We start from the raw sequence: 227,140 nt of genomic DNA, 5'->3' as shown, positions 1-227,140 counted from the left end.
CGCCCGTGTCGTTCACGAAGTCCGCGACCGCCACCAGCTGCCGATCGCCCTCGCGGGCGGCCCCCGCGGGCGCGCGGCGGAGGCTCACGGTGGCGACGACGGCGGCGGCCAGCACGCCCACGGCGAGCAGCGCGAGCGCCACCTGCGGCACCGGGCGCCGCCGCCGCGAGCGGCGCGCGGGCCGGACGCCGGCGCGGTCGAGCTCGCCGCCCAGCGCCCCGAGCGCCGCGAGCACCGCGCCGCCGTCGCGCGGGCGCCGCACCGGGTCCTCCGCCATCATGCGCCGCAGCAGGTCCGCCAGCGCGGGCAGGTCCGGCACCTGGAGCGCCGGCGCGCGGCGCGGAGTCCGGCCCGGGGCCGCGGCCGGGAAGGGCTGCTCCCCGGTCAGCATCTCGAACAGGATCGCGCCCAGCGCGAACACGTCGGTGCGCTCGTCCTCCGGCGCGCCGCGCCGCTGCTCGGGCGCCATGTACGGCGGCGTCCCGCCGGCGGTGCGCGCCCTGCCGAACGCGTGCGCCAGGCCGAAGTCGAGGACCTTCACCTGCCCGTCCTCGCAGAGGAACACGTTCCCGGGGGACAGGTCCCTGTGGAACACGCCGGCGTCGTGCGCGTGCGCGAGCCCCCGGGCGACCGCCTCGGCGACGCGGAGCGCCTCGCGCAGCGGGAGCGGCCCGCGCCGCAGCCGCGCCGCCAGCGTCTCGCCGCGCAGCAGCTCGAGCACCAGGTACGGGCCCGCCGGGCAGCGGCCCACGTCGAACAGCGTCACGATGTTCGGGTGCGTCAGGCGGGCGGCGGCCTCCGCCTCCCGGAGCACGCGGTCGTCGGCGGCGCCCTGCGCGCCGGCCGGGACGAGCTTGAACGCCACGCTGCGGCCCAGGGCGCGATCGCGCGCGACGTACACCACGCCGAAGCCGCCGCGGGCGAGCTCTCGCAGGATCTGGAAGCGGCCGATGACGGTCCCGGGGGCGAGCGCGGTGGCAGGGGGCCGCGTGGGCTCGCGCGCGAGGTCCACCAGCAGTCTCGAGATCGCGCCCGGCGGCACCGCCGCGCGTTCGCGCACCCCTCGCTCGCGCATGGAGGGCCCCCCGGTGCGGCGTCGTGCAGGACGCTAGCACCGGGCACGTCAGTCGAGGAGCCCCTCCCGTCGGGCAAGGCGGGCGAGGCGGGCGCGCAGGCGCTCGAACCGCTTCTGCAGGACTGCCACGTCGAGCGGGCGCCCATCGGGCGAGAGCACGCGCGCGATCTCCGGCCAGGGGAGCTCCTGATCGACGCGCAGCGCGAGCATCGACTGCTCCTCGTCGCTGAGCGCGCGGCGGAGCAGCTCGAGCTTGCGCCGGCGGTCCTCGTGGCGCGCCGCGGAGGCGCCCTGCGTCTGCTGGAGGACCGAGGCGTCGTGCGTCCGCAGCCGCGTGCGGTGCCGGTGCCAGGCCTCGGCGCGCACGTGACGGGCGGCGCTCCAGGCGATCCGGAGCGCCCAGGTCCGCAGCGCGGCCTCGCCGCGAAACGCCGGCAGCGCGCGCCACAGCGACTCCTCGAAGCGCGCGTACGCGTCGGCGGCGTCGTCGTCGTCGCGCAGCACGGAGGCCAGGTAGCGCCGGACGCCGGGGCCGAGCGCGCGCAGCACCTCGGTCGCGGCCGTCGCCGCGTCTCCCGTCGACAGCAGCGCCGCCACCCGCGCGTCGAGCTCCACGCCTCCGTCTACCGCGGCGCGGGCCCGGCGCCGAGCGCCGGACGGCCGGGCCCTCGTGGGCGGTGGTCGACCGGGCCACCCCGCGCCGGCGACCTAGGCGGCGTGCGCCGTGATGCTCGTCGCGCCCAGCGTGCGCAGGACGCGCGGCGTGGGAGCGCTCCAGACCTGCACCATGAAGGCGAACAGCATGGCGATCCAGACGCCCACCATGGCGAGATCCCAGAGGAGGCCGAGGCGGGAGCGGACGTGGAACGTGAGCGGAGCGGGGCCCGAGGTCAGCGTGTGCTTCATGACGAGATCTCCTCGACCGTTGGACCGCGGCGCGGTCCGGAACCGACGCGTGCGCGGCGGTCCGCCCCAACGAGGATGCACGCGAGGTGAACGCGGGAGCCGGACCGATGGTCCGTTCCGCGCCCCGGGGGCTCACCGATCCAGCGCGCCGGCGTCGGCGGCGAGCCGGCAGGCGTCTGCGTCCCCGGCGCCACAGGCCTCGTCGAGCAGCGCCCGGCCGCGCGCCGGATCGGCCGGGCGCCCGTCGCCGACGACGAGCAGCACGCCCAGGCGCTTCGCCACGGCGGCGAGCGCCCTGCGCGCCTCGTCGCCCGCCGGGCCCTGCGCGGCGGACGCGAGCGGCCGCAGCCGCTCCAGCGCGCCGTCGAGATCCCCCTCCTGCGCGAGCAGCAGCCCCTCGTAGTAGGGCAGGCCGGCGGCGTCGTTGCCGCGGGCGCGCGCGGCGTCCAGCACCGCGCGCGCCCGCGTGCGGTCGCCGTCGCGCAGCGCGGCGTGCAGTGCCTCCAGCTCGCTGCGGTTCGCCGCCCACCGTGGATCGGGCCGCAGCGCCAGCGCGATCGCGAGCCCGAGCGCGGCGGCGGGCGGGAGCCAGGCCCGGGCTCGGCGGGGCGCCGGGCGCGAGGCGATCCACCCGAGCCACGCGCCGGTGACGAGCCCGCCGGCGTGCGCCCACCCGTCGATGGGCAGGAACAGCCCCGCCAGCGCGAACCCGACGAGCAGGATCCCGTTCAGGATGATGTCGCGCGAGGCGAGGAACGCGCGCCAGGAGCCCACCGCGCGCCGGTACAGCGCCAGCATCGCGCCCGCCACGCCGAACAGCGCCCCCGAGGCGCCCGCCGACATCGGCATGGCGGCCAGCAGCGAGGCGGCGGAGCCGCCCAGCGCGCTCGCCAGGTACACGGCGAGGAAGCGGCGGGTGCCGATGGCCCGCTCGACCACGGCGCAGAGCGGCACCCCGAACGCCAGGTTCCACAGCAGGTGAACGGGGCCGACGTGCAGGAACGCGGCGGTGAGGAGCCGCCAGGGCTCGCCATCCCACACGCGCGCATGATCGAGCGCGCCCATTCGGGCGAGGAGCGAGGGGTCGGTCGTGGAGCCATGGGCCGCCACCCACCCGAAGACGGCGAGATCCGCGGCGGCGAGGGCCACCGTGCCGGGCGCGGCGCGCAGCCGGGCCGCGAGCCCGTCCCGAGGGCGTGGGGCGTCCGTGTGCATGCGGCGCGGGAGTGTACCGTGACCCCGGGTTCGTGCGACCGCGCGCGTTCGGCTAGCGTGCCGATCGATGAGCGACGCCGACACCATCGTCAACCCACGCCGCGCTCCCCGCGCCCGCGTCCGCTGCGCCTGCAGGGTGTCCGCGCCGGCCGGCGTGCTCGACGCGGAGACCGAGGACCTCGGCCCGAGCGGCTGCCAGCTCCGCGCGACCGGCGCGGTGGCCCGCGGCGAGGCGGTGCGGCTCGAGCTCTCGCACCCGCTGCTCGCCGCGCCGGTCGCGATCGCCGGCCGGGTGGCGTGGGCGAGCGCGCAGGCGCCGTGGCGGCTGGGGGTCGCGTTCGACGCGGCGGAGCTGGACCGGGCCGGCCGCTGGTACCAGGCGCTCCTCGCGTCCAGCTCCGGGATCGGCCCGGGGCGCCGCCTGCCGGATCGCATCCCGCTCGACGCGACGGTCTGGCTGGGCGCGCCGCCGCGGTTCGTGGATCTCGACCGGAGCGAGATCGCCATCCTGCGCGCGGTGGGCGACGGGGCCTCGCTGCGCAGCGTCGCGGGCGCGCTCGGGCCGCGGTGGCCGCACGCGCGCCGGGCGCTGTTCTCGCTGCTCGCGCACCAGCACCTCACCTTCGCGCGCGGCGGCGCGACGAGGGCGCGGGACTGGGAGCGGACCCTGCTGCAGGCGGAGGTGGCGCTCGCGCCCGAGGCGCCGGCCGCGATGGCCGCACCCGCACCCATGCCCGCCGCTCCGGCGCCGGTGGCCGTGCCGGCGCGCGCCGCGGTGCGGGCCGCCGGCGGCGCCGCGGCCCCCGGCGCTCCGCCGGCCCGCTCGCCGGACTTCGTGGGCGCCGGGGTGGGCTGGCGCGGCGCCGCCGGGCGTCCCCGGCCGCCCGAGGCGGCCGAGTGCCTGGAGCGCGCGCGCGGCGAGCTGGCCGAGGGCAGGGTGCACGGGGCGATCGCGCTCCTGCGGCGCGCCCTGGCGGTCGCGCCCGGCGATCCGGAGATCGCGGGCGTGCTCGGGCGGCTCGCGTTCGACGGCCGCCGCAGCGCCTGAGCGGCCCGCCTCCCGCACCCCCGGCGCGCGGGAGCGCCCCGCGCCTCGGGCCGGGTCAGCGCTTGGCGCGATACGCGCGCCGCATCGCCTCCGCCCAGCGCGGCCCCTCGCTCCCGAGCTCCTCCTCGCCGATCTCGAACACCGTGCCCTCGGTGGTGGAGAGGATGGCGAGCGTGAGCGTCGGCATCCGCTTGCCGCCGACCGGCTCCTCGCGGAGGACGAACAGGCGCATGTCCTTCGGCGCGCGGTGCTCCGCCGCCTCGGCCATGAGGGCCATCGCCTCGCGGAACTCCGGGTAGCGGCGCTCGAAGGCGGCGCGGTCGAGCGCGGGCACGGACAGCGCCTTCGCGTACCAGGCCGTCACCTTCGCGGCCGGATCGGACGTGACGAACGTGCAGCACTCGGGCGTCTCGCCCGGCTCCGGCGCCAGCGTGAGCAGGCGAGCGCCCGGATAGACCGGGATGGTGCGGTCGGCGGCGTGGGCGGACGGCGCGGGAAGCGCCGCGGCGAGGGCCGCGGCGGCGGCGATGCGAAGGACGTTCATGGAATCCCCTCGGCCCGCCGGGACGGCGGGCGGCGCGGCATTCTCGTCCGGCCGCCGCGCGCCGGGCTCGGCCGGTGGGGCCGCTGGCCGCCGCGCCCGCCGGCCTGTCCGCGGCGGCAGCGCGCCAGCGGCGCGGCGGGGGCGGCCTCACGGGGCGAATGGTCGCAATGTGGACCGATTCAATCGGCAATTCTCTTGAGATTTCGCGGGTGTCTCCCTTGACGCCCTCCACGGGGGGCTGATACCAAGCGCAGGCCGAAACCGCACCTCCCCCCACTCCAACTGCACGGAGGGATTGGTTCCCGATGTACTCGATCCTTCGCCGCGAAGCGTTCTCCGACGTGACCTTCCTCTGGGAGGTCCACGCCCCCGATGTCGCCGCCTCCGCCCAGCCCGGGCACTTCGTCATGCTCCGGCTGCACGAAGGCTCCGAGCGCATCCCGCTCACGGTCGCCGACTTCGACCGGGAGAAGGGCACCATCACGATGGTCATCCAGGCGCTCGGCAAGACGACGCGCGAGATGATGACCAACTACAAGGCCGGGGACACCTTCGACGACTTCGTCGGCCCGCTCGGCCTGCCCCAGCACATCGACAACGCCGGCCACGTGGTGCTGGTCGGTGGCGGCCTGGGCGTCGCGCCGGTGTACCCGCAGCTCCGCGCCTTCAAGGAGGCCGGCTGCCGCACCACCGGCATCATCGGGTTCCGGAACAAGGACCTGGTGTTCTGGGAGAAGAAGTTCGGCAAGTACTGCGACGACCTCATCGTCTGCACCGACGACGGCTCCTACGGGAAGCCGGGCTTCGTGACGCAGGCGCTGAAGGAGGTCTGCGAGAAGGACAAGCCCGACCTCGCCATCGCCATCGGCCCGCTGCCGATGATGAACGCGTGCGTCGAGACGACCCGCCCGTTCGGCGTGAAGACCATGGTCTCGCTGAACGCGATCATGGTGGACGGCACCGGCATGTGCGGCTCCTGCCGCGTGACGGTGGGCAAGGACGTGAAGTTCGCCTGCGTGGACGGCCCGGACTTCGACGGCCACCAGGTGGACTTCAAGGAGCTCCTCGCCCGCCAGCGCCGCTTCAAGAGCCAGGAGACCCGCGCGAACGAGGACTACGCGCACGTCTGCAACCTCGAGAAGCAGCTCTTCGAGGAGGAGAAGCGGAACTACAAGAAGCTGAAGGAGCTGGTCCCGACGCAGACGAGGATGCCGGAGCGCGACCACGTCGAGCGCGCCCGGAACTTCAAGGAGGTCAACCTGGGGTACTCGCTCCAGGACGCCCTCGGGGAGGCCGAGCGCTGCATCCAGTGCGCGAAGCCCACCTGCATCGCCGGCTGCCCGGTGCAGATCGACATCCCGCGCTTCATCCGCCACGTGGTGGTGCGCGACCTCGAGGGCGCCCTCGAGGTGATCAACGAGGCCTCGATCTTCCCGTCCGTCTGCGGCCGCGTCTGCCCGCAGGAGACGCAGTGCGAGGCGCAGTGCATCATCGCGAAGAAGATGGAGTCGGTCGGCATCGGCCGCCTCGAGCGCTTCGTCGGTGACAACGCCCGGCCCAAGCCGGTGGCCCCGCCCCGCTTCGACAGGAAGCTCGGCAAGGTGGCGGTGTGCGGCTCCGGCCCCGCCGGCCTCGCCGCCGCGGCCGACCTGGTGAAGTTCGGCTGCGACGTGACCGTGTACGAGGCGCTCCACGTGGTCGGCGGGGTGCTCCGCTACGGCATCCCGTCCTTCCGCCTGCCGCGCGACATCATCGACCGCGAGGTGAACAAGCTGGTCGAGATGGGCGTGAAGATCGAGACCAACAAGGTCATCGGCAAGACCTTCACCGTCCCGCAGCTGCTGAACGACAAGGGCTTCGACGCGGTGTTCCTCGGCGTCGGCGCCGGCGCGCCGCAGTTCCTCGGGATCCCGGGCGAGTTCGCGGGCCAGGTGTACTCGGCCAACGAGTTCCTCACCCGCGTGAACCTGATGGGCGGCGACAAGTTCCCGTTCCTCGACACCCCCATCTCGCTCGGCAAGAGCGTGGTGGTGATCGGCGCCGGGAACACCGCCATGGACTGCCTGCGCGTCGCCAAGCGGCTCGGCGCGCCGACCGTGCGCTGCGTCTACCGCCGCAGCGAGGCGGAGGCCCCGGCCCGCATCGAGGAGCTTCGGCACGCGAAGGAGGAGGGGATCGACTTCTTCTTCCTCCACACGCCGGTGGAGATCTACACCGACGCCGAGGGCAGCGTGCGCGGCATGAAGGTGGAGGAGATGGAGCTGGGCGCGCCCGACGACAAGGGCCGCCGGAAGCCCATGTCCACCGGGCGGTTCAAGGACCTCGAGTGCGACACCGTCATCTACGCGCTCGGGACCAAGGCGAACCCGATCATCACGCAGTCCACCCCCGGCCTCGGCCTCAACAAGTGGGGCAACATCGCGGCGGACGACGGGAAGCTCGAGTCCACCCAGGCCACCACGCTCCCGGGCGTGTTCGCCGGCGGTGACATCGTGACCGGCGGCGCCACCGTGATCCTGGCCATGGGCGCCGGCCGCCGCGCCGCGCGCTCCATCGCGACCTACCTGACGAACGGCAAGAAGTGGCCGCTCACGCAGGAGGAGGTGGCCGCGTTCCAGCCCATGGCGCAGCTCGCCGCCGCGCCGGCCGCGCAGGCCGGCCTCCACACGCACGCCGGCGCCGTCGCGGCCGGAGCGGAGACCGCGGTGAAGACCTGCCCGAAGTGCCGCCGGCCCATCGAGGGCGACGAGGAGTACGTCTGCTGCGGCACCGCGCAGCTGCAGTGGCGCTGCGACGACTGCGGCAAGGTGAGCGAGGGCTTCGCGTTCCCGTACGGCATGTGCCCGGCGTGCGGCGGCAAGCTCCAGGTCACCGACCCGCGCAAGGTCGAGGAGGCCAAGGCGCTCGAGGCCATCCGGCTCGCCTTCGAGATCGAGCTGGGCGGCATGGCGTTCTACGCGAAGGCGGCCAAGGACTCGAAGGAGCCGGTGCTGAAGGCGCTCTTCGAGAAGTTCGCCGGGATGGAGCAGGAGCACATGGCGACGCTGACGCGCCGCTACCACGCCCAGGCGCCGTCGCCGACCGAGGGCTTCAAGATCGAGCGCGCGGCGCTGTTCGCCGGCCTCGAGAACCGGCCCGACGATCCGGGCAACCTGTTCCGGATCGCGATCGGCTTCGAGCAGCGGGCGGTGAAGTTCTTCACCGAGCGCGGCGCCGCCGCCCCGGAGGGCTCGCCCGAGAAGCAGCTGTACAAGGAGCTCGCCGCCGAGGAGCGCGAGCACGTGGACCTGCTCACCACCGAGTACGAGCGGTGGAAGCAGGGCAAGCCCGGACTGCTGTAGGCCCTCCGCGCCGGCGGAGACCGTGACGAGGCCCCGGGGCTCAGCCCCCGGGGCCTTTCCTTTTCACGGGAGCTGTGCCAGGGCTACTCGCCGTGCCACCCGAGGACGAGATCGTCGTCGCCTATCTCGCGCCCGAGCTCCCGGCCCTCTCCGCCACGTTCGTGTACGAGGAGCTGCTCGCCCTGGAGCGGCGGGGCATCCGGGTGATCCCGGTGAGCGTGCGCGCGCCCGCGGCCGTGGCGTCAGGCCAGGAGGCGCTCGCGCGGCGCACCCACGTGCTGTATGGCGGCCGCCCGTGGGCGGCGCTCGCCGGCGGCGCGATCGAGGCGCTGAGATCGGGGCGCCGCGGCCTGAGGGCGCTCCGGTGGCTGCTCCATGATCTTCGCGCGGTGGGACCGCTCCGCCCCGCGTCGTGGAAGCTCGTCTACCAGTGGCTCGCCGGGGCGCGGCTCGGGAGCTTGCTGCGGCGCTCGGGCTGTACCCACCTGCACGTCCACTTCGCCCACGTCCCGGCGCAGATCGGGATGTACGCGTCCGCGTTCGCCGAGGTCCCGTTCACGGTGACGGCGCACGCGAACGACATCTTCGAGCGTGGGATCCTGCTCCGCGAGAAGGCCGCACGGGCGCGGAAGCTCCTGACCATCTCCCGGCACAACGTGGCGTTCCTGCGGTCCCGCGGGGTGCCGGAGGAGCACCTCGCGGTCGTGCGGTGCGGCGTGAGCCTCGCCGCGCGCCGCGACCACCCCCGGTTCGATCGGCGCGGCCACTACCGCGTCGGATCGCTCGGCCGGCTCGTGGACAAGAAGGGCATGGACGACCTCGTGCGGGCGGCGGCACGGCTCGGCGGCGGGGCCTGGACGCTCGAGCTGAGCATCGCGGGCGACGGCCCCGAGCGGGCGTCGCTCGAGCGCCTGGCGAGGGACCTGGGGGTGCAGGACCGGGTCCGCTTCGAGGGAGCCCTCCCGCATGGCTCCGTCGCGCGCTGGCTGCGGTCGCTGGACGCCTTCGTGCTGGCGTGCAAGCCGGACGCGCGCGGCGACATGGACGGCATCCCGGTCGTGTTGATGGAAGCGATGTCGCAGCGGGTCCCGGTGATCTCCACGCGCCTGTCCGGGATCCCCGAGCTGGTGGTGAGCGGGGAGACCGGCCTGCTCGCTCCGCCGGGCGATCCCCCCGCGCTGGCCGAGGAGATCCGGCGGATGCTCGAGGATCCGGAGCTCCGTGCACGGCTCACCGAGGCAGCGCTCGACCACGTGGTGCACGAGTTCGGGCTGGCGGCGAACGTCGATCGGTTGCTGGAGCATCTCGCGCCGGCCCGCGCCACGCCGGCGCCGGCGCGAGCCTGAGCGGACCCCCTGCTGGCCGATCCCGAGCCGGCCTGCGCCCGAGCACGAGCAGGACGAGACAGCGGTTGCGCGCGATCGCGAGCTCGACCGCGACCGGCAGCGCGATCCCCGCGGCCAGCCCCACCGCGGCCAGGACGACGAGATCGTCCACCCCGGCGCGCTGCAGGACGATCCGGCTCCCCGCGGTGCCGAACACGTGCATCAAGTAGATGCCGTACGAGAACGGGCCCAGCATCGCGAGGGCGGCACACGCGACCCGATGGACCAGGGCGAGCGTCACCGCCGCGAGCCCGATGGTCGTGCTCACGGCATAGCGCGTGAGCTCGCTGGGCCACGGCACGCCGGCCCAGTGGCGTTGATGGACCGCAACGGCGACCGTCCCGAGCGCGATCAGCGCGCCCGCCGCCCGCCAGCCGCGACCGAGGGAGAAGCGCTGGATCCCGAGCCCCAGGACGAAGTACGGCAGCAAGTACTGCGCGTGGGAGATGCCCAGGATCGGCGTCTCGAGCAGCCCCGAGGCCTTCAGCGCGAGCGCGCCCGCGAGCAGCAGCGCGAGCTGCCAGCGCCGCGCGATCCAGCCGAAGGCGTCCAGCACACCCACGAGCGCGAACACCCAGGCGAGCGCGTACAGATACCAGAAGTGCGCGTACGGCACGATCAGCAGCCACGGCAGGCCCGGCACCGAGTCGCCGCCGTTCGTGCCGGGGACGATCGCTCGCGCGACGACGAACGCACCTCCGACCACGACGAGCGGCACGAGCAGCCTCCGGAGCTTTCCGGACGCGAACCGGCGCCAGTGCTGCCGCACCGCGGGATGGAGCCCGTACACGAACCCCGAGATGGCCGTGAACAGCGGCATCCGGACCGGGGACAGCGTGTAGTAGGCGCGCCGCCATCCGGAGTCGGGCTCGACCTGCAGCCCGCACTCCGCGTCCATGCCGATGACGTGCCCCGCCACCATCAGCAGCACGGCCAGGCCGCGGAGCGCCTCGATCCCCGCGTCCCTCCCGGTGGCCAGGCCGCCCGCGAGCGAGCAAGCGCCAGCGCCGTGCGCGGAAGCCTCTGCGCGTGGGGGCCGCGCGATTGACGGGTTCGCCATCTCCGTCGCACCGGAGCATCGGGGAAGGCGATCATCTTCTCAACGGCGCGCGAGCAGTTCCATGGGCCCGCGGTACAACGAGCCCGCCTGCGTCCTCATGCCGCGCGCGCTGCGGACGCACTCCAGGGAAGGAGATCGGGCCGCCCGCGCGCGCCGGCGTGCGCAGCGGCGAGGGGTTCAGCGTTCACGACGCATCTCGCCGAGCACGGGGAGCTCCAGGCTCCGCTCCACCTGCCAGCGCTGCATGATGCGCCCGCGGACGATGTCCGGGGCCGCCGCCACCGCGAGGCCGAGCGCGAGCGAGAAGAGCAACCCGGCCAGCGCGACCTCGAGGCGGCTGTTGCCGGACGGCGACTGCGGGACCTGCGGCGGCCAGACCACGTTGTACCGGTACTTGAACGCGGCGCGCGCCGCCTCGAGCTCCACCTGCGCCGCGCCGAGGCGCTGGTTCATCTGCTCGTACTGGGCGCGGGCCTCGACGACCCGCGGGTCGTCGCCGGTTCGCGTGGTGTCCGAGGCCGCCAGCGGCGCGGAGAACGCCGCCGCGCTCGGGGTCGTCCCCTCACGCGCGGCTCGATCGATGACCTGCGCCCGGAGCTTCCGTTCCTCCTCGCGGAGGGTCCCGATCTGCGGCGACTCGCGCGAGGCCGCCGCGAGCTCCTGGCGAAGGCCGATGACGGTGGGATGGACCTCCGACAGCGCGTTCAGCGCCTGCTGGAGCTGTGCCTCCACCTCGGCGATGCGCCTGCGGCGGAAGTTCTCCAGGTCCTCGATGGCCCGCTGCTTCGAGGCGAGCAGCGATTGCAGGCGCACCAGCTCCTCGCTGGGGCCGGCGGCGACCGGGGCCGCCGTGGAGCGGGCCGGCGGCGGACGCCGGTGCTGCACGTCGGCCATGACCTCGTCGAGGTTCTTCCGGAGGACCGCGGCGCGCCCGCGCAGGACGGAGATGATCTCGTCGATGGCCGTCACCTCCTGCACGTGACGGGACTCGAGGAAGTTCTGCAGCGCGGCCTGGACCACCGCGTGGGCCTGTCGCGGGTCGGGCCAGTCGAGCTTGATCGTGATGGTTCCTTCCTCGGTGCTCACCTCGAGCTCCTTGTCGAGCACGAGCACCAGCCGGTCCAGCGGGTCCATCGGCGTCGAGGCGCGTCCGATCCCCAGGGCGCGCTTCACGCGCGTGCGCAGGTCGGGTTCCACCGTGCCGGACGCGCCCGCGGCGAGGTTCGTCTCCTTCACGATCGCCACCAGGTTCTCGCGGCGATGGATGATCTCCCACGCGGATCGGGTGGGGAGATCCTCGAACATCACGCGGGCGGCCGAGGGGAGCGCGCTGGAGCGCTGGGCCAGGATGGTCGTGTAGACGCGGTATACGGGCTTCCGCGTCGCCGCGAACGCCAGGCTCAGCGCGAAGGCGCACGAGAACACCGCGATCGCGACGACCTTCCGCCGCCGCGCCGCGCGCACCGTGAGCCTCAGCCAGTCGAGCGGCGTGACCTTCGGCCCCGGCGGTGGGCCGCCGTCGTAGCTCGACCCGTCGGTCAGTCGTGGAAAATCGGGCGTCATTCGCTTCCGAATCCCTTCCGACGGCCGGTGCGGGGCCGCCTCACCCGAGCGCGGCTCCGGTGGCGATTCGCGAAGGATATCGCGCGCGGCGGCCTGGTGGCGAGTCAGCGGAACACGGGGCCCCTCGCAGGCGCGGGCGCGGCCCGGGGCCAGGAGCGCCGTGTGCTAGCGTGCTCCCGGTGGCGGCGTGCCCGCCCGCGGGTTCGCGTGTCGCATGGGAGGGAGACATGACCGCTCGAGGCCTGGCATGGCGGGCCGCGCTGGCTGCGCTGGCGACGGGGGCCGCGGCGTCCGTGGCACACGCCGCGAATCCGGCGGGCGCCGGCGCCGGCGCGCCCGAGCCGGCGCCCATGACCACGGCCAATCGCGTCTCGGGCGTCGCGCCGCTCGCGGTGTTCTTCGACGCCGTCGACACGCAGCAGGAGGGGCCCGCCTCGCCGTTCGTCTGGCGGAGCGGTGTCCAGCAGCCTCGCGATCCCGAGGCGGCCGAGTACGTCTGGGACTTTGGCGATCCCGGGGCGGGCGCGTGGCGCACCACCGGGCTGAGCCGGAACGCGGCGACCGGCTACACGACCGCGCACGTGTACGAGACGCCGGGGGTGTACACCGCGACGCTGACCGTGACGGACGCCGCGGGCGCGCGCCGGACGTACCGGCAGCGGATCACGGTCTCGGCGTTCGCGGGCAAGACGTACTACGTCGCGGCGAGCGGGAACGACCGCAACCCCGGCACCCGCCCGGACGCACCGTTCGCCACGTTCGAGCGCGGCTTCGCCGCGGTGAACGGGGGGCCGAACCGGCGCCTGCTGCTGCGTCGCGGGGAGCGCTTCACGACCGGGGGCGTCACGCTCACCGCGCCGGGCCCCGGGATCATCGGCGCGTACGGCGAAGGCGCGCGCCCGGTGCTCGAGGTGAGGAGCGGCGCCGACGGCGGGATCATCGTCCGGGCCCCGGACTGGCGGGTGATGGACCTCGACATGATCGGCCCCGGGGCGAGCGTCGATCGCGACACGGCCATCGGGTACGCGAACGTCATCCAGACGGTGAACGCGCTCGTGCTCCGCGTGCGCTCCACGCAGTTCCGCGTCGGCCTCGGGAACGGCGACTGGAAGCCCATCTACGCCACCCCGCACGACGGCAACGCGTGGGTGGAGTGCGAGGCCACCGCCGAGCAGTCCGGTGGCATGTACGTCGGCGGACGGCGCCTCGCGATCCTGGGCAACGATCTGCACGACATGACGAGCACGCACGCGCTCCGGGTCTGGCAGGCGCACAAGGCGGTGATCGCGCACAACCGGCTGTGGAATCCCGGGGGGACCCGGCACGCCCTCAAGCTGCACGGCCCCGGGCATGGCGACGGCCGTCCCGAGACCCGCTGGGTGACCGTGACCGACAACCTCATCCGCGGCAAGGTGTGGGCGCTCGCGGTCGGCCCGCAGGATGGGGAGAAGGACGAGCGGGTGAGCCACGTGGTGCTGGAGCGCAACCGCACGCACGGCGAGGCGAGCGTGCAGGTGGACCTCCTGATCTGGGCGCGCGACGTGATGGTCCGGAACAACGTGTTCGACGGGACGGGGGCGTCGAAGTACTACACCGCGGTGCTCGTCGGACGCCGCGGGATCGAGCCGGACCCCGAGGGCGTGCGCGTCGTGAACAACACGATCGTCCGGACGGACGCCGCGGACGCGTTCTCCGTCGTGCGGCTGGAGCCTGGCGCTCGGGGCGTGGTGCTCCGGAACAACCTCGCGAGCGCGCCGCTGAGCAGGCACCCGACGCTCGTGCAAGGGGAGACGATCCCCGGGCTCCTCCAGGATCACAACCTCCTCACCGCCTCGGCGGCGTTCGTCGATCCCGCGCGCGGGGACTACCGGCTCCTGCCGCGGTCGCCCGCCGTCGATGCGGGTGCGGCGACCGTCGAGGTGCACGCGGACTTCGCCGGGGCGCCGCGGCCACGCGGTGCGGCGCCCGACGTGGGGGCCTACGAGTCCCACTGAGCGCGTCCGCGCTGCACGGCCGGGACGACGCGCCCCTGCCGAAGACCGGGACGAACGGTACTTGAGGGGCCCCTTCATTCCGCCGAGAATGCCGCCCTTGGTCGCCGTGGGTGGGCGCCGGGGGGGAAGGACAGTGATTCCGTTCAACAAGCCGGTGTGGCTGGGCACCGAGATCCTGCGCATCACCGAGGCCATCACCACGCACGGGCACGTCGCGGGCGGCGGGCCCTTCGCGCGCGCGTGCGAGGAGAGCCTCGCGCGGATGCTCGGGCAGCCGGCGCTCCTGGTCACCTCGTGCACGCACGCGCTCGAGATGGCGGCGCTGCTGCTCGACGTGAAGGAGGGGGACGAGTTCATCGTCCCTTCCTACACGTTCGTCTCCAGCGCGAACGCGTTCGTGCTGCGCGGCGCGCGCCCGGTGTTCGCCGACGTCGATCCGAACGGAAACCTGGATCCGCGGGAGGTGACGCGCCTCCGGACGCCGCGCACCCGCGCGGTCGTGGCGGTCCACTACGCCGGCAGCTCCTGCGACATGAGCGACCTGCTCGACCGCTGCGGCCGGATCCCGCTGGTGGAGGACGCGGCCCAGGCGCTCGGGGCCACCTTCGACGGCAAGCCGCTCGGCACGTTCGGCGTCGCCGGGGCGATCAGCTTCCACGAGACGAAGAACGTGGGCTGCGGGGAGGGCGGGGCGCTGACCGTGGCCGATCCCGCGCTGCTGGAGCGGGCCGAGTACCTGCGCGACAAGGGCACCAACCGGCGCCGATTCCTGACCGGCCTCGTGGACAAGTACACCTGGGTGGACGTGGGCTCCAGCTACGCGCTCTCGGACCTGAACGCCGCCTACCTGTCGGCGCAGCTCGACGCCTTCGAGCGGATCCAGGCGCGACGCGCGACGCTCCACGATCGGTACGTCCGCGAGCTGGAGCGGGCGGTGGAACGAAAGGGCGGGTACCTGGTGCGCCCGGACCCGCGGAACCGCCCGAACCACCACCTGCTGGGCCTCGTGCTCCGCGCGCGCGAGCAGCGCGACCGGTTCATCGCGCACATGAAGGCGCACGGGATCACCACGCCGTTCCACTACGTCGCGCTCCACCTCTCGCCCATGGGGAAGCGCTTCCACGGCGGCGAGCCGCTGCCCGGCGCGGAGCGGCTCACCGACTGCCTCGTCCGCCTGCCGCTGTTCTTCAACATGACGGACGCGGAGCAGGACGAGGTCATCGCGCGGACGCTGGAGTTCGTCGACGGGCTCTGATCGCCGGGCTCCTGCGGTGGTCCCGTCCCGGGCCGGCGCGTCCGGCCGACGACGTGCGGGCGCTCACGGCGGCGATCGAGCCGCGACCGGCACCGTTCCGGCCCGCTCGCTCACCGGGCCCGTCTACGATCCGGCAGGCGCGCGGCCCTGAAGGCTTCCAGCAGCCGCGCGCGCCGGTTCGCGCCGGCGCGCGGCCACGTGAACTCCTGCGCGCGGGCACGCGCGGATGCGCCCATCCGGGCTCGCAGCGCCGGATCCGAGGCGAGTTGCCGGAGCGCCGAGACCCACGCTGGCCTGTCGTACGGGTCGAGCACGAAGCCGTCCTGCCCGTGGCGAACGATGTCTCCGGCGCCCATCGGGCTGGTGAGGAGCGCCAGCCCCGAGGCCATGGCCTCCAGCACCGCGAGCGAGCTGCCTTCCTCGAGGGTGGGGAACGCAAACACCTCCGCCTCGGCGGTGGCCCGGGAGATGGGCCAGACCGACCCGGGGGTCCGGATGCCGGGATGTCCGAGCTTCGAGCCGACGATGGCGCGGATCTCGGGCAGGATCGGACCGCAGATGTCGAGTCGCCCCTGAACGTCGGCCTCGGTCCACGCCTCGACGAGCAGGTGCGCGCCCTTCCGCACGCACACGGACCCCACGAACAGGAACACCGGCAGCGCACCGACGCGGCGCGGCGTGTCGCCCATGCGCTCCTGGGACCACCCGTAGCTGATCGGCAGGATGCGCTCGTCGGCGATGCCTTCGTCCAGCAACGACTGCCTCACCAGCGGGCTCGGGGCGAAGATCCAGTCCGCCATCGCGAGCTTCCTCCGCTCCTCCTCCAGCGAGCTCGCGGTGATGCCGTGGGCGGCGGGAATGCCGGCTCGACGGTATGCCTCCTCCAGGATCGGTATCGAGGTGGCGCGGTGGCAGTTGACGCGCTCGACGACGAGCGGAACCCCCGCAGCCTTCACGTCCCGGTACACCGACTCCGGCGTCGACGCCCAGAGGTATGCGACGTCCGCGCGCCGGAGGGCCGCGCGGAAGTTCCGCGTGCAGAGCCGCTCGGCGAAGCGTCCCTCGCGATCGGCCCGGTAGTAGCCGGAGCAGAGCCAGGCCGGGATGGCGGCGCGGACGAACTCGCGGCGGCCACCGCGGACGGCCGCCGGCACGTGCAGCTCGATCGACAACCCTGGCCCGGCCATGTTCGCGCACACCGACACGGACGCGTAGCTGTGGGTGGTCTTGCCATCGCAGAACTGGTTGAGGAACGCTGCGACGTGCACCGTGGGCTCGTGGGTCATGTTGCCTCGGGGATGTGGCGGCGCCGCGACACGGGGAGGCCGCGAGCACCGCCACCGGCGGCACCGCGCGGATCCGGCTGCGAGAAGGGAATCACGGGGCCACCCGGACGGCCACCGCGGCCGGCGAGGCCGTGATCGCGACCTGGTCCGGCGCGAGCGGCGAGGCGCCGCGCTCGCCCCGGCACTGGGCCAGGAAGTGGCGGAGCGTGAGCAGCACGCCGACCAGCTTCGCGCGCGCGTCTGCGCCGCCCTGCAGGTCCCGCCAGATCCGCTCGGCGGCGCGCCGGTCGAACACCTCCCACTGCGGGCCATCGCCGTCGAACAGCGCCGCATGGAGCGCCGGCGCGAGCGGGCCGCGGAAGGCCCTGGCCAGGCGGGCGACCGGGAACGGGCTGCGCACCGCGCCGCGGGTGAGCCGCTCGACCGCGCCCAGCCCGCGACGCAGGGCCACGCCGGCCGGACGGAACACCCGCGGTGGCCACGACGCCGGGAAGCCGGTGGTCTGCCAGCCGACGCTCGCCACGTCCGGGAACGTCCCGAGGAGCACCTTCCGGTAGAAGCCGTGATCGGTGCGGGCCTCCGGCCGCACGGACGCGACGAGGTCGAAGAAGTCGTTGTCGTAGAACGGTGCCCGCGAGACGAGCCGCGCCCGCAGGAGCTGGGTGCCGAAGCTCGTCCAGCGGCGCACGCGCGAGTCGAGCAGGAACGCGTCCAGGGTGCCGAGCGGGTCCTCCTGCCGGTGGGCCTCGAAGCACGCGGCGAACGAGGCCGGCAGCTCCCGGGCGGCTGCACGCGCCGGCCCGTCGGCGATCGCCTCCAGCTCCCGGAGCGGCAGCGCGTCGTTGCGCTTCGCGAACGTCCCGGCCACGAGCCCCTCGCGCGACAGCTCGCGGATGCGTCGCCAGTGAAAGTTGCCGCCGAGCAGCGCGTCGCCGGCGAAGCCGTTCAGGACGACGTCGGAGCGCGCCGCCAGGTCCTCCAGGAACGGCAGGATGTGGAAGTCGGTGGCACCCGCCAGCCCGTCGGTGATCCACGCGCCGCGGGCCGCGCTCGCCACGAGCGCCTCGTAGCGGTAGTCGAAGTCGAGGTGGCGGACCCCGCACCGACGCGCGGCGCCGGCGGCGAACGCGCGATCGAGGCACCCGCGGTCACCCCAGGTGAACGTGTCCACGTTCGGCCGGCGATCGGCGGGGACGGCCGCCAGGCACAGGCGCGAGTCGAGGCCGCCCGACAGCGGGATGCCGATGCGCTCGGTCCCGGCGGTCTGCCGTTCCACCGACCGGAGGAACCGGCGTCCCGCCTCGCGGGCGGCCTCGTCCTCCTCGGCGGGCCGGACCGTGCGGGCGTAGCGGACCTGCCACCAGCGCTCGATGCGGGGCGGGCCGCCGGAGGAGCGGAGCAGGGCGGCCGCAGGCGCGATGCGCACGTCGGAGAGGAGGGTGGTGTCGGAGAAGTGCTCGCCGAGCAGCAGGAACGCCGCCAGGCCCTCCGGGTCGAGGGTCCGCCCGGCGCCAGGGAGCGCCAGCAGGGCCTTCAGCTCGGAGGCGAACGCGAACACGCCGTCGCGCTGCGTCCAGTACAGCGGGTGGAGGCCGTACCGATCGCACACCAGCGTGGCCTGGCCGGTGGCGGGGTCGACGACGGCGCCCGCGAACTGCCCGTTCACCCGCGCCAGCCGGGCCGCGTCGTCCGCCGCCAGCGCCGCCAGGATGGCGGGCCGGGGCGAGGCGGGCGGGACCGCCGGCGCGTCGCCCGACGGATACACCTCGCCGGTCGCCACCGACCAGGTCCCGGAGGCGTGGGAGGGCTCGGGGTCCGGCTGGAGGCCCGGTGCCCAGGTGGCGCCGAGCGCCCAGCCGGCACCGACCACGGCGCTCGAGCGCTGGCCCTCGTGCGACGACAGCAGCGCGCCCATGGCGCGCGCCAGCGCGGTCGCGCCGCCGAGCGGCCGTTCCGAGACGAAGCCGAAGATCCCGGGCACGTCGATCCCCCTCAGCCGGCGGCGCGACGGCGCGCCAGGTATTGCACCGCGCCGACGAAGAGCGGGAGCCGCAGGAACGAGAGATGCGCGAGGTACAGCGTGCGCAGGCGCGCGCTCGGGATGCGCCGCCGGAGCGCGCCGAACTTCCAGGCGAGCCGCGCCGCCGCGAGCGCCGCCAGGACCGCCAGCCCCGTCGCGCCGAACGCCAGGCCCACCGCGATGGCGAGGAGCAGGGCCGCCGGCAGGACCACGAGGTTGCGGACCAGCTCCCGGAGCCACATGGGGTCGCTGGTGCGCGCGAACCGCACGCCGATCTGCGCGTACGCGTAGCCGCTGCGGACCGCGCGGCGCCAGTAGGCACGGAAGCCGGTCATCGCGAGGTCGTGGTGCCCCATGACCGCGGCGTCGCACACGATCCGCCAGCCGCGCTGCCGCAGCCGCCAGCAGAGGTCCGCCTCCTCCCCGGCGGCGAGCTGCTCGTCGGACCCGTCGATCTCGCGGAGCGCCTCCCGCCGGAAGAGCGCGTTGCCGCCGCACATGCGCCAGTCGCCGGGCGGCACGTACCAGTCGCAGCCGCACACCGCGTTGAACATGCTGCCCGAAGGGTTCGCCTCGTGGAGCTGGCCGAACAGGCACGCGATGCGGGGATCGGCCTGGATGGCGAGGGTGGCGCGCTCCAGCCAGTCGGGCTCGAGGACGGTGTCGGAATCCACGAACTGGACGAGCGGCGTGGTGGCGGCGCGCCACCCGGCGTTGCGACCCTTCGCCGCGGTGGGCCGATCGGTGTGGAGCTGGATGACCTCGGCCGACGCGCGCTGGGCGATCGCCACGCTGCCGTCGCGCGAGCCGCCGTCCACGTAGAGGACGCGGGCGGTCCGTCCGGACCGCTCCACCGCGCGGTGCACCGAGCGCAGGCAGGCCTCCAGCGTCGCGGCCGCGTTCAGGCCGATGACGACGACCGTGAGGCCGCCTTCCGCGCTTCGTCCTTCGATCATCCCCCGCGCTCCGGCCCGCGACTATAGCCGGGTCGCGGGCCGGCCACGGCCGCGCGAGCGAGGGACACGCGACGGGTCCCTCACGCGCCGGTCTGGACCGCGGGCGGCGTGCCCGTGGAGCGCGGGGCGACGGCGGGCGCGCCGCGGCGCCGCGCTGCCTGGACCGCCTGGTGGAACGTGAGCGTCGCCCCTGACATGGCCAGGAACACCGGGCTCGTCATCGCGTTGAACAGGCAGTCCACCGCGAACAGGACCGTCCCGAGCGACACCGCGGCGACGGGGGCGAAGGCGGGGTGGTCCCAGTGGCGCGCCGGGACCAGCCCGAGCAGCAGCAGCACCGGCGCGAGCAGCAGCACCGCGACCGAGACGAGGCCGACCAGCCCATTCATGCCGAGCAGGATCACCCAGAGGCTGTCGGTGACGGAGACGTCGCGCCCGTCGTCGTCGAACACGCGCGAGCGCCCGAAGCGTCCCCATCCCAGGCCGGGCCGCTCCATCGCCTTCTCCACGAGCATCTGCTCGTTGAGCACCCGGAACGCGAGCGATTCGGCCCGCTCCGGCTGGATGTGCGCGGCCCCGCTGATCACCTCGGCGCCCGCCCAGCCGGTGATCCGGGCCGCGACGAAGGCGACCGGCAGGAGCGTCACGGTCAGCATGAGGACGGGGTGGCGCAGCCTGCGCGTCCCTTCCAGGATGGCGATGCCACCGGCGAGCAGGATGATCGCGCCGGTGGACTTCACGAGCAGCGTGGTCACCGCGAGCGCCGCCGTGCACCAGCCCGCCGGCAGCCCGGCGAACCGCGTCACCGCGCGCGTGCGCCAGAGCCAGTACGCCACGAGCGCGCCGGTGGCCATGAACGTCCCGACCATCAGGCCGAACTGCATGAACACGGCGGGCCGGTAGCCGCCGTAGCGGACCACGTACGCGAAGCTGCTGACGGTGTGGAAGCCGTAGAGCTGCCGGTGCAGCTGCGGGCTCATCCGGATCTCCCACAGGCACAAGGGCAGGTACAGCAGCGCGCCGCCCACCAGCCACACCGCGAGCTCGCGCATCTCCCTCGGCTCGCCGAAGTAGACGCGGCCGAGCAGGTACGGGGCGGTCCAGGCGAAGAACGACTGGACGGCTGCCGAGGCCCCCTCGTAGGCGCCGAGGCCGTTCACGAGCGCGGTCGCGAACGGGCCGGCGCAGAGGGCGGCGGCCGCGAGGTCGACCCAGTGCAGGCGCAGCCGCAGCCACCGCTGGGAGTCGAAGGCCAGGCTCGCGAGGAGGATCGTGCCCGCCACGAACGTCAGCTTGCTCGAGAGGAACGGCAGGTTCAGGCGGCCGTCGAAGACCGGCAGGAACATCCAGCCGCCGAGCAGCGCCGCCAGCACGCCTCGGCGGGGGCCGAGCGACTGCATGAGCAGGTAGATCGCCGGGAGGAACAGCGCGAGGGCGATCGTGGCGAGGGCGTTCGCGGAAGCCATGCGGAGCGCGGCGCGGCAGCGGCCTCGGCCGCCGCACGCGGCGGACTGCCCGCATCAGGCCACATCGCGCGCCCGGATTCCAGCGAGCGAACGCCCTCCCGGTGCCTGTCGTGGGGTCGGGGGGCATCGCGAGCGTCACTTGTTCGTGGGCGCCCCATCGAGCCTCGCCGCTCGGACGCCGACCCGACGCATTGTTGCGCTCCCACGGCCGGCCGTGGGAAGCACGAGCCACCGCGAAGCAGGCGCCGCGCGAGAGGAGCGAGTCGGGGGATGAAGCTGCTGGTCGCGATCCTGAACTTCCGAACGACCGATCTGACCATCGACTGCCTGCGCTCGCTGGAGCCGGAGGTGGCTGCCACGGCCGGCTTCCGCGTAGCGGTGCTCGAGAATGGCAGCGGTCAGCCCGACGCCTACCCGCGGCTGCAGCGCGCGGTCTCCGAGCACGGATGGGGGCACTGGGTCGAGGTGACCGCCTCGCCCTCGAACCTCGGGTTCACCGGGGGGAACAACCTCCTGATCCGCCGGGCGCTCGCCTCGGACGATCCGCCCGAGTACGTCCTGCTGCTCAACTCGGACACGCGCGTGGAGCCGCGGGCGCTCGGCGCGCTCGTCGAGCACATGGAGCGGACGCCCGCCGCGGGGATCGGCGGCAGCACGCTCCTGTCGGCCGAGGGCGCCGTCCAGGCGTCGCCGTTCCGGTTCGGCAGCCTCGCGGCCGAGCTGGATCGAGGCCTGCGCCTGGGCGCGGTGTCGCGCCTGCTCTCGCGCTGGGCCGTGGTGATGCGCACGCCGGCGGCGGCCTGCGCGGTGGACTGGGTCTCGGGCGCGAGCATGATCCTGCGCCGCACCATGCTCGACGAGATCGGGCTCCTCGACGAGGGGCTGTTCACGTACTTCGACGACCTGGACCTGTGCCTGCGGGCGCGCCGGGCCGGCTGGCAGACGTGGTTCGTCCCGGAGAGCCGGGTGATCCACCTCGAGGGCGCCTCCAGCGGGATCTCCGACCGGATGAGGCGACGTCCGGCCTACTGGTTCCAGGCGCGCCGCCGGTTCCTGCTCAAGAACTACGGGCGGACGTACGCGGCGCTCGCCGACGCGGCGTTCATCTCCGGGTTCGCCGTGTGGCGGCTCCGGCGGCGCCTGCAGGGGAAGCCGGACCTCGATCCGCCGCACATGCTCGCGGACGCATACCGCCACAGCGTGTTCGGCGCCGGGTTCGCCCTGAACGAGGTGCGTCGGCCCTAGGCTCCGCCCCGGTGGGCCTGCGCGTCAGGGCGCGGCGCATCGGGCGGGCGGCGGGCGCGGCCGGCGCTCCGGTGATCACAGGACTTCATTCCAGCGCGGCCCGGGGGTATGCATCCGGCTGCCGGCGGGCGCTGCGCGGTGCGGCCGAGGCGATGCCCGGGGGGGGAAGACATGTTCGTGCCACGCGAAGTCGATCGCGAGGAACCAGGTCCCGTGAGCACCGAGGCCGCGTTCGGGCGGGTCGGCTGCTCGCTGCTCACGTTCCGCGCGTGGGACCGCCTCGAGGACGCGCTCGACCGAGCGCGCGCCCACGGCTTCGACCGCGTGGACCTCGGCATCGTTCCGGGCCACTGCGACCACGTCGATCCGCTGGCGCTCGGCGACGCGGAGCGCGAGGCGATCGCGACCGCGATCGCGGCCCGCGGCCTGGCGGTCTCGTCGGTGAACCTCCACCCCGGGGACCTGGTGTCGGACGACCTCGCGCTCGTGGACCGGCGCATCCGCGCCACGATGCGCCTCGCCCGGCGCATCGGCGCGCGGGTGCTGACGCTCCCGCCCGGCCCGCTGGTCCCGCCCGAGCAGTGGGAGGAGACCGCCGACGTCGTCGCCGCGCGGATCCGCGGCTACCTGGACCTCGCCGAGCAGGCCGGGCTCACGCTCTCGCTCGAGGCTCCCCACGCGCACACGCTCGCCGCGGACGTCGCGCAGGCGGCCCGCCTGTTCGAGCGCGTGGCGGATCCGCGCATCACCTGCACGCTCGACACGAGCCACGTCCAGCGCGGCAACCGCGCGCCGCTCGTCGACGCGCCCGCGCGCCTCGGGGTACCGATCGCGCACGTGCACCTGCGGGACACGCTGCGCGGCGAGGTCACGGTCACGCCGGGCAAGGGCGACTGCGACTACCTCCCGCTGCTCGAGGCGCTCCTGCGCGACGGGTACGCGGGCGACTTCAACTTCGAGCTGGAGAACGAGCCCTCGTCGCGCGCCATCGTGGAGCGCGAGCTCGGCTACGCTCGCGAGTACGTTCGCCGGATCCTGCACGGCGAGCCGCTGCCGCTGGAGAGCCGCGTCCGCCGCCAGGGGTGGTTCCGCGCGCTCGACACCGCCGCCTGGACCGCGCGCCACCCGCGCGAGTTCGTGATCGCGCACCCGCGCCTCAAGGCGGTGCTGCGTCCGCCGGTCCGCTTCGCGCGCCACGTCCGGGCGAACTGGGTGCCGTACCGGCAGGTGAAGTACCGCGCCGGCTGGCACGCCGGGTGGCAGGTGGGCCGCATGGCGAGCGAGATCCCGCCGCGGCCCATGGCCGCGCTGCCGGGCGCCGACCTGGCGGAGATCCGGGTGGCGCTCCTGGGCTGCGGCTACACCGGTCGCTTCGAGCACGGCCCGGGCTTCCTGCGCCTGCCGGGGGTGAAGGTCGCCGGGGTGTGCGACGTCCGGCCCGAGCGGGCAGAGCTGCTCGCCTCGCGCCTCGGGTGCCCCTCGTTCACCGACGCCGCCCGCCTCCTGCGCGAGGTCCGCCCCACGCTGGTGGTGAACTGCACGCGCGAGTGGACGCACCGCGACACGACGCTCATGTGCTTCGACGCGGGCGCCGACGTGTTCTGCGAGAAGATCATGGCCGAGAGCCTGGCCAGCGGCGAGGACATGGTCCGCGCGGCCCGGGAGAAGGGGCGCGTGCTGGGGGTCAACTACAACTGGCGCTTCCTGCCCGGCATCCAGCGCATCCGCGCGCTCCGCGAGTCGGGCGAGCTCGGGAAGCTCCGCATGCTCCGGGCGCTCTCCAGCGCGGGCGTCCACCACCACGTCCTCGACCTGGTGCGCTTCCTGGGTGGCCGGATCCGCACCGTCTCCGGCGCGATCCAGGACGAGCCGGGCACCCGCGGCCTCGAGCGGTGGAACGCGTACGCCCACGAGCTGCTGTACATCCCCTCGACGTACTGCGTGGCGACGCTGGAGACGGAGGAAGGGGTGGGCGCGAGCCTGGTCAGCTCTGGCCTCCTCGATCCCGAAGGCCTGCTCCTCACCCTCGACGCGGTGTTCGACCAGGGGTGCGTGAGCCTGAGCGGCATCCTCGACAACGACGCGCTCGGGACGCTCACCGCCTCGACGCGGAAGCCCGTGGATCTCCGGATGCGCCACGGCGACGCGCCGGCCGGCTTCGCCCTCTCGTTCCAGCGCTCGATCGAGGCGTTCTACGTCGCCTATCGCCGGAGCGGCGAGATCCCCGTCACCGGCGCCGACGCGCTCGAGCTCATGCGGGTCGAGCACGCGCTCGTCCGCTCGAGCGAGACCGGCCAGCGGATCGTGCTCTGATGCGGAACGTGCAACCTGCCGGAGCGCCGCCGCCCCCGACCCCCGAGGACGAGACGCCGGCGCCGGCGCTCGAGCAGCTGGGCCGCCGCGTCGCCAGGGGCTCGGCGTGGGTCGCGGTCGGCTACGGCGCGAGCCAGGTCGTTCGCTTCGGCGCGAACCTGGTGCTGACGCGCCTCCTGTTCCCACGCGCGTTCGGGCTCATGCTCCTCGTCAACGTGTGCCTGCAAGGGGTCCACCTCTTCTCGGACCTGGGCATCGGCGCCTCGATCGTGCAGCACCGGCGGTCCGACGCGGCGTTCCTGAACACCGCCTGGACGGTACAGGTGGCGCGCGGGTTCCTGCTCTGGCTCGCCACCTTCGCGGTGGCGTGGCCCGCCGCCTGGATGTACGGCGAGCCGCAGCTCATGTGGATGCTGCCCGTGGCCGGGCTGGCGGCCTGCCTGGACGGCTTCGTCTCCACCGCGATCGACACCGCGAACCGCGACCTCCGGATGGCGCGGCTCCAGCTGTTCGACCTGGCGGTACAGGTCTCGGCGTCGGTCATCATGATCGCCGGCGCCTGGCTCACCCGCAGTGTCTGGGCCCTGCTCGCCGGCACGATCGCCGCGAGCGCGATCCGCACGGTGCTCAGCCACGTGGTGATGGGCGGCGTCCGCAACCGGTTCTGCTGGGACCGGGAAGCGGCGGCGAGCATGCTGCACTTCGGCAAGTGGGTGTTCGTCAGCTCGGCGGTGATGTTCCTGGCGCAGCAGGGCGACCGGCTGGTGTTCGGGAAGGTGCTCCCGCTCGAGCGCCTCGGCGTCTACAACATCGCCCTGGCCCTGGTGGACGCCCCCACCGCGCTCATCGCCGCCATCTCGTTCCGGGTCTTCTTCCCCATGTTCTCGGAGATGCGCCGGAGCGATCCCGACCTGGAGGCCGCGTACCGCCGGGCCAACTCGTCCATGGCGCTGCTCGCCGGCGCGGGCGCGCTGGCGCTGATGCTGGCCGGCCCGCTGGTGGTCCAGGTGCTGTACGACGACCGCTACGCCGAGGCGAGCTGGATCGTGCGCCTGCTCGCGCTCGGGATCTGGGGCAGCTCGCTCGTGCACTTCACCGCGTCGGTGGTGCTCGCCGGCGGCCGCGTGAAGTGGCTCGCGGCGTCGAACGCGGCCCGCCTGGTGTGGCTGCTCGGCGCCGTCCCCCTCGCGTTCCGGCAATGGGGGTTCGAGGTCGCGCTCGGCTGCGTCGTCGTGGCGGATGTGCCACGGTACCTGTTCCTGGCGCTGGGGTGCCGCAGGGACGGCCTGCACATCCTGGCGGGGGACGCCGGGCGCACGGTCAAGCTCGCGGTGGCCGCCGGCGCGGGGTTGCTCGTGCTGGAGCTGCTGGGCCCGCGCAGCGTCCTCGCCGTCGCCGTCGCTTGCGTGGCGGCGCTCGCCGCCTGGCTCGCCATGAACCGCGAGCCCGCGCGCTGGTACGTCGAGAAGATTCGCGGCGCGCTGGCGGCCCGGCGCGGCTAGCGACCGTCCGGGCGCGCCGCTCAGGCGGTGCGACGGGCCGCGGGCGGGGCCTCGGCGGCCGATCCGCCGCGCGCCTCGGTCCAGCCGATCACGGCGTCGAGGAACGCCCGGGCGTGCTCGGGGAGCGAGAACCCCGGGTCGGCGTTCGGGATGCTCTTCGTCGAGACGCGCGCCTCGGCGCCGCCCGCCGAGGTGCGGAACCCCGGCCAGAGCTCGGAGAAGTACCAGGAGTTGTGCGTCGCCCCGAACAGGCACAGGACGGGGATGCGCCGCGCCAGGCAACCGCGGAAGGCCGCCACCAGCCCGAGGTTGGCCAGCGGCCCGAGGCGGGCCTGGAACCAGGCGTCGTCCGCCTTCGCCCGCCGCGGCCACAGGCGCCGCACCAGCGCCACCCGGAGCGACGTGAGCAGGCTTCGGTAGTCGCTCTTCATGCTGAAGAAGCGCCGCCAGGCCTCGGCGTCGAGCAGCTTGCGGGCATACGACCGCAGGAAGTGGTCCGCCGCGGCGCGCGCCACCGGCACCGGCGCGGCCGCCTCGTCGGCGCCGATGTGCGGCGTGAGCAGGAACGGCAGCTCGGAGGCGACGACGCCCGCCACGCGCGGGTCGGAGGCGCCCACGCGCACCGACGTGTTGGCGCCGCCGCAGAGGCCGACCAGGAACGCCGACCCGACGCCGACCGAGGACTCCAGGAAGGCGAGCGCGGCCCGCGTGTCCTCCACGAACACCCCGTTCTCGATGTCGTTGTAGAGGTCCGCCACGCTGGCGTGATCGATGGTGCCGTCGCTGTCGCCGATGCCGTGCGGGTCCGGCCGGAGCGCCACCCACCCGCGCCGGGCCAGCTCGCGCGCCAGCCGCACGTACAGCCGGTAGCGGGCGGTGCGGCAGTTGAAGCCGGGCGTGACCATCAGCACCGCGGGCCGCGAGCGGTCGACGGTCTCGGGGAGGTGGAGGATGGCCCGGAGCGTCCCGCTCGCGGCCGGGATCGAGACCGCACGCTCCACGCAGCCGTCGGCGGCGCGCCACTCCGTGGCGGGCGGCTCGGGGGCCGCGTGGACGGGGAGGGGGTTGGAGGCGGGGAGCGCCGCGATCCAGCGCAGCGTCGCCTCGAACAGCGCCGCCGGGCGCACCGTGTCCGCGTATTCGTCGTTCTGCTGCCAGGGCGGCGGGGCCTGGAACAGCTCCAGTCGCGCATCCCCCAGCGCGGTCCGGAGCCGCTCCAGGTCCCGGCGCGGCCTCGACTCGGCGCGGGCCGAGATCTGCGCGATGAACGCCGGCCCGCGGGCGGGCGCCCCGGGCGCGCCGAGATCGATGTCGGCGATGGAGCGGTGGATCGCCTCGGTGACCGGATGCCCCTCCACGATCACCTGGCCGCCCGCGGCGAGGTGCTCGCGGAGCTGGTCGCGCGTGCGCGGTGCGCGCCCGGTGTTGGTCATCTCCTTGACCATCACGGCGCGGAGCAGGCCGTCCACGTAGCGCTCGCCGCTCACCACCGGCTCCCACAGCGCGAGCGCCACGTCCAGCCCGCCGCGCGCCGCCCCCAGCGTGGCGAGCGTGGCGCCCAGGCGCAGGCCCCAGAACCCCTCGCACCGGACGCCCGCGCGCCGCTCCAGCTCCAGGCGCGCCGCCAGCACGTCCTCGACGTGGTCGTCCGCCGTGAACTCCTCGAACAGCCCCTCGCTGTCGCCGTAGCCCCGCACGTCGAAGCGCAGCACCCAGTGGCCCGCGGCGGCGAGCGCGCGCGCCCACTCGACGCAGGTGCGCTGCGCGAACCCCCGCTCCTCGCCGAAGGGGGCGCACAGCAGCCACCCTCCGCGGGACGCCGCCGGATCCGGCGGCGCATGGAGGACCGCGAACAGGCGCCGGCCGGCGCTGGTGAAGTAGAATGCCTGCTCGTCTGTCGCCGCCGGGGGGCGGGTCGCCATGTTCGCATCGCGCATTGCCGGTACGATTATCCCATGCCGAGCGCGCCCGCGCCCAGACGCGTCCGTGCCGCGTGAGGCTCCCTTGGCCCGGTGTCACGCGGCCACGCGATGGGGCGGTCGTGCCGTCCGCGCGCGGGACTTGTCCGGTCGCGGCGATGCGGTACACGGTCGAACCGCCACGCCATGACCCCGCGATCGTACTGTGTGATCACGCCCTGCCGCGACGAGGCCCGGTTCGCGCGCCGGACCCTCGACTCCGTCATCGCCCAGACCGAGCCGCCGGCGCTCTGGGTGATCGTGGACGACGGCTCGAAGGACGAGACCCCCGCCATCCTCGCCGAGTATGCCGCGCGCGTTCCCTGGATCCGGGTGCTCCGCCGCGCCGACCGGGGGGACCGGAAGGTGGGCGGCGGGGTGATCGAGGCGTTCGACGCCGGCCTCGAGACGGTGGACCTCGACGCGTTCGACTACGTCTGCAAGCTCGATCTCGACCTCGACTTGCCGCCCGGCTACTTCGCCGCGCTGATGGACCGGATGGAGGCGCAGCCCCGCCTCGGCACCTGCTCCGGCAAGGCGTACTACGTGCGCGGGGACGCGGGCACGCCCATGCCGTTCCCGCTCGGCGCGGACCCGCGCCTCGTCTCGGAGCGGATCGGCGACGACGTCTCGGTGGGCGCGAGCAAGTTCTACCGGGTCTCGTGCTTCCGGCAGATCGGCGGCTTCGTCCGCGCGGTGATGTGGGACGGGATCGACACGCACCGCTGCCGGCAGCGAGGCTGGATCGCGACCTCGTGGGACGAGCCCGAGCTGCGCTTCCTGCACCTCCGGCCGATGGGCACCAGCCACAAGAGCTGGTGGACGGGGCGGGCGCGGCACGGCTCCGGCCAGTACTTCATGGGCACGAGCCCGCTGTGGCTGCTGGCGAGCGCGGCGTTCCGCATGACCCGGCCGCCCCTGGTGGTCGGCGGCGTCGCCATCCTCTACGGCTACCTGCGGAGCCTCCTCACCGGCGCGCCCCGCTACGGCGACGCGGCGTTCCGCAGCTTCCTGAGGCGCTACCAGCTCCAGTGCCTGCTCAAGGGCAAGCGGCGCGCCACCGCCGAGCTGGACGCGCGCCAGGCGTCGGTGTGGAATCCGCGCGGCGAGGTCCCGGACTCGCTCCGAGCGGCCTCGTAGCGCCTGCCTCCTGCCGAACCGAGGACGACCATGACGACCCCGCCGCTCGCCGTACACGCACTCCTCGGCCTGGCCGCGTTCGCGGCCATGGCGGTCGCCTCGCGCGTGCGCGCCGAGCCGCGCGAGCGGCGCGATCTGCAGGCGGTCTCGGAGCGGCGGGTGTTCTTCGGACACCAGTCGGTCGGCGGAAACGTCATCCAGGGGCTCCAGGACCTCGCCGCGCAGCAGGGCGTGCCGCTCCGGATCGTGGAGGCCCGCGCCCCCGGCGTCGGCGCGGGCACCTTCGCGCACGAGGCGGTCGCCGAGAACGGCGACCCCATGCGCAAGCTGCGGAGCTTCTCCGCCGCCCTCGCCCCCGGCGGCGAGGGCGCGGGGGCCGAGGTGGCGCTGCTCAAGTTCTGCTACGTGGACATCCACGCAGACACCGACGTGGCGTCCCTGTTCGCCGCCTACCGGAAGACCATCGCGGAGCTCCAGGCGGTGAGCCCGGCCACGACGTTCGTGCACGTGACCGCCCCGCTCCAGACCGTCGAGGGCGGCGTGCGCGGGTGGGCGAAGGAGCTGCTGGGCAAGCCGCGGTGGGGGACGCAGCACAACGCGCGCCGCGAGGAGTTCAACGCGCTGATGCGGCGGGAGTACGGCGGGAAGGCGCCGCTGTTCGACCTCGCGCGCGTGGAGTCCACGCGCCCGGACGGGAGCGCGGAGACGTCCGCCTGGCAGGGCGGGGCCGTCCCGTCGCTCGTGCCGGCGTACACGGACGACGGCGGGCACCTGAACGCGGAGGGGCGGGCACGCGCCGCCCGGGCCCTGGCGTCGGTGATCGCGTCGGTGCCGCGCGAGCCGGCCCCGGCGGCGGCGCGCTGAGGCGCTCGCGGCGGCGGCTCGCGCCTGGGGGAGTCATGGCGGCACGGCGTCTGGCGGTCGGAATGGTCGGGGGCGTCGCGACGCTGCTCGCGCTGCTCCTGCGCGTGGCGGAGCCCGCGGTGGCGCCGCTCCAGCGGCTCTGGCGGCTCGCGCGGCTTCGCGCGCGCGTGGACGGGACGGTACCCGTCACCACCCAGTTCGACGGAGCGGTGGAGACGGGCGGGCGGCTGCGCCTGGAGCTCGGCGAGCACTGCCGCCTCGGCCGCCGTGTGTTCCTCGAGACCTGCGAGGGGGGGAGGATCCAGCTCGGCGCGCACGTCCGGATCAACGCCGGAGCGTTCATCGTGGCGTACTCCGAGATCTCGATCGGGCGGGACGCGCTCATCGCGGAGTACGTCAGCATCCGGGACGCCGATCACGGCCTGGCCGCGGACGGGCTCGTCCGCACACAACCGCACACATCCCGCCCGATCCACATCGGCGAGGGCGCCTGGATCGGCCGGGGCGCGGTGGTGCTGAAGGGCGTCAGCATCGGCGCCGGTGCGGTCGTCGCCGCGAACAGCGTGGTCACCAAGGACGTGCGGCCGATGGCCATCGTGGCGGGCGTTCCAGCGAAGGAGATCCGCCTCCGGGACGGGGCTCCGCTGGCGGCCGCGACGCCGAGGGTTCCGGGCGCGCGAGGCTGAAGGACCGTCACGGTGAGCGTACGCCTACATGTCCGTCCACAACCTCACAAGACCCTTAGCCTAGTCAGGTCCGGTAATGGTCTCGCTGTCGGTGTCGTGTTTATAAGGGACAGCCTCGTAGACACCGATCAAGGAGAGACCCACCGATGCACTTCCAGCCTGTCTCGAAGGGAACGGCGGCGGCCGCGCTGGCCATCGCCTCCATGCTGGCTCTGGGCTGTTCCGGCACCAACTCCACCTTCGAAGACCCTGCTGGACAGGCGCCGGGTGTCACCGTCTCCCCGGGCGCGGCCACGGTCTACCCCGAGCAGAGCCTCACGTTCCAGGCGAACGTGACGGGATATGCGAACCCCGGGGTCACCTGGTCGATCGCGGACGGGACGACCGGCGGCACGATCAGCGCCGATGGGTTCTACACCGCCCCCTCGAGCACCGGCACGTACCGGGTCGTCGCGACCAGCGTCGCGAACCCCTCCCTGAGCGCCAGCGCCACCGTGACCGTCTCGACGGCCCCCCCGCCGCCGCCGGACGGCTCGACGATGACGGCGGCGCACCGGACCTCCGGCGTCGCGCCGCTGGCGGTGTTCTTCGACGCGATCGACACCACGCCCACCGGCAGCGCCTCGCCGTTCAGCTGGGCCAGCAACGTGTACCAGCCCGCCGACCTCGAGGGCGCCCAGTACACGTGGAGCTTCGGTGACCCCGGCTCCGGGAGCTGGAGCACGACCGGGAAGTCGAAGAACACGGCGACCGGGTACACGGCCGCCCACGTCTTCGAGAACCCCGGTACGTACACCGTGTCGCTCACCGTCGTGGACACCGCCGGGGTCTCGCGCACCTACACCCAGACCATCAACGTCTCGGCGTTCAGCGGCACGACGTTCTTCGTCGCCGCGAACGGCAGCGACTCGAACAACGGCACGTCGCAGTCCACGCCCTTCCAGACGGTCCATCGCGCCATGACGGCCGCGCTGGCCGCCAGCGGCCCGGTGCAGGTCCTCTTCCGGCGGGGAGACACGTTCTCCGCCTCCGCGGTCTACGCGATCACCAAGCCCGGCCCCGGGATCATCGGTGCGTATGGCTCGGGCAACCGCCCGGTCATCAACGTCGCGGACATGGGGGACGGGAACGTCTTCAGCCCGCGGGGAACGGGCGCCGACTGGCGCATCATGGACCTCGACATGCGCGGTGCGAACCCGTCGACCGCGACCGGGCCCATCGGGCCGGACGTCTCGCATCAGGGCGTGAACCTGCTCGTCCTGCGGCTGCGTGCCAGCAACTTCTACGTCGGGCTCGGATGGGGAGACTGGACGCCGATCTACGCGACGCCCCACGACGGCATGTTCATCGTGGACAGCGAGTCTCCGAACAACGGCGGGTACGGGATGTACCTGGGCGGCCGGAGGATCGCCCTCCTCGGGAACGTCGCGAGCGATCCCGGCCAGACGCACGTGTGCCGGGTGTGGCAGGCGCACAAGGCCGTGATCTCGAACAACCAGTTCCTGCGCCCCGGAGGACAGCGCCACGCGCTCAAGCTGCACGGGCCGCAGCTGAACGACGGCCGCCCCGAGACGCGGTGGGTCTCCATCAACGACAACGTGTTCCAGGCGAGCGCCACGTCCCAGTGGACGGTCTCGATCGGCTCGGCCAGCAGCGTGGCGAACGAGAACGGTCCCGTCTCGCACCTCGTGCTCGAGCGAAACCGGTTCGGCGGGTCGGCGTCGCTCGTCGCGGACATCGAGACGGAGTCGAGCCACGCCATGGTCCGCAACAACGTCTTCGACGACACGCTCGCGTCCGGCGTGACCTCGATCCTGTGGGAGCAGCGCAACAGCGTCGTCCCTGCGCCCTCGGACATCCGCATCTACAACAACACGTTCTACAACGGGTCGGCGAGCGGCGGCTCCGGACTCATCCGGACCAACTCGACGACGACCAACCTCCGGCTCCGGAACAACCTGTACGCCGCCGACTCGACCGGGAACATCAGCCTCGTCCAGGGGACGCGCGGCGCCGGCTGGGCGGAAGACGTCAACCTGCTGGTCGGCCTGTCGGCGCTCGCGAACCCCGGGGGCGGGGACTTCACGTTGCCGGTCGGCTCTCCGGCGGTGGACGCAGGCCTGAACCTGACCGACGTCCGGGGCGACTACCTGCTCGCGCCGCGGCCGCGGGGCGCGGGGCTGGACGTCGGAGCCTTCGAGTCACGCTGAGCCCGACCCGGGCGCCGGCTGCTGCCCGACCGATGCCGTCCTCCAGCTCGGGGGACGGCATCGCCGTCAGAACGATCGCTTCCAGCGCTGGACGAGATCGCCGAACGAGGTCGGGCACTCGACCGTCGCATAGGCGTCCGCGGTGGTCCGGGAGAGGCGCTCGTACTCCGCGGGATCCGACAGCACCGTCTCGATCGCGTCGGCGAGCGAGGCCGGCGACCTGGCCCGGAAGAAGCGGAGGCCGCGGCCGTCGACGAAGGCCTGCGTGAACACCGGGTGGTCCGAGGCGACCACCGGCGTCCGGCTCGCGAGGGCCTCGGTCAGCGTCAGGGGCATGCCCTCGGTGAACTCCGGCCGTGTCGGCACGCACACGAGCGTGCTGTCCAGCATCAGGCGGAACGCCTCGTCGTTGCCGACGCGACCTGGGAACGTGGCGAGCCCCGGTGGCAGGGCGCTCGCGCGAGCGCGCAGCGCCTCGAGATCGGCGCCGCTGCCCACGGCCGTGAGACGCACCGGCCGCCCTCGCGCGTGCAGGAGGCGTATCCCCTCCAGCAGGTCCCCGACGCCCTTCTTCTCCGTCATCGCGCCCACGTACGCGACGCGCCAGGGCGCGCCCGCCTTCAGGGTCTTGACCGGCGAGTCGCGCGGATGGCGCGTGCCCGGCCAGTCCCACGCGATCGACTTCCGCGGGTCGATGCCGAACCGCGCCATCGACGAGGTGGCCGGGGCCTTGTGGTTCCCGACGAGGAACACGCTGCGGTCGTTGAGCAGCGGGGCCAGCCTCCGGCTCACGAAGCGGTTCTTGGCGTCGGGGTCGTCGAACGTGTTGGCGAAGACGACGAGCGTGCCGACGCCGCGCGCGACGCTGTACCGGAGCACCTGCCAGGCCAGGATGCCGCCCGTGCGGAGCAGGAGGTGGGTGGGACGGAAGCGCTCGAGCTCCCGGACGATCCGGCGGCCCCAGAGCGCCATCGCGACCGTGGATGGCAGCGGGCGCGGCAGCGCGCGCACCGGCAGCCCGACGAGCTCGCCCGCTCCCCGCCGCGCTCGATAGGCGGGCGCGTTCAGGCTGACGACGAGGTGAGGATCGCCCTCGAACAGCGCGTCGAGCGTCCGGAGCGTGTAGGCCATGCCGAAGTACGGCTCGGGCTCGCCGCGCGCGATGAGCTCGAGCGCGGCGGAGTAGTCTCCGTGCCCGACCATCGCGATCCGCCTCACGGCCCCGTCCTCCGCGCCAGCTCCGCGCGCAGCAGCTTCCCCGACTCGTTCCGCGGCAGCGCGTCCACGAACGTGAACCGCACCGGGACCTGGTACGCCGGCATGTGCTCGCGGCAGAAGCGGCGCAGGTCGTCCTCGGTCGGCGACGCGCCGGGGCGCGGCACCACGAATGCCACCGGCAGCTCGCCCATCAGCGCGTCCTGCACCCCGACGACCGCCGCCTCGGCGAGGTCGGGGTGGCGGGCCACCGCGTGCTCGATCTCGATCGGGCTCACGCGGTGCCCGCCGACCTTGAGGATCTCCTTCGACCGGCCGCGGTGGAAGAAGAAGCCGTCCGCGTCGCGCGAGGCGAGGTCGCCCGTCCACAGCCACCCGTCGTGCAGGATGGCGGCGGTCTCCTCGGGCTCGTCCAGGTAACCGAGCGTCACGTTGTCGCCGCGCGCCACCAGGTGGCCGGTCTCGCCGGTGGGCAGCTCCCGCCCGCCGTCGTCCACCACCCGGAGCTCGACGCCCGGGATGGCGACGCCCATCGAGCCGAGCTTCTCCTCGCCGCGCTCCGGCGGCAGGTAGGCGAGCCGCGCGGTCGCCTCGGTCTGCCCGTACATGACGAACAGCCGCGCGGGCTGGAACGCCTTGCGCACCCAGGCGACCGTGTCCGGCGCCATGGCGCCGCCGGCCTGCGTCAGGTAGCGCAGGGTGGGGAAGCGCAGGGACGCGACGTCCACCTGGCGGCGGATGATCTCGAACGTGAGCGGGACGCCGGCGAAGCCGGTGCAGCCCTCGCCGGTCATGGCCTCGAGGACCACGCGCGGGAACGCGAACCGTCCGTCGAGGAAGACCGAGCCGCCGGCCAGCAGGTGCGTCTGCAGCACGCTGCGCCCGTAGCAGTAGTAGAGGGGGAGGATCAGCAGCGCGCGGTCGGACTCGCCGAGCTCGAGGTACTGGACGATGGAGCGCGAGTTCGCCTCCACGTTCCGGAACGTCTGCACCACGCCGCGCGGCTGGCCGGTGCTGCCGGAGGTGTAGAGGACGAGCGCGGGCTGGTCGGGCGAGAGCGCCGGGGAGGGCGGGTGCGGCGCCCCACCCTCGGCCGGATCCACCCGGCCGTCCTCCAGCACCCAGGTCGCAGGGGTGCCGCCGAGCGCGTCGAGGAGCGCCGCCGGCGGGGCGCCGGGGTGCACGACCCAGAGTCGCTCGAGCGGGTGGCTCCGGCAGAGCCCACCCCACGTCCGTGCGTCGCGACCCCAGACCAGCGCGTGGCGCGTCCGGGTCTGCGCGAGGATGCGCCCGAGGATCTCCGGCGACCACTCCCGGTTCACCTCGACGGTGGTGGCGCCGAGCGCGTTCACGGCGAGCCCCGCCGCGACGGTCGCCGGAACGTTCGGCAGCGCGAGCATGACCCGGTCGCCGGGACGCACGCCCCGGGCCGCGAGGTGGCCCGCGAGCGCGCGCACGCGCCCGGCGAGCTCGCCGTACGTCACGCGCACGGAGGGCGTCGCCACCGCCGGCGCCTCGGGGCGCCGCTCGGCGTGCGCGAACAGCCAGTCGTGTAGGAACGGAGATCGCACGGCAGCGCCCACCCCTGGTCGCCAGACCCGCACCGCGCCACCATCGGTACCCCCACGCGGCCGCGCGCGCAATGCCGCGGGGCGTCCCGTGCTCATGGAAGCCCCGCCATCCCGCGGGAGCGGCGGGGGGATCGAGCCTAGAATCCCGACTTCGGCGCCGGGGGGCACCCGTCATCGTGGGACTGCCATGCCGCGCCCCGCAGGCGCGATAGTCGCGGTCGGGGGAACATGTTCACCAGGGACGTCCTGAAGATCGACGCACCGCTCGTCTCCGAGCGGATCGAGGGGAGCATCCGCGAGCAGGTCCTGGGGACCCTGCGGCGCCGTGGCGCGGTCGTCGGGATGTCCGGGGGCATCGACAGCTCGGTGGTCGCCTCGCTCTGCGTCCGCGCGCTCGGCCCGGACCGGGTGGTGGGCCTGCTCATGCCGGAGCGCGACTCGTCCGGCGACGCGCTGCGGCTGGGCCGCATGCTGGCCGCCCACCTCGGCATCCGGCACGTGGTGGAGGACATCGCCCCGGCGCTGGAGGGGCTGGGCTGCTATGCGCGCCAGCTCGAGGCGATCCGCATGGCGGTGCCGGAGTACGGAGACGGCTGGCGCTGCAAGCTCACGCTCCCCTCGCTCCTGGAGGGCGAGCGGCTCAACATCACCAGCCTCACCGTGTCGGATCCGCGAGGAAGCCAGCGGACCGTGCGCATGCCGCCCGCGGCGTACCTGCAGATGGTCGCGGCGACGAACTTCAAGCAGCGCACGCGCAAGATGATGGAGTACTACCACGCCGATCGCCTGAACTACGCGGTGGCGGGGACGCCCAACCGGCTCGAGTACGACCAGGGCTTCTTCGTGAAGCAGGGCGACGGCGCCGCGGACTTCAAGCCCATCGCGCACCTCTACAAGACGCAGGTCTACGCGCTGGCCGAGCACCTCGGCGTGCCGGAGGAGATCCGCCGGCGGCCGCCCACCACCGACACGTTCTCGCTGGCGCAGACGCAGGAGGAGTTCTACTTCGCGCTGCCGTACCGCGAGATGGACCTGTGCCTGTGGGCGCACGAGCACGACACGCCGGCCGCCGAGGTGGCGCCGGTGCTGGGCCTCACGCCGGAGCAGGTCGAGCGCGTCTACCGCGACATCGAGGCGAAGCGCCGGGTGAGCCGGTACCTGCACCAGGCGCCGCTGCTCGTGGCGGATCCGCGGGGCTGACATGTGCGGCATCGCCGGCATCGTCTCGCTGCGCGACGGGAGCCCGCCGCCGGGGCTCGACGAGCTCCAGGCGATGACCGGCGCGCTGCGGCACCGCGGCCCCGACGAGTTCGGCCTGTACCGCGACGCCCGCGCCGGCCTCGGCCACGCGCGCCTCTCGATCATCGACCTCGCCACCGGGCAGCAGCCGCTCTCCAACGAGGACGGCACGCTGTGGATCGCGTTCAACGGGGAGATCTTCAACTACCTGGAGCTGCGCGAGGAGCTCGTCGCGCTCGGGCACCGGTTCCGGACGCGCAGCGACACCGAGGTGATCGTCCACGCGTTCGAGGCGTGGGGCGAGGACGCGTTCGCGCGCTTCAACGGCCAGTTCGCGGTGGCGCTGTGGGACTCGGCGCGCCGGCGGCTGGTGCTGGCGCGCGACCGGGTCGGCGTCCGGCCGCTCTACCTCTGCGAGCACGCTGGGCGGCTGTGGTTCGCGTCCGAGGTGCGCGCGCTGTTCGCGGGCGCGCCGGACCTCCCGCGCGCGCTGGACCCGGTGGGCCTGGCGGAGACGTTCACGTTCTGGACGGTGGTACCGCCGCAGTCGGTGTTCGCCGGCGTGACCGAGCTCGAGCCCGGCCACGTCCGCACGGTGTCGCGCGAGGGCACCACCGACCGCGCGTTCTGGGAGCCGTCGTACCCCGCAGGCGAGCGCGGCTTCCGTGGCTCGCTCGACGAGGCGGTCGAGCGCGTGCGGGCGTCGCTCGAGCAGGCGGTCCGGCTGCGGATGCTCCGGGCCGACGTGCCGGTGGGCAGCTACCTCTCGGGCGGGCTGGACAGCTCGCTGGTGGCGGCGCTGGGCCGGCGCGTGAAGGGCGACCGCTTCTGCACGTACTCGATCCGCTTCGAGGACGCGGAGTACGACGAGACCGCGTTCCAGCGGGCGGTGGCGGCCCGGATCGAGAGCGATCACCGCGAGATCGTCGTCCGCCGCGCCGACATCGCCGAGGCGTTCCCGCAGGTCGTCGCGCACGCCGAGCGGCCCCTGCTCCGGACCGCGCCGGCGCCGCTGTTCCTGCTCTCGCGGCTGGTGCGCGACTCCGGGATCAAGGTCGTGCTCACCGGCGAGGGCGCCGACGAGATGTTCGCCGGCTACGACCTCTTCCGCGAGGGCAAGGTGCGCCGGTTCTGGGGCCGGCAGCCCGCGTCGGCGCTCCGCCCGCGCCTGCTGGAGCGGCTCTACCCGTATCTCGCGCGGTCCCCGGTGGCCCAGCGGGCCATGGCGAGGGAGTTCTTCGGCAGGGGCCGCGAGGCGCCGGGGGTGCCCGGCTTCGCGCACCAGACACGCTGGCAGTCGGCGGCGGCGCTCCAGCGGCTCTTCACGCCGGGCGTCCGCGAGGCGGCGCGGTCGGTGGACGTGGTGGCGCGCCTGCTCCGCGATCTGCCGCCTTCGTTCGGCGCCTGGGCCGCGCTCTCGCAGGATCAGTACCTGGAGGTGCGCACGCTGCTCTCGGGGTACCTGCTGTCGTCCCAGGGCGATCGGATGCTGATGGCGCACTCGGTGGAGGGGCGCTTCCCGTTCCTCGACGCGGACGTGATCGAGCTCGCGAACGCGCTCCCGCCCTCGTTCAAGCTCCGCGTGCTCGACGAGAAGCACGCCCTGAAGCGCGCCGCGGCGGGGCTGGTGCCGCCCGAGATCGTGCGCCGGCCCAAGCAGCCCTACCGCGCGCCCGACGCGCTCAGCTTCGTCGGGCCCGGCGCACCGGGGTGGGCCGCCGAGCTGATGAGCCCGGAGGGGGTCGCGCGCGCCGGCGTGTTCGAGCCGCGTGCGGTGGACCGGCTCTGGCGGAAGTGCCAGGCGTCCGCGGGCGGGGAGCAGCTCTCGAACGCGGACAACATGGCGGTGGTGGGCGTGCTGTCCACGGGCCTGCTGTACGATCGGCTGGTGCGGCGGGCGCCGGAGCGCACCGGCCGGCTCCAGCTCACGACCTTGGTGGATCGCCTGGGCGAGCGCCCCGGCCTTGCGAACGGATTCCAGGAGAGGCAGGCGACATGACGACCCAGCAGACCATCCGGAAGTTCATCCTCGAGAACTTCTACGTCAGCGATCCCTCGGAGGTCGCGGACGACACCTTGCTCGTGACCACGGGGCTCGTGGACTCCACCGGCATGCTCGAGGTGATCGCGTTCCTGGAGGAGGAGTTCGACATCCGCATCGCCGACCAGGAGACGACGCCGGAGAACCTGGAGTCCGTCGAGCGCATGGCGGCGTTCGTCGCCCGCAAGCAGCAGGGCGGCCTCGGCGCCACCGGCTAGCGGGGAGGGCGCCGCGATGTCACGGCCGCATCAGGATGCTGCCCACGAAGCGCTCGCGGCCGACGAGCTCCATGGTCTTGCGCGCGGACTTCAGGCGCGCCTTGCCCATCTCGACGCAGAGCACCGCCGCGTCCACCGCGTGCGCCACCGCCACGCCGAGCGGGTCGTCGAGCACCGGCGGGATCGCGACGATGATCTGCAGGTTCGGCGGGACGCCCTCGCCCCGGCCAGCCGCCGCGATCGCGTCGGCGATGCCGGACGCGGTGATGTAGTCGAGGTGCGGCAGGTTCAGCGCGGTCACCGCGCCATCCCGGAGCTGCCGGCCGACCTCGGCCAGCGAGGCGGCCAGCGCGGCGGTGGAGCCGCCCTCGTCGGCAGGCACCAGGGCCAGCGAGCGCCAGCGCGTCTTCGCCAGCATGAACCAGAGCTGCTGGCACTCCTTGCTGGGCGGCGCCTCCGGGAGGAGCACCCGCTCCTCCATCGTCTTCGCCAGCTCCGGCAGCACCGATTCGGCCATCACGCCCCCGGCGCCCTCCGGGCGCGAGGAGCTGAGCGTAGCACGGGGGGCCCGCCGACGCCGCGTGGCCGCTGTCCCCAGGGCGCTTGACGTGATGAGAGGGGGAGCGCAGATGGTGCCCGCACCGGGAGGGGAGGCGAAGGCGCACGGCGGCGCGGCCAGCGGCATCCGCCGCGTCCGGGTCGGGCAGCTCTGGCTGGACGCGCTGACCGCGGCCGAGGCGCTCGACCGGGTCGAGGCCCTGGTCGCGGCAGGCCTGGGCGGGAGCGTCTTCACGCCGAACGTGGATCACGTGGTCACGGCGGAGGACGACTGCGCGTTCCGTGCCGCGTACGCGGCGGCCAGCCTCTCGCTCGCCGACGGCCAGGCGCTGGTGTGGGCGACGCGGCTGCTCGGGACGCCGGTGCCGGAGAAGGTGTCGGGCTCGGACCTGGTCTGGCCGCTCATGGAGCGCGCGGCCGCGGCGCGGTGGGGCGTGTACCTGCTCGGCGGCGCGCCGGGGGCGGCCGAGGCCGCCGCGACGCGGCTCGAGCGGGAGCTCGGGGTGCGCATCGTCGGCGTGGACGCGCCGCGCATCGCGGTGGACGGTGACGCGACCGAGCCGGCCGTGCTCGAGCGCGTCCGTCGCTCCGGCGCACACGTCGTCGTGGTGGGGCTGGGGGCGCCGAAGCAGGAGCGCTTCATCCACCGCGCGGCGGAGCAGCTGGGGCCCGCGGTCGCGTTCGGGCTCGGGGCCTCGATCGACTTCCTGGCGGGTCGCGTGCGCCGCGCGCCGGGCTGGATCTCCCGCGCCGGGCTGGAGTGGATGTTCCGGCTGGTGCAGGAGCCGCGGCGCCTCGCCCACCGGTACCTGGTGAAGGACCCGCGGTTCCTGGGCGTGCTGGCGCGGACCGCGCGATTGCCCGCCGGTGAGCGGCAGGCGCGGCGGCGCGCGCAGCCGACGCGCGACGCGGTCGCCGCGGCGCCCCGGCGCACCGGCGGGACGCCCTGACGCCCGGCGACGTCGCCGCGCGGCTCAGGGGCTCAGCGTGGGACCGGCGAGGTCCAGCGAGACGAACGCACCCGACTCGTCGAACGACGGCACGCTGGGGGTGGCCGTGCGTTGCCGGCTGGCGTAGACGCCGAGCCCGAGGTGGACCGCGGACGTCGCCGCCCACTGCAGCCCGGCCTCCAGGCGCGCGCGGCGCGTGTCGTGGCCGGACTGGCGCGCGATGGCGCCCACCGCGGCGCCGGAGAGCGACCACCGCGGGGCGACCGGCCAGTCGAGGCCGAGCGTCGCGTCGAGCTGCGGGTCGGCGGCGCCGGTGGCCCGGTCGATCGCGGGCGCGAGGCGGATCACGAGCCGGCTGGCGAGCGCCGTGGAAGGCGTGGCCCGGGCCGGCTCGTCTCCCGGAGCGGCGGCCGCCGGCGCGACCGGCGTGTGGGCGATGCCGAGCTCGCCGCTGGGGAGCAGCTCGCGGGTGGCCGTGCCGCCCCGCGGATCCTCGTAGGCGCCGGCCACGCCCCCGCCCGCCCAGGCGTCCACCGCGCGCGTCAGGCGCCGGTGCCAGAGCGCGTCCGCGGTGGCGATGGCGGAGGTGGGACCCCGATCCAGCCGCGCGCCGCGGCCGGTGAGGCGCAGGCCGAGGCGGTCGAGGCGGGTGACCGTCCAGGTGACGCTCGCCTCGCCGCGCGCGCCGCGCTGGACCGGCAGCGTCGCCTCCGCGGCCGCGCCGTCGCCGCCCTCGAGGAACGCGCCGGCGAGCGCGCGCAGCTCGGTGCGAGGCCCGGCGCGGCCCTCCAGGCCGAGCTCGGCCCGCGCGGCCCGGTACCGCAGCCGCCGGGTGGTGGTGATGGTCTGGAGCTCGGTCCCGAGCGTCCGGCTCTCGGTGAGCAGGTCGGTCGTGCCGCGCTCGCCGCCCGCGACGGCGGACAGCCGCCAGGCCGCGGCCGGCTGGAGCTCGGCGCGGAGCTCGGCCGTGTGCAGCACCACGACGTCGGAGGAGCGGGTGAGGTCGGGCGCGCGGAGGCGCGGCGCGTAGGAGCCGCCGACGCGCAGGCGCGGCGCGGCGAGCCACCTGAGCGCGGCGCGCGGGGTCGCGACGGCCTCCAGCGTCCGGTCGTCGGCGCCGTCCCGGGGCGAGAGCTGGCGCCCGCGCCCCTCGAGCCGCAGGCCCGGCTCGAGCTGGAGCTCGCCGGCGCCCGCCAGGAGCGACGCGAGCGCGAGGGCCGCCCCGGCGACCACCGTCACTCCACCACGACCACGTCGCCGGGCTGGAGCCGGAACCCGGCCGATCGCCGGTCGGCGCGGACGAGCGCGTCGTACTCGAAGCGGATGCGCGTCACCGCGTCGCCCGGGGCCGGGCCGTGGCGCAGGACGAAGACGCGGTCCCGGTGGGCGAACTCGGTGAAGCTGCCGGCCGCGGCGAGCGCGGAGAGCACGCCCGCCCCGCGATCCAGGTCGTAGACGCCGGGCCGGATCACCTCGCCGGTGACGGAGACGCGCAGCGGCTGCATCTCGACGACGGTCACGGTGACGACGGGGTTCACGACGTAGGTCTTGAGCTGCGTCTGGATCCGCTGGGAGAGCTCGGTCGGCGTGCTCCCCGCCGCCGGGACGTCCTGGAGGAACGGCATCGACACGCGCCCGTCCTCGCGGACGCGCGTTCGCTCCACCGACATGTTGTCCTGGTTCCAGACCCGGATCCCGACGACGTCGCCGCGCGCGACGCGGTACTCGGCGTCGGCCGGCGCGGGCGGCAGGTCCTCGGCGCGCACGTAGCGGCCGGTCGGCCCGCAGGCGGCGAGGGCGGTGGCGGCGGCGGCGAGCGCGAGGCCCGCGCGACGGCGCGCGGTGGCAGCGAGCGGATCGATCATGTCGGACGTGCGTCGCGGACGGCGCCGCGGCTCCCCCAGGCGGCCGCCCGGGAGGGCGGCGGCGCGTGCGGGATGCTACGGCCGGTGTGGGTACCCGGGTATCCACTGTTCGGGTGACCGTGAGGAGGGGCGCCGCACGCGCTCGCTGCGCCGCCGGTCGCACGCGTTCCGCGGAGACGCCGAGGACCCTCGAGCGCGCCGCCGCCGCGATGGCGCGTGATACCGCGTGCGCCCGCATCACGCGACCCAGGTGCGACCGTCACGCGCGCGTGCCCTGACGTTCTCGACGGCGTCACGCGAACGCACCGCGACGGTGCGCGCACGTGCGAGGCGGCGTCCCGTGTTGACCGGACGCGCATGGAGGGGGCGTGGCGCCCTGCAGCGATCGACGGCGCAATCGTGGAGATCGTCCACGAACCTGCCATGCGCCTGCGACGCTCGGTGCGTGTCACACGGTCACTCGACCACGTTTTGGGCCGAGCAACCACAGGTGCCGCTGATGTAGAACGCGAACTGCAGGCGTTCCGGGGGGAGTTCCATGTTTCACCATCGGTCACGGTCGGGAGACGCAGCGGTGCGTCTCATCGATCTCGCTGCGCTGGCGCTCGCGCTGCCGCTCGCGTTCGAGGTCTATCGGGAGCTCTTTCGCCCCGACGCGCTCGAGGTGGTCTCGCTCGATCGCTACTGGCTCGCGCTCGTCGTCGTGATGCTGCTGTGGTCGGCCGGCGCCTGGATCTACCAGGTCTACGAGGCGGGCCCCGGCTCGCTCTCCGACGACCTCCGGCGAATGGCCCGCGCGCTCATGGCCGTCGCGCTGGTGATGTTCACGCTGGTGTTCCTCGCGAAGCAGCAGGAGTCCGTCTCGCGGCTGCTCGCGGTGCTCTACTTCGCGCTGGCGTTCCCGATGCTGGCGATCGCGCGCGCCGTGCATCGCGCGGTGGCGCGCGCCGCCGGCACGCGCGCCGGGCGCGTCCGCTACTACGCGGTGGTCGGCTCGGGCGACGTGGCGGAGGAGATCATCGAGACGATCCGCGCGCACCCGGAGTGGGGGATGCGGCTCGCGGGCTACGTGCTCGAGGAGGGCGCGGTCGCGGCCAGCCCGGACTGCGTGATCCTGGGCCGGCTGGGCAACCTGGCCCGCATCCTCGAGGACCACGTGCTCGACGACGTGGTGTTCGCGGTGCCTCGCGAGCGGCTCAGCGCGGTCGAGGACGCGGTCCGCACCTGCGAGGAGCAGGGCGTCGGCGCCCTCATCTCGCTCGACGTGCTCCGGTTCGGCTACTCGCGCATGTCGGTCGGCGACATGGACGGGCTGCCCATGCTGGCGCTGTCCCGCACGCCGTCCGACCAGCTCGCGCTGGCGGCGAAGCGCGCGTTCGACATCGTGGTGAGCGCGTCGGTGCTGCTGCTCCTCTCGCCGCTGCTCCTGGGCGTGATGATCGCGATCCGGCTCGACTCGCGCGGTCCCATCTTCTTCCGCCAGCGCCGCGTGGGCGTCCACGGCCGCATCTTCGACATCCTCAAGTTCCGCAGCATGTACGTGGACGCGGAGGCGCGCCTCGAGGCGCTCCGCGCGCACAACGAGATGTCCGGCCCGGTCTTCAAGATGAGGAACGATCCGCGGGTGACGCGCATCGGCCGGTTCATCCGCCGGACCTCGCTCGACGAGTTCCCGCAGTTCTGGAACGTGCTCCGGGGCGAGATGAGCGTGGTGGGCCCGCGGCCGCCGCTGCCCTCGGAGGTGCGCCAGTACAAGCGCTGGCAGCGCCGCCGCCTCTCGGTCAAGCCGGGGATCACCTGCATCTGGCAGATCAGCGGCCGGAACGACATCGACTTCGACCGGTGGATGGAGCTCGATCTCCAGTACATCGACGAGTGGTCGCTCTGGAACGACGTGCGCATCTGCCTGAAGACGATCCCGGCCGTGCTCGGCGCCCGCGGCGCGCAGTAGCGCGGCCGGCCACGGGGGGCCCGGAGGCGTCCGGCAGGGCCGGGCGCGCCCGGGCCCTCGGCGCTCCGGGGCTCAGGCGCTGCCGGCGATCAGGCGGGGGACGCGCCAGCCGGCCAGCTCCTCGTAGAGCGCGTCGTAGCCGAGCCGCATCTGCCCGACCTCGAACTCGCGCTCCACCAGCGCCCGCCCGCGCGCGCCCATCCGCCGGGCGCGCTCCCCGTCGGCGAGCGCGTCGCAGAGGCGGCGCGCCAGCGCGCCCGGCGAGCCGGGCGGCACGAGCCAGCCGGTCGTCCCGTCGCGCACCAGCTCCGGCGAGCCGCCCACCGCGGTGGCGACCACCGGCAGCCGCAGGGCCATGGCCTCCAGGATCGCGTTCGAGATCCCCTCGGCGTGGCTGGAGGAGGCGGCGGCGGCGCAGCGCGCGAGCACGGCGGGCGCGTCGCGGCGGAAGCCGAGGAAGTGGACCCGCGCGGCGACGCCGAGCTGGCCCGCGAGCCGCTCCAGCAGCGGCCGCCGCACCCCGTCGCCCACCAGCGCGAGCCGCGCGGCCGGGTGCTCGCGGAGCACCTCCCGGAACGCGACCAGCAGGTCGGTCTGGCCCTTCACCGGATGGTGCATGTTCGCGACGTTCGCGATCCAGGCGCCCTCGGGCAGCCCGGGGTCGGGCAGCTCGCGGGCGGCGCGGTCGAGCGCGCGGAGGTCCACGCCGTTGCGCACCACCGCCACGCGGTCCGGCTCGACGCCCTCGCGGATCACGAGGTCGCGGATGCACATCGCGTTCACGAGCACGCGGTCGGCGCGGAGGCAGGCGAGGCGGGTGAGCGGGCGGCGGTACCCGGTGATGTGGTGCCCGAGGTCCACCCGCGTCACGATCACGGGCACGCCGGCCAGCCGCGCGGCGAGCGAGCCCAGCACGTTCGTGTAGATGTCCTGCGCGTGCACCAGCGCGATGCCCTGCTCGCGCACGAAGCGCGCGATGCGCGAGACCTGCAAGGCGGTGTTGGGCCGGAGCATCCGCCGCCCCACGTCGAACAGCACCGGCCGGATGCCTTCGCGCGCCAGGTCGTCGAGGTGCTCGCCCTCGAGGTGCAGGCACGCGACCACCGGCTCCCAGCGGCTCCGGTCCATGGTCCGGACGTTCAGGACCGTCTGCCGCTCCTGCCCGCCGATCAGGAAGCGGTTCTGGAACACGAGCACCTTCGCCGCGCTCACGGCGCCACCTCCGCCGCCGCCGCGGCGCGCGCGCCGCCCGCGCCCGGGCGCGCGAGCGGCACCGGCCGACCCGGCGCGGCGGCGAGCGCGGCGAAGGTGCGGTCGAGCGCCTCGCGCATGGGGACGCGCGGCGCCCAGCCGAGCACGGCGCGGGCGCGTGCGTTCGAGAAGCGCTGGCGCTTCCAGGTGCTCGCGACCTTGTACGGCGTCAGCAGGGCGGGGAGGTGCCCCTGGGTCCGCTCCGCGTACCAGTCGTTGGCGTGGGCGAGCAGGCGCAGCAGCGGGTACGGCACCCGCACGACCCGCAGCGGCGCCACCTCGCGCCGGTAGCGGTCGAGCAGCGCCCCCGCGGTCGGGAGGTCGTCGTCCACCACGCACAGCGCGCGGCCCGCGGCCCCCGGGGCGGTGCCGGCCAGCGCGACGGCGTCGGCGCAGTTCTCGACCCAGGTGAGCGGGACCGGGTTGCGGCCCCCGAGGTGCAGGTACAGGCCGAGCACCGGCAGGCCGATCCGCGTCCCGAGGATCTCCTGGCCGGCGCCGATGATGACGCCGGGCCGGATCACCGCGAGCGGCAAGCCGTCGCGGCGCGCGTACCGCCACGCCAGCGCCTCCTGCCGCTGCTTGGCGAACGAGTACGCGTCGCGCGCCTCCGGCGCGGGCTCGAGCGGCGCGTCCTCGTCCACCAGCGCGCCCGTCGGCAGCGCCGCGACGCCCATGGCGCCGAACGAGCTCACCAGCACCACCCGCTCGACCCGCGCCTCCAGCGCGGCGCGGAACACGTGGTCGGAGGCGACCACGGTGGCCTGCACCAGGGCCGCGGGCGCGCCCTTCTTCGCGGCGGCGGCGTGGTAGAGGACCCGCACCCCCGCGAGCGCCTGGCGGAGCGCGGCGGGGTCGTCGAGCCGGCAGGGGACCACCTCGACGACCGCGCCCCGCGCCTCGGCCTCCGGGATCTCCACCCGCGCCGCCGCGGTGCCGGGCCGCACCAGGCAGCGGATCCGATCCACCCCCTGCCGCAGCAGGCTCCGCACGATCTCGCGCCCCAGGAACCCGGTCGCGCCGGTGACGGCCCTCACGCGCACGCCTCCTGCGCGGCGGCGTCCGCCCGCCGGCACGCCGCCGCCGCGGCGTCGATCACCTGGGCGACCGCGCGCGCGTCGGCGAGCGGAACGGGGGCGGGGCCGCCGGTCCGCACCGCCCGGTAGAAGGCCGCGAAGAGCCGGTGCATGCCCTCGAAGTAGTGCAGCCGCGCGAGCGCGAGGTCGGCGCTGCGCCGCAGGAGCTCCGCCCCGGCGGCCGAGGCGTCGCGCCGGGCCCAGTCCACCTTCTGGAACGGGCCGGGCAGGTGGGATCCCTCCACCACGCGCAGCGTGCGCGCGTCCAGGGAGACGTGCACGGCCCGCCGCGTGCCGTACACGGTGAGCGCGAGCTGCGCGGGCCGGATGCGGCAGGAGAAGAGCACCGACGCGGTGGCGCGCGGGCCCTCGAGCAGGATCCGCAGCTCGTCGTGGAACGCGTCGCGCGCGTCGCCGAAGCGCTCCGCGCGCAGCCGGCGCCCGAGGGCGTGCGCGACCGCGGGCGTGCCCGGGCCGAGGAGCGGCAGCACGAGCGAGAGCGGGTGCGAGAGGTTGTTGTGCGCCAGGCCGGCGGGGAGGCGGTGGATCCAGTGGCCGGGCTCCGCGGTGAGCAGCGCGCCGAACGGGCCGGCGAGGTCGTAGCCCATCACCGCGTCCGCGTGGACCACCTCGCCGAGGGCGCCCGCCTCCACCAGCGCGCGGAGCCGCTGGATCACCGGATCGAACAGCAGGTTGTGGCCGGCGCACGCCAGCCGCCCGTGCCGCGCCGCGGCCTGCTCCAGCGCGACGGCCTCGACCGCGTCCACCGTGACCGGCTTCTCCACGTACACGTGCGCGCCCGCGGCGAGCGCGCGGGTGGCGAGCGCGAGGTGGCTCGCGGGCGGCGTGGTGACGTGCACCACCTCCGGACGCGCCTCCGCCAGCATCGCGTCCACCGCGTCCGGCCCCTCGTAGAACGCCGGCACGCGCCAGCGCGCCGCGGCCTGCTCCGCCATGTGCCGGGTCGCGTCGCAGACCGCCACCACCTCGGCGCCGGCCCGGCGCACCTGCGCCAGGTGCGCGTCGGCGATCTGCCCGCACCCGATCACCGCCACCCGGACCGCGGCCCCATCTCGTTCCGCCATCGTCCCCTTTCCCCCGGCCGCGCGGGGCGGCCGTCTTCGAGGTCCTCACCGCGCCCCGGCCCGGCCAGCGCCGCGGCGGGGCACGCGCCGCGCGGGATCACCGCGCCGGGGCCGCCGCCTCGCGCGGCGCGCCGCGCGCGCCCGTCCACAGCACCCGGTAGATCGCGAAGATGGCGTCGAACGGGTCGTCGTCGCGCGGGCGGGCGGGCGGGCAGGCGCCCGCCGCCGCGTCCTCCAGCCGCGCCGCCAGGGCGGTGGCGTCGCCGGCCGGGAACAGCAGGCAGCCCGCCGGCCGGTGGCCGACGGCGCTCGCGACCACCCTGCGGCCGAGCGCGAGCGCCTCGCGCACCGTCACCGCGTCGCCGTCGGCGCGGGTGGGGCGGGCGAACACGTCCGCGGCCTCCAGCACCGCCAGCGCGGCGGGGTGATCGAGCTCGCCGAGGCCGAGCACGGCGTCCCCGCCGAGCGCCTCGGTGCCCTCGCCGAACGCGACCAGCCCGGCGCCCGGGTGGCGCGCCCGCAGCGCGCGGAACGCGGGCAGGAGCAGGTCGGCGCCGTAGATCCGCCCGGGCGGGAGCGCGGCGGCGACGAGCGGCGCGTGCCCTGCCCGGAACGCGGCGAGGCCCGGCGGGGGCCGGCGCGGCTCGAGCAGCGCGGGGGAGTAGGGGGGCACCACCGCGATGCGCGCCCGCGGTACGCCGCTCGCGCCGAGCGCGCCCGCGATCTCCTCGTTCACCGCCAGGATCCGACCGAAGCCGGCGCAGGCGGCCGCGGCGAGCGCGCGCCGCGCCGGGCCGCCCCGCAGCCACGCGGGGGCCGAGCCGGAGTGCAGCGTGAGCACGCCCAGCGGCGCGGCGCCGCGGCGCGCGCGCGAGGCGGCCAGGGCCACCAGCCAGCTCTTCACGTTCGCGCCGCTGGTGTGCACGTGCAGCAGCCGGCCCTCCGCCGCGGCGCCGCCGAGCGCGGCGGCGTACCGGAGCGCGCCGCGCGCCGGCCGGACGCCGTCGCCCGAGTGGTCGCCCCGGCCGATGTCGAGCACCTGCACGTCGAGGCCGCGCGCGCGGGCGGCGCGGGCCAGCGCCGCCACGTGCACCGCCACGCCGCCGTACGGCCGCGGCCAGTTCCCGACGAGCGCCAGCCGCACTCAGCTCACCGCCCGCGCGCCTGCGGGCGCCTCCCCGGCCCGGGGGCGCGCCGTCCGCGCCGCGGGCTCGGCGGGGGGATCCGGCCGCTCCCCGGGGACGGGCCGCGCCAGCCCCAGCGTCGCGAACACGCCGCCGAGGTTGCAGGTCGCCACCACGCCGCTCCAGCCGACCGCGCCGAGGGTGGTGTTCTCCCAGAGCACCTTGCGCTTCAGCCCGTACGGCGAGCCGCCGTGCCGGTTCTCCTCGTCCTCGATGGTCACCGCCGCCTCGAAGCCCGCCTCGGCCACGGCGCGCTGGACCGCCGGCGTGTAGTAGCCGTTGGGGTAGGCGAAGTGGCGCGGCGCCCGGCCGACCCGCTCGGCCAGCTGGTCGCGGCAGCCGGCCAGCTCGCGGCGGGCCTCGGCGAGCGGCAGGTTCGCGAGCACCGCGTGGTTCACGGTGTGGCCGCCCACGTCCACCCCGGCGGCGTCGAGCGCGCGCACCTCGTCCCAGGTCATGAGGCGCGTCGAGGCCGGGAGGTCCTGCTCGGCGGTGCCGAGCATGCGCTCCAGCGCGGCGGCCAGCGCGACCAGCCGCTCGTGCGGGAGGCGCGCGATGAGCCGGTCGAGCGTGGCGGCCGGCCCGCCCTCGGCGCAGGCGGAGAGCAGCGTCTGGAGCGGGGGCTGGAGGCCGGCGCGCTCGAACGGGATGCGCCGCCGCGCCAGCGCGGTGAGCGCCGCGTGGAGCCGGTCGTGCGGGAGGCGGCGCGCCGTGCCGACGTAGCCGGTCGGCACGAACACGGTCGCCGGGACGCGCAGCGCGCGCAGCACGGGCAGCGCGTGCTGCGCCACGTCGGCGTAGCCGTCGTCGATCGTCACCGCCACGACGTCGGAGCGGCGTCCGCCCGCGGGCTCCGCCAGGATGCGGCGCGCGTCGGCGAGCGAGACGATCTCGTTCCGCCTCCCCACGTGCTCCAGCTGGCGGCGCAGGGTGTCGGTCGAGACGAGCAGCGAGGCGAGCGTCTGCCTGGACTCGGCGCCGAAGTCCGGGGTCACGCGGTGGTACGAGAGGATGAGCACGCGGGAGCCGCCGGCCTGGCGCCGCCGGACCAGCCGCACCGCGTGGTGGATCCCCGCCGCGGTGAGTGCCCCCGCCACGGCCGCCTTCGCGGCCCGCTTCAGGATCCAGCGCGCACTGAAGTCGGCCCGTTCCGGCATGCCCCCTCCTCCTCGGCGAGAAGGTGTGCACGCGCTCCGATGGCGAGCGCCGGTCCCGGCGGGTGCGCTGCGTCCGGGGGCACTGCCGCCCGGGGCGCGTGCGGCAGCACCGGACGTCAGAAGCTGCGGGACTGCCCGCCGTCCACCACCCAGCACGCCCCGTTCACCCAGCTCGCGCGCGGCGAGGCCAGGAACGCGACCACCGCCGCGACCTCCTCCGGCGTGCCGAAGCGTCCGCCCGGGATCTCCCGCCGCACGAACTCGGCGATGCCCTCCGGGTCCGCCTGCCGGCGCCGCTCCCACCCGCCGCCGGGGAACGCGATCGACCCCGGAGCGACCGAGTTCACGCGGATGCCGTCGGCCGCGAGCTCGCGCCCGAGCGACTTCGCCAGGCTCTGCTCGGCCGCCTTGGCGGCGTTGTACGACGGGCCGCCGCCGGCCTCTCGCCCCCAGATCGACGTGATCATCACGATCGACCCGCCGCCGCGGCGCCGCAGCTCCGGGATGGCCCGGAGGCTGGCGCGGAGCGCGGGGAACAGGTTGCGGTCGAGCACCGCGCGGAGGTCGGCCTCGTCGGCGTCGGCGACGCTGCGCGCGCCCGAGCCGCCCACGTTGTTGACGAGCACGTCCAGGCCGCCCAGCGCGGAGACGGCCTCGCCCACCAGCCGGTCCACGCCTCCCGCGGTGACGAGATCCGCGGCCACGGTCAGGTGCGGGCCGGGGCCCGCCTCCTGGAGCGCGGCGCGCACCTCGGCGAGCGCCTCCGCGCCGCGCGCGCCCACCGCCACCCGCGCGCCCTCCCGCGCCAGCGCGAGCGCGATGGCGCGACCGATGCCGCGGCTGCCGCCGGTGACGACCGCGACCTTGCCGCCGAGCCCGAGGTCCATGCGCGGATCCTACCGCCGGCGGCGCCGCCTCGCGGCCGCGCGCTCCACCAGGGCGAGCTTCTCGGCCCGGCGCAGCCGCTTCAGCGCCGCCTCGCGCCGCAGCGCCGCGCCGCGATCCGCGGCGCGCTCGCGCCAGGCCAGCTCCACCGGCAGGCGCGAGCGCGTGTACCGGGCTCCGCGCCCGGCCGCGTGGCGGGCCACCCGCGCGGCGAGGTCGTTCGTGGCGCCGGCGTAGAGCGAGCCGTCGCCGCAGCGCAGCAGGTAGACCCACCAGCGCGCCGCCTCCGCGGCGCGGCCGCGTCCCGGCCGCGCGGTCGGCACTACCGGCCGCGCTGAGAGGCGCGCCGCGTCTGCTGGGCGACGAAGGGGTTGGAGGGTCGGCCGGCGGTTCGCGGCTGCGGGGCCGCGGGCGCGCCCTCGGGCCCGTGCGCGTGCTCGGGGTGCTGCTCGGGCGGCGCGGTCCGCTGGACCGGCTTCCCGCCCTTCTTCCGCTTCTTGCTGACCGGCATCTCGTTCCACCTCTCGGCCCGCGACGGATCGGCGAGCGACCAGAAAGTAGCGCGAACCCGGGCGGACGCCCAGTGAGCCGCGCCACGAGAAAGCCCCGGCCCTGGGCGTGCCAGGACCGGGGCTCGGGGAGCGCGCGATACAGGATTCGAACCTGTGGCCTTCGGCTCCGGAGGCCGACGCTCTATCCAGCTGAGCTAATCGCGCTCGAAGGGCGGTATCTAGTGCAGGCCTTCCCGAAAGGCAAGAAGGTTCGCGGGCCTTCGGCGCTCCGGCGGGCGCGCCGCGGCCGGCGAGACGCGGGCGCCGTTCACCGTGCGCGAATCCGGTGGGTCGCGGAGACACCACCGGGAAGGCCCCTGTGCGCCCACGCGCATGCGCGCCAGCGCGCATCTAGGGGTTGAGGCATTCGGTCGCACATGCTAGGCACCCAAACGTGCCCCAGATAAACACGCTCGAGCAGCTGCTCAAGGCCACCGCCCTGGTCGCCGCGGCCATCGCGGTCCTCATCCTCGCCTGGTACCTGGTCCGCCGGCCGCCCCTCAACCGGGCGACCAAGGTCCTGCTCCTCTTCGGGCTCGGCGTCATGCCCATCGGCGTGGCGCTCACCGGCAACATCGCCGGCTTCGAGTACACGCTGAAGCGTCCGTTCTGCGGCTCGTGCCACGTGATGCTGCCGTACACCGAGGACGCGGCGGACCCGGCGTCCACCAGCCTCGCCGCGATCCACAGCCGCAACCACGCGTTCGGCGAGGAGAGCTGCTACACGTGCCACGCCGACTACCAGATGTTCGGCGCGATGACGACGAAGCTGAACGGCCTGAAGCACCTGTACTTCTACGTGACCGAGTACGCGAACACCGGGCCGTACGGCGAGGGCGGGCCGAAGATCCACATGTACAAGTCGTTCCAGAACGGCATGTGCACGCGCTGCCACTCCACCACGGCGCCGAGGTGGCTCGCGAACGAGGAGCACTCCGGCATGATCGAGGAGATCCGCTCGGGCGACGCGAAGTGCGTGGACTGCCACGGCGGCGAGAAGGTCCACCCGCGCGCGTTCGCGCACGGCGGCAACGGCCGCGGCCCGACGGCCGCCACCGGGAAGGGGGAGTAGCGATGATCTCCAAGTTCACCATCCGCCGCCTGGTGCTGGTCTCGGCGGTCCTGTCGCTCGTCTCGCTCGCGCTGATGATCGCGGGCATCGTGTTCCCGAACCCGTTCCTGCTCGTCGCCGCGATGAGCCTCGGCCAGCTGTTCGGCACCACCTCGCTCGCGCTGTACCTGCTCGCCATCGCGCTCGACCTCCAGGGCGTGGGCGAGCACGAGGAGTTGGGCAGCCGCCTCGGCGGCGGCGGGCAGCAGTAGCGCAGGGCAGGGGGCCCCGAGCGGCCCCCAGGTCCCGACGCTGGAGAAGGCCCCGGCGCGTCCTGGCGAGGACGCCCGGGGCCTTTCGCTTGCCCGGCTGCGGACGCCCATGTCCGTGCGGGCCGCGCCGCGCCGGTGCCCGCGCCGCTGGCGCCGCCCACCTGCCGCGCCGCGCCCGCCGCACCGCGCCCGCCGCACCGCGCCGCGCCTGCCGCACCGCGCCCGCAGCACCGCGCCCGCAGCACCGCGCCGCGCCTGCCGCGCCGCCCGCCGCACCGCGCCGCCCGCCGCACCGCGCCCGCCGCGCCGCGCCTGCCGCGCCGCGGCCCGGCCAGCCGTCACCGGGCGGCACTGCGGGCGGCGGCGCGTCGTCCTGGAACGCCGAAGGCCCCGGCGCCCTGCGCGGGCGGCCGGGGCCTTCTCACGTCCGGTCCGGGGACCGGCGGGCCGCTAGCCCGGGTTGATGCAGCTGCAGCTCGTCGTGCCGTCGCAGAGGTCGAACGAGCCGGCCTTGGCGCAGGTCCCGGTGCAGCAGGTCTGCGTGGGCGAGCACGACGCGCCGATGTCGGCGCAGCTCTGCGGCGGCGTGCAGAAGCAGCCGGTCTCGGTGGTGCACGGCACCCCGCTGTTCAGGCAGGTGGTGTTCTCGCCCGGGCAGCAGGGGTTCGTGGGCGAGCAGGACGGGAGCGGCTGGCCTTCGACGTAGTGGCCGCAGCTCGCCGCGGGGACCTCACAGGTGCACGAGGAGTCGCCGGCCGCGCAGTCCACCTGGCCCGACGTGCCCTGCGTCTTGCAGCTGAGGCCGGTGCAGCAGGCGGCGCCGCCCGCGGTGCAGCCCTGGCCCACGTCCACGCAGGTCTGGGCCGACTGGCAGGTGCCGCCGGTGCAGGTCAGGCCCGAGCAGCAGGTGTCGCCGGCGCCGCACGCCTGGCCGAGGTCCACGCAGGAGCTCTGGTCGGTGACGCAGGAGCCGTGCGTGGCGCCGGGCGGGATCGCGCAGGAGAGGCCCGAGCAGCAGTCGGCGGACACGGTGCAGGCCTCGCTCTGCCGCTGGCAGACCGGCTGGCACGCGTGGCTGTCGGCGTCGCAGAAGCCGGAGCAGCACTGCGAGTCGGCGCTGCAGGTCGAGCCCACCGCGCCGCAGGCGGCCGCCGCGCACTTGCCCGAGGTGCAGGTCCCGCTGCAGCAGTCGGCGTTGCTGGTGCAGGTCCCGGTGGTCGGGACGCACGCGCCGCCGCAGCGGAGCACGCCCTGCGCGTCGGGCACGCACGGCGCGAGGCCGCAGCACTGGTCGCGGAACTGGCAGACGTCGCCCTGCGGGATGCAGCAGTTCGGGTCGCTGCCGTCGTAGCCCGTGGGGCAGGTGGAGCCGGTCTCGCCCGGGGGCGCGCCGTAGCAGCGCATGATGCTGTTCGAGTCGGGCTTGCAGGCCGGCTTGCCGCTGCCGTTCCAGGTGCTCGGCATGCAGCAGTTCTGCGACGCGTTCACGTCGGTGGAGGCGCCGCAGATGTTGCCCGGCGGGTTGCAGGATCCGCCGTTGTCGCAGGTGTGCTCCGCGTCGCACGCGATCCGCTGCGACGTGGGCACCTTGTCGTTGATGTTGCAGCAGGAGTCGGTGGAGTCGCAGAAGTCGCCGGTCATGCGGCAGCCGCCGGCGGGCTGGCAGACCTTGGCGCCGCTGCCGGGATCCACGCACAGGCGCGAGCAGCAGTTGGACGGGCCGTCGCAGGGGTTGCCGCCCTGGACGCAGCCGCCCGGCGGGTCGAAGCACCGGCCCGGCGTGCCGGCGCTGGTGTCGCAGAGCCCGGAGCAGCAGTCGGTGCCCTGGTAGCAGAGGTCGCCGTAGGCGCTGCACGAGTACGCCGGGACGCAGGCGCCGCCCTGGCAGTTGGTGGAGCAGCAGTCGTACGCCTGCGAGCAGGCTTCACCCAGCGTGCGGCAGGAGGCGCCGGTGCCGCCGCTCGGCACCGCGGTGCAGCTGCCGGACGAGGTCGCGCCGCAGGTGCCGGTGCCGGAGCAGCACTCCGACTCGCTCGAGCACGCGCTGCCGATCTGCTTGCACGCCTCGTTGCGGCAGAGCCCGCCCACGCAGTTCAGCGAGCAGCAGTCGGCGGCCGCGCTGCAGGCCTCGCCGGCGGGCGCGCAGAACTCGCTCGTGCCGCACACCGCCTGGCCGCCGCCGGCCGGCGGGGCGCACGTCGGCGAGCAGCACTCCGCGGCCGAGGCGCACGCGCTGCCGTCGGCCTTGCAGGTGGTGGAGCCCTGGGTGCAGGTGCTGCCCTCGCAGAAGCCCGTGCAGCACGGCTTCCCGGCGCCGCAGCTCCCGCCGTCCGGCGCGCAGAGCGCCTCCTGGATGCAGGTCGCGCTGCCGGTCGCGCCGAAGCAGGTCAGGCCGGTGCAGCAGTCCGACTGCGTGGCGCACGCGCCGTTCTGGGGCCTGCAGGCGGGCGGCGGCGGGTCGATCGGTGCCGATCCGCCACCCCCTCCGCTGGAGCAGGCCGCGACCGCGGCGAGCAGGGAGAGGGTGAACGCGAGCCGGAGGCGGGCGGGGCGGATGGGCATGGTCGGTTGGCTCCTCGTGTCCCCGACGAGCGGGACAGCGAGCAGTTACCCCAGAACGCCTTGCGTCTACCAGGGGTTTGCTGTGCGCGGCGGTGCGCACTGTGCGCGCCCACATACCATCCGGCGGGGGGCGCGCATCCTTGACCCTCCCTGCCCCGGGCTGGTACGTATGGCAGCGATTTCACGGGGGTGCGTAGGTACTCCCCAGGGGGGCGCGCTTCATGGCAATCCGGGCCATCGCGGTCGAGGACGACGAGGCGGTGTCGAAGCTCATCGCCCAGGTCTTGACCTCGCACGGATTCGAGGTGTGCGGGACGGCGGCGACGGGCGAGGACGGCGTGGCCCTGGCCCGGCGCGAGCGGCCGGACGTCGCCCTGGTGGACCTCGGCCTGCCGAAGATGAGCGGCGAGGACGTCATCGCCACCATCCGGCAGGAGCTGCCCAAGACGGCGTGCATCGCGCTCACCGCGGTGGACATCCCGGCGCGCGTGCTGAACGCGATGCGGGCCGGCGCGTCGGGCTACATCCTCAAGCCCTTCCACGCGGCAGATCTCACCAAGGCGGTGGAGGACGTGCTCTCCGGCGAGGCCGCGCCCATCAGCCCGCGCGCGGCGAAGGTCCTGCTGCAGGAGTTCCGCGGCGATCCGCCGGACCAGCGCGCGAAGGACGGTCCGGCGCTCTCGAAGCGCGAGCTCGAGGTGCTGCAGCTGCTGGTGCACGGCCACACCTACGCGGACGTGGCCACGGCGCTCGGCATCGCCGAGGGCACCGTCCAGACGTACGTGAAGCGCATCTACGAGAAGATGGACGTCTCGACGAAGGCCGAGGCCGCGCTGCTCGCGGTCGCGCGCGGGCTCGTGAAGCCCTAGGCGCCGGCGCCGCCTCGCGGGGGTCGCGAGGGGCCGCCTCGAGGCCCGGGTCCCTCCCGGGTTCGAGGAGGCTTACATCCCTGGGAAGTCCGGCGCGCGCGGGCAACGGCCCGGCGCGCCTTGACTTCGCGGGATCGACCCCTATAATGAGGCCCTTTTTCGCCTCGGAAAGCTGTATAAATGCGCGTCAACATTGATGAAATCAAGGAGGCAGGCCTCCGCCGGAGCTGGGACGTCGCCCGCGAGCAGGTGGACGACATCCTGCAAGGCGACAAGGCCGGCTACCGCGCGCGCGGTCCGCTCCACGTCGACGCGAAGCTGGAGAAGATCGATCGGCGGGTGCGGGTCGATGCGCACGGCAGGGCGGAGCTGACGGTGCCCTGCGGCCGGTGCCTCCAGCCGGTGTCGCTGGACCAGCCGGTGGATTTCGAGTTGACGCTCGTCCCCTCGGACGAGTACGTGGACGAGCCCCGAGGCGAGCATGACTCGAGCACCGGCCCGATCGGCGGGAGCTTCGAGGCCGAGCGGGCGGACGAGGAGGTCTACACGGGCAAGGTCGTCGACCTCGACCCGATCCTCCGCGAGCAGCTGCTCCTGGCCGTGCCGGGCTATCCGGTGTGCAAGGACGACTGCAAGGGACTCTGCCCCGTGTGCGGGGCCAACCTGAACGATCGCGAGTGCGGCTGCGATCGCCACGTTCCGGACCCGCGCTGGGCGGGCCTCAAGAACGTGAAGCTGTAGTGAGCGCGCCGCGGCTGCGGCGCGCGGAAGGAGCACGACGTGGGCGTTCCCAAGAAGCGGACGAGCAGCATGCGGCGCGATCGGCGCCGCGCCGCGAACTTCAAGCTGAAGCCGGTCAACGTGGTGAAGTGCCCGAAGTGCAAGGAGCCCGTGCTCCCGCACCGCGCGTGCCCGTCCTGCGGGACGTACAAGGGCGAGCAGATCACCGAGGCGTCATAGGCGCGATGGTCGGGAAGATCGCGCCCATCGCCGTGGATGCGATGGGGGGCGACCACGCCCCCGGCGCGATCGTACAGGGTGCGGTTAACGCAGCGCGTAAGGGGTTGCCGGTCGTCCTGGTCGGCCCCGAGGCGCGCGTGCGAGAGGAGCTCGCGCGCCACCGCGCCGCGAGCTCCCTGCCGCTCGAGGTCCACCCTGCGACCGAGGTGGTCGAGATGCACGACCACCCCGGCCAGGCGATGCGGCGCAAGAAGGACAACTCCATCCGCGTCTGCTTCGAGCTGGTCGCGTCGGGCCGGGCGGCGGGGATGGTGTCCGCGGGGAACTCCGGCGCGGTCATGGCGGGCGCGATCCTGGTGCTCGGCCGTCCCGAGGGCGTGGAGCGCCCCGCCATCGTCTCGGTCCTGCCCGCGCTGAAGGGCGCCCCGCTCATGCTCGACATGGGCGCGGTGGTGGACTGCCGACCGATCCACCTGGTGCAGTTCGCGCTGATGGGCGAGGTCTACTCGCGGCGCGTGCACGGGGTGGCCCGGCCGCGCGTGGCCATCCTCTCCAACGGGGAGGAGGACACGAAGGGCACCGACCTCACCCGCGCCGCCGCCGCGGCGCTGCGGCGCGCGCCCATCGACTTCGTGGGCTACTGCGAGGGGCGCGACCTGCTCACCGGCGAGGTCGACGTCATCGTGACCGACGGCTTCACCGGCAACGTGGCCCTGAAGACGATGGAGGGCACGGCCAAGGTGGTCGGCGAGTACCTCAAGCGCGCGCTGCGCAGCACCACCGTGTCGAAGATCGGGGGGCTGCTCTCCAAGGCCGCGCTGGAGGGGATGAAGAAGCGCATCGACTGGCGCGAGGTGGGCGGCGCGCCGCTGGTGGGCGTGAACGGGGTCGGGTTCATCTCGCACGGGCGCTCCGACGCGCTCGCGGTCGAGAACGCGATCCGCCGCGCGGGCGACGCCGCGCGCACCCACTTCATCGACGAGATCGCGCGGGCCGTCGCGCCGTCGCACGCGCTGCTGGAGGTCCCCGCCGACGGCGCGGCCGCCGAGCAGGGCCCCACGCCGCGGCGCACCGCGCCGCGCCAAACCTAGGAGATCCATGCGCTCCCTCATCGCCGGCACCGGGTCCTACGCGCCCGAGAAGGTCGTCACCAACGCCGATCTGGAGAAGCTGGTCGACACGAACGACCAGTGGATCGTGGAGCGCACCGGCATCCGCGAGCGGCACGTGGTCGCCGACGACCAGGCCACCAGCGACCTCGCGCTCGAGGCCTCGCGGCGCGCGCTCGACGCGGCTGGCCTGGACGCGAAGGACGTCGAGATGATCGTGGTGGGCACGGTCACCCCGGACTACCCGTTCCCCAGCGTGGGCGCGGTGCTGCAGGGGAAGCTCGGGAACAAGAAGGCGTTCGCCTTCGACGTCTCCGCCGCCTGCGCCGGCTCGCTCTACGCGCTCTCGGTCGCGGATCGCTTCGTCGCCTCCGGCGCGGTGAAGAACGCGCTGGTGGTGGGCGCCGACGCGCTCACCCGCATCACCGACTGGACCGACCGGAACACCTGCATCCTGTTCGGCGACGGCGCGGGCGCGATGGTGCTGAAGCCGACCGACGACCCGCAGCGCGGCATCCGCGCCGTCCGCCTCCACGCCGACGGCTCGCTGGTGCCCATCCTGCTGCAGCCGGGTGGCGGCTCGCGCGACCCCATCTCCGAGAAGGTGGTCCGGGAGAAGTCGCACTACGTGAAGATGAACGGCCGCGAGGTGTTCAAGGTCGCGGTCCGCTCGCTCGAGGAGAGCTGCCGCGAGGTGCTCGCCGACGAGAAGCTCACGCCCGGCGACGTGACCTGGGTGATCGCGCACCAGGCCAACAAGCGCATCCTGGACGCGACGCTGCACCGCCTGGAGATCCCCGAGTCGAAGTGCTGGATGAACCTCGAGAAGTACGGCAACACCTCGGCGGCGAGCGTCCCGATGACGCTCGACGAGGCGAACCGGGCCGGCTGGCTGAAGCCCGGTGACACCGTCCTGATGATGGCGATCGGCGGCGGCATGGCCTGGGGCGCCAGCGTGGTGCGCTGGTAGGCGGGGAGACCGGACATGGGCAAGCTGGCGTTCGTCTTCCCGGGGCAGGGCTCGCAGGCGGTCGGCATGGGCAAGGACCTCCACGACGCCTTCCCGGAGGCGCGGGAGATCTTCCAGGAGGTGGACGAGGCGCTCGGCGAGAAGCTCTCGGCCCTGTGCTTCGGCGGCCCCGAGGACCAGCTCAAGCTCACCGCCAACACCCAGCCCTCGATCCTGACCGTCTCGTCCGCCGCGGCGGCGGTGCTCGCGAACCAGGGGCTGGTCCCGGACTACGTGGCCGGCCACTCGCTGGGCGAGTACTCGGCGCTGGTGGCGGTGGGCGCGTGCGGCGCCGCCGAGGCGGCGCGGGCGGTGCGGGCGCGCGGCACGTTCATGCAGGAGGCGGTGCCGGCGGGGCAGGGCGCCATGAGCGCGGTGCTCGGGCTCGATCCGGCGCGCGTCCGCGAGATCTGCGCCGCGGTGGCGGCGGAGACCGGGCAGGTGGTCTCGCCCGCGAACTACAACGAGCCCGCCCAGACGGTGATCGCCGGCGCGGCCGGCGCCGTGGAGCAGGCCGGCGCGCGGCTCAAGGAGGCCGGCGCGAAGCGCGTGCTGCCGCTGCCGGTGTCCGCCCCCTTCCACTCGGCGCTCATGGCGCCGGTGAAGGCCCGGCTCGAGCCGGTGCTGCGCGCGATGCCCTGGAGGGCGCCGCTGCGGCCGGTGGTGACGAACGTCGAGGCGAAGCCGAACCAGGACGCGTCGCGGGTGGTCCCGCTGCTCGTCGAGCAGGTGACCGCGCCGGTGCGCTGGATCGAGTGCGTCGAGGAGCTGGTCCGGCTGGGCGTGACCCGGGTGGTCGAGGTCGGCCCGGGCAAGGTGCTCTCGGGGCTGGTGCGCCGCATCGACCGCTCGGTCGAGGCGTTCAACGTCGAGGATCGCGCGTCGCTGGAGAAGACGCTCGCCGCGCTGAAGGGCTAGAGGACCGAGATGACCTTCGACTTCACCGGGAAGACCGCGCTCGTCACCGGCGCCTCGCGCGGCATCGGGCGCGCGGTGGCGGTGGCGCTGGCGCGCGGCGGGGCCAGCGTGGCGCTGAACTACGCCGGCAACGACGCGGCGGCGGCCGAGGCCATCGCCCTGGTGCGCCAGGCGGGCGCGCCGCGCGCCGAGCTGTACAAGTTCGACGTGGCCGACCCGGCCGCCTGCACCGCCGCGGTGGAGCAGGTGGTGGCCACGTTCGGCGGGCTGCACGTGCTCGTGAACAACGCCGGCATCGCCATCGACCAGCTCGTCATGCGGCTCAAGGACGAGGACTGGAACCGGCAGCTCCAGGTGAACCTCACCGGCGCGTTCAACCTGATCCGCGCCTCCACCCGGCCCATGATGAAGCAGCGCTCCGGCGCCATCGTGAACCTCACCTCGGTGGTGGGCGAGATGGGCAACGCCGGCCAGGCCGCGTACGCCGCGACCAAGGCGGGGCTGGAGGGGCTCACCCGGTCGGTGGCCCGGGAGCTCGCGTCGCGCAACGTGCGCGTGAACGCGGTGGCGCCCGGCTTCATCGACACGGACATGACCGCGGCGCTCCCCGAGGCCGCGAAGACGAAGATGAAGGACATGATCCCGCTCGCGCGGCTCGGCAGCGCGGAGGACGTGGCGAACGCGGTGGCGTTCCTCGCGAGCGACCTGGCATCGTACGTGACCGGCGAGACCCTGCGGGTCAACGGCGGCATGTACATGTAGCTGCAGGCTCCCTGCGGCGGCACCAACCCCGAGCACAACGGAGGAAGCACCATGTCGGCAACGATCGAGCAGAAGGTGAAGAACATCATCGCGGATCAGCTGGGAGTGGGCGAGGACGAGATCAAGCCCGCCGCCAGCTTCATCGAGGACCTCGGCGCCGACTCGCTCGACATCGTCGAGCTGGTCATGGCCATGGAGGAGGAGTTCGAGGTCGAGATCCCCGACGAGGAGGCCGAGAACATCAAGACGGTGCAGGACGCGGTGAACTACATCACCACGCACAAGAAGTAGCCGCGGCTCCGGAGTCGGTACCGCGCGCGGGGGCGAGGCCGGGGGGCCTCGCCGCCGCCGCACGCGCTTTTTCCGAGGAGAGGTGAACCAGATGAGCAGGCGCCGTGTCGTCGTCACAGGACTGGGGCTCGTCTCGCCCGTGGGCATCGGGGTGGAGGAGTCCTGGAGCGCGCTCGTGGCCGGCAAGAGCGGCATCGGGCCCATCACCCTCTTCGACGCCTCCACCTACCCGACGCGCATCGCCGGCGAGGTGAAGGCCTTCGATCCCACCCGCTTCATGGATCGCAAGGAGGCCCGGCGGAACGATCGCTTCATCCAGTTCGCGCTCGCCGCCGCCGACATGGCCATGAAGGACTCGGGCCTCGACATGTCGAAGGAGGACCCGGTGCGCGTCGGCGCCATCGTCGGCGCGGGCATCGGCGGCCTCGGCACGATCGAGGACGAGCACAAGACGTTGCTGGAGAAGGGCGTCCGCAAGATCGGCCCGTTCTTCATCCCGTCGCTCATCATCAACCTGGCCCCGGGCCAGATCAGCATGAAGTACGGGATGCAGGGCCCGAACTTCTCGCCGGTCTCGGCCTGCGCCACCGGCAACCACTCCATCGGCGACGCGATGCTCTACATCGAGCGCGGCCTCGCCGACGTGATCATCGCGGGCGGCTGCGAGGCCACCATCACGCCGCTCGGCATCGGCGGCTTCTGCGCGGCCCGGGCGCTCTCCGAGCGCAACGACGCGCCCGAGCAGGCGAGCCGCCCGTTCGACAAGGGCCGCGACGGCTTCGTGGCCGGCGAGGGCGCCGGCCTGGTGGTGCTCGAGGAGTACGAGCACGCCCGCAAGCGCGGCGCGCGCATCTACGCGGAGCTGGCCGGCTACGGCGCCAGCGCCGACGCCTACCACATCACCGCGCCGGCCGAGGGCGGCGAGGGCGGCGCGCGCGCGGTCCGCATGGCCCTGCAGGACGCCGGCGTCGCGCCCGAGCAGGTCGGCTACGTGAACACCCACGGCACCTCGACGCCGGTCGGCGACGTGGCCGAGTGCCAGGGCATCAAGCGCGTCTTCGGGGAGCACGCGAAGCAGGGCCTGATGGTCTCCTCGACCAAGTCCATGACCGGCCACCTGCTGGGCGGCGCCGGCGGGCTCGAGGCGGTGGTGACGGTCCTCGCCATCTCGCGCGGCGTGCTGCCGCCGACCATCAACGTCGAGGAGCAGGACCCGGAGTGCGACCTCGACGTCATCCCGAACACGGCGCGCGAGGTGCGCGTGGACGTGGCCGTCTCGAACTCCTTCGGGTTCGGCGGCACGAACGCCGTGGTGCTGTTCAAGCGCGTGTAGCGGCCCGCCGGCCGCGACGCCCCGAGGCGCCGCCCCGCCGCGCGGGGTCGGCGCCTCTCGCGTTCCGGGGAGCCGCCGGGCGGGCGCCGGCGCCTCGCCCGGACGGGCGAGGCGGCCCCGGGCGGCCGGCGCCGGCGGGACCGGGTGCGCGGCGGCGCATCCTGTGGAACAATGCGCCCCCTTCGCTAGAGGAGGCGGTGATGGCCGAACGGGTGATCGCGGGCTCCGACCACGCAGGGCTGAACCTGCGGGCCGAGGCGGTGAAGGTGGCGCGGGCGGCCGGGTTCGAGGTCGAGGACCTGGGGCCGTTCTCGAGCGAGAGCGTGGACTACCCGGACTACGCCCGGCAGGTGGCCGAGGCGGTGGCGGCCGGGCGCGCGCGCCTGGGCATCCTGGTGTGCGGGACCGGCATCGGCATGTCCATCTCCGCCAACAAGGTCCACGGCGTCCGGGCTGCCCACTGCGTCACCGAGTTCGACGCGCGGATGGCCCGCGCGCACAACGACGCGAACGTGCTCTGCATCGGCGAGCGGGTGCTCGGGCTCGGCGTGGCCGCGGCCGTCGTGAAGGCGTTCCTGGAGACGCCGTTCGAGGGCGGGCGGCACCAGCGGCGCGTGGACAAGATCGGCGCGCTGGAGCGCTGAACCGCCCCGTTGCCTGACCCGGCGGGGCGCGATAGAACCGCCCTCCCGCCACGCTCCCGAGGAGAGAACGAAGATGATGCCCACGCAGCGCCTCGCCGAGGCCGATCCGCAGATCGCGAAGCTCATCCGCGAGGAGACGCGGCGCCAGGCGGAGGGGCTCGAGCTCATCGCCAGCGAGAACTTCGTCTCGCCGGCGGTGCTCGAGGCCCTCGGCTCGACCCTCACCAACAAGTACGCCGAGGGCTACCCGGGCAAGCGCTACTACGGCGGCTGCGAGGTGGTGGATCAGGTCGAGCAGCTCGCCATCGACCGGGCCAAGCAGCTGTTCGGCGCCGACCACGCGAACGTGCAGCCGCACGCCGGCTCGCAGGCCAACATGGCCGCGTACTTCGCGCTCGCGAAGCCGGGCGACACCGTGCTCGCGATGAGCCTGAACTTCGGCGGGCACCTCACCCACGGCTCGCCGGTGAACTTCTCCGGCAAGCTGTTCAAGATCGTCCCGTACGGCCTGCGCCAGTCCGACGAGACCATCGACATGGACGAGGTGGCGCGCCTCGCCCGCGAGCACAGGCCGCGCATCCTGATGGTCGGCGCGAGCGCCTACTCGCGGACGCTGCACTTCGATCGCTTCGCCGAGATCGCGAACGAGGTCGGCGCGGCCATGGTGGTGGACATGGCGCACATCGCCGGCCTGGTCGCGGCCGGGCTGCACCCGTCGCCGGTGCCGCACTCGGAGATCGTCACCACCACCACGCACAAGACGCTCCGCGGCCCGCGCGGCGGCATGATCCTCTGCCGCGAGGCGCACGCGAAGACGCTCAACTCGCAGATCTTCCCCGGCATCCAGGGTGGCCCGCTCGAGCACGTGATCGCCGCGAAGGCGGTGGCGTTCGGCGAGGCGCTCCGCCCCGAGTTCAAGGCGTACCAGCGGCGCATCGTGGAGAACGCGCAGGTGCTGGCCGAGGGGCTGAAGTCGGCCGGGCTGCGGCTCGTCTCCGGCGGCACCGACAACCACCTGATGCTGGTGGACCTCCGCCCGAAGAAGCTCACCGGCAAGATCGCCGAGGAGGCGCTCGGCAGGGCCGGCATCACCGTGAACAAGAACATGATCCCGTGGGACCCGGAGAAGCCGATGACCACCTCCGGGATCCGGGTCGGGACGCCGGCGCTCACCACCCGCGGGATGGGCAGCCGCGAGATGACGCTGGTGGCCGCGCTCATCGGGCGCGTGCTCGACGCGCCGGCCGACGAGCAGGTGCTGGCGCGCGTGCGCGGCGAGGTGAAGGACCTCTGCGCGCACTTCCCGATGTACGCGGATCGCGTCTGACGGCCGTGCCGCGGGCCGGGGCCGGCCGGGGCCCCGCGCCGGGCGGCGGGCCGGGGTGAGTGGACCATGCGCTGTCCGTACTGCGGACACCTCGAGGACCGGGTGGTGGACTCGCGCGAGACGCAGGACGGCCAGGCCACGCGCCGGCGCCGGGCGTGCCTGTCCTGCGAGCGGCGGTTCACGACGTACGAGCGCATCGAGGACGTGCTCCCGCAGGTGGTGAAGAAGGACGGCCGGCGCGAGGCGTTCGACCGCGCCAAGATCGTCGAGGGCGTCGCCACCGCCTGCCAGAAGCGGCCGGTCTCCACCGAGCAGGTGGAGGCGCTCGTCTCGGCGGTGGAGCGGCAGGTCCAGGAGCTGGGCGAGCGCGAGATCCGCACCACCGTCATCGGCGAGGCGGTGATGCAGCGGCTCCGCACGCTCGACGAGGTCGCCTACGTGCGCTTCGCCTCGGTGTACCGGGCCTTCCGCGACGTGGGCGAGTTCATGACCGAGCTGGCCGGGCTGGCGCGGAAGGACGGGGAGGAGCGGTGACCGCACGCGCGGCGCCGTCGGGGCGGCGGGCGAGCGCCCGCGCGCCCGCGCCCGTCGCCGGCGCGGAGGCGGAGCGCTTCATGCGCCTGGCCGTGCGCGAGGCGGCGCGCGGGCTGGGGCGTACCAGCCCGAACCCCGCGGTGGGCGCGGTGGTGGTCCGCGATGGGCGGGTGGTCGGGCGAGGCCACCACGCGCGCGCCGGCGGGCCGCACGCCGAGGTGGTGGCGCTCCGGGCCGCCGGGGCGCTGGCGCGCGGGGCGGACGTGTACACCACGCTCGAGCCCTGCGATCACTTCGGCAAGACGCCGCCCTGCTCGGTGGCGCTGCTCGAGGCCGGGGTGCGGCGGGTGTTCGTGGGCTCGAGCGACCCGAACCCGCTGGTGAACGGGCGCGGGATGGCCCGGCTGCGCCGGCACGGCGTGGCGGTGGTGAAGGGCGTGCTGCGCGCTGAGTGCGACCGCCTCAACGCGCCCTGGTTCACGTTCATCACCGAGGGCCGGCCGTTCGTGACGCTGAAGGCGGCGGTGACGCTCGACGGCCGCATCGCCACCCGCACCGGCGACGCGCGCTGGGTGAGCGGCGAGGCGGCGCGCGCCTGGGTGCACCGCCTCCGCGACCGGGTGGACGCGGTGCTGGTGGGCGCCGGGACGGCCCGGGCCGACGACCCGCGGCTCACCACGCGCCTGCCGCGCGGCGGCCGCGACCCGATCCGCGTGGTGCTCGACAGCGATCTCTCCCTGCCGCGGACGCTGGCGCTGTTCCGCGGCGGCTCGCCCGCCCCGACGCTCGTGGCGCACGCGTCTGCCGCGCCGGCGCGGCGGTACGGGCCCGGCGTGGAGCTCGTGCGCTGCCGCCGCGGGAAGGGCGGGGTGGACCTGCGGGACCTGCTCGCGAAGCTCGCCGCGCGCGGCGTCGCGCACCTGCTCGTGGAGGGCGGCGCGCACGTCCACGCGCGCTTCCTCGAGGCCGGCCTGGTGGACCGGGTGGCCGTCTTCGTCGCCCCGAAGATCGCGGGCGGGGACGGCGTGCCGCTCGTGGCGGGCCGCGGGCCGGCGCGGATGGCGGACGCGCTGCGCCTGGAGCAGGTGGCGTTCGAGCGGGTGGGCGACGACGTGCTCGTCACGGGCGTCCCCGCGCGCCGCGCCGCGTTGGCGAAAAACCCCCAACGAGGCTAGGATTCGCGCGAAATGTTCACCGGACTGGTCGCCGACGTCGGCGTGGTGGAGCGGATCGTCCCCCGGCAGGGAGGCGCTCGCCTGACGCTCCGCCCTGCGCGGCTGCCGGTGGACGAGCTGGTGCTGGGCGAGAGCATCGCCTGCTCCGGCGCGTGCCTCACGGTGGTCGAGCGCGGCGGCGGCCTGGTGTCGTTCGACGCGGTCCCGGAGACGCTCGCGCGCACCACCGTCGGCGGCTGGAGGCCGGGCACGAAGGTGAACCTGGAGCGCGCGCTCGCCGTGGGCGAGCGGCTCGGGGGGCACCTGGTGCAGGGCCACGTGGACGCGGTGGGCGAGGTGCTGCGCCGCGTTCCGGAGGGGCAGGGCGCGCGCCTGACGATCTCGCTGCCGCCCTCGATCGCGCCGCTCGTGGCGGAGAAGGGCTCGATCGCGGTGGACGGGGTGTCGCTCACCGTGGCGACGGCCGGACGGGATCGGTTCGAGCTCGCGCTCATCCCGGAGACGCTGGCCCGCACCACGCTGGGCCAGGCCGCCGCAGGCGCGAAGGTGAACCTCGAGGCCGACGTGCTGGCGCGCCACGTGGCGCGCCTGCGGGCGTTCGAGGGGCTCGGGGCGGGCGATCTCGCCCGCTGGGGATACGCAGCAGAGGAGAAGCCGTGACGGAGCACGCGCAGCACGCCGTCGACTCGGTGGAGAAGGCCATCGCCTACCTCCGCGCCGGCAAGATGGTGATCCTGACCGACGACGAGGACCGCGAGAACGAGGGCGACCTGTGCCTCGCCGCGGAGAAGGTCACCCCGGCGGCGGTGAACTTCATGGCCCGCTACGGGCGCGGCCTGGTCTGCCTGTCGCTCACCGAGGAGAAGGTGCGGCAGCTGCGCCTGCCGCTCATGGTGGACGAGACGGCGAACACCTCGGGCTTCGGCACCGCGTTCACCGTGTCGATCGAGGCGCGCCAGGGCGTGAGCACCGGCATCAGCGCCAAGGACCGCGCCCACACCATCCTCACCGCGGTCGCCGACGGCTGCCGCCCCGAGGACCTGGCGCGGCCGGGCCACGTGTTCCCGCTGCGCGCCCGGAAGGGCGGCGTGCTGGTGCGCGCCGGCCAGACCGAGGGCTCGGTGGACCTCGCTCGCCTCGCCGGCCTGAAGCCCGCCGGCGTGATCTGCGAGGTGATGAACGACGACGGCACCATGGCGCGCATGCCCGAGCTGGAGAAGCTCTCCCGGGCGCACGACCTGCCCATCGTCTCCGTCGCCGACCTCATCTCCTACCGGATGATGAAGGACACGCTCGTGCGCCGCGCGGCGGAGGCGCCGCTGCCCACCGAGCACGGCGAGTACCGCGCCGTCGCCTACGAGAACGACGTGGACCGGCACCAGCACGTGGCGCTGGTGAAGGGCAAGTGGCGGCCGAACGAGGCGGTGCTGGTGCGGGTGCACTCGAAGTGCCTCACCGGCGACGTGTTCGGGAGCGAGCGCTGCGACTGCGGCCCGCAGCTCCACGCGGCGCTGGACCAGATCGACCGCGCCGGCAAGGGCGTCCTGCTCTACCTCGACCAGGAGGGCAGGGGCATCGGCCTGGCGAACAAGCTGAAGGCGTACAACCTGCAGGACGAGGGCTACGACACCGCCGAGGCGAACGTGCGCCTCGGCTTCAAGCCGGACCTGCGGGACTACGGCATCGGTGCCCAGATCCTCCGCGATCTGGGCGTGCGCAAGATGCGGCTCCTCACCAACAACCCGAAGAAGATCATCGGGCTCGAGGGCTACGGCCTCGAGGTGGTGGAGCGGGTGGCGATCGAGATGCCTGCGACGCGCCGCAACCGCGCGTACCTCATCACCAAGCGGGACAAGATGGGCCACCTGCTCACGCTGGCGCCGGTCGCGGCGGCGGCGGCGGCGGCACGGGCGCCGGCGGCCCCGGCGCGGGCGGCCAAGCGGCGGCGCCCGGCCCCCGCGTCCAGGAAGGGAAAGGGAAGGCGATGAACGTCTACGAAGGCTCGCTGGTCGGCACCGGCCTCAAGGCCGCGCTGGTGGTGGCGCGCTTCAACTCGCTCGTCACCGAGCAGCTCCTGGTGGGCGCGGCCGACGCGCTCCGGCGGCACGGCGTCGCGGACGGCGACGTCGACGTGTTCCGCTGCCCGGGCACGTTCGAGCTGCCGGCGGTCCTCCGGCGGGTGGTCGCGACCGGCCGGTACGACGCGGTGGTCGCGCTCGGCGCGGTGATCCGGGGCGGCACGCCGCACTTCGAGTACGTGTCGGCCGAGGTCACGAAGGGCGTGGCCCACGTCGCCATGGAGGCCGGCTGCGCGGTGACCATGGGCGTGCTCACCTGCGACAGCATGGAGCAGGCGCTGGAGCGCGCCGGCGTGAAGGCGGGCAACAAGGGCGCCGACGCCGCGGCCGCGGCGGTGGAGCAGGCCAACGTGCTGCGCGCGATCGCGCGCGCCCCCGCGCGGAAGGCGGAGTGACGGTGACGTCGCGGCGGACCAGGGCCCGGGAGCGCGCGCTGCAGGCGCTCTACCAGATCGACGTGGCGGCCGAGGGCATCGACGACGCCCTCTCCCGCTTCTGGAAGAGCTTCGAGCCGGTCGAGCGCGAGGTGATGGACCTCGCCGAGGGGCTGGTGCGCGGCGTGGCCCAGCACCGGCGCGCGGTGGACGAGGCCATCGAGGCGGTCTCCACCAACTGGCGCCTCGACCGGATGGCCAAGGTGGACCGGAACGTGCTGCGGCTGGCGGTCTTCGAGCTGCTGCGCACCGACGTGCCGGTGAAGGTGGTGATCAACGAGGCCATCGAGCTCGGGAAGAAGTACGGGTCCGAGAGCTCGGGCGCGTTCGTGAACGGCGTCCTCGACAAGGTGGCGAGCGGCCTGCCGCCGGCGCGCCGCGGCGAGCGGTGAGGGGCGAGGCGTGACGCTCAAGATCGAGGTGGCGGAGCTGGGCCTGCAGGCCATCGACGCGCTCGACGTGGACGCGCTGTGCGTCTTCGTCGGGCCGGAGCGGCCGCTGCAGGGGCTGGCCGGCTTCGTGGACTGGCGGATGTGCGGCGCGGTCTCGCGCGTGATCCGCGGCGGGCTGTTCGAGGCGGCGCCGGAGGAGGCGCTGCTCGTCCCGTCCGGCGGCCGCATCCGCCCGGCGCGCGTGTTCTGCTTCGGCCTGCCCGCGGTGCCGCTCGCGCCGGATGCGTTCCTGGGCGCCGCCCGCCGCGCCTGCACGGCCATGGCCCGCGCCGGGAGCGACGCGTTCGCCTCGTCCCTCCCGCCGTTCGCCGGCGAGCCGGGGCTGGCGGCCCGGCTCTGGCTCGAGGCCAGCACGCTCCGGCCGGTGCGCCGGCAGGTGCTGCTCGGGGAGCCGCGCGCGCTGCAGCGCGACCTGACCGCCGCCCGCAACGCCATGGGGCTGGACGTGGAGGTGGTGGCGCCCCCGTCGCGCGTGGAGATGCCGTCCCGGGGCCGCGCCTTGCCGCACGTCGGCGGCGTGGTACGCTGACCCCGCCGCGGGGCCCGCGCCTCCGCGCCGCCCCATGCCGGCCGACCGATCCCAGAAGGCGCTCGCCGAGTTCGTCTCCGAAGCGCAGGAGACGATCGACGCGCTCGGCCACGGGCTCATGCAGCTCGAGGCGGGCGGGCACGAGGATCCGGATCCGGACGTCCTGAACGGCGTCTTCCGCGCCGCCCACACGCTGAAGGGCCTGTCCTCGATGTCCGGGGTGGAGCGCCTCACGCGGCTCGCCCACGCGCTCGAGGACCTGCTCGACGAGGTGCGGCTGGGCCGGCGCCGGCTGGACCGCCCCGCGCTCGACCTGCTGCTCGAGGCGCCGGAGGTGCTGTCGCGCATCGTGGCGGAGGAGGCCACCGGCGCGGCGCCGGCGAGCACCGACGCCGCCGCCCGGCTCACCGACCGGCTCCGCGCCGGCGAGGCGCCGCCGCCGGCCCGCGCGGCCGACTCGCTCGCGACCGTGGCGCTGGGCCCCGAGGTCCGCGGCATCCTCACCGAGTACGAGGAGCACCGGCTCCGCGCCAACCTCGACAAGGGGCTGGGGCTGCACCGGGTGAAGGTGAGCTTCGACCTGGACGGGTTCGACCGCGAGCTGGCCGCGCTGAGCGGGCGGCTGAAGCGGCTCGGCGAGGTGGTCTCGACGCTGCCGTCCTCGGACCTGCGCGATCCCCAGGCGATCGCGTTCGAGCTGCTGTTCGCCTCGAAGGAGCCCGTGGACGCGATCCGCCGCGAGGCGGGCCCGGCCGCGGCGGTCGAGGCGGTGCCGCGGGTCGAGGCGCCGCCGCCCGCGCCCCGCGCCGACGCGCCCCGGCGCGCCGGCGGCGCGCTCTCCCCCGCGCCCGAGGCCCCGTCGGAGGACGCCGCGTCGCTGCGCTCCGCCTCGCAGGCGGTGCGGGTGGACATCCACGAGCTCGATCGGCTCATGAACGCCGTCGGCGAGCTGGTGCTGGTGAAGACGAGCCTCGTCGCGCTCGCGGAGCGGCTCCGCGCCGAGGGGCGCGATCCGGCCGCGGCGGCCGAGCTGCAGCGCATCAACCGCACGCTGGAGCGCCGCCTGGAGGAGCTGCAGGCCGGCATCCTCGAGGTGCGCATGGTCCCGCTGGAGCAGGTGTTCGACAAGCTCTCGCGGATGGTGCGCAAGCTGGCGCGCGAGGTCGGCAAGGAGATCGATCTCCGGGTCTCGGGCGGCGAGGTGGAGCTCGACAAGCTCATCGTCGAGGACCTCTCCGATCCGCTCATGCACCTCATCCGCAACGCCATCGACCACGGGATCGAGGCGCCCGAGCGGCGCGCCCGGGCCGGGAAGCCGCCGCTCGGCACCGTGCGGCTGGAGGCGGCTCCGCAGGGCAACAAGGTCCGGATCGTGGTCGAGGACGACGGCGGCGGCATCGACGAGGACCGCATCCGGGAGGTGGCGGTCCAGCGCGGGCTGGCGACCGCCGGCGACGTCGGCGCGCTGTCCCGCCGCGAGCTCATGAACCTCATCTTCGTGCCCGGGTTCTCCACCGCGCGCCAGGTCACCAGCCTCTCCGGCCGCGGCGTGGGCATGGACGTGGTGAAGAGCAACGTCGCCGCGCTGTCCGGGATCATCGACCTGCACACCGAGCGCGGGCGCGGCACCCGCTTCGAGATCACCCTGCCGGTGACGCTCGCGATCGTGCGCGCGCTGGTGGTGTGGGTGGCGGGCCGGACCTACGCGGTGCCGCTCAACAGCGTGCTGGAGATCCTGGAGGTCCGCGCCGCCGAGGTGCGCACGCTCTCCACGCGCGAGGTGGTCACCGTGCGCGGCGCGACGCTGCCGCTGGTGCGCCTGTCCACCTTCTTCGGGCTGCCCGGCGCCGGCGCGCCGGAGCGGCTGTTCGTGGTGGTGGTGGGGCTGGCGCAGGAGCGGCTGGGCGTGGCGGTGGACGCGGTGGTCGGGCAGCAGGACGTGGTGGTGAAGCCGCTCGGCTCGGTGCTGCAGGGCGTGCGCGGCATCGCCGGCGCGACCGACCTGGGCAGCCGCCGCACGGTGCTGGTGCTGGACGTGGGCGCCATCATCGAGGACGTGGTGTCGGGGGAGCCCCGCGAGGCGGCGGGCTAGCCGGGATGTACCTCGAGCACTTCGGCCTCGCCCGCAAGCCGTTCTCCAAGACGCCGGACCCGGCGTTCCTGTTCCCCTCGCGCCAGCACGCCGAGGCGCTGGCGCGGCTCTCGCACGCGCTGGAGGAGCGGGAGGTGGCGGTGCTCACCGGCGAGGTGGGCGCCGGCAAGACCACGCTGTCGCGCGCGCTGGTGGACGCGTTCGCGGACCGCTGCCGGTTCAGCTTCGTGGTCCACCCGGCGCTGCCGGCCGCGCAGCTCCTCGGGGCCATCGCGGAGGGGTTCGGGCTGCCGCCGGCGCGGCGGAAGGCGGACGCGTTCTCGGCGCTCGCCGACCACGTGGCGCGGCTCGACGCCGAGGGCCAGTTCGCGGTGGTGGTGGTGGACGAGGCGCAGCTCCTCCCGGCCCGCGCCGCGTTCGACGAGCTGCGGCTCCTCACGAACCTGTGCGCCGACGATCGCGCGCTGGTCGGGCTGGTGCTGGTGGGTCAACCGGAGCTGCGCGAGCGGCTCCGCGCCCGGGGCGGCGAGGCGTTCCTGCAGCGCGTCGGGGTGGCCTACCACCTCGGCGCCCTCGACGCGCCCGAGACCGGCCGCTACCTGGAGCACCGGCTGGCGGTGGCCGGCCGGGCCGAGGCGCTGTTCGAGCCGGCGGCGGTGGCGGCGGTCCACCGGCTGAGCGGCGGGGTCCCGCGCCGGGTGAACCAGGTGGCGGCCAGCGCGCTGCTGGAGGGCTTCGCGCGCGAGGTGGAGACGATCGGCGCCGAGGTGGTCGAGGCGGCGGCGGCCGATATCGCCGCCTATCTGGGAACGCCGGGACGGCCGGGGTAGAGTTCCCTCCGGCGATGGACTTCCTGGCGATCCGGAAGAAGGCGAGGGAGCGGGCCGCCGCGCGCGCCGCGGCCCGGCCGGCCTCCGCCGCCGAGCTGCCGCCGGCGCCGCCCGCGGACGCCGCGGACGCGCCCAGCGCCGCGGCCGTGCTCGCCGGACGCGTCCAGGCCATGCCCGAGCCGGACCCGGCGCGCTTCACGACCTGGCGGCCCGGCGAGCCGCCTCCGGTGCCGATCGATCCGTCCGCGCTGCCCGCCGCGCGCCCCGGGCCGCCCTCGGCGCCGCCGCCCATCCCCGCGCCCGCCGTCGAGGCGCGCCCGCCGCCGGCGCCGGCCGCGCGCGATCCGCTCGACGCGTTCTTCTACCGGCCGGACGAGGAGGCGCCGGAGCTGCCCGAGCTGGGCTGGGCGGCGGGCGGCGCGCCGGCGCCGCTCGAGCCGGGCCAGGTGTCGCTCGACGAGTTCCTCACCTTCGCGCTCGGGGCCGAGGAGTACGCGGTGCCGGTGGAGCGCGTGCAGGAGGTGCTCCGCCCCCCGCCGCTCACCGAGGTGCCGCGCGCGCCGGCGCCGGTGCTGGGCGTCGTGACCGTGCGCGGCCGCGTGGTGGCGGTGATCGACCCCCGCGCGCGGCTCGGCCTGCCGGCGCCCCGCGACGCGGGCGAGGACGCCTGGCGCCTCGTCATCGTGGACGCCGGCGACGGGCCCTGCGGCTTCCGCGTGGACGCGATCTCCAGCGTGGTCCGCCTGCCCGCCGGCAGCCTGGAGCCGTGCCCGCAGGGCATCGGCGGCGACGCGGCCGAGTGCCTGCTCGGGATCGGGCGGGAGCGCGACCGGCTGTTCACCGTGATCGATCCGGCCGCGCTGGTGCGCCGCTCGCTGGCGGCGCCCCGCCGCGCCGAGGGGGGCCAGGGTGGCGGCGCCTGAGGCGGCCGCGCCGGAGGGCGCGCGGGTCCAGCTCTGCACCTTCCGCGTCGGCGGCGAGGACTACGCCATCGACATCATGCGGGTCCGCGAGATCATCCCCCCGCAGCCCGTCACGCCGGTGCCGCGCGCCCCCGCGTTCGTGGAGGGGGTGTTCCACCTGCGCGACGAGGTGATCCCGGTGGTGGACGTCCGGCGCCGCTTCGGGCTGCCCATCGGGCCGCCCACCCGGCGCACGCGCTTCCTGGTGGTGAACGTGGCGCGGCGGCGCATCGGGCTGGTGGTGGACGAGGTCTGCGAGGTCCTGCGCCTCCCGCGGCACGCGCTCCGCCCGGCCCCGGCGCTGGTGGCGGACGGGGGGCCGCGCTTCTTCCTGGGCGTGTGCGGCGGCGACGGGAGGACCGGCGGGCGCCGCGGGGGGCCGGCGCGGCTCCGGCTCCTGCTCGACGTGAAGGCCCTGCTCGACCCGGTGGTGCCGGGCGAGGCGGCCGCGGCCAGGGCCCAGGCCGAGGCCTCGAGGCGCGCATGACCGCTCCCGACCCGCACGGCCGGGCCCGCTCCGGCGACGAGGAGCTCCGCTACCGCGCCACCTGCGAGCTGGATCCGGCCACACCGTCCGAGCTGGCGGTGCTGCTGGAGGCGCTCGCGGACGCGAGCTGGCGGGTCCGGGCCGCGGCGGTGGAGCGGCTCGGCGCGCTCCGCGACCCCGCGCTCGCGCTGCGCGGCCTCCTCGAGGCGCTGGGTGGCGGCGCCACGGTGGGCGCGCGCGAGGCGGCGGCGGCGGCGCTCCAGCGGCTGGGCGCCGCGGCGGTTCCGGCGGTCCTGGAGCGGCTCGGCGGCGGCGACGGCGACCTCCGGCAGGCGGCGGCAGGCGTGCTCGGGGCCATCGGCGATCGCCGCGCGGTGCCCGCGCTGGCGGCGCGCCTCGCCGACGCCGATCCGAACGTGCGCGCCGCGGCGGCGGAGGCGCTCGGCCGCGTCGGCGGGCCCGAGGCGGCGGGGGCCCTCACCGCGGCGCTCGCGTCCGACGACGGGACGCTGCGGCTCGCGGCGCTGGAGGCGCTCGGCGACCTCCGCGCGTGCCCGCCCGCGGCGCTGGTGGCCCGGATCCTCGCCGACCCGGCGCTGCGCCGCCCGGCGTACCGCGCGCTCGGCGCGTGCGGCGAGCCGGAGGGGCTGCGCCTCCTGGCGCAGGGGCTGGCGGAGCCGGCGCGCGGCGCGCGGCAGGCGGCGCTGGCCGGGGTGGGCCTGCAGGTGGCCCGCGACGCGGCGGACGCGCTGGGCGTGCTCGCCGCGGCCGTGGCGGAGGTGGGCGCGCGCGACTCCGGGGTGGCGGACGCGTGCGCGGCCGCGATCGGCGGGGACGATCCGCACGCGACCCTGGGCGCGATCGCGGCGCTGGGGTGGCTGGGCGGGGCGCGGCACGTGGGTGCGCTGCTGCGCGCCGCCGAGGACGAGCGGCTGCGGCCGCTGGTCGAGGACGCGCTCGAGCGGCTCCCCGCCGGCGCCGAGCTCCGCGCCGCGCTGGCCGAGGCGCTCGGCAGCCAGGGGCCGGTGGGCCGGCTCACGGCGCTCGCGGTGCTGGCGCGCCTCGGCAGCCCGGCGGCGCTCGAGACCCTGGTGCGCGAGGCCAGCGACCCGGGCGGCTTCCTGCAGGCGGAGGCCGTGGCGGCGCTGGGCCGCCTGGGCGACGCGCGCGCGGTGGCGCCGCTGGCGGGGCTGCTCGGCGACGAGGACCCGGCGGTGGCGGGCATGGCCGCGAACGCGCTCGCCCGCATCGGGCTCCAGTCGTCCGCCTCCGCGGCGGCGGTGCGTGCGATGGCGCGCGCGCGGGCGGCGGTGGGCGCCTGGCCGGCGCTGTACCGCATCCTGGGCGCGCTGGGCCAGGCGGAGGACCTGCCCACGATCCGCGACGGGCTCCGCGCCGCCGCGCCGGCGGGGCGCGCCGCGGCGGCGGGCGCGCTGGCGGAGCTCGGGCGCCGTGGCGCGGCGCCGGCCGCGGCCGCGCTGGGCGAGCTCGCGGCGGCGCTCCGGGATCCCGACTGGCAGGTCCGCGCCGCGGCGGCCTCGGGGTGCGCGGAGGTGGTGCGCGCGGCCCCGGCGGCGCCCGGCGCCCCGCCGCCGGCGGTGCGCGCGGCGCTCGCGGCGGCGCTCGGCGACCCGGAGCCGGCGGTGCGGGCGGCGGCCGCCGAGGCGCTGGGCGTGGCGGGCGCGGTCGAGCAGGCGCCGGCGCTGGCGGCGCTGGGGCGCGATCCGGCCAGCCCGCCCGCGGTGATCGTAGCCGCGCTGCACGCGCTGGCGGGCCTGGGCGTGCCGCCGGCCGACCTGGTCACGGCCGCGGTCGGGCACGCGGACCCGGAGGTCGCGAAGGAGGGCGTGGCGGCGGCGGCGCGGCTGGAGGGGCCGGAGGGCGTCCGGCTGCTGCGGGAGGCGGCGGCGAGCGCGCGCTGGGACGTGCGGCGGGCCGCGGCCGGCGCCATGGCCGTGCGCGGCGATCCCGCGCTGGGACCGGACGCCGTCCGGCTCGCCGCCGGGGACGCCGATCCGCTCGTCGCGCGCGCGTTCGCCGAGGCGGCGCGCGCGCTCGGGGCCGGGTAGGCACGCATGTGGAGCCACGGGCCCCCGCCGCCGGCCATGACCGAGGAGCAGTTCCGGCTGCTCCGCGAGCTCATCCAGGCGCATTGCGGGATCGCTTTCCGCGAGGACCACCGCCGCCTGCTGGAGCGCCGCCTCGCGCCGCGGCTGGAGGCGCTCGGGCTCCGCGACTTCTCCGCCTACCACCGCCACCTCCGGTTCGATCCGCGGGGCGGCGCGGAGCTGGCCGAGGCGCTCGACCTCCTCACCACGAACGAGACCTACTTCTTCCGCGAGGCGCGCCAGCTCCGGGCGTTCGCGGACGAGATCCTGCCGGCCCTGGCGTCCTCGCTGGCCGCGGAGCGCCGGCTGCGCATCCTGTCCGCCGGCTGCAGCACCGGCGAGGAGGCCTGGACCGTCGCGGTGCTGGTGCGCGACTCGGGGCTGTTCGCCGGGTGGGACGTCGAGATCGCGGCCTGCGATCTCTCCCGCCGGTGCGTCGCGCAGGGCCGGGCCGGGAGCTACGGGGAGCACGCGTTCCGCGCGCCCGAGTCGTCGCCGATGCGGCGGTGGTTCCACCTGCGCGGCGGGAAGTGGGTGGTGGACGAGGGGCTCCGGGGGATGGTCCGGTTCCACCGCGACAACCTGGTGGCGCCGGACGCGCTCGCGGCGGTGCCGCCGCTGGACGCGGTGTTCTGCCGCAACGTGATGATCTACTTCGACCTGGAGGCGCGCCGCCGCGCGCTGCGCGCGCTCCACGCGAAGCTGCGCGGCGGGGGCTGGCTGCTGCTCGGCCACTCCGAGTCGCTGCTCAACGTGACCGCCGACTTCGAGCTGGTCCAGCTCCGGGCGGACCTCGTCTACCGCAAGCCGGCGGGCGGGGGCGCGCCGTGAGCGGCGACGGGCGCCGGCGCACCCTGCGGGTGCTGGTGGTGGACGACTCGGCCGCCAGCCGGGACGAGCTGGTGCGCATGCTCCACGGCGCCGACGGGCTGGTGGTGGCCGGCACCGCGGCGGACGGAGAGCAGGGGCTGGCCGAGGCGCTCCGCCTCGCGCCGGACGTGGTGGTGCTGGACCTGCAGATGCCGCGGATGGACGGGTTCAGCTTCCTGCGCCTGCTGATGGCGCGCCGCCCCACGCCGGTGGTGGTGCTGTCGTCGCAGTCGCGGCGCGCGGACGTGTTCAAGGCGCTCGAGCTCGGGGCGCTCGACTTCGTGGCGAGGCCGGAGCGCGGGGGGCTCGGGGCGGTCCGCGAGGCGCTGCTGGAGAAGTGCGCGACGGTGCGCGCGCTGCGCATCCAGAACCTCTCCGCCGGCGTCCGGGCCCTCGACGCCCGCGAGCTCGAGCCGGCCCGGGTCGCGGTGGTGGGGGCCTCCACCGGCGGCCCCTCCGCGCTGCAGCGCCTGCTCGCGGCGCTGCCCGGCGATCTCCCGCTGGCGGTGCTGGTGGCGCAGCACATGCCCGAGCGGTTCACCGGCGCGTTCGCGGAGCGGCTCGCCCGCGGCTCGCACTTCAGCGTGGTGGAGGCCGTGGACGGCGACCTGGTCGTCGCGGGGCGCGCGCTGGTCGCGCCCGGCGGGCACCACCTGGAGCTGGCGCGCGGCGCCGACGGCGTGCTGCGGGCGGCGGTGCTGCCGCCCGGCGCGCCGGGCCCCGGCGCGCGCCACTGCCCGTCCATCGACCGGCTCTTCCGCTCGGCGGCGCGGGTCCTCGGCGCCCGCGCCTGCGCCGCGCTCCTCACCGGGATGGGCACCGACGGGTGCGCCGGGATGGCGGCGGTGAAGGCCGCCGGCGGGCTCACGCTCGCCGAGTCCGAGGAGACCGCCGTGGTGTACGGGATGCCGCAGTCGGCGGTGGAGCGCGGCGCCGTGGACGCGCTGCTCGGGCTGGACGCCCTGGCGGCGCGCCTGATCGAGCTCGCACGCGAGGCCCGCGCGCCATGACCCCGTGCCCGCCGCGCCAGGCCCTGGTGGTCGACGACAGCAGCGCCATGCGCCGCCAGCTCTGCCGCGCGCTGCAGGGCGCCGGCGGCATCCGCACCACCGAGGCCGTGGACGGGGCCGACGCCTGGCGCCACCTGGCCGCGGCCCGCTTCGACCTGCTGGTCACCGACATCAACATGCCGGTGCTCGACGGGCTGAAGCTGGTGTCGCTGATCCGCTCCGGCGGGGCGCACCGCGCCATGCCGATCCTCGTGGTCACCACCGAGGCCGGCGAGGTGGATCGCCGCCGCGCGCTCGGTCTCGGCGCGAACGACTACCTGGTGAAGCCGGTGCAGGCCCACCAGGTGGTCGAGGCGGTGCGCCGCCTGCTCGGCGCGGTGTGAAGCCCCGCCGCCGGGCGCGTCCACCCGCGCGCCGTCAGGCGCGCCCGCGGGGACCTCGCGCGAGCCCGCGAAGGCGGGCGCGCGAGGTCACGGGTCCCGCGGATCGTCGCTCAGGGCGTTATTCTCTCCATCATCCGCGCGAACGGGATGGTCTCCCGGACGTGGTGGAGGCCGCAGATCCAGGCCACGCAGCGCTCCACCCCCATGCCGAAGCCGGCGTGCGGGACGGTGCCGTAGCGGCGCAGGTCGAGGTACCACTCGAACGCCTGCTTCGGCAGCTGGTGGTGCTCGATGGCGGCCTCGAGGGTGGCGAGGTCGTCCTCGCGCTGGCCGCCGCCGATGATCTCGCCGTAGCCCTCCGGCGCGAGCACGTCGCAGCCGAGCGCGACCTTGGGATCCGACGGGTCCTTCTTGAAGTAGAACGCCTTCATCTCGGCGGGGTAGCGGTGCACCATCACCGGGCGGTCGAACTGCTTCGCGACCACCGTCTCCTCGTCGCCGCCGATGTCGTCGCCCCACTTCATCGGGTGGCCGGCCTTCTGGATCACCTCGACCGCGTCGGTGTAGGTGATGCGCGGGAACGGCGGCTTCACCTTCTCGAGCAGCGAGACGTCGCGCTCCAGGACGGTGGCGAGCTCGACGCGGTGCTTCTCCAGCGCGGTCTGCACCACGTAGGACACGAACTGCTCCATCAGCTCCATGTCGCCGTCGAGGTCCATGTACGCGACCTCCGGCTCGACCATCCAGAACTCGGTGAGGTGGCGGCGCGTCTTGGACTTCTCGGCGCGGAAGGTCGGGCCGAAGCAGTAGACCTTCCCGAGCGCCATGGCGGCGGCCTCCATGTAGAGCTGGCCGGACTGCGTCAGGTAGGCCTTGCCGAGGTCGAAGTAGGGGACCTCGAACAGCGTGGAGGTGCCCTCGCAGGCGGACGGCGTGAAGATGGGCGCGTCCACCAGCGTGAAGCCGCGCTGGTCGAAGAAGTCGCGGATGGCCTTCTCGACGGTGTGGCGGACGCGCAGGATGACCTGCTGCCGCTGCGAGCGGAGCCACAGGTGCCGCTGCTCCATCAGGAACGCGACCCCGTGCTCCTTGTGCCCGATGGGGAACTCCTGGGCCGGGCGCGACACCACCTGCAGGTCGCGCACGTCCAGCTCGAAGCCGATGGGCGAGCGCTCGTCCTTCTTCACGAGGCCCGTCACCGTGAGGCTGGTCTCCTGCGGGAGGTGGTCCGAGGCCTGGAACACCTCCGGCGTCACGTTCCCCTTGAACACCACGCACTGGATCGTGCCGGTGCCGTCGCGCAGCTGGAGGAAGTGGAGCTTGCCCGACGAGCGGCGGTTGTGGAGCCAGCCGTGGAGCGTGATCTCCTTCCCCTCGTGATGGGCGATGTCGGCGACGTGGACGGGCGGGTACATGCGGGACCCCGTGCTGGATGGGCGGTGGACGTGGTTTCGCGGGCAATATACCTGAGCAGACGAAACGCGCGACGTCCGCTAGAATCCGCACCCCTATGTCGATGAACGAGCGTTACGAGCCCCAGTCGATCGAGCCGCGCTGGCAGCGCCGGTGGGAGGAGGCGGGCGCCTTCAAGGCGGGTCGCCGTCCCGACGCCGACACCCGCTACGTCCTCGAGATGTTCCCGTATCCGTCGGGCGCCATGCACATGGGCCACGCCCGCGTGTACACCATCGGCGACGCCCTGGCGCGCCACCTGCGCATGCGCGGGTTCGACGTCCTCCACCCGATCGGCTTCGACGCCCTCGGCCTGCCGGCCGAGAACGCCGCCATCAAGGACGGCCGCCACCCGGCGGAGCGGACGCGCGAGAACGTGGTCTCGTTCCGCGCCGAGATGAAGCGGCTCGGCTACAGCTTCGACTGGGACCGCGAGCTGGTCACCGCCGACGCGTCCTACTACCGCTGGAACCAGTGGTTCTTCCTGAAGATGCTGGAGAAGGGGATCGCCTACCGGCGCCAGGGCAAGGTGAACTGGTGCACCGGCTGCCAGACGGTCATCGCGAACGAGCAGGTGGTGGACGACAACCGGTGCGAGCGCTGCGGCTCGCCGGTGGTCGAGAAGATCCACCCGGAGTGGGCGTTCCGCATCACCGCCTACGCCCAGCAGCTGCTGGACGGGCTGGACGGCCTGAAGGACTGGCCGGACCGCGTCACGACCATGCAGCGCAACTGGATCGGCAAGAGCGAGGGCGCCGAGGTGGACTTCGCGCTCGCCGCCGGCGGCGCCGCGGTGAAGGTGTTCACCACCCGCGTCGACACGATCTACGGCTGCACGTACGTGGTGCTGGCGCCGGAGCACCCCCTGGTCGCGCAGGTCACCGCGCCGGAGCGCCGCGCCGAGGTGGACGCGTTCGTCGCGCGCATGCGCAAGACCGACGCGGTGGAGCGCACGGGCGAGGGCGCGCCGAAGGAGGGCGTGTTCACCGGCGCGTTCGCGGTGAACCCGTTCACCGGCGAGCAGGTGCCGATCTGGATCGCGAACTTCGTGCTGGCCGAGTACGGCACCGGGGCGGTGATGAGCGTCCCGGCGCACGACCAGCGCGACTTCGAGTTCGCGCGGAAGTACGGGCTGCCGGTGCGCGTGGTCATCCAGCCGGCGCATGGCGCGCGGCTCCCGGCCGGCGACGCGCTCGACCGGGCCGCCACCGAGGACGGCGTGCTCGAGGGCTCCGGCCCGTTCACGGGGCTCGCCTCCGCGGAGGCGCGGTCGCGCATGTCGGCGCACGCCGCCGAGCGGGGCTTCGGCCAGGGCACGGTGCGGTGGCACCTGCGGGACTGGGGCTTCTCGCGCCAGCGCTACTGGGGCACGCCCATCCCCATCATCTACTGCGACGAGCACGGGATGGTGCCGGTGCCGGAGCAGGACCTGCCGGTGGTGCTGCCGGCCGAGGCGATCATCACCGGCACCGGCGAGCCGCCGCTCGCCAAGGTGGCGTCGTTCGTGAACACCACCTGCCCGCGCTGCGGCAAGCCGGCGCGGCGCGAGGTGGAGACCATGGACACGTTCGTGGACTCGTCCTGGTACTACGCCCGCTACCTCTCGCCGAAGGACGAGGCGCGGCCGTTCGACCCGGAGGCCGCCCGGCGCTGGCTGCCGGTGGACGTGTACGTGGGCGGCCCCGAGCACGCGGTGATGCACCTGCTCTACTTCCGGTTCTGGCACCGGGTCATGCACGAGCTCGGGCTGGTGCACGAGGACGAGCCGGTGCGGCGGCTGGTCACGCAGGGCATCGTGAACGGGCCCGACGGGCGCAAGATGTCGAAGCGCTGGGGCAACGTGGTGGCGCCGGGCGGCATGGTGTCGAGGTTCGGCGCCGACACCGTGCGCATGTTCATGCTGTTCGCGGCGCCGCCGGAGAAGGACATCGACTGGTCCGACGAGCAGGTGGACGGCCTGTTCCGCTTCCTGGCGCGCGTGTGGCGCATCTACTTCGCGCGCCAGGCCTGCTTCGACGCCTCGGAGGCCGCGCTCGCCCAGGCGGCCGGCGAGGCGCTCGAGCTGCGGCGGCGCACGCACCGGACCATCAAGCGCGTCACCGAGGGCCTCGAGGCGGATCTCAAGTTCAACACCAGCATCGCCGCGCTCATGGAGCTGGTGAACGCGCTCTACGCGTTCGAGCCGGCCTCCGAGCCGGACCGGGCCGCGGTGCGCGAGGCGCTGCTCGCCCTCGCGACGCTGCTGGCGCCGTTCGCGCCGCACGTGGCCGAGGAGCTGTGGCACGAGGTGATGGGACCGGTCGCGCGCGAGCGCCTGGTGGCGGACGCGCCCTGGCCGCCGTTCGACCCGGCGCTGATCGTGGCCGACACCGTGACCATCGCGGTCCAGGTGAACGGGAAGCTCCGCGGCGAGGTGCAGGCGCCCGCCGCGGCCGGGGAGGCGGAGGTCCGCGCGCTCGCCGAGGCCGACGAGAAGGTGAAGGTCCACCTCGCGGGCAAGACCGTCCGCAAGGTGGTCTTCGTGCCGAAGCGCCTCGTCAACTTCGTGGTGGCCTGACGTGCGGCGCCCGCGCGACGCCCGCAGGCCGATCGCCGTGCTGCTCGCGGGCCTGGCGGCGCTCGCCGCCGGCTGCGGCTACGGCTTCTCCCACGCGTACCGCGCGCGCGGCGGCGCGGAGCGCGTGCACGTGCGCGCGTTCCAGAACCTCTCCAGCGATCCGGAGCTGGGCGCCGCCGTCACCGCCGCGCTGCGCGAGGAGCTGGCGCGGCGCGGGGCGTCGGCCGGCCCGGACGCGCCGGTGGCGATCGAGGGCGAGGTGGGCGCGGGGGAGGGCCTGCCGTCGTCGGTGACCGGCTCGACCTTCCACGTGGTGCTGAACGCGCGCGCGCGCCTGGTGTCCGAGGGGAAGGTGATCGCCTCGCTCGCGGTTCGCCGCGACGGCGATCACCTGGGCGGCGCGGATCCGCTCGAGACCGAGGGCCGGCGCGCGCTCGAGCTGCGCCGGCTGGCGGCGGACGCGGCGCGCCAGATCCTCGAGGGGTTCGAGGACCGGGACGAGCGCGCCCCGGCCGCGCAGGGCGCGGCGGGGCGCTGACGACCGGGGCGGGGAGGGGGCCTACTTCGCGGCGGCGGCCGGCTTCGCCGCGGCCTTCGCCAGGCGGGAGATCTTCCGCGAGGCGGCGTTCTTGTGCAGCACGCCCTTCGAGGCGGCCTTGCCGATGGTCTTCTCGGCAGACTTCAGCGCGACCTGCGTGGCGGCCGGATCGCCCTTCGCGATCGCCTCCCGCAGCTTCTTCACTGCGGACTTCACGCCGGTGCGGACCTGGACGTTGCGGGCCCGGCGCTTCTGCGCCTGGCGGTTGCGCTTCTCGGCCGATGCGGTGTTCGCCAAGTGACTTCTCCGTCGGGTTGAATAAGAGGGCGCGCTTCTATCGCCCAACGCGAGCCGCGTCAAGGGGTTATGAGCCCGGTGCGGTCCTGGGGTCCCGCGCGCCCTCGCGCGCGGTGCCCCGCTCGCGCCCACGGCGTGCGGCCGCGCGAGCCACGTGCTCGGCGTCCCCTAGAGCGGAGCGGACCTGCCGTGCATGCCCCCCGGAGGGCCTTCTGGCTCAAGGGTTCGCGCGCCCGGTGCCGCGGACGGCCGCGCGGCGCGCGGCTCCGAATCCGGGGTGGGTCCCGGAGTTATCCACCGGCGGGGGCGGGGAGACGTGGAGTGCGGAGGGGCGCCGGCCGCGGTGTGGACATCTCGGGGGAAGGGGAAGGTGAGCACGCGGAAATCACACGAGATTTCTGCTGCTGCGGAACGCGGCGCCACGTGCCGATGGGGTGAATTCCCTGCGTCGAGGCGCCCCGCCCACCGACTTATCCACCATCTTTCCCCAAACCCCGTGGAGAACCTGCCGAAGGGGCGGTGCCGGGCGATTTCGCTTGACGCTCGAGCTCCTTCGCCTCGTCCCAGAGCGCGTCCATCTCCGCCAGCGTGGCGCTCCCGTGGGGCACCCCGCGGCGCTCCAGCTCGCGCTCGACGTGCTCGAAGCGTGCGACGAATCGGCCCAGGCTCCCGCGGAGCGCCTCCTCCGGCGGGACGCCGAGCTTGCGGGCGTAGTTCGCGAGCGCGAACAGCGCGTCGCCCAGCTCGTGCTCGACGGCCGCGCGGTCGCCGCCCGCCACGGCCTGATCCAGCTCGGCGAGCTCCTCGCGCACCTTCTCTCGCGCACCGCCCGCGTCGGGCCAGTCGAACCCGATGCGGCTCGCCTTCTCGGTGAGCCGGTCGGCCCGCGCCAGCGCCGGCATCTCGCGCGGCACGCCCTCCAGCACGCTGTGGCCGGCGCCCTTCGCCTTCTTCTCCTCGCGCTTCAGCGCCGCCCACTGCCGCAGCACGCCCTCGGCGTCCTTCACCTGCGCGTCGCCGAACACGTGCGGGTGGCGCGAGACCAGCTTGTCGGAGATCGCGTCCGCCACGTCCGCGAACTCGAACGCGCCCTCCTCGCGGCGGAGCTGCGCCTGGAAGACGACCTGCAGCAGCAGGTCGCCCAGCTCCTCGCGGTGCTCGCGGACGTCGCCCGCGTCGATGGCCTCGAGGACCTCGTACGTCTCCTCCAGCACGTACGGGCGCAGCGTGTGGAGCGTCTGCTCGCGGTCCCAGGGGCAGCCCCCCGGGCCGCGCAGGCGCTCCATGATGGAGAGCAGGCGATCGATGGCCTCGGCGGCGCGCGACATGGTTCGTCTTCTTAGCGCGGGACCGGGCGTGCTAGCATCCCGTTCTCGCGTGTCCACCCGCGGTACCGCCCTCCCGACCCTGTTCGCCGTGCTGGCCGCGCTGGCCGCGGCCGCGCCGGCGTGCCCACGCGCGCAGGTGGCCGCGCCGCGGATGGTGGAGGACGGCGACGACGCCGCGCCCGAGCCGGCGCCGCCCGCGCAGGCGCCCGCCGCGCCGGCGCCCGCACCTGCACCCACGTCCGCCGCCGCCGTACGCGAGGCCGCCCCGGCCGCGCGCCAGGCCGCGCCCTCGCCCGCCGCCGCGCCGCCCGGCGGCGCGCCCGGCGCGGCCGCGGCCCCGTCCGCCGTGCCCGCCCCCGCGCCGGCGTCCGCGCCGGCCGCCGCCTCGGCGTCCGCGTCGGCCTCCGCGTCGCCCGCGCTGGCGCGGCCCATCGCGCCGGTCCGCGCCACCTGGGACGGCCTGCTCGCGGCCTGGTCCGACCGGCGCGGCGCGCTCCGCGAGGCCGACCCGGCGCGGGCCGACGCCGCGCAGCGGGCGCTGCTCGCCGCCCAGCGCGACCTCGCGATCGAGAACCTGGTCCCCATGGCCGTCGCCGAGGTGCGCGAGTCGCGGCGCGCGCTCGCCGCGAACCTGCCCGCCGAGGCGCTCGCGCGCGCCGAGGCCGCCAGCGCGCTCGCGCCGGACCTGCCCGACGGCCACCTCGCCCGCGCCCGGGCGCTGTTCGCGCGCGAGCCGGGGCGGCCCGGCCCGGTGCTGGCGGCGCTCGGCGACGCGCTCGCGGCCGCCGCCCGCGAGCCGCACACCGCGCGCGCGTTCGAGGGGGACCTGTTCGCCGCGGCGTTCGCGGCGGTGCTCGCCGCCGCGGCCGCGGTCGTGCTGGTGCTGCTCGCCCGGTCGCTCCGCCTCTTCCTGCACGACTTCCACCACCTGCCGCTCCTGCGCGGCTCCGCGCCGGTGCAGACCGGCTTCCTGGCGCTGGTGCTGATCGCCATGCCGGCCGCGTTCGGGCTGGGCGCCGCGGCGGTGCTCGCGGTCGCGGCGCTGGTCGCCTGGCCGTACCTCGCGAACCGCGAGCGGCTGGTGGTGACCGCCGCGCTCGGCGCGGTGCTCGCCATGCCGTGGGCCGCCGGCGAGGTGGCGCGGCTCACCGCCTGGACCGGGAGCGTGGCCGAGCGCGTGCACGAGCTCGAGCACGGGGCGGTGAGCGACGCCGAGGCCGCGCAGCTGGAGGCGTGGGCCCCGGAGTCGCCCGCGCCCGGGCCGGTGCTGGCGGCGCTGGGCCGGCACGCCAAGCGGCGCGGCGATCTCGACCGGGCGCTGCGGCTGTACCGCGAGGCGGCCGCGGCCGATCCGCGCGCGCCGGAGCTCTCGGTGAACGTGGGGAACGTGCTGTTCCTGCAGGGCGACCTGGACGGCGCCAAGGCCGCCTACCTCGCGGCGCAGGATCAGGCCGGCAGCGACCTGGTGGTGCTGGGCGCGGCGCACTACGGCCTCTCCAAGCTCTACCTGCGCACCTCCGAGATGGACAAGAGCGCGGCCGCCCGCGACAAGGCCGAGCACGAGGCCGGCGAGTACCTGCGCCGCCACGGCTCCGACGACGACTTCACCGCCAACCACTACCTGGTGGACGTCCCGGTCCCGCCGGCGCGCATCGCGGCGCTCGCCACCAGCGACGGGACGCCCGAGGCGGTGCGGCGCTGGGTGCGCGCGCGGCTGATGGGCGCGCTGCCGGCGGCGGCCTGGCCCTGGGGCGGCGCGGGCTTCCTGGCGGCGCTCTGGGCGCTCGCGCTGCTGCTCCGCCGGCTGGGCCCCTCGCGCGCCTGCGCCCGCTGCGGGCGGCCGGCCTGCCGCCGCTGCGACGGCGGCGACGGCGAGGAGTGCGGCCAGTGCGTGAACGTGTTCGCGCGCAAGGGCGTGGTGGACGCGCGCGACCGGCTGCGGAAGGAAGCGCAGGTCCGGCGCCACGAGCGGCTGGCGCGGATCGTCACCCGCGCGCTCTCCGTGGCCGGCGCCGGCGCCGCGCAGGTCGTCGCCGGCGCGCCGGTGCGGGGCGCGCTCCTGCTCGCGGCGGTGCTGTTCCCGGTGTTCGTCATCGGGCTCTGGCGCGGGGTCATGCCGCCGCCGTACCCGTCGCCCTACGTGCTCGCGGGCAAGCTCGCCGTCGCCGTTCCCCTGGGCGTGATCGCCTGGACGCTCGCGGTGCGCGACGCGTTCCGCCGGACCCGGAGCTGACCGATGGCGCTCACCGGCACGCTCAAGGACTTCGGGATCGCCGAGATCCTCCAGCTCATCGGCCAGCAGGCCAAGAGCGGCGTGCTCCACCTCGAGTCCCGCGACGACGAGATCCACATCGCGCTCGCCGACGGCAACGTGGTCCGGGCCGAGTCGGCCGGGCGCAAGGCGCGCGAGCGGCTCGGCAACATGCTGGTGCGCGCCGAGGTCATCTCCAAGGAGGAGCTGGAGCAGGGCCTGGAGGTCCAGAAGCGCACCCTGCGACGCCTGGGAGACATCCTGGTGGAGCTGGGCTTCGTCTCGCAGCAGGACCTGCGCGAGATGACGGCGCTGCAGACCACCGAGACCGTCTACCAGCTGTTCCGCTGGAAGAGCGGCACCTACGCGTTCGAGCCGGGCGAGGTGGAGTGGGACCGCGAGACCGTCTCGCCGCTGCGCGCCGAGTCGGTGCTGATGGAGGGGTTCCGCCGGGTGGACGAGTGGCCGATGATCCGCAAGCGGATCCCGTCCACGGCCATGACGTTCGAGCGCCGCCGGGCGCTCGACCCGGACGCGCCCGCCGCGCCGAGGCGCGGCGGCGACGACGTGGACGACGCGTTCGACGCGCTCGGCGAGGAGCCCACCGAGCGCCGCGGCGAGTTCGCCTCGCTCGGCGCGAACGAGCGGCGGGTGTTCGCGCTCGCCATCCCGGGCCGCACCGTCGAGCGGCTCGTGGATCTCTCGCGCCTGGGCGAGTTCGAGACCTGCAAGGCGCTCACGAACCTGCTCAACCTCGGCTACCTCGAGGCGATCGCCCCCGCCAGCCGGGCCAAGGCGGCGGTCGGCGCCTACGCGCAGGACTGGCAGGCCCGGCTCCGGGCCGGCGCGCTGAGCGTGCTGGCCACGGTCGCGATCGCGGCGGCGCTGGCCGGGATCGCGTACTGGGTGGACGAGCGCGGCCTGGCGTGGGGCGAGCCCGCCGGCGCGGCGCGCGTGCGGGACAACGCCGCGGAGCGGTTCCTCGCGCGCTACCAGCTCGAGCGGCTGCGCGGCGCGCTGGAGGTGTACCGCCTCGAGAAGGGCGAGTACCCGGCGGCGCTCGGGACGCTGGTGGAGGCCGGCCTGGTGGACGCGCGCGACCTGCGCCACCCGTGGGCGGAGCCCTACCACTACCGGCGCACGCCAGCGGGGCGCTTCGTGCTCCTGCCTCCCGTGGAGTAGGACCGCGCCCATCCTCCGCTGCCGCGCGACGGGGCGTAGATTATGGGTGCCCCGGCGGGGCGAGCGCCGTCCAGGCGGACGGCGGCACGGACAACCGACGTAAGGAGCATCCTTGGGTCAAAGCGCGGCGGAACCCCTCAAGACGGCCAGGCTCGAGTTTCCCGACAACGACAAGGTCCGCGCCCTGTGCGGCGCGCACAACGAGCACCTCAAGCTCGTGGAGCGCCGGCTCGGGGTCCAGCTCGGGCTGCGCGGCGGCCAGGTGGTGATCGCCGCGCCCGAGGAGGCGCGGGTGCACCTTGCCGAGTCGCTGGTGAAGGAGCTCTACGAGCTCGTCGAGGCGGGGTATCCGCTGTACCTCGAGGACGTGGACCAGGCGACGAAGCTCGCCGTGCAGGGCGTCCCGCTGAAGGAGATCTTCGGCGACACCGTCTTCGTCTCCTCGCGCCACCGCATCATCACGCCCAAGGGGCTCGCGCAGAAGCGCTACATCCAGGCCATCCGCGACGACGACATCGTGTTCGGGGTGGGGCCGGCCGGCACCGGCAAGACGTACCTCGCCATGGCGATGGCGGTGGCGTACCTGGTGGAGCGGCGGGTGAAGCGGATCGTGCTGACGCGGCCGGCGGTGGAGGCGGGCGAGCGGCTCGGGTTCCTGCCCGGCGACATCGCCGAGAAGGTGAACCCGTACCTGCGACCGCTGCACGACGCGCTGTTCGACATGGTGGACTACGAGAAGGCGACCGCCTTCATCGAGCGCGGCACCGTGGAGGTGGCGCCGCTCGCGTTCATGCGCGGCCGCACGCTCAACGACGCGTTCATCATCCTCGACGAGGCCCAGAACACCACCGCCGAGCAGATGAAGATGTTCCTGACGCGCCTCGGCTACGGCTCGAAGGCGGTCATCACCGGCGACGTGACGCAGGTGGACCTGCCGAGCGGCCGCGGCTCCGGCCTGGTGGAGGTGCAGAAGGTCCTCCGGGGCGTGGAGGGCGTCTCGTTCTGCATGTTCTCCGAGGTCGACGTGGTCCGGCACCCGCTCGTCCAGGAGGTGGTGCGGGCCTACGACGCCTTCGAGGCGGAGCGGCGCGCCCGCACCGAGTCCGCCCGGACGGAGAAGGGCCGGCCGGGCGGGGGCACGGACGCCGGGGGGACGGACGCCGGGGGCGGGGTGCCCGGCGCGGAAGGGTAGCCCCTGAAGCGTCGCGCCGATCGATCCGCGGAGGGGCGGCACCTCGCCGCGTGTTCAGGGGGAAGCCCCGGTTCTCCGTTGCGCTCCTCCCACCCCGGTGCGACTCTCGCACGCCGTGTCCGGTCCCCCCACTGACACACCCGCCGCCGGCGGCCCTCCCGCCGCCGACCGCGTCGACTGGCCCGGCCGGCTGATGCGCGCGCTGCTCGTCGCCGCGGTCGCCGCGGCGGCCGGCTGGCTGCTCGCGCCGTCCGCCGCGCACCGGCTCCCCGGCCCGGACGCGCTCGGCACGCCCGCCCCCGCGACCATCAAGGCCGATCGCGACTACGACATCGTGGACGAGGAGGCGACCGCCCGGCGCCGCGCCGAGACCGCCGCGGCGGAGCGCCCGGTCTACCACCAGGACGCGGGGGCCGCCGACGAGGCGGTCGCGCGGGTGCACGCCGCCTTCGAGCTGATGCGCGACGAGGAGCGGGCGCTGCGCGAGGACGGCCGCGGCCCGCGGGAGGCGGCGATCCTGGAGCGGCGCTACGCCGCGCAGCGCGCCGCGTTCGTCGCGCGGCTCCAGGTGCTCGTGCGCGACGGCGACCTGGCCGCGCTCGGCACGACCCGGTTCACCGAGTCGGTGGAGCGCCAGCTCGCCGAGCTGGCGCGGGGCGCCCTGGCCGGGATGGTGATCGAGGACCGCAAGCTCCTCCCGGCCGCCCCCGACGCCGGCTTCGTGGTCCGCACCTTCCGCGGCGGCCGCCCGGAGGGCGAGCAGCCGTTCGCCGACGCCGCCCAGGTCCGCGACGTGGCCGAGGCGCGCGAGGAGGTGGCCCGCACCGCGGCCGCGCGGCTGGAGAAGGAGCCCGCGGCGGTGCGCGCGGCGCTGGCGCGCATCGCGGAGGCGATGGTGCGCCCGACGCTGGTCTACGACCAGGCCGAGACCGAGCGCCGGCGCTACGACGCGGCCGCGCGGGTGAAGCCGGTGGCCATCCCGGTGAAGCGCGGCGAGAAGATCATCGGGGACGGCGAGCGGATCGAGAAGCGCCACCTGCTGGTGTTCGACGGCATCCGCGCGCAGCGCAAGGGCGAGGACCTGGGCAGCGTCCGGGCCGGCGGCGCCGCCGTGGTGGCACTGCTCGTGTCGCTGCTCTGGCGCTTCGCGCGCCGGAACGTGGCGCGCTTCCGCCCGGCGCGCCGCGACGCGCTGCTGCTCTCGCTCCTGTACCTGGGCTCGCTGGCGGCGGGCTTCCTGGGCTTCGCGGTGATGGACGCGCTCCACGAGCGCTTCCCGTACGTCCCCGCCGCCGCGCTGCAGTACCTGGTGCCGTTCGCGGCGGGCGCGATGATCGTCCGGCAGGTGCTGGCGGCGGAGACCGCGCTCCTGTTCGCGCTGGCCATGGGGCTCGCGGCCGGGCTGCTCGCCGGGCAGTCGCTCGCGTACGCGCTGTTCGCGACGCTCACCTCCGTCGCGGCGGCGGGCCTGGTGCGCAACAACCGCGACCGGGCCGGGCTGTTCCGCGCCGGCCTGGGGGTGGGGCTGGTCGGGGCCGCGGTCGTCGCGGCGCTCGGGCTCTACGCCGGCCGCGCCGGCGCCGAGGTGCTGCTCTCGGCCGTCGGGGCGCTGGTGGGCGGCGCGGTGCTGCTGCCGGTCGCGGTGGTGGGGCTGCTGCCGGTGGTGGAGGGCGTCTTCGGCTACGTCACCGACGTGAAGCTGCTCGAGCTCGCCAACCTGAACCACCCGGCGCTGAAGGAGCTCATCGTCCAGTCGCCCGGCACGTACCACCACTCCATCCTGATGGGCTCGCTGGTGGAGGCCGGCGCGCAGGCGATCGGCGCGAACCCGCTGCTGGCGCGGGTGTGCGCGTACTACCACGACCTCGGGAAGATCCGGAACCCGCTCTACTTCGCGGAGAACCAGCGCGGGGGCGAGAACCGCCACGACGCGCTCGCGCCCTCCATGAGCGCGCTGATCGTGAAGCGCCACGTGACGGACGGCCTGGAGCTGGCGCGGCACTGGCGCCTGCCGCGGGTGGTCCAGGACGCCATCGCGCAGCACCACGGGACGCGGCACGTCGGCTACTTCTGGGGAAAGGCGCAGCGGCTGGCCGAGGAGGGCGGGGGCCGTGGCGCGCTCGACGAGGCCCTGTTCCGCTACCCCGGCCCGAGGCCGCAGACGCGCGAGGCGGCGCTCGTCATGATCGCCGACGCGTGCGAGGCCTCGGCGCGCGCGCTGGAGGACCCCACCGCCGACTCGCTCCGCGCGCTGGTCGCCAAGCGGATCAACGAGGTGTTCGGGGAGGGGCAGCTCGACGAGTGCGCCCTGACGCTGCGCGACCTGAACGCCATCTCCGGCGCGATGGTGCGGGCGCTCGAGGCCATCTACCACACGCGCCCCGAGTACCCGGACCGGCGCCGCGACGAGGGGCCGGCGGTGCACCTGGTGGCCAAGCCGTGATCGTCCGCCTGACCTCCGAGCACCGCGACGGCGCCCGCGCCGCCCGGCGCCTCCGCGCCCGCGCGGCCGCGTTCCTCGCCGCCCTGGGGCGCGAGGACGCCGAGCTCTCCATCCTGCTCGTGACCGACCGGCGCATCCGCACGCTCAACCGCGAGTGGCGGGACAAGGACCAGGCCACCGACGTGCTGTCGTTCCCGATATCGGAGCCGCCGGGCGCTGGGGCGCTGCTGGGGGACGTGGTAATCTCGCTCGACACCGCCGCGCGGAGGGCGCGGTCCGAGGGTCGGCGGGTGGGCGCCGAGCTGGACCGCTACCTGGCGCACGGGATCCTGCACCTGCTCGGCTACGACCACGAGCGGCCCGCGGACGCCCGGGCGATGGCGGAGAAGGAAGCGGAGCTCGCGCGGGCGGAGGGGCTCGTCGGGGCGGCGCTCCGCGAAGGCCGGCGCGAGGGGCGCGCCGGCAGGGCAAAGGACCGATGGACCCGTTCGCCGACATCGATCTCGACTCCGAGTCGGTCTGGCTCGACGGCGCGTGGTTCACGCGCGAGGACCTCGCGCGCCGGATCAAGGACATGATCGAGGCGGGCGACTTCCGCGTGTCGCGGCCCAGCCAGGCGCTGGAGCGGCTGGAGGCGGCGCTGGCCCAGGCGCGGGTGGTGCCGGTCCGCATGCCCGCCGACCTCGCCGAGGCCATGACCGCCACCGCGTCGCGGCTCGGCCGGCCGGTCGGCCACCTGGTGCGCGAGGCGGTGGCGTACTACCTCGCCGCCGCCGAGGCCTACGGCGCCGCGCAGGCGCAGCAGGCCGAGGCGCCGGACGGCCCGGAGGGCGGGGCCGGCGGGAAGGTCCGCTGACCGGGCGCCCCCGGCCCGCCGGCGCCAGGATCCCCGGTGCGCCGCGGCCCCCGTGCCGCCGCAGGAACGCTCGATGACGCGCCTCGTCCCCTACCTCCTCGCGATCGCCTCCGGCCTCGCGCTCGCGCTGGCGCTGCCGCTGGTGGTGCCGTTCCTCTCGATCCGGGAGGTGGACCCGGCCGGCCGGCTGGAGCTCCTCGCCTGGGTGGCGCTCGTGCCCGCGTTCGTGGCGCTGCGGCGCGCGCGGGGGGCGTGGCAGGCGGCGCGCCTCGGCCTCGCGGGCGGCCTCGCCTACTTCTTCGCCGCCATCTACTGGGTCTCGCACGCGATGACCGCGTTCGGCGGCCTGTCGCTCGCGTTCTCGGTGTTCGCGCTGTCGCTGCTGGTGCTGTACATGGCGGCGCACTGGGCCGCCGCGTTCGCGGTCGCGCAGCGCATCCGCGCGCGGCTGGGCTGGCCGGCCTGGGCGGTGCTCCCGCCGGTGTGGGTCGCGTTCGAGCTGTCGCGCAACTACCTGTTCTCCGGGTTCCCCTGGGCGAACGTGGGCTACACCCAGGCGCGCACGCCGGTGGTGGCGCAGCTCGCGGCCGCGACCGGCGTGTACGGGATCGCGGCGCTGGTGGTGCTGGTGAACGCGGTGCTGGCGGAGGCGCTCGAGGCCCGGCGCGAGCGGCGGCCGCTCCCGCGGCGGGCGCTGGCCGGGACCGCGGCGCTGGTCGCGGCGGTCGTCGCGGGCGGCGCGCTGCGGGTGCGCGCGGTGCGCGCCGAGGCCGCCGCGGCGCCGTCGATCACGGTCGGCGTGGTCCAGCCGAACGTGGACCAGTCGGTGAAGAACGCGGCGCGCAACCACCGCGCGCAGATCCTGGCGCGGCTCGTGCCGCCCACGCTCGAGGCGGACCGCGCCGGCGCCGACCTGGTGGCGTGGCCCGAGGCGGCCTACCCGCTGTACGTGGCGCCCGACGTCCGGAGCTTCGCGACGCCCGCCGCCGGGCTGCCGCCGCTCGAGCGCGCGCACGTGCTGCTCGGGGCGACCACCGTCGAGTGGACCCGCGGGGCGAACGGCGAGCGCGTCCCGCGGGTCGGCAACGCGCAGTTCATGGTCTCGCCCGGGCGGCAGGTCCTGGGGAAGTACCTGAAGCATCACCTCGTGCCGTTCGGCGAGTACGTGCCGCTGCAGCGCTGGCTGCCGTTCGTGGGTCACCTCGTGCCGAGCCTCGCGCCGGCCGAGCCGGGCCGCGAGCTCACCGTGCTCGAGTTCCCGCTCGCCGCCGCGCCGGCCGCCGGGCCCGCGCTCGCCTCGGCCGTCCCGGGCGCGCCCGCCGTCGGGGACGACGCGCCGCCTCCCGCGGCCGCCGGGCCGGTCCGCGTCGCGCCCATGATCTGCTACGACGCGATCTTCCCGGAGATCAACGTGGCGTTCGCGCGCGGCGAGCCGGAGCCCGAGCTCCTGGTGAACCCCACCAACGACGCCTGGTACGGCTACTCGTCGGGCCCGTACCAGTTCCTCGCCATCGTGCGCATGCGCGCGGTCGAGGCGCGCCGCGCGGTGGTCCGGCCCGCCTACGCCGGGGTGTCGGCGGTGATCCTGCCCACCGGCGAGCTGGCGCCGGGCGCGCTCGACGTCGGCCCGGTGGATCCCGATCTCGCGCCGGACCCGCAGGAGCCGGCCCGGCTGCTGCTCGCCCGCGTCCCGCGGTTGCGGGGGCGCACGCTCTACACTACAGTCGGCGACCTCTTCGCCTGGGCCAGCGCGCTCGTCGCCGCCGCCGCCCTGGCGGCCACCCACCCCGCGCTCGCCCGTCGCGTGCGCCGGGAGGGCCGGGACGGCCGGAGCGCCGCCGCGTAGCGAAGGAACCCGGAGGACCCGAGCCATGGCTTCCCCCACCGCCGAGCGCATCGCCGAGCTCTCCCGCCGCCTGGAGGCGCTCCGGGGGTCGCTTTGACGTCGAGCGGAAGGAGCTGAGGGTCGCGGAGATCTCGAAGCTCTCCGAGGACCCGGCGTTCTGGACCGACAACGTCAAGGCCCAGGCGCTGCTGAAGGAGAAGGCCCAGCTCGAGCAGGTGACCCAGGCCTGCGCCGCGGTCCGCCGCGCGCTCGACGACGCGCAGGCGCTGAGCGAGCTCGCCGAGGAGGCGCGCGACGACGCCACCCGCGCCGAGGCGGCCGAGGCCGCCGAGGCGGTGGGCCGCCAGCTCGAGGGGCTCGAGCTGCAGAAGATGCTCTCCGGCCCGCACGACGCGGCCGGCGCCATCGTGGAGGTGAAGAGCGGCGCCGGCGGCGTGGAGGCGATGGACTGGGCCGCCATGCTGTACCGGATGTACGTGCGCTACTGCGAGCGGCGCGGCTGGGAGGTCGAGCCGGCCGACCTGGTCGCGGGCGAGGAGGCCGGGATCAGCTCCGCCTCGTTCATCGTCCGCGGCGATCACCCCTACGGCTGGCTGAAGGCCGAGAAGGGCGTGCACCGGCTGGTCCGCATCAGCCCGTTCGACCAGAACGCGCGCCGCCAGACCAGCTTCGCGGCGGTGGACGTGACCCCCGAGATCGAGGACGACATCGTCATCGACATCAAGGAGGCCGACGTCCGCATCGACACCTACCGATCGTCGGGCGCCGGCGGCCAGAAGGTGAACAAGACCGACTCCGCGGTGCGCATGACGCACCTGCCCACCGGCATCGTGGTGGCGGTGCAGAACGAGCGCAGCCAGCAGAAGAACCGCAGCGTGGCCTGGAAGATCCTGCGCGCCAAGCTCTACGACCTCGAGGAGAAGAAGCGCGCGGCGGCCCGCGACGCCGCCGAGGCGCTGAAGAAGGACATCGACTTCGGCTCGCAGATCCGCAGCTACGTGCTGCAGCCCTACCAGATGGTGAAGGACCTGCGCACCGGGGTGGAGACGGGCAAGGTGGACGACGTCCTGGACGGCGACCTCGACCCGTTCATCCAGCCCTACCTGATGGGCGTGCGGCGCACCGACCGCGCCGTGGACGAGTGACCCCGGCCCGGCGCCGCTACCGCGGCGTGTAGACGATGGGCTGCCGCGCGAGCGTGAAGCGGTCGATCGCGTCCACCGCCCAGCCCGGCAGCCCGAGCAGCTTCACCCCGCAGCCGGAGGGCTGCCGGCCGGTGGTGGCGCTCTTCTCGCGCACGAACGCGACCTCGCCCTCGAGGTCCAGCTTGCGCCCGTCGGCGAGGCCGAGCCGCACCTGCAGCCGGGTGCCGACCGCCGGGGGCAGCGCCGTGGCGATGAACACGCCGCCGGAGTCCACCCGGCGCGTCGCGCCCACGTAGAAGTTGTGCTCCGAGACCAGGCTGACGTTCACCTCGACCCGGGTGACGCTGGGGCGGGCCTTCGGCTCGTCCTCCAGCTCCTCGTCGATGAGGGCCATCAGGTCCACCGACGGCGCGCGCGGCCGCGACAGGGGTGGATCCGGGACGAGCACGGACGAGGCCGCGCGCAGCACGTCGGCCGGGGTCGCCCCGGGCGGCGGCGGGTTCGGCGGGGCAGGGGGCGGGGCGCTGCCCGGCAGCCGCTCCATGACGACCAGCGGGCGCGAGAGCACCTCGGCGCGCGCCAGCGCGCGCTCCGCGCCCGCCACCGCCGCGAGCGGCTCCACGATCTCGCGCGACGGCGCGACCATCACCACCCGCACGCCGACGCGGGCGGCGCTGGCGGCGGTGGTGAGCGCGGCGCCCCAGGTGCCGTCGGGCACCGCCGGGAGCAGCAGCACCACCGTGTGCGGCGCGGCGGCGCGCACGAACGACTCGAGCTCCCCGGGGCCGGGGAGGCAATAGACCGCGTGCCCCGCACGCTCGAGGTGCAGGTGCAGCGCGATGGAGACGTCGGCGTCCGAGCCCACCACCAGAACGCGCGACGCCGCTGGGGCGCCGGCGGCGATCACGCGGGGCGGCCTCCGGTCTCCATCATGATCCGCCGCTCCAGGTCGGCGCGGTGCGTCGCGTTCGCGAGCGCGGTGTCGAGGCCGATGCGCTTCGCCTCGTGCAGCCGGTACAGGTACTGATCGAAGCTGTGCATGCCCAGGTCGGCGCCGGCGGTGTCCATGTACGTGCGCAGCTCGTTGACCTTGGAGCCGTCGCGGATCAGCTCGCGCACGCTGGTGGTGGCGAGCAGCGACTCGACCCCGGGGATGAGCCCGGTGGCGTCGGCGCGCATGAGCAGCCGGAGCGCGATGACCGCCTGCAGGTTGTCGGCGAGCCGCGCCCGGACGCTGTCCTGCTCGTCGGCCGGGAACAGGCCCACGATGCGCCCGACCGCGCGGGGCACGTCCGGCGTGTGCAGCGAGGTGATGACGAGGTGGCCGGTCTCCGCCGCCTTCAGGCAGATGTCGGCGGCCTCGCGGTCGCGCAGCTCGCCCACCATGATGATGTCGGGGTCCTGCCGGAGCGCGGCGCGCAGCGCGTCGCTGTAGCTGGCCGTGTCCGAGCCGACCTCGCGCTGGATCACGAGGCCCTTGCCGCCGGCGAAGATGAACTCGATGGGATCCTCGACCGTGACGACGTGCAGCCGCTCCTGCTGGATGATCGTGTTGATGATGCTGGCGATGGTGGTGGACTTGCCGTTGCCGGTGGCGCCGGTCACGCAGATGAGCCCGCGGCGCGCCTCGGCGATGGTGCGGATGACGGGCGGCAGGTTCAGCGTGTCGAAGTCCGGGATCTGGAACGGGATGGTGCGCATCACCGCGCCCCAGCTCCCGCGCTGCTTGAAGATGGACGCGCGGAAGCGCGACACCCCGGGCAGCGAGTAGCTGCGGTCCACCTCGCGGAAGTCGAGCGGGGTGAACCCGGAGCCCGGCGCCTGGAGGACGAAGTTCGCGATCGCCTCCGTGTCGGCGTGCGTCAGCGGCGGGTACTTCGCGGCCAGCAGCTCCCCGAACACCCGGTAGGTGGGGGGGTAGCCCACCTCGAAGTGCACGTCGCTCGCCTGGCGCTTCACGGCGAGCTGCAGGAACGAGTGGAACAGCTCCTCGCTGAGCGGACCCTGTCCTTCCATAAGACGGTGAGTCTAGCGTCAACCGGGGGGCGCGGCCAGCAAGGTCGCGGGCCGCGCCCCCGCTTCCTCACCGGACCGTGCCGTCGGCGCGGGCCTTCCTGCCGGCGCGGTTCGCCTGGACGGTCACCGCCCCGGCCCGCAGCCCGGTCACCACGCCGGCCCGGGAGACGGTCGCGATCGACTTGGTGCCGGAGCTCCAGACGCTCTGCCGCGTGACGTCGAGCGTGCTGCCGTCGCTGAACGTGCCGGTGGCGGTGAGCTGCGCCGTTCCGCCCACCCCCACGTCGAACGGGGAGGGTGACACCGCCACCGAGACGAGCCGGGCCGAGCCCACCGTCAGCGTCGCCTCGCCGGTCACGCCGCCGAGCGCCGCCGAGATCCGGGCGGTCCCGGGCGCCACGCCGGTGGCCGTGCCCGCGCCCGTCCCGGTGGCCACCACCGTCGCCACCGCCGGGTCGGCGCTGATCCAGACGGCGCTGCCGGTGAGATCGTGCGACGAGCCGTCGCTGTAGGTGCCGGTCGCCTGGAACCGGACCTGGTAGCCCGCGGGCACCGACGCGGCGCCGGGCGTCACCGCGATGGACCGCAGCGCCGCCGCGCGGACGGTCACCGCGGCCGAGGCGGTCCGGCCGAACAGCGTCGCGCTGACGGTGGCGTCGCCGGCCGAGAGCGCGCTGACGAGCCCCTCGCTCCCGGGCGCGTTGGAGGGCGCCGCCACCGCGGCGGCGGAGGACACCCACGCCACCTGCGCCGTCAGGTCCTGGGTCGAGCCGTCGGAGAACGTGCCGGTCGCGGTGAGCGGTCCGGAGAGGCCCACCGGCAGGTCGAGCGCGGCCGGGGACACCGCGAGCCCGGTCAGCCCGGCCGCGGTGACCGTCACCGCCGCCGCGCTGGTGAGGCCGCCGAACGCCGCCGTGACGGTCGCGGTGCCCTCGGCGGCCCCGGTGACCACCACGCCCTCGAGGCCGGGCGCGGAGAGCGTCACCTCCGGCCCGCTCGTGTCCCAGGCCGCCTGGGCGGTGAGGTCCGCGGAGGTGCCGTCGGAGTAGGTCCCGAGCGCGGTGAACGCGGTCGAGGTGCCGCGGGCCAGGGTGGCGGCCCCCGGGTACACGTCGAGCGACTCGAGCGTGGCGGCGGTCACGCTGACCGTGGTGGCGCCGCTCACCCCTGCCAGCGTGGCCGAGACGGACGCGTCGCCGGTGGCGGCCGGGTGCACCAGGCCGGGCGACGGCACGGCCGCGACCGCCGGGGCGGCGCTCTCCCAGGCCGCCTCCGCGGTCACGTCGCGCGCGCTGCCGTCCGAGAACAGCCCGGTCGCGGCGAGCTGCAGGTCGGCGCCGAGCGGCAGGCTCGGGAACGGCGGGGTCACGACGATCGATTGGAGGACGGCCGAGGTGACCGTCACCTCGCTGGCGCCGTGCAGCCCGGACCAGCGCGCCCCCAGCGTCGCCGCGCCGGGCGCGACGCCGGTGACCTCGCCGGCCACCACCGCGGCCGTGGCCGGCGCCGAGGACTCCCAGGCGGCGGTGGCGGTGACGTCCCGCTTCGAGCCGTCGGAGAAGGTGGCGATCGCGGTGAGCCTCTCGGTGAAGCCGGCCGCGAGCGTGGTGGCCGCCGGCGACACCGAGATCGACCTCGGGACCGGCGTGCCGCCGGCGGGCTCCTGCGGCGCGGACGGCGCGGACGGCGCCGGCGCGCCGCCGCCGGACGAGCAGGCCGCGAGGGCCGCGGCGGCGAGCGCGAGCGTGGCGAGGCGCGCGACGTGCGCGCGCCGGAAGGCGGACTTCGGCTGCATGGATCCCCCGATCCGTGCGCCCGGCGCCCGGGTCCCCCGACCCGGCGCGACGAGGCGTGCAGGGGATGCTGCCAGGGGGGCGATCGCCTGGCCACCCGCGCGACCGCGCGACGCGCGATCGCGGCACGCACCAAGGCGGCAGGGCCGAGGGTGCGCGAGCGTCGCGCCGCGGGCGCCGTCCCTCGGCCGGTCAGGCCGGCACGCCGGCCGCCCGGAGCACGTGCGCCACGAACTCGTCCTCGGGGACGGCGCCGACGAACTCCTCGACGTCGTTCACGATCGTCTTGGGCACGCCCATGACCTGGTACCGCGCCGCCAGGTCGGGGAACTCCTGGGCCTCGATGGCGTCGGCGACGACGTGGGCGCTCTCCACCGCGATGGCATGGGCCAGACCGGCCGCCTGGGGGCAGTACGGTCAAGTGGGCGTGAAGAACACCTTGATGTGCACCGGTCGTGAGATCCGGGCGAGCGCCTCGCGCGAGGCGGGCGACAGCCCGGACTCGCCGCGCGACACGTCGATGATGCCGTTCACGAGGTTCGGGAACTCGTGGCCGGCGGGCGCCCCGAGGTAGCGCACCCGCCCGCGCGCCGCGCCGGAGAGGAGCGTGAGCGGGCCGACCTCGTCCGTCGCCAGCCCGAGCGCCTCGCGCTGCGCGGGGGTGGGCAGGTCGAGGTACTCGAACGCGAGCTTGGGCGACAGCGCCGCCACCTCCTCCAGCAGCTGGCGGATCTGCGGGGTGAGATCCCGCGCCGGCGGGGCGAGGGCGCTCGGGCCGACGAGCGTCAGCTTGACGTCGCCCTGCAGCGCGCCTTCCAGCTCCGCGCGGATCTCCTCCGCGTCGTCCTTCCCGATCAGCGCCATGTGGCCTCCGCGCGGCCTCCGGGCCGCGAGCGTCCATACCTAGCGCCGGGCCGGCGCCGGCGCACGCGCCCGGGCGCTCGGCGGTGGTCCGCGCCGGGCGCCGGTCCTAGCTTTGACATCGTGCACGTCGCGATCGTCTCGACTCCCTTCGTGGCGGTGCCGCCCCCGGCGTACGGCGGGACCGAGCTGGTGGTGGACGCGCTGGCCCGCGCGCTGGTGCGGGCGGGGCACCGGGTGGCGGTGTTCGCGACCGGCGACTCCCGGGTTCCCGGGCTCCGCGCGACCTTCGAGGCGCCGGTCTGGCCGCCCGAGCCCTACGCCGAGCTGCTCCACTGCCGCTTCGCCGCGGCGGAGATCGCCCGCGGCGGCTTCGACGTGGTGCACGCGCACCTCCCGGCCATGCTCGCGTTCGCCGGCGCGCTGCCCGCGCCGGTCGTCTACACCCTGCACCACGCGCCCGACCCGGCGCTCGCGCGCTTCTACGCGCGCGTCCCGGCGGTGCTGCGCGTCGCCATCTCGCGGCGGCAGGCCGAGCTGTCCTCGCCGCCGGCGCACCGCGTGATCCACCACGGGCTCGACCCGGCCCTCTACCCCGACGTGCGCGAGGGCGACGGCGGCGGCGGCGCGTTCTTCCTGGGACGGCTCTCCTGGTGCAAGGCGCCCGAGGTGGCGGTCGAGGCGGCGCGGCGGGCGGGCCTGCGCATCGACGTGGCCGGCGACGTGCACGGCGAGGACGACCACCCGGAGGCCTGGGACGAGGAGGTGCTCTCGCCGTCGCTGGCGGCGCCGCACGTCTCCTGGGCGCGGCGCGCCGGCCTCGCGGACAAGCGGCGCCTGCTGGCCCGGGCCCGCGCGCTGCTCGTGCCGCTGCGATGGGAGGAGCCGTTCGGGCTGGTGATGATCGAGGCGCTGCTGGCGGGCTGCCCGGTGGTGGCGTTCCCGCTCGGCGCCGCGCCGGAGATCGTGGTGGACGGGGCCGACGGGTTCCTGGTGCGCAGCGCGGCGGAGATGGCGGCGGCGCTCGGGCGCGCGGCGCGGCTCGATCGGCGGGAGATCCAGCGGCGGGCGCGCGAGCGGTTCTCGGCGGACCGGATGGCCGCGGACTACGTCGCGGCGTACCGGGCCGCCGCGGCGCGCGCGGAGCCGACGGTCCCCGCCGTGGGCGAGGGGGGAGAGTGGACGACGGTCGCACCGTGATGGCACGCCCGGAGGAGCTGCTCGGCTACGCCGACCCGTCCGACCGCCCGGAGGCGACCGGGGTAGACAAGCTCGTCCTGAAGCGCGGCAACCTGTTCCTGGTCGCCAACCGGCTCGGGGACGTGATGCCCGCCGGCGCGCGGGACCTCGGCCTGTTCCTCACCGACACCCGGCACCTGTCCGCCTGGCGCATGTCGGTGTCCGGCGGGCCGCTGCTCTGCCTGTCGTCGCAGGTCTCCTCGGACTACGTGGCCCAGGTGGACTTCACCGTCACCAGCCTGCACGAGGGCGACCTGCTCGGCCGCGAGCCGCTCAACTACGTCCACCTGCGCCGGGACATGCTCATCGACGACGTGCTGGTGGACCGGCTGGTGCTCACGAACTTCCAGGGCAAGGCGGTGGACGCGTGGATCGCGCTCGAGTGGGCGGCCGACTTCGCGGACGTCTTCGAGATCCGGGGCGCCCGCCGCCGCGAGCGCGGCACCTACCACGCGCCGCGGGTGGAGCGGGACCAGGTGGTGCTGCGCTACGACGGCCGCGACGGCCGGCGCTACGCCACCGAGGTACGGATCCGCGGGGTGGGGTCCGACGGGGCGCCGGCGGCGCTCGCCTCGCTGGACGCCCGGGGCGCCCGCGTGAGGCTGCACCTCGAGCCGGCCGAGCACGTCGAGGTCCACTTCGCGGTGGCGGCCGGCATCGAGCGCGGGGCGCCGGGGCGGGCCCGCGGCCTCGACGAGGAGCGGCCGGTGCCGCCGCCCGCGCCGCGGTCGTTCGGCGCCCGGGCGTCGTGCACGCGCGAGGCGTACTCGGCGTACGCCGCGCAGGCCACCCGGTTCGTCGCCTCGAACGACCTCTTCACCTCGGCGCTCGAGCAGGCGGTCGCGGACCTGAAGGCGCTCACGGTCTACCACTTCGGCGCGCCGGTCATCTCCGCGGGCATCCCCTGGTACACCTGCCCGTTCGGCCGCGACGCGCTCATCGCGGGGTACGAGGCGCTCGTCGCGCAGCCCGAGGTGGCGCGCGACGCGCTCCGGTTCCTGGCGCGGCTGCAGGGCGAGCGCGACGACCCGAGCCGCGACGAGGAGCCCGGCAAGATCCCGCACGAGATCCGCTTCGGCGAGATGGCCGCGGCCGGCGAGGTCCCGCACACGCCGTACTACGGCTCGGTGGACGCGACGCCGCTGTTCCTGGTGCTGCTCTCCGAGTACGACCTGTGGACCGACGACCACGAGACGGTGGAGGCGCTGCTCCCCGCGGCGGAGCGCGCGCTCGCGTGGATGGATCGCTGGGCGGATCCCGACGACGACGGGCTGGTGGAGTACCAGCGCCGCACGCAGCAGGGGCTGCGCAACCAGGGCTGGAAGGACAGCCACGACGGCGTGCCGTTCGCGGACGGCACGCCGGCCGAGCCCCCCATCGCGCTGGTGGAGGTGCAGGGCTACTGCATCGACGCGCGCCGGCGCATGGCGGCGCTGCTCCGGCGCAGGGGGCGGCGCTCCGAGGCGCAGGCGCTGGTGACGGCGGCGCGGCTGCACGCGGAGCGGCTGGAGGAGCGCTTCTGGATGGAGCGGAAGGGGACCTACGCCATCGCGCTCGACCGCGACGAGCGCCAGGTGGACGCGGTGACCTCCAACCCGGGGCACCTGCTGTTCTCGGGCGCCGTCTCCGACGCGCGCGCGCACCAGGTGGCGGCGTCGCTGCTCGGGCGCGAGTCGTGGAGCGGGTGGGGCATCCGGACGCTCGCGGCCGGCCAGCGCGCCTACAACCCGCTCAGCTACCACGACGGCACCGTGTGGCCGCATGACAACGCGCTCTGCGCCATGGGCATGGCCGCCTACGGCATGACGCGGCAGGCGGGGCAGGTGCTGACCGGGCTCTGGGACGCGGCGCAGCACTTCCGCCAGCTCCGCATGCCCGAGCTGTTCTGCGGCCTGTCGCGCTCGGCGGGGCAGTTCCCGGTGAGCTACCCGGTGGCCTGCTCGCCGCAGGCGTGGTCCTCGGCGGCGTGGTTCCTGCTCGTGCGGGCGGTGCTCGGCCTGCAGGCGGACGCGCCGCGCCGGACGCTGCGCGTGGTGCAGCCCTGGCTGCCGCCCTGGCTGGACGAGCTGGTGCTGCACGGGCTCCGCGTCGGTCCCGCCCGGGTCAGCCTCCGCTTCACGCGTGGCAAGGCGAACGCGTTCGCCGAGGTGCTGGAGATCCAGGGGGGCGACCTGAAGGTGCGGATCGAGGTCTGAGAGCACGAGAACCCATCCCCTCCCGTCGCCGCGGCGGCCGATCCGCGTCGCATCGCGTCGTTGCTCCTCCCTCACATGCCGACGGGCATGCTCGGTCGTCGCGCCTCGCGCTGCTCGCGTCTCGACCGCCTGGCTCGGTCCGGGGATGGATTCACGCGCTCTGAGCCGGCCCGGTCCGCATCGCCGCAGGGGTCCGGGGAAATGAAGCGGGCCGCGCTCGCGCGCGGCCCCGCCGGCGCACCCGCGCCGGGCACCACCCCAGCAATGTCCGCCGCGCGTCCCGCAGGACGGCTGCGGCGGTGGAGAGGATCGAGCGGCCGGCCTCGCTTCGATCAGGACGTGCGACGGGAGGCGGGCCCCGCGCTTCGAGCGTTTGGCGGGAGCTGCGTGACGGCGGGGTCCATGGCCGGCCTCCGGCGGGACTCGCGCTCCCCAGCTACAATCCGCGTGCCGCGGCCCGCCGGGCGGGCGCGTCCGTGAAATCCGGCGATTGCGCACGCCCGGGCCGGGATCGGGCTGTAATTCGGTGCGTCGCAGGCGACAGGAAGGTCCGGCGCCGATGGCAGGAAGGCGTTCGGCTCGCCCCGCCCCCGCCGCGGGGTTAGGCTTGGCGGGCCGCCCGGGCGCGGCGGCGGAGGGGCGATGTTCGGATCGGTCGACGAGGTGTCCGCGAAGCTGGCCGAGGCGGGGTACCTGCCCTCGCGCGAGATCGCGACGGCGGTCTACCTGGCCGACCGGCTCGAGAAGCCCGTCCTGGTCGAGGGCCCCGCCGGCGTGGGCAAGACCGAGCTGGCGCACGCGTTCGCGCGGGCGGCCGGCCGCATCGTGATCCGGCTGCAGTGCTACGAGGGGCTGGACGAGTCCAAGGCGCTGTACGAGTGGGAGTACGCGAAGCAGCTCCTGTACACGCAGCTCCTCAAGGACCGGATCGGCGCCGCGGTGGAGGGCGCCGGCAGCCTCGCCGAGGCGGCCGACCGGATCGCCGGAGAGGGGAACGTGTTCTTCAGCGAGCGGTTCCTCGTGCCGCGCCCGGTGCTGCGCGCGCTCACCAGCGACCGCCCGGCGCTGCTCCTGGTGGACGAGATCGACAAGGCCGATCCGGAGTTCGAGGCCTTCCTGCTCGAGGTGCTGTCGGACTGGGCGGTGACCGTGCCGGAGCTCGGGACCGTCCGCGCGCGCCAGGTCCCGCGGGTGGTGCTCACCTCCAACGCGGCCCGCGATCTCTCCGACGCGCTGAAGCGGCGCTGCCTCCACCTGTTCATCGACTTCCCGACGCGCGAGCGCGAGCTGGCCATCGTGCGCGCCCGCGCGCCGGAGGCCTCCGAGGCGCTGGCGCGCTCCGTGGTGGCGACCGTCCAGAAGCTCCGCACGCTCGACCTGAAGAAGGCGCCCTCGATCTCGGAGACGCTGGACTGGGTGCGGGCGCTCGCGATCCTGAACGCGGAGCGGCTCGACGCCGCGCTGCTCGACCAGACGCTCAACCTCGCGCTCAAGTACGAGGCCGACGTGGCGCTCGCGCGCGAGCGCAAGGGCGAGCTCGCCGCGGCGGCGCAGCTGGGCTAGGCCGAGCGCGCGGCGAAGCCGCTAATCATCCTGCTCGGGCGTCGCCTTCCGCTGGCGCGAGGGGACCTGGACGCGCTCGCCGGACGGCAGCGCGAGCGCGGTGAGCTTCCCCCCGTAGACGCACCCGGTGTCGATCCCGACGCACCGGACGCCGGGCGCCGGCTCGTCCACCACCACCTCGTCGCGCGCGTGGTGCCCGTAGACCACCGAGCTCGGCCCGGTCCACCGCTCCGCCCAGCGCACCACGCCCGGCTCGCCGCCGTGCTCCCGCGACACCGGCTTGCCGCTGGCGTCGAGGAAGCGCAGCCGTATGAGCCAGTCCGGCGGCTGGCGCGAGAGCGGGCGGCCCGGCAGCAGCCCGCCGTGCACCGCGAGCCATCCGCCGTCGAGCCGGAGCGCGCGCGGCAGCGCGGCCATCCAGGCCAGGTCGTCGGGCGAGAGCCGCAGGTGCTCCTCGGTGCGCCGGGGATCGAGCCGGACGGGGTTCCGGTGGCGCGGGTCCTCGCGGCGCCGCGCCTCGTGCGCCGCGTAGCGGAGGTGCTTCTCCTCGTGGTTGCCGAGCAGGCAGTCGGCGCCGAGCGCGCGGACGCGCCGGACCACGCCCACCGGGTCCGGGCCGCGGTCCACCAGGTCGCCGAGGAACACCAGCCGGTCGCGCATCGGCTCGTACCGCGCGGCCGCGAGCAGGTCCTCGAGCTCCCCCAGGCAGCCGTGCACGTCGCCGACGACGAGGGTGCGCGAGGGGGCCATGGCGGGCGCAGTGTACCCCGCGGAAGGGCGGTGCCGCGAAAGGACTCCACGCGAACGTGGCGCCATCAGCGCTGCGGCCCGGCCCGACCCTGGACCGAGGTGGTGCGCGCCGGGCGAGGGTCGAGGCTGCCCGGGGACGGCGGGGGATCGAACCAGCCGCCGTAGCGGACGTCGATGACCTCGTCGTCGAGCGTGCCCCCGGCGCTGCGGGCGGCGATCCGCCACTCGCCCGCCACCCGGGCGACCAGGTACTCGCTCACCGAGCTCGCGAGCGAGCGGGCGCCCGCGCCGCGCCACCAGCGCTCCCGGACCGTCACCACCGCCGTGCCGCGCGGGGCCCGCCGCACCGCCAGGAGCTGGAAGGACTCGAGCACCGTGCCGCGCGCGGCGTCGGCCCACGGTGCGAGCGGGTGAGACCCTCCCGCCGCCGTGGCGCGGTCGGCGTCGTCGAGGGCGCGCGGGGCGGTGAGCGCGCGCGCCCCGCCGTAGCTGCCCGGGGCCGGCGCGCCGGCGCGCCCCCGCACGGCCGGGGCGCGGGGCCCGGCCAGGCGCACCGCATCGAGATATCGGAGCACGCAGCGGGCCGGCCCGCGCAGGAGGTTCTCCGGGGGCGCGTCCGGGGCGGGCGCGACGGGGCCCGCGGCGGCGGCGACGGCGAGGAGCAGCGGGAGGAGGGGCATCGGCGGGAGCGGGCGCAGCAGCGCCGGCGCCGACACGTTCGGTCCACCCCGGGGCGGCGGCAATCCCGCTCCCCGCCGCGGCCGACCCGGCCGGCGTGGCTCCGATGTGCGCGGATTCCGCGGGAAGACCGATGCCTAGATTGACGCGGGGGCAGGTTACACTCGGCTGCCCGGAGCGGGAGCCCTCCCGCGGTCCACCATGGAACCCACGAAGCGCGTCCTCATCGTCGAGCCCGACCACGCGTTCGCGCTGTCCCTGGCGTCGCTCTTCCACGAGGACGGGTGCGTCACCCGCCTCGCCGCCAGCGCCGCCGAGGCGGAGCTGGAGGTCGCGTCGCACCGGCCCGACCTGTGCGTGGTGCGCGCCGAGCTCCCCGACCTGTCGGGCTTCTCGCTCTGCGCGCAGCTCCGGCACGACCGCGCCACCGCGCGCCTGCCGGTGATCCTGTACGCGTCGGAGACGGCGCCCGAGGCGCTGGCCGAGCACGCGCGCACGCCGTGGGCCGCGAACGGCTACCTGGCGATGCCGCTCGACACCGAGGCGCTCCGCAAGCTCGCCGGCGGGATCCTGGCCGCCGCCGAGCCCGAGCCGGAGAGCGCCGACGACGCGGTGCTGCCGGACGACGAGGTGCAGGCGCTCGACGCCGAGCTGGAGGCGGCCCTCGATCCGGAGGCGCGCGCCGCCGGGCCCGCGCCCGAGGGCGGCGCCGAGGCGGCCCCCGACGCCGCCGCCGCGCCGCCGCCCCCGCCGGCCGCGGAGGCCCCGCCCCCGGTGCCGCGGAAGCCGCTGCGCTCCACGGTGACGGACGAGGACCGGCTGTTCGTGGACCGCGTCTTCCAGTCGATCTCGGAGCGCCGGGAGGACCTGCTGGCCGACGCGCACCGGCGCCGGCCCCCGCCGCGGCGCGAGCTGCTGCAGACGCCGGAGGGCAGGGCCGAGCTGCTGCGCGAGGACCTGCGCTGGCGCGAGGCGCAGCTGGCCCGGCTGGGCGAGATCTGGGCGGTGCGCGAGCGCGAGCTGGCCTCGTTCGACGCCCGCATGCACGAGCGCGAGGTGGAGGTGCAGGCCGCGAAGCTGCAGGTCGAGGACCTGCTGCGGCGGCTCTCCGAGGCGCGCGACCTGTTCGTGGAGAAGGAGCGCGAGTTCGGCGCCTCCATCGACGGGCTCCTGCTGGAGAAGTTCGGGCAGGAGAAGGAGCTCATCGAGGTCGTCGCCGGCAGCGAGCGGCGCATCCACGAGCTGGAGCGCGAGGTGCGGCGCCGGGACGACGACCTGGCGCACCGCAAGGTCGCGCTGGACCGCGCGCAGGAGGAGATCGTCCGGATGGACCGGGCGGCGCGCGCGGAGGCGGCCCGGGCCGAGGCGCGCGAGCGCGAGCTGCAGGACGAGATCTCCCGCCGGACCGAGGAGGTCGCGGCCGCCGACGAGGCGCTCGCGCAGGCGCGGCGCGCGGCGGAGGACGCGGCGCGCGAGGCCGCGGCGCGGCTGGAGGAGCAGACCGCGGCGCGCCGCGCGCTGGAGGAGGAGCTGGCGCGGGTGCAGCAGGAGGCCGCCGCCAGCGAGGGCGACCACGAGCGCCGCCACGCCGAGGCGGCGGCGCGCGAGGCGGCGCTCGGCGCCGAGCGCGATCGGCTCCGCACCGACGCGGAGCGGGACCGGGCGGCGCTGGAGGCGCGGCTGCAGGCGGCGGAGGCCGCCACCGCCGAGGTCGAGGCGGAGCGCGACCGCGCCCAGGAGGCCGCGCGCGACAACGAGGCGGCGCTGCAGGCGCGCATCGACGAGCGCGAGGACGCGATCCGCGAGCGCGAGCAGCGGCTGCGCCTGCTCGACGAGGAGTACAAGCGCTTCCGGGACACCGCCCGCGGCCGCGAGGAGGACCTCGGCCGGGAGATCCAGGACCACCTGCAGCAGATCGGGTCGCTGGAGGGCGAGATCGAGGGGCTGGCGCGCGAGCTGGCCGAGCGCGAGGAGGAGGCGCGCGCCGAGGCCGAGGCGCTGCGGGCCGACCTGGAGGCGGAGCGCGCCGCGGCCCGGGCCGCCGCGGTCGAGGCCGCGCGGGAGGCGGCGGAGCGCCTGGAGGCGGCCGAGGCGGCCGGCGCCGCCGCGGCGCGCGAGCGCGACCGGGCCCGGGAGGAGGCGGCGGCCGTCGGCCGCGCGCTGGCGGCGACGCGCGAGGAGGCGGCGGCCCGGGAGGCGGCGCTCACCGAGGAGCGCGACGCGCTGCGGTCCGAGGCGGAGCGCCAGCGCGGGCTGGCGGAGGGCGCGGGCCGGGAGCGGGACGCGCTCCGGGCGGCGCTGGCGGCGCGCGAGGAGGCGCTCGCGGCCGAGGCCGGGCGGGCGCGCGAGGCGGCCGCGGCGCGCGACGCCGCCCGCGCCGAGGCGCGCGCGCTGGAGGAGCGGCGCGCGGAGCTCGCGGCGGCGCTGGCGGAGACCGAGGCCCGGGCGCGCAGCGCCGAGGACACGGTGATCGCGGCGCGGGAGGAGATCGCCCGCGCCACGGCGAGCGCGGCCGGTGAGGCGTCGGCCGCCGCGGCGCGCGAGGCGGCGCTCACGGCCCGCGAGGCGGAGGCGCGCGCCCGCGGCGAGGCGCTCGAGGCCGAGCTGGCCGAGGCGCGGGCGGCGTTCGAGGCCGGGCGGGCGGAGTCGGCCCGCGAGGCCGACGCGCTCCGGGCCGCCGCGGCGCAGGCGGAGGCCGCGCGCGACGAGGCGCGCCGGCAGGCGCAGCGGCGCGAGGGCGAGCTGGGCACGGAGCTGGCGGCGCGCGCGGAGGCGAGCCGGAGGGCGGAGGCGCGCGCGGAGGCCGCCGAGGCCGAGGCCGCGGCGCGCGCCGATCGCGTGGCGGCGCTGCAGCGCGAGCTGGCCGAGGCGCGCGAGGTGCGCGAGGCGCTCTCCCGCGAGATGGAGCGGAAGGTCGCCGAGCTGGGCGCCCGGCTGGAGGAGCAGGGCGGGCTGCTCGCGGCCAGGTCGAGCGAGGCGGACCGGCTGCAGGGCGAGCTCTCCGCGGCGCGGCAGGCCGCGGCGGCGCGCGAGGCCGAGCTGGCCGGCGAGGCCGGGCGCGCCGCGTCGCGCGCGGAGGAGCTGGCCGGGCTGCTCGCGGACGCGTCGCGGGAGCGCGACGAGGCGAGGACGCAGCGCGACGCGCTCGCCGCGGAGCTGGAGGCCGCGGGCGCCGAGCGCGGGGGCCTGCGGGAGGACCTGCGGCGGGCGGAGGCGGCGCGGCAGGCGGCCGACGCCGAGCGGGTGCGCCTGGAGGCGGAGCTGACGCGCGCGGCGGCCGAGCGCGCCGAGGGCGAGGAGCGGTCCCGGGCGCGGGCGGCGGCGCTGGAGGCCGAGCACGCGCGCCGCGAGGACGAGCTGCTCTCCGAGCTGGCGCGCAAGACCGAGGCCGCCGAGGCGCTGCACGCGCGCTTCGAGGAGCTGTCGCGCGAGCGCGCCCGCCGCGAGGAGGACCTGCAGGCCGAGCTGACCGCGCGGGCCGAGGGGCTCCGCGCCGCCGAGCGGCGGGAGCGCGCCGCGGCCGAGGAGGCCACCGCGCGGGCCGAGGAGGACCGGCGGCGGATCGCGGAGGCCGACGAGCGCGCGACCTCGGCCGCGGCCGGGCGCGACGCGGCGGAGCGGGCGCTGGAGGAGGCGGAGCGGCGGGCAGAGCAGGGCGCCGCCGAGCGCGCCGCCGCGGCGGAGCGGGCCGAGCGCGCCGAGCGGCGCGCGGGCGAGCTGGACCAGTCGCTCGCCGCGGCGCTGCGCGAGCGGCAGCGCGTGGAGGCCGAGCTGCTCGGCCGGCTCACGCGCGCCGAGGCCCGGGCGGCCGAGCTGAAGGTCCGGGCCGAGCAGGCGGCGCGCGAGGCCGCCGGCGCCCAGGCCGGGCGCGCGCGGGTGCTGGAGCTGGAGGCGGCGCTCGCCGCCGCGGGCCAGGCGCGGGCGCGGGCCGAGAAGGACCTGGCGGCGCGGGCGGCCGCGGCGGAGGCGCGCGCGGCGGAGGCGGCCCGCCGGCTGGATCAGCTCGGCGCAGAGCGGCGCGAGGCGGAGGGGCGCGCCGCGCGCGCGGTCGAGGAGGCGCAGGCGCGCTTCCGCGAGGAGCTGCAGCGGCGCGACCAGGCGCGCGCCCAGGAGCTGTCGCGCCTGCAGGCGGCGCTGCAGGAGCGGGCGCGGCGGGAGAAGGCGCTGGAGCTCGAGGTCGCGCGGCTGCGCGGCGGCCGGAACGTGGCCTCCCCGGCGGCCCCCGGCGTGGCGACCGCGGAGGCCGGGCCGGCCGCCGCGGTGAAGGATCCGGTCAAGTAGCGGACGCAGCCCGTCGCGCCGGGCGAGCGGAGCGGGCGCCGGCGCCCGCGCGGCGCAGCGGACCCGGCCAGCAGGGTGGGGCGGGGGCGCAGCCCCGTCCTAGGCGTCCGCCTCGGCGTCGGCGGTCGTCCGCACGTCGCGGCGCCGGCCGGGGTGGACGCGCATCCCGGCCTCGTGGGCGCGAACGGCGTCGCGCCCGGCCCGCTTCGCCGCGTACAGCGCGGCGTCGGCGGCGTCGATGAGCGCGCCCAGGTCCCTGGCGTCGTCGGGCCACACCGCCACGCCCACCGAGATGGTCACGCGGCCGCGCTCCGAGGCGTCGTGCGGGAGGGCCGCGGCCTCCACCGCCTGCCGCAGCTTCTCGGCCGCGAGCAGCGCCGCCGCGCGGTCGGCGCGCGGGAAGATCACCGCGAACTCCTCGCCGCCGTAGCGGGCCACCAGGTCCACCTTGCGCACCGCCCCCGCGAGCAGCTCCGCGACGCGGCGCAGGATGCCGTCGCCGGCCGCGTGCCCGAACGCCTCGTTGAACTGCTTGAAGCGGTCCACGTCCACCAGGGCCAGCGCCATGGTGTGGTCGAACCGCTCGCAGCGCTCCCGCTCCATGTCGAGCCGCGCGAACAGGCTGCGCCGGTTGTGGACGCCGGTGAGCGCGTCGCTCTGCGAGAGCCGGACCATCTTCTGGTGCAGCCGGGCGTTCTCGATGGCGAGCGCGGCCTGGCCGGCGACCGACTCGAGCAGCCGGACCTCGTCGGGCGGGAACGCGTCGGTGGCGGGCCGGAAGAACGCGAGCACGCCGGCGCAGTCCTCGCGGTGGATCATGGGCACGGCCAGGATCGAGCCCTGCGCCTCGCCCTGCCAGGCCAGCACCGGCCGGCGCGGATCGGCGCCGGTGTCCTTCACGAGCACGGTCGCGCGCTCGCGCACCGCCCAGCCGGCCGGGCCCTCGCCCGCCCGGATGCGGACGCCATTCGCGGACTCGGGCAGCCCGGACACGCTCCGGACCACCAGGTCGCCGGTGCCCTCCTCGGCGAGGAGCAGCGCGAACGCGTGGTCGCCCAGCCCCCGGCCCACCAGCTCGGTCAGCGTCGCCACCAGCCGGTCCAGCTCGAGCGTGCCGCCGAGCCGCCGCGCCAGGTCGAACAGCAGCGTCAGCTCCTTCACGCGCGCCTCCAGCTGCGCCGTGAGGACGCGCTCGCGCTCGTCCTCGATGCGCCGGGCGTGCAGATCGGTGAGCGCCGCCAGGGTGGTGTTGAACGTCTCCGCCACCATCCCGAGCTCGTCCGGTCCCTCCACCGGCAGGCGGTAGAGGTAGTCGCCCTCGCGCACGTGGCGCAGGCCGGCGGCCAGCCGCTGGAGCGGCTGCTCGATCACCCAGCGCATGGCCAGCGCGAACGTCACCCCCATCAGCGCGCCGAACAGCAGGATGGCGATCACCGCGATGCCGTAGACCGGCTCGAGGTCCGGCGCGGCGAAGCGGGTCCGGTGCCGCAGCCAGAGCACGAGCGCCAGCGTGAACGCCAGCGAGGGGAGCCCCACCGCGACGAGCAGCTTGCGGCCGAGGGAGCGTCGGATCGAGCGGAGCATGGGCAGGACCGGCAAGCGTAGTGCCCGCGCGGGAGGCGATCAAGGACCCCCGCACCCCTGGCCCGGCGCCCTCTGGTATGAGAGCGGGATGGACCTCGTGCGCTCGGCGCTCCTGGCGGCCTGGCCGCACGGCTTCACCACCCGCGCCGGCGGCGCCTCCCCGCCGCCCTGGGACGCGCTGAACCTGGGCGGCGCGGTGGGGGACGATCCGGCGCGCGTGGCCGAGAACTGGCGGAGGCTGGAGGCGGCCACCGGGCTCGGCTTCGCCCGCGTCCGGCAGGTGCACGGCGCGCGGGTGGTGCGGCTCGACGCTCCGTGCGCGCCGGAGGAGGAGGCGGACGCGGTGGTGTCGCGCCGCGCCGGCGTGGCCGCCTGCGTGTCGGTGGCCGACTGCGTGCCGGTGCTGCTGGCGGACCCGGACGGCGGGGCCGTGGCCGCGGTGCACGCCGGCTGGCGCGGCACGCTCGCCGGCGCCGCGGGGGAGGGGGTGCGGGCGCTGTGCCGGGAAGCCGGGGCGCGCCCGGAGCGGCTGCTCGCCGCCATCGGCCCGTCCATCGGCCCCTGCTGCTACGAGGTCTCGCCGGAGCTGGCCGCGCGCTTCGCCGCCGTGCTCGGGCCGGGCGTGGTCCGCGACGGGCGGGCCCCGCGCCTCGACCTCTGGGAGGCGAACCGCACCGTGCTGCTCGAGGCCGGGGTGCGCCCCGAGCACGTCGACCGGCTGGACCGCTGCACCGCCTGCGAGCCGGGGCGGTTCTTCTCGCACCGGCGCGACGCCGGGCGCACGGGTCGGCAGATCGCCTTCATCGCCCCACCCGGCCCGATGCCGGGGGCGGCCCCCCTTCCTTGACGGGGCGGCGGAGTCACCTAGAATTTCCCGGATCTTGAGACCCTTCGTGCGAGAGGCCTCGGCGGCCTTGCTGCTCGTCGCCGGCTGCGCCGGCGGCGCCGTCTCGCGCGAGGACGTGGACGGGCTCCGCGGCGAGCTGCGCGCGCTCCGGCGCGAGAACGAGGAGCTGTCCCGGCGCGTCGAGGCGCTCTCCGGCCAGGTGGACGCGCTGGCCGCCCGCGCCCGCGCGGCCCCGGCGCGCCCGGTCTCGGCCCCGGTGCCCCCGCGCGCTGCGCCCGAGCCGCGTCCGGTCGGCCCCGAGATCCCCGGCTTCGTGTCCGCGGCGCCGGTGGTGCCGCCGGATCTCCAGGTGGTGAAGCTCGCGCCGCCGCGCGCCGCCGCGGCGCGCTCGGCCCGCGCGGCGCCCCCGGTGCCCACCGCCGTCCGCATCGCCGAGCCGGAACCCGGGCGCCTCGATGCGCTCGCCGCGCCGGGCGGTCGCGGGATCGCGGCGGAGGCCGACGGCGAGCTGCGCGCGGCGCGCCGGAAGGGCGGGCTGGACCGGGCCCACGCGCTCGAGGACTTCACCGCGCGCTATCCGCGGCACCCCGCCGCCGACAACGCGCTGCTCGAGTCGGCGGAGGCGTACGCGGCGGCCGGACGCGGCGAGGCCGCGTGCGCGCTGGTGCGCCGGACCGCCGACGAGTATCCGGCCGGCGACGCCATGAGCGCCGCGCTGGAGCGGCTCGCCGCGTGCGCCGCCCGGCTCGGCCACGCCGACGAGGAGCGCACGCTCCTCCAGCGGCTCGTCAGCGATTATCCGGGGACCCCGGCCGCGCAGCGCGCCGGCGGACGCCTCGGCCAACCCTCCGCGCGGGCGGGCGATGCGTCGCCGGCCGCCGCGGCCACAAGGAGCGCTCCATGATCCGCAAGCACGTCGTCGCCCTGCTGGCCCTCGTCCCGGCCGCCGCGCTCGCCCAGGCCGGCGCGCTCGGCGCGGCCCGCGGCGCCCAGGCCACCTCGGACCAGGGGAACGCGCGCGTGGAGCAGGCCATCGACGCCGCCACCGGCGCGACCGCCGCGCCCGCCGCCGCGCCGCCCGCCGGCGATGCCGTGCCGCTCGCGGCCGAGGCCGAGGGCACCCCGCCCATCGAGCTCGGCGCGGCGCCCGAGGCGGTCCCCGCCGCCGGCGGCGCCGGCACCCCGGAGACGTACACGGTCCGCGAGGGCGACACGCTCTGGGACATCTCCGGGCGCTTCCTCTCCAACCCGTGGTACTGGCCCAAGATCTGGTCCTACAACCCGGAGATCACGAACCCGCACTGGATCTTCCCGGGCAACCTGCTGCGCTTCTACCCGTTCGCCGACGAGGCGCCCGCGCGCGTCGAGGCGGTGGCCGGCGTGGACGAGGTGGAGGAGGAGCCCGCGCCGGTGCGCGAGCTGGAGGACTTCTCCCGCGCCGACATGAACGCCCCGGCCTCGGCCGAGGAGCAGGACGCGGTGGCGGTCTCCGGCCCCTACAAGATCGGCTTCGTCCCCGCGAAGCAGCGCTACGCCCTGCACGAGAGCTTCGTGACGCCGCGCGAGCTGGACGAGTCCGGCGCCATCGAGGCCGCGTTCGAGGAGAAGCTCATGCTCTCCGCGCTCGACCGCGGCTACGCGCACTTCAAGCGCGCGGCCGGCGTGAAGCCCGGCGAGACGTACGTGGTCTACAAGACCGAGCGGCCGATCCGGCACCCGATCACGAAGGAGCTGTTCGGCTACCAGACCCGCATCCTCGGCTCGGCCAAGGTGGTGGCGGTGGACGACAAGGCCGCCACGCTGGTGATCGCGACCGCGAACGACGCCATCGAGCGCGGCGCGCTGCTCGCCCCCTGGACCGACAAGGTGTTCCGCCCGGTGAACCCGCGCGCCAACCAGCGCGCCCTGCAGGGCGTGATCATCGCCTCCCCGGTGTCGGTCGTGACCCAGTTCGCCGAGCACCAGGTGGTCTTCGTGGACCGCGGCAGCGCCGACGGCGTCCAGACGGGCAACAGCCTCAAGGTCGTCCGCTCGGGCGATCTGTATGGCCTGGCACCCAACACGGTCCCGAACGACCCCGCCCTCCCCCAGGAGGACGTGGGCGACCTGCTGGTCATCGACGCGCGCGAGCACGCCTCGGCGGCGCTGGTGACGCGCAGCCGCGTCGAGCTGCTGGTGGGCGACCGCTTCGAGATGCGGACCGCGCGCGGGCTTCCCCAGTAGGCGGCCCGGCGGGCGAGGCCGTGCGGCGGCCGGGCGGGCGGGGGATTGCCCCGTCTTCCCGGGGTGTTTTCGTGCACGCCCCATGCATGCGTCACCGGCGCCTCGCTTGACGCTGTGGGACCCCGCGGGTATATGGCCCGCCTTCACCGCCTCGAACCGCGGCAACCCCTTGACCCCCGACGCGCGCACCCTCCGGCCCGGAGACGGCCACTATCCAGAGCGCCTGGCGCGCCTCGCGGATGCGCCGCCGCAGCTCCGCGTGCGCGGCGAGCTGGGGACGGCGGCCTGCAGCGTCGCGCTGGTCGGCGCCCGGGCGACCGACGAGTACGGCGAGCTGCTGGCCCGCGACCTGGCGGCCGGGCTGGCGCGGGCAGGGGTCTCGGTGGTCTCCGGCGGCGCCGTCGGGGTGGACGCCGCGGCCCACCGCGGCGCGCTCGAGGCCGGGGGCCACACGGTCGCGGTGCTGGGCACCGGCGTGGACGTGGTGTACCCGCGCCAGCACCGCGCGCTGTTCGAGCGCATCGTCGAGGCGGGCGGCGCGCTCGTGTCCGAGCTGCCCGACGGGAGCCCCGGCCTTCCGCACCACTTCCCGGCCCGCAACCGGATCATCGCGGCGCTGGCCGACGCGGTGGTGGTGGTGCGGGCGCGCCCCGGGAGCGGCTCGCTCATCACCGCCTCCTGGGCCCGCGCGCAGGGCGTGAAGGTGTTCGCGGTGCCGGGCGACGTGCGCGACGCCCTGTCGGCGGGACCGCTCGCGCTGCTGCGCGAGGGCGCCGGGGTGGCGTCGAGCGCGGCGGACGTGCTGGCGGGGCTGGGCCTCGCGGCCCCCGCGCCGGTCCAGGCGCCGCTGCCGGCGCTCGACGACCGGGGCACGGCGCTGCTCCGGGCGCTGGGGCGGCGGCCGCGCCACGCCGACGAGCTCGCCCGCGAGGCGGGCATCCCGGTGGGAGCCGCGCTGGCGGGGCTCCTGACGCTCGAGCTGGAAGGTCTGTGCGAGCAGCGGCCGGGCCATTACTTTCTGCGCCGCAGTCGAGAGGGGATCTAGAGGATGGCGAGAGAGCCGAAGACGGGCGCGGTCGCGGTCAAGAAGAAGAAGGCCGCGGCAGCCCCGAAGGAAGCGACGGCCGTCGCCGAGGCGGAAGCCCCGAAGACCCCCCGCCGCGCAGCGCGGAAGACCTCCACCGGGACCAGCCTGGTGGTGGTGGAGTCGCCCGCGAAGGCGAAGACCATCAAGAAGTACCTGGGGCGGTCGTTCGACGTGAAGGCGTCGGTCGGTCACGTGAAGGACCTGCCCAAGTCGAAGATCGGCGTGGACGTCGAGAAGGGCTTCCTCCCCGAGTACGACGTCATCAAGGGGAAGGCGAAGGTCCTCTCGGAGATCAAGCGCGCCGCGCGGACCGCCGACCACGTCTTCCTCGCGACCGACCCCGATCGCGAGGGCGAGGCCATCGCCTGGCACATCTCCGAGGAGCTCGGCGCCGAGGGCGGCGACGCCCGGGTGCGCCGGGTGCTCTTCAACGAGATCACCAAGACGGCGATCCAGAAGGCCATCGAGAAGCCGCTCGATCTCGACCGCAGGAAGTTCGACTCGCAGCAGGCCCGCCGGATCCTCGATCGCCTGGTCGGCTACCAGATCAGCCCGATCCTCTGGAAGAAGGTCCGCCGCGGCCTGTCCGCCGGCCGGGTGCAGTCGGTGGCGGTGCGGCTGGTGGTGGAGCGCGAGCGCGAGATCGAGGCGTTCGTGCCGGTGGAGTACTGGTCGCTCGACGCCGACCTCGCCGCGCAGGTCCCGCCCGACTTCCGCGCCAAGATCTTCAAGGTGGACGGCCAGAAGGCCGACCTGAAGCAGGGCGAGGAGACCCAGGCGCTGGTGAAGGACCTGGAGGGCGCGCGCTACGTGGTCGCGTCGGTGGACCGCAAGGAGCGCAAGCGCAACCCGCCGCCGCCCTTCACCACCGCGAAGCTGCAGCAGGAGGCGGCGAACCGCCTCGGCTTCAGCCCGAAGAAGACCATGACGCTCGCGCAGAAGCTCTACGAGGGCGTCGAGCTCGGCGACGAGGGGGCCATCGGCCTCATCACGTACATGCGCACCGACTCGGTGCGGCTCGCCACCGAGGCGGTGGACGCGGTGCGCGCCCACATCCAGCAGGCGTACGGGACGGACCACCTGCCGGAGCAGGCCAACGTCTACAAGACGAAGGCGAAGGCCGCCCAGGAGGCGCACGAGGCGGTGCGCCCCACCTCGATGGACTGGACGCCGGACCGCGTGGCGCCGTTCTTCGACCAGATGGGCGAGCGCGACATGTACCGGCTGTACGAGCTCATCTGGAACCGCTTCGTGGCCTGCCAGATGGTCCCGGCGATCTACGACCAGACCTCGGCCGACATCGCCGCCGGCCGCGCCGTCTTCCGGGCCACCGGGTCGATCCTCAAGTTCCCCGGCTACCTCGCCGTCTACGGGGCGAAGCCGCCCGAGGAGGAGGCCGGGGCCGAGGAGGAGAAGACGAACGGCGACGCCGCCGAGCCGGTGGCCCGCGCCGAGGACCGCCAGCTCCCGCCGCTCGAGGCCGGGATGGAGCTGCGCCTGCTGAAGCTGCTGCCCGAGCAGCACTTCACGCAGCCGCCGCCGCGGTTCAACGAGTCGTCGCTGGTGAAGGAGATGGAGGAGCGCGGCATCGGCCGGCCCTCCACGTACGCGGCCATCCTCGACACGATCCAGGAGAAGGGCTACGTCGAGAAGCTCGAGAAGCAGTTCAAGCCGACCCACCTCGGCGTCCTGGTGACCGACGAGCTGGTGCGGGCGTTCCCGCGCGAGATGGACATCGCGTTCACCGCCGGGATGGAGGAGAAGCTCGACGGCATCGAGGAGGGCGCCGCCGGCTGGCAGCAGGTGCTGGAGGAGTTCTACTCGAAGTTCAAGGAGGACCTCGCCAAGGCGGACGAGGCCATGCGCAACGTGAAGGCGCAGGCCATCGAGACCGACATCACCTGCGAGAAGTGCGGCCAGCACAAGATGGTCATCAAGTGGGGCCGCAACGGCGAGTTCCTCGCCTGCCCCGGGTACCCGGAGTGCCGGAACACCATGAACTTCCGGCGCGAGGACGGGAACATCGTCCCGGAGAAGGAGGAGGACGTCCCGGTCGAGGACAAGTGCCCGGAGTGCGGCGCGGACATGGTGATGAAGCGCGGCCGCTTCGGCCGGTTCCTCGCCTGCACGCGCTACCCGGACTGCAAGGGCACCAAGCCCGTCTCGATCGGCGTGACCTGCCCGAAGGGCTGCGGCGGCTACATCAGCGAGAAGCGCTCCCGCCGCGGCAAGACGTTCTACGGCTGCTCGTCGTATCCGAAGTGCGACTTCGTGGCCTGGGACCGCCCGCGCAACGAGACCTGCCCGCAGTGCGGCAGCGCCTACCTGCTGGACAAGTACTCGAAGAAGACCGGCCCGTTCGTCGCGTGCCCGAACAAGGAGTGCGGCTACCGGCGCGAGGCCGAGCCGCGCGAGGGCGGCGCGGAGGCGGCCCGCGCGGAGCCGGCCAAGGCGTAGCGGTCCGCGACCGCCGCGGACAGGCGAAGGCCGGCGCCGGGGCTCCCCGGGCCGGCCTTCGTCGCGCCCGGGGCACGGGCTACATCGTGGGCGGCTCGCCCTGGAGCGCGAACTGGGCGCGCTCCCGGCGCTGCGCGCACTCGGTGCAGAGCACCGCGTACGGCAGGGCGGCGAGGCGGCGCGGGTCGATGTCCTGCTCGCAGTCGCGGCAGATGCCGTACTCCCCGGCGTCGATGCGCGCGATGGCCGCGTCGATCTGGACCAGCTCGCGGCGCTGGTTCTCGCCGAGGCGCGCGAGCGTGTACTGCTCGTGCTCGGCCTGCGCGCCCTCCTCGAACTCCGGGTCGCGATCGGCCGACCGCAGCGCGTCGAGCTCGGCGCTGGCCCGGCGCGAGGTCTCGAGGAGCGTGCCGCGCCGGCGGAGCAGCTGGGCTCGCAGCGGTCCAAGGTCGTTGTCGCTCACGTTGCGTTCCTTTCGCAGCGGCGATAGATGGAGCGCGCCCGGCCCGGCCATCCCCTCCGTCGCCGCCTCGTCCCGGGCCGTGCGCGCTCCCTCGTGACGTTGCGCACCCTGCGGGCGCGCGGCCAGGACGGTCGCCCGGACGAGGCGACGGAGAGCGCCTGCAGGGCGGGCGACCGGCCGGGGCGGGCGGAGACGGAAAGGGGCGCATGGGCGACACGCGGGTGACCGTGATCGGGGGAGGGCTGGCGGGGACCGAGGCGGCGTGGCAGCTCGCGCGCGCCGGGGTCGCCGTCGAGCTCGTGGAGATGAAGCCGGAGCGCCGCTCGCCGGCGCACGTCCTGCCCGGCCTCGCCGAGCTGGTCTGCTCCAACTCGCTCCGGTCCGACAACCCGCTCAACGCGGTCGGCCTGCTGCACGAGGAGCTGCGCCGCCTCGGCAGCCTCGTGCTCGGCTGCGCGGACGAGACGCGCGTGCCGGCCGGCGACGCGCTCGCGGTGGACCGCGAGCGGTTCAGCGAGGCGGTCACCGCGCGGCTCACGGATCACGCCGCCGTGCGGATCGTCCACCGCGAGCTGGAGGAGCTGCCGCCGCCGCCCGCGCTGGCGGTGATCGCCACCGGGCCGCTCACCGCCGACGCGCTCGCGGCGCGCCTCGCCGAGACCACCGGCGGGCGCCTCCACTTCTACGACGCCATCGCGCCCATCGTGGCGGCGGAGTCGATCGACCGGAGCATCGCGTACGCGCGCTCCCGCTACGGCAAGGGGAGCGGCGACGACTACCTGAACCTCCCGCTCGACGAGGCGCAGTACCACGCGTTCGTGGAGGCGCTGCTCCAGGGCGAGAAGGTCGCTGCGCACGGGTTCGAGGAGCCGCGCTACTTCGAGGGCTGCCTGCCGATCGAGGTCATGGCGGAGCGCGGGCTGGAGGTCCTCGCCCACGGCCCGCTGAAGCCGGTGGGGCTCGAGGACCCGCGCACCGGGCGCCGGCCGCACGCCGTGGTGCAGCTCCGCCGCGAGGACGTGGACGGCACCGCCTGGAACCTGGTCGGCTTCCAGACCCGCCTCACCTGGCCGGAGCAGCGCCGCATCTTCCGCGCCTTCCTCCCCGGCCTCGCGAACGCCGAGTTCGTCCGGCTCGGCCAGATCCACCGCAACACGTTCGTGGACGCCCCCCGCGTCCTCGCGCCGGACCTGTCGGTGCGCGCCGCCCCGCACCTGTTCCTGGCCGGGCAGATCACCGGGGTGGAGGGGTACGTGGAGTCGGCCGCCTGCGGGCTGCTGGCGGCGCGGGCGGTGCTGGACCGGCTGGCGGGGCGGGCCTTCCGGCCGCCGCCGCCGGCGACCGCCCTCGGCGCCCTCCATCGACATCTCACCGGCGAGGCGCATCCGCCGGGGTACGATTACCAGCCGAGCAACGTGGTCTTCGCGCTGTTCCCCCCGCTCACCGGGCGCCACCGCGGCAAGGCCGGCCGCAAGGAGGCCCACGTGGAGCGGGCGCGCAAGGAGCTGGCACCGTGGATCGACACCGCCCCGCCCACCGCCGTCCCCGCGGCTCCCGCCGCGGGCTGATCCGCGCCGCCGCGCTGGCGCTCGCGCTCGCCGCCGCCGGCTGCCCCGCGAAGCAGGAGCCGGGCGCCGCCGCCGGGGGCGCCGCGGGGCGCGCCGTGCTGCGCGGCCCGGTGCGCGCCGTGAAGGCGTCGGCGGACGGCGCCTGGCTGGCGGTGCTCGAGGGCTGCAACGAGGCGCGCGGGCAGTTCCTGCCGCCGCGCACCGCGAGCTGCGACCTGCGGCTGGTGCCGGCCGCGGGCGGTGACGCGCGCCGGGTGGCCGGGGCGGTCACCACGCTCCCGCACGGCCTGCTCTGGAGCCCGGCGGGCGCCACGCTCGCGGCGCTCGGCGAGTACGAGTACCCGACCGCGCGGGGCACGCTGGTGGTGGTGCGGGCAGGCGGCGCGCCGCGAACGCTCGGGACGGCGGTGTCGTTCGCCGGCTTCGCGCCCGGGACCGAGGACCTGCTGTTCGTCGCCGACGGCCGGCTGCTCGTGTCGCGCGGCGGCGGCGAGCCCGAGCCGGTGGCGGGCCTGGACCGGGTGGGCTCGCTCGAGCCGGGGCCGGGCTGGTCCGGCGGAGCGGGCCCGGCGCTGCTGGTGCGCCAGGGCGCGTCGGCGGGCGCGGCGCTGTCGGTGGTCGGGGCGGACGGGCGGGCGCGCCGCGTGGCGGAGCGGAGCGGCGACTACGCGATCGCGCCGGGCGGCGCGTACGCGTACACCGTTCAGGACGGGGGCGGCTACGCGCTCCACCTGGCCGGACCGCGCCAGGCGGTGCTCGGCAAGGAGGTGCAGGCGTTCGCGTTCTCGCGCGACGGTCGCGCCATCGCGTTCCTGGCGGACGCGACCCCCGGGAAGCAGGGCGACCTGCACCTGGCGCTGGTGGCGAAGCCCGGCGACGCGGTGCTCGCGCGCGAGGTGGGCGAGCTGCGCTGGGCGCAGCGGGCGCCGCGGCTCGCCTGGCTGGAGCGGTTCGACGCCCGGGTCCGCTCCGGCACCGCCGGCGCGGGCGGGCTCGACCTGCCGTCGCGCACCTACGGCGCGAACGTGACCGACCTCGAGCTCTCCGCCGACGGCAAGCGCCTCGCGTTCCTGCAGCACACCACGCGCGGCGGCTACTCGGTGGACCTGATGCTGGCGCAGCTCGATGCGCCGCCCGGCACGGCCGCCGTCCAGGTGGCGCAGGGCGCGTTCGGGTTCTCCTTCTCGCCGGACGCGCGGTGGCTCTACTACCGGACCCGCTGCGTCCGGAACGGCGAGGGCTGCGACGTCGAGCGCGTGCCGGCCGAGGGGCTCGCGCCCGGCGCGAAGCCGGAGCGGGTGGCGGAGGGCGCCAAGAGCTTCGAGTACGACCCGCGCGATCCCGGGCGGCTGCTCGTCACCTGGCAGCGCATGGACCGCGACGCGCTCGACGTCGGGGTCTGGAAGGACGGCAAGCTGACGCGGGTGGACACCTACGTGCTGCCCGGCTCGGCCCAGCTCGTCGGCCCGGACTCGCGCCGCCTCGCCTACGCCGTGCTCCACGAGAAGCGCCAGGGCGCCTACGTGGCCGAGCTGCCGCGCTAGCGCGGGGCCGGCGGCGCCAGGAACTGTCGCCCGGGGCGGCGCGGTGGTACGCGATCCCCGATGACGCCCGACGCGTCCGCGCTGCCGCCCGAGGTGCCGGAGGAGATCCGGCGCTTCGACGCGTACCTCGCCTCGGAGAAGCGGGCCTCGCCGCACACGCGCAAGGCGTACCAGGTGGACCTGGCCCAGTACGCGGCCTACCTCGCCGACCAGGGCCAGCCGCTCGTGCCGTCCTCGCCCGCGCTGGTGCGCGGCTTCCTGGCGCGCCAGGCCGGGGCCGCCGGGGCGGTGAGCCTCGGCCGCAAGCTCTCCGCGCTCCGCTCGCTCTACCGCTTCCTGGTGCGCGAGGGGCTCGCGCCCGGGAACCCGGCGCGCGCCGTGGCGAGCCCGAAGCGGCCGAAGCGCCTGCCGGAGGTGCTGCCGGAGGAGGAGGTCGCGGCGCTGGTGGAGACGCCGGACGCCGCCACGGAGGCGCCGCTCGCGCTGCGCGACCGCGCGTTCCTGGAGCTGCTCTACGGGAGCGGGCTGCGCGTGTCGGAGCTGACCGGGCTGGACCTCGAGGACCTCGACCTCGCCGGCGGGCTGGTGCGCGTGCTCGGCAAGCGGAACAAGGAGCGCATCGTGCCGTTCGGCGCCCCGGCCGCCGAGGCGCTCCGGCGCTACCTCGACGGCGCCCGGCCGGTGCTGGCCACGGGGCCGGACCACGCCCGCGCCGGGGACGCGGTGTTCCTGAACTTCCGCGGGGGACGGCTCACCAGCCGCTCGGTCGCGCGCCGCCTGGACGGCTGGGTGCTCGCCTCCGGCCTGCCGCGCCACGTGCACCCGCACGTGCTGCGCCACTGCTTCGCGACGCACCTGCTCGGCAACGGCGCCGACCTGCGCGGCATCCAGGAGCTGCTCGGGCACGCCTCGCTCTCCACCACGCAGCGGTACACGCACCTCGACTGGAAGCGGCTCGCGGCGGTCTACGACGCGGCCCACCCGCGCGCGCGGGCCGGGGCGGCGGGCGGCGCGGGCGCGGGCGGCCCCGCGGGCGGCGTGCCCGGCGCGACGCCCGGCCGCAGCGCCCGCGGCGGCCGCGGCCCGCGCTGACGCTCGGCGCGGGGCGGGCCGCCGTGAATCGTTGCCCCCCGGGCGCGGCCGCGCTACCTCTCGGGCATGCGCCCCATGCACGGAACGACCGTCCTCTGCGTGCGCCGCGAGGGCAGGGTGGTGATCGCCGGCGACGGCCAGGTCACCCTGGACAAGACCGTCATGAAGGCCACCGCCCGCAAGGTGCGGCGGCTGGGCGAGGGTCAGGTGGTGGCGGGGTTCGCCGGCGCGACCGCCGACGCGTTCCAGCTCTTCGAGCTGTTCGAGAAGAAGCTGAAGGAGCACGCGCGCTCGCTCCCGCGGGCCGCGGTGGAGCTCGCGAAGCAGTGGCGCACCGACCGGATGCTGCGCCGGCTCGAGGCGCTGCTGCTGGTCGCCGACCGCGAGCACCTGCTGGTGCTGTCCGGCGCCGGCGACGTCATCGAGCCGGATCCGGTGGCGAACGGCGCGGCCGCGGCGATCGGGTCCGGGGGCCCCTACGCGCTGGCCGCGGCGCGGGCGCTGCTCGCCCACTCGGCGCTGGACGCCCGCCAGGTGGCCGAGGAGGCCATGAAGCTCGCCGCCGAGATCTGCATCTACACGAACGGCAACCTCACCATCGAGGAGCTGTGATGGCGCCGAGCCCGAAGCCGCAGGACCTCACCCCGCGGGAGATCGTGGCGGAGCTGGACCGCTACGTGGTCGGCCAGGCGCAGGCGAAGCGCGCGGTCGCGATCGCGCTGCGCAACCGCTGGCGCCGGCAGCGCGTCGGGCCCGAGCTGCGCGACGAGATCCTGCCCAAGAACATCGTCATGATCGGCCCCACCGGCGTGGGGAAGACCGAGATCGCGCGCCGGCTGGCGCGGCTCGCCGGCGCGCCGTTCGTCAAGGTCGAGGCGTCCAAGTTCACCGAGGTCGGCTACGTGGGCCGCGACGTGGACTCGATGATCCGCGACCTGGTCGAGGCGGCGGTCAAGCTGGTGAAGGAGGAGGAGATCGCGAAGCTGCGCGAGCGGGCGCGCGAGGCGGCCGAGGAGAAGGTCCTCGACGCGCTCGGCTTCGGCTCCGGCTTCGGCCTCGGCTTCCGGAACCCGTTCGGCGGCCGCGGCGCGCAGCCCGACGAGCCGCAGGCCGCGCCCGCCTCGCACCCGGCCGGCTCCGCCGCCGGCGCCCGCGAGAAGGCGCGCGCCCAGCTCCGCGCCGGCACGCTCGACGACGACCTGGTGGAGGTGGAGCTCTCGGAGCGCGCCATGCCGGTGATGCCGTTCATGGGGCCGGGCATGGAGGACATGGCGCAGGGCCTCCAGGACATGGTCCAGAACCTGGGCAACAACCCGCTGCTCGGGATGCTGGGCGGCGGCGGCCGGAAGCGGAAGCGCAAGGTGAAGGTGAAGGAGGCGCTCGAGCTGCTCACCGACGAGGAGGCCGCGCGGATGGTGGACATGGAGCGCGTGACGCGCGAGGCGCTCGACCGCGCGCAGAACGCCGGCATCGTGTTCATCGACGAGATCGACAAGATCGCGGGCGGCGACGGCGGCGGCGTGCGCGGGCCCGACGTCTCGCGGGGCGGCGTGCAGCGCGATCTCCTGCCGATCGTCGAGGGCTCCAACGTCAACACCAAGTACGGCGTGGTGAAGACCGACCACATGCTGTTCGTGGCCGCCGGCGCCTTCCACGTGGCCAAGGTCTCCGACCTCATCCCGGAGCTGCAGGGGCGCTTCCCCATCCGCGTGGAGCTGGAGCCGCTCACGCGCGAGGACCTGGTGCGCATCCTCAAGGAGCCGCGCAACAGCCTGGTGCGGCAGTACACCGCGCTGCTCGCGACCGAGGGCGTGGACGTGCAGATCCGCGACGACGCCGTGGACGAGATCGCGCGGATCGCCGCCGAGGTGAACGAGCGCATGGAGAACATCGGCGCGCGGCGCCTCCACACCGTGATGGAGCGGCTGCTCGACCAGCTCTCGTTCGAGGGCTCGGAGCTGCGCGGGCAGCGGATCGTGGTGGACGCGGCCTACGTGCGCGACCGCCTCCAGGGCATCGCGCAGGACGAGGACCTGTCGCGCTACATCCTGTGAGGCGCACGCCCGGGCGCGCCCGACCCGGGCGCTCGCGGATCTGGAACTCTCCGCCGCCCGGCTGCTATAAGCGCGGAATGACACGCAACGAGTCGATCGCCCAGCGCGCGCAGCAGGTGCTCACGCCCAACTACCGGCAGCAGCCGGTGGCCATCGCGCGCGGCGCGGGCGTCCGCGTCTGGGACGCCGACGGCAACGAGTACCTGGACTTCCTCGGCGGCGTGGCGGTGGACGCGCTCGGCCACTGCCACCCAGCGCTGGTGAAGGCGCTCGAGGAGCAGGCCCGCACCGTCTGGCACGTGTCGAACCACTACTACATCCCGCGCCAGGTCGAGCTCGCCGAGGCGCTGCTGGCGGTCACGCCCTGGGCGTCGCGGGCGTTCTTCTGCAACAGCGGCGGCGAGGCGAACGAGGCGGTGCTGAAGCTCGCGCGCAAGTTCCACCACGACCGCGGCCACCCCGAGCGGAACGTCATCGTCTCCTGCCACGACTCGTTCCACGGCCGCTCGCTCTTCACCGTCACCGTGGGCGGCCAGCCGAAGTACCAGGCCGGCTTCGCGCCGCTCGTCCCCGGCGTCCGCCACGTGAAGTACGGCGACCTCGCCGCGCTCGAGGCGGCGCTCGACGACACCGTGGCGGCGTTCATGGTCGAGCCGATCATGGGCGAGTCCGGCGTGGTCCCGCCGCCGGAGGGCTACCTGCGCGCCGTGCGGGAGCTGACGCGGAAGAAGGGCGTGCTGCTGTGCCTCGACGAGGTGCAGACCGGCATGGGCCGCACCGGCAAGTTCTGGGCGCACGAGTGGGAGGGGATCACGCCCGACCTCATGTCCAGCGCCAAGGCGCTCGGCGGCGGGTTCCCCATCGGCGCGATGCTCGCCACCGAGGAGGTCGGCCAGCACCTCACCCCCGGCAGCCACGGCACCACCTACGGCGGCAACCCGCTCGCCTGCGCGGTGGCCCTCGCGGTGCTGGCCGAGCTGCGGGGCGGCGTGCTGGAGCGCTCGCGCGAGGTCGCGGCGCGGCTCCGCGCCGGGCTGGAGGCGCTCGCCTCCGGCGGCCGGGTGGCCCGGGTCCGCGGCAGGGGCATGCTGCTCGGCGTGATCGTGCAGGGGGTGGCGGCCGCCGAGGTGATGAAGGCCGCCCGCGCGCAGGGCCTCCTCGTGAACGCCATCGGCGACGACGTGCTGCGCCTGGCCCCGCCGCTCACCCTGACCGCCGCCGAGGCCGACCTGGCCGTGGAGCGGCTCGGCGCGGCCCTGGCGGCGGCGCCGGCGAAGCCCTGAGAGAGGACCCCATGGCCACCTCGCCCCGCGAGAAGCGCGACTTCCTCCGCATCACCGACCTGGATCGCTCGGAGCTGCTCGAGCTGGTGGAGCGCGCCGCGGAGTGGAAGCTCCTCGGCAAGGGCGGCCCGCGGCCGCTGGAGCGGCGCACCGTCGGCCTGGTGTTCGAGAAGGCCTCCACCCGCACCCGCGTCTCGTTCGAGGTGGCGGCGCACCAGCTCGGCGCGGGGTCGATCATGCTCTCGCCGCGCGACACGCAGCTCGGGCGAGGGGAGCCGATCCGCGACACGGCCCGCGTGCTGTCGCGCTACCTGGACTGCCTGGTGGTGCGCACGTACGGGCACGAGAAGATCGAGGAGATGGCGCGCTACGCCGGCGTGCCGGTGGTGAACGCGCTCACCGACGCGTCGCACCCGTGCCAGGTGCTGGCCGACCTGCTCACGGTCACCGAGCGCTTCGGCTCGGACGCGCTCACCAAGCCCGGCCTGCGGGTGGCGTGGGTGGGCGACGGCAACAACATGGCCAACAGCTGGCTGGAGGCGTGCGTGCTGCTCGGGTTCGAGCTGCACCTCGCCTGCCCGGCGGGCTACGACCCGGACCCGGCGCTGCTCGCCCGCGCGGCCGGGCGGGCGAAGGTGTTCCGCTCGCCGGCCGAGGCGGTGGCGGGCGCGCACGTGGTGAACACCGACGTCTGGGCCAGCATGGGCCAGGAGCAGGAGGCGGAGGAGCGCCGCCGCCGGTTCGAGGGGTTCATCGTGGACGGGCCGCTGATGGCGCGGGCGCGGCCGAACGCGGTGGTGCTCCACTGCCTGCCGGCGCACCGCGGCGAGGAGATCACCGACGAGGTGCTGGAGGGCCCGCAGTCCGCGGTCTTCGACGAGGCCGAGAACCGGCTGCACGCCCAGAAGGCGCTGCTCGAGCTGCTGCTCGCCGGCCGGTGACTGGCCGCCCGGACGGGCCCCGGCGCGTGTCCGGGGCCCGTGGGGCGGGCGCGCGCGGAGCGGATTTGACCCCCTGCGGTCCCGGTCGTTAATCTCGGGGCCGCCGACGTACGGGCGGGGGGAGACGGTTGAGCGTGGATCGATACAGCGGCTTCGCGTTCGATCCGGCGGATCTCCAGGAGGACGTGGACCTCGGCGCCGAGCGGCGGCGCGAGATCCTGTTCGCCGAGGGGAGCCTGCCGCGCTGGACGCACTGGGACGTGCTGGGCCTGCCCTGGAACGCGCCGGTGGAGGCCGCGCGCGCCGCCTACCTCGAGAAGGTGAAGGTCTTCCACCCGGATCGCTATCCGGGGAAGCGGCTGGGGAGCTACCGCGCCCGGCTGGAGAAGGTGTTCCGTCGCCTCACCGAGGCGCGCGACGTGCTCGCCGACGAGGCGAGGCGCGCCGCCTACGCGCGCGAGACCGCGCCGGCCGACGAGTTCGCGCGGATGGAGCTGCGCAAGCTGGAGGACGAGCGCCGCTCGGAGGAGCGCCGGGCGCGGCTCGCCCGCCAGAGCCCGCTCGTGGCCCGCGCCGCCCGCGTGGCCGACCTGGTGCGGCGGGGCAAGGAGTCCCTGCGCGCCGGGCAGGTGGTCCAGGCCGCGAACGACCTGGTGCTCGCGCAGGGGATGGACCCGCAGAACGCGGAGGTGGCCGCGCTCGCGGCCGAGGCGCGGCGGCGCGCGGCGGTGCAGCGCGCCGGCGACGCCTACGAGCGCGGGCTGGCCGCCGAGGCCATGGGCGCGCCCGCCAAGGCGCTCGCGGCGTTCCGGGAGGCGCTCGAGGCCGACCCCCGCCACGCGCGGGCGGCCGCGGGTGGCGCGCGGGCGGCGCTCACGGTGGGTGACGCGGTCGCCGCGCACGCGCTGGCCGAGGCGGCGGTCCGCGCCCAGCCGACGGCCGGGTTCGCGCACGAGGCGCTCGGCCTGGCGCTGGAGGCCCAGGGGGCGCGCAAGGAGGCGCGCCGCGCGCTGGAGCGGGCCGTGGAGCTGGACCCGAAGCTGGAGCAGGCGCGCGAGCGGCTGAAGCGGCTGCGCTGGAGCTTCCTCGGATGAGCGCGAGCGAGCCCGTCATCGGCATCGACCTCGGCACCACCAACTCGGTGGTCGCCACCGTGCAGGACGGCGTCCCGCGCGTCATCCCGGGCCGCAGCGGCCAGCTCCTCACGCCCTCAGTGGTGGCGTTCGCCCGCAACGGGAAGCGGCTGGTGGGCGCGCTCGCGAAGCGCCAGGCCATCACCAACGCCGAGGACACCGTCTTCGCGGCGAAGCGGCTCATCGGCCGCCGCTGGGGCTCGAAGGAGATCGAGGACGCGCGCCAGGTGCTGCCGTACCGGCTGGTGGCCGGGCCGGAGGGCCACGACGTCCGCGTGGAGCTGGGCGGGCGGACGCTCGCGGTGCAGGAGATCTCGGCCATGGTGCTGGCCGAGCTGAGGGCGGACGCCGAGGCGTGGCTCGGGCAGCCGGTGAGCCGCGCCGTGATCACCGTCCCCGCCTACTTCAACGACGGCCAGCGCCACGCCACCAAGGACGCCGGGCGGATCGCCGGGCTCGAGGTGCTCCGCATCATCAACGAGCCCACCAGCGCCGCGCTCGCGTACGGCTTCGGCAAGCAGATCGAGCGCAAGGTGGTGGTCTTCGACCTGGGCGGCGGGACGTTCGACGTGTCGGTGCTCGACATCGGCAAGAGCGTCTACGACGTGGTGGCGGTGGGCGGCGACACCTACCTCGGCGGCGAGGACTTCGATCGCCGGGTCATGGACTGGCTCACGTTCGGCTTCGCGAAGGAGAACGGCGGCATCGACCTGCGCCAGGACAAGATGGCGCTCCAGCGCCTGCGCGACGCCGCGGAGCGGGCCAAGTGCGAGCTGTCCTCGCTCCCGTCCACCGCCCTCCACCTGCCGTTCCTGGTCGGGGGCGGGGAGGGCAAGAGCGCGCTCCACCTGGATCGCCAGCTCTCGCGCGAGAAGCTGGAGGAGCTCACCAAGGACCTGGTGGACCGGTGCATCGCCGTCACCGAGCGCACGCTGCGCGACGCGGGCGTGCGGCCGTCGCAGGTGGGCGAGGTGCTGCTCGTCGGCGGGATGACGCGCATGCCGCGGGTGCAGCAGGCGGTGCGCGAGTTCTTCGGGCGCGAGCCGTGCCGCGGCGTCCACCCGGAGGAGGTGGTGGCGCTCGGCGCCGCCATCCAGGCGCAGGCGCTGTCCGCGCCGCACGCCGGCGCCGAGGTGCTGCTGCTCGACGTCACCCCGCAGAACCTCGGGCTCATGGTGGTGGGCGGCTACTTCCAGACCGTCATCCCGCGGAACACCACCGTCCCGACCAGCCAGACGCACCTGTTCACCACCGTGCAGGACGACCAGACCTCGGTGCGCATCGCCGTCCTCCAGGGCGAGAGCGAGCGCGCCATCGACAACGAGCTGCTGGGCGAGTTCGTGCTCGACGGCATCCGGCCGGCGCGCCGCGGCGAGGTGGAGATCGAGGTCACCTTCGAGATCAGCGCGGACGGCATCGTGGGGGTGTCGGCCCGCGACGTGGCCACCGGCCTGCAGCAGTCGATCTCGGTGACCGCCACCTCCGGCCTCACCGAGGACGAGATGCGGCACATCCTCGACGAGCAGATCGACGAGCTGCTCGAGCGCAAGCAGACCGCGCGCGAGTTCGAGACGCGGCGGGACCGGGTGCTGGCGCTGGTCCGCGAGATCGAGGCGCTCGGCCCGGAGGTGCACGACGCGCTGGAGCGGACGCGGTTCGGCAAGGACGCGGTGCTGAAGGCGAAGGGGGTGCTCGCCCGGGCGCGCACCGCGGTCGAGGCGCGCGATCTCGCCGCGCTCGCCGCCGAGGAGGAGCCGCTCGAGCGCACGCTGCAGCTGTTCAAGGGCCTGGCCGCCACGGCGCGGCCCGGCACGAGGTGAGCCGTGGCGGACGTGAACGAGCTCATCGACCGCGGCATCAAGGCCTACGTGGCCGGGCGGGTGGGCGAGGCGCTGCGCTCGTTCCAGCAGGCGCTGGAGCGCGACCCGGGCAACCCGAAGGCGCGCTCGTACCTGTCGCTGCTCGGCGGCGGGATGCCCGGCGGCGCCACCGCGGACCCGATCCCGCTGCCGCCGCCGGCGGCGCGGCCGGCGCCGGCGCCCGGCGACTCGCCGTGGGACGCGCTGCCGTCGGCGGCGGAGATCATCGAGCTTCAGCTGGAGCCGGAGGGCGGCCTGGATCTCGACGCGGTGGCCGAGAAATCGGACATCCGCCCGCTGGTGCCGGCGAAGGCCGCGCGCGGCGACTCCCCGGGCGCCCGCGACGTGGAGGTCTGGATGCAGGCCGCCCGCGAGCTGTTCGCGCTCGGCGACTTCACCGGATCGCTGGAGCTGATCGAGAAGATCCTGCAGGTCGACCCGGATCACCGCGAGGCGCGCGAGTACCTGCGCCAGAACGAGGCCACGCTCATCGCCATGTACGAGTCGAAGCTCGGCCCGCTCGGCGGCGTCCCCCGGCTCGCGATCAAGCCGGAGGAGATCATGTGGCTGAACCTCGACCACCGGGCCGGCTTCCTGCTCGCGCAGATCGACGGCTTCGTGGACTACGAGGCGCTCTTCGCGCTCTCCGGTCTGCCGCGCCTCGACACCGCGCGCATCCTGGCGAACCTGATCGCGGACGGGGTCATCACGACCTGACGGTCCTGCGCGCCGCCCCGCCCGCGGCTCGACGGTCCACCACGAGCGGGCCTCAGTTCCGGATGATCGCGGTCCAGACCCCGCGCACCACGCGCTCGCCGCGCTGGTTCCGGGTCTCGGTGGTGACCTCGAGGAAGTCGAGGCTGCCCCGGTCCTGGATCCGGGTGATCTCGCCCTCGGTCTCGAGCACGTCCCCGGGGCGCACCGGGGCCTCCAGCTCGAACGACTGCTCCGCGTGGACGAGGCGGAGCACGTTCACCCCGAGCGCCGGGTCGGCGCAGGCGTTCGCGAACGGCTGGATGGCGAACGCGGCCGCGAAGGTGGGGGGCGCGACCAGCCCGCCGTGCGGCGAGGCGGCGGCCGCGGCCTCGTCCCAGGTCCACGGGTGGGCGCGCTCCGGCGGCACCGCGAAGACCCGGCCGGGCACGCCGCCGCCGGTCGCCGCGGCGAAGTCGCGGATCTGCTCGAGACCGACGGTGAAGCGGTACGGGCCGTAGCGCCGGCCGAGGTGCTTGCGGTCGATGGGCACGCGGTCACCCGTCCCCGAGGTGGCCCTCGGCCACCGCGCCCTTCAGGACCTCCTCGCCGCGCTGGTTCGTCGCCTCCAGCTCGAGCGCGATCCGCGGGCCCTCGAGCGCGACGCACCGGCCCTGGAACCGGATCACGTCGCCCACCTGCACCGGCTTGGTGAAGCGGGCCCGGATCCGGCGCAGCCGCGCCGGGTCGCCCAGGTACGCGACGCACGCGTCGGACAGCCAGGAGAACGTGCACATGCCCTGGAGGATCGCGCCGGAGTAGCCGGCGGCGCGGCCCACCTGCGGGTCGATGTGGATCGGGTTGAAGTCGCCGGAGGCGGCCGCGTAGTAGATCGGCCGGTACGAGTCCACCTCCCGGACCGCTTCGAAGGTGTCGCCCACGGTGAAGTCCTGGAGGCGTTTCATCCCTCCCGTGTAAGGGAGGTCCGGGCGGAGCACAAGCCCGCGCACCCCCTCGGAATCACGACGCGGGGCGTCACCGCGCGGGCGCCCCGGGGCGAGCTCAGGCGGCGCCGGTCGCGGGCGGGGCGGGCGGGTCGAGCGGATCGTCGGGCTCGCCGGCGAGCTGCGCCAGCTCGGCCTCGCGCCGCTTCTCGAACGTCCCCTGCACGAACTCGATGAGCCGGTCGAGGTAGCTGGAGATGGGCGGGCAGCGGACGCCGGTGCCGTCGAGCAGCTCGAGCAGGTTGCGGCAGTTGTAGATCGCGAGGTGGTTCACGTACTCGATGGCGGGCCGGTGCACGCGCGAGAGCCGCTCCAGCAGCGGGAGCTGCAGCAGCGCCTGGAGCACGCGCGCCGGCACCGACACCGAGGGCAGGCGCTTGCCCGCGTGCGCGGCGATGAGCTCGTACACGCGCCGCGCCGAGAGCGGCGCCGGGTCCACCAGGTGCACCGTGCGCCCGGCCGCGGCGGGCGCCTCGCCGATGGCCACCGCCGCGTTCACCACGAAGTCCACCGGGACCACGTTGAGCGGCGCCACCGCGTCGCCCGGGAGCGGCAGCGGGACCGCCAGCGGCGACGCCACCAGCAGGATCGCGAGCGCGTAGGGCCCCTCGAACCGGTCGATCTCGCCGGTGCGGGAGTCGCCCACCACGATGCTCGGGCGGTAGATGGTCGCGGGCAGCTCCGACTGCGCCGCGCGGACCAGCAGCTCGCCCTGGTACTTCGTCTCCTCGTACGCGTTGTGGAAGCGCTGGCCCATGGCCAGCTCGTCCTCGAGGATGACGCCCACCCGGTCGCCGGAGACGAACGCGGTGGAGAAGTGGTTGAGCCGGCGCAGCCGGCGGGCCGCGCGGCCCAGCTCCAGCACGTTGCGCGTGCCCTCGAGGTTGACCCGGCGGAACTCCGGGCGCGAGGCGCCCAGCCAGGTGCGCGCCGCCAGGTGCCAGACGTCGGTCACCTCGCGGGCGAGCGCCTTCCACTCCGCGCCGGAGAGGCCGAGGTGCATCTGCTCGACGTCGCCCTCCAGGACCTCGGCCCGCTCCGCGCCGAGCGCGCCCAGGTCGGCCCGCGCCGCGGCGGCGTTGCGCGGCTGCACCAGCAGCACCACGCGGTCGTCGGCCCGCAGCGCGTCCTCGACGAGGCGGCGCACCAGCCGCTTCCCGATGAAGCCCGGGTACCCCGTGACGAAGTGGACGCGCGCGCCGGTCCCCATGCCGCGGTCAATAGCGCACGGGGGGCGCGTTGGGAAGCCTGCGCCCCCGGCCCGCGCGGAGGTCCGCGAGCAGGCGGTCGGCCTTGCCGGCCAGCGCCTCGGGGGCGCCGGCGTTGTCGATCACGAAGTCCGCGCGGGCCGCCTTCTCGTCCACGGGGAGCTGCGCGGCCAGGCGCGCGTCGACCTCGGCGGCGTCGAGCCCGTCGCGGCGGATCAGGCGCTCGCGCTGCACGTCGCGCGGCGCCCACACCACCACCACCGCGTCGAGCAGGGCCTCCAGCCCGACCTCGTAGAGCAGCGGCGTGTCGTAGAACGCGAGCGGGTGACCCTGCGCGGCCAGGCGATCGGTCGCCTCGCGCATGGCGCGGCGGACCGCGGGGTGGGTGATGGCCTCGAGCCGGCGCCGCGCCTCCGGGTCCGCGAACACGCGGGCGGCGAGCGCCTTCCGGTCGAGCGCGCCGTCCTCGCGCAGCACCTCCGCGCCGAAGGTGCGGGCGATCTCCGGCAGCGCCGGCGTCCCCGGCTCGACCGCGGCCCGCGCCAGCGCGTCCGCGTCCACCACCGGCGCGCCGCGCGCGCGCAGCAGCGCGCCGAACGTGCTCTTGCCGGTCGCGATCCCGCCGGTGAGGCCGATGACCCGCACGCGCCGCCTCAGCGCGTCGCGGCGGCCTCGGCCGCGGCCGGCTTCGCGGCGCCCGGCGCGGCCTTCTGCCGCCCCGCCGCGAACGAGAGCGCCTCGACGCTCCCGTCCTTCGCGAAGTACACGGTCACGCCCTGCGCCGGGTAGAGCCAGACCTTCTGGAACGTGTCCTCCACGAACGTCCTCTGCGTGGGCTTGCCGTAGGTCCCCTCGATGGTGTCCGCGTCGAGCGGCACGGTGAGGAAGATCGTGATCTCCTGGACCGTCCCGGCCGGATCGAGGTGGAACTGCGCCTGCTTGGTCCCCTCCAGCGCCTGGTCCCCGTAGTACGCGAGCACGGTGCGCGCCCCGCGGCGGGTGCGGGCGGTGGGCTCCCCGAACTTCCCGACCACCTCGGCCTGCGCCGTGAGGCCCGGGGTGACCCCCTTCCACGGGCGTGCGGTGGCGGAAACGGGGCCGAGGGCGAGCAGGAACGCGGTGGAGAGCCAGACGAGGCGCATGGCGCATTATACTCCGGCGCCCGTGCTCCCCGACCTCCGCCTCCCGCTCCTCGCCGCCGTCCTCGTCGCCCTGCCTCCCGCCGCGCGCGCCGCAGGCGACAAGGTGGGACCCGAGGCGTGCAAGGCCTGTCACCCGTCGGCGTACGAGCGGTGGCGGGTGAGCCCGCACGCGCGCGCGCTGGAGGTGCTGCCGGCGGAGCGCCGCGACGACCCGCGCTGCCTCTCGTGCCACGCGCCCGATCGCGAGGACGGGCTCGCCGGCGTCTCCTGCGAGACCTGCCACGGCCCGGGGCGCGCCTACGCGGCCGACTACGTCATGCGCGACCGCGAGCTGGCGCGCGCGGTCGGCCTGGCGGACCCGGGCCCGAAGACCTGCCTCGCCTGCCACACCGACTCGACGCCGAGCCTGCTGCGCTTCGATCCGAAGCGGAAGCTGCCGCTCATCGACCACTGGACCGCTGGACCCGGCGATGCCGCGGCGCCGGCCGGTCCCCGCGCGCCGGCGCGGCCAGCCCCGGCCCCCGCCCGCCGCCCCGGCGGCCGCTAGGAGCCCGACGTGCCGATCCAGGTCGTCTCCGCCGACTTCGCCAAGACCGCCACCCGCCCCGAGGAGTGGCCGCGCGGCGCCACGCCCGAGATCGCGTTCGTGGGCCGCTCGAACGTGGGGAAGTCGTCGATGCTGAACGCGCTCGCCCGGCGCAAGGGGCTGGCGCGCGTCTCGTCCACCCCCGGCCGCACCCGCGCGCTCCAGTTCTTCGATCTCTCGTACCGGCCGACGCCGGCGGCGCGCCCGCGCGCGATCCGCTTCTGCGACCTGCCCGGCTACGGCTACGCCAAGGTGGCGCGGGCCGAGCGCGACCGCTGGACGGCGATGATCGAGGACTACCTGCGCGACCGCGACGTGCTGCGCGCGGTGGTGCTCATCGTGGACGCGCGCCACCCGCCCTCGGAGAGCGACGAGGACGCCGCCGCGTTCCTGGTGTCGGCGGGGCGGCGCCTCGTGGTCGCGGCGACCAAGACCGACAAGCTGCCCAAGGCGCGCCGCGTGCTCGCGCTCCAGCAGGTCGAGCGCGCGCTCGGCCTGGCGCGCGGTGACGCGGTGCCGTTCTCCGCGGTGGAGGGCACCGGCACCGACGCGCTCTGGGCGCGGCTCGCGGCGCTCGCCGCCGAGGAGCCGCAGACCGCCGAGGCGGAGCCGCCGGCCTAGCCGTCAGTGCTGCGGGGGCGGCATCGCCGTCTCGGCGCCCATGGCCTGGTAGTCGGGCCCCTGCGTCGGCTTGCCGGTCCGCTGCCGCCACGCGTCCGTCATCATCGCGCGCAGGTCCTCGCCGCGGCGGGGCGCGAACATCATGCCCAGCCCGGCGCCCACCAGCACGCCGACCGAGAACAGGCCGAGGCCGGTGAAGAAGTCGCCGGCCGGGCTGCGCTCCTCGAGCCCCATCCGCTTCAAGAGCAGCTCGCGGTCGAGCATCCCCTTCATCGCCTTCCAGGACATCGCCATGTCGTATCCCTCCCGCCCGCTCCCGGGCCCGCGTCACAGCCTGCGCATCGAGCGGGGCGCGATCGAGGCCCCGAGGCCGGACACGCGGTCGCGCGCCGTCGCCGGCGCGATCACCCGGTCCGCGTCCGGACGCCAGGCGCCTCGACCGGCCGCGGGGCGGGCGGACGGCGCGCGGCCTCGGTGAGCTCCAGCTCGACCACGAGCGGCAGGTGGTCCGAGGCCCGGCGGGCGAGCGGCGTCCGGATCACCTCGCAGCCGAGGACGCGCAGCGCGGCGTCCACGTAGGCGCGGTCGAGCCGCAGGAGCGGCCAGGCGGACGGGAACGTGGCGGCGGGGCGGCCGGCCGCGACGGCGCAGTCGGTGAGCGTGCGGCGCAGCCAGCGCGGGACCGCCGAGCGGTCGGAGGGCGAGTTGAAGTCCCCCACCAGCACCAGCGGGTGGGAGAGCGCGGCGTCGCGCAGGATGTCCGCCGAGAGCAGGGCGGCCGCCTGGCGCCGCCGCTCGCGCCAGTGCAGGCCGAGGTGGGCCGCGAACACGTGGACGCGCATCGGGCCGAGGTCGAGATCGGCGCGCAGGCAGCCGCGCGGTTCGCGTCCGGGCACCGACAGGTCGTAGGTGCGCGTCGCGTCGATGGGGTGACGGGAGAGGATGGCGTTGCCGTACGCGAAGCCGCGCGCGTGCTGGAGCGTCGGGCCGAACGCGCCGTTCAGGCCGGTGAGGCGCGCGAGCGCCTCGGCGGCGTGCGCGTCGGCGCCCGGGAGCCTCGCGCCGACCTCCTGCAGCCCCGCCACGTCGGCGCCGATGTCGTCGAGCACGCGGGCGATGCGCTCGGGATCGGGACGGCGGCCCGCGCCGCGCAGGCCGTGCACGTTCCAGGTGACCACGCGGAAGCGCACCCCCGCCCGCCCTCCCTCCGCGCGGCGCCCGGCCCGGGGCCGGGCACGCCGGCCGCGCGCCACGGGCGCAAGGTGGGGCGCGCGCGCCCGCGGCGCACCCGCGGGCGGAGGGGGCGCGCTCAGCCGCGCTTGCGCGCCTCGAGCTCGTTCAGCACGGCCTCGAGGCGCCGCTCCTCGCGCGACACGTCGAACCCGGCGGCGCGCGCGCCGTCCACCACCGCCAGGCAGAACAGGAACAGAGAGACGTGCGTGGCGCTCGGGCGCTCGTCCGGGTGGTCGAGCAGGAAGTGGGTGAGCCGGCCCTCGGCCTGGGCCAGGTCGCGGAAGCAGACCGCGCGCGGGAGGCCGTCCAGCGGCCCGGTCCCGGTGGTGCACGGCGGGAACACCACGCCCTGCTCGGCCATCGCGACCTCGCTCCCGTCGTCGCGCGCCAGCGCGAGGTAAGGGCGCCCGGTCTCCGCGTCGGAGCGCTCCTCCAGGCGCGCCACCCGCATCCAGTCGAGGTGGAGCGGCTTGCCCGAGTAGACGTCGAGCAGGGTGGCGCCGTCGTACATCACGCTGCCGGGGTGCTCGCGGGCGAAGCGCTCGACGCGCTCGCGCTGCGCCGCCCGATCCGTCTCGATCGTCATCCGCCCTCCGGGTCCGACCAGGAGACCTCCACCACGGTCAATTCCACCATGCCGGCGGGTCGGTGCACCACCACCACGTCGCCCTCGCGCTTGCCGAGCAGCGCCCGGCCGAGCGGCGCGTCCACGCTGATGAGCCCGCGGCGACGTCGAACTCGTCCGGCCCGACCAGGCGGACCCTCCGCTCCTGGCCGTCCTCCTGCTCGACGGTCACCCAGGCGCCGAAGAAGGCGCGGCCGTCCGGGTGGGCCCGCGGCTCGACCACCGAGAGCGAGTCCATCTTCTCCGAGAGGAAGCGCAGGCGGCGATCCAGCTCCCGCAGCTTCTTCTTGCCGTAGATGTACTCGGCGTTCTCGCTGCGGTCGCCCAGCGCGGCGGCGGCCTCGACCTCGGCCACGATGCGCGGCCGCAGCTCGGTCCAGATGCGGGCGTGCTCGGCGGCGAGGCGCCGGAAGCCTTCGGGCGTGATGTACCGGGGCGTCCTGGACATGGTGGTGCGACGAACGATTCCCGCGGAGCGGCGCCGCTGTCAACCGCAGGAAGCTGGCGCCGCGCGGCCAGGCCGGGCTACTCTCGCGGGCCTGTGCGGATCACCGACCTCCTGCGCTTCGCCCGAGAGCGGGGCGAGCCCATCTTCTCCTTCGAGTTCTTCCCGCCCAAGACCGACGACGGGGTGCGAGGCCTGTTCGAGACGGTCGAGGCGCTGCGCCCGCTCGGCCCCGCCTACGTGTCGGTGACGTACGGCGCCGGCGGGTCCACCCGGGCGAAGACCATCGAGCTGGTGAAGCGGCTCAAGCGCGACGCCGAGGTCGAGGCGATGGCGCACGTCACCTGCGTGGGCGCGTCGCGCGACGAGATCGCGGCGGTGCTCGACGAGGTGGCGGAGGCCGGGATCCAGAACGTGCTGGCGCTGCGCGGCGATCCGCCGCGGGGGCAGGGTGCGTTCGTCCCGCACCCGGACGGCTTCGCGCACGCGAGCGAGCTCGTCGCGTTCATCCGGTCGCAGCCGGAGCGCTGGCGCTTCTGCGTGGGCGCCGCCGCGTACCCCGAGGGCCACCCCGAGACCCGGGACCTGGCGCAGGACCTCCGCCACCTGAAGCTCAAGGTGGACGCCGGCAGCGACTTCCTGGTGACGCAGCTGTTCTTCGAGAACGCGCACTACTTCCGCTTCGTCGAGCGCGCGCGCGCCGGCGGCATCGAGGTGCCGGTGGTGCCCGGGATCATGCCGTTCACCAACGTCGAGCAGGTGGAGCGCTTCACCGCGATGTGCGGCGCCGCCATCCCGCCGCCGCTCCGGGCGGCGATGGAGGTCCGGCGCGCGGACCCGGAGAGCGCCCGCGAGCTGGGCGTCGCCTACGCCACGCTGCAGTGCGCGGACCTGCTGCGCCGCGGCGCCCCCGGGATCCACTTCTACACGCTGAACCGCTCGCCCTCGACGCGCGCCATCGTGGCGGCGCTCCGGGCCTGCGAGCCCTGGCGCGGCTGATCAGTGCAGCGTGCCGGTCCACTCGTCGTGGACCACCATCACCGGGCAGCGCGCCCGCCGGACCGTGCTCTCCGCCACCGAGCCCACCAGCGCGTGCGTCCGCCCGGTGCGGCCGTGCGTGCCCATCACCACCAGGTCGACCCCGTGCGCGTCCACCCACTCCGCGATGGCGGTCTCGGGATCGCCGCCGGTCTCCTCCGCGGAGACGTGCTTCACCCCCGCCGCCTCGGCCGCCGCGCGCCACTCGGCCAGGCGCTCCGCCGCCGGCGCGCCCTCCTGCACGTGCAGCAGCGTGAGCGAGGCGTCGAGCCGCCGGCAGACGTCGCTCGCGACGCGCAGCGCCGCGCGCGACGCATCGGACAGGTCCACCGGGCAGCACACGGTCTTCCAGGGGATCTCGATCATGCCGGCCTCCGCCGGAAGGATGCGGTCGCGCCGGCGCGGCGCGCAGCGGGGCGGCGGCGGGGCGCGCGCACGCCCGCCGCGCCCCCGGGCGTTCACCGACCGTGGTACGCTGTGCTCCCGCTCCCGGAGACCCCCATGCACGCCCGCCCCCTCGTGCTCCTGCTCCTCGCGCTGCTCGCGCCCGCCGCCCGCGCGGGCGAGTCGTCGCTCCGGTGCGACGGCGGCACGGTCGAGCTCGGCGCCTCGAGGCTGGACCTGCTCGCCCGGTGCGGCGAGCCGGCGCTGCGCGAGGCGCGCGAGATCCAGCGCAGCGTGCTCGTGATCGCCGGCCGGGCGTCCCAGGACTCGATCGCGGTCGTCGAGCAATGGACCTACAACCACGGTCCGCAGCGCTTCATCGACCTCGTCACCGTCGAGGGCGGCAAGGTGGTGGCGATCGAGCGCGGCGGGTACGGGTATGCGCCCGAGCGCGTGGCCGCGGTGCGCCCCCCCGGGCGGGCGAGCTGCGATCCGTCCGCGGTGAGGGCGGGCGAGAGCAAGCTCGACCTCCTGGTCCGGTGCGGGGAGCCGCTCGCGAAGGACGTGGTCGTCGAGCCGCGCGCGCTGCCGGAGGGGGTGCAGGGCGGCCCGCCCGGCGAGGTGCGGGTGCCGGTGGATCTCTGGACCTTCGACTTCGGGCCGCAGCGCTTCACGCTCGTCGCCCGCCTGGAAGGCGGGAAGGTGATCGCCGTGGAGCGCGGCGGCTACGGGACGACCGTGCCCTAGGGCGCCGGGCGGCCGCGCGGGCGCCCGCAGCGCTGCGCCTGGCGCCGCTCGGCCCGTCCGGTGCTCACCTTTACCCGGTGAAGGACGCGTTCCATCGCCTGGCCTTCTTCATCTCCGAGGTGGTCGGGACGCACCGCGCGTTCCTGGTGGCGCTCGGGGCGGTGGTGGTCTGGGCCGCCACCGGGCCGCTGTTCGGCTTCAGCGACAGCTGGCAGCTGGTGGTGAACACCGGCACGACGGTGGTGACGTTCCTGATGGTGTTCCTCATCCAGGCGACGCAGAACCGCGAGACCCGCGCGCTGCACCTGAAGATCGACGAGCTCATCCGCGCACAGCGACGGGCCCGGAACATCTTCGCCGACCTCGAGCACGCCACCGACGAGGAGCTGACCGAGCTCGAGGCCGAGTTCCGGAAGGTGCGGGCCCGGGCCACGGCGCGGGAGGAGGCCAAGCAGGCCGGCGGCGCCGCGGGATCCGGCGTCTGAGCGCGGTGAGGCAGCCCACCGGTGCGCGTGCGCCCCGGGGCCGTTCGCCGTATGGATCCGGCCGTGGCGTACCTGGGCGACATCGTCCGCCGCCAGCGCGCGGGCGGCTTCGAGGTGACCGAGGCGCTGTTCGCGGGCGGGGAGGCGCTGCCTCCGCATCGCCACGAGCGCGCCTACGTGTCGTGCCTGCTCTCGGGCACGTACCGGGAGCGGACCGCCGCCGGCGAGCGCGACTGCGCGCTCGGGACCGTGATCTGGCACCCGCCGGGCGAGGCCCACGAGGACCGGTTCTCGCCCTCGGGCGGGCACCTCCTCAACGTGGAGCTGCCGCCCGGCCTGCTCGAGGACGCGGGGGTGCGGCCCGCGCCCGCTGGCGCCGGACGCGTGGCGCGCGGCGGGGTGCCGTACGCGGCCGCGCTGGGGCTGTTCCGGGCGCTGTCCGGCGCCGGTCCGGCCGCCGGGGACGCGGCGCTGCAGCTCGCCGCGCTCGCCCCGGCCGCCCCGGAGGCGGGACGGCCCGCCTGGCTCCGGCGGGCGGTGGAGCTCCTGCACGACCGGTCCGACGAGCCGCTCGGTCTCGCCGACGTGGCGCGGGAGGCGGGCGTCCACCCCGTGCACGTGGCGCGCACCTTCCGGCGCGTGCTGGGGTGCACGGTGGGCCAGTTCCTGGCCGGCGTGCGGCTTCGCCGCGCATTCGACCTGCTCGCCGAGCCCGGGCGGACGGTGACCGAGGCAGCGGCCGCGTGCGGGTTCGCGGATCACCCGCACCTGGCGCGCCGCTTCCGGGAGGCGACCGGGCTGACGCCCAGCCAGTACCGCGCCGTGCGGATGGGGCGTGTGCGGGCGCCGTCGCGCCGAGGTTAAGCCGGTACAAGCCCGCGGCGCCGCCGGCCTGCTATGCCGGCGGCCATGATCGCACGCCGCCCCTTCCCCGACCGCCTCGCCTTCCTCTCCGCCCTCGCGCTCGCCGCCGCGGCGCCGGCCGTGGCCTCCGCGCTGCCCGTCCACGCTTCGTCCGCCCCTCGCGTCACCGAGTGGGAGGTCACCGCGGCCCCCGCCTACGACGCGCTCTGCCTGATCGGCGTGCTGGGCGGCGATCCGTTCTACGTGCGGTTCTTCGAGGAGGCGTACCGCCACTTCGACGCCCGGTTCACCCCCGCCGAGCGCGCGGCCTTTCGCGCCGTGAAGCGGATCCTGAAGGACGAGGCGGCGGGCATCGTCTCGGCGCGCCTCGGCCTCGTGTTCTCGGCCGCCGAGGCGGGCGGGCTCGGCGCCGCGCCACCGCGCGCGCGCGGCGCGATCGCGTGGCTGCTCCGGGTCGCGCGCGAGCCGGCGCGGGCGCGGGCCGCGCTCGAGCGCACCCCGTACTGGAGCGAGGAGGGTTGGGCCACCTACGAGCGCGCCCGGCCGCACCTCATCCGCGCGCTCCAGGCGCTCGGCCGCGCCGGGTTCGAGGGCTTCTGGGAGCGCCGGGCGCGCCCGCGGATCGAGCGGCGCATCGCCGAGCTGGCCCCGTTCCTCCGTGCTCACGACGTCGTCCCGGCCGTCGAGGCGCGGCTCGGGAAGGCGCTCCCGTCGCGCCGCATCACCGTCCACGTGCTCGCGTTCGCGCGGCCGCACGGGATCCGCATCGTCGGGACCCGCTTCCTCGCCGACGTGACGTTCCCCTCCGACGTGATGGTCCGCAACGCGATCCACGAGATGATGCACCCGCCGTACGATGCCTCGCGGCCCGAGATCGCGCAGGCGGTGGCGGCGCTCGGGGCCGATCCGCTCATCCGGGCGCGCGTGGAGCACCACGATCCCTCGTTCGGCTACAACACCGTCGAGGGCTACGTGGAGGAGGACGTGGTGGAGGCCATGGAGGCGGTCATCGCGGAGCAGCTCGGCGTCGGGCGCCCGGATCAGGCCGGCTACTGGCGCGAGCACGACGGCGGCATGCACGTGCTCGCCGCCGCGCTCTACGTCGAGCTCCGGCGCGCCGAGGGGACCGCGGGCGGCCCGGTGGTGGTCCCGGCGTTCCTGGTGGACGCCGTGCGGCGCGGCGACCTCACCGGCGAGCGGCTCGCGCGCACGGTCGAGGCGTTCCTGGGGCCCGGCGCGCTGGCCGGGGCGGCGCCGACGGCGGGACGGTGACCCGCCGCCGGCGCGCTCGGGCCTCAGCGCGACTCGTACGCGCCCAGGTCGTACCCGGCGCCGCGCGGGCGCGCCGACAGCTGGTAGTCGAGCCCCGCGTCGCGGAGGGTCGCGCCCGCGTCCACCGCCGGCGACCCGGTGCCGAGCGAGAAGTCGCCCCCGGCGGCGTTCGCGAACCCTGGCGAGGAGGTGGCGAGGTTGTGGTCGGCCGCCCACCCCGCGCCGCCCGCGCCCTGGATCAGGGAGACGCTCGAGAGCGTGGCCGCGCCGTACAGGTTGTTGCGGACGCGCAGGTTCGTGACGCCCGAGTTCGTCTGCAGCAGCCCCGAGCCGGAGCCGGCGGTGCCGTCGTACACGGTGTTGTTGTAGATGCGGACGTCGTCCGGGGCGGGGACGCCGGTGTTGCGCTGCGCCCAGAGCACGGACACCGCCGAGGCGGCCGTGTCGTCGAACACGTTGTTCCGCACCATGACGTGGCTCGCCTCGCTCTCGATGTCCGCGACCAGCGACGCCGAGCCGGCGAAGCGGTTGCGCTCGAAGACGACGTGCGACACCGGGCTGCTCTCGGACAGGGCCGAGCTCGGCGAGCCCATCGAGACGGTCCACTGCGACGTGCCGCTCGCCTGGAAGAAGTTGTCGGTGATGGACACCCAGCGCGTCTCCGGGCGGCCGTCGTTGATGACCGGCCCGTGCAGCTTCAGGGCGTGACGCTGCCCGCCCGGCCGCAGCAGCGCGTTGTTGGAGAACACGCCCTTGTGCGCCTGCCACACCCGGCAGACGTGGGTCTGGACGGGGTCGCTCACGACGTTGCCGAGCAGGGCGATCCTGCGTCCGCCGAGGTACATGCCGTAGCCGCCGTTGCCGGGTGACTCGCTGTCCACGACGAACATGCCGTCGTGCGGCGTCGCGTAGATCGGCGTCCAGTCACCCCAGCCGATCCCCACGTACCAGTTGGACGCGCGCAGCCGCAGCACGAGCAGGTTCACGCCCTGGTGAGAGACGTCCGGGCCGACCGGACCGGTTCCGGTCGAGAGGCTCGGCCCGCGCATGTCGAGGTCCATGATGCGCCAGTCGGCGCCGGTGCCCCGCGGGCTGAAGACGTTCACGTCCCCGAGCTCGGCCACCGTGAAGATCGGGCGGTTGCCGCTCCCGTACGCGCCGATGATGCCGGGGCCCGGCTTGGTGATGGCATACGCGGCGGACACGGGGAAGGTGTCCCCGCGGCGGAACAGCACCCTCACCGGCCCGGAGGTCGCCAGGGCGACCGACATGGCGCGCGCGACGGTGCGGAGCGGGGTCGCCTCGGAGGTGCCCGCCGCCGAGTCGTTGCCGCTCGCCGCCACGTAGTAGGTGGTGCCGGCGAACGCGGTCACGGTGATGGTCTGGACGTAGGTGCGGACCGTCCCGGTGGTGTCGGTCTGGGTGAGCGACACCGTGTACGTCCCGGGCGTCTCGTAGACGTGGGCGGCGGTGTAGCCGGTGGCCTGGTCCTTCGAGCTGCCGGTTGCGTTCCAGGTCCCGGAGCCCGGATCCCCGAAGCTCCAGGTGTACTGGCTCCCCTCGAGGTCGGACGGCTGGTACACGCCGCTGCTCCACGCGAACGGCGCGGCGGTGCCGGAGGCGCTGGTGTTCACGGCGTCGAAGAAGACCGCCAGCGGCGCGACGCCCGACGTCCGGTGCGCGGTGGTCATCGGCGTGCCGGTGGGCGTGCCGCCGGTCCCGCCGGTGCTCGTCGTGATCGTGTACGCGGCGGACGCGACCGCGCTCGGCGAGTACCCGGTCCCGGAGCAGATCGCGTTGAGCGTGCCGGTGGCGCTGAACGTCGCGGTCGCGCTCTGGGTCGAGGACGTGGTGGGCGCGCTCCCGTCGGTGGTGCGGTACGGGACGGTGCCCGCGGTCGGGCAGGTGATGGTGGCCGTGACGCTGCTCGCGTAGGTGCCCGCTGCCGGGCTGATGGACGGCTGCGCGGCGACCGGCGTGGGCGGCGGCGGCGTCGGCGTGGAGGTCGCGGTCGCGGGCAGGACCTCGACGGCGATCATGTTCCAGTCGGCGGTGGAGGGGGCGGAGGTGCCGATGCGGAAGGCTCCGGCGGCGGCGGTGGTGGCGCGCTCGACCCAGTAGTCGTTGAGGGCGGGGTCGGAGCGCTCGTCGACGAGGGTGGGGGTGGTGGTGGCGGAGAGCGTGCGGCGGGTGGTGCTGTGCCAGTCCTCGCCGACGGCGAAGATCCAGGAGCCAGCCGCGGTGGCGTTCACGGTGAGGGAGGCGGCGCTGCCCGAGCCGCCGCCGGCGGTGACCGCGCCGAGGGTCTGGCCGGCGCCGGCGATGGCGATGACGGAGATGTATGCCTGGTTGCCGCCGGTCTCGGTGACGGTGGTGGTGACGCCGGTGAGGGCGGCCGACGGGGTGCCGCGGTAGACGGCGACGGCGCCGTTGCGGGTGTTGGCGATGGAGCCGACGCGGGTCCAGGCAAGGGTGCCGCCGGTGACGGAGCGGTTGGCCACCGAGAAGCCGGCGTTGCCGGCGGGCGCGTCGGAGGCGACGAAGGCGAGGACCACGTCGGTGGCGGCGAGGGCGTAGCTGGGCGTCGTCGCCGTCCCGGTGCCGTTGGTCTCCGTTGCGACCGGGAAGCCCGCCTTCACGCCGGTGGGCGCGGGCGGCGGCGGCGTCGGCGTGGAGGTCGCGGTCGCGGGCAGGACCTCGACGGCGATCATGTTCCAGTCGGCGGTGGAGGGGGCGGAGGTGCCGATGCGGAAGGCTCCGGCGGCGGCGGTGGTGGCGCGCTCGACCCAGTAGTCGTTGAGGGCGGGGTCGGAGCGCTCGTCGACGAGGGTGGGGGTAGTGGTGGCGGAGAGCGTGCGGCGGGTGGTGCTGTGCCAGTCCTCGCCGACGGCGAAGATCCAGGAGCCGGCCGCGGTGGCGTTCACGGTGAGGGAGGCGGCGCTGCCCGAGCCGCCGCCGGCGGTGACCGCGCCGAGGGTCTGGCCGGCGCCGGCGATGGCGATGACGGAGATGTATGCCTGGTTGCCGCCGGTCTCGGTGACGGTGGTGGTGACGCCGGTGAGGGCGGCCGACGGGGTGCCGCGGTAGACGGCGACGGCGCCGTTGCGGGTGTTGGCGATGGAGCCGACGCGGGTCCAGGCAAGGGTGCCGCCGGTGACGGAGCGGTTGGCCACCGAGAAGCCGGCGTTGCCGGCGGGCGCGTCGGAGGCGACGAAGGCGAGGACCACGTCGGTGGCCGCGACGGCGTAGCTGGGCGTCGTGGCGGTGCGGGGGCCGTTCGTCTCGGCTGCGACCGGGAAACCGGGCTGCACCGTCAGGGTGGCGGCGGTCGCCGCGGCGGGGTCGGCCGCCACGCCGTCACCACCGGTGTCCGTCATGTCGGTCGGCCCACCACATCCCGTGACGATCAGCAGTGCTGCCGCAAGCCCACACCATCCGTGTCGCATCTTCACCTCCGCGATATCGCGTCCCATGTTTACGGGACACCCTCGCATGGTGTCGATGTGCCCGATCAAGCGACGGCGTGGGCCCGTGTGCCGGCGTGTGCCGCGACGGCGTACGTTTTGCGGACGCACGGTCCGCGCGCGCGGACGGTGCGTCTGGGGCGAGCGACAGCCACCGGGGCGCCGCGGACCTGCGACGCCGTGCTCGTGGAGGGAGAGGGACCCGGTCGCGCCGGCCCCGGGCGACCGGGCCCGAGCATGCCACCGGGAGACGAGTGGGCTCTACAGGGTCGAACGACGCGGGTCGTCCGCGACGCGAGGTTCACCGCGTCTCACCGGGCGGCCGGGACGACCCGTGGGGCGCGGTGTCCTCGAGGGCAAGGCGGCGGTGGTCCGCGGTGAGCCGCGGGAGGGGACCGTGGGTCGACGGATCGGTACCGTTCCCCGCCGCCTCGGCACTTCCTGCTAGCGCACCGCGCCCGAGCCGGCGCCGTCCTTCGTTCGCGTGTCCACCGCGACCCAGTTCACCTCCCAGGTCTTGCCGCCGTCCACGGAGAAGGCCTGCTCGAAACGGCACGAGTCCGCGGTGACGTCGGAGATCACGAAGCGGACCAGGACGGACCGGCCGTCCATCGTCTCCATCGAGTAGAACTCGCCGCGTCCGTTCCGGAACTCGCCCACCGTGGGCGGGCCGAGCGTCCCGCCGCGGACGCTCGCGACGCTCAGGCTCCACTGGCGCGCCTCGGGGTTGTACAGGCGCAGGCTGAGGAGCTCGATCCGGCCCGCCGGGCCGGTGACGTCCAGCTCCACCAGGTTGGCGCGGCCGCCCCAGACCTTCCTGACGACGGTGGTGCCCTCGTACTCGAGCCACGTGGTCGAGCCGGTGAGCGGGGCCTTCAGGCGCTTCACCCGCGTCTTCCAGGTCCCGATCTCGAAGTCGAAGTCGTGCGAGCCATCCCGGTCCGCCGTGGGTGCGCGTGCGGCGGCGGCAGGCGGAGCGCGGCCGGTCTCGGCGATGGCCGGGAGGGAGGGAGCCATGGCCGCCAATCCGAACGCGATCAGCCTGGCCCGTGCATGCGTGAGCGGGTGCATCGTCTCCCCCTCCGGGTCGTCCAGGCCGCCCGCGTGATGCGAGGGCCGGCGATCGGCGGAACGGAGCGACCCGATAACCCCGGCGCGCCGCTCGCGCACGGCCAACTTCACGACACGTGCGGGCTCGCCGTCAGCGGCTCGCGCGCGCGGATCACGGCGCCCGCCCGGCGCGCTCCGTGAAGGGCGCCCCGCGTTCCGCCCCGGATCCCTCGAAGCCGGATCCCTCGAAGCCGCGTCCCTCGGACCCCGTCCGCAGCGCGGACGCCCTCGCCCGCGACCGCGACTGTCAGCGCAGGCGCAGCCCGCGAGAACCACCTCTCGCGCGCGGGGTCAGCCGGTGTGCGCGGCGAGCATGTCTGAGGCCGCACGTCGCGTCAGCGATACGTGCGGCCGAGTTTGCGAGCCGCGCCCAGGTGCATCGGACGCCATCCGCGCGCGTCCTACGACCGAAGTCCCGCGCCGAGCATTCCTTCGCCACGTCGCGAGAGCGGGCGAGGGCGGGAGCGCACACGAGGACCCGCCCCCACTGCCCCCCGGCTTCGAGAGAAGGGGCTCGATGCCGACAGAGCCCCGTCCGCGGACGCCCGCGGCGGAGAGTAGTACTCTGCGTAACGTGCGCCCTCGACCCGGGGCAACCACCTCGCCGCGAGGTGCGTCATCGGCGCCCTCGAAGGAGCTCCCGCGATGGACATTCCACGGATCTTCACCATCAGCGAGAGCGCGCATCGCATCCACAATCCGCTCACGCCCGAGAAGCTCGCCACGCTCGGCGCGGCGCTGCGTCTGGAGCCGGCGACGCGCGTGCTCGACCTCGGCAGCGGTTCGGGGGAGCTGCTGTGCACCTGGGCACGCGATCACGGGATCCGCGGGACCGGGATCGACCTGAGCCCGTCGTTCACGCGGCAGGCAAAGCTCCGCGCCGACGAGCTGGGCGTCGCCGACCGGGTCGAGTTCATCCACGCGGACGCTGCCGGCTACGTCTCCGAGGAGAAGGTCGGTGTGGCGGCCTGCGTGGGCGCGACCTGGATCGGTGGAGGCGTCGCCGGCACGCTCGAGCTCCTGGCGAACAGTCTCCGCGCAGGAGGGATCGTCCTCATCGGCGAGCCATACTGGCTCCGGATGCCGCCGACGCACGAGGTCGCCAGGGGATGCGGCGCCGCTTCCAGCTCGGATTTCCTGTTGCTGCCGGAGCTGCTCGCGTCCTTCGGCACGCTGGGCCACGACGTGGTCGAGATGGTCCTGGCGGACCCGGACAGCTGGGATCGGTACGAGGCCGCCAAGTGGCTCACCATGCGGCGCTGGCTCGACGCGAATCCCGACGACGACTTCGCGAAGGAGGTTCGAGCCGAGCTGACGTCGGCGCCCGGACGCTACGCGGCGTACGCCCGCGAGTACCTGGGCTGGGGCGTGTTCGCGCTCATGGCGCGCTGACGCGCGCGGAGCGCTGCGGAGACGGGCGCGCTGGAGGAGGCCAAGTCCAGCGGGTGTTTGCGAGATTCTGAGTGACCCCACGGGGATTCGAACCCCGGTTACAGCCTTGGACGCGCCGTGGTCCCTGGGCGTTCAGAGAGATGGGCGAAGCCCATCGTCTTCGCGCGCGAAGCGCGCGCTGAGGCCCAGGGACCGGCGAGAGCCTTCGACGAAGCAGTGACCCCACGGGGATTCGAACCCCGGTTACAGCCTTGGACGCGCCGTGGTCCCTGGGCGTTCAGAGATGGGCGAAGCCCATCGTCTTCGCGCGCGTAGCGCGCGCTGAGGCCCAGGGACCGGCGAGAACCTTCGACGAAGCAGTGACCCCACGGGGATTCGAACCCCGGTTACAGCCTTGAAAGGGCCGTGTCCTGGGCCTCTAGACGATGGGGTCGCGCGGTCTAGTACCCGACCCTTGGGCTCATGTAAAGGGTCGCGTTTCCCGGACGGGGCGGCGGCCGACTGCGCGGGATCAAGGCGCGCGGCCGGCCGCGCCGGTGGGCTGCGGCGCGGCGCGTGGACCGGGCGCGGGCGCCTGGTACACCGTCCCGCGGACCCAGTCCCAGAGCGGCACGGTCACGTTGAAGTTCCAGCGGTGCATGAGGTGCGGCGCGTGGTGGAGCTGGTGGTGCCGCCGCAGCGTGCGGACGAGCGCGGTCCGTGCCAGCCACCGGTCCTGGGGCAGGTGGTAGGCGAGGTGGAGCCACTCGTAGGAGAGCACGTAGAGCACCACGCTCGCGACCCACAGCGCGGCGAGGTTGGGCTGGCGGAGCCAGACGAAGGCGAGCGTGAGCGGCGAGGTGACGGCGAGGATGGCGAGCAGGCCGTAGGCCGGGAGCAGCACGAGCTTCAGCTCCCGCCAGTCGCGCAGGGCCATGTCGTCGGCGACGTACACCGCGTGGTGCTGCGGCGTGTGGCGAACGTAGAACACCTCGGCGAAGCGCAGCCGCCGGTGCAGCATCCCGCGGTGCGCGGTCCACTCGACGGCGTTGCCGAACACGAGGAAGGCCGGAACGGCGGCGACCTGCCACGCCGCGAGGCCCTCGATGCGCGAGAGCGCGAACGCGGCGATGGCGAGACCCGCCACCGCCGGGAAGAGCAGGTGCACCCAGGGCGAGTAATGCCGCGGGATCCGGGAGAGCAGCTCGGCGCGGAGCTCCGAACGAGAGGCCTGGGTCATGATCCGCGTCTCCGGGTCGCCGGCAGCGCCGGCAGGGCCGCGGAAAGGTAGGGGCGCGGACGCCCGAGTCGCAACTGAACGCTGGCGCCCCGCAAGGAGCCCGCTTGTCACGTGTAGTCATGACGCAGCGCGGCGGCGCCCCGGACCGGGAGCGCCGCCGCACGGGATCGTCCCTCTGCGCCCGACGCTAGGCCGCCGGCGCCTCCTCGAACAGCCAGGTCGTCAGGTACCGCTCGCCGGTGTCGGGCAGCACCACCACGATGAGCTTGCCCGCGTTCTCGGGCCGCCGCGCCACCTCGCGCGCCGCCCAGGCCGCGCCGCCGCAGGAGATGCCGGACAGGATGCCTTCCTCGCGCGTGAGCCGGCGCCCGAAGTCGCCGGCGTCGGCGTTCTGGACCGTGATCACCTCGTCGATGAGCGAGGTGTCGAGCACCTTCGGCACGAAGCCCGGCCCCCAGCCCTGGATCTTGTGCGGCCCCGGCTTGCCGCCGGAGATCACCGGCGAGTCGGCAGGCTCGGCGGCCACGATGCGGAGGGACGGCTTGCGCGCCTTCAGCACCTGGGCGACGCCGGTGAGCGTCCCGCCGGTGCCGGTCCCCGCGACGACGATGTCCACCTTGCCGTCGGTGTCGCGCCAGATCTCCTCCGCGGTGGTGCGGCGGTGGATCTCGGGGTTGGCCGGGTTCTCGAACTGCTGGAGGATGAGGTGCCGCGGATCCTCGGCCGCGAGCGCCTGCGCCTTCGCGATGGCGCCCTTCATGCCCTCGGCGCCGGGCGTGAGCACCAGCTTCGCGCCGAACGCGGCCAGCAGCCGCCGCCGCTCCAGGCTCATGCTGTCGGGCATCGTCAGGACGAGCTTGTAGCCCTTGGCCGCGGCCGCGAACGCCAGCCCGACGCCGGTGTTGCCGCTGGTCGGCTCGAGCAGGATGGTGTCCGGCTTGATCTTCCCGTCGCGCTCGGCCGCCTCGATCATCGCCACGCCGATGCGGTCCTTCACGCTGGAGGCGGGGTTGAAGCTCTCCAGCTTGGCCACCACGGTCGCCCGGGCGCCGTCGGTGATCCGGTTGAGCCGCACCAGCGGCGTGTTTCCGATGAGCTTCGTGACGTCGTCCGCGATCCGCATGCGCCCTCGCTCCCGCCGGACGTCCGGCGGATTCCGTTATAGCGGACATCCTTAGAAGCGGACGCGCCTCCTGTCAAGCGGACGCGACGGCGGTCGCCGCCGGGAGGGGCGGGCCGGATGCCTGCGCGCGGTTGAGACGCGGTCGCGAACGCGGGTGCGCACGTCACGCACCGTCAACGCTCCCTGACGGGGGCCGGCGTGGCCGAGTCTTGCTGATCCAGGTCAATCCCGCGAGCGTGCGACAGGGCTGCCGCCGCGCCCGAACTCCATGGACCTCGCCACCCTCTGGATCGTCTCCGGCTCCGTCGCCAGCGTCGGCCTGCTCGCGGGCGGCCACCTCGGCCGTCGCTGGGCCCGCGAGCGCCGCGACGCGGCCGAGCTCGAGGCGAGGCGCGCCCGCGGCCAGCACCTGGCCCGCTCGCTCCACCCGATCATCGATCCGAACGTCTGCATCGGCAGCCTCTCCTGCCTGCGCGCGTGCCCGGAGGGCGACATCCTCGGCATCGTGGACGGCGCCGCGAAGCTGGTGCACGCCGACCACTGCATCGGCCACGGGCGCTGCGCCGCGGAGTGCCCGGTCGGCGCGATCCGGCTGGTGTTCGGCACCGCCGAGCGTGGCGTGGACCTGCCCGAGGTCGACCCGTTCTTCGAGTCCTCCCGGCCCGGCGTGCACGTCGTCGGCGAGCTGGGCGGGATGGGGCTCATCAAGAACGCGATCCAGCAGGGGCTCCAGGTGGCGGAGCGGCTGGCCGAGACCGCGTCGCGGCAGGCGCCGGTCGCGGTGGTCGGCGCGGGCCCGGCCGGCATCGCGACCGCGCTCGGCCTGAAGGCGCGCGGCGTCCCGTTCCGCCTCCTCGAGCAGGGCACCATGGGCGGGTCGATCGCCCACTACCCGCGCAAGAAGGTGGCGATGACCGAACCGGTGGAGCTGCCGCTGGTGGGCCGGTTCGGCAAGCGCCTCATCAGCAAGGAGGAGCTGCTCGCGTCCTGGCAGCGCGTGCTCGCGAAGGCCGGGATCGCGGTGGAGGAGGGCGTCAAGGTCACCGGCCTCGACGGCGAGGACGGCCGCTTCGAGCTTCGCACCGAGCGCGGCACGGTGCAGGCGTCGAAGGTGGTGCTGGCGGTCGGTCGCCGCGGCACGCCGCGGAAGCTGGGCGTGCCCGGGGAGGAGCAGGAGAAGGTCCTGTACGGCCTGCTCGACCCGGAGGCGTTCGACGGCAACCGCGTGCTGGTGGTGGGCGGCGGAGACTCGGCGCTCGAGGCGGCCATCCAGCTCGCCACCGAGTCGAGCGCGGAGGTCACGCTCTCGTACCGCGGCGCCGAGCTGGCGCGCTGCCGCGAGGCGAACCGCGCGCGGCTCCAGGAGCTGGCCGCCGCGCGCCGCGTGCGCCTGCTGCTCGGCTCGCAGGTGACGGCCATCCGCCCGCGCCAGGTGGTCCTCGACGTGGGCGGGCGCGCCGCCACGCTGGAGAACGACTTCGTGGTGGTGAACGTCGGGGGCGAGCTGCCGGTGGAGCTGCTCTCGAAGGCGGGCGTGGCGCTGCGGCGCTACCACGGGGAGGCGCCCGGACAGGTCCACCGGCCCGCGCGGCCGCGGCCCGCCGCACCCGGCGCCCGGCCCGCCGCCGGCGCGTCGCGCACCGCGGCCGGACGGCGCCGCCGCCGCGCCTTCCACGCCGCCTACGCGCTCGCCGGCCTGGGGATCCTGGCGGTGCTGGCGTGGAAGGGGCGGGAGTACTACCCGCTGGCGCGGCTGGAGCGCCTCCGGTCGCCGCTCCACCCGTCGATGAAGCCCGCCGGGCCGTGGGGCCACGGCGTCGGCATCGCGGCGACGCTGTTCATGCTCTCGAACTTCCTCTACGCGGTCCGCAAGCGCTGGAAGCGCTTCGCGCCGCTGGGGAGCATCCGCGGCTGGCTCGACTTCCACGTGTTCGTGGGCTTCATGAGCCCGCTCGTCATCGCGTTCCACGCCGCGTTCCAGTCGAACAACCTGCTCGCCACCGGCACGGCGGGCGCGCTCTGCATCGTGGTGGGCACCGGGATCGTCGGCCGGTTCATCTATGGCGCGGTCCCCTCCGACGGCGGGAAGGCGGTGGAGCTGGCCGACCTGCTGGCGCGCTTCGAGCGTTCCCGCGCCGCGCTCGGCCCGCTGCTGCAGGAGGCCGGTGCGCCGGCCCGCGCGCTCCTCGACCGCGCCACGGCGCCGGTCCGCGCCGGCTCGCTGGCGCTGCTGTTCGTGCGCATGCCGGCGGAGTCGCTCCTGCTCGGGCTGCGGCTGCTGCGGGTGCGCGGGCGCTTCCGCGGCACCGGCCACTACGGCGAGTTCAGCGCCACCCTGGTCGGGCTGGCGCGGCTGCGCTGGCAGATCCGCTTCTACGCCTCGCTGAAGCGCCTGCTCCGCGGCTGGCGCGTGTTCCACGCCTCCCTGGCCGTGTTCCTGGTCCTCGTCATCGCCGCGCACATCGGCGTCTCCCTCTACCTCGGCTACGGGCTCCTCCACCGGTGAAACCCTCGACCGCAGCGCTCCTCGCCTCGCTCGCGCTGGCCGCCCCCGCGGCGGCGCGCGCCGACGTGTTCTCGCCCGGCCCGCTCTCCCGCCCCCACCGCGACCTGGAGGGGCTCCAGAGCTGCACGAAGTGCCACCTCGCCGGGCAGCAGCTCTCGGCGGACACCTGCCTCGCCTGCCACACCGAGCTGAAGGACCGCGTCGCGCGCGGCCAGGGGTTCCACGGCCGGCTCCCCGCGGCGGAGCGCGCCTGCGAGAAGTGCCACCACGAGCACCAGGGCCGCGACTTCGCCCTGGTGGACTGGGGGCCGGGCGGGAGGAAGGGCTTCGACCACGCCCGCGCCGGGTTCGAGCTGCGCGGCAAGCACCGGCGGGTGGACTGCGCCCGCTGCCACGACCCGCGCCTCGTGGCGGACCCGGCGGTGGCCGAGGTGCTGCGCAAGCAGCCGGAGCGCCGGACCAGCCTGGGCGCGCCGCAGCGCTGCGCCGCCTGCCACTTCGACGAGCACCGCGGCCAGCTCGGTCCCGACTGCGCGCGCTGCCACGGCGAGGACGCCTGGAAGCCGGCGGCGCGCTTCGACCACGCGCGCGCCGCCTACCGGCTCGACGGCAAGCACGTGCGCGTGGCCTGCGCGAAGTGCCACGCGGACGTGGTGGAGGCCGCCGGCGCGCCCGGCCCCGGCATGACGCCGCCGGTGCGGGCCGCGGCGACCGCGCGCTACAAGGGCGTGCCGTTCCAGGCGTGCACCGACTGCCACAAGGATCCGCACCAGGACCGGCTCGGCCAGGCCTGCGCGAGCTGCCACGTCACCGCGGACTGGAAGCAGGTGACCGGGCTCGGCGCGAAGCGCGCCTTCCACGAGAAGACCCGCTACCCGCTGCGCGGCGCGCACGCGACGGTGGCGTGCGAGGCGTGCCACGGCCCGTGGCCGGGCGAGAAGGCGCGCTACAAGGGGATCGCGTTCGCGCGCTGCACCGACTGCCACGCCGACGCGCACGTGGGCCAGCTCGCCCGCGCCGCGCCGGCCGGCGGCGCGGCCGCGCGGCCCGCATCGACGAACGGTGCCGCGGCCGGTGCGGCCGCCGATCCGCGCGCCTGCGACCGCTGCCACGGCGTGGACCGGTTCCTCCCGGCGCGCTTCGAGCCGGAGGACCACGACCGCACCGCCTACCGGCTGGAGGGCGCCCACCGCGCGGTGGCCTGCGCGCTGTGCCACCCGAAGGACGCGCGCCTCGCCGCGAAGGTGCCGGCGCGGGTCCGGGAGGAGCTCGGACGCCACCGGCGGCCGGTGACGGTGAGCCTCGCGGCGCTGGACCTGCAGCGCCCCTCCGACTGCCGCAGCTGCCACAGGGACCCCCACGGCCGGCAGTTCGAGGCGCGCACGCACGCCGAGGGCTGCACCGCCTGCCACGGGCTCGACTCCTTCCGCAAGGTGCGCTTCGACCACGCCCGCGACGCCCGGTTCCCGCTCACGGGCAAGCACGAGCGGACCGCCTGCGGCTCGTGCCACGCGCCGGACGCCGCGGGCGTGGTGCGCTGGCGCGGCGTGCCGCAGGCATGCGCCGGCTGCCACGCCGACGCGCACGCCGGCCAGCTCGCGGCGAAGGGGCAGGGGACCGACTGCGCCCGCTGCCACGAGACGGCCGGCTGGAAGGCGCCGGCGCCGCTCCGCTTCGTGCACCAGCAGCCGTTCACCGCGTTCACGCTCGACGGCAAGCACCGCGCGCTCGCCTGCGAGAAGTGCCACCCCGCGGTGCAGGTGGACGGGGCGGCGGTGCGCCGCTACCGCCCGCTCCCCGTGAAGTGCCAGGGCTGTCACGCCGACTTCCACCAGGGCGCGTTCCGGGGGTACGTGCCGTGATCGCCACCGCTCCGCGCCTCGCGCTCGCCCTCGCCGCCTCGGCCGCCCTCGCGGGCGCCGCCGCCCGCGCCACGGCGGCGCCTCCGGGCGCACCCCCGACCGCGCCCCCGGCGCGCGCCGACCTCGCCGCGCCGCGCCCCGGCCCCGGCGCCCACGGCGGGGACACCGACTGCGGCGCCTGCCACACCGCCGACGGCTGGAAGGCGGTGACGTTCGCGCACGAGCGCACCGGGTTCCCGCTCGACGGGCGGCACCGCGACGCGCAGTGCCGCGCCTGCCACGCGGGCGGCACCTTCGCCGACCCGGTGCCGCGCGCGTGCGCCGCCTGCCACCGCGACGTCCACGCCGGCCGGCTCGGGCCGCGCTGCGCGACCTGCCACGACCCGACCGCCTGGTCCACGCCGACGTTCGGGCCCGAGGCGCACCGGCGCACCGCGTTCCCGCTCACGGGGCGCCACGCCCTGGTGGCGTGCGAGTCCTGCCACGGCGACCGCCGCGACCGCGCCTTTGCCCGGCCCACGCCGCGCTGCATCGCCTGCCATGAGGCCGACTGGGCCCGCGCCGGCTCCGCCGCGGCCGCCGTGAACCACGACCTGGCCGGCTTCCCGCAGGACTGCCGCGGCTGCCACGGCGCCTGGCGGTTCTCGCCCGCGGGGCTGCCCGCGCACGAGACCTGCTTCTCGATCAAGTCGGGGCCGCACGCCGGCATCCGCTGCAAGGACTGCCACGCCAGCTTCCCGCCGGTGGACTACGCGCAGCCGTTCACCTGCGCGACCGACACCGCCGACTGCCTGCGCTGCCACGGGAACGTCGCGGGCGAGCACGACGGCGTGGCGGGTTTCCAGCTCGTGAACCGCAAGTGCTACGAGTGCCACCGCTTCTCGGCGGCGTTCGGGGGCCTGCACGGAACCGGGGTGCCGAGATGAGGAGCCTTCCGACCATCGCCGCCGTGGCCGCTTCGCTGGCGCTCGCGTGCAGCCAGGGCGGCGACGCCGCGCCGTCCCTCACCATGCCGTCGCGCGCGGGCCACGCGCAGCGCTGGTTCCCGATCGTGGCGGGCACGCCGCACGCGACGGCCACCTGCGACGACTGCCACGGCGCGTTCGACACGTTCGCGAAGTACGACTGCATCCACTGCCACACCGGCGACCACGCCGACGAGGCGGCGCTGGCCACCCGGCACGGCGCCGTGCCGGGCTTCCAGTTCGCGAGCGAGGCCTGCTACGGCTGCCACCAGTCCGGCGTGGGCGTGGATCACGCGAAGCTGTTCCCGATCGTCGCCGGGACGGCCCACGCCACCGCCGGCTGCGCCGAGTGCCACGTGGACCCGGCGAACCGGAGGACCCTCGGCTGCGCCGGCTGCCACGATCACGAGCAGGCCGCGATGGCGACCGCGCACGCGGCGGTGCCGGACTACGCGTTCGACTCGGCGCGCTGCGTCCGCTGCCACGCCGAGGCGCAGGTGGACCGCGTGGCGGCGCACCTGCCGTTCGGGATCGCGTCCGGCCTGAAGCACTCGGGGAGCCGCGCCGCCTGCCTCACCTGCCACCCGGCCACCCGCGCGGACAAGGCCTGGGCGGCGGACTTCGCGGTGAAGGACTGCCTCGCGTGCCACGGGGACACGGAAACCACGTCCCACCACACCCAGATCTCCGGCTACGCCTGGGCCACCGAGGCGTGCATCCGCTGCCATCCGACGGGGGTGAACTGATGTTCGGCGCGCTCGCCCTCGTGCTCGCCGCCGCGCTCGCCGCGGCCCCCGCGGCCGCTCCCGCGAAGCAGCGCCCGCGGCGGCCGGTGCGCGCCGTCCCGACGCCGGCGGCGCCGGTGGCCCGCTCGCCGTCCGCGCCCGGGGACGCTCCCCCCGCGCCGGTGCGCCGGGCGGATCGCCCGCGCGGCACCGGGCAGGTCGCCTACGCCACCGCCTCGCGCGCCTACCTCGACGCGGGCGCCGAGGACGGGCTCGCGGCGGGCGCGGTGCTCGAGCTCCGGCGCAGCGGCGCGCCGGCCGGGCGGTGCACGGTCGAGTCGCTCGCGCCGCACCACGCGGCGTGCGCCGGCACCGGGCTGCGCGCCGGGGACGCGTTCCGGTTCGAGCCCGCGGCGCTCGCCGTCGAGGCGAGGCAGCTCCCACCGCCGCCCGGCGATGCGGAGCTGGCCCGCCGCCTGGCGGTCGTCACCGCCGCGGCCGTCCCGCAGGTCGAGTTCCGCGCCGCGCCCGGCGCCGCGTCGGCTCCGGTGCCCCGCAGCCGCACGGCGGAGGTGGGCGCGTCGTACCAGGCGTGGACCGCCTCCACCGCCGGCACCTCGGACCGCGCGGCCATCGACCTCGCCATCCGGGAGGCGGAGCTCGCGCCCTGGCTGACGCTCGACGTGGACGCCCGCGCCGAGCGCTGGCTGCGCCGCGACGCGCCGCGCTTCCGCCCGCGGGACGACACCCAGCTCTACCTCTGGCAGGCGCAGCTCACCGCCACCCCCGGCGACGCGCTGCGCCTCTCCGCCGGGCGCGTGCTGCCGTGGGCCATCCCCGGGGCGACCGTGTTCGACGGCGGCCTGGCCGGCGTGCGCGGGCGGCTGCTCGGCGCGCGCGCCGAGGGCGGCGTGTTCGGCGGGGCGGTGCCCGAGCCCGACACCACCGAGCCCACCACGCGCCGCGCCACCGGCGGCGCGTACTGGATCCTGGACGGCGCGCTCGGCCGCGGCGCCTCCTGGCGGCAGGAGGGGCGCATCGCGATGGTGCGCACGCCGGAGCTGGGCACGCGCGCGGAGGGCTCGCTCACCGGCCGCGTGTTCCTGCGGCGCCTGGACCTCTCGGCCGAGGCGCACGTGGGCGGCGGCGGCAACCGCGGCGGCACCGACCTGGACGCGGCCCGGGTGGACGCGAGCCTCCGGCCGGTGGACGGGCTGCTCCTCGGCGGGAGCTTCCGCCACGCCGGGCTCGCCTGGCCGCAGACGTTCGACCCGGCGGCGTTCCCCGGGCGCGCGCGCGCGGCGGACGGGTTCGTGAGCTGGGACCCGGTGCGCTGGCTGCGGGTGGGCGGCACCGGGGGCTTCTCGCGCGACCGGTCGAGCGGGCTGGAGCGGCGCTGGGCCGGCCCGGAGCTGGGCCTGCCCCGGCTCCTGGGCGCGAGCGGCGGCCTGACGCTGGGATACCTGGAGGAGTCGGGCTGGCTCGACGGCCGGAGCGCGTACGCGCAGCTCCTGTGGCGGCCGCTCCAGGCGCTCCGGCTGGTGGGCCGGGCGAGCTGGTCGCACGACGCGGCGTTCGGCGTCGACCGCGACGAGGTCGGCGTGCTCGCCAGCGCGACCGCGGACCTGGGCCGCCACCTCGGGCTGCGGATCAGCCTGGCGGGCCGCGGCGCGTTCGATCCGGCCGCGGAGGAGGGCGGGAGCATGCCCTACGGGATGACGGGGTTCGCGACGATCTTCGCGGCGTACTGACCGCCGGCGCGCGCGGCGCCGGCCTTGCAGCGCGCCGCGGCATGCGCCGATCCGCCCGCACGCGTCCTGCCGCCGTCCTCGCCGCGCTCGCCCTCGCTGCGGCCTGCGCGCCGCCCCCGCTCGACGCTGCGCCGCCGGGGACGGCGGGCGAGCGGGTCCGGATCGTCAGCTGGAACGTCCACGACCTGTTCGACGATGTCGACCGCACCGTCCCGCCCGGCGCGCTCGACACCGTCGCGACCGCGGACGAGGTCGAGGCGAAGCTGGCGCGGGTCGCGGCGGTGCTGGCGCGGCTCGACGCCGACCTGGTGCTGCTCCAGGAGGTCGAGACCGCCGCGCTGGCCGGGGCGCTGGCGGCGCGGGCGGGGTACGCGGAGGCGCGCCTGGTGGAGGGGAACGATCCGCGCGGCATCGACGTCGCGGTGCTCTCGCGGCTGCCGCTGCGCGCCTACGTCAGCCACCGGGACGAGCGGGACGCCTCGGGCCGGCCGCTGTTCCCGCGCGACTGCGTGGAGGCGCACGCGGCGCTCCCGGGCGGCGGGACGCTGGCGCTGGTGGGCAGCCACCTCAGCTCGGCGCTCTCCGACGACGGGACGCGCCGCGCCGAGCAGGCGGCCCGCCTGCGCGAGGTCGCGGACGGGCTGCTCCGCGCCGGCGCGCAGGTGGTCGCGGGCGGCGACCTGAACGACGAGGCCGGGTCGACCGCGCTCGCCCCGCTGCTCGGCGACGGCGGCTGGATCGATCCGGCCGCGGCGTTGCCGCCGGAGGCGCGGTGGACCTGGTCCGGCGGCGGGGCGCGCGCCGCGCTCGATCACCTGGCCGTCCCGCGGGCGGACGCAGGCTCGGTGGTGCAGGCGGCGATCGCCGGAGGGCCGGACGTGCAGGCGGCCTCGGATCACCGGCCGGTGGTGCTGGACCTGTGGCTGCAGTAGCGCCGGGAGACGCAGGGGTTCCACCGTGCCGCCCGGGTCCAGACATTTCGGCGGGGGGTGGCGCATGGCCAGCGATCGGCGTCCGGACGATCCGAAGGTTCCGACGGTGGTGGAGGGGCTCGCCGGTGGGCCCGGGCCGGCACCGCCCGGCGTGGACGACGGGACGCCGCACCCCGGGGCCGAGCCGCCCGGGCGGGCGCCCGAGCCGGACGCGCAGCGAACCGTGACCGATGCCGCGGAGCGGAGCGCCGGCACGCGGAAGGCGCACGTGGACGAGGCGCGGCGCGCGCATCCGGCGCGCGAGGGAGAGAAGGGCGAGAAGGGCGAGGGCGGCGAGCCGGCGCACGAGCCGCAGGCGCCGCGCGGCGCGGGCGAGCGCGAGGGCGGGGGAGGGACGCGGCGGTGAGGCGGGACCTGGCGGGGAAGGTCGCGGTGGTGACGGGGGCGTCGGCGGGCGTGGGGCGCGCGGTGGCGCGCGAGCTGGGGCGGGCGCGGATGCGCGTGGCGCTGGTGGCGCGCAACGCCGAGGCGCTCGAGAACGCCGCCCGCGAGATCCGCGGCGCGGGCGGCGAGGCCATCGCCGTGGTGGCCGACGTGTCGGACGCCGGCGCGGTGGACGCGGCCGCGGACGCGGTGGTGCGGGCGTGGGGCGGCATCGACGTGTGGGTGAACGACGCGATGGTGAGCGTGTTCGCGCCGGTGATGGAGACGACCGCGGAGGAGTACCGGCGCGTCACCGAGGTGACGTACCTCGGCTACGTCCACGGCACCCGGGCCGCGCTCCGCCACATGCTGCCGCGCGATCGCGGGCACGTCGTCCAGGTCGGGTCCGCGCTCTGCTACCGCTCCATCCCGCTGCAGAGCGCCTACTGCGCCGCGAAGGCAGCGGTCCGCGGCTTCACCGACGCGCTCCGCTGCGAGCTCGCGCACGATCGCAGCCGGGTGCGGCTCTCGATGGTGCACCTGCCGGCCGTCAACACGCCGCAGTTCGAGCTGGTCCGGACGCGCCTGCCCGGCCACCCGAAGCCGGTGCCGCCCATCTACCAGCCCGAGGTGATCGCGCGCGCGGTGCTGGCGGTGGTGCGGCGGCCGCGGCGCGAGCTGTGGGTCACGTGGAGCACGGTGCGTGCAATCCTCGGTCAGCGGACGATCCCGGGGCTGCTCGATCGCTACCTGGGCCGGATCGGCTACCGCGCGCAGCAGGCCGATCGCCCGCCCGAGCCGGGGCGGCCGGACGATCTCGACCGGCCCGTGCCGGGGGATCACGGCGCCCGCGGCGAGTTCTCGGCGGAGGCCCGGCCCCGCAGCGCATCGCTCTGGCTCACGCTCCACCGCCGCAGCCTGGCCGCGGGGGCGGTGATCCTGGCCGCGGGGGCGGTGTGGGCTTCACGGAACGTGCGCGGCGCCACCTGAAGCGGGGACGTGCCGGCGCTCGGATGGGGCGCGCGTGCGCACCGCGCTGCGAGGTCGTCTCATGGCCGTGGGTCGCCGGGTCACGCGATACCTGCGAGCCGGTTCCACCGGTATGTTCCTCGCCGAGGCTGAGGAGCGGGAGCGGACGTCCGGGACGGGGGGGTTCCCGCTCCTCAGCCAAGCTCCAGGGGGGAGCAGGACCCGCGCCAGCATGCACCTGCATGCTGGCGCGGCCGCTTTTCGGCGCCGCGCCGGCAGCCCCGGGCCGGTCCGCGTGATATGTAGCGCCGGTCGGCTCCGCCGAACGGGGCGCTAGCTCAATGGTAGAGCAGCGGCCTTTTAAGCCGTTGGCTCAGGGTTCGAGTCCCTGGCGCCCCACTCCCGAGGCTGCGCCCTCGCCCCGCCGCCCCGGGCTCGCCGGAACGCGTCGGGGTCCGATCCTGCTCGCACCGCGGCGACCGGCCCGGCGCCAGGCGCATGCAGCCTCCGCCCTAGATCCTCCGCCCGCGGCCACATGCCTCGGACCGCCGGTTTGGGTCCGATATCGGCGCCGGGTATTTTGGATCTCGGGCGGCGATCGCAGCGGTCGCCGGGGGGAAGCAGCGATGACGCGGCAGGAGCCGGGGGAAGGCCACACCATCCACCGGGATGGCGTGTTCGACGTGTCGGCGGCGGAGGACGTGGCGCGCTGCCTCGCGTCGGCGCGGCCCGGAACGCAGGTCCGCGTCGACCTCACGCACGTGCGCGAGTTCCACGACTTCGGCGTCGCGGTGCTGGCCCGGGCGCTGGCCGCCTGCCCGGCCCGCGTGTCGGTGCGCGGCCTGCGCCAGCACCACCGGCGCCTGCTGCGCTACCTGGGCGTGACCGGGACCCCGGACGACGGGGCGAACGCCCCCGCCTAGCCCGCCGGCCTCACGGCTCCCGCGCCCGCACCCGCTCGCCGTCGCGGAGCGCGCCGGTGGGTCGGAGCACCACCGGCGTTCCCTCGGCGAGCCCCTCGGCGATCTCCACCTCGGTGGCGGCCATCGCGCCCAGCCGGACCGGGCGCAGCCGCGCCCGCCCGCCCTCGACCGCGTACACCGCCCAGCCGCGGTCGCCCCGGAACACGCTGCTCGCGGGCACGAGCAGCGCGTCCGGCCGGCGCGCCACCTCCACGCGGCCCTCGACGCGCCAGCCGTCGCCGAGCGGCGCCCACGCGCCCGCCGCGCCGGCCGGATCGACCAGCACGTTCACGCGCTGCTCCTCGACGCCGAGCGCGCTCACCTTCGTGAACGCGGACGGCTCGACGCGGCGGACCCGGCCCGCGAGCGGCGCGTCGCCGCCCCAGGCCGTCAGCTCCACCTCCGCGCCGGGGCGCACCCGCGAGGCCTGCTCGGTGAGGAGCTCGAGCGCGACCTCGAGGTCGCGCGGGTCGCCCAGCTCGAGCACGGGCGTGCCGGCGAGCACCGGCCCCGGGCTCTCCTGCGCGACGCGCAGGACCACGCCGGCCACCGGCGAGGCGACCGGGACGGCGCCGCCGGCCGCGCCGCGGGGCGCGGCGAGCACGGCCTCGGCCGCGACGCGCTCCGCCCGCGCCCGCCCGACCGTCGCCTGCGCGGCGTCCACCTCCTCGCGCGCAGCGCGCGCGGCGGCCTCCGCGACGTCGTGGTCGCTCGGCGCCAGGGCCGCGGCGGCGAGGAGGGCGCGGGCCCGCGCCAGGGTCCGCGCCGCGTCGGCCTCCACCACCCGGGCCCTTCGCAGCGCCGCCTCCGCCTGCGCCTCGGCGGCCGTCGCCGCGGCCGCGCGCGCCCGGGCCTCCGAGCGCGCGCGCGGGTCGAGCGGCGTCGGCGTGAGCGGGAGCACCCGGGCCACCACCGCGCCGGCGCGCACCGTGTCCCCGGCGTGGACCTCGACCCGCTCGAGCGCGCCGGTCACCGGGGCGGAGACGGCGTGCCGCTCTCGCACCCGCGCCTTCCCGGTGCCCTCCACCCACTCGGCGATGGGGCCGCGGGCCGCGCGCCGGACCTCCACCTCGGCCGCACCCCTGCCGAGGACCGCCGCCGCGCCCGCCAGCGCGAGCGCCACCATCGCTCCGAGGACGACCCAGCGCCGCATCGCTCACTCCCGCGCCTTCAGCACCTCCACCAGCTCGACCTTCCCGACCCAGCGCCGCGCCAGCGCCACGAGCAGCCCGCTCGCGGCGCAGACCACGCCCACCGCCCGCGCCCAGGTGCCGGGCGAGATGACCACCGGCAGCCGGAACAGGTCGGAGGACACCAGCCGCGAGGTGAGCGTGGCCAGCCCGAGCCCGAGGGCGCAGCCGGCCGGGATGGCCAGGAGGACCAGCACCGCCAGCTCGCCGGCCAGGATGCGCCACGCCTCGCCCGGCGTGAACCCGAGCACCTGCAGCGTGGCGAGCTCGCGCTGCCGCTCGGCGTGCGCGACCCGGGCCGCGTTGTAGACGACGCCGCCGGCGAGCACGAGCGCGAACCCGGCCAGGACCGCGACCACGCCGCCCATGAACCGCCCGATCACTGCCTCCATCGAGCGCCGCAGCTCGTCCCCCAGCGTGACCGCCGCCACCCGGGGCCGCTCCGCCAGCCGGGCCTCCACCTGCGGGCCCGCGCCGGTCGCGAGCGCGAGCAGCGCGCCGCTGGCGCGCGGGCCGTCGCCGAGGGCGGCGTCGAGGCGCGCCCGGCTCAGGGTCGCGCTCACGCCCACGAAGTCGTCCACCCGCGCGGCCACCGGCAGCGCCAGCACCGGGCGCCGCCCCTCGTGGAGCTCGGCGAGCACCGTGTCGCCCGGGCCGACGGCGAGCATGCGCGCGAGCTGCGACGAGAGCACCACCCCGGCCGGCGGCACCGGCACCTCGCGGCCGCTCGCGTCCACCAGGCGCCACAGGCGCGCGCCCGGGTCGAGGCCGGTGAGCTCCGTCCGGTGGCTGCGCGGCCCGTTGCGCAGCGTCGCGGGCACGCCGCGGAACGGCTCCACGGCGCGCACGCCGGGCAGGGCGCGCAGCTCCGCCAGCGCGTCGGCGCCGGCCGCCTCGGTGAACACCACGATCGCGTCCTCGCGGCGCGCCTCGCGGAACTGGACGCCGAGCAGGTGGTGGAGCGCGTCCTGCATGGCGCCGGCGAGGACGATCACCGCGATCCCGCAGGCGACGCCGAGCGCGGACAGGCCGGCCCGCACCGGACGGCGGGACAGGTTGCGCAGCACCATCCGCCAGGCGGGCGGGACGCCGGGCCGGGCCAGCAGGCGGTCGAGGCGCGTGGCGCGGAACGCGGGCGGCGGCTCGGGCCGCATCGCCTCGGCGGGCGGGAGCCGGGCGGCGCGGGCCACCGCGGCGGCCACGCCCACCAGCGCCGCGAGCGCGCACAGGGCCGCGCCCGAGGCGACCACCGCCGGCGCGTCGGCGTAGACGAGGAACGGGAACCGGTAGAGCTCCGCGTACATGCGGGCGAGCCCGCGGCCGAGCAGCGCGCCGCCGGCCGCGCCCGCGGCGGCGCCGGCCGCCACCACCGCGCCCACCAGCTTCGCGTAGTGGACCGCCAGCGCGAGGTCGGAGTAGCCGAGCGCCTTCAGCATGCCCACCTGCGGCCGCTGCTGCGCGACGAGGCGCGAAACGATCACCGACAGCAGGAACGCGGCGATGCCGAGGAAGATGGCGGGCATCACGAGCGCCAGCGCCCGGAGCTGCGTCAGCTCGTCGGAGAGGTAGCGGTGCGAGGCCTGGTCCCGGCGGGCGTAGGCGCCGGCGCCGCCCCAGGGCTCGAGCACCCGGTCCACCGCGGCGAGGACGTCCGGCTCGGCCGCGCCCGGGCCGAGGCGCAGCGCCACCGCGTTGAACGCGCCGTCCAGCCCCGCCGCCTCCGCCAGGTCGGTGCGCGGAGCCCAGACCACCCCGAAGCTCCGGTCGTCCGGGAACAGCATGCCGGGCCCGACCGCGTAGACGTGCTCGGGCGAGAGCGCCACGCCGACGACGCGCAGGCGCGTGCGGCGGCCGTTCAGCACGGCGCCGAGGTCGTCGCCGGGGCCGAGCCGGTTCGCGACGGCGAAGCCCTCGGTGAGGACCGCCACGCCCCGCTCGCCGGGCAGCGGGAGGCGACCGGCCCGCAGCGCGAGCACGTTGAGCCGCGGCGGCGCGCGGTCGGGCAGGGACACGAACGTCGCCCGCGCCCGGCGCGCGTCGGGCAGGTCCAGGCGGCCGGGCCAGATCACCCGCGTCTCCACCTCGGCCACGCCGGCGACGGCGGCGAGGCGCGCGCCCACCGGCTCGGGCGCGCGTCGCACCGAGGCGAACGCGTCGGCGAACCGCTGGCGCGCGTAGTACGCGTCGCGGGTCCGCAGCATGGCGCGCTCGGTGAGCACCGTGGTCACCCACACCGCCATGGCGCTCGCGATGAGCGCGCCCACCGCCACCGCCTGGCCGCGCATGCGCCCGAGGTCGTGCCAGGCCTTGTGGTCGAGCGCGCTCACCAGGCGATCTCCGCGGCCGGCGCGCGCCGCGCGTTCCGATCGACGCGCGCGATGCGGCCGTCGCGCACGTGCACCACCCGGTCGGCCAGCGCGGCGATGGCGGCGTTGTGGGTGATGACCACCACGGTCGTGCCGAGCTCCCGGTTCACCTGCTCGAGCACCTCCAGCACCACGCGGCCGGTGGCGGCGTCGAGCGCGCCGGTGGGCTCGTCGCAGAGCAGCACGTCCGGGCGCTTCGCCACCGCGCGGGCGATGGCGACGCGCTGCTGCTCGCCGCCGGAGAGCTGCGAGGGGAAGTGGTCGAGCCGCTCGCCCAGGCCGACCCGCCGCAGCGCCTCGTCGGCGGGCATCGGGTCGGGTGCGATCTCGCAGGCGAGCGCCACGTTCTCGCGCGCGGTGAGGCTCGGGACGAGGTTGTAGAGCTGGAACACGAACCCGACGTGCTCGCGCCGGTAGCGGGTGAGCGCGCGCGCCGTGGCGCCGACGAGGTCGTGCTCGCGGTAGCGGACCCGGCCGCCGGTGGGCACGTCCAGGCCGCCCAGGATGTTGAGGAGGGTGGACTTGCCGCTGCCGGAGGGGCCGAGGATCACCACCAGCTCGCCGTCGTACAGCTCGAGGTCCACGCCGCGGAGCGCGGGGACGTCCACCTCGCCCATCCGGTAGACCTTCTCCAGGCCGCGCGCCTCGAAGGCGGGGATCCGCTCGCCGTCCGCTCGCGCCGGGCTCGCCATGTTCCCCCGCACGGCGGGCGCGCGGGCTCACCGCGCCCGCGCACGCCCGGTGCACAGCGTCTCGCCTCCGCGCTCCGGCGGGGGGGACGAAAGCGGGGTGCCGCGGAGGCGTGCGCGCCGCGTCCGCAGGCCGCCGGGCGCCCGGCGCGCGTCAGCGCGCGGCCGGCGCCGCCTTCGCCGCGACGACCTCCGGCTCGAGCCCCGCGGCGCGGAGCGCGGGCACCAGCGTGGCAGCGTCGCCGGCGACGAGGACGACCTCGCGGCCGAGCGCGGCCGCCTGCGCGGCAGCCTGGACGCGCTCCGGCGTCACGGAGCGCAGCCGCTCGCCGAAGGTGTCCCACTCGTTCGGCTGGAGCCCGTGCACGAACGCGTGGGCGAGCATGCTCCCATCGCGCGCCGACGTGCCGAACTGGAGCAGGTACTCGCGGGAGACGCGCAGCTTGGCGCGCTGGAGGGCCTCGCCCTGGAGCTCGCGGGCGCCGAGCGCGGCCAGCAGCGCCGTCGCGACCGCGGCCGCGTTCGGCGCCTCGACCCGCGTGCCGAGGAACAGCGCCGCGCCGCGGACGGTGTCGACCAGCCCGGGGACGACGTCGTAGGCGAGCGCACGGCGGACCCGGAGGTCCTCGCGCGTCGCGTACGCCACGTGGTCGAGGAGCACCCGCGTGGCCGGCTCGTCGCGCGCGGCGCGGGTCGGGACGCGGAGGCCGACCGCGACCTGGGCGTCGGGCGAACCCGGGCGATCCACCACCACCACCTGCCGTCGCGCGGGCAGCGGCACCGGCGCCGGCGCGGCTGCGGACGGCGTGCCGGACATGCGCCACCCGCCGTAGAGCTGCTCGATGCGCTGCCACAGCTCCGGCGTCGGCTTCACGTTGCCGGCGATGACGAGGGAGGCGCGCTCCGGGCGGAAGGTCGCCTCGTGGAAACGCCGGGCGTCCTCGATCCGGTAGCGTCGCACGCGCGCCGCGTCCGGAACCAGGCCGTACGGCTCGCCCGGGAAGACCCGCGACAGCAGCTCGGCGTCGGCCCGCTCGCCCTCGTCCAGGGTCTCGGGGCGGCGCTTCAGCCGATCGGCGACCTCGTCGCGCAGCCGCACGAAGTAGGGTCCGTCGAGCGTCGTCTGCGACGCGCGGCACGAGAGGTTCACCAGCACGTCGTCGACCAGGTCCGACGGGTAGTGGATCCCGGCGACGAGCGCGTCCCGGTACCACCGGAGCTGGTTGAAGTCGCGGACGCGCCCGGCGCTGCCGCACGGCGAGGACTGGGCCGCGAGCCACTCCAGCTCCTCGTCGGACGGCAGCGAGTGGTCGCGCCGGAACACCAGGCGGGCGTCCACGGCGTTGAACCCCGGGCGATGGGCGATCACCACCTCGAGGCCGTTCGCGAGCCGGCGCCGTTCGGCGCCGGCGAGGTCGACCGGCAGCGCGGGGACCGCCGACACCGCGACGCCGGGCTCGTCCGGCGGAGCGCCGTGGTGGTCCACCCCGGAGGCCTGCGCCGCGTCGGGAAGCGGGCGCGCGGGCGCGCGCCCCGCGGGAACGACCAGCAGCCTCGCGGCCCGGTCGTCGCCGAGGTAGCGACCGACGTACTCCTTCGTGTCGGTGGTGAGGGACACCGCGACCTGCTTCTGCCAGCCCGCCACGAAGTCCGGCTCCCCCGTGGCGCGGAAGTAGCCGGCGGCCTCGGCGACCTCGAGCGCCTCGAGGCGGAGGTGGGCCCGGAGCAGCAGGTTGTCGCGGATCCAGCGCTTCCCCTCGAGATCGTCGCTCCCCACGCCGGCCAGGTAGCGGCGGTCGGATGCGAGCGCTGCCAGCACCGCAGGGGCGTCCTCCCGGCGCCGGAGCTCGATGCGCGCGATCACCAGCGAGACCCCGTCCTTGCGGTCGACGTCGGTGTCGTACGACCACACCAGATCCTTGTGCTCCCAGGTCAGCCACGACAGCCGGCCGCTCACGAAGTTCTCGGCGGCGAGCGCCCGCGGCCCGCCGCGATCGACCTCGCCCGGCACGGGCCAGGCGAGCCAGAGCATCGGCCGCTCCACCGGCGCCTCTCGGATCTCCAGGTCGCTGGCGATCGGGGCGTCGAGGCTCGGCCTCGGCGGACGATGGGCGGCGGGGAGCCGCGGCGGCGCGCCGTCGTTCGCGAGCGCGCCCATCGCGCGCAGGGCGCGCGCGGAGACGGACTGGGCCGCCTCGGGGCCGGTCACCACCAGGATGACGCCGGCTGGCGTGTAGTGGCGCCGCACGAACTCCCGCGCGTCCTCGAGCGTGATGCGCGTCACGCTCTCTGCCGAGGCGGCGCGCGCGTACGGGCTGCCCGGCAGGGCGCGCGCGCGGAGCCACTCGCGCTGCCCGCGCTCGTCGGCGCCGGCGTGGCGGTCCGCCATCTCCCGCATCACCACCGCCCGCTCCCGGAGGAACGCGGCCTCGTCGATGCCGGCGAGCGGATCGCGCAGCCGGTCTGCCTCGATCCGGAGGAGGTCGTCGAGCTGATCCGGCTGGCCGACGGCCAGGTAGTCGGTCGAGTCCGCCGACGTGAAGCCGTTGAACTGCACGCCCGCGGCGAGCAGCCGGGTCCAGAGGGTGGCGCCGCCGCCCGGGCGGGCGCGGAACGAGAGGTGCTCGACGAGGTGCGCCAGCCCCTCCTTGCCGGGCGGATCGCTCACGCTGCCCGCCTGGTAGGACGCGGCGACCGCCACGTTCGACATGTGCGGCATCGCGTAGGCCACCAGGCGCATGCCGGTGGGGTACGCGGCTGCGAAGCCCTCGTACGGGATGGGCTTCACCTTCTGCACCGGCTTCACCGGTGCGCAGGCGAGGGCGGCGGAGGCGGCGAGGAACGCGGCGACGAGCGGGCGCGTGCGCATCCGCCGAGGGTAGCACGCCCAGTGTTCCTGCACCGAGCGCGCGGGTGGACTGCGCGTGGAGACCGGGGAAATCCCCGGGGTCGCTCAGGCCCGCCCGTGCCGCCGCGTTCCGACCTCGACCACGTCGGCGGGATCCGCCTCGGGCACGTCGTCGGAGGGACCCGCGGTCCGGGCGCGCCGGGGGAACGCCGCGGCCGGCGCCGTCGGGCGCTGCTCGGCCTCGAGCCGCGCGAACCAGCGGGCGGCGGTGGCCTTCACGCGCGCCCAGCGCACGTCCTCCGGGCTCGCCATGGGGATGCCGCCGCGCTCGGCGCTCGCCACCGGGGCGCCGACCAGGCGCGCGCCGGCGCGGCGCTGGAACACCTCGCCGTACAGCGAGGAGTGGGTCCGCGCGCAGAACGGGCACTGGTAGTAGCGGATCGGGCTCCCAGGGGCCGACCAGCTCGTCATCACCACCTTGCAGTGCGTGCACTCGACCGCGGTTTCCATCGATGTCGGGAGATATCATCCCCGCCCGGGCGGTCAAGAAAACGTCCACGATCACGCGGGCTTTTCACGGTGCGTCCGCGACCCGGACGCGGCGCGTCGGCCGCGCGGGGCGGGACGGGGCGGTATGGTGAGGGCATGGCGACGCTGGTGAACCTGGACGGCGCGCTGGTCGCGCCGGCGGACGCGAAGGTCTCGGTGCTCGACCGCGGCTTCCTGTACGGCGACAGCGTGTACGAGGTGGTGCGCACGTACGGTGGACGGCCGTTCGAGCTCGACGCGCACCTCGCGCGGCTGGCGCGCTCGGCGGAGCGCACCGGGCTCGCGCCGCGATGGGACGGGCCGCGCACCGCGCGCGAGATCGCGCGCACCCTGGAGGCCGCGCAGTCGCTGGGCGCGCCACCCGCGCCCGCCGACGCCGCGCCGTGGAACGCGGGCGAGTGGTACGTGCGCGTGGTGATGACCCGCGGCGCGGGTGAGATCGGGCTCGACCCCGCGCTCGCGGTGGACCCGCAGGCCGTGGTCATCGTCGCGCCGCTCGCGGCGCCGCCGGCGCGCGCGTACGCCGAGGGCGTGCCGGTGGCGATCGCGAGCGTGCGCCGGGCCTCGCCCGCCGCGGTGGACCCGGCGGCGAAGACCGGCGCGCACCTCTCGCACGTGCTCGCGGTGCGCGAGGCGCGCGCCGTGGGCGCGCACGAGGCGCTCCTGCTCGACGACGCGGGGATGGTCACCGAGGGCTCGTCCTCCAACGTGTTCGCCGTCGTCGGCGGGCGCCTCCGGACGCCGCCGCTGGCGGCCGGGATCCTGGAGGGGGTGACGCGCGGCGTGGTGCTCCGGCTCGCGCGCGAGACGGGCGTGCCCGTCGAGGAGGCGCCGCTCCGCGTGGAGGCGCTGGAGTCGGCGGACGAGGCGTTCCTCACCTCGACGATGCGCGAGATCCTGCCGGTGGTGCGGGTGGGCTCGCGGCCGGTCGGGACCGGGCGGCCCGGCGCGGTCACCGAGCGGCTGCACCGGGCCTTCCGCCGGCTCGCGGGCGGGCCGCCGGGCCTCGGCCCGCCGTGAACGTCCCGCCGCCGAGGGGATCGCGCGCGGCGCCCGCCTCGTCGTAAGCTGACCCGCTCATGGGCCGACTCCTCGCCGTGCTCCTCGCCGTCGCGCTCGCCGCGGAGGCGGCCCCGACGGCGCCGGGAGCCGTCCCCGAGCCCGCCGCGCCGGCGGAGCCGCCCGCGATCCCGCCGCCGGGGCCGGCCGCGCCCGCGCTCCCGGCCGCGGAGGCCGCCGCCTCGACGCCGGTCGCGTCGACGCCCGTCGCCGCACCGGAGCCGGCCACGCCGCTCCCGCTCCCCCTACCGCCGCCCGACGCCGCGCTGCTCGCGCCGCCGCCGGCCGCCGACCTCGCCGACCCGCTGGACCTGCTCTGGGGGCACCGGCTGGAGTTCGCGCCCGGTGGCGAGCCGCTCGTCACCATCCGGCTCATGGAGGGCCAGCGCGAGATCGCGTTCCGCCCGCTCGCGCCGGCGCGCGTGCTCCTGCGCGGCGGACGCGAGCTCCGCGTGGAGGCCGGCACGCGCCTGCGGGTGCGCGCGCGAGAGGCCGTCCCGGCGGTGCTGGCCTGGCGGGCCCTGCTCGAGGAGGCGCCGCTCGCAGATCGCGCCCGGCTCGAGGCGGAGGCGCGGGCCTGGCGCGTGCGCGGCGTCCGCGCCGAGCCGCGGGTGGTGGGCGCGGTGTACGGCATCGCCGGGCGGGTGGTGGACAACCGCCGCGCGCTGCTGCTGGTGGACGGCGACGGGACGGAGGCGGGGGCGCGCGCGACCGTGGAGACGCTCCGGGCCGCGCACGGCGCACGGGCCACGCTGCACGCGACGCTGGTGGGCCGCCCGGCGGGGCGGCTCGAGCTGCTCGGCGAGGGCGGGGCGCCGCTGGGCGAGGCGGACGCCGCGCTCACGCTCGCCGTGGAGGGCGAGGCGGGCTTCCTGGTGGAGGGCGTCGAGCACGAGCACGGGCGCGGCGGGCGGGCCCGCGAGGACCGCACCTACCGCGGCCGGCTCTACCTGACGCTCGACGCCGCCGGCGCGCTCGCGGCGGTGCACGGCGTGCCGCTCGAGGAGCTGCTGCGGGGACTGGTGCCCAGCGAGATGCCGGCGTCGTCGCCGCGCGCGGCGCTGGAGGCGCAGGCGGTGACCGCCCGCTCCAACGTGCTCGCGCAGATCGGCACGCGCCACCTGACGGACCCGTTCATGCTCTGCGCCGAGGTGCACTGCCAGGCGTACCGCGGCGACGCGGCCCGCACCGGCCGCACCGACGCGGCGGTGCTCGCGACGCGCGGCGAGGCGCTGTTCGGTCGCGCCGACCGCACGCTGGTGAACGCGGTCTACTCGGCGATGTGCGGCGGCCACGGCGAGCACAACGACGCGGTGTGGGACGGGACGCCGGATCCGAGCCTGCGCGGGCGGCCCGACCTCCCGCCCGCCGCGGCGGCGCGCTGGCCGGTGGGCCTGGGCACGGACGCGCTGCTGCGCCGGTTCCTGGTGGCGGGCTCCGAGGCCTACTGCGCGCGGGCCGCGGGCGCGAGCCGCAGCCGCTTCCGCTGGACGCGCCGCCTGGACGCGGCGGCGCTGGCGCGGGTGGGCGCCGAGCTCGGGATCGGCCCGGCGACCGCGCTGCGCGTGACGGCGCGCGGGGTGTCCGGGCGCGCGCGGGAGCTGGAGGTGACGGGCGCGGCGGGCCGGGCCGAGGTCCGCGGCGAGCTGCGCATCCGCCGGCTGCTCGGCGGGCTCCCGTCGGCGATGTTCCTGATCGAGCCGGAGCCGGGCGGCGCGCTGGCGCTCCGCGGGGGCGGCTGGGGCCACGGCGCCGGGATGTGCCAGTGGGGCGCGGTGGGGCGCGCGGAGGCCGGGCAGGACCACCGCGAGATCCTCCGCGCCTACTACTCGGGCGCCGAGGTCTCGTCCATCTACTGAGTGGAGCTACCGGGTGGGCTCGAGCGGCCCCGGCCACGCGTCGGCGCGCTGCAGGTCGTGCAGCCGCGTGTAGCCCAGCTCGCGCAGCGCCTTCGCCGCGATGGCGCTCCGGCGGCCGGACCGGCAGTAGAGCACGAGGGTCGCGTCGCGATCCGGGAGCTCGCCGGGCGCGCGGCGCGCGATCTCGTCGTAGGGGACGTTGATCGCGCCGGGCGCGTGGCCCGCCGCGAACTCCTGCGGCGTGCGCACGTCCACGAGCCGGGCGCCCGCGTCCACCAGCGCCTTCGCGGTGGGGCCGTCCACCACCGGGGCGGCGGGCGGGCCGGCGGGCGCGCGGCTGCAGGCGACCAGGGCCTGAAGGACGACGACGGCGACGAGGGCGAGGCGGGATGGCGACATGGGTGGACTCCGGGAAGGCGTGGCCGGATGGCGAGAGCCGCGTCGGGGGCGCGGAGGTTCGCCGCGCCACGGGAGGGGCTCAGCGCCGATCGAGGTCGTCGAGGCGGAGCGTGTGGGTGCGGCGGCGACGGCGCACCGACAGCAGCGCGATGCCCGCCGCCACCAGCGCGAGCACGCCCACCAGGGCCTCCACCAGCGCGATGCGCTGGAGCAGCACCGGATCGCCGCCCGGCGTGCGGGCCCCGTCCCACGCCTGCCACGCCCGCACCAGCATGAACGCCCCGCCCACGAGGAGCAGCGCGGCGCGCAGCAGGACTCGCGATCGCGACAGTCGCACGGCGAGAGGTATCGCACGGAAGGCGCGCGCGCGCACGCTCGCTCGCCCGCCGCCGCGATCGGGCCGGTGCCGGCCGTCGGAGGTGGCGCCAGCTTCTCCTCGGCGGCACTCCGCCGCCCTGGAACGGAAACCGGATGGACACCGACTGCACCGTGCTCGTCATCGAGGACGACGACGAGGCCCGGGCACCCCTGTGCGAGTTCCTCGGCGCGGCCGGCTACCGCGTGCGCGCCGCCCGCGGCGGCAACGAGGCGCTGGCCGAGCTGGGCAGCGCGCCGGCGGGGGCGGTGCTGCTGGATCTGGTGATGCCCGAGCCGGACGGCTTCGAGGTGCTGCGCCGGGTGCGCGAGCGGGATCCGGCGCTCCCGGTCATCGTGCTCTCGGCGCTGTCGCAGACCGAGGACGTGGTGCGCGCCATGAAGCTCGGCGCGACCGACTACCTGCCGAAGCCGTTCGATCCCGCGGAGCTGGAGCTGGTGCTGCGCCGCGCGCTCGACGGGCGCGCGCGGGCGCGCTCCGAGACCGCGCCGGATCCCGGCACGCTGCCGCTGCTCTCCGGCGCGATGGACCGCGTCCGCGAGCTGGTCGAGCGGATCGCCGACACCGACGTGCCGGTGCTGCTGGTGGGCGAGAGCGGCGTGGGCAAGGACGTCATCGCCCGGCGCATCCACGCGGAGAGCCGGCGCGCCGCGCGGCCGTTCGTGAAGATCAACTGCGCCGCGCTGCCGGGCGAGCTGCTCGAGAGCGAGCTGTTCGGCCACGAGAAGGGCGCGTTCACCGGCGCGCACGCGGAGAAGCCGGGCAAGTTCGAGCTGGCGCACCAGGGCACCATCTTCCTCGACGAGATCGGCGAGATGGATCCGCGCCTGCAGGCCAAGCTGCTCCAGGTCCTCCAGGACGAGGAGTTCTACCGGGTGGGCGGCAAGCGGCCGGTGCGGGTGGACGCGCGCGTGGTGGTCGCGACCAACCGGAACCTCGAGCTGGCCATCCGGCAGGGCAGCTTCCGCGAGGACCTGTTCTACCGGCTGAACGTGGTCACCGTCCGCGTGCCGCCGCTGCGCGAGCGCAAGGAGGAGATCGGGCCGCTGGTCCGGCACTTCGTGCGCAAGTACCGCGAGCGCTACCAGGGCGGGCTGGAGGAGGTGCCGCCGGAGGTGATGGAGCGCTTCCACGCGTACGACTGGCCCGGGAATGTCCGCGAGCTGGAGAACCTGGTGCGCCGGCTGGTGGTGCTGCGCGACCCGGCCATGGTGCTCGGCGAGCTGGGCGCGCCCCGCGCCGCGCCCGGACCGGCGCCGGTGAACGTGGCCGCGAACCACGTGCGGCCGGGCGCCCCCGCGCTCCACGCGGCGCTCCCGGAGGACGCGCCGCTGAAGGACGTGGCGCGCCGCGCGGCGCGGATCGCCGAGCGCGAGGCCATCCTGCGCGCGCTCATGCGCACCGGCTGGAACAAGCGCAAGGCCGCGAAGCGGCTGCAGGTGAGCTACAAGGCGCTGCTCTACAAGATCAAGGACTGCGGGATCGTGGATCCGCGCGACGCCGCGACCGTCGACGAGGCCTGACCCCGGCGCCGGAGGCGCGCGGCGCGCGGGCGCCGCGGCGCGTCCTCCCCTGGCGGCGCTATGCGGCCGCCTCCTTGGTCGCGATGGTGCGGGCACGCCGCGGCCGAGGCCCCGTCCGCGCGCTCACCGCCAGGAACCCGAAGCCCAGCCCGAGCAGCACCGCCGGCTCGATCCAGGGCAGCGGGAACAGCCTGCAGATGATCATCCCGGCCCCGAACAGGCCGATCGTCCACGCCGCCGCCCTCAGCATCGGTCCCCTTCCGGCGCGCGCTGGCCAACCGCCGCCGCCGCGTCCTCCCGAACGTTCGGGCGCCCAGGCGCGCGCGGCAACGCGGGCACGCCGGTTCCGCGCGCGAGGAAAAACATTCGCCTGCGCCGCCCGCGCGGTTCCGCGACGCCGTGCGCCCGGCCGCGCGGCCAGGCCCGGACCGCCCGCCGAGCGGCGTTTCCCCGGGCGGCCGGTGCCGCGCCGGGGCGCATGGCATGCGCCGTGCTCGGTGCGAGCGCGTCCGATTGGCGGAGAGCCGCACCGGGGGAACGGAATGGCGCGTGGCAACGTGGCGATGACGGCGGTCCTGCTCCTGTCTGCGGCGTGCGCGGGGAAGAGCGCATCCGAACGGGCCGGCACGCGCCCCGACGCGGGCGAGTACCGCATCGGGCGCGAGGACGTGCTCGAGGTGGTGGTGTGGCACGAGCCGGAGCTGACCCGCGTGGTGCCGGTGCGCCCCGACGGGCGCATCTCGCTCCCGCTCGCCGGCGAGGTGGAGGCGGCGGGGAAGACGCCCGCGGAGCTCCAGACCGGCCTCAGCAAGGCGCTCGGGACGTACATCAAGGACCCGGCGGTGGCCGTGCTGGTGCGCGAGATCAACGCGTCCCGCGTGTTCGTGCTGGGCGAGGTGGCGCGGCCGGGCGGGTTCCCGCTGCGCGGCCCTGTGTCGGTGGTCCAGGCCATCGCGCTGGCGGGGGGCCGCACGCCCTACGGCGGCGACGAGGTGGTGTGGCTCCGGCAGAAGCCGGACGGCGGCGCGGATCGCGTGCGGCTGTCCTTCGACGATCTGGTGAAGGGGGAGGCGGCGGGTGCGCTCTGGCTCAAGGGCGGCGACGTCCTGTACGTGCCGTAGGGCGGCGCGGTCTCCGGCCGAGCGCGGGCGAGGACGGGCGATGGGTGCGAGGCGCGGGCTCGGGATCGCGGTGCTGTGGGCCGCGCTCCTGGCGCCGGCCGCGCGGGTGGCGGCGGTGACGGTGGCGGAGCCGATCGCCCGTCTCTCCCTGGAGGGCGGCTACGACACGAACGCGCTCTACCTCGGGCAGGGCGGCGATCGCACGGGGCGGATCTCGCCCGACGTGGGCTTCCGGCTCCTCGACCACCTCTTCAAGCTCACCGCGACGTACGGCGGGGACTGGCTGGTCTACGAGCGCCTCGCGTCGCACGGGATCTGGAACCACCGCGGCGCGCTCGATCTGGACGCGGCCCCCACGCAGCGGACGCGGGTCACCGCGTCGGCGCGCGGCGGCTACGCGTTCGACCCGGTCGGCCTGGCGCAGATGGGCATCTTCCGCACGGGCCAGCGCTCCGCCTGGACCGTGCAGGGGCGCGGACGCGCCGAGTGGGACGCCTCGCGACGGCTCGAGCTGGCGGTGACCGCGACGGAGCGGACGGTGGTCTTCTCCGACCGGAGCGGCGGCGCGATGCACGCCCCCGGCGCGGAGGCGCTGTGGCACGCGAGCGAGCGGCTCGCGGTGGGCGCGGCGTACGCGGCGGGCGTGTTCCAGGGCTTCGACCCGACCGGCGACTCGCTGGCGTGGTCGCAGGGGCTCCGCGCCAGGGCCCGGTACCGGATCACCCGCATGCTGGAGGTGGACGGGTACGCGGGGCCCGCCATGTGGATCGGCAACCGCGACCAGGCGCTGGTGCCCGAGGCGGGGGCGGAGCTCCGGCTGGCGCGGCGCGAGATGGACCTGCGCGTGGCCGTCGCGCACGGCCTGGGGATCGGCTCCACCGCGCGCCCCGGCCTGGTGGACTCGGCGGAGGTCGGCGTGGTGCGCAGGTTCGGTCTGCGCTTCGACGTGCGAGGCGACGGTGGGATCTGGCACTCCGGCGAGGTCCCGAGCGGGAGGAACTCGACGCTCGGGTACGCGGCGGCCGGTGAGGCCGGGATGATGGTGGGGGGCGGGGTCCGCGTCGCCCTCGGCGTGACGCACTTCGCGCGGATCGACGATCCGTCGGCGGACCTCCGGAGGACCACCGTGGGCATCCGGCTCGGGTGGACGCTGCCGGCGCGGTGAGGGGATACGGGACATGGAGCGGACCTACACGATTCACGACCTGTTCGCGGCGCTCCGGCGGCGGAAGGTGATCGCGCTGGTGGTGTCGGTCATCGTGCTCGCCACCGGGGCGGCGCTCGCGCTGCTCACGCCGGCCGAGTACACGGCGTCCTCCACCGTGCAGATCGAGCCGCGGCGGCTCCCGGTGGACTTCTTCCCGGCCCAGGGCGTCGCGCCCTTCGAGGACCGGATGCGGACGATCAAGCACGGCATCCTGGCGCGGCCGGTCCTGGAGAAGGTCGTGAAGGAGACCGACTTCTTCCCGGACCTGCGCGGCGACCTCGACCAGGCGGTCGAGAAGCTGCGGCGGCAGGTCGAGGTCCGGCTCGAGGGCGAGGTGCCCGGCGGCCCGCCCGCGCTGCTGTTCGTGGTGGAGGTGCGGGGCGCCGATGCACGCAAGGTGAAGGCGGCGGCGGAGCTGCTCCCGCGCTTCTACGAGCAGATGACCCGCGAGGTGCTGGCCAGCCAGGCGCGCGCGCTGCGCGAGACGCTCGACGCGCAGACGACCGAGATGTCGAAGGCGCTCGCCGACCACGAGCGCAAGATCCTCGGCTTCAAGCTGGAGCACGCCGCCGAGCTGCCGGAGATGATCGACACGAACGCGCGCGCCGCCGCGCGGGCCCAGGCGCTGGTGGAGATGCACCTGTCCGCGATCGCCGACGCCCGGCGCCGGCGCAACACGGTGCTGGCGTCGATCCCGGAGGGCCCGAGCGCGCCCGGCATGAGCGAGGCCGCGCTCGACGCCGCGCAGCGGCGGGTGCAGGCGGCCGAGGCGGCCTACGGGCCGGAGCACCCCGACGTGCGCCGCGCGCGGCGCGAGCTGAACGAGGCGAAGGGGCGGCGCGACGAGGAGGTCGAGGGCTACCGCAAGGGCCGCGTCGCGGAGCAGCTGGCCCGCCTCGACGAGGAGGTCTCGGAGCACCAGCAGGCGCTGACCGGGCTGCAGGCCGAGCTGGCCTCGTACCAGAAGCGGGTCGAGGCCGCGCCGCGCTGGGGGCAGGAGCTGGCGGCGCGCTCGCGCGACTACGAGGTGCTGCGGGCGAAGTACGTCTCGACGGTCTCCCGGCGCGCCGACGCCGCCGCCGCCGAGCAGCTGCTCGCCGCCGACGGCCAGGCGCTGTTCCGCGTCATCGAGCCGGCGCTCGCGCCGACGCGCCCGTCGGCGCCGGATCGCGGGCGGATGCTGCTGCTGGCGCTGCTCGCCAGCGTCGCGGCCGGCCTGGCCGCGGCCGGCCTGGCGGAGTGGCTCGACGGCTCCATGCGCGGTCCGGAGGACGCCGCCGCGCTGGGGGTGCCGGTCCTCGCCGCCATCCCGCGCATCGGTCCCCGCAGCCACGCGTCGTGAACCCCTCACCCGGAGCGAACGCCATGATCCCCGCCGAGACGCTGAACGCCGCCTTCCCGACCCTCGCGCCGGAGAGCCGCCTGGTCGCGCTCGACGCGCCGGCCTCGGCGGCCGCCGAGCAGTACCGCGTCCTGTACCAGCGCCTGCTCCGCCTGGCCGCGCGCCGGCCGCTGCGCGTGCTGGCGATCACCTCCGCCGGGCGCGGCGAGGGGCGGACCACCACCGCCGCCAACCTGGCGCTCACCGCCGCGCAGGAGGGGCGCGCGACGGTGCTGGTCGAGGCCGACCTGCGCCGGCCGGTGCTGGCGGCGCGGTTCGGGCTGGCGCCGCGGGCCGGGCTGGCCGAGGTCCTGGAGGGCGCCGCCGAGCTGGCGCAGGCGGTGGTGCGGGTCGGGCCGCTGGCGGTGCTGTGCGCCGGCGATCCGCGGGATCCGGCCCAGGCGCTGCGGAGCCCGCGCGCCGTCGCGATCATGGAGCAGCTCCGCGCCGCCTACGAGCACGTCATCCTCGACGCGCCGCCGGCGCTGGCCGGCGCGGACGGCGACCGCCTGGTGCAGGCGGCCGACGCGGCCCTGCTGGTGGTGCGCTCGGGGGCCACGCCGCGCCAGGTGGTGCGGCTCGCGCTCGACGCGCTGGGCGAGCGCGCCGCCGGCGTGGTGCTGAACGCGGTGGACGCCGGCGCGGTGGCGCACGGGCGCTGGATCTACGGGGACGCGTCCGCGGTCGCGCCGCCGCCCGTGCCCGTGCCCGAGGTCCGGCGCGCAGAGCCGCTGTGACCGCCGCCGCGCTGGTCGGGGTGGATCGCGAGGTGGGGGGCGGCGCCGGCCCGGCGTTCGCGGGCGGCTTCGCGCTCGCGGTCGCGCTGGCGGTCGCCGCCGTGGCCGTCGCGCGCCTGCTCGCGCGGCGGCGGTCGTCGCACCGGGGCGCAGCGGCGATGAGGAGGGCTTCTCGCGGGTGATGTGCGGAACGCCGGCAGATCCCAGCTTTCCGTGGGGCCGCGGGGGCGGTCGGGGGGAGGGTGGGTGGTCCGGGTCTTCAATCACTGGTTCTCGCCGCGGAAGGCGTTCTACTTCTTCGCGGAGGAGACCGTCCTCGTGCTGGCGCTGCTCGCGGGCGCGTCGCTGGGGCCGGTCGCGGCGCAGGCCACCGGCGCCACCGCGCCGATCGCGCCGGCCGTGCTGCGCGCCGGCCTCGCCTCGCTGTTCTTCGCGGGCGCGCTCTACCTCGGCGATCTCTACGACCTGCACGCGGCGGTGCGCGATCGCGCCGACGGGCGGCGGCTGCTCCGGGCGCTCGGCGTCGCGACCATCGCGCTGGCGGTCGCCGACCTCTCGCTCCACCTCGTGCTCCCGGGCTGGATGCTGCACCGCTCGGTGGTGCTCGCCGCGGCGGGCGGCGCGCTCGGCGTCATCGGCGCCCGCGCGCTGATGCCGGCGGTGGTGGGGGCGCCCACCCGCGTGCTGTTCCTGGGGGCAGGGCCGCGTGCGCGCGACCTGGCCCGGGCGGTGGAGCGCGAGGCGGACGGCCTGTGGGCGGTGGCCGGGTTCGTGGTGCCGGAGGGCAGCCGCGCGCCGGCGGTGGTGCCGCCGGAGGCGCTGCGGCAGGGGGCGGTGCTGGAGGTGGTCCGTCAGGCGCGGGCGCAGGTGGTGGTGGTGGCCATGGAGGACCGGCGCGAGGGGCTGCCGGTGGACGCGCTGCTGGCGCTGCGCACCCGCGGCCTGCGGGTGGTGGACGACGTGGGCTTCGCGGAGGCCACGCTGCAGCGCATCCCGCTGGCGCTGGTGCGCCCCAGCGCGCTCATCTTCGACGAGGGCTTCCGGGTCTCGCGCCTGACCCGCACCGTGAAGCGGGCGCTCGACCTGGGCGTGTCCGCGGTGGGCCTGCTGATCGGCGCGCCGGTGATGGCCGCGGTGGCCGCCGCGATCTGGCTCTCCGACGGCCGGCCGGTGCTGTACTCGCAGGAGCGCACCGGCCGCGGGGGCCGCGCGTACCGCATCTGGAAGTTCCGCACCATGCGCCGCGACGCCGAGAAGCTCGGCGCCGCCTGGGCGACCGACGACGATCCGCGCGTCCTGCCGGTGGGACGCTTCCTGCGGCGCGCCCGGCTGGACGAGCTCCCGCAGCTCTGGAACGTGCTCGGCGGGCAGATGAGCCTGGTCGGCCCGCGGCCGGAGCGCGCCGTGTTCCTGTCCGAGCTGAAGGCGCGGTGGCCGCTGTTCGCGCTGCGCGAGCTGGTGAAGCCCGGGCTGACGGGCTGGGCGCAGCTCCGCTACGGCTACGGCTCGACCATGGAGGAGCAGGCGAAGAAGCTCGAGTACGACCTGTACTACATCAAGAACACCACCCTGTTCCTCGACCTGGTGTGCCTGCTCGCCACGGCGAAGGTGGTGCTGCTGGGACGGGGGGCGCGATGAGGGTGCTCGAGGACACGGTGGACCGCCTCGCGGCGGTGCCGGCGGCGCGGCCGCTGCGCGTGGTGGCGGCGGGCGGCGGCACCGGGCTGCCGCGGGTCCTGGCCGGGCTGGCCGGGGGCGTGGACGAGGACGGCCGCCGGCTGGCGGTGACCGCGCTCGTGACCACCGCCGACGACGGCGGGAGCTCGGGCGAGCTGCGGCGCCGCTACGGGGTCCCCGCCACCGGCGACGTGCGCCGCTGCCTGGTGGCGCTGGCCGGCGGCCTCAGCCCGCTCGCGGCGCTGTTCCAGCACCGCTTCGACGGCGCCGGCGCCCTGGCCGGCCACACCGTCGGCAACGTGGTCCTCACCGCGCTGGCGCAGCAGCACGGCGACTTCGCCCGGGCTGTGGAGGCCGCCGCGGCGATGCTGGGCGCCCGGGGCCGGGTGGTGCCGGCGGCGGACGGCCCGGTGGAGCTGATCGCCTCGCTGGACGACGGGCGCGAGGTGCTGGGGGAGTCGGCCATCGCCGCCGCGGGCGGGCGGGTGGCCGGGGTCCGGCTGGCGCGACCGGCCCCGGCGCCGCGCGAGGCGCTCGAGGCCATCCTCGAGGCCGACCTGGTGGTGCTCGGGCCCGGCAGCCTGTACTCGAGCGTGCTCGCGAGCCTGCTCCCCGACGGCGTGGCCGAGGCGCTCCGCGCCACCGCCGCCACGCGCGTCCTCTGCGTGAACCTGGTGACCGAGCCGGGCGAGACCGACGGGCTGGACGCGGCCGCGCACCTGCGGGCGGTGCAGCGTCAGGCGGGCGAGGTGGTGGACGTGGCGCTGGTGCACCGCGGGCCGCAGCCGGCGGCCCACCGCGCGGCGCTCGAGGCCCGCAACGCCCGGCCGGTGGAGGTGGACCGCGCCGCGCTCGAGGCGCTCGGGGCGGTGCCGGTGGCGGCGGACCTCGCCTCGGCCTCCGAGCCCGGCCGCCACGATCCCCAGAAGCTCGCCGGAGCGCTGCTCGCGCTCGCGCGCGCCCGCTAGAGGACCCCCGACCCCATGCCCGGCACCGCCACGCTCCCCGTCGCGCCCGCGCCCCGCCGCCTCCCGTATCGCGTCGAGGCGCTGGAGGGGCGCGCCGCGTTCGACGCGCTCGAGGCCGAGTGGAACGCGCTGCTCGCGCGCGGCCCGGTGGACCTCCCGTACGTGCGCCACGAGTGGCTCGCCGCCTGGCTGGACGCGTTCGCGCCGCGCGCGCGGCTCCGGGTGCTGGTGGCGCGGGATCCGCGCGGCGGCGCGGCCGGCTTCGCGCCGCTCCTCGAGGAGCGGCGCAGCGGCGCGATCTGGCTGGTGGCGCCCGCGAACGACCACTCCTGCCGCGTGGAGTGGGCGCTCGGCCCGGACGCCTCCGGCGCGGCGGCGGCGCTGTGGGGCCACCTGCGCGACCGGCTGCGCTGGGACGCGCTCCTGCTCCGAGACCTGCCGCGCGACGGCCCGACCTCGACGCTGCTCGAGCCGCTCGCGCGCGCGGACGGCCACCTCACCGGGCGCTGGGAGTCGCTGCGCACGCCGTGGATCGCGCTGGGCGGGGAGGGCGCGGAGGCGCGCACCTCGTCGAAGTTCCGCGCCAACCTGCGGCGCCGCGCGCGGCGGCTGGGCGAGATGGGCGCGGTGGCGGTGCGGCGCGAGGACGGCCGCGGCGACCTGCAGGGCGCGCTGCGCGAGCTGTTCGCGCTGGAGGCCGCCGGGTGGAAGGGCGCGCGCGGCACCGCCATCGCCGCCGACCCGCGCACGGTGGCGTTCTACCGCCGGGTGGCCGGGGACGCGGCCCGCCGCGGGGCGCTCGCGATCCGCGCGCTCACCCTCGACGGCCGCGCGGTGGCGGCCCAGCTCGGGCTGGTGCACCGCGGCGTCTACGCGCTGCCCAAGATCGCCTACGACGAGTCGCTCGCGCAGGTGTCGCCCGGCCAGCTCCTCCACCGCGAGGTGGTGGCGGAGTGCGAGGCGCAGGGCCTGGCCGAGCTGGACTTCCTCGGGCCGGACATGCCCTGGAAGCGCGACTGGGAGCCCCGGCACAGGCCCCATGACTGGCTCTACGTGTACCGACCGTCGATCGCCGGCCGGGCCATGCACACGTTGAAGCACCGGGTGCGCCCGGCGGTGAAGGAGGCCCTCTCGTGGTGGCGGTGAGCCGAGCGATGGCGCTGCGGGGCGGGACGGCGGCCGGACCCGCGCGGCGGCGCTACATCCCGGCGCTGCCCACGCTCTGGCCGGGGATGCTCTCGCCGCTGGCGGCCGACCGGCCGCCGCCCTTCCCGTTCGGCGCCCCGCGCATGGTGCCCTTCTACTTCGCGCGGAACGCGGTGTTCCACGCGGTGCGGCTGCTCGGGCTGGCGGGGCGCGAGGTGCTGGTGCCCGCGTACCACCACGGCGTGGAGATCTCGGCCCTCGCCGCCGCCGGCGCCATCCCGGTGTTCGTGCGCGTGGACGGCCGCATGCGGCTCGATCTCGAGGACCTGGAGGCGCGCCGGGGGCCGCGCACCGGCGCGATCTACGTCATCCACTACGCCGGGTTCCCGCAGCCCATGGACGAGATCCGGACGCTGGCGCGGCGGGCGGGGCTGCCGGTCATCGAGGACTGCGCGCTCTCGCTCCTGTCCGCGGAGGGGACGCGCCCGCTCGGATCCACCGGCGACCTCTCGATCTTCTGCTTCTACAAGGCGCTCCCGGTGCCGAACGGCGGGGCCCTGGTGGTGAACGCGCCGGGCATCGCCGCCGAGCTGCCCGAGCCCGAGGCCGCGCCGCTCGCCTCGACGCTGTCGCACGCGGCCGGCGCGCTGCTCGCGAACGCGGCGTTCCGGCTCGGGGAGACCGGGGTGGCGCTCCGGGCCGCCGCGCGCGGCGTGGTTCGCGCGGCGCGCGGCACGTCCGGCCGGCTCCGCCCCGTCTCCACCGGCACGAGCACGTTCGACCCGGGCGCGGTGGGGCTGGGGATGAGCGGGCTCTCCGCCGCCATCGCCCGGCGCCTGGACGCGCGCGCCATCGTGGACGCGCGGCGCCGGAACTACTTCCTGCTGCTGGGGCGCCTCCGCGAGCTCGCGCCGCCGCCGTTCACCGAGGTGCCCGCGGGCGCCGCGCCGCTGTTCTACCCGCTGCCCTGCGACGACAAGGCGGCGGTGCGCTCGCGCCTGGCCGCGCGCGGCATCGAGACGGTGGACTTCTGGCGCACCGGCCACCCGCTCTGCCCGCCCGAGGCGTTCCCGGAGGTGGCGGCGCTGCGCCGGCGCGTGCTGGAGCTGCCGGTCCACCAGGACCTCCAGCCGGAGGACATGGCCTACCTGGCGGCCTGCGTCCGCGAGGCGCTCGAGTGACGGCGCCCGCGCGGTCGTCGCCCCTGGAGGTCCGGTGCTCGACGGCCCCGGCGCGGCTCGACGCGCTGCGGCCCGAGTGGTCGGCGCTGCTCGATCAGGCCGGCGTGCCGAGCCCGTTCCTGTCCTGGGAGTGGCTCGCGACCTGGCGGCGGCACTTCGGGGCGCGGCGGCCGCTCCGGATCCTCGAGGCGCGCGACGCGAGCGGCGCGCTGGCCGGCCTGCTGGTGCTGTGCGGCCGGCCGGGGCTCGGCGCGCGCCGGTGGCAGCTGCTCGGCAACGGGATCACCGGCGCCGACGGGCTCGACGTGCTGGCGCGTCCCGCCGAGGCGTCGGCCGTGCGGGCGGCGATCGCGGCCGCCGCGCTCGAGCTGGAAGGCTGGGACGCGCTCGAGCTCGAGGACCTCCCCTGCGGCTCGCCCACGGTCGCGGCGCTCCGGGCCGCCGCGGCGGCGCGCGGCGTGCGGGCGCGGGTGGAGCGGCGCTTCGCCTGCCCCGGGTTCGCGGTGGCGGGGAGCTGGGAGGCGCACCTGCGCGGCATCCGGCGGCGCGAGACGTTCGGCCGGCGCGCGCGCTGGCTGGCGCGGCAGCCGGGCTTCCGGATCGAGGTCGCCACGCGCCCGGAGGAGGCGGCCGCCGCCATGGCCGACTTCCTGCGCCTGCACCGGCTCCGCTGGGCCGGGGAGGGCGGCTCCTACGGCATCCCCCCCGGCGCCCCGGAGGCGTTCCACCTCGAGGTGGCGCCGCTGCTGGCCGCGCGCGGGTGGCTGCGCCTGTACCGGCTGCTCGTGGACGGCGAGGCCATCGCCGCGGTCTACGGCCTCGAGGCCGGGCGGCGCTTCCTCTACTATCAGTCCGGCTACGATCCGCGCTGGTCGGCGCGCAGCCCGGGCATGGTGCTGGTCGGGCGCACGGTGGAGGACGCGTACGCGCGCGGCCTCGCCGACTACGACTTCCTGCGCGGCGAGGAGCCGTACAAGCTGGACTGGGCGGCCGACCGTCGCGAGACCTGCGCGGTGCGCCTGCGCGCGCCCTCGCTGCGGGCGGGGACCGCCGCCGCGGCCGAGGAGGCGTACCGGGCCGCGCGCCGCCTGGCGCGGCGCGTGGCGCCGGAGCGGCTCTGGGGCGCCCTGCAGCGGGCGCGCCGCGCGCGCGAGGTGAACGCGGGGGCGGCGCCGTAGGCGTCCCCGGGGAGCGCGATGCCCGAGCGAGCCGACGGGAGCCCGCGCTGGATCGTCCGCCGCGCCCTGAAGGTCGCGGTGGCGGGCGCGCTGCGCGCGGCAGGCGCGCACCGCGCGGTGGGGACGCTGCGCCGCCGGCAGGCGGGGGGCGCGCGGGTGCTGGTGGTCTCGTACCACCGGGTCACGCACGACTACCGGGCCAGCGCGCGCGAGGGGCTCGCCTCGCTGCTCGTCTCCGCCGGCACGCTCCGCCGCCAGCTCGAGCAGCTCGGGCGGACCCGCGACCTCGTCAGCCTGGCCGACGCGCGGCGGATCCTGGCCGAGCCGCCCGGGACGGCGCGCGCCCGCGACGTCGTCACCGTCACGTTCGACGACGGCTACGCCGACGTCCACGGGGTGGCGCTGCCCATCCTGCGCGCGCTCGGCGCGCCGGCGACCGCGTTCGTCGTCACCGGCCTGGTGGGCACGGCGCGGCGGCTCCCGCACGACCGGATCTACGCGGCGCTCGCCGAGCTGACGGCGCGCGGGATCCCACCGGAGCGGGCCGGGCTGCCGCGCGGCGCGCAGGCGCTGCTGGACGCGTGCGCGCGCGCCGGGCCGGCCGCCACGCTGGACCGGCTCATCGCGCGCCTGCCGCAGCCCCGCCTGCTCGAGGTGGCGGACGCGCTCGCCGCGCGCGTCGGCCTCTCCGATCCCGACCTGCCGGCGGGGACGCGGCTGCTCGACTGGGACGAGGTCCGCGCGCTCCAGGCGGGCGGGGTGGAGGTGGGCGGCCACACGGTGACCCACGCGGTGCTGCCGCACCTGCCGCCCGGCCGCGCGCGCCGCGAGATCGCCGGGTGCCGGGATGCGCTGGCGGAGCGGCTGGGGCGGCCGCCGCGCGCGTTCGCGTACCCGAACGGCTACCACACGCCGGCGGTGCGGCGGCTGGTGGCCGACCTCGGGTTCCAGGTGGCGGTCACCACGGAGGACGCGGAGAACGTGCGCGGCGGCGACCCGCTCGCGCTCCGCCGCAAGATGGTCTGGGAGAACACCACGCTCGGCCCGGCCGGCTACAGCCCCGCGCTGGCCACCTGCAACCTCGAGGGCGTGTTCACCGCGCTCGGGCTGGTGCGCCCCGTGCCGGGCGAGTGGCGCGCGCTGGCCGACGCCGAGGAGGAGCGCGCCCGGCCGCCCGGCCGCCCGCCCGGTCCGCGCCGCTCGCGCGCCGCGGCCGGATGACTCGCGCCGCCGGGGTCGCGCGGGGCGCCGCCCCGTTCAAATGCTCGCCGCCGGGGGCCCCGCGGACCCAGCTTGTCTCCGTGGCCGCGCTCCAGGGCAGGGACATCGTCTGCTTCTCGAACGACTGGGACGGCGATCCGCTCTCCAAGACGCACATCATGCGGATCCTGGCCCGGGACAACCGGGTGCTGTGGGTCAACTCGCTCGGCAACCGCGCCCCGCGCGCCAGCGCCGCCGACGCCGCGCGCATCTGGAAGAAGCTGCGCGACGCGGCCCGCGGGCTCACCGAGCCGGAGCGCAACCTGCACGTGCTCGCGCCGCTGTACGTCCCGGCCTACGGCCTCGGCGCGGTGCGCCGCCTGAACCGCGCGCTGCTGCGCCTCCAGGTCAGGACGGCCATGCAGCGGCTGGGCTTCGGCCGGCCCATCTCCTGGAGCTTCCTGCCCAGCGCCGCCGCGGTGGCCGGCACGCTCGGCGAGGCGCTGGTGGTCTACCACGTGGTGGACGAGTTCTCGGCGTTCAGCGACGCGAGCGCCCACGTGGCCGAGCTCGAGGCGCGGCTGCTCCGGCGCGCCGACCTGGTGATCGCGTCGTCGGAGCGGCTGCTGGCGGCGAAGCGCCTCGTGAACCCGCGGGCGGTGCTGGTGCGCCACGGCGTGGACCACGCGCACTTCGCCCGCGCGCTCGACCCGGCGCTCGAGGTGCCCGCGCCGCTCGCCGCGCTGCCGCGGCCGGTGATCGGGTTCTTCGGGCTGGTGGCGGACTGGATCGACCTGCCGCTGGTGCGCCAGGTGGCCGACGCGTACCCGCAGGCGTCGGTGGTGCTGCTCGGCAAGGTGATCACCTCCACCGCCGCGCTGGACGGCGCCCGCAACGTCCACCTCCTCGGCCGCCGGCCCTACCAGGAGCTGCCGGCGTGGTGCCGCGGCTTCGACGTCGCCATCACCCCGTTCCGGCGCAACGAGCTGGCGCTCGCGGCGAACCCGCTCAAGGCGCGGGAGTACGTGGCGGCGGGGCTGCCCAACGTCTGCACCGACCTGCCGGAGCTGCGCCAGGTGCCCGGCTGCACCGTGACCCGCACGCCGGAGGAGTTCGTGGCCGCGGTGGGCCGCGCGCTGCGCGCGGGCGGGCCGGACCCGGCGCGCTCGGCGCTGGTCCGCGCCGAGGGCTGGGAGGCGAAGGTGGACGAGCTGAGGGCGCACGTCGAGGCGGCCGAGCGCGGCGCGGTGCCCGCGCGCATCCAGGCCGTGCCGGGCTAGGGGGCTGGATGCGGGCACGGGCGGAAGCGGCGTCGCTGGACGTGGCGCTCCTGGCGCGGGAGGCGGGGCTGGAGCGCGCGTCGCGGCGGTGGAGCCGGACCGCGCACGCGGCGGCGCTCGGGTTCGTGGCGATGCTGTACGCGAGCCCGATGTACTGGTGGCCGGAGCTGGAGCGGCTGCGCCTGGGCTTCGTCACGATGGCCCTGTGCGCGGCGGCGGTGGTCGCGCACCGGCTCTCCTCGGGCGAGCGCATCCGGCTGGGCGGCGGCGGGAGCCTGCTGCTGCTCGCCTACCTCGCCTTCATCCCGCTCTCGCTCACCTGGACGCTGTCGCGCCCGGACACGCTCCACGCCGTGGTGGACGGCGCCAAGATGGCGGTGGTCTTCGTCGCGATCCAGAACGCGCTCGACGCGCCCTCGCGCCTCGGGCGGTTCCTGCGGGTGGCGGCGCTCGCCTCGCTCGGCCCGGCCCTCGGCGGCGTCTGGGTCTGGGCCAACGACGACCACCTGGTGGAGGGCTTCCGCACGCACTGGCGCGGGCTGTACGGCGATCCGAACCGCCTGGCGATGAGCCTGGTGGCGGTCCTTCCGTTCGCGCTGCTCGGGGCGATGCGCGCGCGCCGGCCGGCCGCGCGGGTGCTGTTCGCGGGCGTGGTGGCGGCACAGGTCGCGGCCATCGTGCTCACCCACTCGCGCTCGGGCGCGGTGGCGGCGGCGCTGGCGGCGCTCCTGTTCCTCCTGCGCGGGCGCGGCGCCAGGCTGCGCGGGCCGCTGGCGGCCGCGGCGCTGCTCGCGGGCGTGGTGGCGCTCGCGCCGCAGTCGTTCTGGGAGCGGTCGCGCACCATCGCCGACTACCGCGACGACGCCTCGGTGGCCGGCCGCGAGCACGCCTGGAAGGTGCTCGGGAACATCGTGGACGAGCGGCCGCTCTCCGGGGTCGGGGCGGGCGCGTTCCTGGCGAGCTGGGCGCGGTACGCGCCGCTGGAGGCGGGGGGCCGCCGCTACGTGGCCCACAACCTCCTGCTCGAGATCGTGGGCGACCTCGGGATCCTCGCGTTCGCGCTGTTCGCGGCGTTCGTGGCGTGGCTGCTCTGGCAGACCTGGCGCGCCGGCGACGATCCGCTGGTGGGGCCGGAGGCGCGCGCCGTGTTCGCCGGGCTCGCCGGGTACCTGGTGTGCGAGATGGCGAACGGCTACTCGCTCTCGTGGTTCCTCTACTTCCTGTTCGCCTGCGCGGTCGCCGCCGTCCGCCTGGCCCGGGTGCGCGCCGCGGCCGGGGAGCGTGCGGCCCCGGCGCCGGCGCCGGGCTGGTGACGCCGTGCCCGAGCCGCGGCGGATCCTGATCTTCCAGAACCGCTTCCGCATCGGCGGGCAGGAGCGGCAGACCGTCCTGAACGTCCGGTCGATGGACCGCGCGCGCTTCGAGCCGGTGGTGGCGGTGCTGCACCTCGACGGCGACCACCTGCAGGACCTGGAGGTCGCGGGCGTGCGGCCGGTGGTGTTCGACGTGGGCGGGCGCATGATCCGCCCCAACACCGCCTGGCAGCTCGCGCGCATCGTCCGCTTCGTCCGCACGGAGCGGATCGCGGTCATCCACGCCCAGGACGTGTACACGAACGTGCTGGGGGTGCTGGCGGCGCGGCTGGCGCGCGTCCCGGTCATCCTGACGCGGGTGGACCTGGGCCACCACCTGGAGGGCTACCGGCGCCCGCTGCTGCAGGCGGCCTCCCGGGTGGCCGATCGCGTGCTGGTGAACGCGCTCTGCATCCGCGACCTCGCCGTCCGCGAGGGGGTGGAGGCGGACCGGGTCGCGGTGGTGCGCAACGGGGTGGACCTGGAGGCGCTGGACCTCGAGGCGCGCCGCGCGCCGGACCACCCGGTGCCGGAGCCCGGGGCGGTGGTCTGCATCGCGAACATGCACCACCCGGTGAAGGGGCAGTCCGACCTGCTGGTGGCCATGCGCGAGGTGCTGCGCACCCGGCCGGACGCGCGCCTGGTGCTGGTGGGCGAGGGCGTGCGGCGCCCGCTGCTGGAGCGCCTGGCGCGGCGCCTCGGCATCTCCGACCGGTGCCACTTCCTGGGCCACCGGCTGGACGCGCCGGCGCTGCTGGCGCAGGCGGTGGCGGGCGTGTCCGCGAGCTACGCGGAGGGGATCTCCAACGCGATCCTGGAGAGCATGGCGATGCGGCTCCCGGTGGTGGCGACGCGCGTCGGCGGGACGCCGGAGGTGGTGCGCGAGGGACAGAACGGCTTCCTCGTGCCGCCCGGCGCGCCGGCGGCGCTGGCGCGCCGGATCCTCGACCTGCTGCGCGACCCGGCGCTGCGGCGCCGCATGGGCGAGCGGGGCCGGCGGATCGTGGAGGAGGAGTTCGGGCTGGCGCAGATGCGCCTCTCCTACGACGCGCTGTACCAGGACCTGACCGAGGACGCCTCGCCGCGGATCGTGGCCGGGCTGGGGTGAGCGGGGCGCGCGGTCAGGGCTTCGCCGGCTCCTCCGCGGGCACCGCCGTCTCGCGCTTGTCCGGGGGCTGCGACTCGTAGCGGCGCATCGGCGACGTGACCGGCAGGACGGTGAGCGGCTCCCCGGCGGCGCGCGAGAACGCCGCGCGCAGGAAGTCGCGGTTCATCCGCGCGATCACCTCGAGCTGGATCCCCGCGGGACACACCGCCGCGCACTCGCCGATCGAGGTGCAGTGGCCGAAGCCCTCGGCGCGCGCCTGCTCGGCCATGGAGCGCACGCGCAGCGGGCGCTCGGGCTGGCCCTGCGGCAGCAGCGACAGGTGCGTGATCTTCGCGCCGGTGAACAGCGCCGCCGAGGCGTTGGGGCAGGCCGCCACGCAGGCGCCGCACCCGATGCACGCGGCCGCCTCCATGGCGCGGTCGGCGTCGGTCTTCGGGACGGGCAGGGCGTTCGCGTCGGGGGCGCCGCCGGTCCGCACCGAGACGTAGCCGCCCGCCGCGACGATCCGGTCGAGCGCGCCCCGGTCCACCACCAGGTCGCGCACCACCGGGAACGCGGCGGCGCGCCAGGGCTCGAGGCGCAGGACGTCGCCGTCGTGGAAGTGGCGCATGTGCGTCTGGCAGATGGTGGCGTTCCGGAGCGGCCCGTGCGCCTCGCCGTTTACCAGGAACCCGCAGGTCCCGCAGATCCCCTCGCGGCAGTCGGAGTCGAACGCGACCGGCATCTCGCCGCGCTGCACCAGCGCCTGGTTCAGGACGTCGAGCATCTCCAGGAAGGACATGTGCTCGCTGACGTCGGTGACCTCGTACCGGACGAACCGGCCCTCCGCCCGCGGGTCCCGCTGCCGCCAGATCTCGAGGACGATGCGCACGCGCCCCTCACTTGTAGCTGCGCTGCTGGAGCGGCACGTACTCGAACGCGAGCGGCTCCCGGTGCAGCGCCGGGGCCTCGCCCGGCCCCTTCCACTCCCACGCCGCCACGTAGGCGAACCGCTCGTCGTCGCGGAGCGCCTCGCCGTCCGGCGTCTGGTGCTCGACCCGGAAGTGCCCGCCGCAGGACTCCTCGCGGTGCAGCGCGTCGCGGCACAGGAGCTCCGCCAGCTCCAGGAAGTCGGCCACGCGGCCGGCGCGCTCCAGCTCCTGGTTCAGCTCCTCGCCGGTGCCCGGGACCCGCAGGTCGCTCCAGAACGCCTCCCGGATGCGCGGGATCTCGGCGAGCGCGTGCTCCAGCGACGCCCGCGAGCGCGCCATCCCCGCGTCGGTCCAGAGCAGCGTGCCCAGCTCGCGGTGCAGGTCGTCGGCGGTGCGCCGGCCGCCGATGGACAGCAGCCGCGCGGTGCGCGACGCGACCTCGCGCTCCGCGTCCCGGAAGGCGGCGTGCGAGGTGTCCACCTTCGCCTGCGCGCGGGCCACGTGGTCGCCCACCGTGTAGGGGACGACGAAGTAGCCGTCGGCGAGCCCCTGCATGAGCGCGCTCGCGCCGAGCCGGTTCGCCCCGTGGTCGGAGAAGTTCGCCTCGCCGAGCACGAACAGGCCGGGGATGGTGCTCTGCAGGTCGTAGTCCACCCAAAGGCCGCCCATCGTGTAGTGCACCGCCGGGTAGATCCGCATCGGCACCTCGTGCGGATCGTCGCCGGTGATGCGCTCGTACATCTCGAACAGGTTGCCGTACCGCTCGTCGAGCACGCGCCGGCCCAGCCGTGCGAACGCGTCGCGGAAGTCGAGGTAGACGCCCAGCCCGCCGGGCCCGACGCCGCGCCCCTCGTCGCAGACGGTCTTGGCGGCGCGCGAGGCGATGTCGCGCGGCGCGAGGTTGCCGTAGGTCGGGTACATCCGCTCCAGGTAGTAGTCGCGCTCCGCGTCGGGGATCTCGGCGGGCGGGCGCCCGTCGCCGCGGCGGGCGGGCACCCAGACCCGCCCGTCGTTGCGGAGCGACTCGCTCATGAGCGTGAGCTTCGACTGGTACTCGCCGGAGCGCGGGATGCAGGTGGGGTGGATCTGCGTGTAGCAGGGGTTCGCGAACAGCGCGCCCTTGCGGTGCGCGCGCCAGACCGCGGTGGCGTTGCAGCCGCGCGCGTTCGTGGAGAGGTAGAAGACGTTGCCGTAGCCGCCGGTCGCGAGCACCACCGCGTCGCCGGCGTGCGAGCGCACCTCGCCGGTGACGAGGTCGCGGGTGACCACGCCGCGCGCCCGCCCGTCCACCAGCACCAGCTCCAGCATCTCGCAGCGCGGGTGGCTCGCCACCTTGCCCGCCGCCACCTGGCGCTGCAGCGCCTGGTAGGCGCCGAGCAGGAGCTGCTGGCCGGTCTGGCCGCGGGCGTAGAACGTGCGGGAGACGAGCGCGCCGCCGAAGGAGCGGTTCGCGAGCAGGCCGCCGTACTCGCGCGCGAACGGCACGCCCTGCGCCGCGCACTGGTCGATGATGTTCACCGACAGCTCGGCGAGCCGGTGGACGTTCGCCTCGCGCGAGCGGAAGTCGCCGCCCTTCACGGTGTCGTAGAAGAGCCGCGCCACCGAGTCGCCGTCGTTCTGGTAGTTCTTCGCGGCGTTGATGCCGCCCTGCGCGGCGATCGAGTGCGCGCGCCGGGGGCTGTCCTGGTAGCAGAACGTCTCGACCTCGTAGCCCAGCTCGGCCAGCGAGGCCGCCGCGGACGCACCGGCCAGGCCGGTGCCCACCACCAGGATCCGGTGCCGGCGCTTGTTGGCGGGGTTCACGAGCTTCAGCTCGTACTTGCGCTGCGCCCACTTCTGCTCGATCGGTCCCGCCGGGATCTTCGCGTCGAGCGGCATGCGCGCTACCTCACCACGCCGACGACGACCGCGAGCGGGATGGCGGTGAACCCGATCGCCAGGATCCACGCCACCGTCACCGCGAAGCGCTGCAGGCCGGGCAGGCTCCGCCGCGTGGACACGCCCAGCGACTGGAACAGCGACCACATGCCGTGCCAGAGGTGGAAGCCGAGCGCGATCATCGCCACGACGTAGATGGCGACGCCCAGCCCGCGGCCGAAGGTGGCGAGGACGTTGTGGTAGACCTGCCCCGGCCGGAAGTCCGGGTTCACCACGCCGATCGTGAGATCGAGCAGGTGGTACACGACGAACCCGAGGATGAGCAGGCCGCTCCAGATCATCCCGCGCGCCGCCGGGGTGGAGGCCACCGGCCGGTAGGTGGCGTAGTCCACCGGCCGCGCCTCCCGCCGCAGCACCGAGAGCTGGAGGCCGGCCGCCACGTGCACCAGGAACGCGAGCAGCAGCACCGCGCGGACCGACCAGAGCAGCGCCGGCGAGACCCGGAGCAGCTCCGCGTAGCGATCGAGCCGCGCCGCCCCCGCGAACACCTGCAGGTTGCCGAGCAGGTGCCCGACCACGTACGCGAACAGCACCAGGCCGGTCACCGCCATCAGCGCCTTCTTGCCGATCGACGACGTCCACAGCGCCGCGAGGCGCGAGGGCCGCGGCACCGGGCGTGCGATCGGTCTGGTTTCGGCGGCCACGCGCTCAGACGGTGGGATCGGGTGCGCGGGGCGGCGACGACCCAACCGGATGGCCGGGGCCCCGGCGCCCGCGGCCCGGCGTGGGCCGGCGGCCGGGCGTCAGTGCAGCGAGCGCGTGGGCGCGCCGCCCTCGTCCCCGCCGGCGAGCTGGCGCTCGACGGTGTACAGCACGTCGTCGAGGTCGAACGGCTTGGCCAGCCAGTCCTCCGCGCCGATCTCCTCCGCCCGCAGGCGGGCGTTCTCCGCCGCGGTGACCACCACGATCGGGCAGGCCCGGCCGTAGCGGCTGCGGAACTCGCGCGCGAACTCCCACCCGTTCATGACGGGCATGCGCATGTCGAGCAGGATGACGCCCGGCATCTCCGCGGCCACCGCCGCCAGCGCGGCCCGGCCGTCCGGGGCGGTGCGCACCCGGTGGCCCGCGTCGGCGAGGACCATCTCGAGGAGCGACGACAGGTCCTGGTCGTCCTCCACCACGAGCACGCTGCGCCTCACGAGGCCTCCTGCGCCGCGAGCGGCAGGCTGAAGTGGAAGGTGGAGCCCTGGCCCGGGACGCTCTCGAACCACATCCGGCCGCCGTGGCGGGTGACGATCTCGCGGCTCATGTCGAGCCCCAGGCCGAGGCCGCCGTAGTCCTGGTCGGTGCCGGCGTGCGCGCGGTAGTAGCGCTCGAAGATGCGCGGCTGCCGCTCGGGCGGGATCCCCAGCCCGTGGTCCGCCACCGAGACGACCACCTCGCCCCCCAGCGTCTCCACCCGCACCTGCACCGGGCCGCCCGCCGGCGAGAACCGGATGGCGTTGTCGAGCAGGCTGGTGAGCACGCGCAGGATCCGCTCGCGATCCGCGTGGACCACCGCGGGCGCGGGCGCCTCCGCCTCGAGCGCGTGACCGGGCGTGGACGGGCGCGCCTCCTCGATGGCCTCGGCGACGAGGGAGGACACGTCGAACGTGTCGCGGCGGCCCTCGCCACCCTGGAGGCGCAGGCGGGACGTGTCGAGCAGGTGCTGCACCAGGCGGTTGAGCCGGTCCACCTGTCGCTGGATCACCGCCAGGCCCGGATCCCCGGGCGCGCGCTTCTGCATGAGCTGCGCGTAGGCCTTCACGACCGCCAGCGGGGTCTTGAACTCGTGCGCGGCGGTCGAAAGGAACTCCTCGCGCATCTCGTCGAGCCGGCGGGCGGCGGTGACGTCGCGCAGCACCGCCACCGCCAGCACGCGGTGCCCGGCGCCCTCCACCGGCGCGGCCGAGACGCTGAAGTAGACGTCGGCGCCGTCGGCCCGCCGGGCCATCGCGTCGTAGGCCTTGATGCGCTCGCCGGAGAGCGCCCGCACCGCCGCGTAGCGCTCGTAGGGCACCGGCGTGCCGTCCAGGTACCGGAGGTCGAAGCGTCGCCCCCAGTCGCGGAGCGGGACGAGCAGGTCCTCCTTCGTGGCGACCCCCAGCAGCTCGACGGCCGCGCGGTTCGTCTCCACGATGCGGCCTTCCTCGTCGACCAGGAGCACCGCGTCCACCATGCTGTCCACGGTGGCGCGCACCTCGGCGCCGAGCGTGCGCAGGCCCAGGTCGCCGCGCCGGATCAGCTCGAGCAGCAGCGCGGAGGTGACCACCACGAAGAACGCGCCCTTGACGGTCTGCGCCCGGCCCCGCAGGACCGGATCGGGCACGAGGTGGACCAGCACCGCGTCGGAGAACGCGATCCAGAGCAGGCTGATCATGGCGTAGGCGGCCACGATGCGGCCCGGCGACCAGGCGCTCCGGCCGCGCCACCACCGCGAGGCTCGCGCGGGCTCCGTCCCCGGCAGGGAGGCGAGGGGCCTGTCCCCACCGGCCTGGATCCCGATCCGCACGAGCCCTGTCTAGCGGGAGATCCCGAGAAAGTCACCCGCCTGGGAGGGCCGCGTCTTCACGTTGGGTCAAACAGCCCCAGCTGTCCCCCGGTGCCGGGACGCCGGAAAGGGGACGGCCCGTCGAGTGGGGGCTCGGACCGGTCCAGCCCGAGGCGGGAGGCGTGGCGCGCGAACACCTGGGCGATCACGGCGGCGTACGCCCCGGTCCCGCGCCGCCGGGTGGGGAAGGCGGGGTCGTACGTCCGGCCCTCGCGCGTCTCGCGCACCAGGTGCATCACGCGCGCGGCGGCGTCGGGGAGCGCCGCCCGCAGCCGCTGCTCGAACACGGGCGCCACCGATCCGGGAAGGCGCAGCAGGACCCACGCGGCGCGCTCGGCGCCCGCCGCCCCCGCCGCCGCCAGCACCCGCGGGACCTGGTCGTCGAGCCCGGGGATCGCCGGCGCGACGAGGACGCCGGGCGAGAGCCCGGCGCGCGCCAGCCGCTCGATGAGGCGGAGCCGCCGCGCAGGGGAGGGCGCCCATGGCTCCAGCGCGCGCGCCAGCGCCGGATCGAGGAACGGGAGGCTCACCGAGATCAGCACGCGGGAGCACCGCGCCAGCTCCTGCAGCAGGTCGAGGTCGCGCTCCAGCAGCGCCGACTTGGTGACCACGCGGATCGGGTTCCGGTAGGCGGCGCACACCTCGAGGCAGCCGCGCGTGAGCCTCAGCTCCGCCTCGATCGGCTGCCACGCGTCGGTCCCGCCGGAGAACGCCACCTCCTCGCCCTTCCAGCCGGGCCGGTCGAACGCGGCGCGGAGCAGCTCCGGCGCGCGCCGCTTCACCACGATGCGGGTGTCGAAGTCGGTGCCCGCGCCCATGCCCAGGTACTCGTGCGTCGGCCGCGCGTAGCAGTACGCGCACGCGTGCATGCACCCGCGGTACGGGTTCACGCTCCAGCGGAACGGGATGTCGGGGCTGTCGTTGCGGGAGAGGACGTCCCGGGTGGCGTCCTCGAGCAGCGTGATCCGCGCGGGGGGCGGGCCGTCGTCCCACTCGATCTCGGCGGCGGCCCACGGGTTGGGCGGGTTCCAGGCGGCGCGCGGCTTCATGCCGGATGCGTACCGGAACGGACGTTCAGGCTCAAGGCCCGGGTGGGCGCGAGCTTTTCGCGGGGGCGGGCGCAAGCGCTGCGGCGCGGCGGCCGCCGGCGCAAGCGCTGCGCGTCGCTGAAATCACACGAGAAAATCGGATCCGGGCGAGAATCCCCGGCGGCCGTTCGCGGCTCCATCGCGATGGTCGGCGGTGCCGCCGGCGGGGAGCGCGAGATGGCGGAGGACGGCGTGCGCATCGGGCGGAGGACGTTCCTGGAGCTGGCGGCGGCGGGCGCGGCCGCGGGCGCCGCGGCGGCGCCCGATCGCGCGGAGGCGTTCGGCCTCGCGCAGGCCGACGACGCCCTGCCGCCGGAGCGCGAGGTCCCGACGTTCTGCGAGCTGTGCTTCTGGAACTGCGGGGCGGTGGCGCGCGTGCGGAAGAACCGCGTGCTCTCGCTGCGGGGGCACCCGCGGTACCCGAACGCGAACGGGAAGCTGTGCGGGCGGGGGCAGGCCGGCGCGGCGTCGGTGGTGGACGCGGACCGGCTCACGCACCCGCTGATCCGGACCGGCGCACGCGGCGAGGGGAAGTTCCGCCGCGCCGGGTGGAACGAGGCGTACCAGATCGTCGCGCGGGGCTTCGGCGACATCAAGGCGCGGCACGGCGCCGAGGCGCTCGCGCTCTTCTACCACGGCAGCGGCGGGCCCCTGCTCCGGCAGATGCTGGTGGCGTACGGCTCGCCCAACTACGCGGGCCCCTCGTACGCGCAGTGCAAGGGCGCCCGCAACGTCGGCTACCAGCTCACGTTCGGCGAGAAGCTGGTCTCGCCCGAGCCGATCGACCTGGAGAACGCGCGCGCGGTCGTGCTGTTCGGGTCGCACCTCGGCGAGAACGCGCACAACGGCCAGGTGCAGGAGCTGGTGAAGGCGCGCGTCCGCGGCGCGTCGCTGGTGGTGCTGGATCCGCGCCTCTCCACCGTGGCCTCGAAGGCCGACGTGTGGCTGCCCATCCGCCCGGGCGCCGACACCGCGGTGATCCTGGCCTGGCTCCACCTGCTCGTCGCGGAGCGCACCTACGACCGCGCCTTCGTGGAGGCCCGCACCACCGGCTTCGACCGGCTGGCGGCGCACGTGGCTCCGTTCGATCCGGCCTGGGCGGCCGAGCGCGCCGGCGTGCCGGCGCAGCGGATCGTGGACGCGTATCGCCTCATGGTGAACGCGATGCCGGCGGTGGTCGTCCACCCCGGCCGGCACACCGCCTGGTATGGCGAGGAGGACACGCAGCGCGCCCGCGCCCAGGCGATCCTCTCCGCGCTGCTCGGCGCCTGGTGGCGACCCGGATCGACCTACCGGACCGAGCGCGCCACCGTCGGCGACTACCCCACGCCGGACTTCCCGGACCTGCCCCGGAACGTGGACCAGGCCGCCGGCCGCTTCCCGTTCGCGGAGGAGGTCACCACCAACGGCCTCCGCGACGCCACCCGCACCGGCAAGCCGTACCCGGTGAAGGGCTGGTTCGTGCACGGCACGAACCTGGTGCAGGCGATGCCCAACGTGCGGGAGACGCGCGAGGCGATCGCGAACCTCGACCTGCTGGTGGTCTGCGACGTCGCGCCCACCGAGATCACCCAGTACGCCGACGTGCTGCTCCCGGAGGACACCTACCTCGAGCGCTACGACGACCTCTCGCTCGGCTTCACGCGGACGCCGTACGTGGGCCTGCGCCAGCCGGCGGTGGCCTCGCCGCACGACACGCGGCCCGCGTGGCGCATCGCGAAGGAGCTCGGGACCGCGCTCGGCGTGGGCGACTTCTTCCCGTGGGCGACGTTCGAGGAGTACCTCGAGGTCCGGCTCGCCTCCGCCGGCCTGTCGCTCGACCCGCTGAGGCGCGACGGGATCGCGCTCGTCCCCCGGAAGACGCCGCTCTACCTGGGCGACGGCGAGGCGTACCGCTTCCACACGCCGTCCGGCAGGATCGAGCTCTGGTCGCAGCGGCTCGCCGACGCGGGCTTCGACCCGCTCCCGGTGTGGAAGGGACCCCCGCCGCCGCCGCCCGGGCGCTTCCGGCTGCTCTACGGCCGCAGCCCGCTCCACACGTTCGGCCGCACCCAGAACAACCCCATCCTGTTCGACCTCGAGCCCGAGAACACGCTCTGGATGAGCCCGGCGGACGCGGCCGCGCTCGGCCTCGCGGCCGGGGAGCGGGTCATGGTCGGCAACGCCCACGGCAGCGAGACCGGGCCGCTCGCGCTGCACGTCACCGAGCGGATCCCGGACGGCGCGGTGTACATGGTCCACGGCTTCGGCCACTGGGCCCACCGGCTCCACCGCGCCCGCGGGCGCGGCGGCGACGACGGCGCGGTGATCGACGACTACGTGGTCGACCCCATCAGCGGCTCGACCGGCATGCGCACCCAGCTCGTCACGGTGCGCCGGGCGGAGGCGTGATGGCGCGCCACGCGATGCTGATCGACCTCGACCTGTGCGTGGGCTGCAAGGCCTGCGTGTCGGCCTGCAAGGAGCAGTGGGACTCCGGCCCCGGCGCGGCGCGCGACTGGGTCCACACGTTCGAGACCGGGACGCGCGCCGGCGGCGACCTCGCCGTCACGTTCTACCCGGGCGTGTGCATGCAGTGCGAGGCGCACCCGTGCACGGTGGACTGCCCGTCCGGCGCGACGTACGTGGACGCGAACGGCGTGGTGGTGGTGGACGCGGACGTGTGCATCGGCTGCGGCACCTGCGTCGCCGCGTGCCCGTACGGCGCGCGCCACGTGGACCCGGTGAAGAACGTGGTCGAGAAGTGCAACCTGTGCGCGCCGTTCGTGGCGCGCGGCGAGCGGCCGGCGTGCGTCGAGACCTGCCCGGCCGAGTGCCGCGTGTTCGGCGATCTCGACGACCCCGGGTCGGCCATCTCCGTCGCCGCCGCGGCGCGCGGCGCGCGCCCGCTGGCGGTGCCCGGGATCGACGTCCGGCCGCGCACGCTCTACGCCGGCGACCGTGCCCGCGACGTCGTGCTCGCCCAGGGCATCGCCCGCCCACCGCGCACCGCCTGGCTCACCTCGGCCTGGGACCGCGCGGCCCGGCCGCTCACGCGCGCGGTGGTGCCGGGGCTCGGCGCGCTCTCGATCGGCGGCGGGCTGCTCGTGAACCTGAAGGCGAGGATGGACCGCGTGCGCCGCGAGGAGGCCGAGGGCGCCTGCGCGCTGCCCTCGGCGCCGCCGCGCACGCTGCACCGCCACCCGGCCGGCCTGCGCGCGCTCCACTGGCTGAACGCGCTCTCCTGGATCGCGCTGGTCGTCAGCGGCGTGGGCCTGCTCTCCGCGGCGCGCTTCGCGCTGCTCGGCCCCGACGTCGCGGACGCCGTCGCCGCCGCGCTGGGCGGGCGGGCCGCGCTCCTCAGGCTCCACGTCGGCTGGGGGCTGGCCTGGGCCGCGGTGGTGATCCCGCTGTTCCTCCTGTTCAAGGGCGGCCTCCGGCACGTCCGCGAGGACGTGCGGGTGACGCGCGACGACCTCGCCTGGCTGGTCCGGAAGCCGCTCGCCATGGCGGGCGCGTGGCGCGGCCCGCTGCCGCCGCAGGACAAGTACAACGCCGGCCAGAAGCTGTTCGCGGTGCTGGTGCTGGTCGCCACCGCGACCATCGTCGCGAGCGGGCTGGTGATGACGTTCCACCTCGGACCCGCGGAGGTGGTCTCGGCGGCCGTCGTGGTGCACGGGCTCGCCATCGCGCTCGTGGTCGCCGGCCTGGCCGTCCACCTCACCATGGCGGTGGTCATCGCCGACGAGCGTCCCGCGCTCCGCTCGATGATCACCGGCCGGATCGACCTGGCGCACGCGGCCCGCCACAGCGCGAAGTGGGTGGCGAGGGCCGCGAACGAGCCGCACCCCGGGACGCCCGGCGCCCCGGACGCGAAGGAGGAGTGACGTGGAGCAGCGACCGTACTGGAACCCGTACAAGGCCGGCTTCCTGCTGGGCCTGGTGCTTCTCGCCAGCTTCGTGCTGACCGGGCGCGGCCTGGGCGCGAGCGGGTCGTTCAAGCACGTGGTGGCGGCCGGGCTGCACGCCGCCTCCCCCACCTGGACGGAGGAGAACGTCAGCGTGGGCCGGTTCTTCGCCGACCCGGCGCGCGCCTCGATGGACGACTGGATCGTGTGGCTCACCGCCGGCACGCTGCTCGGCGGCGGGATCGCGGTGCTCACGGCGCGGCGCTTCAAGGCCGAGACGGTGATGGGCCCGCGCGCGGATCGGCGCTGGCGGTGGGTGCTGGCGGGCGCGGGCGGGGCGCTGGCGGGCTTCGGCGCGCAGCTCGCGCGCGGCTGCACCAGCGGTCAGGCGCTCACCGGCGGCGCGCAGCTCGCGCTGGGGAGCTGGCTGTTCATGCTGTGCGTCTTCGCCGGCGCCTACGCCCTCGCGTGGTTCGTGCGCCGTCAGTGGATCTAAGGAGGCACGCCGTGGAAGGCCCTCTCTCCGTCGTCCTCCGGTTCTCGCACCCCGTCGAGATGATCGTCTCGGTGCTGGTGGGCATGGGCTTCGGCTTCGCGCTGGAGCGCGCCGGCTTCGGCACCGCCCGCAACCTCGCCGCCGTCTTCTACGGCCGCGACTTCCGCGTGCTGCGGGTGATGTTCACCGCCATCGTCACGGCCATGGTGGGCGTCTACTTCCTCGACCTCGCCGGCGTCGTGCCGCTCTCCACGCTCGGCATCCTCGACACCTTCCCGCCCGCGCAGGCGGTGGGCGGGCTCCTGGTCGGGGCCGGCTTCATCGTGGGCGGCTACTGCCCGGGCACCTCGCTGGTGGGGGCGGTCTCCGGCAAGCTCGACGCGCTCCTGTTCATCGGCGGGCTGCTCGTCGGCACGCTCGTCTACACGCTCGGCGCCGACACGTTCGCGCCGCTCGCCGACGCCGGCGGCCGCGGCCGGGTCCTGCTGCACGAGTGGCTGCGCCTCCCGTCCGGCGTGGTCGTGTTCGCGGTGGCGCTGCTCGCGGTGGGCGCGTTCTGGGGGGTGGGCCGGATCGAGCGGTGGGTGAACCGCCGCGCCACGCCGGCGGGGCAGGGGCCGCAGTCGGTGCCGTCCGGCGCCGCCGCCGCGGAGAGGAGGGCGCCGTGAGGATCACGAACCGGACCGGGGCCGCCGCGCTCGTCGCCGCGGCCGCCACCTACCTCGTGCTGGCGCTCGCCACCGGCCACTCGGCCCGCGCCGAGCTCCCGGTCGACCTGACGCCGCCGCCGGCGGACGCCGCGCTCGACGTGTGGAAGGCCGCCGCCGGGGTGGTCCAGGCGGCGGGCCGGGCGGCGGTGCTGGACGTCCGTCCCGCCGACGCCTACGCCCGCTACCACCTGCCCGGCGCGGAGAGCCTGCCGGGCGCGTCCGCGGAGGACGTGCTGGCGCACGCCCGCGGCCGGCCGTTCACGCTCGTCTACGCCGGGAAGGACGAGGTCGCGCTCCGGCTGGTGCAGGAGGCGCGGCGCGCCGACCCGGGCGCGCGGGTCCACTACCTCGTGGACGGCGCGCGCGCCTGGTACCTGGCGCTGGCGCTGCCGGTGCCGCTGTTCGCCGAGGCGGCCCCGCCGGCGGGCTACGCCGAGGCGCTGGCGGCGGCGCAGGCCGCGCTGTCGGCGCCCTCGCCCGACCGCGTGGCCTCGGGCGTCGAGGCGCTCCAGACGCTCGCGCGGCTCGACTTCCGGCCGGACCTGCTGAAGGCCGGAGGCAAGGCGAAGGCCGGCGGCGCGAAGAAGAAGATCTCCGGCGGCTGCGGGTAGCCCGGCGCGTCCCGGGCCCCTCGGCGCGGCACCTCGCCGCGCCTCTCGCGGGCGGCGCTGCCGCTAGAGTTCGCCCGTGTCCGCACCCCCGCCGCCGCCCATCTTCGCAGACCCCGAGCGCGCCGAGCGCGTCGCCGCGGTCCTGAAGGCCGTCGCCCATCCGCTCCGCCTGCGGCTCGTGGCGCTGCTCTGCCAGGGCGACGAGACCGTCGGCGGCCTGGCAGGTCGGCTCGGCGCCGACCCGGTCATCGTCTCGCAGCAGCTCCGGGTGCTGCGAGAGCACGGCCTGGTGTTGGCCGCGCGCGAGGACGGGTTCGCGCGCTACCGGATCGCCGAGGAGAACCTGCGCGGCCTGGTGCACTGCATGGAGCGCTGCCGCCGGTGAGGGGCCCGCCCCGAGGCGCGCCGCCTACGGTCGGGAGCGCGCGCCGGGGAGGGGACCGGGCTCGCGGGCGCCCATCGAGGCGAGCCCGAACGCCAGGAAGTACATCACCGCCACGAGCGGCGCGGTGCGCGCGAACTCGGACGGAGGGCCGAACAGCGTCTCCGGGTGCCCGCTCGCGCCGATGCGGGTGAGGAGCGCGTAGAACGCCTGCCGGAGCGCCGCGGCGGCCGCCCCGTAGATCACGATCCAGCCCAGGCCGCGCAGGCGCCAGCCGAACAGGAAGCAGACGATGATCTCCGGGACCACCTGGGCGCCGATCATCCAGGGCGGCACCTCGGGGGACACCGCGATCCACGGCAGGATCATCTGCTCGTGGATGACGTAGTGCTCGAGGACGAGCGCGAGCAGCAGCGCCGCCAGCGTGGCCGCGAGCCATCCCACCTCGCGCGCCCGCGCGCCCGCGGTTCCCCCATCCATGTGCGACAGCACATCACGGATCGGCCTCCGGGGCCAGACCGCCCGGGGGCGGCGTGCTATATAGCCCGCGCTTGACGGACCAGATCCTGATCGTGGCGGGCGAGGCCAGCGCGGACCTTCACGCGGCCCGGACCCTCCACGAGCTGCAGCGGCTCCGCCCCGGGATCACCGCCTTCGGCGTGGGCGGGCCGCGGCTGCGCGAGGCGGGGCTCGAGGCGCTCGCGCCGGCCGAGGACATCTCGGTGATGGGCCTCGCCGAGGTCCTCCCCCGCATCCCGCGGATCCTCGGGATCCTGCGGATGCTCGGCCGCGCCGCCGCCGAGCGCCGCCCCAGGGCCGCGCTGCTGGTGGACCTGCCGGACTTCAACCTCCGGCTCGCGGCGCGCCTCAAGAAGCTCGGGATCCCGGTGGTCTACTACGTGTCGCCGACCATCTGGGCCTGGCGCCAGGGCCGCGCGAAGAAGATCGCGCGGGTGGTGGACCGGATGCTCTGCATCCTCCCCTTCGAGGAGCGCTTCTACGAGGGCACCGGGGTGTCGGCCCGCTTCGTCGGCCACCCGTTCGCCGAGCGGCCGCCGCCCGGGCCGGCCGAGGCCTACCGCTCGGCGCTGGGCCTCCCGGCCTCCCGGACCACCATCGCCATGGTCCCGGGCAGCCGCCCGTCCGAGCTGAAGCGCCTGCTCCCGCCGATGCTCCAGGCCGCCGAGCGGCTGCGCGCGGCCCACCCGGATGCGCAGTTCGTGGTCCCGGTGGCGCCCACGCTGGACCGCGCCGCGCTCGAGCCGTACCTCGCGGCCCACCGCACGCTGGAGGTGCGCCTGGTGGACGGCCGCACCGAGGAGGTGGTCGGCGCGAGCGACGCGGCGCTGGTGAAGAGCGGGACCTCCACCCTGGAGGCGGGGCTCATGCTCCGGCCCATGGTGGTGGTCTACAAGCTGTCGTGGCTCTCCTACGCGGTGGCGCGGATGCTGGTGAAGATTGCGCACGTGGCGCTGGTGAACATCCTGGCAGGGAGGGGGATCGTTCCCGAGCTGCTCCAGGGGGACGCGAGCCCCGAGCGGATGGCGGCGGAGGTGGAGCACCTGCTCGGCGATCGCGCCGCGCGGGAGGCGCAGATCGCGGCGTTGCGGGAGGTGCGGGCGTCGCTGGGCGAGCCGGGCGCGCCGCTCCGGGTGGCGGAAGAGGTGCTGGGGGTGATGCGATGACGCCTGGGCGCGCGCTGGTGTGCCTGCCGACGTACGAGGAGCGGGACAACCTCGAGCCGATCCTCCGCGCGATCCTGGAGGCCGCGCCGTCCGTCGAGGTGCTGGTCATCGACGACAACTCGCCGGACGGGACCGGCCGGCTCGCCGACGCCTTCGCCGCGCGCGAGCCGCGCGTGCACGTGCTCCACCGCGCCGGCAAGGAGGGGCTGGGCCGGGCGTACCTGGCCGGCTTCGCCTGGGCGCTGGAGCGCGGGTACGACCTCGTGCTCGAGATGGACGCCGACTTCTCGCACGACCCGAAGTACCTGCCCGCGCTGCTGGCCAGCGCCGCCGACGCCGACCTGGTGCTCGGCTCGCGCTACGTGCCGGGAGGCGGGACGGTGAACTGGGGGCTCGGGCGGAAGATCATCTCGCGCGGCGGGAGCCTCTACGCCCGCACCATCCTGGGCGTCCGCGTCCGCGACCTCACCGGCGGCTTCAAGTGCTTCCGCCGCGAGGTGCTGGAGGCCATCGACCTGCCCTCGGTGGAGTGCTCCGGCTACGCGTTCCAGATCGAGCTGACGTACCGGGCCATCCGGCGCGGGTTCCGGGTGGCGGAGATCCCCATCGTGTTCGCCGACCGCCGGGTGGGGCAGTCCAAGATGTCCCGGCGCATCGTGCTCGAGGCCATCCGCAAGGTGTGGGCGATCCGCTTCTCCGCGTTCGCGCGCGCCGAGCCGCGGCCCGGGCTGCCGCCGGCGGCCTGACCGCGCCGCTCCGCGCTTTCCCGCCCACCGCGGGCGAGGTAGGCTGCGCGCCCGATGGCCCTGCAGCTCGCGACCCTCTGCTTCGTCTCCTTCTCGGCCCTGTTCTTCGTGGTCGACCCGTTCTCGGCGGTGCCGTTCTTCCTGGCGCTGACCCGCAACGACGACCCGCGCCGGCGCCGCGAGATCGCGCTGCGCGCCTCGGTGACCGCGTTCGCCGTGCTCGCCGCGTTCGCGCTCACCGGGGAGTGGATCTTCCGCCTCCTCGGCATCGGCCTGCCCGCGTTCAAGGTCGCGGGCGGCGTGGTGCTGCTGCTGCTCGCCCTGGACATGGTGCGCACCCAGCCGTCCCGGACCCGGATCACGCAGGGTGAAGTGGACGCCAGCGCCGACAAGGAGGACGTGGCCATCGTGCCGCTGGCCATGCCGCTGCTGGCCGGCCCCGGCTCCATCGCCACCGCCATCGTGCTGATGGTGCGCGCGCGCAGCGAGGACTGGTGGCACCCGCTGCCGGTCCTGCTCGCCATCGCGCTCACCTGCCTGGCCAGCTACCTCATCCTTGCGGGTGCGGCCCGGACCGAGAAGGTGCTCGGGCGCACCGGCCTCGCCATCCTGGAGCGCGTCGCCGGCCTGCTGCTGGTGGCCATCGCCGTCCAGTTCATGATGGACGGGCTCGCGGAAGGGTTGCCGCGGCCCTTCCGGCTCCAATAAATCCCCGGTCCCCCACCTACCCCCGAGGAGACCATGCCCCGCGTGAAGAACTTCAATGCCGGCCCCGCCGCCCTCCCTCTGCCCGCGCTGGAGCGCGCCCGCGACGAGTTCCTCGACTTCGCCGGCAGCGGCATGTCGGTGATGGAGCACTCGCACCGCGGCAAGGAGTACGAGGCGGTGCACGACGAGGCGCTGGCGCTGCTCCGCGAGCTGCTGGGCGTGCCCGACGCCTACGACGTGCTGTTCGTGCAGGGCGGCGCGTCGCAGCTCTTCGCGCAGATCCCGATGAACCTCGTCGAGAAGGGCCGCGGCGCCGACTACCTGGTGACCGGCGCCTGGGGCGAGAAGGCGTTCTCCGAGGCGAAGGCCGCCACCGCGATGCTGGGCGCGTCGGCGCGCCTGGCCGGCACCACCGGCGAGGGCGAGGGCAAGGAGAAGCGCTACGTCCGCGCCGCCACCGCCGCCGACCTCCAGGTCTCGCCCGACGCGGCGTACCTGCACCTGACCTCGAACGAGACCATCCACGGCGTGCAGTTCGCGGTGGATCCGGCCCGGCCGTTCCCGGACGCGGGCAAGGTCCCGCTGGTCGCGGACATGTCGTCCGACTTCCTGTGGAAGCCGGTGGACGTCTCGCGGTTCGGGCTGATCTACGCGGGCGCGCAGAAGAACATCGGGCCCTCGGGCGTGGTGGTGGTGATCGTCCGCAAGGACCTGGTGGCCGCCGGCCGCAAGGACATCCCGAAGATCTTCCAGCTCCGAACGCCGGCCGAGAACAAGTCGCTCTACAACACGCCGCCCACCTTCGGCATCTACATGATCCGGAACGTGCTCGCGTGGCTGAAGGGGCTCGGCGGCCTGGGCGCCATGGAGCAGCGGAACCGCGCCAAGGCCGGGAAGCTGTACGGCGTCATCGACGCGAACCCGGGCTTCTATCGCTGCCCGGTGGAGCGGGAGAGCCGGTCGGTGATGAACGTGGTGTTCCGGCTGCCGGCCGAGGCCGACGAGGAGCGCTTCGTGAAGGAGGCCAAGGCGAAGGGCATGGTGGGCCTGAAGGGCCACCGCTCGGTGGGCGGCATCCGCGTGTCCACCTACAACGCGGTCGAGCCGGCCTGGCTCGACGAGCTCTGCGCGTTCATGCAGGACTTCGCGAAGCGCGGCTAGCGCCGAGCCCGCTCGCCGCGCCCGCCGGGCCCGGTCCCTCCGCGCGAGGGCCGGGCCCGCCGTCGTTCAGGGGCAGGGCTGCGACGGCAGCTCGGCGATCCACTGGCGAACCAGCGCCAGCCCCTCCTCGCTCACCACGCTCCGCCCGAGCTGCGGCATCACCGCCACCGGATCGGTCGCGGCCACGCGATACACGAGGATCGACGCGTCGGGGTCGCCCGGTACGACGTCGTAGGCGAGCCCACCCGACCCGGGCCCGGCCGCGACGGGCGGCTTGCAGACGCCGAGCTGGTACGGGTCGGTCACCCCGGTGCCGAGGTACAGGCCGGTCGTCCGCGCCAGGCCGCCGGGCGAGTGGCAGAACGCGCAGTTCACCTCGAGCCAGGCGCGGGCGCGCGCCGCGACGCTCCCGGTGCCGGGATCGTTCCAGACGGGCAGGCGGGGGGCGTCCGCGGGCGCGGGCGCGCCCTCCAGGATCCCGGCCGCGCTCCAGTGCGCGAGCTGGTTCTCCGGGCCCGAGGGATAGGCCAGGGTGCGGTTCAGGTTCCGGGCCGTCGGGCCGAGCAGGTGGAGCGCGCCGTCGGGCGTGTCGGCGTGGCAGCGCGCGCACTGGGTGACGCTCGGGACGAGGTAGCTCGCGGTCACCGCCGCGCCCGAGGGGGTGACCAGCGGGAGCTGGAGCACCGCGCCGCCGGGCTGGAACGTCGCGTCCGTCTGCGCGGCGTTCCACAGGTACGGGAACCCGCGCCAGCCCTGCGCGGTGCGCACGAGCAGCCGCGTCTCGAGCAGCCGGAGCGCGGCGGTCGGGGTCCGCAGGTCGGGCGGGAGCGCGAACGTCTTCGTGACGATCGCGCCCACCGGCAGATCGAGCGGCGCCTCCGCGTCGTACGCGGCGCGCGTGCCGGGCGGCAACCACACGGTGCGGGTCTTGAGGGCGTAGTCGGAGAACAGCGGCGTGTTCAGGTCGTAGGGCACGACCCCGGGCCGCGGCGCGACGGTGCCGCCGCCCGCGGCCTCCACCAGGCAGAGCTCCGACAGCCGCTGCGCGGGGCGGTCGGGATCGAAGCCGGCGCCGGGCGGGCTGCACGGGCCGGCGGGCGCGCCGGAGGAGCCGCCGCCGCACCCGGCCAGCCCGGCCGCGAGCGCCAGCGCCGCCGCGGAGCGCCTCACGGCAGGACGACCGCCGGCAGCGGGTCGAGCGCGCAGCGGAACGCGGTGTCGTCCGGATCCGGCGTCCACGGGTCGCTCGCCGCGCCCAGGCTGAGCCAGGACGCGCCCGCGGCGACGCAGATCTCCTGCGGGTTCGCGCCCGAGCCGGTCGGGTCGGGGATGCCGTCCCACATCACGTCGGGCAGGTCGGCGCCGAGCGCGGTCCGGACCTGGCCGAGCGCGGCGCCGAGCGGGGTGGCCGCGTCCGGCGCGGTGCCGTTCCCGGAGATGGTGTTGCCGTGCACGTGCACCCGGCGCGGGAACGGATCGTAGCCGTCGGGCGGCGCCTGGCCGGTGAGCAGGTAGCTGATCACGCCCACCGCGGCGGTCTGGTTCCCCTGGATGGTGTTCCCGAACACCTCCACGTCGTGGTTCGCCATCACCACCACGCCGGAGCCGGCCGGCACGATGGCCACGATGCCGCCCGCCGGGGCGAAGTTCGGGTGGTCGTTGTCGAGGATGCGGTTGTCGAACACCCGGACCGAGTGCCCGCCCTGCTGCGGCAGGCCGGGGAGGTCGAACACCAGCACGCCGGCGGTGTTGCCGTGCAGGTGGTTGCCGTGCACGTCGGCGTCCCAGCTGTTCTCGATCTCGACGCCGGCGACGTTGCCGGTGGCCTCGTTGTCCCGGACGACGATGTTCTGCGACTGGCCCACGTAGATGCCGGTGTCGGTGGCGCCGGAGGTGAAGCAGCCCTCCACCAGCACGTCCGTGGACTGCACCGGGTAGATGCCGTAGCCGCCGTGGGTCGAGAGATCGGGGCGCGTCCAGGACACGCCCACGTTGCGGATGGTCACCCCGGCCGCGCCCACCACCTTCACGCCGTTCCCGGCGGTGTCGCGGATCGAGAGATCGCTCAGGGTGAACGCGTCGCCGCTCGCGCCCACGCCCTCCGCGCCCACCTGGCCCGCGAAGTCGAGGACGGTGGCGTCGCGCCCGGCGCCGCGGATCGTGACCCCGTTCGCGGTCACCTCGAGCGCGTTCGCGAACCGGAACGTGCCCGCGCCGAACACGAAGGTGGCGCCGTCGGGGGCGAGCGCGACGGCGCCCTGGATCCGGTCCTCGGTGGTGCCGGCCGGGAACGCGGTGCACGGGGCCGTGACGCCGGCGCACGGGTCGGCGGGCTTCGGCTTCGAGTCGGAGCCACAGGCGAGGAGCAGCGCGGCGGTCAGGGAGGCGGCGAGCGGACGAGCGGTCATGGTCACGCTCCGTAAGAAGCGCGCTGCACCGTCCGCAAGATCCACCGTCGAGCGCCCGGGAGGTCAACCCCAAGGAGTGATCCGTGGCGCACTGCGCCAGGATCCCGGTCGGGGCGGCGGCGCTGCGCCCTCGCGCGCACCTCGCGGGTCGCTGGCACACTCGATCGACCCCACAGCGAGGAGCCCGCATGTCGTCGACCGACGTCTTTCGCCGCGCCCGCGACTTCCTGGTCACCCACCGCGAGGATTACGAGACCGCGTACCGCGAGTTCCGCTGGCCGGTGCTCGACCGGTTCAACTGGGCGCTGGACTGGTTCGACATGATCGCGGACGGCAACGGCCGCACCGCGCTGCACATCATCGAGGACTACGGCGCCGAGCTGCGGCTGTCCTACGTCGAGCTGGCCGAGCGCTCCAACCGCGTGGCGACCTACCTGCGCCGCCACGGCGTGGAGCGCGGGCACCGCGTGCTGATGATGCTGCCGAACTGCGTGCAGATCTGGGAGGTGATGCTCGCCTCGATGAAGCTGGGGGCGTGCGTCATCCCCGCCACGTCGCTGCTCACGCCCGAGGACGTCCAGGACCGCATCGAGCGGGGGCGGGTGGGGCACGTCATCACCGACGCGGCCGGCACCGAGAAGTTCCGGGTGGTGAACGGGACCTTCACGCGGCACGTGGTGGGCGAGGCGGTGCCGGGCTGGATGCAGTACGAGGACGCCTACGACGAGGGCTCGTTCTTCCTGCCCCACGGCGAGACGCTGGCCTCCGACCCGGTGCTGCTCTACTTCACGAGCGGCACCACCGCGAAGCCGAAGCTGGTGGTGCACACGCACAAGAGCTACCCGGTCGGCCACCTCTCCACGATGTACTGGATCGGCCTCCGCGAGGGCGACAAGCACCTCAACGTCTCGTCCCCGGGCTGGGCGAAGCACGCCTGGTCGAGCTTCTTCGCGCCGTTCAACGCGGGCGCGACGGTCTGCGTCTACAACTACGCCCGGTTCAGCGCCGCCCGCACGCTGGAGGTGCTGGCGCGCCACCAGATCACCACCCTGTGCGCGCCGCCCACGGTGTGGCGCATGCTGATCCTCGAGGACCTGGCGAAGCACCCGGTGAAGCTCCGAGAGCTGCTCAGCGCCGGCGAGCCGCTCAACCCGGAGGTCATCGAGAAGGTGCGCCAGGCCTGGGGCATCACCATCCGCGACGGCTACGGCCAGACCGAGACCACCTGCCAGATCGGCAACTCGCCCGGCCAGCCGCTGAAGCCCGGCTCCATGGGCCGGCCGCTCCCCGGCTACAGGATCGCGCTGCTCGACGAGGAGGGGCGCCCCGCGGCCGAGGAGGGCGAGATCTGCATCGACCTCGAGGCCCGGCCGGCCTCGCTCATGGCGGGCTACGAGGGCGACGCGAACCTGAACGACTTCGTCACCCGGCACGGGCACTACCACACCGGCGACGTCGCCACCCGCGACGAGGAGGGCTACATCACCTACGTCGGGCGCTCCGACGACGTCTTCAAGAGCTCGGACTACCGGATCAGCCCGTTCGAGCTGGAGAGCGCGCTCATCGAGCACGACGCGGTGGCCGAGGCGGCGGTGGTGCCGAGCCCGGACGCGGTGCGCGGGCTCCTGCCCAAGGCGTTCATCATCCTGAAGCCGGGGCGCACCCCGGACCGCGAGCTGGCGCTCGAGATCTTCCGGTTCCTGCGGCGCCGCCTGGCCCCGTACAAGCGCATCCGCCGCCTCGAGTTCTCCGAGCTGCCCAAGACGGTGTCGGGCAAGATCCGGCGCGTCGAGCTGCGGCGCCGCGAGCAGGCGCGGGCGCCCTCGGCGCCCCGGGGCCCGCTCGAGTTCTGGCAGGAGGACTTCCCGGAGCTGGCGGCGGGCGAGGGGCGCTGAGCGGCCGCACGCGCTGCGGCGTCCGGCCGCGGGCGGGGCGGGCGGCGACGGCCGCGCGGGGCGGGTCCGGGCGGGCCGGCCGCGCGCGCCCGCGCGCTGCGAAAGAAGCCGTGGCGCGGGCGGGGGGACCCGTAGCATGCTAGGCCGACGCCGCCGGCGCCTCCAGGCGCCGGCTTCCGGGCAGCGAACCTCACGCCCCGCACGCTCCGGCGCGACGGGCTGATGGAGACCGACGCCATGGCGAACCCCCGCGTGATCCGCACCTTCTCGATGCTCGGCGCCGACGGCGCCGGGAAGACCGCGCTCGTCGAGGCGCTGCTGCGCGTCGCCGACGCGAAGCGCGCCGCGCCCGACGGCTCGACGGCCCGCCTGGACGCCGAGCCCGAGGAGAAGAAGCGCAACTTCACGCTGTCGCTCCACCCGGAGAGCTTCGAGGAGGACGGCCGGTCGTTCCACGTGCTCGACTGCCCCGGCTTCGCCGCGTTCCTCACCGAGGTGGAGTGGGCGCTGCAGGTCACCGACGGCGCCATCCTGGCCATCTCCGCGGCGGACGGCGCGCACAACCGCGCCGAGCGGACCTACGACGTGCTGGCCGAGTCCGGTCGCCCCGCGTTCGCGGTGATCACCCGGCTCGACCACGAGCAGGCCGACTTCCACGAGGCGCTCGAGGACATCGAGAGCTCGCTGAAGGTGAAGGCCATCCCGCTGCAGCTGCCGGTGTTCGGGCCGGAGCGGGTCAAGGGGCTCGCCGATCTCGTCTCGATGAAGCTCCACGCCTGGGACGGGAAGGGCTTCGGCCAGTGGACCGAGGCGGAGATCCCCGCCGAGGCGCGCGAGGAGGCGGAGCGCCTGCGCACCGCGATGGTCGAGGCGGCGGCCGAGTCGGACGACGAGCTGCTCGGGAAGTACCTGGACGGCGCGCCGCTCGCGGAGGAGGAGATCCTGCGCGGCCTGGCCGCGGGCGCGGCGGCGCAGCGCTTCCTGCCGGTGGCCTGCGCCGGCGCGAAGTCCGGCGTGGGCGTGCGCGAGCTGCTCGACCTGGCCGTGCGGATCCTGCCGGGGCCCGAGGCGCGGGTCGTGAAGGGCAAGGACCCGTCCGGCAAGGAGACCGTGCGCAGCGCCGCGCCGGACGCGCCGTTCTCGGGCCAGGTGTTCAAGACCACCATCGACCACTTCGCCGGGCGCATCGACTACCTGCGGGTGTTCTCCGGCACGCTCCGGGCCGACGCCACCGTGGTGAACCCGCGGACGCGCACCGAGGAGCGCATCGGCCACCTGTACCGGACCGACGGAGCGCAGACGGTCGAGGTGAACGAGGCGGAGCCGGGCGACTTCGTGGTGCTGGTGAAGCTCAAGGACGCGCACACCGGCGACACGCTCTGCGATCGCGACGTGCCCCTCGCGCTGCCGCCGTTCGCGCAGCACGTGCGACCGGTGTCGTACGCGGTGCACGCGAAGGCCGGCGACGACAAGGCGGCCGCGGCGCTCCAGAAGATCATCGAGGAGGACCCGTCGCTCGAGCTGACGCGCTCGGCCGAGACCGGCGAGATGCTCCTCCAGGGCATGGGCCAGGCGCACCTCGACGTCACGGTGGAGCGCGCCAAGCGCAAGCACGGCGTGGAGATCACGCTCACCCCGCCCAGCCCGGCCTACCTCGAGACGATCACCGCGGCCGCGAAGGCGCAGGGCAAGTTCAAGCGGCAGACCGGCGGCCACGGCCAGTACGGCGACGCGCACGTCGAGCTGCAGCCCAGGGCCCGCGGCGAGGGCTTCGAGTTCGAGGACGCGATCGTGGGCGGCGTCATCCCCCGCCAGTTCATCCCGTCTGTGGAGAAGGGCATCCGCGGCGCGCTCTCGTCGGGCCCGCTGGCGGGCTACCCGGTGGTGGACTTCCGGGCCCGGCTGGTGTTCGGCAGCTACCACGACGTGGACAGCTCCGACATGGCGTTCCAGGTCGCGGGCTCGATGGCGTTCAAGAAGGCGGTGCTGGAGGCCCGGCCCATCCTGCTCGAGCCCATCATGAAGCTCGAGGTGCGGGTCCCAGAGGAGTACGTGGGCGCCGTGATGGGCGACCTGAACAGCCGGCGCGCCAAGGTGCAGGGCCTGGAGCCGCTGGCGCGCGGGGTGCTCATCCGCGCCACCTGCCCGCACGCGGAGGCGATGAGCTACGACGCCGACCTGCGCTCGCTCACGCAGGGCGTCGGCTACTTCACCATGGAGCCGTCGCACCACGACCCGGTGCCGCCGCACATCGCCCAGAAGATCATCGAGAAGCGGCGCGCGGAGGGGAAGGTGAAGGGCGTCGAGGAGGAGAAGTAGCGGCCGGCCGGGCGGGGGCGTCCGCGGCGCTGCGCCGGGGGGCGATCTGGACTAGGATGGCCCCTCCTTGCGCGCCTACCTTCGCCTCTTCCGCTTCGTCCTGCCGTACAAGGGACGGCTCGTGGCAGCCATCGCCTGCATGGCGGTGCTGTCCATCACCACCGCGATCTACGTCAACCTGCTGGGCCCCGCGCTCCAGTTCCTGTTCACCGGGGACACGGGCGCGGTGGCCACGCTGGGCAAGTTCCTCCCCGACTCGGTGGACCTCGCGGGCCTGCTGGCCGGCGCCGACCGCGCCTCCATCCTGGCGGCGCTGCCCCTGGTCATCGTGGCGGTCTCGGTGGTGAAGGGCTTCGCCTACTTCGGCCAGTTCTACCTCATCGGCATGGTCGGCCAGCGGGTCATCGCCGACATCCGCAAGGCGCTGTTCGATCACCTGCTGAAGCTCTCCCCCGGCTTCTACACGCGGCGCCACTCCGGCGACATCCTGCAGCGCTTCTCCGCCGACGTGCTGGCGGTGGACGTGGCGGTGTCGAACGCGGTGCCCAGCTACGTGCGCGACGGGCTCACCGTGGTGGTGATGCTGGTGAACTGCTTCGTGCTCGACTGGCGCATGTCGCTCATCGCGTTCGGCGCGGTGCCGGCCACGCTGTTCCCGGTGGTCCGGCTGGCGAAGCGGCTGAAGCGGGTCACCGGCCACGCGCAGAAGACCGGCGGCGAGCTCTCCGAGATGGTGCAGGAGGCGGTGAGCGGGATGCGGGTGGTGCAGGCGTACGGGATGGAGCGGTGGGAGTCCCGGCGCTTCGCCGACGCGAACGCGAAGCTGGTGCGCATCCTCCGGCGCAGCTACCTCGTCCGCGCGTTCTCCTCGCCGCTCATGGAGATCATGGGCGCGGCCGGCCTGGCCGCGGCCATCTGGTGGGTGGGCGGCCGGATCCTGGCGGGCGAGCTCGAGGCGGCCAAGTTCTTCTCGTTCGTGGCGGCGGTGCTGCTGCTCTACACGCCGGTGAAGCAGCTCGGGCGCATGGGGCAGATCGCGATGCAGGGGGCCGCGGCCGGCGACCGCATCTTCGAGATCCTCGACACGCCCAGCGCGGTCCCCGACGCGGGCCGCGCCACGCTGGCCCCGTTCCGCGAGGCCATCCGCTACGAGGACGTCTCCTTCTCCTACGGCGAGCGGCCGGTGCTGACCGGCTTCTCGCTCGAGGTCCGCAAGGGCGAGGTGGTGGCGCTGGTGGGCGCGTCCGGCGGCGGGAAGACCACGGTCGCGAACCTGCTGCCGCGGTTCTGGGACCCGACCGGCGGGCGGATCACGGTGGACGGCGTGGACCTGCGCGACCTCACGCTCGCGAGCCTGCGGGCGCAGCTCGCGCTGGTGACGCAGGAGACGGTGCTGTTCAACGACAGCATCCGCGCGAACATCGCCTACGGCCGGCCCGAGGTGTCGCAGGCCGACGTGGAGCAGGCGGCCCGCCTGGCGCAGGCGCACGACTTCATCCGCGCGCTGCCGGAGGGGTACGACACGGTGGTGGGCGAGCGCGGCGTGCTGCTGTCCGGCGGCCAGCGCCAGCGGATCGCGATCGCGCGCGCGTTCCTGAAGGACGCGCCCATCCTCATCCTCGACGAGGCCACCAGCGCGCTCGACGCGGAGAGCGAGCGCGAGGTGCAGCGTGCGCTCGACTCGCTCATGGCCATCGACGGCGCGAGCCGCCGCACCACGCTGGTGATCGCCCACCGGCTCTCGACCATCCGCAACGCCGACCGGATCGTGGTGATCTCCGGCGGCAGGGTGGTGGAGGCCGGCGATCACGCCACTCTGGTCGCGCGCGGCGGCGAGTACGCGCGGCTCCACCGCATCGCCGAGGGCGCGGAGCGGCAGGGGGCGCGCGCCGGCGCGGTGTAGCCGATGCGGCGCCTCCTCGCGCTCGCGCTGGCCGCGGCGGTGGTCGGCTACCTCGCGTTCGGCGCGGTGGCCTGGCAGCGCCGCGGGCTGCGGGAGGCGCAGGCCAGCCCGGCGCTGGCCGCGGCCGAGGCGCGCGGCGCCTGGCACGTGCACACCACCGCGAGCGACGGGCGCGGGACGCTCGACGAGGTGGCCCGCGCGGCGCGGGCCGCCGGGCTGCGCTTCGTGGTGATCTCGGACCACGACGTGCTGGCGCCGCCCGAGCCCCGCTACCAGGACGGCGTCCTGCTCGTCCCCGCCACCGAGGCGTCGACGCGCCAGGGGCACGTGGTGGCGCTGGGCGTCTCGCGCGCCCTCACCCGCGCCGAGCGCGACGGCGACGCGCTCGCCGCCATCCGCGCGCTGGGCGGCCAGGCCGTGATCGCGCACCCGCTCCACCCGCGGCGCGCGTTCACCGGCTGGGGCGGCGGGCCGTGGCGCGGGCTGGAGGTGGTCTCGAACGACACCGCCTGGTACCGGGCGCTGGCGGACCGCGACCTGCGGCGCGTGCTCGCGGCGCTGGCGGTGCTGCCCTGGGACCCGCCGCGCGCGGTGCTCGAGCTCCAGGACGACCCCGCCGACGAGCTGGCCCGGCTCGACGTCGAGCTGCGCGGCGCCCGGGCGGCCGGCGGCCGCGCGCCGGCGCACGTGCTGCTCTGCTCCGCCGACGCGCACGGCTACCCCGGGTACGCGGCGGCGTTCGGCGCGTTCTCCATGCACGTGCCGGTGACCCTGGGCGGCGACGCCGCGCGCGACGCGGCCGCGGTCTGCGCCGCCCTCCTGGACGGCCGGGCCACGTGCGTGCTCGACGGCCTCGCGCCGGCCGCCGGCGTGCGCCTGACCCCCACGGCGGAGGGCGCGCTGTCGATGTCGCTCCACGCCGCCGTCGCGGGGACCCGGACGTACACCCTCCTCCACGACGGGGCGCCGACCGGGCGCTTCGAGGCCGCGCGCGACGGGAGCGCCGGCGGCACGTTCCGCTGCGGCGGACGGTGCCCGCCGGGCGACTACCGCGCCGAGGTCGCGCTCGAAGGGCGTCGCTGGATCTTCACGAACCCGGTCCGCATCGAGTAAGAAGCGGCCAGCCGTGCACCTCGTCTACGCCATCGCCACCTACCTGCTGTTCGTGATCGGGCTGCCGTTCCTGCTCACGCACCCCAAGCTGCGCCACGGGATCGCCCAGCGGCTCGGGCTGTACGGGCGCTCGCTGGACCGGGGCCGCGGCAGCCCGCGCATCTGGCTGCACGGGGCCAGCGCCGGGGACCTGCTCTCGCTCCAGCCCATGATGGCGGAGCTGAAGGCCCGCATGCCCGGCTGCTGCGTCATCGTCAGCACCATGACGAACAGCGGGCTCGCCATGGCCCGCAAGAAGCTGGGAGGGGTGGCGGACGTGGTGGTGTACGCACCGTACGACCTCCCCGGCGCCACCCGGCGGGCGGTGCGGGCGCTCGAGCCGGACCTGCTCGTGCTCGAGTACACGGAGATCTGGCCGAACCTGATCCGCTCCGCCCACAAGGCGGGCGTGCGCATCGCGCTCACCAACGGCCGCTTCAACCCGGAGAACCTCTCGCGCTACCGCGCGCTGTTCCTCGCCATCGGCAACCCGCTCCGCCGCGTGGACTGCTTCCTGATGCGCTCCGACGAGGAGGCCGAGCGCGTGCTCGCGCTCGGCGCGGCGCCGGACCGGGTCTGGGTGACGGGCAACACCAAGTTCGACGCGCTGGTGCTGGACGCGGCCGAGGGCGGCAAGGCCGAGGCGCTGCGCGCGGAGATGGGGCTTCAGGCGGGCGCGCCGGTGCTCATGGCCGGCTCCACGCACGAGGGCGAGGAGGAGCTGATCCTGGGGGCGTACCGCAAGCTGCTGGCGCGCCACCCGAAGCTGCAGCTCGTCGTCGCGCCGCGCTACGTGGAGCGGTCCGGGCGCATCATGGCGCTCGCCGCCGAGGCGGGGCTCTCGGTGCGCCTGCGCAGCGGCGGGGCGGCGGCCGGGCACGCGCAGGTCACCGTCCTCGACACGATCGGCGAGCTGGCGGCCGCGTACGGGCTGGCCACGCTCGTGTTCGTGGGCGGGAGCTTCGTCACCCGCGGCGGCCAGAACGTGCTCGAGCCGGCCGCGCAGGGACGGCCGGTGCTGTTCGGACCGCACATGGAGAACTTCAAGGACTCGGTCCAGGTGCTCCAGGGCAGGGGAGGGATCCAGGTCGCGACGCCCGAGAAGCTGCTCAAGGTCGCGGACGAGCTGCTCTCGCGCCCCGATCAGCTCCAGGAGCTGGGCGTGCTGGCGCGGCGCTCGGTGGGCGCCATCCGCGGCGCGAGCGCGCGCAACGTGGACCACATGCTGTCCATCCTGCCGCGCGGGAAGGTGGCCGCAGCGTGAGCGATCCCTCCAGCATCCTCGTCATCCGCTACAGCGCGATGGGCGACGTGGTGCTCGCCACCAGCGTGCTGGAGCCGCTCCGCGCGCGCTTCCCGGGCGCCCGCATCGAGTGGGTGACCGACGCGCTGTACGCGCCGCTGCTCGAGGGGCTGCCCGGGCTGGCGGCGGTGCACCGGCTGTCGCGCGAGGGCCCGAGCTCCGCGCTCCCGCTGGCGGCGCGCCTGCGCGGGCGGTTCGACCTGGTCATCGACCTCCAGAACAAGGTGCGCAGCGCGGTGGTGGCCCGCGCCGCGGCCCCGCTGCGCACCGCGTTCAAGCGGCGCAGCGCGCTCCGGGCGCTCCTGTCCGTGTTCGGCTCGGACCCGCCGCTGGTCCGCGCGCACCAGACCCAGCTCTACGGCGAGGCGCTCGCGGCCCTGGGCGTGAGCGGCCCCGGCCCCCTCGAGATCTCGCTCTCGCCGCAGGCGCGCGCGCTCGCCGCGGACGCGCTGCAGGGCGTGGAGGCGCCGGCGGTGGCGCTCGCCCCCGGCGCGCGCTGGGCCACCAAGCGCTGGCCCGCCGAGCGGTTCGCGGCGGTCGCCGACGCGCTGCACGCCGAGGGCGTGCGCATCGTCCTGTGCGGCGGCCCCGGCGACCGCGACGCGTTCGCGGCGTTCCGCGCCGCCACCCGCGCGAAGGTCGCGGCCGACCTGTCGTTCCTGCCGCTCGACGCGCTCGCCGCCGCGATCGCCCGCGTGCAGCTCCTCATCGCCTGCGACTCGGGCCCGGTGCACCTCGCCACCGCGGTGGGCACGCCGGTGCTGGCGCTGTTCGGGCCGACCTCGGTCGCGCGCTGGGGGCCGCCGCCCCCCGGGCGCGCGCTCTCGCTCGGCCTCTCCTGCTCGCCCTGCTCGAACCACGGCGGCGACTACTGCCCCGAGGGCCACCACCGCTGCCTCGCCGACCTGGCGCCGCAGGCGGTGCTGGCCAGCGCGCGAGAGATGCTGCGGCGATGAGCGGGCTCGAGGCGATCTGGTGGCGCGAGCGCCCGGGGCCCCTGGGGGCGCTGGCGGGCGCGCCGCTGCTGCTCGCCGAGGCGCCGTTCCGCGCCGCCGCGGCGCTCCGGGGCGCGCTGTACGATCGCGGGGTCCTGCCGGCCGTCCGGGCGGGCGCGCCGGTCGTCTCCATCGGGAACCTCGCGGTGGGCGGGGCCGGCAAGACGCCCGCGGCGCTGGCGGTGGCGGCGCGCCTGGCCGGGCGCGGCCGCCGGGTCGCGATCCTCTCCCGCGGCTACGGCGCCGCGCGCGCGGACGCCCGGGTCGCCTCCGACGGCGCGGGCGCGCTGCTGCCCGCGGCCGAGGCCGGCGACGAGCCGGCGCTGCTCGCGCGGCGCCTGCCCGGCGTGGCGGTGCTGTGCGGGCCGCGCCGCGCCGAGCTGGCCCGCACCGCGGTGGAGGCGCTCGGCGCCGACGCCCTCGTGCTCGACGACGGCTTCCAGCACCGCGCGCTCGCGCGCGACCTCGACGTGGTGGTGCTCGACGCGTCGAACCCGTTCGGCAACGGCCACCTCCTGCCGCGCGGGCCGAACCGCGAGCCGCGGACCGCGCTGCGCCGCGCCGGGCTGGTCTGGCTCTCGCACGCAGACCGGGCCGCGCCGGAGCGGCTGGAGGCGCTCCGCCGGCTCGCCCGCGACGCCACCGGGCGCGCGCCGGTGGAGTCGCGCCACGCGCCCACCGCGCTGCTCGACGGCGCCCTGCGGGAGGCGGGATCGCTGGAGGCGCTCCGGGGCCGCCGGGTCGCCGCGCTGTCCGGCCTCGCCCGGCCGGCCGGGTTCCTGCGCACGCTCGAGGCGCTCGGCGCCGAGGTCGCGCTCGCGCGCGCCTTCCCCGACCACCACCGCTTCACCGGCGGCGAGCTCGAGGCGGTCCTCCGCGACGCCGACGCCGCGGGCTGCGCCTGGGTGGTCACCACGGAGAAGGACGCGGTCCGCCTCGATGCCGCGCTGGCCGCGGCGGCGGCCGACCGGCTCCGCGTGGTCCGGGTGGACGCGGAGCTCCTGCGCGGCGCGGACGTCCTCGAGGCCGCGCTCGACGCGGCGCTCGCCGCCGCCCCTCAACCCCGACCGGCGCCGCGCGCCCCGGTGTCCTGATCATGCGCCTGCTCGGCTGGATCCTCGCCCGCCTCCCGTACCGCTGGATCCTGGCGCTCGGCGCCGCGCTGGGCGCGCTGGTCTGGGGGCTCGGCATCCGCCGCCGCGTGGTGCTGGAGAACCTGCGCCTCGCCTTCCCCGACCGCCCCGAGGCGGAGCGGCGCGCCATCGCGCGCACCACCTACCGCAACCTGGGGCAGATGATCCCGGAGTTCCTGCGGGTCCCGGCGCTGGCGCCGGCGGACCTGGAGCGGATCTTCGAGGTCGAGGGCTGGGACCGCTTCGAGGCGGCCCGCGCGCGCGGGAAGGGCGTCATCGCCTGCACCGGGCACTTCGGCAACTTCGAGGTGCTCGCCGCCGCCATGACCCTGCGCGGCGTGCCCATCACCATGATCACGCGCCCCATGGGCAAGTCGGGCGCCAACGACGCCTGGCGCAAGGCGCGCGAGCGGGCCGGGGTGGAGGACCTGGTGGTCCGGCGCGGCCAGACGCTCCAGGCCGCCACCCGCTCGCTGAAGGCGGGCCGCGTGCTCGGCTACGTCATCGACCAGAACCAGCCGCGGCGGCGCGCCGTCTTCCCCACCTTCTTCGGCGTGCCCGCCGCCACCGCGCCCACGCCGGCGGTGCTGGCCATGCGCACCGGGGCGGCGGTGGTGTTCACGGTGTCGGTGCCGCTCGGCGACGGCCGGCACAAGGTGGTCATCGAGGGACCCATCGACCCGCCCGACACCGGCGATCGCGACCGCGACGTGCTCGCGTTCCTGCAGGACCTGAACGACCGGCTGGAGCGCCACGTCCGCGCGCACCCGGATCGCTGGTACTGGCTGCACCGACGGTGGAAGACGCGCCCCGACGGCGAGGGGGCGGGGAGCGCGGGCGCGGTGGCCTGACGCATCGGCGCGCCGCCGGCGCGCGCGTGTAGGGCGCGCGGGCACCCGGCGCGGGCGGCGCGGCGGCGAGGTGCGCGATTGACGGGCCAAACCCGCGCGCGGTAGGAAACGCGCGTGCGCCGCCCCAGGGAACCCGAGCTGCCCTCGCTCGCCAGCCTCCTGCCCCGCTTCGCGGAGAGCGAGGTGGTCGTCGTCGGCGACTTCGTGGCCGACGAGTACGTGTACGGCGAGACCGAGCGCATCAGCCGCGAGGCGCCGGTGCTCATCGTGCGGTACGAGTCGTCCGAGCTGAAGGCGGGCGGGGCGGGCAACGCCGCCGCGAACCTGGCCGCGCTCGGCGTGAAGGTCCGCGCCGTCGGCGTGGTGGGTGACGACGCGCTGGGCAACGCGCTGCTCCAGGAGCTGACCGGCCTGGGCGTGGACGTGGCGGGCATCCAGCGGGTGCCCGGCCGCGAGACCGAGGCCAAGACCCGCATCCTGGCGGGCGGGCGCTCCACCCGGCGCCAGCAGATGATCCGCCTGGACCGCGCGCCGCGGGCGCCGCTCCCGGCCACCGCCGAGCGGCGGCTGGTGAAGGAGCTGGAGCGGGCCGGGCGCCGCGCCGGGACCGTGCTGGCGAGCGACTACGGCTCGGGCGCGCTGGGCCCGGCCGCCATCGAGGCGCTCCGCCTGCTGAAGCGCGGCGGCGTGCCGGTGTGCGTGGACTCCCGGTACAGCCTGCGCGCGTTCACCGGCCTCACCATGGTGAAGCCGAACGAGGTCGAGCTCGAGACCGCCTCGGGCGTGTCGCTGGCGCAGCCCGGCGGCCTGGAGAAGGCCGCGCGGACGCTGCTGAAGCGCGTGGACTGCGACGTGCTGCTGGTGACGCGCGGGCGGAACGGGATGTCGGTGTTTCGCCGCGGCGCCCCGCCGGTCCACGTGCCGGCGCACGGCAGCCAGGACGCGGTGGACGTGACCGGCGCCGGGGACACGGTGGCGGCCACGTTCAGCGCCGGCCTCGCCGCCGGGGGCGATCCGGTCGCGGCGGCCCGGCTCGCGAACGTGGCCGGCTCGCTGGTGGTGCAGAAGGCGGGCACCGCCACCGTCTCGCGCGAGGAGCTCGCGGCGGAGCTGCTCCGGCCGTGAGCCGCCTCGCCCGCAAGCGCGTCGCGCTCGAGGACCTCGCCGCGGTGCGCGCCCGCGCCACCGCCGCCGGGCGCACGGTGGCGCTCGCGAACGGCGTGTTCGACCTGTTCCACGTCGGCCACCTCCGCTACCTGGAGGGCGCCCGGGCCGAGGCCGACCTGCTGGTGGTGGCGGTGAACTCCGACGCGTCCACCCGCGCGATCAAGGGCGACGGCCGCCCGGTGGTGCCCGAGGCCGAGCGGGCCGAGATCGTGGCGGCGCTCGAGTGCGTGGACCACGTGGTGCTGTTCGACTCGAAGGACGTGGTCCCGGTGATCCGGGCCCTGCGGCCGGACGTGCAGGTGAAGGGGACCGACTACACGCCCGACACCATCCCGGAGGCCGCCGAGGTGCGCGCCTACGGCGGCCGGGTGGCGGTGGCCGGCGATCCGAAGGACCACTCCACCACCGAGCTCATCGCGAAGCTCGACGCCACGCGGAAGGGATGAGCGCGGCGGTGCGCGGGAGCGGAGCCCCCATGCGCGTGCTGGAGCTGCTCTCGTCCGCGTGGTGGACCGGCCCCGCCGAGCCCATGGCCTCGGTCGCGCGCGAGCTGCGCGCCCGCGGGCACCACGTGGAGGTGGCGGTGGACGCGCTGCGGGAGGGCAACCTCCGGGAGGCGCTCCGCGCGCGCGGGTTCCCGCCGCGGGAGGACCTGGCGCTCTCCACCAAGGCCGGGCCGCTCGCGTACCTGCGCGACGTGCGCCACCTGGCCGCCGCGGCGCGCGACCTCGACGTGCTGCACGCGAACTTCTCGCACGATCACACGCTCGCGCTCCTGGCGCTGCGCCGCCGCGGCGCGCACCGGGTGGTGCGCACGATCCACTCGTCCCGGTCGCTCCGCACCAACCCGCTCCAGCGGCTGGTGCACCGGGCCACCGACGGGCTGATCGCCGTGTGCGAGGCGCACGCGCGCGCGCTGGTGGAGCGGTTCGGCGTGCCCGAGGAGCGGGTGCTCGCGACGCGGGGCGCGGTGGACGCGGACGCGTTCCGGCCCGACGGGCCGGACCTGCGCGCGGGGCTCGGGATCGAGCCCGGCGCGCCGGTGGCCGGCATCGTCTCGCGCATCAAGCCGGGGCGCCGCCACGAGGACCTGGTGGACGCGTTCCGGCTCGTGGCCGACCGGCTGCCCGAGGCGCGCCTGGTGATCGTGGGCCGCGGGGAGGGCGAGGAGGCGATCCGGGTGCGCGTGGCGCACCGCGGGCTGCAGCGCCAGGTCGTGTTCGCGGGGTATCGCACCGGTCCGGAGCTGGCGGCGGCGTACCGGACGTTCGACGCGAACGTGCTGCTGGCGGAGGGCAACGACGGGACCTGCCGCGCGCTCCTGGAGGGCATGGCGGCGGGGCGGCCCGGCGTCGCCTACCGCTTCGGCGCGCCCGCCGAGGCGATCGTGGACGGCACCACCGGGCTGCTCGCGGCCGAGGGCGACGTCCCCGCGCTCGGCGCTGCGCTGATCGAGCTGCTCGGCGCGCCCGCGCGGGCCCGGGCGCTCGGCGCGGCCGCGCGCGAGCGGATGGCGGCGCTGTTCACGGAGGCGGCGCGCGGCGAGGCGGCGGAGCGGTTCCTCGCGCAGGTGCTCGCCTTGCCGCCGGCCCGCGGCGCGGACTAAGCTCCGCGCGGAGGAACACGCATGGCGCTGTCGCCCGAGCTGAAGGACATCCTGGCCTGCCCGAGGTGCAAGGGAGAGCTGGAGTTCCGCGAGGCGGATCACGAGATCCGCTGCAACCGCTGCCGGCTCGCGTTCCGCATCGAGGACGACATCCCGGTGATGCTCCTCGACGAGGCGCGCCCGCTCCCGTGAGCCGCGGGCGGCTCCGCCGCGCCCGCCTTGACGCTCCCCGGGCCCGGGACTACGGTCCGGAGCCGATGCGTCCAACCCCCGGGAGTCGCCGATGATCCGCAGCATGACGGGGTTCGGGGCCGGCCACGGCGCCGCCTCGGGCGAGGAGGTGGACGTCGAGGTCCGCTCCGTCAACCACAAGTACTGCGAGGTGAAGGTCCGCCTCCCCCGCGAGCTCGCCGCGCTCGAACACGAGATCGCGAAGGCCGTGAAGGAGCGGCTGGCGCGCGGCGGCGTGGAGGTCGCGGTCCGGCGCGCCACGGCCGGCGGCGGCCTGGCGCCGCGCGTGGACGTGGCGCTGGCCGAGTCGTACGCGCGGGCGTTCGGGGAGATCCAGGCGCGCCTCGGGCTCCCGGGCGCGATCACGCTCGCGGACGTGCTGGCGGCGGACGGCGTGGTCCGGCTGGAGGAGCGCACCGTGGACGCCGCCGCGGGGGGCACGGCGGCGCGGGCGGCGCTCGCCCACGCGCTCGACGCGCTGGTGGAGATGCGCGCGCGCGAGGGCGCCGCGCTGGCGCGCGACCTCGGCGCCCGGCTCGACGCGGTCGAGCAGATGGTGGCGCGCGTGGCCGAGCTGTCGCCGCGCGTGGTGGAGCAGTACCGGACCCGCCTGCAGGAGCGGATCGCCGAGCTGACGCAGGGGATCGCGCTCGACCCGGGGCGGCTGGCGCAGGAGGTGGCGCTGTTCGCCGACCGGACCGACGTCGCCGAGGAGATCACGCGGCTGCACAGCCACCTCGCCCAGGTGCGCGCGCTGCTCGCCTCGGCGGAGCCGGCCGGCCGCAAGCTCGACTTCCTCGTCCAGGAGATGCACCGCGAGACGAACACCATCGGCTCGAAGTCGCAGAGCGCCGAGGTGGCCGGCATCGTGGTGGCGCTCAAGGCGGAGATCGAGCGCATGCGCGAGCAGGTGCAGAATGTCGAGTGACGCCGCGCACGAGCGGCTCCCGGGGCTGCTGCTGGTGCTCTCGGCGCCGTCGGGGGCGGGGAAGACCACGCTCGCGCACCGGCTGCGGGACGCCTCGCCCGACGCCGTGTTCTCGATCTCGGCCACCACCCGCGCGCCGCGCGGCGCCGAGCGCGAGGGCGTGGACTACCACTTCGTCACCGCGGAGCGGTTCGCCGAGCTGGTGGCGCAGGGCGCGTTCGCGGAGTGGGCCGAGGTGCACGGCCAGCGCTACGGGACGCTGCGCGCCACGGTGGAGCAGGCGCTCGCCGCCGGGAAGCTCGCGCTGTTCGACATCGACGTGCAGGGCGGGGCGCAGATCAAGGCGGCGTGGCCGCAGCAGGCCGCCACCGTGCTCGTGCTGCCGCCGGACGAGGCGGAGCTGGAGCGACGGCTGCGCGGGCGCGACACCGACAGCGACGAGACGATCCGCCGGCGCCTGGTGGCGGCGCGCGCCGAGGTCGCGCGCGGCCTCGGCTCGTACGACTACGTGGTGGTGAACGACGTGCTGGAGGGCGCCCTCGCGCAGCTCCAGGCGATCGTGCGGCACGAGCGGCTGCGCCACGCCGGGCGGTGGGATCCGGAGGCCGCGCGGGTGGCAGAGGCCTGCCGCCGCAGCGCCGCGCCGCTCGGCGGCTGGGCGTCCTAGCGGGCGACGATCCGCTCGGCCATCGGCGGGCGGCGGATTCCGGTTGACGGGCGCCGGGGGCGAGGGTAGAAGTCGCGCCCCGTCGGACGAGGGGCCGGGAAGTGGCT

Annotated in this window: 199 protein-coding genes, 3 tRNA genes and 1 pseudogene (1 of these 203 only partly in view); 133 read left to right on the top strand and 70 right to left on the bottom strand. The window is 75.6% G+C overall.

Features of this window, described 5'->3' with window-relative positions; genetic code table 11:
- The 4 genes from ANAEK_RS14555 to ANAEK_RS14540 all read right to left on the bottom strand — a co-directional run.
- Positions 1–1,075, bottom strand: partial view of a serine/threonine-protein kinase gene (locus tag ANAEK_RS14555; RefSeq protein WP_012526891.1) — the beginning only. The gene continues 1,883 nt to the left of window position 1, outside the view; only the first 1,075 of its 2,958 coding nucleotides appear in the window; it begins with the start codon at positions 1,073–1,075; the stop codon falls past the left edge of the window.
- A gap of 48 nt (positions 1,076–1,123) precedes the next feature.
- Positions 1,124–1,690 (bottom strand): sigma factor, encoded by a 567-nt coding sequence (locus ANAEK_RS14550; protein ID WP_012526890.1) that lies wholly within the window; start codon positions 1,688–1,690, stop codon positions 1,124–1,126.
- Between the two features lie 93 nt (positions 1,691–1,783).
- On the bottom strand, positions 1,784–1,981 hold the full coding sequence (locus tag ANAEK_RS14545) for a hypothetical protein (protein ID WP_012526889.1): 198 nt from the start codon (positions 1,979–1,981) through the stop codon (positions 1,784–1,786).
- A 132-nt stretch (positions 1,982–2,113) separates the two neighbouring features.
- Entirely contained in the window at positions 2,114–3,196 is a 1,083-nt protein-coding gene (locus ANAEK_RS14540; RefSeq protein ID WP_012526888.1) for a rhomboid family intramembrane serine protease, read from the bottom strand.
- A 67-nt stretch (positions 3,197–3,263) separates the two neighbouring features.
- Between ANAEK_RS14540 and ANAEK_RS14535 the strand changes: the two genes are divergently transcribed.
- A complete protein-coding gene (locus ANAEK_RS14535; protein WP_012526887.1) occupies positions 3,264–4,244 on the top strand; it encodes a PilZ domain-containing protein in 981 nt (326 codons plus the stop codon).
- A 55-nt stretch (positions 4,245–4,299) separates the two neighbouring features.
- Here the strand turns inward: ANAEK_RS14535 and ANAEK_RS14530 are convergent, their stop codons facing one another.
- Complete coding sequence (locus ANAEK_RS14530; RefSeq protein ID WP_012526886.1) at positions 4,300–4,788, bottom strand: hypothetical protein; 489 nt, start codon at positions 4,786–4,788, stop codon at positions 4,300–4,302.
- A 305-nt stretch (positions 4,789–5,093) separates the two neighbouring features.
- Between ANAEK_RS14530 and gltA the strand changes: the two genes are divergently transcribed.
- Positions 5,094–8,129, top strand: a complete 3,036-nt coding sequence (gene gltA / locus ANAEK_RS14525; protein WP_012526885.1) for an NADPH-dependent glutamate synthase — start codon at positions 5,094–5,096, stop codon at positions 8,127–8,129.
- 92 nt (positions 8,130–8,221) lie between these two features.
- Positions 8,222–9,475, top strand: coding sequence for a glycosyltransferase (locus tag ANAEK_RS14520; RefSeq protein WP_012526884.1), 1,254 nt, complete (start codon positions 8,222–8,224; stop codon positions 9,473–9,475).
- Here ANAEK_RS14520 and ANAEK_RS22800 read toward each other — a convergent pair.
- Together ANAEK_RS22800 and ANAEK_RS14515 are read right to left on the bottom strand one after the other, a co-directional pair.
- On the bottom strand, positions 9,360–10,574 hold the full coding sequence (locus ANAEK_RS22800; RefSeq protein WP_012526883.1) for an acyltransferase family protein: 1,215 nt from the start codon (positions 10,572–10,574) through the stop codon (positions 9,360–9,362). The two genes, ANAEK_RS14520 and ANAEK_RS22800, sit on opposite strands and share 116 nt — an antisense overlap.
- 177 nt (positions 10,575–10,751) lie before the next feature.
- Positions 10,752–12,137, bottom strand: coding sequence for an LPS biosynthesis protein (locus ANAEK_RS14515; protein WP_012526882.1), 1,386 nt, complete (start codon positions 12,135–12,137; stop codon positions 10,752–10,754).
- A gap of 350 nt (positions 12,138–12,487) precedes the next feature.
- Between ANAEK_RS14515 and ANAEK_RS14510 the strand changes: the two genes are divergently transcribed.
- Both ANAEK_RS14510 and rffA read left to right on the top strand, forming a co-directional pair.
- Positions 12,488–14,131 (top strand): PKD domain-containing protein, encoded by a 1,644-nt coding sequence (locus ANAEK_RS14510; RefSeq protein WP_232288224.1) that lies wholly within the window; start codon positions 12,488–12,490, stop codon positions 14,129–14,131.
- Between the two features lie 133 nt (positions 14,132–14,264).
- On the top strand, positions 14,265–15,386 hold the full coding sequence (gene rffA, locus ANAEK_RS14505; RefSeq protein ID WP_012526880.1) for a dTDP-4-amino-4,6-dideoxygalactose transaminase: 1,122 nt from the start codon (positions 14,265–14,267) through the stop codon (positions 15,384–15,386).
- Between the two features lie 110 nt (positions 15,387–15,496).
- Here rffA and ANAEK_RS14500 read toward each other — a convergent pair whose 3' ends face one another.
- The 4 genes from ANAEK_RS14500 to ANAEK_RS14485 all read right to left on the bottom strand — a co-directional run bounded on the left by ANAEK_RS14500 (position 15,497) and on the right by ANAEK_RS14485 (position 21,114).
- Positions 15,497–16,672, bottom strand: coding sequence for a glycosyltransferase family 4 protein (locus tag ANAEK_RS14500; RefSeq protein WP_041454078.1), 1,176 nt, complete (start codon positions 16,670–16,672; stop codon positions 15,497–15,499).
- A gap of 91 nt (positions 16,673–16,763) precedes the next feature.
- Complete coding sequence (locus ANAEK_RS14495) at positions 16,764–18,653, bottom strand: asparagine synthase-related protein (protein WP_012526878.1); 1,890 nt, start codon at positions 18,651–18,653, stop codon at positions 16,764–16,766.
- 11 nt (positions 18,654–18,664) lie between these two features.
- Positions 18,665–19,648 (bottom strand): glycosyltransferase, encoded by a 984-nt coding sequence (locus ANAEK_RS14490; RefSeq protein ID WP_012526877.1) that lies wholly within the window; start codon positions 19,646–19,648, stop codon positions 18,665–18,667.
- Positions 19,649–19,728: 80 nt separating this feature from the next.
- Positions 19,729–21,114, bottom strand: a complete 1,386-nt coding sequence (locus ANAEK_RS14485) for a hypothetical protein (RefSeq protein ID WP_012526876.1) — start codon at positions 21,112–21,114, stop codon at positions 19,729–19,731.
- Between the two features lie 270 nt (positions 21,115–21,384).
- Between ANAEK_RS14485 and ANAEK_RS14480 the strand changes: the two genes are divergently transcribed.
- The 3 genes from ANAEK_RS14480 (at position 21,385) to ANAEK_RS14470 (ending at position 26,174) form a co-directional block, all read left to right on the top strand.
- Entirely contained in the window at positions 21,385–22,359 is a 975-nt protein-coding gene (locus tag ANAEK_RS14480; RefSeq protein ID WP_012526875.1) for a glycosyltransferase family 2 protein, read from the top strand.
- 213 nt (positions 22,360–22,572) lie between these two features.
- Entirely contained in the window at positions 22,573–24,672 is a 2,100-nt protein-coding gene (locus ANAEK_RS14475; protein WP_012526874.1) for a TIM barrel protein, read from the top strand.
- On the top strand, positions 24,672–26,174 hold the full coding sequence (locus ANAEK_RS14470; protein ID WP_012526873.1) for an oligosaccharide flippase family protein: 1,503 nt from the start codon (positions 24,672–24,674) through the stop codon (positions 26,172–26,174). Before ANAEK_RS14475 ends, ANAEK_RS14470 begins: the two co-directional genes overlap by 1 nt.
- Before the next feature lie 20 nt (positions 26,175–26,194).
- Here ANAEK_RS14470 and ANAEK_RS14465 read toward each other — a convergent pair whose 3' ends face one another.
- The gene (locus tag ANAEK_RS14465; protein ID WP_232288223.1) at positions 26,195–28,096 is read right to left on the bottom strand and encodes a dienelactone hydrolase family protein; all 1,902 of its coding nucleotides are present in this window, start codon (positions 28,094–28,096) and stop codon (positions 26,195–26,197) included.
- A gap of 183 nt (positions 28,097–28,279) precedes the next feature.
- Between ANAEK_RS14465 and ANAEK_RS14460 the strand changes: the two genes are divergently transcribed.
- The 4 genes from ANAEK_RS14460 (at position 28,280) to ANAEK_RS14445 (ending at position 33,032) form a co-directional block, all read left to right on the top strand.
- Complete coding sequence (locus ANAEK_RS14460; RefSeq protein ID WP_012526871.1) at positions 28,280–29,272, top strand: glycosyltransferase family 2 protein; 993 nt, start codon at positions 28,280–28,282, stop codon at positions 29,270–29,272.
- A gap of 30 nt (positions 29,273–29,302) precedes the next feature.
- Complete coding sequence (locus tag ANAEK_RS14455) at positions 29,303–30,136, top strand: SGNH/GDSL hydrolase family protein (protein WP_012526870.1); 834 nt, start codon at positions 29,303–29,305, stop codon at positions 30,134–30,136.
- Between the two features lie 35 nt (positions 30,137–30,171).
- A complete protein-coding gene (locus tag ANAEK_RS14450; RefSeq protein WP_232288222.1) occupies positions 30,172–30,822 on the top strand; it encodes an acyltransferase in 651 nt (216 codons plus the stop codon).
- A gap of 146 nt (positions 30,823–30,968) precedes the next feature.
- A complete protein-coding gene (locus tag ANAEK_RS14445; protein ID WP_012526868.1) occupies positions 30,969–33,032 on the top strand; it encodes a PKD domain-containing protein in 2,064 nt (687 codons plus the stop codon).
- 66 nt (positions 33,033–33,098) lie between these two features.
- Here the strand turns inward: ANAEK_RS14445 and ANAEK_RS14440 are convergent, their stop codons facing one another.
- A complete protein-coding gene (locus ANAEK_RS14440) occupies positions 33,099–34,250 on the bottom strand; it encodes a glycosyltransferase family 4 protein (RefSeq protein WP_232288221.1) in 1,152 nt (383 codons plus the stop codon).
- A complete protein-coding gene (locus ANAEK_RS14435; RefSeq protein ID WP_012526866.1) occupies positions 34,247–35,818 on the bottom strand; it encodes a class I adenylate-forming enzyme family protein in 1,572 nt (523 codons plus the stop codon). Before ANAEK_RS14435 ends, ANAEK_RS14440 begins: the two co-directional genes overlap by 4 nt.
- Before the next feature lie 228 nt (positions 35,819–36,046).
- Here ANAEK_RS14435 and nadE point away from each other — a divergent pair, with 228 nt between their 5' ends.
- Genes nadE through ANAEK_RS14420 form a run of 3 tightly spaced genes read left to right on the top strand, consistent with a single transcriptional unit; the run spans position 36,047 to position 39,316 of the window.
- The gene (gene nadE / locus ANAEK_RS14430) at positions 36,047–37,018 is read left to right on the top strand and encodes an NAD(+) synthase (RefSeq protein ID WP_012526865.1); all 972 of its coding nucleotides are present in this window, start codon (positions 36,047–36,049) and stop codon (positions 37,016–37,018) included.
- 1 nt (position 37,019) lies between these two features.
- Positions 37,020–39,056: an asparagine synthase (glutamine-hydrolyzing) gene (gene asnB / locus ANAEK_RS14425; protein ID WP_012526864.1), complete on the top strand. Its 2,037-nt coding sequence runs from the start codon at positions 37,020–37,022 to the stop codon at positions 39,054–39,056.
- The gene (locus ANAEK_RS14420) at positions 39,053–39,316 is read left to right on the top strand and encodes an acyl carrier protein (RefSeq protein WP_012526863.1); all 264 of its coding nucleotides are present in this window, start codon (positions 39,053–39,055) and stop codon (positions 39,314–39,316) included. The genes asnB and ANAEK_RS14420 overlap by 4 nt, the downstream gene beginning before the upstream one ends.
- A 19-nt stretch (positions 39,317–39,335) precedes the next feature.
- Here the strand turns inward: ANAEK_RS14420 and ANAEK_RS14415 are convergent, their stop codons facing one another.
- Positions 39,336–39,833 (bottom strand): hypothetical protein, encoded by a 498-nt coding sequence (locus tag ANAEK_RS14415; RefSeq protein WP_012526862.1) that lies wholly within the window; start codon positions 39,831–39,833, stop codon positions 39,336–39,338.
- A gap of 112 nt (positions 39,834–39,945) precedes the next feature.
- Here ANAEK_RS14415 and ANAEK_RS14410 point away from each other — a divergent pair, with 112 nt between their 5' ends.
- Entirely contained in the window at positions 39,946–40,824 is an 879-nt protein-coding gene (locus ANAEK_RS14410) for a WecB/TagA/CpsF family glycosyltransferase (protein WP_012526861.1), read from the top strand.
- Positions 40,825–40,848: 24 nt separating this feature from the next.
- On the opposite strand, the gene ANAEK_RS14405 is transcribed toward ANAEK_RS14410, so the two are convergent.
- Both ANAEK_RS14405 and ANAEK_RS14400 read right to left on the bottom strand, forming a co-directional pair.
- Positions 40,849–42,057 (bottom strand): hypothetical protein, encoded by a 1,209-nt coding sequence (locus tag ANAEK_RS14405; RefSeq protein WP_012526860.1) that lies wholly within the window; start codon positions 42,055–42,057, stop codon positions 40,849–40,851.
- A 2-nt stretch (positions 42,058–42,059) separates the two neighbouring features.
- Positions 42,060–42,689, bottom strand: a complete 630-nt coding sequence (locus ANAEK_RS14400) for a polysaccharide biosynthesis/export family protein (protein WP_012526859.1) — start codon at positions 42,687–42,689, stop codon at positions 42,060–42,062.
- A 574-nt stretch (positions 42,690–43,263) separates the two neighbouring features.
- Here ANAEK_RS14400 and ANAEK_RS14395 point away from each other — a divergent pair.
- A complete protein-coding gene (locus tag ANAEK_RS14395) occupies positions 43,264–44,640 on the top strand; it encodes a sugar transferase (RefSeq protein ID WP_369734431.1) in 1,377 nt (458 codons plus the stop codon).
- Positions 44,641–44,712: 72 nt separating this feature from the next.
- Here the strand turns inward: ANAEK_RS14395 and ANAEK_RS14390 are convergent, their stop codons facing one another.
- The 9 genes from ANAEK_RS14390 to ANAEK_RS14350 form a co-directional block, all read right to left on the bottom strand.
- Positions 44,713–45,852, bottom strand: coding sequence for a glycosyltransferase (locus ANAEK_RS14390; RefSeq protein ID WP_012526857.1), 1,140 nt, complete (start codon positions 45,850–45,852; stop codon positions 44,713–44,715).
- On the bottom strand, positions 45,849–46,928 hold the full coding sequence (locus ANAEK_RS14385; protein ID WP_012526856.1) for an NAD(P)-dependent oxidoreductase: 1,080 nt from the start codon (positions 46,926–46,928) through the stop codon (positions 45,849–45,851). The genes ANAEK_RS14390 and ANAEK_RS14385 overlap by 4 nt, the downstream gene beginning before the upstream one ends.
- Positions 46,925–48,052 (bottom strand): Gfo/Idh/MocA family protein, encoded by a 1,128-nt coding sequence (locus tag ANAEK_RS14380; RefSeq protein ID WP_012526855.1) that lies wholly within the window; start codon positions 48,050–48,052, stop codon positions 46,925–46,927. The genes ANAEK_RS14385 and ANAEK_RS14380 overlap by 4 nt, the downstream gene beginning before the upstream one ends.
- A gap of 97 nt (positions 48,053–48,149) precedes the next feature.
- Positions 48,150–49,196, bottom strand: coding sequence for a glycosyltransferase (locus tag ANAEK_RS14375; RefSeq protein ID WP_012526854.1), 1,047 nt, complete (start codon positions 49,194–49,196; stop codon positions 48,150–48,152).
- A complete protein-coding gene (locus tag ANAEK_RS14370; RefSeq protein ID WP_012526853.1) occupies positions 49,197–50,393 on the bottom strand; it encodes a polysaccharide deacetylase family protein in 1,197 nt (398 codons plus the stop codon). It abuts the gene before it with no gap.
- 116 nt (positions 50,394–50,509) lie between these two features.
- Complete coding sequence (locus ANAEK_RS14365; protein WP_012526852.1) at positions 50,510–51,280, bottom strand: SDR family NAD(P)-dependent oxidoreductase; 771 nt, start codon at positions 51,278–51,280, stop codon at positions 50,510–50,512.
- A 9-nt stretch (positions 51,281–51,289) separates the two neighbouring features.
- The gene (locus tag ANAEK_RS14360; RefSeq protein ID WP_012526851.1) at positions 51,290–51,601 is read right to left on the bottom strand and encodes a GIY-YIG nuclease family protein; all 312 of its coding nucleotides are present in this window, start codon (positions 51,599–51,601) and stop codon (positions 51,290–51,292) included.
- The gene (locus tag ANAEK_RS14355) at positions 51,601–51,789 is read right to left on the bottom strand and encodes a hypothetical protein (protein ID WP_012526850.1); all 189 of its coding nucleotides are present in this window, start codon (positions 51,787–51,789) and stop codon (positions 51,601–51,603) included. The genes ANAEK_RS14360 and ANAEK_RS14355 overlap by 1 nt, the downstream gene beginning before the upstream one ends.
- Positions 51,790–51,920: 131 nt before the next feature.
- Positions 51,921–51,994, bottom strand: a tRNA-Arg gene (locus tag ANAEK_RS14350).
- 229 nt (positions 51,995–52,223) lie between these two features.
- On the opposite strand from ANAEK_RS14350, the gene ANAEK_RS14345 reads away from it, so the two are divergent.
- Entirely contained in the window at positions 52,224–52,901 is a 678-nt protein-coding gene (locus ANAEK_RS14345; protein ID WP_012526849.1) for a NapC/NirT family cytochrome c, read from the top strand.
- Between the two features lie 2 nt (positions 52,902–52,903).
- Positions 52,904–53,152 carry a hypothetical protein gene (locus ANAEK_RS14340; RefSeq protein ID WP_012526848.1) on the top strand — a complete coding sequence of 83 codons (249 nt, stop codon included), beginning with the start codon at positions 52,904–52,906 and terminating at the stop codon, positions 53,150–53,152.
- 450 nt (positions 53,153–53,602) lie between these two features.
- On the opposite strand, the gene ANAEK_RS14335 is transcribed toward ANAEK_RS14340, so the two are convergent.
- Entirely contained in the window at positions 53,603–55,714 is a 2,112-nt protein-coding gene (locus ANAEK_RS14335; protein ID WP_012526847.1) for a hypothetical protein, read from the bottom strand.
- A gap of 221 nt (positions 55,715–55,935) precedes the next feature.
- Here ANAEK_RS14335 and ANAEK_RS14330 point away from each other — a divergent pair, with 221 nt between their 5' ends.
- The 26 genes from ANAEK_RS14330 to ANAEK_RS14205 all read left to right on the top strand — a co-directional run bounded on the left by ANAEK_RS14330 (position 55,936) and on the right by ANAEK_RS14205 (position 78,880).
- Complete coding sequence (locus ANAEK_RS14330) at positions 55,936–56,583, top strand: response regulator transcription factor (RefSeq protein WP_012526846.1); 648 nt, start codon at positions 55,936–55,938, stop codon at positions 56,581–56,583.
- A 180-nt stretch (positions 56,584–56,763) separates the two neighbouring features.
- Entirely contained in the window at positions 56,764–57,324 is a 561-nt protein-coding gene (locus ANAEK_RS14325) for a DUF177 domain-containing protein (RefSeq protein ID WP_012526845.1), read from the top strand.
- 39 nt (positions 57,325–57,363) lie between these two features.
- Positions 57,364–57,543, top strand: a complete 180-nt coding sequence (rpmF, locus tag ANAEK_RS14320; protein WP_011421804.1) for a 50S ribosomal protein L32 — start codon at positions 57,364–57,366, stop codon at positions 57,541–57,543.
- A gap of 5 nt (positions 57,544–57,548) precedes the next feature.
- On the top strand, positions 57,549–58,634 hold the full coding sequence (gene plsX, locus ANAEK_RS14315; RefSeq protein ID WP_012526844.1) for a phosphate acyltransferase PlsX: 1,086 nt from the start codon (positions 57,549–57,551) through the stop codon (positions 58,632–58,634).
- 7 nt (positions 58,635–58,641) lie between these two features.
- Positions 58,642–59,622, top strand: coding sequence for a beta-ketoacyl-ACP synthase III (locus ANAEK_RS14310; protein ID WP_011421802.1), 981 nt, complete (start codon positions 58,642–58,644; stop codon positions 59,620–59,622).
- Between the two features lie 15 nt (positions 59,623–59,637).
- Positions 59,638–60,579: an ACP S-malonyltransferase gene (gene fabD, locus ANAEK_RS14305; RefSeq protein ID WP_012526843.1), complete on the top strand. Its 942-nt coding sequence runs from the start codon at positions 59,638–59,640 to the stop codon at positions 60,577–60,579.
- Between the two features lie 9 nt (positions 60,580–60,588).
- On the top strand, positions 60,589–61,341 hold the full coding sequence (gene fabG / locus ANAEK_RS14300; protein ID WP_012526842.1) for a 3-oxoacyl-[acyl-carrier-protein] reductase: 753 nt from the start codon (positions 60,589–60,591) through the stop codon (positions 61,339–61,341).
- A gap of 51 nt (positions 61,342–61,392) precedes the next feature.
- Positions 61,393–61,632, top strand: coding sequence for an acyl carrier protein (gene acpP / locus ANAEK_RS14295; protein ID WP_011421799.1), 240 nt, complete (start codon positions 61,393–61,395; stop codon positions 61,630–61,632).
- 91 nt (positions 61,633–61,723) lie between these two features.
- A complete protein-coding gene (fabF, locus tag ANAEK_RS14290) occupies positions 61,724–62,965 on the top strand; it encodes a beta-ketoacyl-ACP synthase II (RefSeq protein WP_012526841.1) in 1,242 nt (413 codons plus the stop codon).
- A 200-nt stretch (positions 62,966–63,165) separates the two neighbouring features.
- Positions 63,166–63,609, top strand: a complete 444-nt coding sequence (gene rpiB / locus ANAEK_RS14285; protein ID WP_012526840.1) for a ribose 5-phosphate isomerase B — start codon at positions 63,166–63,168, stop codon at positions 63,607–63,609.
- A 73-nt stretch (positions 63,610–63,682) separates the two neighbouring features.
- The gene (gene glyA, locus ANAEK_RS14280) at positions 63,683–64,936 is read left to right on the top strand and encodes a serine hydroxymethyltransferase (RefSeq protein ID WP_012526839.1); all 1,254 of its coding nucleotides are present in this window, start codon (positions 63,683–63,685) and stop codon (positions 64,934–64,936) included.
- 66 nt (positions 64,937–65,002) lie between these two features.
- Positions 65,003–65,470 (top strand): transcriptional regulator NrdR, encoded by a 468-nt coding sequence (nrdR, locus tag ANAEK_RS14275; RefSeq protein WP_012526838.1) that lies wholly within the window; start codon positions 65,003–65,005, stop codon positions 65,468–65,470.
- The gene (ribD, locus tag ANAEK_RS14270; RefSeq protein WP_012526837.1) at positions 65,467–66,645 is read left to right on the top strand and encodes a bifunctional diaminohydroxyphosphoribosylaminopyrimidine deaminase/5-amino-6-(5-phosphoribosylamino)uracil reductase RibD; all 1,179 of its coding nucleotides are present in this window, start codon (positions 65,467–65,469) and stop codon (positions 66,643–66,645) included. The genes nrdR and ribD overlap by 4 nt, the downstream gene beginning before the upstream one ends.
- A 12-nt stretch (positions 66,646–66,657) precedes the next feature.
- Positions 66,658–67,305, top strand: coding sequence for a riboflavin synthase (locus ANAEK_RS14265; RefSeq protein WP_012526836.1), 648 nt, complete (start codon positions 66,658–66,660; stop codon positions 67,303–67,305).
- On the top strand, positions 67,302–68,633 hold the full coding sequence (locus tag ANAEK_RS14260; protein WP_012526835.1) for a bifunctional 3,4-dihydroxy-2-butanone-4-phosphate synthase/GTP cyclohydrolase II: 1,332 nt from the start codon (positions 67,302–67,304) through the stop codon (positions 68,631–68,633). The genes ANAEK_RS14265 and ANAEK_RS14260 overlap by 4 nt, the downstream gene beginning before the upstream one ends.
- The gene (ribE, locus tag ANAEK_RS14255) at positions 68,630–69,118 is read left to right on the top strand and encodes a 6,7-dimethyl-8-ribityllumazine synthase (protein ID WP_012526834.1); all 489 of its coding nucleotides are present in this window, start codon (positions 68,630–68,632) and stop codon (positions 69,116–69,118) included. The genes ANAEK_RS14260 and ribE overlap by 4 nt, the downstream gene beginning before the upstream one ends.
- Before the next feature lie 2 nt (positions 69,119–69,120).
- Positions 69,121–69,549, top strand: coding sequence for a transcription antitermination factor NusB (gene nusB / locus ANAEK_RS14250; RefSeq protein WP_011421790.1), 429 nt, complete (start codon positions 69,121–69,123; stop codon positions 69,547–69,549).
- A gap of 10 nt (positions 69,550–69,559) precedes the next feature.
- The gene (locus tag ANAEK_RS14245; protein WP_012526833.1) at positions 69,560–70,138 is read left to right on the top strand and encodes a peptidase M17; all 579 of its coding nucleotides are present in this window, start codon (positions 69,560–69,562) and stop codon (positions 70,136–70,138) included.
- A 34-nt stretch (positions 70,139–70,172) separates the two neighbouring features.
- Entirely contained in the window at positions 70,173–72,230 is a 2,058-nt protein-coding gene (locus ANAEK_RS14240; RefSeq protein ID WP_012526832.1) for a chemotaxis protein CheA, read from the top strand.
- A 5-nt stretch (positions 72,231–72,235) separates the two neighbouring features.
- The gene (locus ANAEK_RS14235) at positions 72,236–73,060 is read left to right on the top strand and encodes an ExeA family protein (RefSeq protein ID WP_012526831.1); all 825 of its coding nucleotides are present in this window, start codon (positions 72,236–72,238) and stop codon (positions 73,058–73,060) included.
- Positions 73,061–73,074: 14 nt separating this feature from the next.
- The gene (locus tag ANAEK_RS14230) at positions 73,075–73,983 is read left to right on the top strand and encodes a chemotaxis protein CheW (RefSeq protein WP_012526830.1); all 909 of its coding nucleotides are present in this window, start codon (positions 73,075–73,077) and stop codon (positions 73,981–73,983) included.
- The gene (locus ANAEK_RS14225) at positions 73,970–74,509 is read left to right on the top strand and encodes a chemotaxis protein CheW (RefSeq protein WP_012526829.1); all 540 of its coding nucleotides are present in this window, start codon (positions 73,970–73,972) and stop codon (positions 74,507–74,509) included. The genes ANAEK_RS14230 and ANAEK_RS14225 overlap by 14 nt, the downstream gene beginning before the upstream one ends.
- Positions 74,506–76,578 (top strand): HEAT repeat domain-containing protein, encoded by a 2,073-nt coding sequence (locus ANAEK_RS14220; RefSeq protein ID WP_012526828.1) that lies wholly within the window; start codon positions 74,506–74,508, stop codon positions 76,576–76,578. Before ANAEK_RS14225 ends, ANAEK_RS14220 begins: the two co-directional genes overlap by 4 nt.
- Positions 76,579–76,584: 6 nt before the next feature.
- Positions 76,585–77,448, top strand: a complete 864-nt coding sequence (locus tag ANAEK_RS14215; protein WP_012526827.1) for a protein-glutamate O-methyltransferase CheR — start codon at positions 76,585–76,587, stop codon at positions 77,446–77,448.
- The gene (gene cheB, locus ANAEK_RS14210) at positions 77,445–78,497 is read left to right on the top strand and encodes a chemotaxis-specific protein-glutamate methyltransferase CheB (protein ID WP_012526826.1); all 1,053 of its coding nucleotides are present in this window, start codon (positions 77,445–77,447) and stop codon (positions 78,495–78,497) included. The genes ANAEK_RS14215 and cheB overlap by 4 nt, the downstream gene beginning before the upstream one ends.
- Positions 78,494–78,880 (top strand): response regulator, encoded by a 387-nt coding sequence (locus tag ANAEK_RS14205; RefSeq protein WP_012526825.1) that lies wholly within the window; start codon positions 78,494–78,496, stop codon positions 78,878–78,880. The genes cheB and ANAEK_RS14205 overlap by 4 nt, the downstream gene beginning before the upstream one ends.
- Before the next feature lie 110 nt (positions 78,881–78,990).
- Here ANAEK_RS14205 and asnS read toward each other — a convergent pair whose 3' ends face one another.
- Positions 78,991–80,295: an asparagine--tRNA ligase gene (asnS, locus tag ANAEK_RS14200; RefSeq protein ID WP_012526824.1), complete on the bottom strand. Its 1,305-nt coding sequence runs from the start codon at positions 80,293–80,295 to the stop codon at positions 78,991–78,993.
- A gap of 95 nt (positions 80,296–80,390) precedes the next feature.
- On the opposite strand from asnS, the gene leuS reads away from it, so the two are divergent.
- The gene (gene leuS / locus ANAEK_RS14195) at positions 80,391–82,889 is read left to right on the top strand and encodes a leucine--tRNA ligase (RefSeq protein ID WP_012526823.1); all 2,499 of its coding nucleotides are present in this window, start codon (positions 80,391–80,393) and stop codon (positions 82,887–82,889) included.
- A gap of 1 nt (position 82,890) precedes the next feature.
- On the top strand, positions 82,891–83,427 hold the full coding sequence (gene lptE, locus ANAEK_RS14190; RefSeq protein WP_012526822.1) for an LPS assembly lipoprotein LptE: 537 nt from the start codon (positions 82,891–82,893) through the stop codon (positions 83,425–83,427).
- A gap of 21 nt (positions 83,428–83,448) precedes the next feature.
- On the opposite strand, the gene rpsT is transcribed toward lptE, so the two are convergent.
- Positions 83,449–83,724 carry a 30S ribosomal protein S20 gene (rpsT, locus tag ANAEK_RS14185; RefSeq protein ID WP_012526821.1) on the bottom strand — a complete coding sequence of 92 codons (276 nt, stop codon included), beginning with the start codon at positions 83,722–83,724 and terminating at the stop codon, positions 83,449–83,451.
- Positions 83,725–84,194: 470 nt separating this feature from the next.
- A complete protein-coding gene (gene mazG / locus ANAEK_RS14180; RefSeq protein ID WP_012526820.1) occupies positions 84,195–85,052 on the bottom strand; it encodes a nucleoside triphosphate pyrophosphohydrolase in 858 nt (285 codons plus the stop codon).
- A 49-nt stretch (positions 85,053–85,101) separates the two neighbouring features.
- Between mazG and ANAEK_RS14175 the strand changes: the two genes are divergently transcribed.
- The 8 genes from ANAEK_RS14175 to prfB all read left to right on the top strand — a co-directional run bounded on the left by ANAEK_RS14175 (position 85,102) and on the right by prfB (position 95,967).
- Entirely contained in the window at positions 85,102–87,285 is a 2,184-nt protein-coding gene (locus ANAEK_RS14175) for a lipopolysaccharide assembly protein LapB (RefSeq protein WP_012526819.1), read from the top strand.
- A gap of 3 nt (positions 87,286–87,288) precedes the next feature.
- Positions 87,289–88,485: a DUF4388 domain-containing protein gene (locus tag ANAEK_RS14170; RefSeq protein ID WP_012526818.1), complete on the top strand. Its 1,197-nt coding sequence runs from the start codon at positions 87,289–87,291 to the stop codon at positions 88,483–88,485.
- Positions 88,486–88,597: 112 nt separating this feature from the next.
- On the top strand, positions 88,598–89,677 hold the full coding sequence (locus ANAEK_RS14165; RefSeq protein WP_012526817.1) for a PhoH family protein: 1,080 nt from the start codon (positions 88,598–88,600) through the stop codon (positions 89,675–89,677).
- Positions 89,678–89,870: 193 nt separating this feature from the next.
- Positions 89,871–92,120 carry an HD family phosphohydrolase gene (locus tag ANAEK_RS14160; RefSeq protein WP_232288220.1) on the top strand — a complete coding sequence of 750 codons (2,250 nt, stop codon included), beginning with the start codon at positions 89,871–89,873 and terminating at the stop codon, positions 92,118–92,120.
- Positions 92,117–92,698, top strand: a complete 582-nt coding sequence (gene ybeY, locus ANAEK_RS14155) for an rRNA maturation RNase YbeY (protein WP_041454076.1) — start codon at positions 92,117–92,119, stop codon at positions 92,696–92,698. Before ANAEK_RS14160 ends, ybeY begins: the two co-directional genes overlap by 4 nt.
- A complete protein-coding gene (locus tag ANAEK_RS14150; RefSeq protein WP_012526815.1) occupies positions 92,599–92,976 on the top strand; it encodes a hypothetical protein in 378 nt (125 codons plus the stop codon). Before ybeY ends, ANAEK_RS14150 begins: the two co-directional genes overlap by 100 nt.
- 73 nt (positions 92,977–93,049) lie before the next feature.
- Complete coding sequence (lnt, locus tag ANAEK_RS14145; protein WP_012526814.1) at positions 93,050–94,822, top strand: apolipoprotein N-acyltransferase; 1,773 nt, start codon at positions 93,050–93,052, stop codon at positions 94,820–94,822.
- Between the two features lie 25 nt (positions 94,823–94,847).
- A protein-coding gene (gene prfB / locus ANAEK_RS14140; protein WP_012526813.1) for a peptide chain release factor 2 occupies positions 94,848–95,967 on the top strand; the annotation gives its coding sequence in 2 pieces (ribosomal slippage) (positions 94,848–94,916 and positions 94,918–95,967; 1,119 coding nt in all).
- A gap of 16 nt (positions 95,968–95,983) precedes the next feature.
- On the opposite strand, the gene ANAEK_RS14135 is transcribed toward prfB, so the two are convergent.
- The 4 genes from ANAEK_RS14135 to ANAEK_RS14115 form a co-directional block, all read right to left on the bottom strand.
- Positions 95,984–96,874, bottom strand: a complete 891-nt coding sequence (locus ANAEK_RS14135; RefSeq protein ID WP_012526812.1) for a PilZ domain-containing protein — start codon at positions 96,872–96,874, stop codon at positions 95,984–95,986.
- Positions 96,871–97,983: a type IV pilus twitching motility protein PilT gene (locus tag ANAEK_RS14130; protein WP_012526811.1), complete on the bottom strand. Its 1,113-nt coding sequence runs from the start codon at positions 97,981–97,983 to the stop codon at positions 96,871–96,873. Before ANAEK_RS14130 ends, ANAEK_RS14135 begins: the two co-directional genes overlap by 4 nt.
- Before the next feature lie 67 nt (positions 97,984–98,050).
- Positions 98,051–99,778: an Ig-like domain-containing protein gene (locus ANAEK_RS14125; protein WP_012526810.1), complete on the bottom strand. Its 1,728-nt coding sequence runs from the start codon at positions 99,776–99,778 to the stop codon at positions 98,051–98,053.
- Between the two features lie 190 nt (positions 99,779–99,968).
- Positions 99,969–100,640: a thioredoxin family protein gene (locus tag ANAEK_RS14115; protein ID WP_012526809.1), complete on the bottom strand. Its 672-nt coding sequence runs from the start codon at positions 100,638–100,640 to the stop codon at positions 99,969–99,971.
- Between the two features lie 120 nt (positions 100,641–100,760).
- Here ANAEK_RS14115 and ANAEK_RS14110 point away from each other — a divergent pair, with 120 nt between their 5' ends.
- The 3 genes from ANAEK_RS14110 (at position 100,761) to ANAEK_RS14100 (ending at position 105,634) form a co-directional block, all read left to right on the top strand.
- Positions 100,761–101,837, top strand: coding sequence for a glycosyltransferase (locus ANAEK_RS14110; RefSeq protein WP_012526808.1), 1,077 nt, complete (start codon positions 100,761–100,763; stop codon positions 101,835–101,837).
- Positions 101,816–104,071 carry a glycogen debranching N-terminal domain-containing protein gene (locus tag ANAEK_RS14105; RefSeq protein WP_012526807.1) on the top strand — a complete coding sequence of 752 codons (2,256 nt, stop codon included), beginning with the start codon at positions 101,816–101,818 and terminating at the stop codon, positions 104,069–104,071. The genes ANAEK_RS14110 and ANAEK_RS14105 overlap by 22 nt, the downstream gene beginning before the upstream one ends.
- Before the next feature lie 642 nt (positions 104,072–104,713).
- Positions 104,714–105,634, top strand: a complete 921-nt coding sequence (locus tag ANAEK_RS14100) for a MoxR family ATPase (protein WP_012526806.1) — start codon at positions 104,714–104,716, stop codon at positions 105,632–105,634.
- 21 nt (positions 105,635–105,655) lie between these two features.
- On the opposite strand, the gene ANAEK_RS14095 is transcribed toward ANAEK_RS14100, so the two are convergent.
- Complete coding sequence (locus ANAEK_RS14095; RefSeq protein WP_012526805.1) at positions 105,656–106,384, bottom strand: metallophosphoesterase family protein; 729 nt, start codon at positions 106,382–106,384, stop codon at positions 105,656–105,658.
- Positions 106,385–106,449: 65 nt separating this feature from the next.
- Positions 106,450–107,064: a hypothetical protein gene (locus ANAEK_RS14090; RefSeq protein ID WP_232288219.1), complete on the bottom strand. Its 615-nt coding sequence runs from the start codon at positions 107,062–107,064 to the stop codon at positions 106,450–106,452.
- A gap of 199 nt (positions 107,065–107,263) precedes the next feature.
- On the opposite strand from ANAEK_RS14090, the gene ANAEK_RS14085 reads away from it, so the two are divergent.
- The gene (locus ANAEK_RS14085; protein ID WP_012526803.1) at positions 107,264–111,343 is read left to right on the top strand and encodes a response regulator; all 4,080 of its coding nucleotides are present in this window, start codon (positions 107,264–107,266) and stop codon (positions 111,341–111,343) included.
- 99 nt (positions 111,344–111,442) lie between these two features.
- Here the strand turns inward: ANAEK_RS14085 and ANAEK_RS14080 are convergent, their stop codons facing one another.
- Complete coding sequence (locus tag ANAEK_RS14080; RefSeq protein WP_012526802.1) at positions 111,443–112,927, bottom strand: diguanylate cyclase; 1,485 nt, start codon at positions 112,925–112,927, stop codon at positions 111,443–111,445.
- Positions 112,928–113,015: 88 nt separating this feature from the next.
- On the opposite strand from ANAEK_RS14080, the gene pgeF reads away from it, so the two are divergent.
- The 5 genes from pgeF to topA all read left to right on the top strand — a co-directional run bounded on the left by pgeF (position 113,016) and on the right by topA (position 119,541).
- Positions 113,016–113,774, top strand: a complete 759-nt coding sequence (pgeF, locus tag ANAEK_RS14075) for a peptidoglycan editing factor PgeF (protein ID WP_012526801.1) — start codon at positions 113,016–113,018, stop codon at positions 113,772–113,774.
- Between the two features lie 34 nt (positions 113,775–113,808).
- Positions 113,809–114,678, top strand: a complete 870-nt coding sequence (locus ANAEK_RS14070) for a tol-pal system YbgF family protein (RefSeq protein WP_232288218.1) — start codon at positions 113,809–113,811, stop codon at positions 114,676–114,678.
- The gene (locus ANAEK_RS14065; RefSeq protein WP_012526799.1) at positions 114,675–115,997 is read left to right on the top strand and encodes a LysM peptidoglycan-binding domain-containing protein; all 1,323 of its coding nucleotides are present in this window, start codon (positions 114,675–114,677) and stop codon (positions 115,995–115,997) included. Before ANAEK_RS14070 ends, ANAEK_RS14065 begins: the two co-directional genes overlap by 4 nt.
- A gap of 106 nt (positions 115,998–116,103) precedes the next feature.
- Positions 116,104–117,042, top strand: coding sequence for a DNA-processing protein DprA (gene dprA / locus ANAEK_RS14060; protein ID WP_012526798.1), 939 nt, complete (start codon positions 116,104–116,106; stop codon positions 117,040–117,042).
- Positions 117,043–117,045: 3 nt separating this feature from the next.
- Positions 117,046–119,541: a type I DNA topoisomerase gene (topA, locus tag ANAEK_RS14055; protein ID WP_012526797.1), complete on the top strand. Its 2,496-nt coding sequence runs from the start codon at positions 117,046–117,048 to the stop codon at positions 119,539–119,541.
- 79 nt (positions 119,542–119,620) lie between these two features.
- Here the strand turns inward: topA and ANAEK_RS14050 are convergent, their stop codons facing one another.
- Complete coding sequence (locus ANAEK_RS14050; RefSeq protein WP_232288217.1) at positions 119,621–120,004, bottom strand: TraR/DksA family transcriptional regulator; 384 nt, start codon at positions 120,002–120,004, stop codon at positions 119,621–119,623.
- A gap of 206 nt (positions 120,005–120,210) precedes the next feature.
- Here ANAEK_RS14050 and trmFO point away from each other — a divergent pair, with 206 nt between their 5' ends.
- From trmFO to ANAEK_RS14000, 10 genes are all read left to right on the top strand, one after another.
- Positions 120,211–121,572, top strand: a complete 1,362-nt coding sequence (trmFO, locus tag ANAEK_RS14045; RefSeq protein WP_012526795.1) for a methylenetetrahydrofolate--tRNA-(uracil(54)-C(5))-methyltransferase (FADH(2)-oxidizing) TrmFO — start codon at positions 120,211–120,213, stop codon at positions 121,570–121,572.
- A complete protein-coding gene (locus ANAEK_RS14040) occupies positions 121,518–123,116 on the top strand; it encodes a hypothetical protein (protein WP_012526794.1) in 1,599 nt (532 codons plus the stop codon). The genes trmFO and ANAEK_RS14040 overlap by 55 nt, the downstream gene beginning before the upstream one ends.
- Positions 123,117–123,176: 60 nt before the next feature.
- A complete protein-coding gene (xerC, locus tag ANAEK_RS14035) occupies positions 123,177–124,208 on the top strand; it encodes a tyrosine recombinase XerC (RefSeq protein ID WP_012526793.1) in 1,032 nt (343 codons plus the stop codon).
- A 66-nt stretch (positions 124,209–124,274) separates the two neighbouring features.
- Positions 124,275–124,820 carry an ATP-dependent protease subunit HslV gene (gene hslV / locus ANAEK_RS14030; protein WP_012526792.1) on the top strand — a complete coding sequence of 182 codons (546 nt, stop codon included), beginning with the start codon at positions 124,275–124,277 and terminating at the stop codon, positions 124,818–124,820.
- Positions 124,820–126,262, top strand: coding sequence for an ATP-dependent protease ATPase subunit HslU (gene hslU / locus ANAEK_RS14025; RefSeq protein WP_012526791.1), 1,443 nt, complete (start codon positions 124,820–124,822; stop codon positions 126,260–126,262). Before hslV ends, hslU begins: the two co-directional genes overlap by 1 nt.
- 77 nt (positions 126,263–126,339) lie before the next feature.
- Positions 126,340–127,545 (top strand): acetylornithine transaminase, encoded by a 1,206-nt coding sequence (locus ANAEK_RS14020; protein WP_012526790.1) that lies wholly within the window; start codon positions 126,340–126,342, stop codon positions 127,543–127,545.
- 11 nt (positions 127,546–127,556) lie between these two features.
- Positions 127,557–128,486, top strand: coding sequence for an ornithine carbamoyltransferase (argF, locus tag ANAEK_RS14015; protein WP_012526789.1), 930 nt, complete (start codon positions 127,557–127,559; stop codon positions 128,484–128,486).
- 134 nt (positions 128,487–128,620) lie between these two features.
- Positions 128,621–129,580 (top strand): tetratricopeptide repeat protein, encoded by a 960-nt coding sequence (locus ANAEK_RS23630; RefSeq protein ID WP_012526788.1) that lies wholly within the window; start codon positions 128,621–128,623, stop codon positions 129,578–129,580.
- Entirely contained in the window at positions 129,577–131,439 is a 1,863-nt protein-coding gene (dnaK, locus tag ANAEK_RS14005) for a molecular chaperone DnaK (RefSeq protein ID WP_012526787.1), read from the top strand. The genes ANAEK_RS23630 and dnaK overlap by 4 nt, the downstream gene beginning before the upstream one ends.
- A 3-nt stretch (positions 131,440–131,442) precedes the next feature.
- Entirely contained in the window at positions 131,443–132,195 is a 753-nt protein-coding gene (locus ANAEK_RS14000) for a tetratricopeptide repeat protein (RefSeq protein WP_012526786.1), read from the top strand.
- Between the two features lie 52 nt (positions 132,196–132,247).
- Here the strand turns inward: ANAEK_RS14000 and ANAEK_RS13995 are convergent, their stop codons facing one another.
- From ANAEK_RS13995 to ANAEK_RS13975, 5 genes are all read right to left on the bottom strand, one after another.
- Positions 132,248–132,724 carry a MaoC family dehydratase N-terminal domain-containing protein gene (locus ANAEK_RS13995; protein ID WP_012526785.1) on the bottom strand — a complete coding sequence of 159 codons (477 nt, stop codon included), beginning with the start codon at positions 132,722–132,724 and terminating at the stop codon, positions 132,248–132,250.
- Positions 132,725–132,728: 4 nt separating this feature from the next.
- Entirely contained in the window at positions 132,729–133,136 is a 408-nt protein-coding gene (locus tag ANAEK_RS13990) for a MaoC/PaaZ C-terminal domain-containing protein (RefSeq protein ID WP_012526784.1), read from the bottom strand.
- Between the two features lie 97 nt (positions 133,137–133,233).
- On the bottom strand, positions 133,234–134,385 hold the full coding sequence (locus tag ANAEK_RS13985) for an SDR family oxidoreductase (protein WP_012526783.1): 1,152 nt from the start codon (positions 134,383–134,385) through the stop codon (positions 133,234–133,236).
- A 7-nt stretch (positions 134,386–134,392) separates the two neighbouring features.
- Positions 134,393–135,028, bottom strand: coding sequence for a dephospho-CoA kinase (coaE, locus tag ANAEK_RS13980; RefSeq protein WP_012526782.1), 636 nt, complete (start codon positions 135,026–135,028; stop codon positions 134,393–134,395).
- Between the two features lie 8 nt (positions 135,029–135,036).
- Positions 135,037–135,525 (bottom strand): hypothetical protein, encoded by a 489-nt coding sequence (locus ANAEK_RS13975; protein WP_012526781.1) that lies wholly within the window; start codon positions 135,523–135,525, stop codon positions 135,037–135,039.
- Between the two features lie 22 nt (positions 135,526–135,547).
- Between ANAEK_RS13975 and ANAEK_RS13970 the strand changes: the two genes are divergently transcribed.
- Positions 135,548–136,072 (top strand): cytochrome c family protein, encoded by a 525-nt coding sequence (locus ANAEK_RS13970; RefSeq protein ID WP_012526780.1) that lies wholly within the window; start codon positions 135,548–135,550, stop codon positions 136,070–136,072.
- Between the two features lie 9 nt (positions 136,073–136,081).
- Complete coding sequence (gene yihA, locus ANAEK_RS13965; protein WP_012526779.1) at positions 136,082–136,732, top strand: ribosome biogenesis GTP-binding protein YihA/YsxC; 651 nt, start codon at positions 136,082–136,084, stop codon at positions 136,730–136,732.
- A gap of 3 nt (positions 136,733–136,735) precedes the next feature.
- Here the strand turns inward: yihA and ANAEK_RS13960 are convergent, their stop codons facing one another.
- The 4 genes and pseudogenes from ANAEK_RS13960 to greB form a co-directional block, all read right to left on the bottom strand.
- Positions 136,736–137,026: a YtxH domain-containing protein gene (locus tag ANAEK_RS13960; protein ID WP_012526778.1), complete on the bottom strand. Its 291-nt coding sequence runs from the start codon at positions 137,024–137,026 to the stop codon at positions 136,736–136,738.
- A 110-nt stretch (positions 137,027–137,136) separates the two neighbouring features.
- Entirely contained in the window at positions 137,137–137,922 is a 786-nt protein-coding gene (locus ANAEK_RS13955; RefSeq protein ID WP_012526777.1) for an endonuclease/exonuclease/phosphatase family protein, read from the bottom strand.
- A gap of 119 nt (positions 137,923–138,041) precedes the next feature.
- Entirely contained in the window at positions 138,042–138,551 is a 510-nt protein-coding gene (locus tag ANAEK_RS13950) for a hypothetical protein (RefSeq protein ID WP_012526776.1), read from the bottom strand.
- A pseudogene (greB, locus tag ANAEK_RS13945) lies at positions 138,548–139,038 on the bottom strand (transcription elongation factor GreB). The gene ANAEK_RS13950 and the pseudogene greB overlap by 4 nt, the downstream one beginning before the upstream one ends.
- Before the next feature lie 93 nt (positions 139,039–139,131).
- Between greB and metF the strand changes: the two are divergent.
- Positions 139,132–140,034 carry a methylenetetrahydrofolate reductase [NAD(P)H] gene (gene metF, locus ANAEK_RS13940; protein ID WP_012526774.1) on the top strand — a complete coding sequence of 301 codons (903 nt, stop codon included), beginning with the start codon at positions 139,132–139,134 and terminating at the stop codon, positions 140,032–140,034.
- On the opposite strand, the gene ANAEK_RS13935 is transcribed toward metF, so the two are convergent.
- A complete protein-coding gene (locus tag ANAEK_RS13935) occupies positions 140,035–140,439 on the bottom strand; it encodes a universal stress protein (RefSeq protein ID WP_012526773.1) in 405 nt (134 codons plus the stop codon). It lies immediately after the preceding gene.
- Positions 140,440–140,574: 135 nt separating this feature from the next.
- Between ANAEK_RS13935 and ANAEK_RS13930 the strand changes: the two genes are divergently transcribed.
- From ANAEK_RS13930 to ANAEK_RS13915, 4 genes are all read left to right on the top strand, one after another.
- Positions 140,575–141,204 (top strand): DUF2845 domain-containing protein, encoded by a 630-nt coding sequence (locus tag ANAEK_RS13930; protein WP_012526772.1) that lies wholly within the window; start codon positions 140,575–140,577, stop codon positions 141,202–141,204.
- 77 nt (positions 141,205–141,281) lie between these two features.
- A complete protein-coding gene (locus ANAEK_RS13925; RefSeq protein ID WP_012526771.1) occupies positions 141,282–141,689 on the top strand; it encodes a low affinity iron permease family protein in 408 nt (135 codons plus the stop codon).
- 63 nt (positions 141,690–141,752) lie between these two features.
- Positions 141,753–142,553 carry an AraC family transcriptional regulator gene (locus ANAEK_RS13920; RefSeq protein ID WP_232288216.1) on the top strand — a complete coding sequence of 267 codons (801 nt, stop codon included), beginning with the start codon at positions 141,753–141,755 and terminating at the stop codon, positions 142,551–142,553.
- A 45-nt stretch (positions 142,554–142,598) separates the two neighbouring features.
- Positions 142,599–143,825, top strand: a complete 1,227-nt coding sequence (locus tag ANAEK_RS13915) for a hypothetical protein (protein WP_232288215.1) — start codon at positions 142,599–142,601, stop codon at positions 143,823–143,825.
- 23 nt (positions 143,826–143,848) lie between these two features.
- Here ANAEK_RS13915 and ANAEK_RS13910 read toward each other — a convergent pair whose 3' ends face one another.
- Positions 143,849–147,202, bottom strand: coding sequence for a PKD domain-containing protein (locus ANAEK_RS13910; protein ID WP_012526768.1), 3,354 nt, complete (start codon positions 147,200–147,202; stop codon positions 143,849–143,851).
- Positions 147,203–147,733: 531 nt separating this feature from the next.
- Positions 147,734–148,306 carry a hypothetical protein gene (locus ANAEK_RS13905; protein ID WP_232288214.1) on the bottom strand — a complete coding sequence of 191 codons (573 nt, stop codon included), beginning with the start codon at positions 148,304–148,306 and terminating at the stop codon, positions 147,734–147,736.
- A 738-nt stretch (positions 148,307–149,044) separates the two neighbouring features.
- On the opposite strand from ANAEK_RS13905, the gene ANAEK_RS13900 reads away from it, so the two are divergent.
- The gene (locus ANAEK_RS13900) at positions 149,045–149,791 is read left to right on the top strand and encodes a cyclopropane-fatty-acyl-phospholipid synthase family protein (RefSeq protein ID WP_012526766.1); all 747 of its coding nucleotides are present in this window, start codon (positions 149,045–149,047) and stop codon (positions 149,789–149,791) included.
- A gap of 360 nt (positions 149,792–150,151) precedes the next feature.
- On the opposite strand, the gene ANAEK_RS13895 is transcribed toward ANAEK_RS13900, so the two are convergent.
- The 3 genes from ANAEK_RS13895 to cysK all read right to left on the bottom strand — a co-directional run bounded on the left by ANAEK_RS13895 (position 150,152) and on the right by cysK (position 152,133).
- A tRNA-Glu gene (locus tag ANAEK_RS13895) sits at positions 150,152–150,224 on the bottom strand.
- A 78-nt stretch (positions 150,225–150,302) separates the two neighbouring features.
- The gene (locus tag ANAEK_RS13890; protein WP_012526765.1) at positions 150,303–151,010 is read right to left on the bottom strand and encodes a sterol desaturase family protein; all 708 of its coding nucleotides are present in this window, start codon (positions 151,008–151,010) and stop codon (positions 150,303–150,305) included.
- Positions 151,011–151,197: 187 nt separating this feature from the next.
- On the bottom strand, positions 151,198–152,133 hold the full coding sequence (cysK, locus tag ANAEK_RS13885; RefSeq protein ID WP_012526764.1) for a cysteine synthase A: 936 nt from the start codon (positions 152,131–152,133) through the stop codon (positions 151,198–151,200).
- A gap of 268 nt (positions 152,134–152,401) precedes the next feature.
- On the opposite strand from cysK, the gene ANAEK_RS13880 reads away from it, so the two are divergent.
- The 10 genes from ANAEK_RS13880 (at position 152,402) to ANAEK_RS13835 (ending at position 163,189) form a co-directional block, all read left to right on the top strand.
- On the top strand, positions 152,402–154,639 hold the full coding sequence (locus ANAEK_RS13880) for an NAD(P)-binding domain-containing protein (protein WP_012526763.1): 2,238 nt from the start codon (positions 152,402–152,404) through the stop codon (positions 154,637–154,639).
- Positions 154,636–156,501 (top strand): cytochrome c3 family protein, encoded by a 1,866-nt coding sequence (locus ANAEK_RS13875; protein WP_012526762.1) that lies wholly within the window; start codon positions 154,636–154,638, stop codon positions 156,499–156,501. The genes ANAEK_RS13880 and ANAEK_RS13875 overlap by 4 nt, the downstream gene beginning before the upstream one ends.
- Entirely contained in the window at positions 156,498–157,427 is a 930-nt protein-coding gene (locus ANAEK_RS13870; protein ID WP_012526761.1) for a hypothetical protein, read from the top strand. The genes ANAEK_RS13875 and ANAEK_RS13870 overlap by 4 nt, the downstream gene beginning before the upstream one ends.
- The gene (locus ANAEK_RS13865; protein ID WP_012526760.1) at positions 157,424–158,212 is read left to right on the top strand and encodes a hypothetical protein; all 789 of its coding nucleotides are present in this window, start codon (positions 157,424–157,426) and stop codon (positions 158,210–158,212) included. Before ANAEK_RS13870 ends, ANAEK_RS13865 begins: the two co-directional genes overlap by 4 nt.
- Complete coding sequence (locus ANAEK_RS13860) at positions 158,212–159,942, top strand: hypothetical protein (protein WP_012526759.1); 1,731 nt, start codon at positions 158,212–158,214, stop codon at positions 159,940–159,942. The genes ANAEK_RS13865 and ANAEK_RS13860 overlap by 1 nt, the downstream gene beginning before the upstream one ends.
- A gap of 41 nt (positions 159,943–159,983) precedes the next feature.
- A complete protein-coding gene (locus ANAEK_RS13855; RefSeq protein WP_012526758.1) occupies positions 159,984–160,874 on the top strand; it encodes an endonuclease/exonuclease/phosphatase family protein in 891 nt (296 codons plus the stop codon).
- Positions 160,875–160,938: 64 nt separating this feature from the next.
- Positions 160,939–161,280 (top strand): hypothetical protein, encoded by a 342-nt coding sequence (locus tag ANAEK_RS13850; protein ID WP_012526757.1) that lies wholly within the window; start codon positions 160,939–160,941, stop codon positions 161,278–161,280.
- Entirely contained in the window at positions 161,277–162,287 is a 1,011-nt protein-coding gene (locus tag ANAEK_RS13845; RefSeq protein ID WP_012526756.1) for an SDR family oxidoreductase, read from the top strand. The genes ANAEK_RS13850 and ANAEK_RS13845 overlap by 4 nt, the downstream gene beginning before the upstream one ends.
- A gap of 306 nt (positions 162,288–162,593) precedes the next feature.
- Positions 162,594–162,665 (top strand) — tRNA-Lys (locus ANAEK_RS13840).
- A gap of 227 nt (positions 162,666–162,892) precedes the next feature.
- Positions 162,893–163,189 (top strand): STAS domain-containing protein, encoded by a 297-nt coding sequence (locus ANAEK_RS13835; RefSeq protein ID WP_012526755.1) that lies wholly within the window; start codon positions 162,893–162,895, stop codon positions 163,187–163,189.
- Between the two features lie 10 nt (positions 163,190–163,199).
- On the opposite strand, the gene ANAEK_RS13830 is transcribed toward ANAEK_RS13835, so the two are convergent.
- The 5 genes from ANAEK_RS13830 to ANAEK_RS13810 form a co-directional block, all read right to left on the bottom strand.
- On the bottom strand, positions 163,200–164,381 hold the full coding sequence (locus ANAEK_RS13830; RefSeq protein WP_012526754.1) for an efflux RND transporter periplasmic adaptor subunit: 1,182 nt from the start codon (positions 164,379–164,381) through the stop codon (positions 163,200–163,202).
- Positions 164,382–164,384: 3 nt separating this feature from the next.
- Positions 164,385–166,745, bottom strand: a complete 2,361-nt coding sequence (locus tag ANAEK_RS13825) for an FtsX-like permease family protein (RefSeq protein WP_012526753.1) — start codon at positions 166,743–166,745, stop codon at positions 164,385–164,387.
- Positions 166,742–167,476 carry an ABC transporter ATP-binding protein gene (locus ANAEK_RS13820; protein ID WP_012526752.1) on the bottom strand — a complete coding sequence of 245 codons (735 nt, stop codon included), beginning with the start codon at positions 167,474–167,476 and terminating at the stop codon, positions 166,742–166,744. The genes ANAEK_RS13825 and ANAEK_RS13820 overlap by 4 nt, the downstream gene beginning before the upstream one ends.
- Positions 167,477–167,627: 151 nt before the next feature.
- A complete protein-coding gene (locus ANAEK_RS13815; RefSeq protein ID WP_012526751.1) occupies positions 167,628–170,342 on the bottom strand; it encodes a pitrilysin family protein in 2,715 nt (904 codons plus the stop codon).
- An 84-nt stretch (positions 170,343–170,426) separates the two neighbouring features.
- Entirely contained in the window at positions 170,427–170,831 is a 405-nt protein-coding gene (locus tag ANAEK_RS13810; RefSeq protein ID WP_012526750.1) for a hypothetical protein, read from the bottom strand.
- A 135-nt stretch (positions 170,832–170,966) separates the two neighbouring features.
- Between ANAEK_RS13810 and ANAEK_RS13805 the strand changes: the two genes are divergently transcribed.
- The gene (locus ANAEK_RS13805; RefSeq protein WP_012526749.1) at positions 170,967–171,890 is read left to right on the top strand and encodes an aminotransferase class IV; all 924 of its coding nucleotides are present in this window, start codon (positions 170,967–170,969) and stop codon (positions 171,888–171,890) included.
- 59 nt (positions 171,891–171,949) lie between these two features.
- The gene (locus ANAEK_RS13800; RefSeq protein ID WP_012526748.1) at positions 171,950–173,788 is read left to right on the top strand and encodes a SpoIID/LytB domain-containing protein; all 1,839 of its coding nucleotides are present in this window, start codon (positions 171,950–171,952) and stop codon (positions 173,786–173,788) included.
- Positions 173,789–173,794: 6 nt separating this feature from the next.
- Here the strand turns inward: ANAEK_RS13800 and ANAEK_RS13795 are convergent, their stop codons facing one another.
- Together ANAEK_RS13795 and ANAEK_RS13790 are read right to left on the bottom strand one after the other, a co-directional pair.
- Positions 173,795–174,187, bottom strand: a complete 393-nt coding sequence (locus ANAEK_RS13795) for a rhodanese-like domain-containing protein (RefSeq protein WP_012526747.1) — start codon at positions 174,185–174,187, stop codon at positions 173,795–173,797.
- Positions 174,188–174,266: 79 nt separating this feature from the next.
- Complete coding sequence (locus ANAEK_RS13790) at positions 174,267–174,524, bottom strand: hypothetical protein (RefSeq protein ID WP_041454072.1); 258 nt, start codon at positions 174,522–174,524, stop codon at positions 174,267–174,269.
- Positions 174,525–174,658: 134 nt separating this feature from the next.
- Between ANAEK_RS13790 and ANAEK_RS13785 the strand changes: the two genes are divergently transcribed.
- Positions 174,659–176,086, top strand: coding sequence for a sigma-54 dependent transcriptional regulator (locus ANAEK_RS13785; protein WP_012526745.1), 1,428 nt, complete (start codon positions 174,659–174,661; stop codon positions 176,084–176,086).
- Positions 176,087–176,144: 58 nt separating this feature from the next.
- Here the strand turns inward: ANAEK_RS13785 and ANAEK_RS13780 are convergent, their stop codons facing one another.
- The gene (locus tag ANAEK_RS13780; RefSeq protein WP_012526744.1) at positions 176,145–176,336 is read right to left on the bottom strand and encodes a hypothetical protein; all 192 of its coding nucleotides are present in this window, start codon (positions 176,334–176,336) and stop codon (positions 176,145–176,147) included.
- 292 nt (positions 176,337–176,628) lie between these two features.
- Here ANAEK_RS13780 and ANAEK_RS13775 point away from each other — a divergent pair, with 292 nt between their 5' ends.
- The 14 genes from ANAEK_RS13775 (at position 176,629) to ANAEK_RS13710 (ending at position 191,622) form a co-directional block, all read left to right on the top strand.
- Positions 176,629–177,207, top strand: coding sequence for a polysaccharide biosynthesis/export family protein (locus ANAEK_RS13775; RefSeq protein WP_012526743.1), 579 nt, complete (start codon positions 176,629–176,631; stop codon positions 177,205–177,207).
- 40 nt (positions 177,208–177,247) lie between these two features.
- Positions 177,248–178,372, top strand: a complete 1,125-nt coding sequence (locus ANAEK_RS13770; protein WP_012526742.1) for a hypothetical protein — start codon at positions 177,248–177,250, stop codon at positions 178,370–178,372.
- Between the two features lie 13 nt (positions 178,373–178,385).
- On the top strand, positions 178,386–179,756 hold the full coding sequence (locus tag ANAEK_RS13765) for a Wzz/FepE/Etk N-terminal domain-containing protein (protein ID WP_012526741.1): 1,371 nt from the start codon (positions 178,386–178,388) through the stop codon (positions 179,754–179,756).
- Positions 179,757–179,779: 23 nt separating this feature from the next.
- Positions 179,780–180,532 (top strand): CpsD/CapB family tyrosine-protein kinase, encoded by a 753-nt coding sequence (locus ANAEK_RS13760; RefSeq protein ID WP_012526740.1) that lies wholly within the window; start codon positions 179,780–179,782, stop codon positions 180,530–180,532.
- A complete protein-coding gene (locus ANAEK_RS23355; protein ID WP_012526739.1) occupies positions 180,529–180,714 on the top strand; it encodes a hypothetical protein in 186 nt (61 codons plus the stop codon). The genes ANAEK_RS13760 and ANAEK_RS23355 overlap by 4 nt, the downstream gene beginning before the upstream one ends.
- Positions 180,715–180,778: 64 nt before the next feature.
- Entirely contained in the window at positions 180,779–182,170 is a 1,392-nt protein-coding gene (locus ANAEK_RS13750) for an exopolysaccharide biosynthesis polyprenyl glycosylphosphotransferase (protein ID WP_012526738.1), read from the top strand.
- Positions 182,167–183,177, top strand: a complete 1,011-nt coding sequence (yvcK, locus tag ANAEK_RS13745) for a gluconeogenesis factor YvcK family protein (protein ID WP_012526737.1) — start codon at positions 182,167–182,169, stop codon at positions 183,175–183,177. Before ANAEK_RS13750 ends, yvcK begins: the two co-directional genes overlap by 4 nt.
- A gap of 15 nt (positions 183,178–183,192) precedes the next feature.
- Positions 183,193–184,323: a GNAT family N-acetyltransferase gene (locus ANAEK_RS13740; protein ID WP_012526736.1), complete on the top strand. Its 1,131-nt coding sequence runs from the start codon at positions 183,193–183,195 to the stop codon at positions 184,321–184,323.
- On the top strand, positions 184,314–185,504 hold the full coding sequence (locus ANAEK_RS13735) for a DegT/DnrJ/EryC1/StrS family aminotransferase (protein ID WP_012526735.1): 1,191 nt from the start codon (positions 184,314–184,316) through the stop codon (positions 185,502–185,504). Before ANAEK_RS13740 ends, ANAEK_RS13735 begins: the two co-directional genes overlap by 10 nt.
- The gene (locus ANAEK_RS13730) at positions 185,501–186,682 is read left to right on the top strand and encodes a GNAT family N-acetyltransferase (protein ID WP_012526734.1); all 1,182 of its coding nucleotides are present in this window, start codon (positions 185,501–185,503) and stop codon (positions 186,680–186,682) included. Before ANAEK_RS13735 ends, ANAEK_RS13730 begins: the two co-directional genes overlap by 4 nt.
- 18 nt (positions 186,683–186,700) lie before the next feature.
- The gene (locus tag ANAEK_RS13725) at positions 186,701–187,903 is read left to right on the top strand and encodes a polysaccharide deacetylase family protein (RefSeq protein WP_012526733.1); all 1,203 of its coding nucleotides are present in this window, start codon (positions 186,701–186,703) and stop codon (positions 187,901–187,903) included.
- Positions 187,904–187,983: 80 nt separating this feature from the next.
- A complete protein-coding gene (locus tag ANAEK_RS13720; RefSeq protein ID WP_012526732.1) occupies positions 187,984–189,162 on the top strand; it encodes a glycosyltransferase in 1,179 nt (392 codons plus the stop codon).
- 8 nt (positions 189,163–189,170) lie between these two features.
- The gene (locus ANAEK_RS13715; protein WP_012526731.1) at positions 189,171–190,475 is read left to right on the top strand and encodes an O-antigen ligase; all 1,305 of its coding nucleotides are present in this window, start codon (positions 189,171–189,173) and stop codon (positions 190,473–190,475) included.
- 4 nt (positions 190,476–190,479) lie between these two features.
- Positions 190,480–191,622, top strand: a complete 1,143-nt coding sequence (locus ANAEK_RS13710; protein WP_012526730.1) for a glycosyltransferase — start codon at positions 190,480–190,482, stop codon at positions 191,620–191,622.
- A gap of 13 nt (positions 191,623–191,635) precedes the next feature.
- On the opposite strand, the gene ANAEK_RS13705 is transcribed toward ANAEK_RS13710, so the two are convergent.
- From ANAEK_RS13705 to ANAEK_RS13680, 6 genes are all read right to left on the bottom strand, one after another.
- Positions 191,636–192,493: a succinate dehydrogenase/fumarate reductase iron-sulfur subunit gene (locus ANAEK_RS13705; RefSeq protein WP_012526729.1), complete on the bottom strand. Its 858-nt coding sequence runs from the start codon at positions 192,491–192,493 to the stop codon at positions 191,636–191,638.
- Positions 192,494–192,500: 7 nt separating this feature from the next.
- Entirely contained in the window at positions 192,501–194,411 is a 1,911-nt protein-coding gene (locus ANAEK_RS13700) for a fumarate reductase/succinate dehydrogenase flavoprotein subunit (protein ID WP_012526728.1), read from the bottom strand.
- 5 nt (positions 194,412–194,416) lie between these two features.
- Positions 194,417–195,082, bottom strand: a complete 666-nt coding sequence (locus ANAEK_RS13695; RefSeq protein ID WP_012526727.1) for a succinate dehydrogenase cytochrome b subunit — start codon at positions 195,080–195,082, stop codon at positions 194,417–194,419.
- Positions 195,083–195,214: 132 nt separating this feature from the next.
- Entirely contained in the window at positions 195,215–195,610 is a 396-nt protein-coding gene (locus tag ANAEK_RS13690) for a response regulator transcription factor (protein WP_012526726.1), read from the bottom strand.
- Complete coding sequence (locus ANAEK_RS13685) at positions 195,607–196,830, bottom strand: cell wall metabolism sensor histidine kinase WalK (RefSeq protein WP_012526725.1); 1,224 nt, start codon at positions 196,828–196,830, stop codon at positions 195,607–195,609. The genes ANAEK_RS13690 and ANAEK_RS13685 overlap by 4 nt, the downstream gene beginning before the upstream one ends.
- 188 nt (positions 196,831–197,018) lie before the next feature.
- On the bottom strand, positions 197,019–198,050 hold the full coding sequence (locus tag ANAEK_RS13680; RefSeq protein ID WP_012526724.1) for a PA0069 family radical SAM protein: 1,032 nt from the start codon (positions 198,048–198,050) through the stop codon (positions 197,019–197,021).
- A 216-nt stretch (positions 198,051–198,266) separates the two neighbouring features.
- Here ANAEK_RS13680 and ANAEK_RS13675 point away from each other — a divergent pair, with 216 nt between their 5' ends.
- The 6 genes from ANAEK_RS13675 (at position 198,267) to ANAEK_RS13650 (ending at position 204,178) form a co-directional block, all read left to right on the top strand.
- Positions 198,267–200,480 (top strand): molybdopterin-dependent oxidoreductase, encoded by a 2,214-nt coding sequence (locus ANAEK_RS13675; protein ID WP_012526723.1) that lies wholly within the window; start codon positions 198,267–198,269, stop codon positions 200,478–200,480.
- Positions 200,480–201,955 carry a cytochrome b/b6 domain-containing protein gene (locus ANAEK_RS13670; protein WP_012526722.1) on the top strand — a complete coding sequence of 492 codons (1,476 nt, stop codon included), beginning with the start codon at positions 200,480–200,482 and terminating at the stop codon, positions 201,953–201,955. Before ANAEK_RS13675 ends, ANAEK_RS13670 begins: the two co-directional genes overlap by 1 nt.
- Before the next feature lies 1 nt (position 201,956).
- On the top strand, positions 201,957–202,472 hold the full coding sequence (locus ANAEK_RS13665) for a YeeE/YedE thiosulfate transporter family protein (protein ID WP_012526721.1): 516 nt from the start codon (positions 201,957–201,959) through the stop codon (positions 202,470–202,472).
- 11 nt (positions 202,473–202,483) lie between these two features.
- Positions 202,484–203,140, top strand: coding sequence for a YeeE/YedE thiosulfate transporter family protein (locus ANAEK_RS13660; RefSeq protein WP_012526720.1), 657 nt, complete (start codon positions 202,484–202,486; stop codon positions 203,138–203,140).
- Positions 203,137–203,793, top strand: coding sequence for a rhodanese-like domain-containing protein (locus ANAEK_RS13655; protein ID WP_012526719.1), 657 nt, complete (start codon positions 203,137–203,139; stop codon positions 203,791–203,793). The genes ANAEK_RS13660 and ANAEK_RS13655 overlap by 4 nt, the downstream gene beginning before the upstream one ends.
- Positions 203,794–203,869: 76 nt before the next feature.
- Positions 203,870–204,178: a helix-turn-helix transcriptional regulator gene (locus ANAEK_RS13650; RefSeq protein WP_012526718.1), complete on the top strand. Its 309-nt coding sequence runs from the start codon at positions 203,870–203,872 to the stop codon at positions 204,176–204,178.
- A 24-nt stretch (positions 204,179–204,202) separates the two neighbouring features.
- On the opposite strand, the gene ANAEK_RS13645 is transcribed toward ANAEK_RS13650, so the two are convergent.
- Positions 204,203–204,655 (bottom strand): hypothetical protein, encoded by a 453-nt coding sequence (locus ANAEK_RS13645; RefSeq protein ID WP_012526717.1) that lies wholly within the window; start codon positions 204,653–204,655, stop codon positions 204,203–204,205.
- 53 nt (positions 204,656–204,708) lie between these two features.
- Here ANAEK_RS13645 and lpxB point away from each other — a divergent pair, with 53 nt between their 5' ends.
- From lpxB to serC, 4 genes are read left to right on the top strand one after another with little or no spacing between them, the layout of a single operon-like run.
- On the top strand, positions 204,709–205,860 hold the full coding sequence (gene lpxB / locus ANAEK_RS13640) for a lipid-A-disaccharide synthase (RefSeq protein WP_012526716.1): 1,152 nt from the start codon (positions 204,709–204,711) through the stop codon (positions 205,858–205,860).
- Entirely contained in the window at positions 205,857–206,606 is a 750-nt protein-coding gene (locus ANAEK_RS13635; RefSeq protein ID WP_012526715.1) for a polyprenol monophosphomannose synthase, read from the top strand. Before lpxB ends, ANAEK_RS13635 begins: the two co-directional genes overlap by 4 nt.
- 54 nt (positions 206,607–206,660) lie before the next feature.
- The gene (locus ANAEK_RS13630; protein ID WP_012526714.1) at positions 206,661–207,314 is read left to right on the top strand and encodes a MarC family protein; all 654 of its coding nucleotides are present in this window, start codon (positions 206,661–206,663) and stop codon (positions 207,312–207,314) included.
- Between the two features lie 33 nt (positions 207,315–207,347).
- A complete protein-coding gene (serC, locus tag ANAEK_RS13625; RefSeq protein WP_012526713.1) occupies positions 207,348–208,475 on the top strand; it encodes a 3-phosphoserine/phosphohydroxythreonine transaminase in 1,128 nt (375 codons plus the stop codon).
- A gap of 66 nt (positions 208,476–208,541) precedes the next feature.
- Here serC and ANAEK_RS13620 read toward each other — a convergent pair whose 3' ends face one another.
- Complete coding sequence (locus tag ANAEK_RS13620; RefSeq protein WP_012526712.1) at positions 208,542–209,645, bottom strand: SO2930 family diheme c-type cytochrome; 1,104 nt, start codon at positions 209,643–209,645, stop codon at positions 208,542–208,544.
- On the bottom strand, positions 209,642–210,883 hold the full coding sequence (locus ANAEK_RS13615) for a parallel beta-helix domain-containing protein (RefSeq protein WP_012526711.1): 1,242 nt from the start codon (positions 210,881–210,883) through the stop codon (positions 209,642–209,644). Before ANAEK_RS13615 ends, ANAEK_RS13620 begins: the two co-directional genes overlap by 4 nt.
- Before the next feature lie 188 nt (positions 210,884–211,071).
- Between ANAEK_RS13615 and ANAEK_RS13610 the strand changes: the two genes are divergently transcribed.
- From ANAEK_RS13610 to gmk, 14 genes are all read left to right on the top strand, one after another.
- Entirely contained in the window at positions 211,072–212,778 is a 1,707-nt protein-coding gene (locus ANAEK_RS13610; protein WP_012526710.1) for an AMP-binding protein, read from the top strand.
- A gap of 237 nt (positions 212,779–213,015) precedes the next feature.
- Positions 213,016–215,097: a translation factor GTPase family protein gene (locus ANAEK_RS13605; RefSeq protein WP_012526709.1), complete on the top strand. Its 2,082-nt coding sequence runs from the start codon at positions 213,016–213,018 to the stop codon at positions 215,095–215,097.
- Positions 215,098–215,164: 67 nt separating this feature from the next.
- Positions 215,165–217,000, top strand: a complete 1,836-nt coding sequence (locus ANAEK_RS13600; protein WP_012526708.1) for an ABC transporter ATP-binding protein — start codon at positions 215,165–215,167, stop codon at positions 216,998–217,000.
- Between the two features lie 3 nt (positions 217,001–217,003).
- Positions 217,004–218,113, top strand: a complete 1,110-nt coding sequence (locus ANAEK_RS13595) for a phosphoesterase (protein ID WP_012526707.1) — start codon at positions 217,004–217,006, stop codon at positions 218,111–218,113.
- A gap of 13 nt (positions 218,114–218,126) precedes the next feature.
- Positions 218,127–219,416: a 3-deoxy-D-manno-octulosonic acid transferase gene (locus ANAEK_RS13590; RefSeq protein WP_012526706.1), complete on the top strand. Its 1,290-nt coding sequence runs from the start codon at positions 218,127–218,129 to the stop codon at positions 219,414–219,416.
- Positions 219,413–220,411 (top strand): glycosyltransferase family 9 protein, encoded by a 999-nt coding sequence (locus ANAEK_RS13585; protein ID WP_012526705.1) that lies wholly within the window; start codon positions 219,413–219,415, stop codon positions 220,409–220,411. Before ANAEK_RS13590 ends, ANAEK_RS13585 begins: the two co-directional genes overlap by 4 nt.
- Positions 220,408–221,544 (top strand): tetraacyldisaccharide 4'-kinase, encoded by a 1,137-nt coding sequence (gene lpxK / locus ANAEK_RS13580; RefSeq protein ID WP_012526704.1) that lies wholly within the window; start codon positions 220,408–220,410, stop codon positions 221,542–221,544. Before ANAEK_RS13585 ends, lpxK begins: the two co-directional genes overlap by 4 nt.
- Positions 221,545–221,546: 2 nt before the next feature.
- A complete protein-coding gene (locus ANAEK_RS13575) occupies positions 221,547–222,434 on the top strand; it encodes a lysophospholipid acyltransferase family protein (RefSeq protein WP_012526703.1) in 888 nt (295 codons plus the stop codon).
- A 114-nt stretch (positions 222,435–222,548) separates the two neighbouring features.
- A complete protein-coding gene (locus ANAEK_RS13570) occupies positions 222,549–223,559 on the top strand; it encodes a bifunctional heptose 7-phosphate kinase/heptose 1-phosphate adenyltransferase (protein WP_012526702.1) in 1,011 nt (336 codons plus the stop codon).
- Positions 223,556–224,047 carry an adenylyltransferase/cytidyltransferase family protein gene (locus ANAEK_RS13565; RefSeq protein ID WP_012526701.1) on the top strand — a complete coding sequence of 164 codons (492 nt, stop codon included), beginning with the start codon at positions 223,556–223,558 and terminating at the stop codon, positions 224,045–224,047. The genes ANAEK_RS13570 and ANAEK_RS13565 overlap by 4 nt, the downstream gene beginning before the upstream one ends.
- Before the next feature lie 29 nt (positions 224,048–224,076).
- Positions 224,077–225,207 (top strand): glycosyltransferase family 4 protein, encoded by a 1,131-nt coding sequence (locus ANAEK_RS13560; RefSeq protein ID WP_012526700.1) that lies wholly within the window; start codon positions 224,077–224,079, stop codon positions 225,205–225,207.
- Positions 225,208–225,228: 21 nt separating this feature from the next.
- Positions 225,229–225,399, top strand: a complete 171-nt coding sequence (locus ANAEK_RS22795) for a Trm112 family protein (RefSeq protein WP_012526699.1) — start codon at positions 225,229–225,231, stop codon at positions 225,397–225,399.
- A 91-nt stretch (positions 225,400–225,490) separates the two neighbouring features.
- A complete protein-coding gene (locus ANAEK_RS13555) occupies positions 225,491–226,366 on the top strand; it encodes a YicC/YloC family endoribonuclease (RefSeq protein WP_012526698.1) in 876 nt (291 codons plus the stop codon).
- Entirely contained in the window at positions 226,356–227,033 is a 678-nt protein-coding gene (gene gmk / locus ANAEK_RS13550; protein ID WP_012526697.1) for a guanylate kinase, read from the top strand. The genes ANAEK_RS13555 and gmk overlap by 11 nt, the downstream gene beginning before the upstream one ends.
- Positions 227,034–227,140 lie beyond the last annotated feature (107 nt).

Source organism: Anaeromyxobacter sp. K, from assembly GCF_000020805.1.
Classification (GTDB): domain Bacteria; phylum Myxococcota; class Myxococcia; order Myxococcales; family Anaeromyxobacteraceae; genus Anaeromyxobacter; species Anaeromyxobacter dehalogenans.
This window is presented reverse-complemented; position numbering and strand designations above follow the sequence as displayed.

What these genes read in the sequence shown, in the direction of transcription:
- ANAEK_RS14325 (WP_012526845.1), top strand. Translation starts at nt 56,764, where the DNA reads ATGCGCGTCAACATTGATGAAATCAAGGAGGCAGGCCTCCGCCGGAGC.
- ANAEK_RS13615 (WP_012526711.1), bottom strand. Translation starts at nt 210,883, where the DNA reads ATGACCGCTCGTCCGCTCGCCGCCTCCCTGACCGCCGCGCTGCTCCTC.
- ANAEK_RS14415 (WP_012526862.1), bottom strand. Translation starts at nt 39,833, where the DNA reads ATGGCCGAATCGGTGCTGCCGGAGCTGGCGAAGACGATGGAGGAGCGG.
- ANAEK_RS13610 (WP_012526710.1), top strand. Translation starts at nt 211,072, where the DNA reads ATGTCGTCGACCGACGTCTTTCGCCGCGCCCGCGACTTCCTGGTCACC.
- ANAEK_RS14490 (WP_012526877.1), bottom strand. Translation starts at nt 19,648, where the DNA reads ATGATCGAAGGACGAAGCGCGGAAGGCGGCCTCACGGTCGTCGTCATC.
- ANAEK_RS13975 (WP_012526781.1), bottom strand. Translation starts at nt 135,525, where the DNA reads ATGCGCCTCGTCTGGCTCTCCACCGCGTTCCTGCTCGCCCTCGGCCCC.
- ANAEK_RS13950 (WP_012526776.1), bottom strand. Translation starts at nt 138,551, where the DNA reads ATGACGATCGAGACGGATCGGGCGGCGCAGCGCGAGCGCGTCGAGCGC.
- fabD (WP_012526843.1), top strand. Translation starts at nt 59,638, where the DNA reads ATGGGCAAGCTGGCGTTCGTCTTCCCGGGGCAGGGCTCGCAGGCGGTC.
- ANAEK_RS13990 (WP_012526784.1), bottom strand. Translation starts at nt 133,136, where the DNA reads ATGAAACGCCTCCAGGACTTCACCGTGGGCGACACCTTCGAAGCGGTC.
- ANAEK_RS14240 (WP_012526832.1), top strand. Translation starts at nt 70,173, where the DNA reads ATGCCGGCCGACCGATCCCAGAAGGCGCTCGCCGAGTTCGTCTCCGAA.
- argF (WP_012526789.1), top strand. Translation starts at nt 127,557, where the DNA reads ATGGCCACCTCGCCCCGCGAGAAGCGCGACTTCCTCCGCATCACCGAC.
- cysK (WP_012526764.1), bottom strand. Translation starts at nt 152,133, where the DNA reads ATGCGGATCGCGGACGACGTCACGAAGCTCATCGGAAACACGCCGCTG.
- ANAEK_RS14335 (WP_012526847.1), bottom strand. Translation starts at nt 55,714, where the DNA reads ATGCCCATCCGCCCCGCCCGCCTCCGGCTCGCGTTCACCCTCTCCCTG.
- hslV (WP_012526792.1), top strand. Translation starts at nt 124,275, where the DNA reads ATGCGCCCCATGCACGGAACGACCGTCCTCTGCGTGCGCCGCGAGGGC.
- ANAEK_RS13675 (WP_012526723.1), top strand. Translation starts at nt 198,267, where the DNA reads ATGGCGGAGGACGGCGTGCGCATCGGGCGGAGGACGTTCCTGGAGCTG.
- ANAEK_RS22800 (WP_012526883.1), bottom strand. Translation starts at nt 10,574, where the DNA reads ATGGCGAACCCGTCAATCGCGCGGCCCCCACGCGCAGAGGCTTCCGCG.
- ANAEK_RS14410 (WP_012526861.1), top strand. Translation starts at nt 39,946, where the DNA reads ATGGTGCCCGCACCGGGAGGGGAGGCGAAGGCGCACGGCGGCGCGGCC.
- ANAEK_RS13700 (WP_012526728.1), bottom strand. Translation starts at nt 194,411, where the DNA reads ATGCCGCTCGACGCGAAGATCCCGGCGGGACCGATCGAGCAGAAGTGG.
- nrdR (WP_012526838.1), top strand. Translation starts at nt 65,003, where the DNA reads ATGCGCTGTCCGTACTGCGGACACCTCGAGGACCGGGTGGTGGACTCG.
- gmk (WP_012526697.1), top strand. Translation starts at nt 226,356, where the DNA reads ATGTCGAGTGACGCCGCGCACGAGCGGCTCCCGGGGCTGCTGCTGGTG.
- ANAEK_RS13645 (WP_012526717.1), bottom strand. Translation starts at nt 204,655, where the DNA reads ATGGATGGGGGAACCGCGGGCGCGCGGGCGCGCGAGGTGGGATGGCTC.
- glyA (WP_012526839.1), top strand. Translation starts at nt 63,683, where the DNA reads ATGATGCCCACGCAGCGCCTCGCCGAGGCCGATCCGCAGATCGCGAAG.
- ANAEK_RS13865 (WP_012526760.1), top strand. Translation starts at nt 157,424, where the DNA reads ATGAGGAGCCTTCCGACCATCGCCGCCGTGGCCGCTTCGCTGGCGCTC.
- rpiB (WP_012526840.1), top strand. Translation starts at nt 63,166, where the DNA reads ATGGCCGAACGGGTGATCGCGGGCTCCGACCACGCAGGGCTGAACCTG.
- ANAEK_RS14310 (WP_011421802.1), top strand. Translation starts at nt 58,642, where the DNA reads ATGCGCTCCCTCATCGCCGGCACCGGGTCCTACGCGCCCGAGAAGGTC.
- ANAEK_RS14170 (WP_012526818.1), top strand. Translation starts at nt 87,289, where the DNA reads ATGGCGCTCACCGGCACGCTCAAGGACTTCGGGATCGCCGAGATCCTC.
- ANAEK_RS14545 (WP_012526889.1), bottom strand. Translation starts at nt 1,981, where the DNA reads ATGAAGCACACGCTGACCTCGGGCCCCGCTCCGCTCACGTTCCACGTC.
- ANAEK_RS14400 (WP_012526859.1), bottom strand. Translation starts at nt 42,689, where the DNA reads ATGATCGATCCGCTCGCTGCCACCGCGCGCCGTCGCGCGGGCCTCGCG.
- pgeF (WP_012526801.1), top strand. Translation starts at nt 113,016, where the DNA reads ATGGACCTCGTGCGCTCGGCGCTCCTGGCGGCCTGGCCGCACGGCTTC.
- ANAEK_RS14460 (WP_012526871.1), top strand. Translation starts at nt 28,280, where the DNA reads ATGACCCCGCGATCGTACTGTGTGATCACGCCCTGCCGCGACGAGGCC.
- topA (WP_012526797.1), top strand. Translation starts at nt 117,046, where the DNA reads ATGGCGAGAGAGCCGAAGACGGGCGCGGTCGCGGTCAAGAAGAAGAAG.
- ANAEK_RS14455 (WP_012526870.1), top strand. Translation starts at nt 29,303, where the DNA reads ATGACGACCCCGCCGCTCGCCGTACACGCACTCCTCGGCCTGGCCGCG.
- ANAEK_RS14215 (WP_012526827.1), top strand. Translation starts at nt 76,585, where the DNA reads ATGTGGAGCCACGGGCCCCCGCCGCCGGCCATGACCGAGGAGCAGTTC.
- ANAEK_RS13985 (WP_012526783.1), bottom strand. Translation starts at nt 134,385, where the DNA reads ATGGGGACCGGCGCGCGCGTCCACTTCGTCACGGGGTACCCGGGCTTC.
- ANAEK_RS13900 (WP_012526766.1), top strand. Translation starts at nt 149,045, where the DNA reads ATGGACATTCCACGGATCTTCACCATCAGCGAGAGCGCGCATCGCATC.
- ANAEK_RS13785 (WP_012526745.1), top strand. Translation starts at nt 174,659, where the DNA reads ATGGACACCGACTGCACCGTGCTCGTCATCGAGGACGACGACGAGGCC.
- ANAEK_RS13775 (WP_012526743.1), top strand. Translation starts at nt 176,629, where the DNA reads ATGGCGCGTGGCAACGTGGCGATGACGGCGGTCCTGCTCCTGTCTGCG.
- ANAEK_RS14370 (WP_012526853.1), bottom strand. Translation starts at nt 50,393, where the DNA reads ATGCCGGAACGGGCCGACTTCAGTGCGCGCTGGATCCTGAAGCGGGCC.
- ANAEK_RS13890 (WP_012526765.1), bottom strand. Translation starts at nt 151,010, where the DNA reads ATGACCCAGGCCTCTCGTTCGGAGCTCCGCGCCGAGCTGCTCTCCCGG.
- ANAEK_RS13805 (WP_012526749.1), top strand. Translation starts at nt 170,967, where the DNA reads ATGGCGACGCTGGTGAACCTGGACGGCGCGCTGGTCGCGCCGGCGGAC.
- ANAEK_RS13960 (WP_012526778.1), bottom strand. Translation starts at nt 137,026, where the DNA reads ATGGCGATGTCCTGGAAGGCGATGAAGGGGATGCTCGACCGCGAGCTG.
- ANAEK_RS13685 (WP_012526725.1), bottom strand. Translation starts at nt 196,830, where the DNA reads ATGATCAGCCTGCTCTGGATCGCGTTCTCCGACGCGGTGCTGGTCCAC.
- fabF (WP_012526841.1), top strand. Translation starts at nt 61,724, where the DNA reads ATGAGCAGGCGCCGTGTCGTCGTCACAGGACTGGGGCTCGTCTCGCCC.
- ANAEK_RS14085 (WP_012526803.1), top strand. Translation starts at nt 107,264, where the DNA reads ATGGAACCCACGAAGCGCGTCCTCATCGTCGAGCCCGACCACGCGTTC.
- ANAEK_RS13855 (WP_012526758.1), top strand. Translation starts at nt 159,984, where the DNA reads ATGCGCCGATCCGCCCGCACGCGTCCTGCCGCCGTCCTCGCCGCGCTC.
- ANAEK_RS22795 (WP_012526699.1), top strand. Translation starts at nt 225,229, where the DNA reads ATGGCGCTGTCGCCCGAGCTGAAGGACATCCTGGCCTGCCCGAGGTGC.
- ANAEK_RS13725 (WP_012526733.1), top strand. Translation starts at nt 186,701, where the DNA reads ATGCCCGAGCGAGCCGACGGGAGCCCGCGCTGGATCGTCCGCCGCGCC.
- ANAEK_RS14125 (WP_012526810.1), bottom strand. Translation starts at nt 99,778, where the DNA reads ATGCAGCCGAAGTCCGCCTTCCGGCGCGCGCACGTCGCGCGCCTCGCC.
- plsX (WP_012526844.1), top strand. Translation starts at nt 57,549, where the DNA reads ATGGTCGGGAAGATCGCGCCCATCGCCGTGGATGCGATGGGGGGCGAC.
- ANAEK_RS14470 (WP_012526873.1), top strand. Translation starts at nt 24,672, where the DNA reads ATGCGGAACGTGCAACCTGCCGGAGCGCCGCCGCCCCCGACCCCCGAG.
- ANAEK_RS14485 (WP_012526876.1), bottom strand. Translation starts at nt 21,114, where the DNA reads ATGGCTTCCGCGAACGCCCTCGCCACGATCGCCCTCGCGCTGTTCCTC.
- ANAEK_RS14480 (WP_012526875.1), top strand. Translation starts at nt 21,385, where the DNA reads ATGAAGCTGCTGGTCGCGATCCTGAACTTCCGAACGACCGATCTGACC.
- ANAEK_RS14095 (WP_012526805.1), bottom strand. Translation starts at nt 106,384, where the DNA reads ATGGCCCCCTCGCGCACCCTCGTCGTCGGCGACGTGCACGGCTGCCTG.
- ANAEK_RS13880 (WP_012526763.1), top strand. Translation starts at nt 152,402, where the DNA reads ATGGACCTCGCCACCCTCTGGATCGTCTCCGGCTCCGTCGCCAGCGTC.
- ANAEK_RS13830 (WP_012526754.1), bottom strand. Translation starts at nt 164,381, where the DNA reads ATGCGGCGCTGGGTCGTCCTCGGAGCGATGGTGGCGCTCGCGCTGGCG.
- ANAEK_RS13850 (WP_012526757.1), top strand. Translation starts at nt 160,939, where the DNA reads ATGGCCAGCGATCGGCGTCCGGACGATCCGAAGGTTCCGACGGTGGTG.
- ANAEK_RS14220 (WP_012526828.1), top strand. Translation starts at nt 74,506, where the DNA reads ATGACCGCTCCCGACCCGCACGGCCGGGCCCGCTCCGGCGACGAGGAG.
- ANAEK_RS13930 (WP_012526772.1), top strand. Translation starts at nt 140,575, where the DNA reads ATGCACGCCCGCCCCCTCGTGCTCCTGCTCCTCGCGCTGCTCGCGCCC.
- ANAEK_RS13595 (WP_012526707.1), top strand. Translation starts at nt 217,004, where the DNA reads ATGCGGCGCCTCCTCGCGCTCGCGCTGGCCGCGGCGGTGGTCGGCTAC.
- dnaK (WP_012526787.1), top strand. Translation starts at nt 129,577, where the DNA reads ATGAGCGCGAGCGAGCCCGTCATCGGCATCGACCTCGGCACCACCAAC.
- ANAEK_RS13575 (WP_012526703.1), top strand. Translation starts at nt 221,547, where the DNA reads ATGCGCCTGCTCGGCTGGATCCTCGCCCGCCTCCCGTACCGCTGGATC.
- ANAEK_RS14100 (WP_012526806.1), top strand. Translation starts at nt 104,714, where the DNA reads ATGTTCGGATCGGTCGACGAGGTGTCCGCGAAGCTGGCCGAGGCGGGG.
- ANAEK_RS14340 (WP_012526848.1), top strand. Translation starts at nt 52,904, where the DNA reads ATGATCTCCAAGTTCACCATCCGCCGCCTGGTGCTGGTCTCGGCGGTC.
- ANAEK_RS13935 (WP_012526773.1), bottom strand. Translation starts at nt 140,439, where the DNA reads ATGATCGAGATCCCCTGGAAGACCGTGTGCTGCCCGGTGGACCTGTCC.
- ANAEK_RS14205 (WP_012526825.1), top strand. Translation starts at nt 78,494, where the DNA reads ATGACCCCGTGCCCGCCGCGCCAGGCCCTGGTGGTCGACGACAGCAGC.
- ribE (WP_012526834.1), top strand. Translation starts at nt 68,630, where the DNA reads ATGAACGTCTACGAAGGCTCGCTGGTCGGCACCGGCCTCAAGGCCGCG.
- ANAEK_RS13765 (WP_012526741.1), top strand. Translation starts at nt 178,386, where the DNA reads ATGGAGCGGACCTACACGATTCACGACCTGTTCGCGGCGCTCCGGCGG.
- ANAEK_RS14365 (WP_012526852.1), bottom strand. Translation starts at nt 51,280, where the DNA reads ATGGACCTCGGGCTCGGCGGCAAGGTCGCGGTCGTCACCGGCGGCAGC.
- ANAEK_RS13740 (WP_012526736.1), top strand. Translation starts at nt 183,193, where the DNA reads ATGCCCGGCACCGCCACGCTCCCCGTCGCGCCCGCGCCCCGCCGCCTC.
- ANAEK_RS14330 (WP_012526846.1), top strand. Translation starts at nt 55,936, where the DNA reads ATGGCAATCCGGGCCATCGCGGTCGAGGACGACGAGGCGGTGTCGAAG.
- ANAEK_RS13670 (WP_012526722.1), top strand. Translation starts at nt 200,480, where the DNA reads ATGGCGCGCCACGCGATGCTGATCGACCTCGACCTGTGCGTGGGCTGC.
- ANAEK_RS13560 (WP_012526700.1), top strand. Translation starts at nt 224,077, where the DNA reads ATGCGCGTGCTGGAGCTGCTCTCGTCCGCGTGGTGGACCGGCCCCGCC.
- serC (WP_012526713.1), top strand. Translation starts at nt 207,348, where the DNA reads ATGCCCCGCGTGAAGAACTTCAATGCCGGCCCCGCCGCCCTCCCTCTG.
- ANAEK_RS14500 (WP_041454078.1), bottom strand. Translation starts at nt 16,672, where the DNA reads ATGACCCACGAGCCCACGGTGCACGTCGCAGCGTTCCTCAACCAGTTC.
- ANAEK_RS14535 (WP_012526887.1), top strand. Translation starts at nt 3,264, where the DNA reads ATGAGCGACGCCGACACCATCGTCAACCCACGCCGCGCTCCCCGCGCC.
- ANAEK_RS14235 (WP_012526831.1), top strand. Translation starts at nt 72,236, where the DNA reads ATGTACCTCGAGCACTTCGGCCTCGCCCGCAAGCCGTTCTCCAAGACG.
- ANAEK_RS14510 (WP_232288224.1), top strand. Translation starts at nt 12,488, where the DNA reads ATGACCACGGCCAATCGCGTCTCGGGCGTCGCGCCGCTCGCGGTGTTC.
- ANAEK_RS13820 (WP_012526752.1), bottom strand. Translation starts at nt 167,476, where the DNA reads ATGGCGAGCCCGGCGCGAGCGGACGGCGAGCGGATCCCCGCCTTCGAG.
- ANAEK_RS14380 (WP_012526855.1), bottom strand. Translation starts at nt 48,052, where the DNA reads ATGGCGGAACGAGATGGGGCCGCGGTCCGGGTGGCGGTGATCGGGTGC.
- fabG (WP_012526842.1), top strand. Translation starts at nt 60,589, where the DNA reads ATGACCTTCGACTTCACCGGGAAGACCGCGCTCGTCACCGGCGCCTCG.
- gltA (WP_012526885.1), top strand. Translation starts at nt 5,094, where the DNA reads ATGTACTCGATCCTTCGCCGCGAAGCGTTCTCCGACGTGACCTTCCTC.
- xerC (WP_012526793.1), top strand. Translation starts at nt 123,177, where the DNA reads ATGACGCCCGACGCGTCCGCGCTGCCGCCCGAGGTGCCGGAGGAGATC.
- ANAEK_RS14465 (WP_232288223.1), bottom strand. Translation starts at nt 28,096, where the DNA reads ATGGCGACCCGCCCCCCGGCGGCGACAGACGAGCAGGCATTCTACTTC.
- ANAEK_RS14150 (WP_012526815.1), top strand. Translation starts at nt 92,599, where the DNA reads ATGGACCCGTTCGCCGACATCGATCTCGACTCCGAGTCGGTCTGGCTC.
- ANAEK_RS13905 (WP_232288214.1), bottom strand. Translation starts at nt 148,306, where the DNA reads ATGGCTCCCTCCCTCCCGGCCATCGCCGAGACCGGCCGCGCTCCGCCT.
- ANAEK_RS13760 (WP_012526740.1), top strand. Translation starts at nt 179,780, where the DNA reads ATGATCCCCGCCGAGACGCTGAACGCCGCCTTCCCGACCCTCGCGCCG.
- ANAEK_RS14450 (WP_232288222.1), top strand. Translation starts at nt 30,172, where the DNA reads ATGGCGGCACGGCGTCTGGCGGTCGGAATGGTCGGGGGCGTCGCGACG.
- ANAEK_RS13770 (WP_012526742.1), top strand. Translation starts at nt 177,248, where the DNA reads ATGGGTGCGAGGCGCGGGCTCGGGATCGCGGTGCTGTGGGCCGCGCTC.
- ANAEK_RS14540 (WP_012526888.1), bottom strand. Translation starts at nt 3,196, where the DNA reads ATGCACACGGACGCCCCACGCCCTCGGGACGGGCTCGCGGCCCGGCTG.
- ANAEK_RS13605 (WP_012526709.1), top strand. Translation starts at nt 213,016, where the DNA reads ATGGCGAACCCCCGCGTGATCCGCACCTTCTCGATGCTCGGCGCCGAC.
- ANAEK_RS14020 (WP_012526790.1), top strand. Translation starts at nt 126,340, where the DNA reads ATGACACGCAACGAGTCGATCGCCCAGCGCGCGCAGCAGGTGCTCACG.
- ANAEK_RS13810 (WP_012526750.1), bottom strand. Translation starts at nt 170,831, where the DNA reads ATGGAAACCGCGGTCGAGTGCACGCACTGCAAGGTGGTGATGACGAGC.
- ANAEK_RS14420 (WP_012526863.1), top strand. Translation starts at nt 39,053, where the DNA reads ATGACGACCCAGCAGACCATCCGGAAGTTCATCCTCGAGAACTTCTAC.
- ANAEK_RS14080 (WP_012526802.1), bottom strand. Translation starts at nt 112,927, where the DNA reads ATGCTCCGCTCGATCCGACGCTCCCTCGGCCGCAAGCTGCTCGTCGCG.
- ANAEK_RS13780 (WP_012526744.1), bottom strand. Translation starts at nt 176,336, where the DNA reads ATGCTGAGGGCGGCGGCGTGGACGATCGGCCTGTTCGGGGCCGGGATG.
- ANAEK_RS13795 (WP_012526747.1), bottom strand. Translation starts at nt 174,187, where the DNA reads ATGTCGCCATCCCGCCTCGCCCTCGTCGCCGTCGTCGTCCTTCAGGCC.
- ANAEK_RS13680 (WP_012526724.1), bottom strand. Translation starts at nt 198,050, where the DNA reads ATGAAGCCGCGCGCCGCCTGGAACCCGCCCAACCCGTGGGCCGCCGCC.
- ANAEK_RS13715 (WP_012526731.1), top strand. Translation starts at nt 189,171, where the DNA reads ATGCGGGCACGGGCGGAAGCGGCGTCGCTGGACGTGGCGCTCCTGGCG.
- asnS (WP_012526824.1), bottom strand. Translation starts at nt 80,295, where the DNA reads ATGTACCCGCCCGTCCACGTCGCCGACATCGCCCATCACGAGGGGAAG.
- ANAEK_RS13800 (WP_012526748.1), top strand. Translation starts at nt 171,950, where the DNA reads ATGGGCCGACTCCTCGCCGTGCTCCTCGCCGTCGCGCTCGCCGCGGAG.
- ANAEK_RS13860 (WP_012526759.1), top strand. Translation starts at nt 158,212, where the DNA reads ATGTTCGGCGCGCTCGCCCTCGTGCTCGCCGCCGCGCTCGCCGCGGCC.
- ANAEK_RS14130 (WP_012526811.1), bottom strand. Translation starts at nt 97,983, where the DNA reads ATGGAAGGACAGGGTCCGCTCAGCGAGGAGCTGTTCCACTCGTTCCTG.
- acpP (WP_011421799.1), top strand. Translation starts at nt 61,393, where the DNA reads ATGTCGGCAACGATCGAGCAGAAGGTGAAGAACATCATCGCGGATCAG.
- ANAEK_RS13910 (WP_012526768.1), bottom strand. Translation starts at nt 147,202, where the DNA reads ATGACGGACACCGGTGGTGACGGCGTGGCGGCCGACCCCGCCGCGGCG.
- lpxK (WP_012526704.1), top strand. Translation starts at nt 220,408, where the DNA reads ATGAGCGGGCTCGAGGCGATCTGGTGGCGCGAGCGCCCGGGGCCCCTG.
- nadE (WP_012526865.1), top strand. Translation starts at nt 36,047, where the DNA reads ATGTTCACCAGGGACGTCCTGAAGATCGACGCACCGCTCGTCTCCGAG.
- yvcK (WP_012526737.1), top strand. Translation starts at nt 182,167, where the DNA reads ATGAGGGTGCTCGAGGACACGGTGGACCGCCTCGCGGCGGTGCCGGCG.
- ANAEK_RS13630 (WP_012526714.1), top strand. Translation starts at nt 206,661, where the DNA reads ATGGCCCTGCAGCTCGCGACCCTCTGCTTCGTCTCCTTCTCGGCCCTG.
- ANAEK_RS14065 (WP_012526799.1), top strand. Translation starts at nt 114,675, where the DNA reads ATGATCCGCAAGCACGTCGTCGCCCTGCTGGCCCTCGTCCCGGCCGCC.
- ANAEK_RS13835 (WP_012526755.1), top strand. Translation starts at nt 162,893, where the DNA reads ATGACGCGGCAGGAGCCGGGGGAAGGCCACACCATCCACCGGGATGGC.
- ANAEK_RS14530 (WP_012526886.1), bottom strand. Translation starts at nt 4,788, where the DNA reads ATGAACGTCCTTCGCATCGCCGCCGCCGCGGCCCTCGCCGCGGCGCTT.
- ANAEK_RS14355 (WP_012526850.1), bottom strand. Translation starts at nt 51,789, where the DNA reads ATGCCGGTCAGCAAGAAGCGGAAGAAGGGCGGGAAGCCGGTCCAGCGG.
- asnB (WP_012526864.1), top strand. Translation starts at nt 37,020, where the DNA reads ATGTGCGGCATCGCCGGCATCGTCTCGCTGCGCGACGGGAGCCCGCCG.
- lnt (WP_012526814.1), top strand. Translation starts at nt 93,050, where the DNA reads ATGACGCGCCTCGTCCCCTACCTCCTCGCGATCGCCTCCGGCCTCGCG.
- ANAEK_RS13635 (WP_012526715.1), top strand. Translation starts at nt 205,857, where the DNA reads ATGACGCCTGGGCGCGCGCTGGTGTGCCTGCCGACGTACGAGGAGCGG.
- hslU (WP_012526791.1), top strand. Translation starts at nt 124,820, where the DNA reads ATGGCGCCGAGCCCGAAGCCGCAGGACCTCACCCCGCGGGAGATCGTG.
- ANAEK_RS14515 (WP_012526882.1), bottom strand. Translation starts at nt 12,137, where the DNA reads ATGACGCCCGATTTTCCACGACTGACCGACGGGTCGAGCTACGACGGC.
- trmFO (WP_012526795.1), top strand. Translation starts at nt 120,211, where the DNA reads ATGGGCGACACGCGGGTGACCGTGATCGGGGGAGGGCTGGCGGGGACC.
- ANAEK_RS14090 (WP_232288219.1), bottom strand. Translation starts at nt 107,064, where the DNA reads ATGCCCCTCCTCCCGCTGCTCCTCGCCGTCGCCGCCGCCGCGGGCCCC.
- leuS (WP_012526823.1), top strand. Translation starts at nt 80,391, where the DNA reads ATGTCGATGAACGAGCGTTACGAGCCCCAGTCGATCGAGCCGCGCTGG.
- ANAEK_RS14230 (WP_012526830.1), top strand. Translation starts at nt 73,075, where the DNA reads ATGGACTTCCTGGCGATCCGGAAGAAGGCGAGGGAGCGGGCCGCCGCG.
- ANAEK_RS14265 (WP_012526836.1), top strand. Translation starts at nt 66,658, where the DNA reads ATGTTCACCGGACTGGTCGCCGACGTCGGCGTGGTGGAGCGGATCGTC.
- ANAEK_RS13815 (WP_012526751.1), bottom strand. Translation starts at nt 170,342, where the DNA reads ATGCGCACGCGCCCGCTCGTCGCCGCGTTCCTCGCCGCCTCCGCCGCC.
- ANAEK_RS13915 (WP_232288215.1), top strand. Translation starts at nt 142,599, where the DNA reads ATGATCGCACGCCGCCCCTTCCCCGACCGCCTCGCCTTCCTCTCCGCC.
- mazG (WP_012526820.1), bottom strand. Translation starts at nt 85,052, where the DNA reads ATGTCGCGCGCCGCCGAGGCCATCGATCGCCTGCTCTCCATCATGGAG.
- ANAEK_RS13555 (WP_012526698.1), top strand. Translation starts at nt 225,491, where the DNA reads ATGATCCGCAGCATGACGGGGTTCGGGGCCGGCCACGGCGCCGCCTCG.
- ANAEK_RS14445 (WP_012526868.1), top strand. Translation starts at nt 30,969, where the DNA reads ATGCACTTCCAGCCTGTCTCGAAGGGAACGGCGGCGGCCGCGCTGGCC.
- ANAEK_RS14160 (WP_232288220.1), top strand. Translation starts at nt 89,871, where the DNA reads ATGCGCGCGCTGCTCGTCGCCGCGGTCGCCGCGGCGGCCGGCTGGCTG.